This window comes from Aeromicrobium sp. 636 (genome assembly GCF_024433585.1).
GTDB lineage: Bacteria > Actinomycetota > Actinomycetes > Propionibacteriales > Nocardioidaceae > Aeromicrobium > Aeromicrobium senzhongii.
Map to the genome: position 1 here is coordinate 227,142 of NZ_WNJU01000002.1, position 224,824 is coordinate 451,965.

The following is a 224,824-nucleotide window of genomic DNA, read 5'->3' on the forward strand; positions in this document are numbered from 1 at the left end:
GCGAGCTCGCGGTGCAGAAGCCCCTGCAGGCCCAGCAGATCGCCATGGCGCTCGCTGAGCAGAAGGCCAGGGAAGAGCAGCAGGTCCAGGCCCGCGCCGAGGAGAAGATCCGCAACCAGTGGGTCATCCCGGTCGTCGGCTACCGCATCACGGCCCGCTTCGGCCAGGGCGGCGGCTACTGGAGCAGCGGCCGTCACACCGGCCTGGACTTCGCCGGCCCCTCCGGCTCGACGATCGTCTCGATCGCCGCCGGCACCGTGAAGTCGACCGGCTACGAGGGCGCCTACGGCAACAAGACCGTCATCACGCTCAACGACGGCACCGAGGTCTGGTACTGCCACCAGAGCTCGATCCAGGTCCAGCCCGGCCAGAAGGTCGGCCCCGGTGACGTCATCGGCGCCACGGGCTCGACCGGCAACGTCACCGGCCCGCACCTGCACCTCGAGGTGCACCCGGGCGGCGGCGGACCCGCCGACCCGGCAGCGATGCTCGCCGCGCACGGCGTGAACCCCTGACGGACCCTTCGGACTCATCGGAGGCCGGATGCGTGGGCTGAGGCCCGCAGCGTCCGGCCTCCGTCGTCTGAGGGGGTGCTCAGCGGTGAGCGCGGGGCGGTGGCGCGGGGCGTCGCCCCGCGTCCTCACAGCTTCTCGAGCGGGGCGTAGCGCAGCAGCAGCCGCTTGACCCCGGCCGAGCCGAAGTCGACGCTGGCGACGGTGTTCTGGCCGGTTCCCTCGACCGTGACCACGGTGCCCAGACCGAAGCTGTCGTGGGTGACGCGGTCGCCGGGGGACAGGGACACGACCTCGCCGCCGGCCTTCTTCTTCGAGCGGGCCGCGACGGCCGAGGACTTGAACGACGCGGACGGCGTGCGCGGCGCCCACTGCGTCGGTGCGCTGGCCTCACGCTTCCAGTCGATCAAGGTCGGCGGGATCTCGTCGAGGAAGCGCGACGCCGGGTTGTAGGACGGCGCGCCCCAGGCCGATCGCACCGTGGCGCGCGTGAGGTAGAGGCGCTCACGCGCGCGGGTGATGCCCACGTACGCCAGGCGGCGCTCCTCCTGCAGTTCGGCGGGGTCGCCGAGCGAGCGCAGGTGCGGGAACACGCCGTCCTCGAGGCCGGTCAGGAACACGACGGGGAACTCCAGGCCCTTGGCGGTGTGCAGCGTCATCAAGGTGACGACGCCGTCCTTGGCGTCGGGCAGCGAGTCGGCGTCGGCGACCAGCGCGACCCGCTCGAGGAACGCGTCCAGCGAGCCTGCGGCCAGGACCACGTCGTCGTCGCTCTCCTCGTCCTCGTCGAGGGTGGCCGCGGACGCGACGAACTCGCGCGCGACGGCCACGAGCTCGGCCAGGTTCTCGACCCGGGTCTCGTCCTGCGGATCGGTGCTGTTCTCCAGCACCGTGAGGTAGCCCGACTTCGTCAGGGCCGCCTCGAGCACGGCATCGGCCGGCGCGCCGGAGGCGGCCAGGTCCATCAGCCCGGACATCGTCGCGGCGAAGCTCGAGACCGCGGTGCGCGAGCGGGTGCCCAGCTCGTCGATCTCGTCGACGCGGGTCATCGCCTCCCAGAAGCTGATGTCGTGACGGGTCGCGAACCGCTCGAGCGCGTTCTCGGCCCGGTCGCCGATGCCGCGCTTGGGCTCGTTGAGCACGCGGCGCATCGAGACGGCATCGCGGGGATTGGCCAGCACCCGCAGGTAGGCCAGGGCGTCCTTGACCTCCTTGCGCTCGTAGAAGCGCACGCCGCCGACGACGCGGTAGGGCAGTCCGACGCGGATGAACACCTCCTCGAAGACACGGCTCTGCGCGTTGGTGCGGTAGAACACCGCGATGTCGCGCGCGACCGCGATGCCCTCGTCGGCGAGCCGGTCGATCTCGTCGGCGACGAACTGCGCCTCGTCACGCTCGTCGTCGGCGACATAGCCGACCAGCAGCTCGCCGTCGCCCTCGGCGGACCACAGTTTCTTGTCCTGGCGGCCCGGGTTGCGGGCGATGACGCCGTTGGCCGCCGCGAGGATGTTCTGGGTCGACCGGTAGTTCTGCTCGAGCAGCACGGTGGCGGCGTCGGGGAAGTCGTCCTCGAATTCGAGGATGTTGCGGATCGTGGCGCCGCGGAAGGCGTAGATCGACTGGTCGGAGTCGCCCACGACCATGAGGTCGGAGTCCTGGTCGCACAACTCCTTGATGAGCGTGTACTGGGCGTGGTTGGTGTCCTGGTACTCGTCGACGAGGACGTGGCGGAACCGGCGGCGGTAGGTGTCGCGGACCTCGGGGAAGGCCTGCAGCAGGTGGACCGTGTTCATGATGAGGTCGTCGAAGTCCATCGCGTTGGCCGCACGCAGGCGCCGCTGGTACTCGGCGTAGCACTGCGCGTACGTCTCGTCGGTGCCGTTGGTGGCCCGGCGGCCGGCCTCCTCGTGGTCGACCAGCTCGTTCTTGTGGTTCGACACCCAGTTCAGGACCGCGCGCGGATTGACCTTCTTGGGGTCCAGGTCGAGGTCCTTGACGACGAGCGTCATCAACCGCCGCGTGTCGGCGGCGTCGTAGATGCTGAACGAGGAGGTGTAGCTGAACTTGTCGGCCTCGCGGCGCAGGATCCGCACGCAGGCGGAGTGGAACGTCGAGACCCACATCATCCGGGCGCGCGCACCGACCAGGTCGGCGACGCGCTCGCGCATCTCGGCGGCGGCCTTGTTGGTGAAGGTGATGGCCAAGATGGAGCCCGGGTGGGCGCCGCGGGCGGCGATGAGCCAGGCGATGCGCCGGGTCAGCACCCGGGTCTTGCCCGAGCCCGCGCCGGCGACCACCAACAGGGGCCCACCGGTGTGTGACACCGCGGTGCGCTGGGCGTCGTTCAGGCCTTCGAGCAGCTCGTCGGAGCGTGCCGTCCGCCGTTTCGCGGGGGTCTGCTCGGGGCCGTCGGGACCCGGGCGGGTCGGGCGGGAGGAGGGCACGGGGAATGGCAGGGTCATCGCGGATACAGCCTAGTCGCGGGTCCCGACAGGCTGCCCCGAGACGGGCGGCGCGGCGGCCGTCTCGCGGCGCCGTCGCTACGGTGGCCCCATGGACCGCGTGCGGGGGGTGGGCCTCACGGTCGCCGGTTTCGTGGTGGCGATCGCGCTCACGACCCTGCTGGTGCGGATCGATCCGGCCTCGGAGCTGCCGGGCCTGACCCAGGCGGCCCCGCGTGAGATCCCGGTCGCCGTCGTGGGCCCGGAGCCCCAGGCCACGACGATGCGCGATGCGCTCAACGGCCCGGTCGACCAACCGCTCGCCGCGCGGCTGAGCCCGTCGCGCAAGGCCGCCGAGGCCAGCCTGCGGGACCGGTCCGTCAGCGGTGTCCTGCTGCTGGGCCGCGGGGACCGACACGTCCTGTGGGTGGCCAGCGCCGCCGGCCGCGCCGAGGCCGACGAGGTGCGCTCCACGGTCGAGGAGATCCTCGCCGTCAGCGGGCAGACCGTGCGCGTGAGTGATCGGATCCCCACGAGCGCGCGCGACCCGCAGGGAGTCGGTCCCTTCCGGCTCGCCATGGGGTGGGCGCTGCTCGGCGTCGCGTTCGCGGGGCTGCTGGGACTGGTCTTCGGAGCCCGCTCGGCCGGGCCCCGTCTGGTGCTGCTGCGTTTCGCCGTGCTGGCCGGAGGGGCTGCGGTGGCCGGCGTCGGCGGCGCGTTCCTCAGCGACGTGGTGATCGACCGCTTCGACGCGCCCTTCTGGTCCCTCGCGGCTCTGGGCGCGCTGGTCGTCCTGGGCGTCGGTGCGGTCGCCCTCGCGCTGATCGCGTGGTTCGGCGGCCTCGGTCTGGGCCTGGGCATCGCGGGACTCGTGCTGGGGATCCCCGGCGCGATCGGCGCGTGGCCGTTGACCCCGATGCCCGTGGTGTGGCCGACGCTGCTGGCCTGGCTGCCGCCGGGCGCGGCGACGTGGGGCACCCGCGACCTGGCCTACTTCGACGGTGAGGGTGTCGAGCGCGTCGTGCTGATGTTCATGCTCTGGACGATGATCGGCCTGGCCGCCACCACGGTCGCCGCCACGGAGGCCGAGTCCCGCCCGGGTCTGCTGAGCGTCCATCCCTCACTGCGCCGCCGCCCCGTCGTCGCCGCTCTCGGGGCGCTGTTCCTCGCCGGCGTGCTCGTCGTGACGCCCGCGGCGCCGGCCTTCACGACGTCGGCCCCTCAGCCGTCGGTGACGGTGACCTGCGCGCCCGTGACGCTGCCGCGGAACGTCGAGGAGCTCAACCAGCGGATCGAGACGGTCGACGACATCGCGGGCTTCGTGGGCGGGGACGTGGGTGCCAGCACGGCGTTGGCCGACGGGCGCGAGCTCTTCGTCTTCGGCGACACGGTCCGCCGGCCCGACTACGACAGCACCACGATGGTGCGCAACTCGATGCTCGTGCTCGGCGACGGGTGTGCCGGGCTCGTCCAGCGCCGCAACCGCGGTGCGCTGATCCCCGACCGTCCCGACGGCGTCGGCTACTGGCCGATGTCGATCGCGTCGGTGGAGCTCGACGGGCACGACCTCGTCGGCGTGATGGCGCAGCGCGTCGAGCAGACCGGCGACGACGGCCCGTTCGCCTTCCGCAACCTCGGCCCGGCCGTCGCGATCTTCGACGTCGAGTCGGGGCAGGGGCCGGTGCTGCAGCGCGTCGTGGACCTCGGCAAGGACGACCCCGACCCGTCCCGCCCGACGTGGGGCGCGGCAGGGACGGTGGTGGGGGACACCGTCTACCTCTACGGCACCAGCCGGTCGTCCGAGAACGGCTTCGGCTGGGCCGTCTCGGTGGCCCGGGCCAGGCTGACCGACATCACCGACCAGTCGACGTGGCGGTACTGGGACGGCAGCCGCTGGCAGCGCGACGAGGACCGTGCCGCCACGCTCATCGACCAGCGAGACGGCGTCTCGCAGACGTTCTCGGTCTTCCGCGAGGGCGACTCCTGGTACGCGCTCAGCAAGCAGTCGGACTTCGTCGGCACCGACCTGGTCCTGTGGAAGGCCCCGAGCCCGACCGGCCCGTTCACGGCCCTGCCGCCCGTCGCCAAGATCCCCTCGACCAGCTCGGAGCTGCGGTACATGCCGCTGGCCCATCCGGACCTCTTCCCCGAGCCCGGGACGATGGTCGTCTCGGTCAGCCGGAACACGACCGACGGCGACGTCCAGGCCGATCCGAGCCTCTACCGGCCCGAGTTCCTGCGCATCGACCTGCCCTGATCGGCCGGAGTCTGTCCGGCGGTTCGCTCAGATCAGTCGTCGGTCGCTCGCCCAGCGGGTCAGCTCGTGGCGGCTCGAGAGCTGCAGCTTGCGCAGGACGCTCGAGACGTGGGTCTCGACGGTCTTGACCGAGATGAACAGCTCCTTCGCCACCTCCTTGTAGGCGTAGCCGCGGGCGATGAGCCGCATGACCTCGCGCTCGCGGTCGGTGAGGCGGTCGAGGTCCTCGTCGACCTGGGCGATCTCGATGGTCCCGGCGAAGGCGTCGAGCACGAAGCCGGCCAGCCGAGGGCTGAAGACGGCGTCGCCACCGGCCACGCGGTCGATCGCGTCGAGCAGCTCGTCGGCGGAGATGTTCTTCGTGACGTAGCCGCGCGCGCCGGCGCGGATGACCCCGATGACGTCCTCGGCGGCGTCGCTGACCGAGAGCGCCAGGAAGGTGCTGCCCGCACCGGCGCGCCGCAGGATCTCGGTGCCGCCGCCCCCGGGCAGGTGGACGTCGAGCAGGACGACGTCGGGCCGCAGCGCGGCGATGGCCTCGACGGCGGTGTCGACGTCCTCGGCCTCACCCACGACCTCGACCCGGCCGCTGCCGAGCCGCTCGAGTTCGGCCCGCACGCCCGTGCGGAACATCGCGTGGTCGTCGACCACCAGGACGGACAGGACGGTCATGAGGTCTCCTTGTCGCCCGACACGGGCATGGTCAGCGCCACCTCGGTGCCCCCGTCCGGCGTGCTGCGGACGCGAGCCGTGCCGCCGTGGCGCTCGGCGCGGCCGATGATCGAGTTCCGGATGCCCAGACGGTCCTCGGCGATCGTATCGGGGTCGAACCCCGTGCCGCGGTCGCGCACGAAGACCTCGAGCCGGGCGCCCTCGCCGGCGGGGACCCGCTCGGCGTAGACGTCGACGCGCTCGGCCCCGGAGTGCTTGGCGGCGTTCACCACGGCCTCGCCGGTGGCGGCCAGCAGGGCGCGAACGGCGTCGTCCAGCACCGCGTCGCCGACCGTGACCACCTCCACCACGATGCGGTGGTTGGCCTCGGTCTCGCCGGCCATCTCGCGCAGGGCCGCCGCGAACGTCGTGACCTCGCCCTGGCGGCCGTACAACCAGTCGCGCAGCTCGCGCTCCTGGCGCCGGGCCAGGGTGGCCACGGCGGCCGGGTCGTCGGCGTTCTTCTGCAGCAGGGCGAGCGTCTGCAGGACGGAGTCGTGCAGGTGGGCCGCGACGTCGGCGCGCTCCTGGGACCGGATGCGCTCGAGCCGCTCACGACCGAGGTCGGTCCACAGCCCCAGGATCCAGGGTCCGAGGATCAGGCCGATGCCGGCGACGGCGATCACCAGGGCAGACCCGAAGTCGACGGCGGCCGACCAGCCGCGATTCACCGTGAGGACGTAGACGGCGCCGAGGCCGATGAGGGTCACGCCGACCAGCAGGCGCATGACGTAGGCGGGCCCCTCGGTCTGGCGGAGCCAGGCGTTCCAGGTCGCGTCGTCGAACATCCGCCAGACGACGGCGATGCCGGTGACGAACAGCAGTAGGGGCAGCATCCAGCCCTGGAGCCACCCTCCCGCGAGTGCCATGAGGCCCAGGACGCCCAGGCCGATCGCGCCGATCGCGGCGCTCTGGACGATCTCGAGGCGTGACGGGCCGCGACTGCCCGGGCGCAGGCCGCGCCGCCGGGCCGAGGCCAGCCCGGGGGAGTCGGTCGGCGCCTGCAACGGCAGGAACCACCACAGCAGCAGGTAGGCGATGAGGCCGGCACCGTGGATGACGGTGGCGACGACGAACCCGACGCGCACCCACACGACGGGCAGACGCAGGTGCTCCGCGAGGCCGGCGCTGACTCCGGCGACGATGCGACGGTCGGCCGGCCGGTAGGCACGCCGGTAGCCGCCCTGGCCGGAACGGCCCGGAGCGTCGTGCGCGGCGGTCGTCATGGCTCCAGCCTCACACGCGGGCGCGCACGAGCGCCATGAGGTTCGACCCCGGTCCGGGCCGAGCCCGTCTCGGGGGAGGACCAGGGGTTCACCTGATGGCGTCGGGGCCGTGGTGCGCGAGAGGCTGGAGTCATGACAAGTCCCCCTTCCACCTCGTCACTCGAGGGCCTGCGCCGCTCGAACGACGAGAAGATGATCGCCGGTGTCGCGAGCGGCCTCGCGCGCACCTTCGACATCGATCCCGTCATCGTGCGCATCGCCTTCGTCGTGTTGACCCTGATCGGCTTCTCCGGACCGCTGCTCTACCTGGCCGGATGGTTGCTGATCCCGCGCGAGGGGGCCCAGCGCAGCGCGCTGGGCGACGCGTTCGACCTCCAGTCGGACTCCCACGTGCGGACGGTGGGTCTGGTCATCGCCGGTGTCCTGGCGGTCGCCGCGGTCCTCGGCAACCAGGCCTGGGGCAGCCCGTGGATGTGGGTCGGCTGGCTCTGGGTGCTGTTCTGGATCGCCGTGCCCGTCGCGGCCGTCTACTGGTTCGTCGCGGTACGGCCCAGGCAGCGCTCGGCAGCCGCGCCCGTCGTGCCGCCCCCGCCGTACCGGCCGGAGGCCGCCACCGAGCCCACCCGTCCGTCCGCCGCGCCGCCCTCCGGCGCCGCGTTTCCCTCGACCCCCGCAGGAGAGAACGACATGACCTCACCCATCGCCACGGACGAGGAGGCGACCGCCGTCCCGGGCGAGTCCGGGCCGCCCCCCAGCGCGCCACCGGGACAGCCGACGAGCGTGGTGCCACCCCGTCCCCCGCGGGAGAAGTGGTCGCCGGCCCTGCTGCTGGTCACCCTGTCCGCCATCGTCGCGGCGATGGGCGCGCTGGGACTGTGGTCCGTCATCCAGGAGCCCGTGGACGTCGCCGTCTATCCGGCGGTCGCCCTGGCGATCGTCGCGGTCGGCCTCTTCGTCGGGACCCGTATCGGGCACCCGGGCGCCCTGGTCCTCGTCGGTCTGCTGATCCTGCCGGTCCTCGCCGCGGCATCCTTCGTGCCGAACTTCAGCGCCGGTGACGTCGACCTGCGTCCGACCACGGCCGCCGCGGTTCCCGAACAGGTCGAGCTGGGCTTCGGCGAGGTGAGTGTCGACCTCACCGCGGTGCAGGATCCCGCCGCACTCGCCGGTCGTCGGCTCGAGGTCGACCACGGCATGGGGGAGACCACCGTGGTCGTGCCCCGTGACCTGGACGTCGCCGTGGAGGCGTCGTTGACCGCAGGTGGCGAGATCGACGTCTTCGACGAGGTCCGCCAAGGTCGCAACCCCCGTCTCGACCGGCCCTCCGACGCCCCCGGGGCCCTGGTCATCGAGATTCGTGGAACGGCGGGCGAGATCACGGTGGTGCGACGATGAACACCCATCCGCTGCGCTGGGACGCGCTCGTCTTCGGCGTCCTGTTCGCCCTCGTCGTGGCCGGCTGGGCCGCGCTGACCTACGACGTGGTGAGCGTCGACGACCTGGCGATCGCCGGTCCCGTGGCTCTCATCATCGCCGGCGTCGCCGGCATCGCACTGACCCTCAGGAGGAAGCCATGACCCCACCCACCCCCGCGCCCAAGCGGCTCACCAAGAGCTCGACCGACAAGTGGATCGGCGGCGTCTGTGGCGGGCTGGCGCAGTACACCGGAGTGGACGCGAACCTGATCCGGCTCATCACCGTGGTGTTGGTCGTGGTCGGCGTCGGCACGACGTTGCTGGTCTACCTCGCGGCATGGCTGCTGATGCCCTCGGACGTCACGAACCAGCCGTACCCGCCGCCGCCCGCGCCGACAGATGGGCCGACCGCGCCGCCACCGCCGTCCGTGTGAAGTCCGAGAACACCCCGTCGACCCCGGCGGCGTAGAAGGCCAGCAGCTCGGCCGTCGCGTCGCCGGGGTCGGCCACGTTCTCGCTCGTGCGCCACTGGACGGGCAGGAAGTTGTTCTCGTTGCGCATCGTCCAGATGTGCACGAACAGGCCCGTCGCGTGCGCGTCGCGGACGAGGTCGGTCTCGCCGAGCAGGTTCTGGTGCCGGTCGCGCGCGATGACCAGGCTCTTGTTCGGCCCGATGCCCTGGGCGTACTCGGCGATCTTCGCCAGCTCCTGCGGGGCGGTCAGCGCCGCGTAGTCACGCGGGTCGAAGGCCGCGACGAGGTCGTACGGGCCGCCCTTGCGCTCCATGAGCTGCACCAGCGGGAGCGGCGTGCGGTCGGCGAGGGCCTTGAGGTTCGCCGTCTCCATCGACTGGATGACGACCTTGGCGCCCGGCCGGTTCAGTCCACGGCGCTCCAGCACCTCCATCAACCGGTCGTTCAGGTCCAGGCCCAACCGGCTGAAGTACGTCGGATGCTTGGTCTCGACGTAGACGCCCACCGGCTCGGCGTCCGGGCCGCGGCGCGCGTTCTCGGTCTCGGCGATGTCGATGACCTCGTCGAGCGTCAGGATCTGCTCACGGCCGTTCAGGGGCAGGTTCTGCGGGCGCAGCTGGGGCAGCCGCTCCCGCGTGCGCAAGGTCTTGATCTCCTCGAGGGTGAAGTCCTCGGTGAACCAGCCCGTGAGCGGTACGCCGTCGATGAACTTCGTCGTGCGCAGGTGGGCGAACTCCGGTCGCTCGGCGACGTCGGTGGTCCCGCCGATCTCGTTCTCGTGGCGCACCACGAGGACGCCGTCCTGAGTGGCCACGACGTCGGGCTCGATGTAGTCGGCACCCTGCTCGATCCCCAGCAGGTAGGAGGGGCGGGTGTGCTCGAGTCGCGAACCCGGCACCCCGCGGTGCGCGATGACGACGGGCTCGTCCACGAGCGATGCGGTCACCCGATCCAGCGTAGTGCGGGCGACCGGCTCACGACACGATGCGCACGGCGCCGCTGCGGCGGGGATCGGCGGCTGCGACGAGGGTGCCCTCGGCCGTGAGCATGGTCCCGGAGACACCGCCGAAGTACATCGTCAGGTCGTCGGGGTCCTCGACCTTGATCTCCTCCTGCGCGGTTCCGGGGCGGTGCAGGTGAACCCGAGGGTGATCGATCGCCTCCTGCAGCGTGAGCCCGTCCTCGACCAGCCCCGTCAGGGCCTGGACGATCGCCGTCGTGATGCGGTCGGCGCCCGGTGACCCGATGGCCAGGACGCCTCCGTCGACGTGGCGGCCGACCGTCGGAGCCATGTTGGAGAGCAGGCGCGAGCCCGGCGGGAGGCCGTGGAGGCCGCGCGGGTTCAGCTCCTGCTCACCGAGGCAGTTGTTGAGCCAGATCCCGGTGCCGCGCGCGATCATGCCCGAGCCGTAGCCCGACGAGATCGTGACGGCGCACGCGGTGCCGGAGTCGTCGGTCGTCGAGACGTGTGCCGTGGACCCGGACTCGAGGGCCCCGAGACCGTCGCGGTCGACCAGGTCCAGGAACGCGGCGGCATCGCGCTCGAGGTCCTCCGTGTGGTCGAAGACCCGCAGCCGCTCGCCGAGCACCCGCCGCTGGACGCGCAGCAGGTGGTCGCGATCCTGCAGACCGTGGCCGGCCATGAGGCGCAGCATCGCGGCGACACAGACACCGCCGACGGCGGGCGGTGGGTTCGTGGCGAGCGTCCAGCCCTCCATGCGCGCGGTGAGCGACGGCCGCACGACCGGCGTGTACTCGGCCAGGTCCTCGGGTCCGAGGATGCCACCGCGATCGAGCACGTCCTGGGCGATCGCGCGACCGAGGTCGCCGGTGTAGAGCTCCCCCGCTCCGAGACGGGCGATCATGCTGAGCGAGTCGGCCAGGTCGGGGACGACGAGGTCGGTGTCGATGAGGGCGCCGTGCTCGTCGTGGAGTGCGGCGCGGCTGGCGGCGTCCCAGCCGAAGATCGACTCGTGGACGTACTCGAGGTAGTACCGCGACGCGGCGCTCAGTCGGAAGCCGCTGCGAGCGATGTCGATGGCGGGCGCCAGCAGCTCGGCCCAGGGCAGCCGGCCCCACCGGCGGTGCGCCTCGCCGAACGCCGCGATCGCACCGTGCGTCGCGACGGATCCGGCACCGATCGTGAGGACGACACCGCCGCCGTAGACACTCTCGACGTCCCAGGTGCCCTGGCCGAGGTGGCCGGCGGCGGTCCGCCCCGGCATGTCCATCCAGCCGTCGATCGTGACCGGGGCCGAGCCGTCGGGAGGCTGGATCGTCAGGAACCCGCCGGCGCTGGGCGAGACCAGCCCGACCTCGTTGACCATGGCGACGAAGGCCGCGGTGATCGCGGCGTCGATCGCGTTCCCGCCCGCGCGCACGATCGCCTCCGCAGCGTCTGCGGCGGCGACGTTGGGGGCGGCGATCGCGACGCTGGTCACGGGCTCAGGCTACGGCTCCGGGGCGTTCGCGGCTCGGGACGGGATTCAGGCCCCGACCCGGTAGGTCAGGTGGGCGAACTGGCCGCGCTGCTCGACGCCGCTCAGGTGCAGCCGGTCCGCGCCGAGTCGTCGCGGCAGCAGGGGCTGCCCGGCGCCCAGGGTGACCGGGGCGACGCTGACCTGGATCTCGTCGAGGGAGCCGGCGTCGGCGAACTGGCCCACGAGGTCGCCACCGCCCATGAGCCACACGTCGCGGTCGCCCGCGCGGGCGCGGATGGCCTCCAGCTGGTCCTCGACGGCGCCCGAGACGACAGTCAGGTCGGCACCGTCCGGGACGGGCAGGTCGCGCGAGGTGAACAGGAAGGCCGGCTTGCCCGAGATCGCGTCGGTCCACGCCGCGGGGTCCTGCAGCGCGCCGGTCTCGCGCAGCAGCCACTCGTAGGTCGACGAGCCCAGCACGGTGACCCCGATGCCCTCGAGGAACGTGCCGAAGTGGTCGGCGTGCTCGGGCGCGTCCGGCGTGCCGCCCGCGACGTCGAACAACCACGTCAGCGAGTGGTCGGGGTCGGCCAGGAAGCCGTCGAGCGTCGCGGCCGTGTTGAAGACGAAGCGGGTCATGCCCGCATCCTGCGGGTGGTCGTGACCCGACCGCAAGGGCGCGGAGGGTGCGCGAGGTGACGGGACTCGCATCGCCGTCGCGGAATGCGCGGCACCGTCGAGGACTTGGAACGAAGGTGACGACCGAGAGCGAGCCGACGACCCGTCCGCGCCACGTGGTGCTGGCCATCCTGGCGTTGGCGCTGGGTGGTTTCGCGATCGGGACGACCGAGTTCGTGACGATGGGCCTGCTGCCCGACGTGGCCGCCTCCATCGGCGAGGACATCCCGACGACCGGCCACATCATCTCGTCGTACGCGCTGGGCGTCGTCGTGGGCGCACCGCTGATCGTGGCTCTCGGCGCCCGGATGCCCAAGCGCGCGCTGCTGCTGTGGCTGGTCGCAGGGCTGGCCCTCGGGAACGCCCTGACCGCCCTGGCGAGCGGATACGTCCCCGTCCTGCTCGCCAGGTTCGTCGCCGGGCTGCCGCACGGCGCGTACTTCGGCGTGGCCTCGCTCGTGGCCGCCTCCCTCGTGCCTCCGGGCCGTCGAGGCCGGGCGATCAGCATGGTGATGATGGGCCTCTCGGTGGCCACCGTCGTGGGCGTCCCCGCGAGCACGTGGCTGGGCCAGGCCGTGTCCTGGCGGGCCGCCTACTGGATGGTGGTGGCGATCGCCGCCGCTGCCGCCGTGCTGGTCGTGGCCTTCGTGCCGGTCGTGCCGGGCGACCCGAAGGCCACCATCCGCAGCGAGCTGTTCGCGCTGCGCGAGCCGGCCGTCATCGCGGCGTTCCTGACCGGCGTCGTCGGCTTCGGCGGCGTGTTCGCGATGTACAGCTACGTCGCGCCGATCGTGACCGACGTCGTCGACCTGCCCGCCGGCACGATCCCGGTCTTCCTGCTGGCCTTCGGGCTGGGCTCCGTCAGTGGCACCTGGGCCGCCGGTCGCCTCGCCGACTGGGACAACGTCCGTCAGATCGTGGGCGGCCTCGTGGCCAGCGTGGTCGTCCTGCTGGTCTTCCACGAGTTCGTGCACCTCGCGGTGGCGGCGCTCGTGGGCGTGTTCCTCGTCGGGGCGCTGGGCAGTGTGATCGCCGTGGGCCTGCAGATCCGGCTGATGACCGCCGCGGGCGACGCGCAGATGCTCGGTGCCGCGCTGAACCACGCGAGCCTCAACATCGCGAACGGCCTCGGAGCCTGGCTCGGCGGCCTCGTCATCGCCGCCGGAGCAGGCTACGCCGCCCCGGCGCTCGTCGGCGCCGCGTTGGCCGGGGCGGGCCTCGTGGTCTTCCTGGTCGGCCTGCGCTGGGCACCCGTGCGCTGAGCCGGCCCGGTCAGTACCGGCCGGCTCCGGCCGACGGCGCCAGCCACACGTGCTGGCCCTGCTTGAGCCCCAGCGACAGGGCCTGGGCACGGGTCAGCGAGACCTGCACCGGGTCCGGGTACCGCGGGTCCGTGGGCGTGACCTCGAGGCGCACCTCGAAGCCGACCCGCGTCCAGCGCGTGATCGGGCCGTCCACGACCGACGCCGTCTCGAGGGGGGAGACGTCGATGTCGTGCGGCCGGATCGTGCGGTCGCCGAGCCGCGTGACCGGGCCGAGGAAGCCCAGCACGAAGTCGTTGGCGGGCGTGTCGTACAGGTCGTCGGGCGAGCCCACCTGCTCGACGCGGCCCTCGTTGATGACGACGATCGAGTCGGCCACCTCGAGCGCCTCCTCCTGGTCGTGCGTGACGAACACCGTCGTCACGTGCACCTCGTCGTGGAGTCGGCGCAACCAGTCGCGCAGCTCCTTGCGCACCTTCGCGTCCAGGGCGCCGAACGGCTCGTCGAGCAGCAGGACGCTGGGCTCGATCGCCAGGGCGCGGGCCAGGGCCATGCGCTGGCGCTGGCCGCCCGAGAGCTGGGAGGGCAGCCGGTCGGCGAACTGGCTCAGGTGCACCAGCTCGAGCAGCTCGTCGACCTTGGCCTTGATCTCGGCCTTGGGACGCTTGCGGATCTCGAGGCCGAACGCGACGTTCCGGGCCACGGTGAGGTGCTTGAACGCGGCGTAGTGCTGGAACACGAAGCCGACGTTGCGCTGCTGCGCGGGCATGTGGGTGGTGTCGCGGCCCTCGATCACGACCGTGCCCGCGTCGGCCGTGTCGAGACCCGCGACGATGCGCAGCAGGGTCGACTTGCCGCCGCCGCTGGGGCCCAGCAGCGCCGTGAGCTGGCCGGTCGGGATCTTGAGGTCGACGTCCTCGAGCGCGACGAAGTCGCCGAAGCGCTTCGTGACGCCGGTGATCTCGATGCTCATGGGTTCTCCTGGTCGGTGCTGTGGGAGGGACGGAGGATCGCGACGACGACGATGGCGGCGACCGCGATCAGGGCCAGCAGGAAGCTCGTCGCGTAGGCGGCGCCCTGCTCGAAGTCCTGGTACTTCTGCTCGACGACGAGCGTGGCCGTCTGGGTCTTGCCGATCAGGTTGCCCGAGATGATCTTGACGGCGCCGAACTCGCCCAGGGCGCGGGCCAGGCTCAGGACGACGCCGTAGACGACGGCCCAGCGGATCGACGGCAGGGTGATGCGCCAGAAGGTCTGCCAGCCGCCGGCGCCCAGGCTCTGGGCGGCGAGCTCCTGGTCGGTGCCGATCTCCTGCAGCACCGGCACGATCTCGCGCACGACGAGCGGCAGGCTGATGAACGCGGTCGCCAGGATCATGCCCGGTGGGGCGTACGCCACCTGGAGTCCGGCGTCCTTCAGGGCGGGGCCGAACAGGCCCTCGGTGCTGCCGTACGCCAACAGCAGCGCGAGGCCCACGACGACCGGCGAGACCGACAGCGGCAGGTCGACCAGGACCGAGAGGAGGCGGCGCCCGGGGAACTCGACGCGGACCAGCAGCAGCGAGATGCCGATGCCGAAGACGGTGTTGAGCACGACGGCCCAGGCGGCCACGTAGACCGTCATCTGCAAGGCGATGACCACGTTCGGATCGCTCAGCGCGGCACGCATGTTCTCGAGGCCGCCGTCGAACGTGTGCAGCACGACCAGGCTCAGCGGCCAGATGACCAGCAGGAAGAGGTAGCCGATCACCAGGGCCCGGCGCACGTAGGTGCCGCTGGTGCGGGGGGAGTTCAGTCGTCGACTAGACACGTTGCGACACCCTCCGGGAGAGGACCTCGAGGGCGGCGATCGCCACCAGCGCCACGACCAGCATGATCACCGCGACGGAGGCGGCGGCGGCCTCGTTGCCGTTCTCGATGTAGGTCAGGATGCGCACCGAGGCGACCTCGGTCTTGAGCGGGAGGTTGCCCGACAGCAGGACCAGTGAGCCGTACTCGCTGATGCCGCGGGCGAACGACAGGGCGGCGCCGGCGGTGATCGCGGGGGCCAGTGCCGGAAGGATGATGCGCCGCACCGTCGTGGCGCGGCTGGCGCCCAGCGACATGGCGGCCTGCTCGACCTCCGGGTCGAGCTCCATCAGGACGGGCTCGACCGTGCGCACCACGAACGGCAGCGTCACGAACAGCAGCGCCAGGAACACCGACCAGCGGGTGTTGGCCACGTCGATGCCCAGCGGGCTGGTGGGGCCGTACAGGCTCAGCAGCACGAGGCCGGCGACGATCGTGGGCAGCGCGAAGGGGATGTCGATGACGACCTCCAGGGCGCGCTTGCCCCAGAAGTCGTCGCGCACGAGCACCCACGCGATCAGGGTGCCCATGACGACGTTGACGGCGCTGACGGCCATCGCCTCGAGCACCGTCAGCCGCAGCGCCGCAGCGGTCTGCGGGTTCTGCAGCACCGAGGAGAACGTGGACCAGCCGCCCTCGGCCGCGGTGATGACCACCAGGCACAGCGGGATCAGCACCAGCAGGCTGAACCACACCAGGGCGACACCCAGGCCCAGCCCCGACGAGCGGGTCAGGGTGCTCCTGCGAGCCCGACGCTTGCGCGGCGGGCTCGCAGGGGTGTCGAGCAGGTCGACGGTCATGACTTGCCGGACTCCGCCAGCAGCTTCGTGATGATGCCCTGGTCCTCGTCGAAGTACTCGGCGTTGATCTTCTCCCAGCCACCGAGGTCGCCGTCGATCGTGTACAGCTTCGCGGGGGTGGGGAACGGGTTGGCCGGGTCGTTCGCGCCCTCGACCTCGCCGACCTCGACGCCATCGACCGAGCTCAGCGGGCGGAAGCCCTTGGAGACGTACTCCTTCTGGCCCTCGGGCGTCAGCACGAACTCGAGGAACTTCTTCGCCGCGGGATCGGCGTCCTTCGTGACGGCCGCCGGGTTCTCGATGAGCAGCGTGTCGTCGGGGACGACGTAGTCGATCTTCTCGCCCAGCTGGCGAGCCAGGATCGCCTCGTTCTCGTAGGAGATGAGGACGTCGCCCGTGCCGCCCTGGAAGGCGGTGGTCGCGTCGCGGCCCGAGCCCGGCAGCGCCTTGACGTTGGCGAACAGCTTGCCGAGGAACTTCTCGGCGTCGGCCTGGCTGCCGCCCTGGCCGATCACGTGCTGCCACGCGGCGAGGACGTTCCAGCGGGCGGCGCCGGAGGAGCCGGGGTTGGGGGTGACGATGCCGACGCCCGGCTTGATCAGGTCGTCCCAGCCGCTGATCTTCTTCGGGTTGCCCTCACGCACGACGAGCACGACGACCGAGTCGGTGACGATGCCCTGGTTGGGGCCGGCGTTCCAGTCCTCGGCGACGAGGCCCTTCTCGACCAGCCGCGTGACGTCCGGGGTGACGGAGAAGTGGACGTAGTCGGCGGGCAGGCCGCCGGCCACGGCGCGGCTCTGGTCGCCCGAGGCGCCGTAGGACTCCTTCCACGTGACGCCCTCGCCGGCGTCGGTCGCGCCGAACGCCTTCTGGGCGGCGTTGTTGCCGGCCTTGGGCACGGCGAAGCCGACGAGGTCGAGCTCGGTGCCTTCGCCGGAGTCGTCACCGGAGGAGGGGGCGCAGCTGGCGAGCAGTGCGGCCGAGAGCAGCAGTCCGAGAGCGGTCAGGGGGCGGGGGCGGGTGAGCCGAGTCATCGGCGTTCTCCTGTCGTGTGGGGCACCAGGTGGTGCGTCGAGAAGTCACGCTAGGGCGCGGCGCCGCGATTGTGGACGTTGTTCATATTGTGGACCATCTAACTCGACAATGGGTGGTCCGGTGGGCCCGGGCGAGGCGAGCGGTGACCGGCAGACCCGGTAGTTTGGTGCCGTGACGGACTCGACGATCATCTACACGCACACCGACGAGGCTCCCGCCCTCGCCACCTACTCCTTCCTGCCGATCATCGAGGCGTATGCCTCGAAGGCCGGCGTCAAGGTCGAGACCCGGGACATCTCGCTCGCCGGCCGCCTCATCGCGGCCGTCAGCGACCTGTTGCCCGAGAGCCAGCGAGCGGCCGACGCCCTCGCCGAGCTCGGCGACCTGGCGCAGCGCCCCGAGGCGAACATCGTGAAGTTGCCGAACGTCTCGGCCTCGGTCCCGCAGCTCAAGGCGGCGATCGACGAGCTGCGCGCGCAGGGCTACGACATGCCGGAGTACCCCGAGGACCCCCAGACCGACGAGGAGCGCGACATCCGCGCTCGCTACGACAAGGTCAAGGGCTCGGCCGTGAACCCGGTCCTGCGCGAGGGCAACTCCGACCGCCGCGCGCCGGCCTCGGTCAAGAACTACGCCAAGAACCACCCGCACCGCATGGGTGCCTGGTCGGCCGACTCCAAGACCTCGGTCGCCACGATGGGCGTCGACGACTTCCGGGCCAACGAGAAGTCCGTGGTCCTCGAGGCCGACGACGACCTGCGCGTCGAGCTGGTGGGCGACGACGGCACCACGACCGTGCTCAAGGAGTCGATCCCGGTCCTGGCCGGCGAGATCGTCGACGCGACGAGCATGAACGTCGCCGCCCTGCGCGAGTTCCTGACCGCCCAGGTCGCCCAGGCCAAGGCCGACGGCGTCCTGTTCTCGGTGCACCTCAAGGCCACGATGATGAAGGTCTCCGACCCGATCATCTTCGGCCACGTGGTCCGCGCCTTCTTCCCGAAGACGTTCGCCGAGTACGGCGCCGCGCTGGCCGAGGCGGGCCTGACCCCCAACGACGGACTCGGCGGCATCCTCGCCGGACTCGACGCGGTGCCGAACGGCGCCGACATCAAGGCCTCCTTCGAGGCCGAGCTGGCCGAGGGCCCGAGCCTGGCGATGGTCGACTCCGACAAGGGCATCACCAACCTGCACGTCCCGAGCGACGTCATCGTCGACGCGTCGATGCCGGCCATGATCCGCACGTCGGGGCACATGTGGGGCCCGGACGGCCAGGAGGCCGACACCCTCGCGGTCATCCCCGACAGCTCGTACGCCGGCGTCTACCAGGTCGTCATCGACGACTGCAAGGCCAACGGCGCCTTCGACCCGTCCACGATGGGCTCGGTCCCGAACGTGGGCCTCATGGCGCAGAAGGCCGAGGAGTACGGCTCGCACGACAAGACGTTCGAGATCCCCGCGACCGGCACGGTCCGCGTGGTCAACTCCGCCGGCGACGTGCTGATCGAGCACGCCGTCGCGCAGGGCGACATCTGGCGCGCCTGCCAGACCAAGGACATCCCCGTCCGCGACTGGGTGAAGCTGGCCGTCAACCGCGCCCGTGCCTCGGGCGACCCGGCGGTGTTCTGGCTCGACGAGACCCGCGCCCACGACGCCAACCTGATCGCCAAGGTCAACGAGTACCTGGGCGACCACGACACCGAGGGTCTGGACATCCGCATCATGTCGCCCGTCGAGGCCACCGCGCTCTCGGTCGAGCGTCTGCGTCAGGGCCTGGACACGATCAGCGTCACCGGCAACGTGCTGCGTGACTACAACACCGACCTGTTCCCGATCCTCGAGCTCGGCACCAGCGCCAAGATGCTGTCGGTCGTGCCGCTGATCAACGGCGGTGGCCTGTTCGAGACCGGCGCCGGCGGCTCGGCGCCCAAGCACGTGCAGCAGCTCCTCAAGGAGGACTACCTGCGCTGGGACTCCCTCGGTGAGTTCTTCGCGCTCGTCCCGAGCCTCGAGCAGTACGCCACGACGACGGGCAACGCCCAGGCGAAGGTCCTGGCCGACGCCCTCGATCGCGCCACCGCCACGTTCCTCGAGAACGACCGGTCGCCGGGCCGCAAGCTCGGCACGATCGACAACCGCGGCAGCCACTTCTACCTGGCGCTCTACTGGGCCCAGGAGCTCGCGCAGCAGAGTGACGACGCCGCGCTGGCCGAGGCGTTCGCGCCGCTGGCCGAGAAGCTGGCCGCCGAGGAGCAGACGATCGTCGACGAGCTGCTCGCGGTGCAGGGCCAGCCGGTCGACCTGGGCGGCTACTACCAGCCCGACCCGGAGAAGGCCGCGAAGGTCATGCGACCCAGCACGACCTTCAACGAGGCGCTCGCCGCCTTCTGAGTCACGCCCACGACGGCGGCCGACCCCCTCGGGGTCGGCCGCCGTCGTCGTTCAGCGCTCGGCGTGACGGGGAGCTGCGTGACTGGGGGCGGCGAAGAACTGCACGACCACCAGACCGACGACGAACGCCAGTGCGGGGACGATGATGGCCTCGGACATGGCGTCGGAGAACGGGCCGGCCAGCTGGGACGGCAGGCTCCCGCCGGCGGCTCCTGAGCCCTGCCCGGCGTCGGTGGCCTGGGGCACGTGCACCGCGAGCCGGCCGGCGATGGCCGCGGCGATCGCGGCGGAGCCCAGGACGGCGCCCACCTGGCGGGTGGTGTTGTAGACGCCCGATCCCGCACCGGCCGACGACAGGGGCAGGTTGCGCGTGGCGGTGGAGGCCAGCGGCGCCCACAAGAACGCGTTGCCGAAGCCGAGCAGCGCGTTGAGCGCCAGCAGCTGCCACAGCGGGGTGTCGGGTGCGATGACCCAGGCCGTGCCCAGCAGCGCGATCGCGGACGTGCCGAAGCCGACGGAGGCCAGCCGCCGCGGGGGCAGCCGGTCGCTCATCTTGCCGACCATCGGCGCCATCGCAGCGGTGACCAGGGCCATGGGGACGAACAGCAGGCCCGCCTGGGTGGCGTCGTAGCCCAACACGGTCTGGGTCCACAGCATGAACGGGAACGCCATCGCGGTCACCGAGAACGACACCGTCGAGATCGCCACGTTCGAGACCGAGAAGTTGCGGTCGCGGAACAGGCTCAGCGGCACGAGCGGCTCGCTGCGGTTGCGCGCCTGCCACGTCACGAAGACCGCCAGCACGACCAGGCCGGTCGCGATGAGCAGCGGCACCGACAGCCAGCCGGAGATGGTGCCCCAGTCGTACCGCTCACCCTCCTGGATGCCGAAGACGATGAGGAACATCGCCACCGCGCTCAGGGCGACGCCGAGCCAGTCGAACCGGTGGGTGTGGGTCTCGAGCCGGGGCACGAGGCGCCAGGCGAGCACGAACCCGACCAGGCCGACCGGCACGTTGATGATGAAGATCCACTCCCAGCCCGCGTTGTCCACGAGCACGCCGCCCAGCACGGGGCCGACGAGCGTCGCCACGCCGGCGGTCGCGCCCCACAGCGCCATCGCCCGGCCGCGGCTGTGCGCGGGGAACGTGCGGGTGATGACCGCCATGGTCTGCGGCGTCATCATCGAGGCGCCGAAGCCCTGGACGACGCGCGCGAGGATGAGCGACTCCACCGAGTCCGTCAGGCCGCACCACAGGGACGAGGCCGTGAAGACCACGAGTCCGGTGAGGTAGACCCGCTTCGGGCCGAAACGATCGCCCAGGCGGCCGGTGATCAGCAGCGGCACGGCGTAGGCCAGCAGGTACGCGCTGGTGACCCAGATGACCGAGTTGTAGTCCGTCGCGAGGTCGTCGCGGATGGCCGGCGTCGCGACCGACACGATGGTGGAGTCGACCAGGATCATGAAGAAGCCGATGACCATGGCCCACAGCGCCGGCCAGGGGTTCTCCGGCAGGGTTCGGGTGGGGGAGGAGGCAGAACTCACCCGGGGAATCTACGCCTGCTTCAGCGCAACCGCTCGTAGAGGTGGTGATCGGTCAGCGTGCCGTCGGCCAGCCGGGCCGTGCCGTGCTCGGTGCCGTACTGCGTGAAGCCCAGCGCGTCGGCGATCCGGCGGCTGGGCGTGTTCCCCTCCGCGGCGACGAGGCTGAGCCGCCGGCGGTCGAGACCGTCCGGATCGAAGGCGTAGTCCACGACGGCGCGCGCGGCCTCGGTCATGATGCCCTGACCACGCGAGTCCGGGTGGGTCCAGTAGCCGATCTCTCCGAGTCCGCCGGTGGGGTCGTCGAGCGCCAGCAGGCGGATCGTGCCGAGCAGCCGGTCGTCGGTGTCCGCGACCGCCCAGGTCTCGTGATGTCCGACGGCCGCCTGCCACCACGAGTCGTGGACGTACCAGAGCGCGTCCGACTCGCGGTAGGGCTCCGGCATGCTCGACAGGAAGTGCCGGGTGCTCGGGTCGGCGCAGGCCTCGACGATGCGGGGGACGTCGGTCGTCGCGAGCGGGCGCAACGTCAACCGCTCGGTGGTCAGCGTCGACTCGCGCCAGGTGGTGCGGGGGACCGGCGCGTCCCCGAACCGCAGCGACCCGGTCCAGGCGTCGAGGATCCGGCCCCGCTCGAGCAGCGCGTCCGGTTGCGTGCCGTGGAGCCGGAAGCCGAGGGTGTGGGCCACGCGCAGGCTGGCCAGGTTGCCGACGTGGGCGCGCCACACGATGGTCTCCTTGCCGGCCTCGACGAACGCGTGGTCGATCGCGAGGCGGGCCGCGTCCACGGCCAACGACCGGCCGCGCGCGTCCGGGTGCAGTGCGTAGCCGATGTCGGCCAGCGCGCCCTTGCCCCGGATGTCGACGTTGCCCACGTAGCGACCCTCGTGCTCGATCGCCCAGCACAGGGACGTGCCGCTGTCCCAGCCGTGCGGGACCAGCTCCATCGCGTACTTCTCGGTCGCGCTGCGCGGATTCGGCACGGGGACCGCGGTCCAGCGGGCCATGTCGGGGTCGTTGGCCATCTCGTTCATCCGGTCCAGATCGGCCGGGGTGTGGGCGCGCAGCGTGACGACACCGTCGGTGAGGACGGGGACGTTGAGGGGCCAGGCGCCGACGCTCACCGGATTCCGGCCCGGAACGGATCGGCCGGGTAGACCCCGAGGACCTTGATCTCGGTGGTGAAGAACTGCAGCTCCTCGAGCGCGCGCGCCAGGCCGGGCTCGTCGGGGTGTCCGTCGACCTCCGCCAGGAACATCGTGGCGGCGAACTCGCCGCCGACCATGTAGCTCTCGAGCTTGGTCATGTTGATGCCGTTGGTGGCGAAGCCGCCGAGCGCCTTGTAGAGCGCAGCCGGCAGGTTGCGCACGTTGAAGATGAAGCTGGTGACGACCGGGCCGTTGTCGGCGGGCGCGCGCACGTCGTCGCGCGACAGCAGCACGAAGCGGGTGGTGTTGTGGGCCTCGTCCTCGATGTCGGCGGCGAGGATCTCGAGGCCGTAGATGCCGGCCGCCAGTGGGGGAGCGATCGCAGCGGACGTGATGTCGCTGGCCTCGGAGATCTCGCGCGCGGCACCGGCGGTGTCACCCGAGATCAGCGGGGTCCAGCCGTGCTCGCGGATGATGCGACGGCACTGGCCCAGGGCGTGCACGTGGCTGTGCACGGTCTTGATCGACTCGAGCGTCGTTCCCGGGGTGCCCATGAGGGCGAACTTGATCGGCAGGAAGTGCTCGCCGACGATGTGCAGCCCACTGGTGGGCAGGAAGTGGTGGATGTCGGCCACCCGGCCGGCCAGCGAGTTGTCGATCGGGATCATCGCCAGATCGCACTGCCCCGAGCTGACGGCCGCGAAGGCGTCCTCGAACGAGGCGCAGGGCACCGCCTCGGCGTCGGGGTGGTGGAGGTCGATGACCAGGTGGGAGTTCGAGCCGGGCTCTCCCTGGTAGGCAATCCGTGTCACCGGCTCAGCGTAACGGCGACCTCGCTCGCGGTGACCTTCCGCGGTGCGATGGTGGGGCCATGACGGCCATCGAACTGCAGTCGGTATCGAAGTCGTTCGGCGCGGTGCGGGCCCTGGACCGTTTCGACATGGTGGTCCGGACCGGGGAGGTGCACGGCTTCCTGGGGCCCAACGGCTCGGGCAAGTCGACCTCGATGCGCGTGCTGTTGGGACTGCTGCGCGCCGATGCGGGGACGGTGCGGCTGCTCGGTGGCGACCCCTGGACGGACGCCGCCGGGCTGCACCGCCGCCTGGCCTACGTCCCCGGCGAGGTGAGTCTGTGGGCCAATCTGACCGGCGGCGAGGTGATCGACGTCCTCGGCCGGATGCGGGGCGGACTGGACGAGCGCCGGCGGTCCGACCTCATCGAGCGCTTCGGTCTCGATCCGTCGCGGCGGTGCGGGACCTACTCGAAGGGCAACCGCCAGAAGGTCGCCCTGGTGGCCGCGCTGGCTGCTCCGGCCGAGCTGTACCTGTTCGACGAGCCGACGGCGGGACTCGATCCACTCAAGGAGGCCGAGTTCCAGCGTTGCGTCCACGAGCTGCGGGCGGAGGGGGCCACGATCCTGCTCTCGAGCCACATCATGGCCGAGGTGGAGGCGCTGGCCGACCGGGTGACGATCATCCGGCAGGGGCGTTCGGTGCTGACCAGCACGTTGGACGACCTGCGCACCCACACGCGCACGACGGTTCGCGCCGAGACGACCCGCCCGGCCGACGGGATCGACGCACTTCCGGGCGTGCACCACGTCCACCATGACGGGGGACGACTCCAGATGGAGGTCGACAGTGCGCAGATCGGGGCCGTGATGGGTCGGCTCTCCGCGTGGGGACTCGTCGCGCTGGAGGCCCATCCACCGACCCTGGAGGAGCTGTTCCTCCGCGAGTACGAGGACGAGGAACGGACGTGAGCGCGCACCTCACGGACGCGGTCGTCGGTACCGGGCCACTGACCCGCCTCGTGCTGCGTCGCGACCGGGTCCGGCTGCCGCTGTGGCTGATCGGGATCACCGTCCTCACGGGGGTCTCGGCCCGGGCCGTCGCGGCGCTCTACGACACGCCCGCCGAGCGGGCCGGTTACGCCGCGACGGTCCAGGACAGCGCGGTCTCGCGCCTGTTCGGGGGCGTGCCGCGCGGCGTCGACACGATCGGCGGGATCCTCGCCTTCGAGATCGGCTCGGTGGCGAGCGTGACGGTGGCGCTCATGGCCGTCTTCCTTGTCGTGCGACACACCCGTAGCGAGGAGGAGTCGGGCCGGGCCGAGCTCGTTCGCAGCACGGTCACGGGACGGTACGCGGCCCTGCTGTCCACGGTGGTGGTCTCCCTGGCCGCCTGTGTCGCGGCGGCGGCGCTCGTCGCCGGGATCATGGCCCTGTCGGGGGCCGATCCCGGACCGTCGGTGCTGTTCGGGTGCGGCGTGGGCGGTGTCGGGCTCGTCTTCACGTCGCTGACCGCGGTCGCCGTCCAGGTGGCCGCGAGCACGCGCCGTGCCCTGGGCATCGCCCTGGCGGCGCTGTTGGCGTTCTTCCTGCTGCGCGGCTACGGCGCGCTGGACGGGACCTGGTGGACCTGGACGTCGCCCTTCGGATGGCAGGACGAGCTGCGGCCGTTCGGGGACGGGGCCAGATGGTGGCCCCTGGCGCTCTCGCTCGCCGGGACGGTCGTGGCCCTGCTCGTGGCGGCCTGGCTGGCCGCACACCGTGACTTCGGGGCGGGACTGGTCGCCGAGCGGGCGGGACCCGCACGCGCGCGGGCATGGCTCGCGACGCCGTGGGGGCTGGCACTGCGCGAGCAGCGAGGGCTGATGGCCGCCTGGGCCGCCGGGCTCGTCGTCACGGCGGCGGTGTTCGGCGCCGTGGGCAACGAGGTCCGCGAGCTCGTCGAGAGCAACGCTGCAGTCGCCTCGATCCTGGGTGGCACCGACGACGTGGTGCTGGGCTACCTGTCGTATGTCGTGACGTTCCTGGGTGTCCTCGTCTCGGCGTTCGCCGTGGCGTCGGCCCTGAGGCTGCGCCACGGCGAGGTGGCCGGACAGGCGCAGACGGTGTTGGCGGCGGGCGTCTCCCGCGACCGATGGGCGTGGTCGGCGATCGCGGTCACGGTGGCGGGGGTCGTGGGGGTGGCCGCCGTCGTCGCGCTGACCTTCGGGGTGTTCCACGCCCTCGTCACCGGCGAGGTCGACATGATCCCGCGACTCTGGCGTGCCGTGATGGCGACCGTCCCCGCGATGCTGCTGCTCGCGTCGGTGGTCGTGGCCCTGCACGGGTGGCTGCCCCGGTGGACGCTGCTGGCGTGGGCGGGACCGATGTGGGCGTTCATCCAGGCGTACCTGGGAGACCTGCTCGACCTGCCCGGATGGATCGCGGGACTGTCGCCCTTCGAGCACCTCCCGGCCCTGCCGACCGAGTCGTTCGAGGCGGGACCGGCGCTGGTGCAGACGGCTGTCGCCGTGGCGCTGACCGTCGTGGGCGTGGCAGGACTGCGCCGCCGCGACCTGTCCTGAGTGCTCAGGGCAGGAGGGCGGCGGCGGGGGAGGGGCGCACGGTGAAGACCGTGGGCGCGGCCCAGCTGCGGTCGGTGAAGGCGGCCTCGACCCGGGCGCGGAGTCCGTCGACCTGCTCAGGGCGCATGAGCGCGATGGCACTGCCGCCGAAGCCGCCACCGGTCATCCGAGCACCCAGTGCCCCACCGGCCAACGCGGCGTCGACCGCGACGTCCAGCTCCTCGGACGAGACGGCGAAGTCGTCGCGCAGGGACTCGTGCGACGAGGTCAGCATCGCGCCGAACTGCGCCCAGTCGCGGCGGCGCAGGGCGGTGACGGCACCGCGGACGCGCGTGGACTCGGTCAGGACGTGGCGGGCCCGCGCCTTGGCGGTCTCGTCGGTCAGCGACAGCAGGCCGTCGAGGCCGATGGACGCCAGGGCGCCCAACCCGAGCTCGCTGGCGATCGCGTCGCACTCGCGCCGTCGCTCGGCGTACTCGCCGGCGGCCAGCTCGTGGTGCACGCCCGTGTCGATGACGGTGAGCACGAGGCCGTCCTCGGCCCAGTCGGCCGGGACGGGCTCGGCGGTGGGCGGGTTCGCGCCGAAGTCGAGGTGCATGGCGTGGCCCTCCTGCGCGAACAGGACGGCGTACTGGTCCATCAGCCCGGTCGGGACCCCGACGTAGTCGTTCTCGGCGCGCTGGGCGACGCGGGCCAGCTCCTCGCGGGGACGCCCGGCGCCGGCCAGGTCGTCCAACGCGAGCGCGACACCGCACGTCAGCGCGGCCGACGACGACAGTCCGGCGCCGACGGGGAGAGTCGACTCGAGGACGAGGTCGGCGCCCGTCACGGTGACACCGGCCTCGCGCAGCGCCCACACCACGCCGGCGGCGTAGGCGGACCAGTCCGACACGTCGCCGGGGCCCGTCTCGACGGGGAAGGAGGCACGCTCGCCGCGGCTCCAGACGTTGACCGTCCCGTCGGTGCGCCGACGCGCCTTGACCAGCAGCGAGCGGTCGATCGCGATGGGCAGGGCGGCCCCGCCGTTGTGGTCCAGATGCTCACCGATCAGGTTGACCCGGCCCGGAACCTGCCAGCGCCGCACGTCGTCCACGCCGCTCACCCTACTCACAGGGGCCACTGGCGCTCACAGGTGCGGCTGGCACAATCGACCCCATGTCACGCCTCCCCCGAGCGTTGTCCGGCGCGCAGCCGACCGCCGATTCGTACCATCTCGGCAACTACATCGGCGCCTTCATGAACTGGGTGGCATTGCAGGACGACTTCGAGGCGTTCTACTTCATCCCCGACCTGCACGCGATCACCGTCGAGTACGACCCGGCGAAGCTGGCCGAGCGCACGTACATCGCCGCCGCCCAGATGCTGGCCGCCGGCGTCGACCCCGCGCGCAGTGCCCTGTTCGTGCAGAGTCACGTGCCCGAGCACACCCAGCTCTCGTGGATCCTCAACGGAGTCACCGGATTCGGCGAGGCCAGCCGGATGACGCAGTTCAAGGACAAGAGCGCCAAGGCCGGCACCGACTTCGCCAGCGTCGGCCTGTTCACGTACCCGATCCTGATGGCCGCCGACATCCTCATCTACCAGGCCGACAAGGTCCCGGTCGGCGAGGACCAGCGCCAGCACGTCGAGTTGGCCCGCAACCTCGCCCAGCGGTTCAACCACCGCTTCGGCGAGACCTTCACCGTCCCCGAGGCGTACATCGTCAAGGAGACCGCGAAGATCTACGACCTGCAGGTGCCGACGAGCAAGATGAGCGGCTCGAACCCGGTGCACACCGGCGTCATCGACCTCACGGACACGCCGAAGCAGGCCGCGAAGAAGATCAAGTCCGCCGTCACCGACTCCGAGACCGAGATCCGGTTCGACCCGTCGGCCAAGCCGGGGGTCTCGAACCTGCTGACGATCTACTCGGTGCTGACCGGTCGCACCATCGACGACATCGTCAAGGAGTACGAGGGCAAGCAGTACGGGCACCTGAAGGTCGACCTGGCCGAGATCGTGGGCGACCTCGTCGGCGAGTTCGGCGCCCGCACCCGTGAACTGCTCGACGACCGTGGTGAGCTGGACCGCATCCTGGCCGCCGGCGCGGCGCGGGCGCGCGAGGTCGCGACGCCCACCCTGGAGCTGGTCTACGACCGCTCCGGCTTCGCCAAGCCGCTGGGTGGACGCCCGTGACCGTGACCGTCGGCGTGTCGATCGCCATTCCCGAGCCCTACGGTCAGGCGTTGCGCGACAAGCGGCGCTCCTTCGGCGACCAGATGGCCGACCGGATCCCGAGCCACATCACGCTCGCACCGCCCCTGGTCGTCGACGAGTCCGGCATGGGCGACCTCGGCGAGGACCTGCGCGAGCTGGCCGAGGTCTTCCGGCCCTTCACGGTCAGCCTGCTGGGCACCGGCACCTTCCGGCCGATCTCGCCGGTGGTGTTCGTGGCCGTCAGCCAGGGGATCGCCCAGATCGAGACCCTGGCCGAGGGGGTGCGCAAGGCGATCGGCGCCCCGGACCCGGAGTTCCCGTTCCACCCGCACGTGACCGTGGCGCACAACGTGCCCGACGAGGCGCTGGACACCGCGCTGGAGGATCTCGTCGACTTCCGGTGCACGTTCGACGTCGACGCGATCCACCTCTACGTCGACGAGCCCGACACCGGCTGGGTGCCGACCTCGTCGTTCCCGCTGGGCTGACTCAGTCCGCGAGGGACTCGACCAGCACGGCGCGGAACGCGCGCGCGGCCAGGGGCAGTGTCTCGAGCGGCCGGTGCGCCACGGCGATGGAACGCGACAGCGGCGGGTTCTCGAGCCGGGTGCGGCGCAGCCCCGTGCGGGTACCCATGACGATGTCCGGCACGACGGCATGGCCCAGTCCGGACTCGACGAAGCGCAGGACCGAGCCCATCTCGCCGCCCTCGACCGACAGGCTCGGGTCGAAGCCGGCGGCGCGGCAGGCGCGCAGCGTGACGTCGCGCAGGTCGTAGCCCTCGCGGAACATGACCAGCGGCAGGTCCTCCAGATCGGCGACGTCCATCTGCTCGGGCATGTCGGCGTCGGCGGGGCTGGCCAGCACGAGCCGCTCGGTGTAGACGACCGCGGTCTCGAGGTCGGGGATCTGCGAGGCCAGGGGCACGATCAGCAGGGCCAGGTCGATCCGTCCGGTCGACAGCTCGGCGGTGAGGTCGCGTGAGCCGGCCTCGTGGACCTCGAGGTCGATCGCGGGGTGCTCGGCGCGGAACCGGCGCAGCACCGGCGCCAGCAGGCCCTCGACCATCGACGGCGTGGCGCCCATGCGCACCCGTCCGCGCTGCAACGAGGCCACCTCGTGCACCGAGCGGGTCGCGTTGTCGGCCTCGATGAGGATGCGCTGGGCATGGGGGAGCAGGGCCTCGCCGGCACTGGTCAGGTCGATGCCCGCACGGTCGCGGACCAGCAGCCGCGTGCCCAGCGTGTTCTCGAGAGCACGGATCTGCTTGGACAGGGTGGGTTGGGAGACACCCAGGATGTCGGCGGCCCGGGTGAAGCTCCGCTCGTCGGCGACGGCGACGAAGTAGGCGAGGTGGCGTAGTTGCACCCAGCCAGCATAGCCGTCGTCTATGACGGTACGGCTTACTTCGACTTAGCGTGAATCGACGAAGGCGCCTAACCTGACGCCGTGGCCACTTCCCAGATCTCGCGCGTGCCCGCTCAGCGGTCCACGGTCGCGCTGAAGTTCCTGATGGCGGTGACCGGCCTGATCATGGTCGGCTACCTGCTCGTTCACATGTACGGAAACCTCAAGGTCTTCTCGGGCCAGGAGGCGTTCGACAGCTACTCGCACCACCTGCGTGTGCTGGGCGAGCCCTACCTGCCGCGCGAGGGCGCCCTGTGGATCATCCGCGTGGTGCTGCTGGCGTCGATCGTCGGCCATGCGTACGCGGCCATCGTGCTGTGGCGTCGCAACAAGAAGGCGGCCGGCTACACGGGCCGCAAGCGCTACCAGTCGCCGCGCGGCACGCGGGGCGTCCAGCGCAGCTACGCCACCTTCACGCTGCGGTGGGGCGGCATCGTGATCATCCTCTTCGTGATCTACCACCTGCTGCACCTGACCGGGAACCAGATCCACCCCGGCGGCGCGAGCAGCAGCCCCTACCTGCGGGTCGTCAACGGCTTCGAGATCTGGTGGGTGACCCTGTCCTACACGATCGCCATGCTGGCCGTCGGCTTCCACCTGTGGCACGGCGTCTGGAGCGCCCTGACCACCCTCGGTGCCAACCACAGCGGCACCCGGCTGGGATCGCGCCTGACGCCCCTGTCGTGGATCGTCGCGGGCATCATCACCATCGGATTCCTGATCCCGCCCTGGGCGATTCTGCTCGGGTTCGTCGACTGACAAGGACTTGGACATGGCTTTGGACTACTTCACTGTCGGCGACGACATCCGCGACACCGCCGCTCCGAGCGGCCCCATCGAGAAGCGCTGGGACGAGCACCGGGCGCACATGGCCCTGGTCAACCCGGCCAACCGCCGCAAGCTGAGCGTCATCATGGTCGGCACCGGCCTGGCCGGCGCCTCCGCCGCCGCCACGCTCGGCGAGGCCGGCTACCACGTCAAGGCGTTCTGCTACCAGGACAGCCCGCGTCGGGCCCACTCGATCGCCGCCCAGGGTGGCATCAACGCGGCCAAGAACTACCGCAACGACGGCGACTCGATCTACCGGCTCTTCTACGACACGGTCAAGGGCGGCGACTTCCGCGCCCGCGAGTCGAACGTCTACCGCCTCGCGCAGGTGTCGGTGAACATCATCGACCAGTGCGTCGCGCAGGGCGTCCCGTTCGCCCGCGAGTACGGCGGCCTGCTGGACAACCGCTCCTTCGGCGGCGTCCAGGTGTCGCGCACGTTCTACGCTCGCGGCCAGACGGGCCAGCAGCTCCTGCTGGGCGCGTACCAGGCCCTCGAGCGCCAGATCGGCGCCGGCACGGTCGAGATGAACACGCGCCACGAGATGCTCGAGCTGATCATGGTCCCCGATGCCGACGGCACCGAGCGGGCTCGCGGCATCATCGTCCGCGACATGCTCACCGGCGAGATCGAGACGCACCTGGCCGACGCGGTCGTGCTCGCGACCGGCGGCTACGGCAACGTCTTCTTCCTCTCGACGAATGCCATGGGCTCCAACGTCACCGCCACGTGGCGCGCGCACCGCAAGGGCGCCTACTTCGCGAACCCCTGCTACACGCAGATCCACCCCACCTGCATCCCCGTCTCGGGCGACTACCAGAGCAAGCTCACGCTGATGAGCGAGTCGCTGCGCAACGACGGCCGCATCTGGGTGCCGAAGAAGGCCGGCGACGACCGTCACCCGGCGGACATTCCCGAGGACGAGCGCGACTACTACCTCGAGCGCATCTACCCGGCGTTCGGCAACCTGGTGCCGCGTGACATCGCCTCGCGTGCCGCGAAGTACCAGTGCGACGCCGGCAAGGGTGTCGGCCCCGGTGGTCTGGGTGTCTACCTCGACTTCGCCGAGGCCATCGAGCGACTCGGTCGCCCGGCGGTCGAGGCCAAGTACGGCAACCTGTTCGACATGTACGCCCGCATCACCGGCGAGGACCCGTACACGCGCCCGATGCGCATCTACCCCGCCGTGCACTACACGATGGGCGGCCTGTGGGTCGACTACGACCTGCAGAGCAACCTGACCGGCCTGTTCGTGGCCGGCGAGGCGAACTTCTCCGACCACGGCGCCAACCGCCTCGGCGCCTCGGCGCTCATGCAGGGTCTGGCCGACGGCTACTTCGTGCTGCCGAACACGCTGGCGAACTACCTGTCGAAGGCGCCCTACGAGAAGGTCCCCGAGGACCACCCGCGCGTCGTCGAGGCCCGCCAGGCCGTCGAGGAGCGGGTCGAGAAGCTGCTCTCGATCAACGGCACCCGCACGGTCGACTCCTTCCACAAGGAGCTCGGCCAGATCATGTGGGACTACTGCGGCATGGAGCGCACCGAGGAGGGCCTGATGAAGGCCATCCAGATGATCCGCGACCTCAAGGCCGAGTTCTGGAGCAATGTCAAGGTCACCGGTGAGGCCGAGGAGCTCAACCAGACGCTCGAGCGCGCCAACCGGGTGGCGGACTTCTTCGAGCTCGGCGAGCTCATGTGCATCGACGCGTTGAACCGTCGCGAGTCCTGCGGTGGCCACTTCCGCGCCGAGAGCCAGACCGAGGACGGCGAGGCGCTGCGTCACGACGACGAGTTCGCCTACGTCGCCGCGTGGGAGCACACCGGGAGCCAGCCCATCCTGCACAAGGAGCCGCTGGAGTACGAGTACGTCGAGATGAAGGCCAGGAGCTACAAGTGAAGATCACCGTTCGGGTCTGGCGCCAGAAGAGCGCCGACGCCAAGGGCAAGATGGTCACCTACGGGCTGGACGACGTCAGTGAGGACATGTCCTTCCTGGAGATGCTCGACGTCCTCAACGAGCGGCTCACGCTCGAGGGCGAGGAGCCGGTGGCGTTCGACTCCGACTGTCGCGAGGGCATCTGCGGCACGTGCGGCGTCGTGATCAACGGCATCGCGCACGGCCCCGAGGTCACCACGACGTGCCAGCTGCACATGCGCACGTTCAACGACGGCGACGTCATCGACATCGAGCCGTGGCGTGCCGGGGCCTTCCCCGTCGTCAAGGACCTCGTCGTCGACCGCGGCGCGCTCGACCGCATCATCGCGGCCGGCGGCTACATCTCCGCGCCCACGGGCTCGGCCCCCGAGGCCAACAACCTGCCCGTGCCGAAGGAGAACGCCGACCACGCGTTCGAGGCGGCCACGTGCATCGGCTGCGGCGCCTGCGTCGCGGCGTGCCCCAACGGCTCGGCGATGCTGTTCACCGCTGCGAAGATCACGCACCTGGGCCTGCTGCCGCAGGGTCAGCCCGAGCGCGAGTCGCGCGTCATCGGCATGGTGGAGCAGATGGACGCCGAGGGCTTCGGCGGCTGCACCAACATCGGTGAGTGCGCGGCGGCCTGCCCCAAGGGCATCCCGCTCGACGTGATCAGCACGCTGTACCGCGACCTGCGCAACGCGCTGGTCTGATCAGCGACAGAGACGCAAACGAAGGGGTCCGCCGTCCGGCGGGCCCCTTCGTCGTTCGGTCGGTGCGGCCGCCGGGCGGAGGCGCTTCAGGAGCCGTTCATGTGGTGCTGCATCGACGGCGGGCACCCTCACCTGGGAGGCGCCCTCGCGGGCGCTGTGAGCGCGATCTCTTTAATTAGCATGGTTAATGACCTAGGCTAATGACATGCCCACCGAATCCCAGCGTCTCGCCCAGGCGGTGGCCCGACTCAACCGGAGGCTGCGCCAGGAGCGGCAGTCCGAACTGACCGCCACCCAGCTTTCCGTGCTGGGGTCCGTGCGTGTTCTCGGACCGGCCACGCCCAGCCAGATCGCCGCGCGCGAGCGCGTCTCGCAGCCCTCCGTCACCCGGACCCTCAAGTGCCTGCTCGAGGACGCCTACGTCACCAAGAAGCCCCATCCCGACGACGGCCGGCAGGTCCTCATCGCGGTGTCCGAGCTCGGTGAGAAGGTCCTCGCCGAGGAGCGTCAGCGCCGCGACCAGTGGCTCGACCGGCGCCTCGCCACGTTCACCTCCGCCGAACGCGTACGACTCCGGGACGCCACCGACCTGTTGGTCAGGCTCGCGGAGGACGACGCGTGAGCCCCACCTTCCGCAGCCTCTCGATCCGCAACTACCGCGTCTACGCCATGGGCGCGCTGGTGTCGAACGTCGGCACCTGGATGCAGCGCGTGGCGCAGGACTGGCTGATCCTCACGCTCACCGGCAGCGGCACGGCGTTGGGCATCACCACGGGCCTGCAGTTGCTGCCCGCGCTGCTGTTCAGTCCTGTCGCGGGTGTCGTGGCCGACCGGTTCCCCAAGCAGCAGATCCTCAAGATCACCCAGCTGGCGATGGCGCTGCCGGCCGCCCTGCTCGGCGTCCTGGCGATCACCGGCGCGGTGCAGGCGTGGCACGTCTACCTGCTGGCGTTCGTCTTCGGCGTCGGCACGGCGTTCGACGCTCCGGCCCGTCAGTCCTTCGTCGCCGAGATGGTCGGCCAGGAGGACCTGTCCAACGCGGTCGGCCTGAACTCGGCCTCGTTCAACACCGCCCGGATGATCGGCCCCGCGATCGCGGGCCTGCTCATCGCAGCCCTCGGCAGCGGTGTCACGGCGACCGGCTGGGTCATCCTCGTGAACGCCTTCAGCTACCTGGCGGTCATCGTGTCGCTCACCTCGCTCGACGTGCGGCGCCTGCGTCCCTCGCCGGTCTCGGGGAGTCGCAAGGGTGCCGTGCGCGAGGGCGTGCGCTACGTGCGGTCCCGGCCCGACCTGGTACTGCTGCTGACCTGTGTCTTCTTCGTCGGCACGTTCGGGATGAACTTCCAGATGACGTCGGCCCTGATGGCCACCGAGGTCTACGGCAAGGGCGCGAGCGAGTACGGCATCCTCGGCTCGATCCTCGCGATCGGCTCGCTCATCGGCGCGCTGCTGGCCGCCCGCCGCACCCGGCCGCGGCTGATCTTCGTGGTCCTGGCCGGACTGACGTTCGGCATCGCCGAGATCGTCGCGGGCCTCATGCCCAGCTATCTGACGTTCGCGCTCATCCTGCCCGTGCTCGGCCTGGCCTCGCTGACGATGGTGACGTCGGCGAACGGTCTGATCCAGTTGACGGCGGCACCCCAGATGCGGGGGCGGGTCGCGGCGCTATACCTCATGGTCTTCATGGGCGGCACCCCGTTCGGCGCGCCGTTGATCGGCTGGGTCGGCGAGGAGTTCGGCGCTCGGTGGACCCTCATCCTCGGTGGCGCTGCATCGGCCGTCGGCATCGTCGTCGCGACGGCGCTCTACGCCCGGACGCACCACCTGTGGGCGCGCCGGCGGGTCTCACCGGCGGCGCGGCGGATGTTGCGCCGGGAGGGGCTCGACGAGGAGGCTCTCGTCGCTGCCGAGTGAGGTCACGTCGCGCTCGCCGAGCTTGACCACGACGATCCCGGCGACGACCAGCGCCGCTCCGAAGCACTGCCACGGACCGGGCGCCTGGTCCAGCAGGACCCACGCGAACGCCAGCCCGGCGGCGACCTCGGTCAGCGCGACGAACGACGCGAGCCGGCCGCCCAGGTGACGCGCCGCCGCGATCCCGGTGACGTACGCGAGAGCGGCGGCCACGAAGCCGAGCAGGGCCACGGGCAGCCACCACGGCACGGACCCGGTCGAGAAGACCACCGGGTCGGTCGTCATGGTGAACGGCACGATCCCGAGCGCGGCCACGGTCCAGAACGAGACCGACGCCACGACGAGGCCCCCGGCGGCCAGCGTGAGCGGCGGCAGGCCGCTCGATTGGTCGGCCGACATGACGAAGTAGGTGGCCGCACCGGTCATCGCGATGAGCGCCAGCGCGACGCCCACGAGGTCGATCTGCGTGCCGCCGAGGACGTCGAGCAGCAGGACCAGGCCGACCGCGGCCACGAGCGCACCCACCAGCGTGAACCGGCCGGGCCGCTGGCCGTGGGCGAACCACATCCACAGCACGACCGCGACGGGGGCGGTGTACTCGATGAGCAGGGCGATGCCGACGTCGAGCCGCTGCACGGCCATGAAGTAGAAGAGCTGCGCGCAGACCACGGCCGAGAGTCCGTAGACCACGATCGTGCGGGCGTGCGTCAACAGCAGCCGGCTGCGGCCGCGCACGGCGAGCAGGCCGGGGACGAGCAGGACGGCCGCGGCGAGGGTGACGCGGACGGCGAAGGCGGCGCCGGGGGACCAGCCGGCGTCCATGAGGCCGCGTGCCAGCGTGCCGGAGGTGCCGAACGCGAGCGCTGACGTGAGCGCCAGCAGCAGGCCGGTCGGCGTGTGCCGCAGGGCGGCGGTGTCAGGAGCGTCGGGCCTCATGGGTCCTGACACTAGGGGTCCGTGTCGTAAGGTGTCAACATGGCTTTCACTCCTGACGTCGCCGACGCCCTCGGCGCTGCCGCCGAGCTGGCCAATTCCGCCGACGAGCCGGACACCCTCGAGGCCGTCGAGGACCTGACCGAGTTCTTCGATCGCTGGGAGTACACCGGCGCCAGGCCGCGGAGTCGTGACGACCTCGAGGCGGTGCGGGGGATCCGCGCCCGCCTCCGCGAGCTGTTGACCGCCGACCGGGCCGCGGCCGTCGACCTGGTCAACGCGGTGCTGGCCGAGCAGCAGGCGGTGCCCCGGCTCGTCCGCCACGACCACCTCGACTGGCACGTGCACGCGATCGCCGACGACCGGCCGCTGCACGAGCGGATCCTGGTCGAGACCGCGATGGCGATGATCGACCTCATCCGTGCCGACGACCTCGGTCGCATCGGCCGGTGCGCAGCGAGCGACTGCGACGGCGTCGTCGTCGACCTGTCGCGCAACCGGTCGCGCAAGTTCTGCAGCACCACGTGCGGCAACCGTGAGGCGCAGGCCGCCTACCGGGCCCGGCAGGGCTGACGGGGAATCCGCGCGGTGACGCGCCGTCCCCGCATCTGAGATGGCGGCGAGGTACGGGTCGGTCGGCGTAGACTCGACAGGTCATGACCCTCCAGGAATCCATCGCCCGCGCCGTGGAGACGGCGACCCCCGACCTCATCGAGCTGCGTCGGGACCTGCACGCCTTTCCCGAGTTGTCGTGGCAGGAGGAGCGGACCACCGACCTGGTCTACGCGTGGATGGACAAGCTGGGACTGAGCCCGCAGCGGTTCGAGGGCACCGGTCTCTCGGTCGACATCGGCCCGTCGGGCGGCCCGATCGTGGCGCTCCGCGCCGACCTCGACGCCCTGCCGATCCTCGACACCACGCAGGACCCGTGGCGCTCGAAGAACCCCGGTGTCGCCCATGCCTGCGGCCATGACGTCCACATCTCCGCGCTGATCGGCGCGGCCACCGCCCTGGCCGAGGCCCACCGCACGATCGGCCTGCCGACGCGGGTGCGGCTGATCTTCCAGCCCGCCGAGGAGGTCATGCCCGGCGGCGCGCTGCGGCTGCTCTCCGACGGCGTGCTCGCCGGCGTCAGCCGGATCTTCGCCCTGCACTGCGACCCCTCGCTCGACGTCGGCCGGGTCGGCATCCGCGAGGGCGCCATCACCGGTGCGTCCGACCAGATCCACGTCGTCCTCAACGGGCGGGGCGGCCACACCTCGCGGCCGCACCTGACCGAGGACCTCACGTTCGCCCTCGGCAGCCTCATCACCCAGCTGCCCGCCGTCCTGTCACGCCGCTTCGATCCGCGTGCCGGGGCCAGCCTCGTCTGGGGTCAGGTCAGTGCCGGCAACGCCGCCAACGTCATCCCCGCCGTCGGCGAGCTCAAGGGCACGCTGCGGATGCTGGACGCGGCGGCGTGGCACGAGGCCGAGCACCTGGTGCGCGGGATCATCGCCGACATCGTCGAACCCTTCGGCGTCGGTGTCGACCTGACCTACACCCGGGGCGTGCCGCCGGTGGTCAACGACTTCGCCGTGACCGAGCGACTGCGTCAGGCGGTCGCCAGCGCGCTCGGGCCCGAGGGTGTCGCCAGCACGTCGCAGAGCCTCGGCGGCGAGGACTTCGCCTGGTACGTCGAGACCCTGCCCGGAACGATGGCGCGCCTCGGCACCCGCACGCCCGGCGGCCCGACGTACGACCTGCACCAGGGCAACCTGCGGGTGGACGAGCGCGCCATCGCCGTCGGCGCGTTGGTGCTGGCCAACGCCGCGATCGCCTGACGCAGCGGTCGGCTCAGACCTCGGGCTCGGACTGGGCGGGATCGTCCTCGCCGCGCACGACGACGACCGGGCAGAACGCGTTGCCCACGGCGTGCTCGCTGACCGAGCCGAGCATCAGGCCCTTGAAGCCGCCCAGGCCGCGCGGGCCCACGACGAGCAGCGCGGCGCCGCGGCTGGCCTCGACGACGACCGTGGCCGGCTGGCCGCGCTCGACCTTCAAGGTCACGTCGACGTCGGGGTACTCGGCCAGGATCTCGCGCGTCGACTCCTCGAGGCGCTCGCGGACGGCATCGGCGAAGTCCGAGGCCGGCGGGACGTAACCGAACTCCTGGGTCTTGGGCTTCGGCGCGGTGCGCATCGTCCAGGCTCGGATGACCAGGACCGGGAGCTTGGCCCGATCGGCCAGGGCCAGGGCCCAACGCAGGGCGTGGTCGGAGAAGTCAGAGCCGTCGTGTCCGACGATGATGGGTCCGGAGAGGAGCATGACTCGATCCTAGGCCCGCAGGGGTTTGATTACGGTTCGGTGACAGTTGGCGGAGGAATGACGAACTTGGTCATCGGCCGCCATTTCAGCGCTTAACCTCATCTGGACATCGCTCGCGCCCTCCTTTCCGGGCGCAGCTCCTGAGGAGGAAAAAAGTGCGTCGATTGAACAAGCTGACCGCAGCGGCCGCCGTGACCGCCCTGGTCTTCGCCGGAGCCGGTTGCGCCAAGAAGAGCACCGACGACGAGAGCGCTGCTGGCGAGGACTGCGTCGAGAAGGGTGACGTCAAGGTCGGCATGGCCTTCGATGTCGGCGGTCGTGGAGACCAGTCCTTCAACGACTCGGCAGCCAAGGGCCTGGACAAGGCCGCCTGCGAGCTCGGCTTCGAGGTCAAGGACGCCGAGGCCCAGGACGGCGAGCCCGAGTCCGCTCGTGAGGAGCGCCTCCAGCAGCTCGTCGACGCCGGCTACAACCCGGTGATCGCCGTCGGCTTCGCCTACTCCGCCTCGGTCGACAAGATCGCCAAGGCCAACCCCGACGTCAACTTCGCGATCGTCGACGACGGCGTCAAGGGCGACAACATCAGCAACCTGCTGTTCGCCGAGGAGCAGGGCTCGTTCCTGGTCGGCGCCGCGGCCGCCCTCAAGTCCGAGAGCGGCAACATCGGCTTCGTCGGCGGTGTCGACACCGAGCTGATCCACAAGTTCGAGGCGGGCTACAAGGCCGGCGCCAAGGCCGTCAACCCCGACATCAAGTTCCAGTCGGTCTACCTCTCCACGCCGCCGGACTTCAGCGGCTTCGGTGACCCGGCCAAGGGCAACACGGCCGCCACCGGCATGTACGAGAAGGGCGCCGACGTCGTCTACCACGCGGCCGGCGGCTCGGGCGGCGGCGTCTTCCAGGCGGCCACCGACGCGAAGAAGTGGGCCATCGGCGTCGACTCCGACCAGGCCAAGACGGCCGACGAGTCGGTCCGCGGCAGCATCCTGACCTCGATGATCAAGAACATCGACGTCGCGGTGTACGACTTCCTCAAGGGCGTCGAGGCCGGCGACATCAAGACCGGCCCGCAGATCTACGACCTCAAGGTCGACGGCGTCGGCTACTCGACGACCGGCGGTCACGTCGACGACATCGAGGACCAGCTGAACGACTACAAGCAGAAGATCATCGACGGGACCATCAAGGTCTCGGCGAAGTGATCGCGTCCTCGAAGCACTGAGGACCGCGGCCCGGCCCCTGCGCGATAGCGTGGGGCCGGGCCGTTCCTGTGAGTCCGCCGACCACCCCAGAAGGTGACATCGTGAGCAAGACATCGACCGCCGCCGGCACCCCCGCGAGCAGCCCGTCGGACGTCGTCGTCCGCCTGCGCGGGGTCGGCAAGACCTTTCCCGGCGTCATCGCCAACCACGACGTCGACATCGACATCCACCGCGGCACGATCCACGCGATCGTCGGCGAGAACGGTGCCGGCAAGTCGACGCTGATGAAGATCCTCTACGGCGTCCAGAAGCCCGACTCCGGCACGATCGAGCTCGACGGCCAGGCGGTCACCTTCGCCACGCCGTCCGATGCCATCGCGCACGGCATCGGCATGGTGTTCCAGCACTTCATGCTGGCCGACAACCTCACCGTGCTCGAGAACGTCGTCCTGGGTGCCGAGAAGATGCACGGCATCGGCGACAAGGCACGCGCGAAGATCCGTGAGATCTCGGACGCCTACGGCCTGGGCATCGAGCCCGACGACCTGGTCGCCGACCTCGGCGTCGGCGCGCGCCAGCGCATCGAGATCCTCAAGGTCCTGTACCGCGGCGCCCGCATCATCATCTTGGACGAGCCCACCGCCGTGCTGGTGCCCCAGGAGGTCGACGAGCTGTTCGACAACCTGCGTGAGCTCAAGGCCGAGGGCCTGGCGGTCCTGTTCATCTCCCACAAGCTCGACGAGGTGCTCTCGGTCGCGGACGAGGTCACCGTGGTGCGTCGCGGCACGACCGTCTCGACGGTGCCGGCCGACAGTGTCACCTCCAAGCAGCTGGCCGAGCTCATGGTCGGCTCGGAGCTGCCCAGCCCCAGCACCGAGCTGTCCACCGTCACCGACATCGAGGTGCTCGAGGTCGTCGACCTGGGCCTGCCCGACCCCCGCGGCGGACGCCCGCTGCTGGACGGCATCTCCTTCCGGATCCACCGCGGCGAGATCCTGGGCATCGCCGGCGTCGAGGGCAACGGCCAGGCCGAGCTCGTCGAGGCCATCATGGGCATGCGCCCCGACACCACGGGCCGCATCGAGCTCAATGACGGCGACATCGCCGGCTGGTCGACCCGACGCCGCCGCGAGGCCGGGATCGGCTACATCCCCGAGGACCGTCACCGCCAGGGCCTCCTGCTGGACGCGCCCCTGTGGGAGAACCGCGTGCTCGGTCACCAGACCCGCGAGCCCAACATCGCCGGGCCGCTCATCGACCGTCGCGGCGCCCGCGCCGACACCGAGCGCATCGTGCGCGACTACGACGTCCGCACGCCGGGCATCGACACCCTCGCGCGGGCCCTGTCCGGCGGCAACCAGCAGAAGCTGATCGTCGGCCGCGAGATGAGCGACGAGCCGAGCCTGCTGATCGCGTCCCACCCCACGCGCGGCGTCGACGTCGGCGCTCAGGCGGCGATCTGGGACCACATCAAGCGTGCCCGCCGCGAAGGCCTGGCGGTGCTGCTGGTCTCGGCCGACCTCGATGAGCTGATCGGCCTGTCCGACACGATCGCGGTGCTGCTGCGCGGTCGGCTCGTGGGCACCTTCGATCCCGGCGCGGTGACGCCACAAGAACTCGGCTCGGCCATGACCGGTGCCACCGACGAGGAGGACCGCTCATGACGCAGTCGCGACTGACCCGGGTCGGGTTGGCGTTGGCCGCTCCGGTGCTGGCGCTGGTGACGGCGTTCCTGATCACGAGCCTGGTGCTGATCCTGGCCGGCGACGACTGGCTCGGCGTCTGGAGTCAGATCCTCAGCTGGCCCAGCAACCGCACGATGGTCAACATCGTCAACTCGGCCACCGTCTACTACCTGTCGGCCGTCGCCGTGGCGATCGGGTTCCGCATGAACCTGTTCAACATCGGCGTCGACGGCCAGTACCGCATCGCCTCCTTCGCCGCGGCGTGGGTCGCCGGCGAGGCGTTCCTGCCGGGCCCGTTCAACATCGCCCTGGCCCTGCTCGCGGGCATGCTCGTGGGCGCCATGTGGGCCGGCATCGCGGGTCTGCTGCGCGTCACCCGTGGCGTCTCCGAGGTCATCTCGACGATCATGCTCAACGCGATCGCGACGGCCGTCGTGGCCTACCTGCTGCGCAAGGTCGCCGTGCGCGAGGAGGGCAGCAACATCATCTCCACGAAGCCGCTGCCCGAGAGCAGCCGGATCCCGGGCATCCCGTTCCTGGGTGGCGAGATCTACGGCTTCGTGGTGGTCGCCGTCATCGTCGGCATCGGCTACTGGGTGCTGATCAACCGCACGCGCTTCGGCTTCGACCTGCGGGCCGCCGGTCAGTCCGAGACGGCCGCGGTCGCCTCGGGCATCAACGTCAAGAAGATGATGCTGGTGACGATGCTGATCTCGGGCGCGATGGCCGGTCTGGTCGGCCTGCCGCTGCTGTTCGGTCAGGCCTACGCGTACGGCTCGACGTTCCAGTCGGGCCTGGGCTTCGCCGGCATCGCCATCGCGCTGCTGGGCCGCAACCATCCCATCGGCATCGCGATCGGCGCCCTGCTGTTCGCCTTCTTGGACCAGCAGTCCAACCCGTTGCAGATCCTGTTGGACGTCTCGCCCGACATCGTCAAGGTCACCCAGGGCGTCATCGTGCTGACCGTCGTCATCGCCTACGAGGTCGTCCGCCGCTACGGCGTGCGGCTCGAGCAGCGTCAGGTGGCGGCCGCCCTGGACCCGGAGTACCGGCAGAAGGAGGTGTCGGCATGAGCGTCCGTACCGACCCCATGACCACCCCCGCCCCCGCCAAGCGCGTCCGGCTCGGCTGGCCCTGGCTGCTGATCGGCATCGCCGGCGTGCTCGTCGTGATGTCGCTGCTGCGCCTCATCACCGGCGTCGACGACCTCGACTCCTCCGGCACGATCCGCGCGACCCTGATCGCGGCCGTCCCGATCGGCCTGGCCGGTCTCGGTGGCCTGTGGTCCGAGCGTGCCGGCGTCGTCAACATCGGCCTCGAGGGCATGATGATCCTCGGCACCTTCGGTGCGGGCTACTTCGGCTACTTCTACGGCCCCTGGCAGGGCGTCCTCGGCGCCATCCTCCTGGGTGCCGCCGGCGGCCTGCTGCACGCGGTGGCCACCGTCTACTTCGGCGTCGACCACATCGTCTCGGGCGTCTCGATCAACATCATCGCCGCGGGCGCGGTGCAGTACCTGGCCGGCATGGCGTTCAGCGGCGTGCCCGGCGGCGGTCAGACGCAGTCCCCGCCGATCGACCGGTTGCCCAGCATCACGATCGCCGGGCTGTCCGACCCGTTGGGCGAGATCGAGCAAAAGCACTGGTTCTTCATCTCCGACGTCGCCTCGGTCCTGCGCGCGCTGGTCACCAACATGTCCGTGCTGACGATCATCGCGATCGGACTGTTCGTGCTGACCTGGTGGCTGCTGTGGCGCACCGGCTTCGGCCTGCGACTGCGCTCGTGCGGCGAGTCGCCCGCGGCCGCGGAGTCGCTGGGCGTCAACGTCTACCGGTACAAGTTCATCGCCGTGATCGCCTCGGGCGGTCTGGCGGGCCTGGCCGGCGGCTTCCTGGCGCTGGTCGCGGCCAACGCGTTCCGCGACGGGCAGACCGGCGGGCGCGGCTACATCGGCCTGGCGGCGATGATCTTCGGCAACTGGCGACCCGGCGGACTGTTCGCCGGCGCCACGTTGTTCGGTTACACCGACACGCTGCGTCTGCGCGGTGGCGGCGAGACCGTCCACGCGCTGCTGCTGCTGGTCGCGGTCTTCCTGGTCATGCTGGCGATCTGGCAGTGGCGCCAGCACGGCCGCCGCTCGGCCCTGATCGCCGCCGTCCTGGGCATCGTCGTCGCGGCCATCTACTTCGTCAGCGACGAGATCCCCAACGAGCTGGCCACGATGACGCCGTACGTCACCACGCTGCTGGTGCTGGCCGTCTTCAGTCAGAACCTGAGGATGCCCGCCGCCGACGGCGCGATCTATCGGAAGGGGTCGGCCGGATGAGCGGCTTCGGCTTCACCCCGCCCCAGGCGCCCGTCGACTGGGACGCCCTGCAGAAGTACGCCACCGAGGTCATGGGGCGTGCCTACGCGCCGTACTCGAAGTACAAGGTCGGTGCCGCCGGGCTCGTCGAGGACGGCCGGGTCGTGCTGGGCTGCAACGTCGAGAACGCCGCCTACGGCGTGGCCCTGTGCGCCGAGTGCGGCATGGTCTCGGCGCTGCACTCCACCGGCGGAGGTCGCCTGCGCGCGGTCGTCTGCGTCGACGGTCAGGGTCGCCTGCTGATGCCGTGCGGCCGTTGCCGACAATTGCTGTGGGAGAACGGCGGCGCCCAGTGCCAGCTGTTGACCGCCTCGGGAGTGAAGACGATGGCAGAGGTGCTCCCGGACGCCTTCGACGTGACGGACTTGGACGACGCATGAACACCCTGACGACCTTCGACCCGACCGATGCGGACTTCCTGCGCGATCCGTACCCGGCCCTGGCCGAGCTGCGCCGCGAGGGACCGCTGGTGTGGCACGAGCCGTGGTCGATGTGGCTGGCCACCGACCACGCGACGGTGGGCGCCGTGCTCAAGAAGCGCGCGTTCGGACGGCTGTGGCACGACTGGGAGCCGGTCGAGGAGATGGAGTCCTTCAACGCCCTGCACCGCAACCAGCTGATGGAGAACGAGCCGCCCGCGCACACGCGGATGCGGCGCCTGCTGGCCGGCGCGTTCGGGCGCGGCCACGTCGAGCGCATGCGCCCGCGCATCGAGGCACTGGCCGCCGACATGGTCGCGGCGCTGCCCGAGACGTTCGACGTGCTGGCGGACTACGCCGAGCCCATGCCGGTCTACGTCATCTGCGACCTGCTGGGAGTCCCGCGCGAGGACCACGAGGACCTGCGCCGCTGGAGTCAGGCCATCGTGCACATGTACGAGACCGACGTCGACGAGGACACCAAGCGTGAGGCCGTCGAGGCCAGCACGGCGTTCTCGGACTACGTCCGAGAGGTCATCGTGATGCGCCGGCGCGAACCGGGCGAGGACCTCGTCAGCGACCTCATCGCCGAGACCGACGCGGGCAAGGGCTTCTCCGACGACGAGCTCGTCGCCACCGTGGTGCTGCTGCTGAACGCCGGCCATGAGGCCAGCGTCAACACCTTCGGCAACGGCTTCCACGCGCTGCTGACCCACCGCGACCAGCTGGCCCGCGTGACCAGTGGCGAGGTGTCGATCGAGACGGCGCTCGAGGAGCTCATCCGGTTCGACGCGCCGCTGCAGCTGTTCGAGCGCACCGCCACGAAGGACGTCGAGGTGTCCGGTCAGGTCGTCACCGCCGGCCAGAAGGTGGCCTGCCTCATGGGCTCGGCCAACCGCGACGCCGCGGTCTTCGAGGACGCGGACACGTTCGACGTCGGGCGCGATCCCAACCCGCACGTCGGGTTCGGCCTGGGCATCCACTTCTGCCTCGGCGCGCCGCTGGCCCGCCTCGAGCTGGGAATCACGCTGAGCACGCTGCTGGACCGGTTCCCCGACCTCGTCCTGGCGGGCGAGGCCCCGCGCCGCCCCACGTGGGTGCTGCGCGGCTATGAGAGCATCCGGGTGTCGGCATGACCGAGCGCTTCGCCCCCACCGAGGTCATCGTCGCCAAGCGTGACGGCCACGAGCTGACCGACGACCAGATCGACTGGGTCGTCGACGCGTACACCCGTGGCGTCGTCGCCCCCGAGCAGATGTCGGCGCTCGCCATGGCGATCGTCCTCAACGGCATGAACCGCCGTGAGATCGCCCGCTGGACCGCCGCGATGATCGCCACCGGCGAGCGGATGGACTTCTCCACCCTCTCGCGTCCCACCGCCGACAAGCACAGCACCGGCGGCGTGGGCGACAAGATCACCCTGCCGCTGGCGCCGCTCGTCGCCGCGTGCGGTGTGGCCGTGCCGCAGCTGTCGGGCCGCGGCCTGGGCCACACCGGCGGCACCCTCGACAAGCTCGAGGCGATCCCCGGATGGCGCGCGGCGCTGTCGAACGACGAGATGATGACCCAGCTCGAGGATCTCGGTGCCGTCATCTGCGCCGCCGGCTCGGGCCTGGCCCCGGCCGACAAGAAGCTCTACGCCCTGCGCGACATCACCGGCACCGTCGAGGCGATCCCGCTGATCGCCAGCTCGATCATGAGCAAGAAGATCGCCGAGGGCACCGGTGCGCTGGTGCTGGACGTGAAGGTCGGCTCCGGCGCCTTCATGAAGAACCAAGCCGATGCGCGCGAGCTGGCCGAGACGATGGTGGCGCTCGGCACCGACGCCGGCGTGCGCACCGTGGCGCTGCTGACCGACATGTCCGTGCCGTTGGGCCTGACCGCGGGCAACGCCCTCGAGGTCCGCGAGTCGGTCGAGGTGCTCGCCGGCGGTGGGCCCGCCGACGTGGTCGAGCTGACGCTCGCCCTGGCCCGCGAGATGCTCGCCGGCGCCGGGGTCCACGACGTCGACCCGGCCGACGCCCTGGCCGACGGTCGCGCGATGGACGCCTGGAAGGCCATGATCCGCGCGCAGGACGGCGATCCCGATGCGGAACTGCCCACGGCTCGCGAGACCGAGGTCGTCACGGCCGACTCCGATGGCGTGCTGACCTCGCTGGACGCGTACGCCGTGGGCGTCGCCGCCTGGCGCCTCGGTGCCGGCCGCTCCCGTCCGGGCGAGGACGTGCAGGCCGGTGCCGGTGTCGAGATCCACGCCAAGCCCGGTGACACCGTGCGCGCGGGCCAGCCGCTGCTGACCCTCCACACCGACACGCCGGAGCGCTTCGAGCGAGCGCACGAGGCCCTCGGGGGTGCCTGGTCCATCGGCGACTCCGCCGTGCCGACCACGCCCTTGGTCATCGACCGCATCAGCTGACTGCCCAAGGCATGTTGTCGCCTCCCCGGGCAAACTTCCCTGGGGAGGCGACGGTTTACCACGGGACCGTGGTAAACCGAACCGCTCCGCGTCGCGGGGGCGGGGACGGAAAGGTCGACACGATAGGTTCGGTGCCATGCGCATCCTGAACGACAGAGACGAGATCGCCGCTGCGGCCGGGACCGAGCTGGGCGTCAGCCCGTGGACCGAGATCCACCAGGACCGCATCGACATGTTCGCCGACGCGACCGGCGACCGCCAGTGGATCCACGTCGACCCGGAGCGCGCGGCCGAGGGGCCCTTCGGCGCCACCATCGCGCACGGTTACCTCACCTTGTCGTTGCTGCCGTTCCTCGGCGCCTCCGTCTTCGCCTTCGCCGGCGACCGCGCCCGCGTCAACTACGGCCTCAACCGCGTGCGGTTCATGGCGCCCGTCCTGGTGAACTCCAAGGTGCGCCTGCGCGTCGAGGTGTTGGAAGTCCAGAACATCGAGAAAGGACAGCAGGTGACCTTGCAGCACACCGTCGAGATCGAGGGCGGCGCGAAGCCCGCCTGCATCGCCGAGACCGTCACCCTGTTGATGGACGCCTGACGTGAGGGCCACGACGGAGCAGATCGCCGCAGTCCCCAAGGTCGCGCTGCACGAGCACCTCGACGGGGGCGTCCGCCCCGAGACCGTCGCCGAGATCGCCCTCGAGATCGGGCATGAGCTGCCCGCCGCGCCGGAGCGGCTCGGTGCGTGGTTCGAGGAGGCGTCGTCGTCCGGCTCGCTCGAGCGCTACCTCGAGACGTTCCAGCACACCACCGCCGTCATGCAGCGGCCCGAGGACCTCGCCCGCGTCGCCCGTGAGGCCGTGCTCGATCTGGCGGCCGACGGTGTCGTCTACGCCGAGCTGCGCTGGGCACCCGAGCAGCACCAGGGTGCCGGTCTCTCGATCGAGGAGACCGTCGAGGCCGTGCAGTCCGGCATCGACGAGGGCGTGGCCAACGTCCGTGCCGGCGGCCGCACCATGGTCGTCGGCCAGCTGCTCACCGCCATGCGTCATGCGACCCGGGGTCTTGAGATCGCCAAGGTCGCCGTCGAGTACCGCGACCGTGGCGTCGTCGGATTCGACATCGCCGGCGCCGAGGACGGCTTCCCGCCGATCCTGCACCTCGAGGCGTTCGAGTACCTGCGCCGCGAGAACATGCACTTCACGATCCACGCCGGCGAGGCTTTCGGGTTGCCGTCGATCTGGCAGGCCGTCCAACGTTGTGGCGCCGATCGGCTCGGCCACGGGGTGCGGATCGTCGACGACATCGACTTCTCGGGCACGCCCCGGCTGGGTCGCCTGGCCTCCTACATCCGCGACCGGCGCATCCCGCTGGAGATGTGCCCCTCGTCGAACCTGCAGACCAGCGCCGTCCCGGGGATGACCTCGATCGCCGATCACCCGATCGGCCCGCTGGCCGAGCTGGGCTTCCGCGTCACGATCAACAGCGACAACCGCCTCATGAGCGGCACGTCGATCGGCCGCGAGATGAGCTTGCTCACCGACGCGTTCGGCTACAGCCTGGGCGACCTGCGCTGGTTCACGGTCAACGCGATGAAGAGCGCCTTCCTGCCCTTCGACGAGCGCCTCACGCTCATCAACGACGTCATCAAGCCGGGGTTCGCCGCCCAGGTCGACTGACCGGATCCCTCCAGCCCCGAGATTTGCTCCCATTTCCACCTTTCAGACCCTCTGAAAGGTGAGTTTGGGAGCAAATCTGGCTTAGCGGGAGGTGAGGGCGCGGTACGCCTGCCGGGGGTGCATCGGCACGCAGCCCGCAGCGAGAGCCTCGGCGATCACGCGGGGCTGGTCCTTCATGAGCCGCCAGCCTCGGCGGACCAGGGTTACCGGGGGCTTGCGCGACTCGCGCAGGTCGCGCGCCAATCGCAGGGCGAACACGAGCGGGCGTGGCCGGGTCAGGCAGATGGCCGCGTCGAGCACGCCCGCCTCGCGGCAGTCGTCGATGATCTCGGTCGCGAACAGGCCCTCGGCGATGAACCGGTCACCGGTCAGGACGACCTCGCGCGTGCCCGTGGCGCGACTGACTGAGATGTCGTAGACCGGCACCTGCGTGCGGCCCACGGTGCACAGCTCGTTGATGGCCCGCATGGCCGCCGCGCGGTCCCACGAGCCGGGATGGTCCCAGTCGGCGATGCCGAGCGTGCTCAGCGGCAGCTCGGGGTGGTCGGCGGGATGGTAGAAGTCGTCCAGCCGCAGCACCGTCCACCCGAGCCGCTCGGACAGGTGGGACTTCCCCGAACCGGAGGGACCGGCCAGGATCACGACGTGCGGCATGGACTCCAGCGTATCGAGGCGAACGGGCTGGTCAGACGGGTGGTCAGACGCCGATCGGGTGCCACACGGTCTTGTGTTCGAGGAACGGCGTGATCCGTGCCAGCGACTGCTCGGTCGGCGTGCCGGGGCGCAGGACGCGCTTGAGGTTGATCGCCGCCTCGGCCTCGAGGTCGCGCGCCACCTCGGCGTCGTCGACGCCGGTCAGGTCGAGCGCGTTGACGTCCAGGTGTGCGGCGAGCCACGGGCCGGTCTCGGCGATGTCGCCGGTCAGGATGTTGACGACACCACCGGGGACATCGGACGTCGAGAGGATCTCCGACAGGGTGATGGCCGGCAACGGGCGCTCGAACGACGAGATGACCACGGCGGTGTTGCCCGAGAGCAGCACGGGTGCCAGCACCTCGACCAGGCCTAGCAGTGAGGACTGCTGCGGTGCCGCGATCACCACGACGCCGGTGGGCTCGGGCGAGGTGAGGTTGAAGAACGGGCCGTTGACCTGGTTGGCGTTGCCCGTCACCTGCGAGAGCTTGTCGGCCCAGCCGGCGTACCAGACCCACGTGTCGACGGCGGTGTCGACGATCGTGTGCGCCTGCTTCTCCGAGACACCCTCGGCGGCCCGCACCTCGGCGACCAACTGGTCGCGCCGGCCCTCGAGGACCTCGGCGACGCGGTAGAGGATCTGGCCCCGGTTGTACGGGGTGCGCTTCGACCAGCCGCCGAACGCCTTGCGGGCGGCCGAGACCGCGTCGCGGCCGTCCTTGCGCGAGGCCTTCGAGGCGTTGGCCAGGAAGCGGCCGTCCGAGGAGGTCACCTCGTAGGTGCGGCCGGACTCCGAGCGGGGGAACGCCCCGCCGATGAACAGCTTGTAGGTCTTGCGGACGTCGAGTCGGTCGCTCACTTGCTTCCCTCCAGGTAGGAGGCCAGCCCGTGCCGGCCGCCCTCGCGTCCGTAGCCGGACTCCTTGTACCCGCCGAACGGCGAGGCGGGGTCGAACTGGTTGAACGTGTTGGCCCAGACCACACCGGCGCGCAGCTGGTCGGCGATCGCGAGGATCCGCGAGCCCTTCTCGGTCCAGACACCCGCGGAGAGGCCGAACGGCGTGTTGTTGGCCTTCTCGACGGCCTCGGCCGGGGTGCGGAAGGTCAGCACCGACAGCACGGGGCCGAAGATCTCCTCGCGGGCGATGCGGTGGGCCTGCGTGACGCCCGTGAAGATCGTCGGGGCGTACCAGAAGCCACGCTCGGGCAGCTCGCACGGAGCGCTCCAGCGGGTGGCGCCCTCGTCATCGCCGGCGGCGGCCAGGTCGCGGATGCGGCCCAGCTGCTCGGCCGAGTTGATCGCGCCGACGTCGGTGTTCTTGTCGAGCGGATCGCCCAGGCGCAGCGTGGCCATGCGGGCCTTCAGACGCTCGAGCACCTCCTCGGCGACGCTCTCCTGCACCAGCAGGCGCGAGCCCGCGCAGCACACGTGGCCCTGGTTGAAGAAGATGCCCCGGACGATGCCCTCGATGGCCTGGTCCATGGGTGCGTCCTCGAACACGATGTTCGCGGCCTTGCCGCCGAGCTCGAGGGTGAGGCGCTTGTCCGTGCCGGCGACCGTGCGGGCGATCTCACGACCGACCGGGGTGGAGCCGGTGAAGGCCACCTTGTTCACGTCGGGGTGCGACACCAGCAGGCGGCCGGTCTCGCCGGCGCCCGTGACGATGTTGACGACACCGGCCGGCAGCTCGGCCTGGCGGCACACGTCCGCGAACAGCAGGGCCGTCAGCGGGGTGGTCTCGGCCGGCTTCAGCACGACCGTGTTGCCGGCGGCCAGGGCGGGCGCGACCTTCCAGGCCAGCATCAACAGCGGGAAGTTCCACGGGATGACCTGCGCGGCGACGCCCAGGGGACGCGGGTTCGGGCCCAGGCCCGCGTGATCGAGCTTGTCGGCCCAGCCCGCGTGGTAGAAGAACCACTGCGAGACGAGCGGCACGTCGACGTCGCGCGACTCCCTGATCGGCTTGCCGTTGTCGAGCGTCTCGAGGACCGCGAACTCACGGCTGCGCTCGGCCAGGATGCGCGCGATCCGGAACAGGTACTTGGCCCGCTCGCGGCCGGGCATGGGGCCCCAGACCTTCTCGTAGGCGGTGCGAGCGGCACGGACGGCGCGGTCGACGTCGGCCTCGTCGGCCTCGGCCACCTCGGCCAGGACCTCCTCGGTCGCGGGGTTCACGGTCTTGAAGGACGTGCCACCGCCGTCGGTGAACTCGCCGTCGATGAACAGGCCGTAGCTGGCGGCGAGGTCGACGATCGAGCGCGACTCCGGCGCGGGTGCGTATTCGAACTTGGGCATGGGATCAGTCCAGGGTCACGTAGTCGGGGCCGGAGTACCGGCCGGTGAGCATCTTCTGGCGTTGCATGAGCAGGTCGTTGAGCAGCGACGACGCCCCGAAGCGGAACCAGTCCGGGTCGAGCCAGTCCTCGCCGGCGATCTCGTTGACCACGACGAGGTACTTGATGGCGTCCTTCGTGGTGCGGATGCCGCCGGCGGGCTTGACGCCCACCTGGCGTCCGGTGGCGATCCGGTAGTCGCGCACGGCCTCGAGCATCAGCAGCGTCACGGGCAGCGTGGCGGCGGGCTGGATCTTGCCGGTGCTGGTCTTGATGAAGTCGGCGCCGGCGTCCATCGCCAGCCACGAGGCGCGACGGACGTTGTCGTACGTCTGCAGCTCGCCGGTCTCGAGGATCACCTTGAGGTGGGCGCTGCCGCAGGCCTCCTTGACCGCCACGATCTGGTCGTGGACGGTGGCCAGGTCGCCGGACAGGAACGCCCCGCGGTCGATGACCATGTCGATCTCGTCCGCGCCGTTCGCGACGGCGGCGGCGGTGTCGGCCAGCTTGACCTCCAGTGAGGCGCGACCCGACGGGAACGCCGTGGCGACCGCGGCGACGTGCACCTGGTCACCGACGACCTCGCGGACGTACCCGGCCATGTCGCCGTACACGCACACCGCGGCGGCCCGGGGGCACGTCGGGTCGGTGGGATCGGGACGCAGCGCCTTGGTCGCCAGGGCACGCACCTTGCCGGGGGAGTCGGCGCCCTCGAGGGTCGTCAGGTCGACCATCGAGATCGCCAGGTCGATCGCCCACTGCTTCGACGTGGTCTTGATCGAGCGGCTGGCCAGCTGGGCCGCGCGGGCCTCGAGTCCGACCTGGTCCACACCGGGCAGACGGTCCAGGCCGGCGATCAGGGTCTTGCTCATCGGGCGGTCTCCTCCTTGTGGTCCTCGCGGACGGCGGCGAGCGTGCGGTGCACGGCACCGACGACCGCGTCGAGGGTGATGCCGCGCTCCGCGAGCACCAGCTCACCGGCACCGCTGGCACCGAAGTCCTCGACGCTCACTATCTCACCGTTCGTCCCGACGTAGCGGTACCAGCCGGTGGCGGTGCCGGCCTCGACACTGACGCGAGCCGTGATCGAGCGCGGCAGGACCGACTCGCGGTAGGCGAGGTCCTGCTCCTCGAACCACTCCAGGCACGGTGCCGAGACGACGCGCACGGCGACGCCCTCGGTGGCGAGCGCCTCGCGGGCCTGCATCGCCAGCCCGACCTCGGAGCCGGTCGCGATGACGATCGCGTCCGGCGTGCCGTCGGTGTCGGCCAGGACGTAGGCGCCGCGACGGGCACCCGCATCGGCGGGGACGGCGTCGCCCACGACGGGGACACCCTGACGGCTGAGGACGAGAGCGGTCGGTCGGTCGCTGGTCAGCGCCCGCGTCCACGCGTCGACCGTCTCGACCCAGTCGGCGGGGCGGACGACGTCCAGCCCCGGGATCGCGCGGTGCGCCCACAGGTGCTCGACCGGCTGGTGGGTCGGGCCGTCCTCGCCGACGGCGACCGAGTCGTGCGTCCAGACGTAGGTGACCGGCAGGCCCATGAGCGCGGCGAGCCGCACCGACGGGCGCATGTAGTCCGAGAAGACGAAGAACGTCGCACCGAACGGGTGCGAGTAGCCCCCGAGCGCGATGCCGTTGAGGATCGCGCCCATCGCGTGCTCGCGGATGCCGAAGTGGACCAGCGTGCCGTCGGGGCCGCCGGGCCACTCGTCGCCCGCGTACGCGGACGGGGTGAAGCTGCGGGCACCGGCGATCGCGACGTTGTTGGTCTCGGCCAGGTCGGCCGAGCCGCCCCAGAGCCAGGGCAGCTCCTCGGCGATCGCGTTGAGGACGGCGCCGCTGGCGACGCGGGTGGCCTTGGCCTGCGGCTCGGCCCGCAGCCCGGCCAGCTTCTCGCGCGCCTGCGGCGTGACGTCGCGCTCGCGCATGAGGTCGTGCAGCAGGGCGTGCTCGGGGTCGGCCGCGCGCCAGGCGTCGTACCGCTGCTGCCACTGCTCACGCGCCTGCGCGCCGCGCTCACGGACCCGGCGGGCGTGGTCGAGGGCGTCCTGGGGCATCGCGAAGTACTCGGCGGGATCGAGGCCCAGCGCGACCTTCGTGGCGGCGACCTCGTCCTCGCCCGGGGCTCCGGAGTGGGCGCCGGCGGTGCCGCCGACGGTCGGCATCGGGTGACCGATGCGCGTGCGCAGGCGGACGAACACGGGGCGGCCGGTGACGGCCATCGCGGCGTCGTAGCCGGCGCGGATCGCGGCGGGGTCCTCGGCGTCGTCGATCTCGACGATCTCCCAGCCGTACGCCCGGTAACGACCGACGACGTCCTCGGTGAACGCGATCGCGGTGTCGCCCTCGATCGAGATGCGGTTGTCGTCCCAGATCAGGATGAGGCCGTCCAGGCCCAGCGTGCCGGCCAGGGACGAGGCCTCCTGTGAGACTCCCTCGGAGAGGCAGCCGTCGCCGGCGACGCACCACGTGCGGAACCGGAACAGGCCCTCCTCTGGGTCGGTGTCCGGCTGGAGCAGCGTATGCGTGCGGCGAGCGGACATCGCCAGGCCCACGGCGTTGCCGACGCCCTGTCCGAGCGGACCGGTCGTCGTCTCGACGCCGGGGGTGTGGCCCCACTCAGGGTGTCCGGGCGTGAGGCTGCCGAGCGCGCGCGCCTTCTTGAGGTCGTCCAGCTCGAGGCCGTAGCCGCTCAGGTAGTGCTGCAGGTACAGCGAGAGGCTGGTGTGTCCCGCGGACAGGACGAACCGGTCACGGCCCTCCCAGTCGGGCTGGGCCGGGTCGTGGCGCAGGTACTCCTGGAAGAGGACGTAGAGCGCGGGCGTGAGGCTGACGGCGGTGCCGGCGTGGCCGTTGCCCTTGGCCTGGACGACGTCCAGCGGCAGGACGCGGGCGTGGCGGACGGCCTCGAAGTCGAGCGGGTCGGACCAGCGGTCGGCGGACGCGGGGGAGGGGAAGTCAGAAGGAACCACGCGTCCACCGTAGGGCGGAGTGGTCCCTTTTGTCTAACTCTTCGCAAAAGGGCCTGCGGTGCCGGTCAGCAGCCGACGAGGGCGTCGACTCGGTCGGGGGAGAGGGCGGCGTCCGCGGCCATCTGCGCGGCCCCCAGTAGGCCTGCATCCGCGCCCAGCGGGGAGGCGATCACCGACAGGTCGGTGGTGGCCAGCGGGTGGGACCGCTCGAAGACACGCTCGCGCACGCCGTCGACCAGCAGGTCGCCGGCTTCGGCGAGGTCGCCACCCACGACGACCATCGCGGGGTTCAGCACGCCGACCGCCTCGACGACGGCGTCGCCGATGCGCCGGCCCGCCGCCCGCAGGCTGGAGATCGCATCGCGGTCGCCGTTCTTGGCCAGGGCGACGACGTCGGCGGAGGTGTGGACGGGGTGTCCGAGGTCGCGCAGGTGCGCGGCGATCGCCCATGCGCCGGCGGATGCCTCGGCGCACCCGCGCTGGTCGCACCGGCACTTCGGTCCGTCGTCGTGGGGGATGTGCCCGAGGTCGCCGGCGCCGCCACGCGCCCCGTGCAGGACGCTGCCGCGCGAGATGATGCCCGCGCCGATGCCCATGCCGACCTTGACGACCAGCAGGTCGTCGGCGCCGGGGACGGAATCGGAGCGCAGCGCGCGGTGCACGCCCAGGGCGACCAGATTCGCGTCCTTGTCGACCACGACCGGTGCGCTGACGTGCTGGGCGATGCGGGCGGCGACGTCGTACCCGTCCCAGCCGCTCATGGTCGGTGGGCTGACCAGGCGGCCGGTGCGATGGTCGACGGGGCCGGGGACGCCGATGGCCACACCCAGGACGGGCGGCACGTCGTCGGTCGCCAGGCTGTCGAAGGCGGCGATCACGCGCGACAGGACGGCGTCGGGCCCGTCGTCGATGACGATGTCGTCGTCGAGTGCGGTCAGGACGCGGCCGGACAGGTCGGCCAGGCCGTACCGCGCGTGACTGCTGCCGATGTCGGCCACCAGCAGGCTGCCGCGGTTCTCGGCCAGGTCGAACACGCTGGCGGGGCGCCCGCCCGTGCTTCGGTCGGCAGCCTCAGTCCGGATGAGCCCGGCCTGGACGAGCGCGTCGAGCCGGTGCGTGGCCGTCGCGCGGGAGAGTCCGGACAGCTCGACGACCTGCGCCCGCGTCAGCGGTCCGTGCCGACGGAAGAGTGCGAGTACCTCGCCGTGTCCTGACACAGCGCTCCTTTCCTCGTGGTCCGTGTTCCTGGCCGTCACCGTAGTACGTCGGGCGCGCGGCGTCCGGGCGAGACCGTCCGGGAAAGGCGGCTCCTCGAATTGACAGGCCCCCCGGGTGGACTGAGGCTGGATGGGAGTGGTGAGCATGTCCGGCACCAACGGTCCGTACGGGAGGGGGCGACCATGCGTGAGCGATCATGCGCGAATGCGATGCTGCCCGCCGCCGGACCATCGTGGGTTCGACTCGCCCACGTCACGGACGCCGCCGCCGGGGACTCCCTCGTTGTGAGCGTGGCATAGTCGCACTCCCTCGGCTCCTCTGCCGCATGACTCCGACGCCTCGGCGGCGGCCCTCCACTCAGCAGGTCCCGGGTCAGGCCAGACCCAGGTAGGCCGACAGGTCGGCGATGATCGCGTCGACCGTGGCAGCCGCTGCCGCGCGCGCCGTGTCGAGGCTGTCGCCGACGGCGGTCACGGCCTCGACGTAGCACTTGAGCTTGGGCTCGGTGCCGGACGGACGGCAGATGATGCGGCTGCCCCCCTGCAGTCCCAGCCGGATGCCGTCGGTGGGCGGCAGGCCCTGGTATCCCTGCTCGAGATCGTCCAGGGACGTGACGGCGACGCCCGCCAGCGTGGCCGGGGGATCGGTGCGCAGCCGCTGCATCGCCGTGGCGATGAGCGCCAGGTCGTCGACCCGGACCGCCAGCTGGCCGGTGGCGTGCCAGCCGTGGCGGCGGTAGATGTCGTCCAGCAGATCGATGAGCGTGCGACCCTCGGCCTTGAGCGAGGCCGCCAGCGCCATGATCAGCACGGCGGCAGACATGCCGTCCTTGTCCCGGGCGATGTGCGGGGCGACGCAGTAGCCCAGCGCCTCCTCGTAGCCGAAGACGAGTCCCTCGACCTTGCCGATCCACTTGAACCCGGTCAGCGTCTGCTGCCAGGGCTGGTGGTGTGCGGCGGCCTGGCGCCCCAGCAGGTCGGACGACACGATCGAGCACGCGTACGTGCCCACGACACCTCGGCTGAGCAGCGACTCGGCCAGCAGGGCGCCCACCTGGTCACCGGTGAGCATCCGGTGCCCGCCATCGGTGCGCACCCCGACGGCGCAACGATCGGCGTCCGGGTCGTTGGCGATGATGACATCGGCGTCGACCGAGGCTGCCAGTTCGAGCGCGAGGTCCATCGCGCCGGGCTCCTCGGGGTTCGGGAAGGCCACGGTCGGGAAGGAGGGGTCGGGGTGAGCCTGGGCCTCGACGACGTGGGGGACGGCGAATCCGGCGCGCTCGGCCACCGCGGTCATCAGACGTCCACCGACGCCGTGCATCGGCGTGTAGGCGACCACGAGCTCGCGCGGCCCGTCGGGGACGAGCGCCGCGACGGCGTCGAGGTAAGCCTCCGCGACGTCGGTCCCCAGCACCGTGTAGCCCGGGTCGCGTGGCAGCTCGTCGACCCGGCCGACGGCGTCGATGCAGGCGGCGATCTGGCCATCGATCGGCGGCACGATCTGGCTCGTGTCAGCGAGGTACACCTTGTAGCCGTTGTCGCGCGGCGGGTTGTGCGAGGCGGTGACCATGACGCCCGCCGAGGCGCCGAGGTGCCCGATCGCGAACGCCAGCACCGGCGTGGGCAGGTACTCGGGCAGCAGCAGCGCCCGGACGCCCATCGCCTGCATGATCTCGGCGGTGTCGCGCGCGAACACGTCGGAGTTCGTCCGGGCGTCGTACCCGATCACGACGCTGGGCTCGGGCGCGGTCTCGAGCAGGTGCTGGGCCAGACCGGCGGCAGCGCGGGCGACCGTGACGCGGTTCATCCGCATCGGCCCGGCGCCCAGCTCGCCACGCAGGCCGGCGGTGCCGAACTGCAGGCGGCCGGCGAAGCGCACGGCGATCTCCGTGGTGTCCCCCGAGTCGATCAGGGCGGTCAGCTCGTCACGGGTCTGCGGGTCGGGATCTTGCGAGATCCAGTCGCGGGCAGCGTCGATCGGGTCCATCCGTCCACGGTATCGGGGCGCGGCGCCGGCCGACGTCGCGCCGCCGACAGGGCGCGAGACGCCGTAGCCCTCAGACGCGGGGGAGCAGGTCCGCGAGCAGCGCCCCCATGCGCGTGGCGGCGGACTTGCCGGCCTCGAGGACCTCTTCGTGGTTCAGCGGAGCGTCCGAGATCCCGGCGGCCAGGTTGGTGACCAGCGAGATGCCCAGGACCTCCATCCCGGCCTCGCGGGCCGCGATGGCCTCGAGCGTCGTGGACATGCCGACCAGGTCGCTTCCGAGGATGCCCGCCATCTTGACCTCGGCGGGGGTCTCGTAGTGCGGGCCGGGGAACTGCACGTAGACGCCCTCGTCGATGCCCGGCTCGACCTCGCGCACCAGGTCGCGCAGGCGCTGGGCGTACAGGTCGGTGAGGTCGACGAAGTTCGCACCGACGATGGGCGACGTGGCGGTCAGGTTGATGTGGTCGCGGATGAGCACCGGCGTTCCGGGCGTCCACGCCGGGTTGAGGCCGCCGCAGCCGTTCGTCAGCACCATCGTGCGGACACCGGCGGCCGCGGCCGTGCGGACGCCGTGGACGACGGACGCGACGCCCTTGCCCTCGTAGAAGTGGGTGCGGCCCAGGAAGACCAGCGCGCGCAGGTCGCCCACGCGGACCGAGCGGATCGTGCCACCGTGACCGGCGACCGCGGGCTTGCTGAACCCGGGCAGCTCCTCGGTGGGGATCTCGAACTCCGGCTCACCGAGGGCGTCGGCGGCGGGCAACCAGCCCGACCCCATCACCAGGGCGACGTCGTGGTCACCGCCTCCGGTGCGGTCACGCAGGACGTCGGCGGCTTCGCGGGCGAGGTCGTAGGGGTTCACCGGGTCAGCCTAGCGATCACCGGCGGGCGGAGGACGCCACGCGTCCAGCGCGGCGGTTGCGAGCCGCGCGGGTAGCCTACGAGCGTGCCGAAGATCATCGGGGAGTCGCTGGAGGAGCATCGCGTCGCCATGCGCCGACGGGTCTTCGACGCCTTGGTGGAGCTGTTGCAGGACCGACCGTTCGACGCGATCACGATGGCCGACCTGGCCACGCACGCGCAGGTCGGCCGCTCGTCGCTGTACAACCACTTCAAGGACAAGGAAGCGGTCGTCGTGGCCTTCGCCACGGAGGAGACCGGCCGTTACCTCGACCAGCTGAACGAGTCGCTCGCCAGCCAGACGACGCCGACCGCCCGGCTCGAGACCTACGTGCGGCACCACGTCGACACGTCGAAGGACTTCCACATCGGGCTCGGTCCCGAGTTGCGCGCGATGCTGTCGCCGGAGTCGGTCATGGCGATGCGCGAGCACGTCGTGGCGGTCGAGCAGGTGCTGCGCCAGATCCTCATCGACGGTGCGGCCCAGGGGGAGTTCGTCGTGGACGACGTCGACGCGATCGTCTCGCTGCTGCACGCGACGCTGTCGGCCAGACATGCGTCGGCCGACACCACCACGAGGTTCGTCCTCGCGGCCGTGTCGGCCGATCGCGGCTGACTCAGTCAGCGGGTCACTTGGTGACCTTGACGGTTCCCACCTTCACGTAGCCACGCTTCGTGTAGTTCGCGTTGCCGAAGTAGGCGGCGCGGATCGTCCACTTGCCCTTGGCCAGCTTCGGCAGGGTGACGGTGCGCTTGCCCTTGACCAGGTTCGCGGTCACGTACTTGCTCTTCTTGCCCTTGGTGAGCTTGATGCGGACCTTGCCGGTCGTGGCGGCGCCGCCGGCGACGGCACGGACGCGGACGACGGCCTTGCCCTTCTTCTTCGAGGTGGGCTTCTTGCCGACCTTGACCTTGGCCTTGTACGCGGCGACCTTGGCGATCTTCACCGTGACGGTCGTGGAGGCACGCGCGATGCTCGTGTCCGCCGGGGTGAAGATGACGGTGTAGCGCTTCGTGCCGGCGGTCGTGGTGCGGGGGACCGCGAAGCGGACGGTCTGGCCGGCGGCGGTCGTGGTGCGCGTGCCGAGGCCGGCCACGGTCACGGTGCCGGGGACCTTCGTCGTGACGGTGACCGTCGCGCCCTTGGCGTACTTCGTCGAGACGTTCGACGCGACCGGAGCGGACACGAACCCGACCGGCGTGGCCGTCTCCCACGCGGCGAACTTCGCGCCGCCGCCGGGGTAGGTGTAGACGCCGTACCGGGTGTGAGCCGCGGTGAGGCCCTCGATCGCGTCGGCGTCGGCCTTGGAGATCTTCAGCTCGGCGGTGAAGGTGCCGTCGGGCCGAAGTTCGATGCCACCGTCGGCCGCTCCGCCGATCTTGTCGATGTCGCCGGCGAGCACGGCCCACCGGACGTCCGCGTTCTTGCGGGCGCTGGAGGCCGCGTTGGCCGTCGGGCGCCAGTTCGGCTCGTACTTGCCGAAGCCGACGTAGACGCCGGAGGAGCCCCCGGCCAGCGGCAGCCGGGTCGCCAGGACGTCCTGGGGGTAGTAGCCGGAGCCCTTCACCGTGACGGTGGCGGACTCGTCGGGTGCGAACGTCACCTTCGAGACGGACACGGCCGGAGCGGTCCGGGTGCGCAGGGACGCGCTGATCGGATCGAGGGCGGTGCCGGCCGGGTAGAAGGCCCCACCGTTGTACGAGAGCAGGTCCGAGCCGTCAGCCGTGATGACCGCCGGTGCGTTGGTGATCTCGGTGCCCGCGGCGGTCTGCGCGACCTTGCCGGCCAGGCTGACGTTCGCGAAGGCGACGTCGTCGTGAGTCTCTCCGTCACTGTCGACGGCGTCCACGACGAGCTGGGCCGACGAACCGGTGACGACGATGCGCGGGTCCGAGATCGTCAGGTCCAGAGCGCCCTCGTGGCCGGTGAACGTGACCGACCCCTGCGCGCCGACGGAGGCGGAGTCGGAGGCCCAGGAGCCCGACGCGTACGCGAAGGTGGTGCGGGAGCCGTCATCGGTGGCGGGCTGGGCGACGGTGACCTTGCCCTTCGCGATGGGGCTGGCGAGGTAGGTGCGGAACGAGGACTTCAGGCCCCAGCTGATGCTGCCGCTGACGATCTCCTGCGGCGCCTCCGCGGCGTGGGCGGTGGGGCTGAACGCGAGCACGCCGGCGGTCAGCGCTGCGACGGTCGTGCCCGTCAGCAGGCGACGCCCGCGAGTCAGTGTCTGGGAAGACATTCGGGTCCTTTCGGAACGGGTCGGCACCCGCCGACCGCTATAGGTAAGGCATACCTTAGACTCCGGGGGTAAGGGTCACCTCAGTGGGGTCCCCCACCGAACCCGACGGGAGTGGATGAGTGCCGACACCGACCTTCTCAGTGCAGCGGGCGCGATCGACGGCAGCTGTGCTGTTGGCCACGGTGCTGTGTGTGCTCGCGCTTCCGGCGACGAGCGCCCAGGCGGTCGAGGCCGGCACGAAGGTCACCACCGGCACGATCACGTGGGGTGTGAAGTCCTCGTTCCGCAACTACGTCACGAGTCCGGTCGCCGACGGCGCCGTCGAGGTGGCACCGCCCGCGCAGAAGGACGGGAATGCGTTCGTCTTCCCCGCGGCCTCGGGCACGTGGGCCGATGTGGGTGTCGACGTCGGCACGCAGGGCTCGGTGCGCTTCCGCGGTCACGACGGTGCGCTCGACATCACGATCTCGAAGCCGCGACTGGTCGGGACGGGCAGTGCGGCCCAGTTGCGCGTCGACGCCAAGGACAGCGACGGCACGACGCACACCGGCCTGGCCATCGCCGACGTCGACCTCGAGGGGAACCTGACTCACGAGGGCCCGACCGTCACGGTCTCCGATGCTCCGGCCACGCTCACCGCCGGAGGCGAGAAGCTCTTCTCGCGCGACGGCGAGCCGCTGTATGAGGCGGGCACCGCGCTGGACGCGGTCTCGGCGAAGCTCACCCTGGAGACGAAGGCCGACCCGGAGGCCCCGACCGACCCGGCGGAGCCGGGCGAGACCACCGCGCCGCCCGTCGACGCTGGTCTGGCGAAGGTCACCGGCGGCACGCTGAGCTGGGGCCTGAAGGAGTCCTTCCGCTCCTACCTGAAGATGTCGTTCGTCGAGGCCACCACCCGAGTGATCGCGCCCGCCACCGACGACGGCGCCCAGACCACCTTCCGGCGGGCCACGGGGACCTGGGACTCCACGCAGGTCGACGTCCGAACCCGAGGCGGCATCCATGTCACGGGCCACCACGGCGTCATGGACTTCACGGTCGAGAACCTGCGGTTGGTCGTCGACGCCAAGCGCTCGCACCTGCGGGCCGACGTCCGCGACAGTGAGGACAACGTCCTCCCGGGGTTGGTCTTCGCCACGGTCGACCTGGGCAAGAAGGTCAAGGTCGCAGGGAACACCGTCACGATCACGGGCGCCCCGGTCACGCTGACCAAGGCCGGCGAGACGATGTTCGACTACACCGGGTCGCCCATGTACACCGCGGGCACGGCGCTCGCGCCCCTCAACGGCACCCTCACGGTGAAGGGCGCCACCGCGCCGCCGAAGACGACGCCGGCCAAGCCTGCCGCCAAGCCCGGTCGGGACAAGGCCGGCCGGTCCGCCGGCGCCACGAAGCGGGCCGGTCGCTCCGGCGAGTTGACGTGGGGCGTGAAGTCGAGCTTCCGGTCCTACATCACCGGCCCGATCGCCCGCGGCGCCGTCTCGGTGTCCGGCGGCGCCACGGCGGTGAGCAGCGGGTACCGCTTCGGCCAGTCCTCGACCTCGGCGCAGGCGCCTGATGCCACCGGCACCACGAACTACCGCGGTTCCGTGGCGTTCCGTGGTCACCACGGCACGCTCGACTTCGCCGTCTCGCAGCCTTCCGTCCGGGTCAACTCGCCGTCCTCGGCCGTCCTGAGCGCGTCGGTCACCGGGCGGGGCCGGATCGACATCGCCACCCTCGACCTGCGGGCCGGGGCCCGCAGTACCGAGTCGGGATGGGTCCAGTACGCCGGCGTGCCGGCCCGTCTCACCGCCGAGGGAGCACGCGTCTTCTCGTACCAGAACCGCGCGTTCTACGTGGCCGGCTCGCTGGTCGACCCGGTGACCTTCTCCGTGGGCTCCACCGCCGTCGCGCGCAGAGGTGGAGGTGTCGTCGCCGCGTCCACCTCCGCGCAGAAGTGGACCGCGCCGCCGACCCCGCCGGCCACCGCGGGACTCACCGTCGACCAGGACGAGATCAGGGCCGGCGACAAGATCACCGCCTCGGGCACCGGCTTCCTCGCGAACGAGACGGGCATCCGCGTCGTGCTCTACTCGACGCCCGTCGTCCTGGCCGAGAACGTCACCGCCGACGCCACGGGCCGGGCGACCTGGACCGGCACGATCCCCGCCACCGTCGAGCCCGGGAAACACACGCTGACGTTCCAGGGCTCGGTTGATCGCGGTGTCGTGATCGACGTCGCCGCGGCGGAGGAGATCGTCGGTTGCAGGCTGACCGACGGTCGCCTCGACTGGGGCTTCAAGGAGTCCTTCCGCGCCTACGTCTCGGGCTCCATCGCCAACGGCGACTGGACCACGCGCGACGGCGCCCGGTACGAGACGCCCGAGTTCACCTGGTCGAAGGGCGCCGGTGTGCTGGACGAGAAGACTCGCGCGGGCGAGCTCGGCTTCGGCGGCGCCATCGAGTTCACCGGCCACGACGGCGCGCTGGACACGGTGATCGAGAACCCGGTCGTCCGGTTCACCGACGAGAAGGCCGCGGTGCTCACGGTCGACTACTCCGGCGGCACCATGGACGCCGCGATGGCCGGCGAGGACGACAGCCGCACCCTCACGGGCGTGCCGTTCGCCGACCTCGACCTCGCCGCGGGCGAGCGCAGTCAGCAGGGCGGCCGCGTGACCATCAGCGACGTCCCGGCCACCCTGACCAGTGCCGGCAGCGCCGCGTTCCCGAACTACGAGGCCGGCACGGCGCTGGACCCGGTGACCCTGACCTACACCGTGTCGAAGGACTGCGGGACGGCCGCGGCGCCGGCGGTCGACGAGGAGCAGCAGGCCGTGGTCCTCGAGCCCGACGAGTTCGACACCGCGTCGGGCACCTCGCTGCCGCAGTGGGTCCCGTGGGTGGGTGGCGCGCTGCTCGGTGCGCTGGCCGCCATCGGCGCGACCGTCCTGATCATGCGCCGCCGGGAGGTCAAGGCATGAGGCGCCTCCTCGGCGTGCTGGCGTCGATCGTCCTGACCGCGTCCCTCGCCGCATGTGGCGGTGTCGCCGACGGCAGTAACCCCGGCCAGGGCGTCGACCTGCCGCCCCTGTCCGAGCTCGAGGCGACGCAGGCGCCGAAGGAGATCACCGGTCCCAGCACGGCGCTGCTGTCCGAGCGCGAGGTCGAGCCGGTCGACGTGGGGGAGACCGCAGCCCTGCCCGCCACGGTGGTCTCGCACGTGCGCTCTGGCGACGTGAAGGTCAAGGTCACCGACACCTCGCGCATCGTCGCATTCGACATGTCGGGCTCGATCGCGTCCACCCTCTTCGGCCTCGGCCTGGGGGACAACCTCGTCGCGCGCGACCGCTCGACCGACTTCCCCGGCGCCGAGGACCTGCCCCTCATCACCTCCGAGGGCCACGCCGTCAACGCCGAGGCCGTCCTGGCGCAGAAGCCGACCGTCATCATCACCGACGGCTCGATGGGCCCGCGCGACGTCGTCGAGCAGCTGGCCGACACCGGCGTGCCCGTGGTCTTCGTCGAGAAGGAGTCCAGCTTCGATGGAGCGGCCCGGCTCGCCCGCGACGTCGGCGAGGTCGTGGGCCTGCCGAAGACGGGCGTGGCGCTGGCCGAGCGCCTGCAGGCCGACATCGATGTCGCCCGCGCCGAGGTCGAGCGGTTCGTCCCCGAGAAGAAGTCCGACCGACTGCGGATGGTCTTCCTCTACCTGCGTGGCAACTCCGGCGTCTACTACCTGTTCGCCGAGGACTCCGGCGTGGGCGACCTCGTGGCGTCGCTCGGCGGCGTCGACGTGGCCAAGGAGCTGGGCTGGAAGGGGATGCAGCCGCTCACCGACGAGGCCATCATCAAGGCCAAGCCCGATCTCATCCTGCTGATGACGCACGGACTGGAGTCCTCCGGCGGCGTCGACGGCCTGCTCGAGGAGAAGCCGGCGATCGCGCTGACGCCCGCCGGCCAGACCAAGCGCTTCGTCGACATGGCCGACGGCGACATCCTGGCGTTCGGTCCGCGGACCGCCGGTGTCGTCGAGGCGCTCGGCCGCGCGATCTACGTCCCGGAGGCCCAGAAGTGATCCGGACGTGGTGAGCGCGGGCCGCCGCACCCTGGTGATCGTCGGCTTCGCCGTTCTGCTGGTGGGCGGCACGTTCGTGTCGGCGTCCGTGGGGCAGCTCCCCGTCAGTACGCGTGACGTCATGGGCGCTCTGCTGCACGGCATCGGCATCGACACCTCGTGGCGCCCCGACGACGCGATCATCGAGCAGACGCTCCTGCAGATTCGCTTCCCGCGCGTCGCCATGAGCATCCTGGTCGGTGCCACGCTGGCGGTCGCCGGTGCCGTGATGCAGGCGATCTTCGGCAATCCGCTGGCCGAGCCCGGAGTCGTCGGCGTCTCCGCCGGTGCCGCCCTCGGTGCGGCCATCGCGATCGCGTTCGGCCTCACGGCGTTCGGTGGGTGGGGCGTCGCGATCATGGCCTTCATCGGCGGCTTCGCGGCAACCGTCCTGGTCTACGCCACTGCCCGCGTCGGAGGTCGCACGGAGGTCGTCACCCTTCTGCTGACGGGCATCGCGGTCAACGCGTTCGCGGGTGCCGGCCTGGCCCTGGTCATGTTCGCGGCCGACACCGGCTCGCGTGAGCAGATCGTGTTCTGGCAGCTCGGCTCGATGAACGGCTCCCGTTGGAGCGAGGTGCTGATCGTCGGTCTCGTCGGCCTGCCCACGTGTCTGGTCGGCTGCCTGCTGGCCCGCCGGTACGACCTGCTCTCGCTGGGCGAGCGCACGGCGGCGCACCTCGGGCTGAGGGTCGAGCGCCTGCGCGTCGGCTCGATCCTGCTGGTCGCCCTGCTCACCGGCGTGGCCGTCGCCTTCGCCGGCATCATCTCGTTCGTCGGCCTCGTGGTGCCGCACCTGGTGCGGATGCTGCTGGGTCCGTCGCACCGCACGCTGCTGGTGGCGAGCATGCTCGGCGGCGCCGCCCTGCTGGTGTGGGCCGATCTGCTGGCCCGCACGCTCGTCACGGGCTCGGACCTGCCGATCGGTCTGTTGACGTCGCTCATCGGCGGACCCTTCTTCTTCTACCTCGTGCGCACGACGCGCGCGAAGGCCGGAGGGTGGGCATGACCGCCGCCTACGAGGTTCGCGGTGTCACGTGCCGCCTGGGCGGCCGCGAGATCGTGCACGGCGTCGACCTGGACATCCACCACGGCGAGGTGCTGGCTCTCGTCGGCCCCAACGGCGCCGGGAAGTCCACGCTGCTCGGCACCCTGACCGGCGACGTTCCGGTCGAGAGTGGCGAGGTCCGGCTCCTGGGTCGTCCGCTCGCGCACTGGTCCGCCGCCGATCTGGCCCGCACGCGCGGGGTGCTGCTCCAGGCCAACCAGGTGTCGTTCCCGTTCACGGTGCGCGAGGTCGTCGAGATGGGCCGCTCCCCGTGGGTCGGCCGCACCTCGGCGCAGGAGGACGACGCGGCGATCGCCGAGGCGATCGACCGCACCGACATCGCGCACCTGCTCGATCGCCCGTTCACGGCCCTCTCGGGTGGTGAGAAGGCCCGCGCCTCGCTGGCGCGCGTGCTGGCCCAGCAGACCGACGTCGTCCTGTTGGACGAGCCGACGGCCGCGCTGGACCTGCGCCACCAGGAGGAGGTCATGGTCGTCGCCCGCGACCTCGCTGCCGCGGGCCGCGCCGTGATCGTCGTGCTGCACGACCTGTCGCTGGCGGCGGCGCGGGCCGACCGCATCGCGATGCTCGCCGGTGGCCGGATGATCAGCGTGGGCACGCCCTCCGAGGTTCTGACGCCCGAGCGTGTCGAGGAGGTCTACGGCATCGCCGTGCACGTCCTGACCGACACCCCGGACGGGCACCTGATCGTCGTCCCACATCGTGGTCTTTCAGACACAGTGTCATCTTGATCTGACAACGTGTCATATCATTGAGCCACATCCACCAGAGAGGGCGATCATGACCGTGCTGCCGACCGAAACCGGGCTGTCCGTGCTGATGCGCGAAGGCTCCCAGGCCGAGCACAAGGACGCCGAGGGCTCCAGCTTCATGTCGTGCCTGCTCGACGGCCAGGTCAACGAGACCGGCTACACCGAGTACCTCGCGATGCTCCGTCCGATCTATGCCGCCCTCGAGTCGGTGGCCGCGGGTCTGGTCGACGACCCCATCGCCGGCGCCGTGATTGATCCCTCCATCAACCGCCTCGCCGCGATCGACCAGGACCTCGCGTACTGGTCCGGCGGCGCCGTGCCGTCGGTGCAGAGCGCGGCGGTCGACCGCTACGTCGCCCGGGTCGAGGCGTCCGCCGCCGATCCCGTGCTGTTCGTCGCGCACCACTACACGCGCTACCTGGGCGACCTGTCCGGCGGACAGGCCATCGGCCGCATCCTGGCGCGCACCTTCGACCTCCCCGAGGGCCAGGGCATCGCGTTCTACCAGTTCGACTCCGTGCCGAAGCCCAAGCCGTACAAGGACGCCTACCGCGCCTCGCTGGACGCCCTGCCGCTCACCGAGCGCGACCAGCAGCGCGTCGTCGAGGAGGTCAAGGTCGTCTTCGGCCTGAACGGTGCCCTGTTCGAGGAGCTCTCCACCCAGCTGCCGCGCTACGCGCGCTGAGACCCTCCCCGCGGGACTCCGTCGCCGAGTGCGGGACAATCGAGGCATGGCTCATGTCGTGATCATCGGTGGCGGACCCGGCGGATACGAAGCGGCGCTGGTCGCGCGGCGGTTGGGCGCCGAGGTCACGCTCGTCGAGCGCGACGGGATGGGCGGCTCGACCGTCCTGACCGACTGCGTTCCCAGCAAGACGTTGATCGCCACGTCCGACCTCCTGCACGAGGTCAGCCGCTCGGCCGAGCTCGGCGTCGAGGTGCCGCGCGCGCCGCGCGCCGATCTGGCGTCGGTGAACGACCGTGTCCTCGGTCTGGCACAGGCCCAGTCGGACGACATCGCCGAGCGCGTCGCCTCCACCGGGGTCACGATCCTGCGCGGCACCGCCCGCATCAGCGACGCGCGCGAGGTCGTCGCCTCGACGCCCGACGGCGAGATCCGACTGGCCGCCGACGGCATCCTCATCGCGACCGGCGCCCACCCGCGTGTCAGCGCCGACGCCCAGCCCGACGGCGAGCGCATCCTCACGTGGGAGCAGGTCTACGGCCTGCGCGAGCTGCCCGAGCACATGATCGTCGTCGGTTCGGGCGTCACCGGCGCCGAGTTCGCCAGCGCCTACAACGGTCTGGGCGCCGAGGTCACGCTGGTGTCGAGCCGCGACCGGGTGCTCCCGGGCGAGGACCCCGACGCGGCCACCCTGATCGAGGACGTCTTCACCCGCCGCGGCATGAAGGTCCTGGGGAAGTCCCGCATGGCCTCCACGCGCCGCGAGGGTGACCGGGTCGTCGTCACGCTCACCGACGGCCGCACCGTCACCGGCTCGCACTGCCTGCTCGCGCTGGGCTCGATCCCCAACACCGCCGACCTCGGCCTCGAGGAGGTCGGGATCGACACCGACGACGGTGGCTTCATCTCGGTCGACAAGGTCTCGCGGACGAACATCCCCGGCGTCTACGCCGCGGGCGACTGCACCGGCGTCTTCATGCTGGCGTCCGTCGCTGCCCAGCAGGGTCGCATCGCCATGGCCCACCTGCTCGGCGACGCCGTCCACCCGCTGGACCTGCGCAAGGTCTCGAGCAACATCTTCACGTCGCCGGAGATCGCTGCCGTGGGCGTCGGACAACGCCAGATCGAGGAGCAGGGCCTGCTCGTCGACACGGCGATGCTGCCGATCACGGCCAACCCGCGGGCCAAGATGCAAGGCGTCCACGACGGCTTCGTCAAGCTGTACGCGCGTCAGGGGATCGGCACCCTGATCGGGGGAGTGGTGGTCGGACCGCGTGCCAGCGAGCTGATCCACACCGTCTCGGTCGCGGTCTCGGCGTCCCTCACGGTCGACCACGTCGCGGACGCGTTCAGCGTCTACCCGTCCATGTCGGGCACCGTCAGCGAGGTCGCGCGCCGACTGCATCGACAAGTCTGAACCTTCAGTTGAAATTCAACCCGCCACGGCTGTAATCACACGCGTGTGGTTTCGCAGGTCAGACCCGAAGTGCTGGAACGCCCCTCGGATGTGTGTTCTGATGCGTGTGCTCCTTGCGTCACACGAGCACCAGTTGTACCCGCCACAGAATGGACTTCCCCCATGCATTCCTGGCCGACCCGCTGCAGCATCGGTCTGACCACGATCGCTCTCGTCGGAGCGTCCCTGCTCCTGCCTGCCCCGGCGCAGGCCGCCGGGACGGACATCGTCGAGACGCGGCCCACGCCGGCCGTCGCCGAGACGCCCGCCGAGGCGACCACGAAGGCTCCGGTCTCCGAGGAGGTCGAGGTCGAGCAGACCCCCGTCGCGACGACTCCGCAGGACGGCTCTGACGGTGCGGTCGAGCGCAAGCCCGTCGACCCCTTCCGCATGGTCGGCGTGACGTGGGATGCCACGGCCGACGCCGCTGAGGTGTCGGTGCGCGTGCAGGTGCGCACGAAGGGCACGTGGAGCGCCTGGCAGACGCTGGCCGTCGAGGAGAGCAAGGAGGGCGGACGCCCGGGCACCGAGCCGCTGTGGACCGACGCCCCCGCCGACGGCATCGCCGTCGACGTGAAGGCCGGCTCCGGCACGCTCTCGGGCGTCAAGGTGACGACGATCGATCCGGGGAAGTCGGAGATCGTCACGCCGTTCAGCCCGGCCGTGTTCCAGCCCGCCGTCGAGGCGGGCACGGACGAGGCGCCGCAGGAGGACGTGGAAGGCGCCCAGGACGGTCTCACCGAGTCGGTCGCGGCCGACGGCACGCCCAAGGTCGTGCCGATGCCCTCGATCATCACGCGCGCGCAGTGGAAGGCCGGCGCCGGCACCAGCTGCAGCGCCCCGGTGACGCGGCCGAAGGCGCTCGGCGTCGTCATCCACCACACGGCGGGCTCGAACACCTACACGAAGGCCGAGTCGGCCGCGCTCGTGCGCAGCTACCAGTCGTACCACGTCAAGGGACACGGCTGGTGCGACATCGGCTACAACTTCCTGGTCGACCGCTTCGGCCAGATATTCGAGGGCCGCAAGGGCGGCATGACCAAGCAGGTCCGTGCCGCACACTCCGGCGTCGAGGCCGTGAACCAGTACGCGACCGGCGTCTCGATGATGGGCCACTTCGACAACGCGCAGCCCAGCGCGGCGTTGAAGACCGCCGTCGTCAAGCTGGTCGGCTGGCGACTGAAGTTCTTCGGCGCCAACGCCAAGGGCACCTACACCGCGGGCGGCAAGAAGTACCAGGTCATCAACGGGCACCGCGACGTGAAGTCGACCGCGTGCCCGGGCAAGTACGGCTACGCCTGGATCAGTGCCGTGGGCGGCCTGCGCGACCGGGCGCACACGTACATCTCGAAGGCGACCTCGGCGGCCGGTGCCCCGGCCCCGGCTCCCGCACCCGCGCCCGCGCCGAAGCCGACTCCCGCACCGCCGAAGACCTTCAAGACCCCCACCGGGGTGAAGGTCAGCACGGCGCCGACCACCGCGACGGTCACCTGGAACAAGGTCGCCGGAGCCACCCACTACCGCCTGGCGGTCTCGCCGACGGGCAGCGGGAAGGGCGCGAAGTTCTACAACGTCTCGACCAACCGGGCCACCGTCACCGGGCTGCACGCGCGCCGGGTCTACGTCTTCCGGGTCTCGGTCTACCAGCCGTCGCCCAAGAAGCGGCTCACCCCGTACACGGCCAAGCCGTTCCCGACGGCCCGTACGAAGGCGTTCACGGCCCCCACGGGCGTCCGCGCCACGTCGCGCGGCCGGAAGGCGCTGAAGCTCACGTGGAACGCTCAGGCGGGCGCTCCGGGCTACCGGGTGCAGATCGTCCAGGCGGGCAAGTCCACGGGCAAGCGCTACGTGATGACGCGCACCAACTCGGTCAAGATCACGAAGCTCAAGCCGAACACGCGCTACCAGATCCGCGTGGCCGTCACGTACCCCACGAAGGAGCGGGTCAGCGCCTACACGAAGGCCCCGTTCGCGACGGCCCTCACCCGACCGCTGGTCCCGGCTGCCGCACCGAAGCCCGCGCCGAAGCCGGCCCCCAAGCCGGCCCCCAAGCCGGCTCCGAAGCCCTCGGCCAAGAACGCCGTGACGCCGTCGAACGGCAAGATCGTCTTCAAGGGCCACGGCTACGGCCACGGCATCGGCATGAGCCAGTACGGCGCCGAGGGCGGCGCCCGCGCCGGCCAGAAGTACGACGCGATCCTGCGCAAGTACTACCCGGGCACGACGCTCAGCACGAAGACCGCCACGATCCGGGTGCAGATCACGGCCGACACGGGCAACTCGGTGCACGTGCGGCCGAAGTCGGGACTGAAGTTCCGTCGCCTGTCCGGAAACGCCGTGTCCGTGCTGCCGACGTCGGTGAGCGGCCGCGCCGTCTCCGCCTGGTCCATCGACCTGGCGAAGGGCGACGCGAAGAAGAACACGCTGTCCTACAAGTCGGGCTCGAAGTGGTACGCCCACACCACGTTCTCCGGCGATGCCCAGTTCGAGGGCCCGGCGACGATCAGCCTCGTCCTGCCGAACGGCTCCACGCGGGCCTACCGCGGCGCGCTGCGCTCGGCGCGGCCCACCGCCACCACGCGCGACACCGTCAACGTGCTCAGCCTCGAGGCGTACCTGCGCGGCGTCGTGGCACGCGAGATGCCCGCCAGCTGGAGCATGGAGGCGCTCAAGGCCCAGTCGGTCGCCGCGCGCACGTACGGCTCGCGGTACCTGGGCTCGAAGAAGCACTTCGACATCTGTGACACGGTCTCGTGCCAGGTCTACGGCGGCCACGCCGACGAGCACCCGCGCACCAACGAGGCGATCGCGGGGACGGCGGGCAAGATCCTGACGTACCAGGGCGCGCCGGCGCTGACGCAGTTCTCCAGCTCGTCGGGCGGCTTCACCAACCAGGGGTCGACCCCCTACCTCAAGCCCGTCAGCGACCCGTGGGACGCCTGGAGCGGCAACAAGAACCACGCCTGGAGCCAGACGGTCACGACCGCCGCGATCCAGAAGAAGTACTCGATCGGAACCCTGAAGTCGGTCACGATCACCCGGCGCAACGGGCACGGCAACCAGGGTGGCCGCGTGGTCTCGATGACCCTCAAGGGGTCGAAGTCCAGCAAGACCATCTCCGGCGTCGACGCCCGGTGGGCCTTCGGTCTGAAGTCGGACTGGTTCGGCTTCTGAGATTCGGCAGTGGGATGATCGTCCCATGCTGAGTGCCCGCCTCTGGATCACGATCGTCACGGCCACCCTGGCCAACGCACTCTCGCTCGGCCTCGCCGCGTGGATCCTGCAGGGCTTCACGCTGGCGCCCGCCTGGTGGGTCGTCGCGGTCGTGCTGTTCACCGTGCTCAGCGTGGTGCTGCGCACGGCCGCGCTGCGCGTGAGTGACTCCCGGTGGCTGCGGGTCTCGACGATCACCGGAGGCCTGGCGCTCACCGCGATCGCGCTGGCGCTGACCGACGTGATCGTCCCGGACTCGGGCTTCGACATCGACGGCTGGGGCACGTGGGTCGTCGTCACGCTCGTCGTCTGGGCGGCCGGCGTCGCCTTCGGCGAGGTCGACCACCACGCCCCCGCCTCGACGCCCGGCCTCTCGCCCGACACCCGCGCGGCCGCCCGCGCGGGCGAGGGCCGCGACTCCTGATCCGACCCGGTTCGCACCCCCCGCGTACGACGAAGCCCCGGCCAGCAGGCCGGGGCTTCGTGCGTTTGCGGGACTGTCAGGCGTCCTTGATGTCGGCGATCACGGCGCCGGCGCCGATGGTCTCGCCGATGACGGCCACCAGGCCCACGATCGAGCCGGCCTTGTGGGCGTTGATGGGCTGCTCCATCTTCATCGCCTCGATGACGACGACCAGATCGCCCTCGGCGACCTCCTGGCCCTCCTCGACGGCGAGCTTGACGACGGTGCCCTGCATCGGCGACGTCAGCGAGTCGCCGCTGGCCGCGGCGCCGGCGGACTTGCCACCCTTGCGCTTGGCCTTCTTGCCGCCCGCAGCGGCGGCGCTGGCGCCCAGGCCACCGGGCAGGACGACCTCGACGCGCTTGCCGCCGACCTCGACGGTGACGCGCTCGCGCTCGCCGGCCTCGTCGGCCTCGTGACCGCCGCTGTAGGGCTCGAGCTGGTTGTCGTAGTCGGTCTCGATCCACGTCGTGTAGACGTCGAACGAGCCCTCGGACGCGTTGTACGCCGGGTTGTCCAGCACGTCGCGGTGGAACGGGATGACGGTCGGCATGCCGTCCACGACGAACTCGTCCAGCGCGCGCCGCGAGCGCTCGATGGCCTGCTCACGCGTGGCACCGGTGACGATCAGCTTGGCGACGAGGGAGTCGAACGCGCCGGGGATGGTCTCGCCCTCGACGTAGCCCGAGTCGACACGCACGCCGGGGCCCGCCGGCGGATCCCACTTCGTGAGGGTGCCGGGTGCGGGCAGGAAGCCGCGGCCGCCGTCCTCGGCGTTGATGCGGAACTCGATCGAGTGGCCGCGCAGAGGCGGGTCGTCGTAGCCCAGCTCCTCGCCGGCGGCGATGCGGAACATCTCGCGGACGAGGTCGACACCGGCGACCTCCTCGGAGACCGGGTGCTCGACCTGCAGGCGGGTGTTGACCTCGAGGAAGCTGATCGTGCCGTCCATGCCCACGAGGAACTCGCAGGTGCCGGCGCCGACGTAGCCGGCTTCCTTGAGGATCGCCTTGCTGGAGGTGTAGAGGCGCTCGATCTGGTCGTCGGACAGGAACGGCGCGGGCGCCTCCTCGACGAGCTTCTGGTGGCGACGCTGCAGCGAGCAGTCACGCGTCGAGATGACGACGACGTTGCCGTGCTGGTCGGCCAGGCACTGGGTCTCGACGTGGCGCGGCTTCTCGAGGAACTTCTCGACGAGGCACTCGCCCCGGCCGAAGGCGGCGACGGCCTCACGGACGGCCGAGTCGTAGAGCTCGGGGATCTCCTCCATCGTCTTGGCGACCTTGAGGCCACGGCCACCGCCGCCGAAGACGGCCTTGATGGCCACGGGCAGGCCGTTCTCCTGCGCGAAGGCGATGATCTCGTCGGCGCTCTCGACGGCGTCCTTGAGGCCCGGCGCCAGCGGCGCACCGGCCTTGAGGGCGATCTGCTTGGCCTTCGCCTTGTCGCCGAGGGCGTCGATGGCGGCCGGCGGGGGACCGATCCAGGTCAGCCCGGCGTCGATGACGGCCTGGGCGAACTCGGCGTTCTCGGACAGGAAGCCGTAGCCCGGGTGCACGCTGTCGGCCCCGCTGCGCTCGGCCACGGCCAGGATCTTGCCGATGTCGAGGTAGGAGTCGCCCGGGGTGGAACCCTCGAGCGAGTAGGCCTCGTCGGCCAGCCGGACGAACAACGCGTCGCGGTCGGGCTCGGCATAGACCGCCACGCTGGCGATGCCGGCGTCCTTCGCGGCGCGGATCACACGCACGGCGATCTCGCCACGGTTGGCGATCAGGACCTTCTGCAGGGGCTTGCTCACGAATACTCCTTCAACGAGGGGCTGCCCGGCGAGTCTATTGGTGTCAGGTCCAGAGCGGGCAGGGCAGGTCGGATTGTGGTTCAACCTGCCCTGCCGCCCGCGATGTGACTGAGTAGTTCAGCAGGCGCCTGCCTTCTTCGCGCCGTACTCGGCCTGCTTCTGGGTGTATCGGTCGCCGGCCGAGGAACTCAACTGCTGAATCAGGCCCTGGCAAGAGAAGCCCGTCATGTCGAGGTAGTTCTTGGCGGACTCGACGGCCTCCGCATTCCAGTTCACATCCAGGCTGTCCACTGCCGCAGTAGCGTCGGCATCCGAGTAACCGTCGCCCGCGTCGGAGGAAAGCTGGCGGATGAGTCCCTCGCGCGAGAATCCGGCGAACTCCAGGTAGTTCTTGGCTGAGCGGACGGCGTTCTGCTGCTGCTTCGTGAGCTTGGGCGCAGCCTTTTCAGTCTTTGCCTTCTTCTTGGTCTTGGTCGTGCCGGACTCCTCGGTCGACTTTTCGCTCTCGGTGTTCTTCTGGGCCGAAGCGGTCGTGTCTTCCTTGTCTCCAGACGAGTCCGAGCCGGATCCACCCATGGCCGAACCCACGATGGTGAGGGCGACAAGCGCGAGCGGAATGATGAAGCGCTTCTTCTTGAACCACGGGCGAGTCGCCTTGGCGTATGCCTTGGCCGCGGCAGCGGCGGCCTTTGGGTTCGTATTGGGATCGTTGAACTGCGGAGTCTCGGACATGGGTTCCCCTCGATTTGGTATTTGGAGCGACGTTTGTGACCAACGGTGTATTTGGACAAACGTCTAGAGATTAGGTGCCTCCGGATGTTGCGCGCGCCCACTTCGCGCGATGTAGCCCGAAGATGGTCAAACCGGGCCATGTTGTGACTTGTCCAGAGACGGGTTAATGCCTGTTAACCTGCGGGCATGGACTTCGAACTGTCACGCGAGCACGAGGACTTCCGGCACGTCGTTCGGTCGTTCGCGAACGAGCGGATCGCGCCCCACGTCGCCCAGTGGGACAAGGACCACCACTTCCCGGTCGACGTCGTACGCGCCATGGGCGACCTCGGTCTGTTCGGTCTGACGGCACCGGAGGAGTTCGGTGGATCCGGCGCGGACTTCACGAGCCTGTGCATCGCGATCGAGGAGCTCGGCCGCGTCGACCAGTCGATGGGCATCACCCTCGAGGCCGGTGTGGGCCTGGGCATCAACCCGATCCAGACGTTCGGCACGGCCGAGCAGAAGGAGCGTTGGCTGCCCGACCTGGTGGCCGGTCAGGCGCTCGCGGGCTTCGGCCTGACCGAGCCCGGCGCGGGCTCCGATGCCGGAGCCACGGCGACGAAGGCGGTCCTGGACGGCGACGAGTGGGTCGTCGACGGAGCGAAGCAGTTCATCACCAACTCCGGCAGCGAGATCACCTCGCTCGTCACCGTCACCGCACGCACCGGCACCCGTGAGGACGGCCGTCCCGAGATCTCGGCGATCGTCGTGCCGTCCGGCACGCCCGGCTTCGTGGCTGAGGCCGGCTACGACAAGCTCGGCTGGCACATCAGCGACACTCACCCGCTGTCCTTCACGGGCGCGCGCGTCCCGGCGGACCATCTCCTGGGCGAGCGGGGACGCGGCTACGCCCAGTTCCTGGCCACGCTCGACGACGGTCGCGTGGCGATCTCGGCGCTGGCCCTGGGTCTCATCGAGGCCTGCCTCGAGGCGTGTGTGCAGTACGCGGGGGAGCGGCAGACGTTCGGCGGCCCGATCGGGCGCAAGCAGGGGGTCGCGTTCCAGATCGCCGACCTCAAGGTCATGGCGGATGCGACGCGCGCGCTGACCTACCAGGCAGCGGCGATGAAGGACGCGGGAATCACCGGGGCCCGCTTCAAGCAGGCCGCGTCGGTGGCGAAGCTGTACAGCTCCGAAGCCGCCGTCACGGCGACGCGCGTGGCGACGCAGGTCTTCGGCGGCTACGGGTTCATGGAGGAGTACCCGGTGGCGCGGTTCTACCGCGACGCCAAGATCCTCGAGATCGGCGAGGGCACGAGCGAGGTCCAGCGCATGCTCATCGCTCGCTCGCTCGGTCTCCCGGTGGAGTGACCGACGGGTCGCTCGCGCGCCGGCGCCGCACGACGAACGCGCCGATCGCGACCAGCGCGACGAGCAGGGCCGAGCCCAGGCCGACCGGCAACCACGGGAAGCCGCTCTCGACCGCGCTTTCGTCCGCACTGTCGGCCGGAGGTTCCGTCGGCGTGGTGTCGGCCGGGGGCTCGGCGTCCGTCGAAGCCGACGTCGCGCCCGGGGTGACCAGGCGTGAGTCCGCCTGCGGAGGGGTCAGGTCGTCGACCTCTTCGTACTCGGGAGCGCCGGTGCCTGCAGTGCCGTGGGTCTTGAGGGTGAGCGTGTAACTGATCGCAGCGACAGCGTCCTCGGGCAGCGAGACCAGGATGTACCGCAGACCGGGCAGCGACGATCCTGCCCACCAGCTTTCGACGACGTGCCGGTGCTCGGGGGCGACGGTGTACGCCTGGCGGCCCCACCGGAACGCGCTGGGCTCGTCCGGGGGCAGGCTCGTGTAGGACGTCCAGTCGTCGCTGAGCGCCATGTCGGTGTAGTCGCCGCCGACCTCCTGACGCAACGGGCCGGTGATCTGCAGGTCCGGGTTCGCGAAGTCCGTCACGCTGGGACGGGTGATACGCGCGTCGAACTGGGCCTGGAGGTGCTGTCCCCAGTCGAGGGGCACGGCAACGGCCTGGGTCTCGCCGGGGTTGATGTCCAGTGCGTACGTTCCGTCGTTCACCACGGGCGCGTTCGAGACCGAGGTGCCCGGGACCACCGTGTCATCGGGGGACCCGGGAGTCAGCGGGGTCCAGGCGGGACGCTCGGGGGTGACCGCGGTGGAGGTCTGCGTCGCGCCGGCGATCGGAGGTTCTTCGTAGATCGCGATCTCGACGGGCTCTCCGGCCAACTCCTCGGGGCGGCTGTCCTGGGTGACCTGCACATACACGACCGGTGAGGTGGCGCAGGCTTCGTCGCGCGATGCCGTGCTGGTGCCGGCGTAGCCCAGAGAGCCTCGCGCGAAGCTCGACTCGCGGCCGCACTGGTTGCCGGCATCGTCGGAGTGGGTCAGCACGGAGATCTTCTGCCCCGAGTTGCCGATGTCGGTCGAGCGGTGGGCGGCACCGACGTGGATCGTCGAACCCGGCGCCGTGCGCTCGATCCGGTACCAGAGCTCGCCCTTCCGGCTCGGGAAGGTGTCGAGCCACTGACCCGTGGTGACGGTCGGAGCGCCGGAGGGCGTCGGGGTGCCTTCGACGGGAGTGCCGCTCAGGTCGAACGGCCGCGAGGCCCGGGTCTGGGCCGTCGAGAGCGTGTCGACGAGGTCCTCGGCGCTGGCGGCGTCGTAGTAGGTGCCGTTGCCCCGGTCGGCGATGCACTGCAGTTTCGCGCGGGCCTTGCCCTTGACGTCGAGTCCGACGACGTCGACCCGCAGGTCGAAGCCCTTCTTCGTCAACTGGGCGGCCACCCGGCACGGGTCGGGGTCGCAGGTCGGCTCGCCGTCGGAGACCAGGACGATCGTGCGCTGGCCCTCTGCGCCGAGATCCTTCGCGGCCTCGCGCAGCGCGTGACCGATCGGCGTCTCGCCGTAGGGCTTGTAGTCGTCGACAGCGGACCTGAGCTCGTTCCGGTTGTCGAGACCGAGCGCGACCACTTGTTGGGAGTCGGTGCAGGCACCGGGCTTGGAGGCGTCGAAGACCGTGGCGCCGTACACGCGCAGGCCGACGGGCTGGTCCTCGGGGAGCTGGTCGATGACGGTGCGCAGGGCCGATCGTGCGGCCTTGATCTTGGTGCCGCCGCCGGAGACCTTCTCGGCCATCGAGCCGGAGGCGTCCAGCACGAGCATCATCGAGCCCGTCTCGGCTGCCTCGGCCGGTTGGGCGCCGACGGATGTGGGCGCGAGTCCGACGACGGCCGCGAGGGCCGCCGCCACGATGGTGGCGGTCGTTCTCATGCGTCTCCCCGAGATGTGCAGATGCGAGTCTCACCTCACATCTGGTCGTTGGTTCCCAGCATGTCAGAACAGTGCGGGGGAGTGACCAGTTTCGACGCGAGACGTCTCATCGAGGCGACCGCTCACGACGACGCAGGTACGTGAGGGTCGCCGAACCGGGAGGCGAATCGCCACCCGGAGGTTCAGTCAGGGCTCAAAGAGCCGTCATCTGGCGGCACGGCAGCGGGATGTGCACCGAGCCGTTGCCGAAGTCGACCTGGACCGAGTTCTGGCCCTGGACACTCAGGACGCGACCGAGGCCGAACGAGTCGTGGGACACCCGGGCTCCCGGCTCGTAGATCTCGGCGGCAACATCGGGCTTCTTGGGGAACGGGCTGCTTGCGAGGTGGCGTCGGGGGCGCTGTGAGGTGGTCATCGTGTTCCATTCTCCCACGCCGAGCCTGATCAGTGAACAGATTCGTTCATCCATGAGACGGTGGCTGACCCGATTCGTCGATTCCGGGCCGCCAGCGGGCTCAGCCGCGTCGCCGACGCAGCAGCACCGCGAGCCCGCCCGCGAGGACGATCACGGCGGCAGCGCCGCCCACGAGCCACGGCACCATCGACGCGGACTCCCGGGTCTGGTCCGAGGAGGGCTTCTCGGCCTCGGAGGCGTCCTCCGCGGCGGCCGTGACCGGCGAGTCGACCAGGCGGGAGTCGGCGGTCGGGGCGGTCAGGCCCTCGACCTCCTCGTACTCCGGCGCCACACCCGGCAGCGCATCGTCGCGCTCGATGGTGAGCGTGTACGGCAGGTTCGCCTGGTCGCCCCGCAACTTCAGGTTGACCACCACGTAGTGCATGCCGGCCAGCGAGGCGCCCTTGCGCGCCGGTTGGGTCTGCAAGCGGTGGGCCGGATGGGCTGGCCACGAGATCGCGCCCTTGCGGAATGCGGTGTTCTCGCGAATGAGCGCGATCGGCAGTCCGGTCCAGTCCTTCGGCTCCTTGGCGAACATGCTGACGGTCACGTCATGGCGCATCGGGTTGATCACCGTCACGTCGACGTCGCTCCCGGCAGCGGCGGCGTCGCGCACGTCGTCGTTCAGCGTGGCGTCGAACTGGGCCCGGAGCTGCTGGCCCCAGTCGACCGGGACGGCCAGGACTTGGGTCTCACCGGCGCTGATGTCCATCGCGTAGCTGCCCGGCTCCACGACGGGGGCGTTGGCGACGCTGCTGCCGGGAACCACCTCGGTGGGCGTCGACGGGGTGACCGGACTCCACCGGGGCTCCTCGCCGAGGGTGCTCGCATCGGGTGCGGCAGCCATCGGCGGCTCCTCGTACACCGCCAGCTCGATGGGCCGGCCCTCGATGCCGCCGACGGCGCGCTCGACACCCAGGGCGAGCTCGGGCTCGGAGTGGCACGGCGACTCGCGATCACGGGTCCATGACGACACGGCGCCGTAGTAGATCGGGGTCCGGCTGGACATGTCCAGTCCGTAGGTCGTGCCCGCCGAGCACCACTGGCCGCCGGCCTGCATGATTTTCAGGACGGCGGCCGCCCCCAGGTCGCCGCTGACGCCGCTGATCACGGCCCCGACATGGAACGTCGAGCCGGGCGCGGTGCGCCGGAGGCGGTAGTGCGCCATGGCATCGGTCGCGATGGTGTCGGTGTACTGGCCGAGCTCGATCAGGGGCGCCTCCGCGATGGCGGGCGTGCCTCGAACGGGCGTGCCCGTGAGGTCGAAGGGACGCGAGGCCCGCACCGACGAGACGCGCAGGCTGTCGGTCAGGCTCTCGGCGTCGTCGGCGTCGTAGTAGGTGCCGTTGCCCGCGTCGGCCACGCACTGCAGCGTCTTCTTCGCCCGACCCGACACGTCGAAGCCGACGACGTCGATCCGCAGGTCGATCCCGTCCTTCGCGATCTCCCGGGCGACGACGCACGGGTCGGGATCGCAGGTCGGCTCGCCGTCGGAGACCAGGACGATCGTGCGCTGCCCGGAGTCGCCGAGATCCTTGGCGGCCTCGCGCAGCGCGTGGCTCGTGGGCGTCCAGCCGACCGGCTCGTAGTCCGCCACGGCGCGGCGCAGGTCCTCGCGGTTGTCCGTGCCGAGGTCGACGATGCGCTCGGAGTCGGTGCACGCCGCCGGGTCGTCCTCGGCCACGTCGCTGGCGCCGTAGACCCGGAAGCCGACCTTCTGCTCGGCCGGCAGGGCGTCGATCACGGCGTTCAGTCCGTCCTTGGCGGCCCGGATGCGGGTGGTGCCCCCTCCGGTCTTCTCCGCCATCGAGCCGGATGCGTCCATCACGAGCATCATCGCCGTGGCGCTCTCGGGCTCGTCGGCCGTGGCGGCCGGCCAGGACAAGGCCATCATCGCCAGCGCGATCGTGCCGATCAGCGACATCACCTTGGTCACGTGTTCCCCCTCAGCATCAGCAGCGTCGCCGGACATCGTGCCACGAATCAGCGCCAGAGGGAGGTCCACTCCTGGCCGAGGTCGCGCATCATCTCGCGCACGACGGGCACGCTGACGCCGACGACATTGTGGTGATCGCCCTCGATCCGGGTCACGAACGCCGCGCCGAGGCCGTCGATCGTGAAGGCGCCCGCGACCTGCAGCGGCTCGCCACTGGCGACATAGGCGTCGATCTCCTCGTCCGTGACGTACGCGAAGTGCACCCGGGTGGCCGCGTGGCGGACCACCTCCTCGTCCCCGAGTCGCAGGCAGTGACCGGTGTGCAGGACGCCCACGTTGCCGCGCATCGCGTACCACCGGCGGCGGGCGACCTCGGGCTCGTACGGCTTGCCCAGGATCTCGCCGTCGAACTCCAGCACCGAGTCGCAGCCGAGCACCAGGGCGTCCCGGTGGCTCACGGCGACCGCGCGGCACTTCAGCCGCGCCAACTCGGTCGAGAGCTCGGCCGGGGTGTCCGCGACGATGAGCTCCTCGTCGACGCCCGAGACGACGACCTCGGGGTCGACACCGGCACGGCGCAGGGTCGAGAGCCGGGCCGGTGAGGCCGAGGCCAGGACGAACCTCATCGGGCCTCGCGATCGTCGTCGGCCGGGGCGGCGCCGTGCGTCGCGGGCGCGGCGTCGAGGTCGGGGCGGGCCAGGACGGCGTCGATCAGCTGCTGCGTACCGCCGACACACAGCCACGACGTGTCGACGTCGGCGGCGATGAACCAGGCGTGGTCGGCCGGCCAGGTGAGCGACGCCGGCGGGAGCGGCCGTTCGACGTCCGTCGCGTACGGCTGCGCGCCCCACTGTCCGACGTCGGCGGCCGGTCCGCGGAAGAGCAGGTAGGAGCGCTCGCCGTGCAGGTCGACCCTCGGACCCTCGGTGACCTCCTCGCTGAACGCGGGTCGATTGCGCGGGGGAGTGGGCCGGAACCACAGGTCGCGCAGCCAGTTCGACCGCACGACCGAGTACGCGCGTCCCTGGTCGGTCAGCTCGCCCCAGCCGTCCCAGAGCCCGAAGAAGACGTCGTCGGGTGTCCGCGTGTACCCGGCGGCGAGCTCGACGACGAGCGCCATGAGGGCGGTGTCGCTGCGGTACTGCTCGGACTCGCCGTCGTCGTACCGGACCGTGGCGTACGCCTCGAATCCGGCGGGGCCTTGGGTCGCGAGGGTCCTCCAGTCGGCCTCGGACCGGACGAACCAGTCGGCGGACGCGACATCGGGGTCGTGGCGCAGGGTCATGGCCCGATCGTTCCACACCGTCGCCCGGGGGAAGTCCTCCCGGGAAACGGTCAGGCCGACGTCACCAGGAGGAGGCGCGCCACTGGCCGCGGCCGAAGCGGTGCACCGTGCGGTGCTGTCGCGTGGGGTGGCCCCACTGGCTGCGGGCCGGGAGCGCCTCGCCCTCGGCCGCTGCCGCCGCCGCGTTGCGGGCGGCGACGACGGCGACGAGCGCCGCCAGCTCCTCCGGCGTCGGGTCGCCCTTGACCACCCGGAGCAGCGGCTGCTGCTCCGGGGCGTCGGGGGTCTGCGTCTCGTCGGACATCAGAGCGGGATGTTCCCGTGCTTCTTGGGCGGCAGCGACTCGCGCTTGGTCGCCAGCAGGCGCAGTGCCTTGACGATCTCGGCGCGGGTCTGGCTGGGCTTGATGACCCCGTCGATGTAGCCGCGCTCGGCCGCCACGTACGGGTTGCACAGCGTGTCCTCGTACTCGGTCATCAGCTCGGCGCGCAGCGCGTCGGGATCATCGGCCGCGGCGATCTCGCGGCGGTACAGGATGTTGACGGCACCCGAGGCGCCGACGACCGCGATCTGCCCGGTCGGCCACGACAGGTTGATGTCCGCGCCCAGGTGCTTGGAGCCCATGACGTCGTAGGCGCCGCCGTAGGCCTTGCGCGTGATGATCGTGACGAGCGGGACGGTGGCCTCGGCGTACGCGTAGATCAGCTTCGCGCCGCGGCGGATGATGCCGTTCCACTCCTGGTCGGTGCCGGGCAGGAAGCCGGGCACGTCGACGAACGTCAGGACCGGGATGTTGAAGGCGTCGCAGGTGCGGACGAAGCGGGCGGCCTTCTCGGAGGCGTCGATGTCGAGGCAGCCGGCGAACTGCATCGGCTGGTTGGCCACGACGCCGACGCTCTTGCCCTCGACCCGGCCGAAGCCGATGACCAGGTTGGGCGCGAACAGCGGCTGGACCTCGAGGAACTCCTGGTCGTCCAGCACGGTCTCGATGACGGTGCGGATGTCGTAGGGCTGGTTCGCCGAGTCCGGGATGAGCGTGTCGAGGGCCAGGTCGAGGTCGCTGGGCTCGAGGTCGACGACCTCGGGGAACGCCTCGGGCTCCTCCATGTTGTTCTGCGGCAGGTAGGAGATCAGCGCCTTGACGTACTCGAGCGCGTCGTCCTCGTCGGAGGCCAGGTAGTGCGAGTTGCCGCTCTTGGTGTTGTGCGTGCGACCGCCGCCGAGCTCCTCCATCGTGACGTCCTCGCCGGTGACCGTCTTGATGATGTCCGGTCCGGTGATGAACATGCCCGAGGTGCCGTCGACCATGATCGTGAAGTCGGTGACCGCGGGGGAGTAGACGTGGCCGCCGGCGCAGTTGCCCATGATCAGGCTGATCTGCGGGATGACGCCCGAGGCGTGCACGTTGCGGCGGAAGATCTCGCCGTACAGGCCGAGCGAGACGACGCCCTCCTGGATGCGGGCGCCGGCGCCCTCGTTGATGCCGATGATGGGGCAGCCGGACTTGATCGCCAGGTCCATGACCTTGGTGATCTTCTCGCCGTAGACCTCGCCGAGGCTGCCGCCGAAGATGCTGAAGTCCTGGCTGAAGACGCACACCTGACGGCCGTCGATCGTGCCGTAGCCGGTGATGACGCCGTCGCCGAGCGGACGGTTCTTGTCGAGGCCGAACGCCGTGGCGCGGTGGCGGGCCAGCGCGTCGAGCTCGACGAACGAGCCCTCGTCGAGGAGCTGCTCGATCCGCTCACGCGCGCTCTTGCGATCGCGGGCGTGCTGCTTCTCGGCGGCACGATCGGCCACCTCCACGGTGGCCTCGTGGTGGCGTCGTTCGTACTCGGCCAGCTTTCCGGCGGTGGTGTGGAGCTCGGGGTGCTCCTCCAGCGGGACGTCAGGCAGGGCGTCGGTCATGGCGAACACCTTAACCGGAGCCGTTTCGGGTGCCACAGCAAGGCGGGTGCCGGGGCTGTTCTTCTCCTCACGCCGGTGCGATGCTCGAAGGATGAGCCTCGATCCGGCGGTCACGAATGCCGATCACTACCGCGTCATCCTCGAGAACGACCAGGTCCGGGTTCTGGAGTACACGGACGTGCCGGGCGACGAGACGACGCCGCACGAGCACCCCGACAGCGTCATGTACACGCTGAGCTCCTTCCGGCGGCGACTCATGTCCGGGGACTTCGCGATGGACGTCGAGCTCGACACCGGGACGGTGTTGTGGCTGCCGGCCCAGCAGCACCACGCGAAGAACATCGGAGAGACGCCGACCCACGTCATCTTCGTCGAGCTCAAGCAGGCCGGTGCCGCGCCGCCCGCAGCCGGTGTCGTCGAGGGCGTGCTGGGTCCGCAGGAGGCGTCGTGACCCTCCGACCCCACTGCCGGCCTGTGCGAGGGTGGGGCCGTGCAGCTGCCCCAGCGTGAGCCCATCGACCGGAACCGCCTCGCCGGCGTGGCTCCCGGATTCACCGTCCGCGTGTCGCCGGAGACCGCAAGCACGAACGCGGACCTTGCGGCCGCCGCCCGCGACGGGGTGCCCGAGTGGACCGTCCACACGACCGATCACCAGGCCGCGGGCCGGGGCCGTCTCGATCGCACGTTCACGATGCCGCCGCTCACGGGCATCGCGGTCTCGGTCCTGGTCCGTCCCGTCGAGGTACCGCCGGCCCGGTGGCCCTGGCTCCCGCTGGTGACCGGGCTGGCTGTCGTGGACGCGGTGCGCGAGGCCGGCGTCGAGGCCGCGCTGAAGTGGCCGAACGACGTTCTCGTCGACGACCGGCGCAAGCTCTGCGGCATCCTCGTCGAGCGTGTCGAGACGAGCGAGGGTCCCGCGGCGGTCATCGGCGTGGGACTCAACGTCGCCCTGACGGCCGACGAGCTGCCGGTCGAGACCGCGACCTCCCTCTGGCTCGAGGGTGCCACGACGATCGACCGCACCGAGCTGCTGGGCGTGCTCCTGGCAGCGCTGCGCGCGCGGCTCGAGCAGTGGCGCGACACGGCCCAGCAGGACGAATTGGCGCGCGCCTACACCGACGTGTGCTCCACGATCGGTCGTCGGGTCCGCATCCAGCGGCCCGACGGCAGCGACGTGACGGGGGAGGCGACCGGGATCGACGACTCCGGTCGCATCGTGGTCGACGGCGTCCCCTGGTCCGCCGGCGACGTGACGCACCTGCGCCCGGTGTGATCCCGAGCGGGCGTTCGTCGTGGGAACATGGCCGCATGCTGTCCGAGAAGCTGCTCCTCGACGACGAGGCGATCGAGGTCCAGACGCGCACCCATGTGAAGGTGCTGATCGTCCCGTTCCTCGTCGGCCTGGCGATCATGCTCATCGGCGGGTACTTCGCCGGGGCGGTCGGCGACTCGGGCGGCGGCACGCCGCGGTTGCTCGGTCTCGTCGTGCTGGCGGTGCTGTTCCTGTGGGGCACGCTGCTGCCGTTCCTGCGCTGGCTCACGTGGACCTACACGCTGACGAACCGGCGGCTGATCGAGCAGAAGGGCATCGTGACCCGCAGCGGTCGGATCATCCCGCTCGCCCGGATCAACGACGTCGCCTACGAGAAGGGCGTGATCGACCGGGTCCTGCGCTGCGGGACGTTGATCATCCACGACGCCAGTCATCAGTCGGGCATGCACCTGCGCGACATCCCGCGGATCGAGGAGTTCCACCGCACGATCACGCGCCTCGTCCTGGAGACGCACGCCCCGGAGGCACGCCGCGATGAGCAGGCCTGACGAGGAGCAGTTGGTCGACATCATCTTGGCCGAGCAACTGCAGTACACGAACGCCGAGACCGCCGAGCGCGGCGGCCTCACCCCCGAGCAGGCCGCCCGGCTGTGGCGCAACCTCGGCTTCCCCGACCCCGGCGACGAGACCGCCTTCGGCGACGCCGACGTCACGGCGGTCGCGATCGTCGCCAACGCGATGGAGCACGAGATCCTCGACGAGGACACGGTGTTCCGGCTGACCCGAGCGCTCGGTCAGACGATGTCCCGGCTCGCGGACTGGCAGGCGACGATCCTCGTCGACCAGCTGGAGTCCGACATCGTGCGTGGCAAGTCCGACAGCCGCGCGGACGCGGCCCTCGAGCTGGCGCAGACCTCGGTCCCCGGGTTCGAGCGGCTCATGGTGCACGTCTGGCGGCGCCACCTGGCGGCCGCCGCGGCCCGGCTCACCGCACTGGGAGAGAACGACCAGGCCCTGCTGTCGACCGACATGACCGTCGGGTTCGCCGACATGACCCGCTTCACGGCGCTGTCGAACCGCCTGGACGACGCGTCGCTGGCCTCCGTCGTCGAGGAGTTCGAGACCCGCTGCGGCGACCTCATCACCGCTGCCGGTGCGCGCGTCATCAAGACGCTGGGCGACGCCATGCTGTTCGTGCACCCCGACCCCGTCCTGGCCACCAAGATCTCGGTCGACATCATCAACACGATCGGCGCCCGACCCAAGCTGCCCGACGTCCGGGTCGGCCTGGCCACCGGTTCGGTGATCAGCCGTCTGGGCGATGTCTTCGGTCCCCCCGTCAACCTCGCCGCGCGGCTCTCGCAGGTCGCCCGGGCCAACCGGCTGCTGGTCGACCAGGCCACGGCCGACGCGCTCGGCGACACCTTCGAGAAGCGGGTGCTGCCGCCTCGACACATCAAGGGGTTCGGCCATCTCTCGCCGATCACGGTCTCGGAGCGGTTGCCGTTCCGGTCCCGGTGAGCGACCTCGACCGCTGGCCACCGCCCTCTCGCCCTAGGCTGGCGCCGTGACGCACGAACCCCCGCAGCACGACGTGGCCGTCATCGGTGGTGGCCAGCTGGCCCGGATGATGCAGCCGCCGGCGATCGGTCTGGGCATCCGGCTGACCCTGCTCGCCGAGGGGCCGGACGTGTCCGCCGCCCAGGTGATCGCCGACCACCACATCGGCACGCACACGGATCTGGACGACCTGCGCCGCGCCGTGCAGGACGCGCCCGTGGTGACGTTCGACCACGAGCACGTCCCGCCGGAGCACCTGCGGACGCTGGTGCAGGAGGGGCACGACTGCCGCCCCGGTCCGGACGCGTTGATCCACGCCCAGGACAAGCTCGTGATGCGTCGGCGACTGACCGATCTCGGCGTCCCGTGCCCGCGCTGGGCGCCGGTGGCCGAGCCTGCCGACGTGGAGGCCTTCGGCTTCCCGGCGATCGTCAAGACGGCGCGCGGCGGCTACGACGGCAAGGGCGTCTGGAAGGTCGAGTCCGCCGCCGACCTCGACGAGCCCTTCGGTGCCCCGGGCGCCCTGCTCGTCGAGGAGCTGGTGCCGTTCCGGCGCGAGCTCTCCGCGCAGGTCGCGCGCAGTGCCACGGGCGAGATCGTGGACTACCCCGTCGTCGAGTCGCGTCAGGTCGACGGTGTGTGCTTCGAGGTCATCGCCCCGGCGCCGAACCTGGACCCCGCGCTCGAGGCGCGCGCCCGCGCCATCGCCCGCACCATCGCCGAGGAGCTCGACGTGGTGGGGATGCTCGCCGTCGAGCTGTTCGAGACCGACGACGACCGGATCCTGGTGAACGAGCTGGCGATGCGTCCGCACAACACCGGGCACTGGTCGATCGACGGTGCCGTGACGAGCCAGTTCGAGAACCACCTGCGCGCGGTCATGGGCCTGCCACTGGGGGCCACGACGCCGCGCCAGCCGTGGAGCGTGATGGTCAACATCCTCGGCGGAGCCGTCGAGGATCTCGCCGCCCAGCGCGAGGTCGCGCTCGCGGCGCAGCCCGACGTCAAGGTCCACCTGTACGGCAAGGCGGTCAAGCCCGGCCGAAAGGTCGGCCACGTGACCGCCGTGGGCGAGGACCTCGAGGACGTGCTGCGCCGGGCCCGGCACAGCGCGGCACTGCTGACGGACGGAGACCTGGCATGACGGCACGCGTGGGAATCGTGATGGGGTCCGACTCGGACTGGCCGACGATGGAGGCCGCCGCGACCGCCGTCGGCGAGTTCGGCATCGAGTACGAGGCCGACGTCGTCTCGGCGCACCGGATGCCCGACGAGATGCTCGAGTACGGCCGCACCGCGCACGAGCGCGGCATCGAGGTCATCATCGCCGGCGCCGGGGGAGCGGCGCATCTGCCCGGCATGCTCGCGGCCGTGACGCCGCTGCCGGTCATCGGAGTCCCCGTCCCGCTGAAGTACCTCGACGGGATGGACTCGCTGCTGTCGATCGTCCAGATGCCCGCCGGGGTGCCCGTGGCGACCGTCGCGATCGGCAACGCCCGCAACGCGGGCCTGCTGGCCGTGCGCATCCTGGCCACCGGCGATCCCGCCCTCACGTCCGCGATGGTGGACTTCCAGGCGGCCCTGGCCGACGCCGCCCGGGCGAAGGGCGCGAAGGTCCGCGGGAACTGACGCTCGCCTCTCGCTTCTGTCGGTCGACGGACTTACGGTGCCAGCATGGACATCGTTCTGGTTCCGGGGTTCTGGCTCGACGCCTCCTCGTGGGACGCGGTCACGCCGCAGCTCGTCGAGGCGGGTCACCGCATCCATCCGCTCACGCTCCCCGGGCTCGAGTCCCGGGACGCCTCCCGCGCCGGCATCGGCCTGGCGGACCACATCGACTTCGTCGCGGGGAAGGTCGACTCCCTCGACGGTGACGTCGTGCTCGTCGGACACTCCGGGGGCGGCGCCGTGATCCACGGTGTGGCCGACCGGCGCCCCGACCGGATCGCCCGCAACATCTACGTCGATTCGGGCCCGCCGGCCGAGGGTCAGGCGGTCAACGACGAGCTGCCCGCCGACGGCGACGAGATCCCGCTGCCGCCGTGGGACGAGTTCATGGACATGGACCTGGTCGACCTCGACGATCAGCTGCGCGCCGAGTTCATCGCGCGCGCCGTCCCCCTGCCGAGGCGAGTGGCGACCGACGGCATCACCCTCACCGACGAGCGCCGGCTCGACGTCCCGGTGACGGTCATCGCCAACGAGTTCCCCTCCCAGATCCTGCGCGATGCGATCGCGGCCGGTGAGCCCTGGGTCGGAGAGCTGGGCCGTGTCCGCGACGTCGAGTACGTCGACCTGCCCACCGGTCACTGGCCCCAGTTCACCAAGCCCGCCGAGCTGGGCGCGGCGATCGTCGAGGCGCTGCGCGACCGGTGACTCAGTAGAGATTCGTGCTGTACTGCGCGCCGTAGTACGCCTCGAGCTCCTCCACGGAGTCGTCGGGTCGCTCCATCGCGTGCGCGATCTCGGCGCGCGACGGGACGGCGTCGGGCCGCCACGTCGTGGGGTCCCAGAGCTGCGAGCGCAGGAACGCCTTGGCGCAGTGGAAGAACACCTGCTCGACCTCGACCTCGCAGACCAGGACCGGCCGCCGGCCCTTCACGACGAGGGCATCGACATAGTCCGGTCCGCCGTCGTCGGTGCGCAGCAGGCGCGCCCGTCCGTTGACCCGCAGGGTGTCGCCACGACCGGGGATGAGGAAGACCAGGCCCACGTGCGGGTTGGCCAGGATGTTCGCGTAGCCGTCGGCGCGCCGGTTGCCGGGCCGCTCGGCCAGGGCGAGTCGGCGGTCATCGATGACGTGGACCAGTGAGCCGGCGGGGTCGCCCTTGGGCGAGACGTCGCAGCTGCCGTCCGCGCCCGAGGTGCCGAGCAGGCAGACCGGGGAGTGCCGCAGCCACTCGACGTGGTGCGTCGTCAGCCGGTCGCGGTCCTTGTCGAGCGCGCGCTGCAGGGGCCGGCCCAGAATCGCGCGCAGTTCCGCCTCATCCTGGATCTGCGTCATACCCGACGGTAACCCGACCCGTGGGGAGAGAGCCCTGTCACACGGGCGTAGAATTCGGTGGTTCCACCTTTTTCGATCCGGGAGTTGAGCGTGTCCGATTTCTTCGCGTTGTCCGAGGAGCACCAGGCGATCCGCGAGGCGGTGCGCGCCGTGGCCGAGGCGAAGATCGCTCCCTACGCCGCGGACGTCGACGAACAGCCGCGCTTCCCGAGCGAGGCGAACGCGGCCCTCATCGCTGCGGACTTCCACGCTCCGCACGTGCCGGAGGAGTACGGCGGCGCCGGCGCGGACGCGCTCGCCACGGTTCTCGTGATCGAGGAGGTCGCCCGCGTGTGCGTCTCCAGCTCGCTGATCCCGGCCGTCAACAAGCTCGGCTCCCTGCCGGTCCAGATCGGTGGCAACGAGGAGATCAAGGCCAAGTACCTGGGCAAGCTCGCCCGCGGCGAGGGCGGCTTCAGCTACTGCCTGTCCGAGCCCGAGGCCGGCTCCGACGCCGCCAACCAGAAGACCACCGCCAAGCGCGACGGCGACGACTGGATCATCAACGGCACGAAGCGCTGGATCACCAACGCCGGCGAGTCCGAGTACTACACCGTCCTGACGCAGACCGACTTCGAGAAGCGCACGAAGGGCATCACGGCGTTCGTCGTCGAGAAGTCCGACGAGGGCGTCTCGTTCGGGGCCCCGGAGAAGAAGCTCGGCATCAAGGGCTCGCCCACGCGCGAGGTCTACTTCGACAACGTCCGCATCCCCGGCGATCGCATCATCGGCGAGGTGGGCGAGGGCTTCTCGATCGCGATGAAGACGCTCGACCACACGCGCGTCACCATCGCGGCGCAGGCCGTGGGCGTCGCGCAGGGCGCGCTCGACTACGCGCTGGGCTACGTCCAGGAGCGCAAGCAGTTCGGCAAGCCCGTCTCGGACTTCCAGGGCCTGCAGTTCATGATCGCGGACATGGGCATGAAGATCGAGGCCGCCCGTCAGCTCACCTACGCGGCCGCGGGCCGTTCGGAGCGCGGCGACAAGGACCTCACGTTCTTCGGTGCAGCAGCCAAGGCCTTCGCGTCCGACACGGCCATGCAGGTGACCACCGACGCCGTCCAGCTGCTCGGTGGCTACGGCTTCACCCGTGACTACCCCGTCGAGCGGATGATGCGCGACGCGAAGATCACGCAGATCTACGAGGGCACGAACCAGGTCCAGCGCATCGTGATGGCGCGCCAGCTGCTGGCCGGCATCCAGTCGACTCTCTGAGTCTCGTCGTCGCGGGCCGCCGTGGGGTCGTAGCCCTCGGGGAGGTGGATCGGGTGTGCACGTCGGTCCACAGGGTCGTGGACGGGGCCATGAGCACTCCTGCGAAGTCATGGGGACGGGCTCGACGCTAGGGGAGGCGGGCGGGGCGTCGAGGCGCTCGGACTTCCCAGACCCGGGTGCCCGGGCGACAATGTGGAACATGCCCATGTCGCGCGGGTCCGCGGTGGTCGTCCGGGTGCGCGACGTGTGTTGGCCGTTCACGTTCGAGCTGTGCCTGCTGGGTCTGGTCTACCTGCTCTACCGCACGGGTCGTCTCGTGACGATCGAGGCCGACCGGATCGCCCACGCGAACGCCCGGGCGGTGCACGCGTTCGAGCGATTGCTCCTGTTGCCGGACGAGGCGGCGATCCAGGGGCTCGTGGCGTCGTCCGAACTGCTCCGCGCCGCCAACGTCTACTACGTGGCGGTGCACTTCCCGGTGACCGTCGCCTTCTTGTTGTGGGGGTTCTTCTTCCGCCCGCGCGTCGAGTACCGCTGGGCGCGGAACCTCATCATCTCGATGACCGCCGTCGCCGTCTGTCTGCACATCGCCTTCCCGCTGGCGCCCCCGCGGATGTTCCCCCAGTGGGGCTTCGTCGACACGATGAGCGTGTACGGTCCGTCGGCCTACGACGGCGCGAGCGGTGCCGTCGCCAACCAGTACGCGGCCATGCCGAGCCTGCACGTCGGCTGGGCGCTGCTCATCGCGCTGGTGGTGACCCGGACCGCGGGTGGCTGGATCGGGCGGCTCGCGATCCTGCACGCCGTCGTGACGCTCGTCGTCGTCACCGTCACGGCCAACCACTGGTACCTCGACGGCGTCGTCGCGGGTGCCCTGCTGTGGCTGGCGCTCCTGGTGTTCCCCCTGCCCGGGGTGGCGCGCGTGCCGTGGCTGCAGCGCGCGACCTGAGTTCCGGTCGAGCCGCCGCCCCTGTGCACGAGCGCTTGACGTCGCCATGTCATGCCCAATACCTTGTGCGTCAGCGGAACGCCCAATGCGTTTTGCCTGACTGAATCGGGGGATTCATGCACATCGCCACACGCACCGTCGCCGTCCTGGCGGCGACGGTCGCGCTCACCGCAGCAGCTCTACCCGCCACCCACGCCGACGAACCGGCCGTGACGGTCCGTGACCGTCTGGGCCAGATCGCCCAGGTTGACGCGGCCGTCCCGATCTCGAAGTCACCGACCTCGGCGGTGAAGGCCGGCCGCGTCACGCTCGGCGTCTCCGGGTCGACGGCGATCGCCGTCGACCTGCCGGTCACCCGGACGAAGGCGAAGAAGTCCGACGGCCGCTACGTCCTGCCCGGGCGCGGCGACGCCACGGTCGCGGTCGCACCGACGACCACGGGGACCCAGATCCTCGTCGGCCTCGACTCCGCCGAGGCGCCCACGTCCTATCGGTTCGGGCTGGGATCCACGCCGGGCGTGTGGGCCGAGCTCACCCCGGACGGCGGCGTCGACCTGGTCGCCGGCGACGGAACCCTCGCAGCCCAGGTCGAGGCGCCCTGGGCCGTCGACGCCGAAGGACGCCGCGTGCCGACCCGGTACGAGGTGCGCGAGGGTGCCATCACGCAGATCGTCGATCACCGGGCCGGCGAGTTCGCGTACCCGATCGTCGCTGACCCGAAGCTGAAGTTCTGCGACTTCAAGACCGCGGTCTGCGTGAAGTTCAGCAAGAAGGAGACCAAGAAGATCCACAACGCCATGTTCGTCTCGGTCGGCGCGGGGATCAGCACGCTGTGCGGTCAGATCCCCGCCAAGAACCCGGCCGGCATCGCGGTCCGCGCCGTCTGTGCGGCCGCCGTCGCCGCGTACTTCTACAAGCTCCGCGGGGTCTTCAAAAAGGCCAAGAAGCAGGGTAAGTGTGTAGAGCTCAAGTTCCGGATCGTCGCCGTGGCGATCGTCGGAGGGAAGGTCGTCAAGTGTTGAGACGTGAAGGACTGAGCCTGCTGGCCGTCGTCACAGCTTTGGTCCTGGTCACGGTCTTCACGACCGATCGGGATCCGGACGATTGGTTGTTCGCCGGCTACTTCATCGCGGCGTACCTGGTGTTCGCCGGATTGCAGTGGCTGTGGACATCCACTCGCCAGCGCTGAGGCGTAGAGCGCAGGATCATGAGCGACGCACGAGCTCCGAAGGTCGACTTCGAAGGTGCGTTCCCAGCGAGGTCGTCGGAGAGAAGGTCGTCACATGCTGAGCCGAATCGAGATCCTGTCCCATGCCGTGGTCCTGGCCGTGCTGGTGGCCTTCGTCCTGATCTTCACCGACCGCAGCATCTTCGCCTGGACCCTGGCCGGGGCGTGTTTCGTGGGTGTCCTGGCGGGGGACCTGCTGATCCGGGCCGTCAGGGCGCGAACACGACGCTGAATCGGTCCTCGTGACGTTGCTGCCCGAGGTAGTCGCCGAGAGGAGCATCTACTGATGAAGACGCCACAAGCGGTGATGTTCGGGCTGGCCATGTTCTGGTTCGGCCTCCAGTGGGGCGCCGAGTCACCCGGTACCGCCGTCAGTGATCTGCTCCAGGTCGGGGCCGCGGTCATCTTCACTGCTGTCGTGTGGGAGCTGGTGGCGCGCTTCCTGCGGTTGCGACGACCGACGGGAGCGCAGCAGTGAGGACCCACGGCCGGGGACCAGCACGGAACTCGTGACCGACCGCGCGTCACGGCGGGTCGGTGCCGCCTCCACGGCACCGACCCGCCGATGGCGCGTCCGGGCGGGAGCCGCACCCGTAGCATGGCGGCGTGATCCGACGACTCGCCGCTCTCGCCCTGAGCGCCGTGATGCTCCTGTCCGTGGCCGCCTGCACCCAGGACGAGGAGTCGCCGAAGCGCACGAGCGCTCCCGTCGGCACCGGCTTCTACCGTCCCCCGTCCGATCTCGGCGACTACAGCCACGGCGACCTCATCTGGTCACGGAAGCTCGAGGGCGGCATGGGACTGGCGAACGCCGACGTGAGCCTGGTGCTCTACGCCCAGCAGGGCGTCGCCGGCGACACGGTCGCGACCTCGGGATTCGTCGCCACGCCGCAGGGCGCGGCGCCGAAGGGCGGTTGGCCCGTCGTCACCTGGGCCCACGGCACGACGGGCATGGCCGACCAGTGCGCGCCGACGCGCGGTCAGATCTCGACGGCGATGCCCGGAGCCAACACCACGGTCACCCGATTGCAGCGCTGGATCGACTCGGGCCACGTCGTCGTCGGCACCGACTACGAGGGCCTCGGGACCCCGGGGGACCACCCCTACCTGATCGGATCGTCCCAGGGTCGGGCCGTGCTCGACATCGTCCGGGCCGCCCGTCAGCTCGACGACGAGGTGAGCGAGCGCGTCCTGGTGGCCGGTCACTCCCAGGGCGGTCACGCGGCGCTGTGGGCCAGCTCGATGGCCCCGCACTACGCCCGCGAGCTCGAGATCGTCGGCACCGTCGCCTTCGCCCCGCCGTCGCACATGTCGCTGGCGGCCCAGGCCGCGCTCACGGGTGAGGTCAACGTCCCCGCGGCGTTCGTCGCGATGATCCTGCGCGGACTCGAGATCGCGTACCCGGGCCAGATCCCGGTCGACCGGCTCCTCAACGCCAAGGGCCGCGAGCTCTATCCCCAGGTCAGCGAGCTGTGCCTGCTCGAGCTGTTCGGGACGAGCGAGTTCGGGCTGTCGCCGATGTCGAAGTTCGCCGCCAAGAAGGCCGATCCTGAGCTGGTGCGCGGCAAGCTCGACGCCAACGATCCGAGCTTCCCAACGATCCGGGGACCGATCCTGATCGTCCAGGGCACCGCCGACGACATCGTGCCGCTCGTGCTGACGGACTCCCTCGCGAAGGCGTACCGCGGGCGCGACCTGGACCTGACCTACCGGAAGTACCGCGGCGCCGGCCACAGCGACGTGCTGGACCGGTCGACGAAGCAGGTCGAGGCCTTCACCGCCGACGCGTTCGCGGGCTGAGCGGACTCAGTCGCGCATCCCGTCCTCGGTGCACAGGTCACCGAGCTGGTCGGTGGTGCCGTTCTTGAGGTGGCCGAAGTACTTCAGCGCGCGCTCACGGTCCCACTGCACCGACAGGTCGGCGATGGGGACGGTGCAGCTGCGGCCATCGCCTCCGACCGCGCGGGCCAGCTTCCACCCGAAGCGGGCGAACGAGAACATCGAGACGTCGTCGCCCACGGCGAGCGACTCGGCGACCGTCGTGGCCACGCGCGAGTAGGTGAACGGGTTGAGCACGGTGCTCGGTGAGAGCGCGGCCTTGCCGATCGCGCCGATGACCTCGCGCTGGTGCTGGCCGCGCGCGATGTCGCCGGTGCCGAACGCCTTGCGCGAGCGCGAATACGCCAGCGCCGTCTTGCCGTCGACCTCCTGGCAGCCCTTCTTGATGTTGAGCCGGGCGTCCTTGTCCTTGATGTTCTGGTCGGGGCAGATCTCGATCCCGCCGAGCGCGTCGACGACGTCACGCAGGCCGACGAAGCCGATCTCGGCGTAGCCGTCGATGCGCACGCCCGTGGCCCCCTCCATGGTCTCGACCAGCAGGGGAGCGCCGCCGAACGCGTAGGCGGCGTTGACCTTCGTGCGCCCGTGTCCGGGGATGTTGACCTGGGAGTCGCGGGGGATCGAGGTCAGCACGGACGGGCCGTCGCCGCCGTACGTCAGCATGAGGATCGTGTCGGTGCGGCCGCGCGAGCGGTCCTTCGGACGCTTGTCCGTGCCGACGATCAGCCAGGTCGTGGCCTTGTCCTCCGGGCGCTCGCCCTCGGGGGTCGCGTCGACCTTCGTGATCTTGGACCACGCGACGATCGGCACGATCAGCAGGAAGGCCAGCCAGAGCACCAGGACGAGCCACAGCAGGCGCCACCGGCCGCGGGGCTTGCGCTGCTTCGGCTCCCGGGGATCCTTCGAGCGCCTCGGGCGCGAGCCCTTGGAGCCCGGGGGCGGCAGGTTCGGCGGCGGCACGTCGGAGCCCGCTGCAGCCGGACGCGGACGGTGACGACCGGATTCGTCCTCGTACAACCAGTCGTATCCGTCGCCGTCCGTGGGACCTGAGGGGGACATGGGGTGAACGTACCGCGTGACGGCAACAGGAGATTCCCACGGCCGCCCCTCGGCGCGTCCTCCCGTCGATCGGGGGAGCGCGCTCGATACTGAGAAAACCTACGGACCCTTCCCCACCGTGAGGACAGCAATGCTCCATGACCGCTCGGGCGCGTTGGGCGGCACCTACGCCGACCCGACCAGCGCCACTGCCCGGATCCAGTTCCGGCGCGCACTCACTCTCGCCGCGATGACCTTCGTGATGCCGGGCTCGGCCCAGCTGGTCCAGGGCAACAAGCGCGTCGGTCGGATCGCGATCCGGGTCTGGCTGGCCCTGCTGGCCCTCACCGTGGTCTTCGCCCTGATCTCGCTGACGGACCGTCAGTTCCTCTTCGGCCTGGCGACCAACGCGAGCCTGCTGACCCTGGGTCGCTGGCTCCTGCTCGCCCTGGCCCTCGGCTGGATCGCGCTGATCGTCGACGCCTGGCGGCTCGGGCGCCCGCGCGAGCTGGCCCGTCCGCACCTGGCCATCTCGACCGTCCTGCACGGCGCCCTCGTCGCCGGCACCGCGGCCGTGCTGTTCTTCGCCTCGCACACCATGGGCGTCATGAACGGCTTCACCGACACCGTCTTCGCGTCCAGCACGGTGTCCAAGCCGCACGACGGCCGCTACAACGTGCTCCTCATGGGCACCGACTCGGGCAAGGACCGCTCGGGCATGCGCCCCGACTCGATCAACGTCGCCAGCATCGACGCCGAGACCGGCAAGGCGGTCATCATCGGCCTGCCCCGCAACCTCGAGAACGTCCCCTTCCCGAAGGGTTCGGTGATGCGCAAGCAGTTCCCGAACGGGTTCGACTGCGACGGCTGCTACCTCAACGCGGTCAACACGTGGGCCAACGACCACGCCGACCTGTTCCAGTCGAAGGAGCCCGGCATCGACGCCACGATGGGTGCCGTCGAGCAGATCACCGGGCTGAAGCTGAACTACTACGCCCTGGTGAACATGAAGGGCTTCTCCAAGCTCATCGACGCCGTCGGCGGCGTGAAGATCCACGTGCGTGAGCGCACGGCCATCGGCGGCATCGGCTCGCCGATCCGCGGGTACATCGAGGCCGGCCACCAGAATCTCTCGGGGGACAAGGCCCTCTGGTACGCCCGGTCCCGCGTCGAGAACGACGACTGGTCGCGCATGGGACGCCAGAAGTGCGTGATGAACGCGATGGTGCGCCAGCTCAACCCGCAGAAGGTCATCATGAACATGCAGGACATCGCCAACTCCAGCTCGGCGATGTTGCACACGAGCATCCCGCGCCAGGACCTCAACGTCTTCATGGATCTGGCCCTGAAGACGAAGTCCCAGCCGATCGCCTCGGTGTCGCTGGTGCCCCCGGTGATCTACACGGGCAACCCCGACTACGACAAGGTCCGACGCCTCGTGTCCGACGCGGTGGGCTCGTCGCAGCACAACGCCGAGCTGCAGAAGGCGGCGCTCGTCACCGCCTCCCTGCCGACGATCGAGGTCGCGGCGGAGGCGAAGAAGAAGGACCCGCGCAAGGCCAACCGCAGTGCCAACCTCGACGAGTCCTGCTGACCTGCCCCGACCGTTCCACCGCTGGGGACCCCACGGTTTAATGGAGCGTCATTCGCAGTCGAGGGGAGTCGTGCCGTGAGCGCTCTCGGGGCACGGCCCACCCGGGTCGCCCAGAAGGGTGGACTGGGTCGCGCCCTCGTCCTGATCCTGGGCACGGTCGTCTGGCCCGGCGTCGCGCAGTTCCTCGCCGGTGCCCGCCGCCTGGGTGCGGCCGTCATGGTCGCGTGGGTCGCCGTGCTCCTCGCGGTCACGGTGACGTGGTTCCGCTTCCGTCCCGATCGCATGCAGGTCATCGACTGGCTGACCGACCCGTCCGTGCTGCAGGTCGCCCGCATCACCGGGTTGGTGGTGTCGGTGCTGTGGATGCTGTTGTTCATCGACGCGTGGCGGCTGGCCCTGGTCCGCAGCCTGGGCTGGTGGCGGCTGGGCGTCATCTCGGTCGTCAACATCACCGTCGTCGCGCTCGCGACGTCGACCACCTTCCTGGGCTGGAACACCGTCACGGCCTCCAAGGACGTCGTGGAGCAGGTCTTCAGCGAGACCGAGGTGAAGTCCCCGCTGAAGGGCCGGTACAACATCCTGCTGCTCGGTGCCGACTCCGGCTCCGACCGGTTCGGTCTGCGGCCGGACGCCCTCAACGTGGTCAGCATCGACGCCACGACCGGCGTGCCCGTCATGGTGTCGTTGCCGCGCAACCTGCAGAACGTCCCGTTCCCCGAGGACTCCCCGATGCGCGCGGTCTACCCGTACGGGTACAACTGCGGCTCGGAGTGCCTGCTCAACGCGGTGCACACCGCTGCGGCGAACCGCACGGACCTGTATCCCGACAGCAAGGACCCCGGTCTGGACGCCACGATCGACGCCGTCGAGGGCGTCACCGGGCTCAAGATCAACTACCACGTCCTGGTGAACATGCAGGGCTTCTCGAGTCTCGTCGACGCCGTGGGCGGCGTCGAGATGGAGATCACCGAGCCGATCGCCAAGTTCGGCAAGGACGACGCCTGGAAGCAGGTCTACATCCAGCCGGGCAAGCGCAAGCTCAACGGCAAGGACGCCCTCTGGTACGGCCGCAGCCGCGTGCAGTCCGACGACTACACGCGCATGGGCCGTCAGAAGTGCCTCATGCAGGCCATGCTCCAGCAGTTGAGCCCCGAGCAGGTGGTGCTCAACGCCGGGAAGATCGCCACGAGCTCGGCCGAGATGCTGAGCACGAACATCCCCGCCTCCGAGCTGGGTGCGTTCGGTGACCTGGCGCTGAAGGCCAAGGACAAGAAGATCGCGACCCTGTCGGTCGTCCCGCCGGACTACTCGACGGTGACGCCGAACTTCGAGCAGATCCGCGCCGACGTGGCCAAGCTGGTCGCCAAGAGCGAGCGTCAGCAGAAGAAGAGCACGCAGAAGAAGCCCGCGAAGACCGCGCCCACGACGGCGGCACCGACCACGCAGGCGCCGGGCGCGACCGAGCCGACGGAGTCGCCGAAGGCCGCGAACAACACGGACGATCTCGCGGCCAGCTGCTGAGCAGCAGGGGTCAGCGGGACTCTTCGTAGGCGGCGATGACCTCGTCGGGATCGCCGTCCATGATCAGCTCGCCCTTCTCGATCCAGATCACCCGGTTGCAGGTGTCCCGGATGGACTGCATCGAGTGGCTGACGAGGAAGACCGTGCCGGCGTTGTCGCGGATCTCGCGGATCCGCTGCTCGCTGCGCTTGCGGAACTTGCGGTCGCCCACCGCCAGCGCCTCGTCGACGATGAGGATCTCGTGGTTGCGGATCGTCGCGATCGCGAACTTCAGTCGCGCGGTCATGCCGGACGAGTACGTCCGCATGGGCAGGTCGATGAAGGGGCGGATGCCGGCGAAGTCGACGATCTCGTCGTAGCGCTCCTCGATCTCGGCCTTGGAGAAGCCGAGCGCGAGACCGCCCAGGATGACGTTGCGCTGGCCCGACAGGGGCTTGATGAGGGCCGCGCCGACACCGAGCATGCTGGGGCGCGAGCTGGCGTAGATGGCCCCGCGGCTGGAGGGCGTCAGGCCCGTGATGGCGCGCATCAGCGTCGACTTGCCCGAGCCGTTGGACCCGATGATGCCGATGCTGTCGTTCTCGTAGGCCGTGAAGGTGATGCCCTTCAGGGCGTGCACGGTGCGGGTGCGCTTGGCGCGACGCAGCAGGCCGCCGCGGTCGGCCTCGGTGGCGCGCTTGCCCGTGGCGAAGACCTTGTACTCGACGTGCAGGTCCTGCACGACCACGACCGGACGGCGGCCGTCCGGAGTGAGCCGGGACTCGGTGGGCTCAGTCGACACGGCCATAACGCTCCTCGGCAGCCCAGAAGAAGATGGTTCCGATGACGACCAGCGCGATCGACCAGACCGCGATGATCGGCCAGAACTGCATCCGCACGTCGTACAGCGGATCGGAGTCCAGCAGCAGCTCGCGCGAGAGGCTCAAGAAGGCGTAGATCGGCTGGTACTGGACCGCCTCGAGCAGTCCGGGGGAGTCCTCGAACCGGATGTCGAAGCTGAAGAAGATGCCGGTCGTGTAGAAGAAGAACCGCGTGATGAACGGCAGCAGGTTCGACAGGTCCGGCAGGTGCACCGTGAGGCGGGCGGTGATGAACGCGACGCCCAGGCAGAACAGGAAGTACAGGGCGATCAGCGGCACCATCAGCAGCCAGCTGAGTGTCGGGCGGTGGCCCAGGATCACCAGGAAGACGAACAGCAGCAGGACCGTCGGCAGCAGTTGCAGGAACTTCTGCACCACGACGGAGATCGGCAGGGACATCCGCGGGAACGCCAAGCTCTGCACGAGGGCCTGGTTGGCCGTGATCGACTTCGAGCCGCTGCCCATGCACGCCGAGAAGAACTCGAACATGAAGACGCCGATGATCAGGAACGGCACGAAGTCGGGGACCGACTTGGTGCTGGCCATGAGGATGCCGAACACGATGCCGAAGACGGCGGCGTTGAGGATCGGCTTGAGGACGATCCAGAGCATGCCCAGGCGCTGGCGCTGGTTCTCGGCCTCGATCCGGAACTTGGCCAGGGAGACGATGAAGTCCTTGCGCTGCGCGACGCCCCGCAGATATTCCAGCAGCGGGGGTCGGCCGCCCACCCGGGTCAGGCCGTAGGCCTGCGGGTCGTCGACCGTTGGGGTCATGCGTCGTTCCTGTCGTGAGGTGTCGCGGGCACCGGCACACAGCCGAGATGCCCCGTCGAGTCTAGGGCACCACTCATCACGAGTGCCTCAACGTCCCCGCTCGTCGACGGTGGCGCGTTCCTGCTCCGCGATGCGCTCGAGGTCGTCGGGTCCGGCCCCGGCGACGATGACGAGAGAACCCCCGCCCGCCAGGGCTGCGGCGAGGTCGGCCGCGTCGTCGGCCAAGGGCTGCGGCTCGCGCACGACCCGGCCGGTCAGGCGCGGTCCCGAGAGCAGCTCGGCGTGGGTGACGGTGCGTCCGTCGAGGTCGATCGCGACGTCGTCCGGAGTCGGGGGATCGAGGTCGATGAAGACGTCCGGGCTGGCCGGGACGTGGATCGCGGTGTCGAGGAAGCCGGCCGGCTCCTGGGGGAAGCGGCCCCCCAGCGGCCGCAGCGACGCGGCCAGCCGCACGGGCTCGTCGGCCTCGAGCTCGGGGCCCGACAGGCCGATGTCCGCCCCGTGGTCGGTGACGACCGCGCCGACCCGCCACGCGCCGAGCAGCCACACGGCACGCAACCAGTGGCTCGGCAGACCGATGCGCACGCGGGTGCCGCGTTCGGCGTCGAGCTCGTCCACCAGCAGGTTCGCGACCTTGGCGACCCAGTTGGCCAGGGTCACCCCGCTCAGCTCGACCCGCTCGCCGGTGGAGACGTCGTAGTAGGTCACCACGGGGGCGGGGGAGGGGGTCAGAATGGTCGCGAGAGTGGTGGTCACCGGGTCGACGCTAGCGTTCGACCGAAGTGCGACACGCCGAGGATTCCCTGACATTTGCTATTCGGCTTGACGTTTGGCAGGCAGACGTCTGTAATTACAGACATGTCATTAGTCGGTTGGATCGAGGGCGACGACCCCGAGCTCATGTGGCAGGAGCGCGCGCTGTGCGCTCAAACCGACCCCGAGTCGTTCTTCCCCGAGAAGGGTGGCTCCACACGCGAGGCCAAGCGTGTGTGCCTGAGTTGCGACGTCAAGGGTGAGTGCCTCGAGTACGCCCTTGCTCACGACGAGCGCTTCGGCATCTGGGGCGGACTGTCCGAGCGCGAGCGTCGCAAGCTCAAGAAGCGCGCCTGACCACGCGATTTCGTTGACCCCGGGCGGTTCGTCGCAACCGCCTAAGGTGGCGAGCATGCACGACGACGCAGATCAGGACGCTCCGGTCGCCGCCTGGCGATCGCGGCCTCCCACCGTCCTCGCCGTGCTGGTGGCCCACCGCGGATCGCGGTGGCTGCCCCAGACTCTGGCCGCTCTCGACCGCCTGAACCACCGTCCCGACCACCTCGTGCTGGTCCACGACGACACCGATCCGGCCACCCGCGACCTGCTGAACGCCCACACGGGCGCATCGCGTGTCGTGAAGGCGCCGGCTCGCAGCGGCTTCGGCGCCCAGGTGGCCGTGGCCCTCGAGTCCGAGACCGAGGCCTACGACTGGATCTGGCTCCTGCACGACGACCAGATCTGCGACCCCGACGCGCTCTCCGGGCTGCTCGACGAGGCGACCGCGGACCCCGGCATCGGTGTCGTCGGGCCCAAGGTCCGCGAGTGGCCGTCGTTGCGCCGTCTGCTCGAGGTGGGCCTCACGGTCACGGGCACCGGCCAGCGCGAGACGATGCTGGAGTCCGGTGAGCCCGATGCCGGCCAGCACGACCGCCCGCGCGACGTCCTGGCCGTCGGCTCGGCCGGCATGCTCGTGCGGCGCGACGTGTGGGAGCGCCTCGGCGGCACCGATCCGCGGCTGCCGTTGTTCTTCGACGACATCGACTTCGGCTGGCGGGCGAACCGCGCCGGCTACCGCGTGCGGACCGCACCCACCTCGATCGTGTTCCACGCCGAGGCCAGCAGCAACCGTCGACGGGTCCGGCGCAAGGGCGTCCCCGAGAAGGCCGGCGAGCGCCGTGCCGCCGCGCTGTACACGATGCTCGCCAACAGCGACCCGCTGAAGTTCCCCCTGACCTCCATCCGGCTGTTCCTGGGGTCGCTGGTGCGGTTCGTCGGCTTCATCATCGGCAAGGACCTGCGCTCGGCGCGCGGCGAGATCGCGGCGATGGTCACGGTCTTCGCCAATCCCGGTCCGATGATCTCCGCCCGCCGCCGGCGCCGGCCCCTGGTGCGGCGCAGCAACCGCGAGCTCTCGGACCTCTTCGCGCCGTTCTGGATGCCGTACCAACACGGACTGGACGTCGCCGCCACCACCTTCCAGGCGGTCGTGCGACCCGAGTCCGTCGAGTCGCTCGGGCTTCGCTCGATCGGCGTGGGCGACGAGGACGAGGAGGATCCCGTCGTCGTCGACCGGCCGTCGTGGTGGCGCCGGTGGCCGTGGCTGACGTGGGTGCTGGTCCTGTTCGCCGGCTCGGTCGTGGCGGCTCGATCCGTCGCGACCGGAAACCTGTTCAGCCCTGTGCTGCCTGCGTCGCCCGATTCGGTCCGGGCGTGGTGGGGACTGATCTTCGAGCGCTCGCACGCGGTGGGCCTGGGCAGCGCCGACGGCGCTCCGGCCTACGTCCTGCCGCTCGCCGTCGTGGGCCTGGTCGTGTGGTTCGCGCCGGGCATCATCGCCGGGATCCTGACCGTCCTGGCCGTCCCGTTCGCGGCGCTCACCGCGCACCGCTTCGGGCGGCTCGTCAGCGACGACCGCGCCGTGCGCATGACCTGGGCCGCCTCCTACGGCCTCATGGTCGCGGTCACCGGAGCCGTCGCCGGCGGCCGGTTGGGCACGGTCGTGGCCCTCGTCGTCGCGCCGCTGTTCGCGAACGTGCTCCTGCGGCTGGTCCTCGAGCCGCAGTGGACGCGTGCCGTCCTGGTCGGGGTCTGGATCGCGCTGGTCGCGGCCTTCGCGCCGGTCGCCTGGGCGCTGGGCATGATCGCCCTGGCCGTGTGCGCCGTGCTGGTGCGCCCCGCGGCGCGGTACCTCGCGGCCAGCGCCGCGGTCGGCACGGCCCTGCTGGGGCCGTGGCTGTTCGACCGGGTCTTCACGGGACGGATCTGGTGGGAGGCCGGCAACCCCGTCGACGCCCCGGCCACCGCGTGGGACGTCGTCACCGGCACGGGCGGAGGCGCCGGCTCGGGCCCGTGGTGGATCGCGCTCCCGCTGATCGTGCTGGCCATCGCCGCGCTCGTCCCGTCAGCGACCCGGCGCGCGGTGACAGCCGCCTGGATCGTCGCCCTCGTCGGCCTGGCGGCAGGCCTGCTCGCCTCGATCTCGACGTTCGTGCCCTACCCGGGCGCTCCGGCGGTGCGCGCGTGGTCCGGCCTCGGTGCCGGTGTCTGGATGGGCGGCCTGCTGACGGCCGTGCTGTTCGCCTGGCCCGTCCTGCGCACCCGGCGCTACCGGTCGTGGCGCCGCCCCGCGATCGCGCTGCTGGCCGCGTTCCCGATCCTGGCCGGAGGGTGGCTCGTGGTGCGCGGCATCGCCGACCCGCTCGAGTCCGGTGATGCGCGGGTCGTCCCGGCGTTCCTGGCTGCGCGGCCGGGCACCACCGTCGTCCTGACCGGCGACTCCGAGTCGGGCATCGTCGCGGACGCCGTCGTCGGTCCCGGTCCGTATCTCGGGGCCGAGGCCCTGCGCACGACCGCCGACCGCGAGAAGCGACTGCACGACACCATCGAGTCCCTCGTGACGACGCCCACCCGCGACGACGTCGACCAGCTCGCCCGACTCGGCGTCGACAGCCTGTACGCCCCGGACGTCGACCTGGATCTCGCGCGCCGCATCGACGCGGCACCGGGACTGGCGCAGAAGGGCAGCGACTCGCCGGACTCGCGGGTCTGGTCGGTCACGTCCGACGTGAAGGCCGAACCGGCCCCGCGTGCGGGCCCCGCCCGCCCGTGGCTCGCGGGCGCCTGGATGCTGGCCTGGGTCGCCGCGGTGGTCGCGGCGCTGCCCGTGCGCCGCAACCAGGCGCCGGAGCCGGAACCGGACGAGGAGGACGCATGATCGGCCGCATTCCCGTTCGCCTGGTGCTCCCGCTGATCGCACTCGTGCTCGTCGGGGCCGTGTCCTTCGTCCCCGAGCCCGATCCTCCCGTCGTGGCCGGTGGCAGCAGCCGCGTCGACGTCCGCCAGACGGTCTGGGCGTGTCAGGTCGCTCCCGGGTGGACCGTGGCCGCGGGCCAGGTCTCACCCGGCACCGAGGCGGTCGCCCGGCCGATCCCGCCGGAGGCCGCCGCCGACCCGGTCTGGGCCCAGGCCGATCGCTGGCGCACGGCCGAGCCAGGTGGCGAGGCCTTCGTGCTCGAGCAGTCCGGGGCGGGCTCGGGGTCGGTCGGCTACGTCGCCGGCACCTCCTCGGGCGACGCCGTCCTCGGCTCCTGCCCCCCGGTCGTGGACGAGGCGTGGTTCGTGGGTCTCGGCGACACCGGCCGCGCCGAGGCCACGGTGACGCTCATCAACCTCGGCGAGAACCGGGCCGTCGCCGACCTCACGTGGTGGGGTGCGAACGGACCGATCCAGTCCCTCGACACCTCGGGCCTCGTGGTCGAGCCCGGCGAGCGGCGCGAGATCTCCGTCGACGACGTGGCCGCCGGGGAGGGCGCGGTCGCCGCGCACGTCTCGCGGCGACGCGGGTCCTTGACGGCGGTCGCCCTCGACGCCGGGCGTGCGGGCGCCGACCTGGTCTCCCCGGCCAGCGGTGCCGCGAGGTCCCAGGTCCTCGCGGGGATCCCGCGCGGCGGCACCACACGCGTCGAGCTGGCCAACCCCGGCACGTCGACGGCGCACGTCACGGTCGCCGTGCGGGGTCCCCAGGGCTCGTTCGCGGCGCAGGGCCTCGAGGACGTCTCGGTCGAGCCCGAGTCCACCCGGGTCGTGACGGTGCCCGGTGCGGTCGACCTCGACCAGGCGTCACTGGCGGTCACGTCCGACCTGCCCGTCGTGGCGTCGGCGACGGTCGAGACCGACGACGACATCGCCCGGGTCGCCCCGGCGCCCCCGATCACCGGTCCTGCCGTCGTCCCCGTCCGGATGGACGGGCGCGCGGTCCGCCTCGTGCTCACGGCCGAGGAGTCCGCCGAGGTCGTCGTCGAGTCCTTCTCGGCGTCGATGGAGTCGCTGGGCGAGCGCCGGGTGAGCCTCGAGGCGGGTGCCTCCACCACGGTCGGCGCTCCGGAAGGCAAGCCGGCGTACCTGGTCGTCACGCCGGTGGACGGCGCCGAGATCAGGGCCGGCCTCTGGCAGGTCGACGGCGAGCGGATCGCCGCTGCGACGGTGCGTCAGGCGCCGGTGTCGGTGGTCGCCCCGGGCGTCTCGGTGCGCTGAGCCGTCAGTCGCGGGGGTCGAGGTCCTCGGGGTCGTGGTGCCACACCTCGGCGAGCCGGGTGAGCAGCACGGTCCAGACCGCGTCCTCGACGTCGGCGGCCGAGCGCGCCCGGCCGATGATGGGCAGCCGGTAGAGCACGATCCGGTAGCCGCCAGGAGCCGGGTTCACGATGCTGCGGGGGACCGGCTCGTCCCAGCCGTACGGCAGCAGCGGCGCCTCCTCGATCGCGACCTCGACGTGGTCGGGCTCGCGCTCGAAGTGGCGGTCCAGCCGGGTGAGGATCTCGGCGACGAGCTCGTCGAAGGCCTCGCGAGGAGTCCGGTGGATGGGAGCGCCGTGCGGCGTCAGCGGCCCGGGCAGCGAGAACACGCCGCGTGGCCCGCGTCCGCGCCGGTCCCGGGCGGCACCGGGCCGGGGGCCGTGCACGGGGACTCGGGGTCCGGGTTCGCTGGCCACGCGGTGAGCCTACTGCGGTCGGCTGGGGTCGGGGGTTAACCTCGCCTCGTGGGACTGCAACGTCGATGCTCGCGCGCAGGCTGCCCGAACTCCGCGGTGGCCACCTTGACGTACGTGTACGCCGATTCGACCGCCGTGCTGGGGCCGTTGGCCACCTATGCCGAGCCGCACGCCTACGACCTGTGCTCGCGGCACGCCGAGCGACTCTCGGCCCCGCAGGGCTGGAGCGTCGTGCGACTCGCGCCCCAGTTCACCGAGCCGGAGCCGACCCACGACGACCTCGTCGCCCTGGCCGAGGCCGTGCGCGAGGCAGGCCGGCCGACCACCGAGGTCCCCGCGGACGACCGCGGCCCCGTGTTGCGTCTGGTGCGCGACGACTCGGCTACGGTGGTCCCGTGAACCTCGATCCAGCCCTCGTCGAGATCCTGGTGTGCCCGCAGTGCCGCTCCGGCCTGTTCGTGGACGTCGACGCCGACGAGCTCGTGTGCAACGGCTGCGCTCTCGCGTACCCGGTCCGCCGCGACATTCCGGTGATGCTGGTCGACGAGGCGCGTCCGCTCAACAACACCTGAAACATCCGCCACGGGTGTTTGGCGCGTCCGGCGGTTCTGTCTGCTCTACGATGGTGAGAGATCTGAGATGACAGAGCCGACCGCCATTCCCCCGCGCGAGGCCGTGGTCGAGGACGGTTTGCTCCAAGGCCTCTCGGGCCTTGCTGCCGCTGTCGTGGCCACGCCCTTGGTGCTTGAGGTCCCCGGAGTCGAACGGGACCGCGCTCTGCAGCGCGAAGTCGCCGAGCAGCTGGGCGACTACGTCGTCCCCCGGCTCGAGAACATCGGCGCTCCGTTGCTCGTCGTCGTGGGCGGTTCCACCGGTGCCGGCAAGTCCACGCTCGTCAACTCGATCGTCGGCCGTCGCGTCACCGCCACCGGCGTCCTGCGGCCCACGACGCGCACGCCGGTGCTCGTGCACCACCCCGCCGACACCGAGTGGTTCCGGTCCGGCCGGATCCTGCCCGAGGTCGCCCGCACCGGCTCCAACAGCCGTCGGGCCAACACGATCCGCCAGGTCGCCTGCTCGACCCTGTGGCCCGGCGTCGCGGTGCTCGACGCCCCCGACTTCGACTCGATCGACGAGACCAACCGCGAGATGGCCGAGCAGCTGCTCGGTGCGGCCGACCTGTGGCTGTTCGTCACCTCGGCCGCGCGGTACGCCGACCAGGTCCCGTGGGACTACCTGCGCCGGGCCGCCGATCGCGACGCCTCGATCGCCGTCGTCCTGGACCGCACGTCCGACGACGCCCTGGTCGAGGTGCGCCGTCACCTCGCGCGGATGCTCAGCGAGCACGACCTGGCCGACGTCGCCCTGTTCTCCGTCCCCGAGTCGACTCCCGACTCCGAGGGTGTGTTGCCCGCCGGCGACGTGGCGCAGGTCGTCACGTGGCTGCGCATGTTGGCCGACGACGAGGCACAGCGACGCGCGATCGTCCTCAAGACGCTCCAGGGCGCGATCCTGCACGACATCGAGGCGTCCCGGCGCCTGGAGGGGGCGCTGGCCCGCCAGGTCGACGCCGCCGAGCAGCTGCGCAAGGACGTCGAGTCGGTCTACGTCGGCGCGCACCGCGACCTCATGACCGCCGCGACCGACGGCACGATGCTGCGCGGCGAGGTGCTGGCCCGGTGGCAGGACTTCGTGGGCTCCGGCGAGATCTTCCGCAAGCTGGAGCGCACCGTCGGCTCCTGGCGCGACCGTCTGTTCAAGCGCAGGCCCACCAGCCCCGACGAGGTCGAGGAGGCCGCGCTCTCGGGACTGCACCTGATGATCCTCGACCGTGCCGAGCGCGCCGCCGAGGAGGCGGCGCGGGCCTGGGACGGCTCCGAGCCCGGTCGCGTGCTGCTGGACCGCCAGCGCGGCCTCGATCGTGCGTCCCGCGACGTGCGGGTGCGGGCCGAGCGCATCGCCCGCGAGTGGCGCGAGGCCGTGTTCGAGCTCGTGGCCGAGCAGGGTGCCGACAAGAAGAGCAAGGCGCGCGCCCTGTCGCTGGGCGTCAACGCCGCGGGCGTCAGCCTGATGGTGGTCGTCTTCGCCGGCACCGCGGGGCTCACCGGTGCCGAGGTGGGCATCGCGGGCGGCACCGCGGCCGCGGGCCAGGCGGTGCTCAACGCGGTCTTCGGCGACCAGGCGGTCCGGAGCCTGGCCGAGCAGGCCGGTCGGGATCTGTCGCGCCGCTTGGAGGACCTCTTCGAGTCCGAGGCCGACCGGTACCTGGCCCTGCTGCCCGACCCGAACAGGCTGGAGACCGCCCAGTGGCAGCTCCAGGCGGCGATCGGCGCCGTCGACAAACCCCGAGGAAGGCGGAGCCGATGAGCGCACTCGACGAACGCGTCAACGCCTTGCGCTCGGCCATCGAGGCCGCGGGCGACGTGCTCGACCCCGCCGTCGCCGGTCCCGCCGAGGCGACGTTCGCGCACGCCAAGGAACGACTCGAGCTGTCGGCCGAGCACACCGTGGTCGCGCTGGTCGGATCCACCGGCTCGGGCAAGTCCTCGCTGTTCAACCGCCTCAGCGGGCTCGAGCTGGCTGAGGTCGGCTACCTGCGCCCCACCACGTCCACGCCGCTGGCCTGTGCCTGGGGTCCGGCCGGCGCGACCGAGCTGCTCGACTGGATCGGGGTGGCTCGCCGTGACCAGATCGCCCGGCGCAGCATCCTCGACGCGCCCCGCGACGACGCCTTCGAGGGCCTCGTCCTGCTGGACCTGCCCGACCACGACTCGGTCGTGCAGGAGAACCACGACGTCGTCGACCACGTCGCGCGCTACGCCGATCTCTTCGTGTGGGTGCTCGACCCCCAGAAGTACGCCGACGCGGCGATCCACGAGCACTACCTGGCGCCTCTGGCGACGCACAAGGACGCCTCGCTGGTCGTCCTGAACCAGGCCGACCGACTCAGCGACACCGACCTGAAGATCGCGGTCGACGACCTCGAGCAGATCCTGGAGCGCGAGGGCTTCGGCGGGGTGCCCGTCATCGCGACCAGCGCGGTCACGGGTGCGGGCCTGCCCGAGCTGCGTGCCGAGATCGGTCGGCGCATCAGCTCCAAGCGGGCGTCGCAGGCCCGTCTCGTCGCCGACGTGCGCCAGGTGGCCCAGCGGCTCGCGGAGGTCGGGGGAGTCGAGCCGGTCCCCGGTCTCGACCGCCCCACGCGTGACGCCCTCGTCGAGACGTTCGTCGCCTGCGCCGGGGTGCCCCAGATCGCCGACGCGGTCGAGGACTCGATGGCCCGCCGTGCCGTCGTGGCCACCGACTGGCCGCTCATCGGCTGGGTCGGCCGGCTGCGGCACGACCCGCTGCGCGAGCTGGGCTTCGGCCGTTCCGCGCGCGACGCGGTCGCCGGCACCATGCCGATCTCGCCGTCGGTGCAGCGCGCCCGTGCCGACCTCGCCCTGCGCGAGGCGACCGAGGCCGCGACCGAGGGCATGTCGCGACCCTGGCGCGCCTCCGTGATCCACGCCGTCGTGGGCGAGGAGACCCGCGCGGTGATCGACGAGCTCGACGAGGCCGTCGCCGGCGTCGACCTGGGCCTGAAGCACCGTCCGTTGTGGTGGACCGCTGTCGCGGGCCTGCAGTGGCTGACCATGATCGCCGTGGTGGTCGGCGGCGCCTGGTGCGCCGCGTCGGTCTTCGGCCTCGTGGACCCGGATCCGTGGTCGGGCGCGCCCCGTCCGCTGGGCATGAGCCTGCCGCTCATGGCCGTCGCCCTCGGGCTGCTGTTCGCGATCGCCCTGACGCTGGTGTCGCGCTGGCTGGGGAGCGTCGCAGCCCGCCGGGCGGGCGCGCGGGCCGAGAAGGCCCTCACCGAGGCGATCAACCGCACCACCGAGCGGATCGTCGTGGCGCGACTGCGCCACGAGATCGACCGCTACGAGCGCTGGTGCAGCGGCTTGGCCACCGCCGTCCGCTGACGCGTGTCCGCGCCTGCCGGTCGGTCGTCCTTGCCGCGCTCTGGCTAGGCTGGTGGGCATCATGGCTGACTACGTCCTCTCTCTGCGCAACGTCCGCAAGGCCCACGGCGACAAGGTCGTCCTCGACGACGTCTCCCTCTCGTTCCTGCACGGGGCGAAGATCGGCGTCGTCGGTCCCAACGGCATGGGCAAGTCGACCTTGCTCAAGCTGATGGCCGGCCTCGACCAGCCCAACAACGGCGACATCGTCCGCGACCCCGACGCCTCCGTCGGCATGCTCCAGCAGGAGCCGCCGCTGACCGAGGGCAAGACGGTCCTCGAGAACGTCGAGGAGGCCGTCTCCGACATCAAGGGCAAGATGAAGCGCCTCGAGGAGGCGTACGCCGAGATGGGCGAGCCCGACGCCGACTACGACGCCCTCATGGCCGAGACCGGCGACCTGCAGACCTACCTGGACAACACGAACGCCTGGGACGTCGACAGCCGCCTCGAGCAGGCCATGGACGCCCTGCGCTGCCCACCGTCGGACGCGCTGGTCGACAACCTCTCCGGTGGTGAGCGTCGCCGCGTCGCGCTGTGCAAGCTGCTGCTGCAGCAGCCCGACCTGCTGCTGCTCGACGAGCCCACCAACCACCTGGACGCCGAGAGCGTGCAGTGGCTCGAGGGCCACCTCAAGAGCTACCCCGGCGCCGTCCTGGCCGTGACCCACGACCGGTACTTCCTCGACAACGTCGCCGAGTGGATCGCCGAGGTCGACCGTGGCCAGATCCACGGCTACGAGGGCAACTACTCGACCTACCTCGAGACCAAGAAGGACCGTCTCAAGATCGAGGGCCAGAAGGACGCCAAGCGCGCCAAGATGCTCGAGCGCGAGCTCGAGTGGGTCCGCTCCAACGCCAAGGGCCGCCAGACCAAGAGCAAGTCGCGTCTGGCCCGCTACGAGGAGCTCGCCGCCGAGGCCGAGAAGGCCCGCAAGATCGACACCACCGACATCAACATCCCGGCCGGCCCGCGCCTGGGCGACGTCGTCCTCGATGCCAAGCACCTGACCAAGGGCTTCGAGGACCGTGTGCTGTGGGACGACATCAGCTTCTCGCTGCCGCGCGCCGGCATCGTGGGCGTCGTCGGTCCCAACGGCGTCGGCAAGACCACGCTGTTCCGCATGATCACCGGCAACGAGGAGCCCGACTCCGGCGAGCTCGAGGTCGGCAAGACGGTCAAGATCAGCTACGTCGACCAGAACCGCGCGAACATCGACCCGAACAAGAACGTCTGGGAGGTCGTCTCCGAGGGACTCGACTTCATCAAGGTCGCCAACTTCGAGATGAACAGCCGCGCCTACGTGGCCTCGTTCGGCTTCAAGGGCTCGGACCAGCAGAAGAAGGCCGGCGTGCTGTCCGGTGGTGAGCGCAACCGCCTGAACCTGGCGCTGACGCTGAAGCAGGGCGGCAACATGCTGCTGCTCGACGAGCCCACCAACGACCTGGACGTCGAGACGCTGTCCTCGCTCGAGGACGCGCTGCTGGACTTCCCCGGCTGCGCCGTGGTCACCTCGCACGATCGCTGGTTCCTGGACCGCATCGCGACGCACATCCTGGCGTGGGAGGGCACCGAGGATAAGCCGGGCCAGTGGTTCTGGTTCGAGGGCAACTTCGCGTCCTACGAGGCCAACAAGATCGAGCGCCTCGGCGAGGAGGCGGCCCGCCCGCACCGCGTCACGCACCGCCGCCTGACCCGCGACTGAGGTCCCGCCCGTCCCGAGATTTGCTCCCATTTCCACCTTTCAGCCGTGCTGAAAGGTGGGAATGGGAGCATTTCTCGTTCTAGAAGCGGCGGCCGCCGATCGACTCCTGGACGGCCTCCATGACGCGCCGGAGGGCGGCGAGGTCCTCGGGTGAGGCGAGGTCGACGAGGTACTCGCGCACGCCGCGCACGTGGGTGTGGGCGGCCGTGGCCAGCAGCTCGAATCCCTTGTCGGTCAGGACGGCGGTGACGCCGCGGCCGTCGGTGTCGCACTGGACGCGGGTGACGATGCCGTCCCGCTCGAGCCGGCCGATGGTGTGCGTGATGCGGCTGCGCGAGTGCGACAGGGCCGCGGCCAGGTCCGCCATCCGGATCGACCGGTCCGGCGCCTCGGACAGCCGGACCAGGATCTCGTACTCCGACATCGACAGGCCGTGCTCGCTGCGCAGGTCGCGGTCCAGTCGGTCCATCAGGACCGTCGATCCGCCCAGGAAGGCACGCCACGACCGCTGTTGCTCCTCATCGAGCCACCGGGTGTCGTTCACGGAGGCGATGGGCAGATCACTCATGTGAACTAGTTTACATGTTCAACGACTTGATTGAAAGTTCAATCATGCTGTACCGTCCAACATGTTGAACGATCAACCACAGACTTCAGGAGAACACATGAGCGACATCACCACCGGCACCTGGCAGCTTGACCCGACGCACACCGAGATCGGCTTCACGGTGCGTCACCTGATGAGCAAGGTGCGTGGCAAGTTCGAGAAGTTCGAGGGCACGATCGTCACCGCCGAGGACATCACCGCCTCGACCGCGACCGCGACGATCGACCTGTCGTCGATCAACACCGGCACCGCCGACCGCGACAACCACCTGCGCTCGGGCGACTTCTTCAACGTCGAGACCAGCCCGACGATGACGTTCGTCTCGACCGGCGTCGTGCGCAAGGACGACACCGAGTTCGTCGTCACCGGCGACCTGACCATCAAGGACGTCACCAAGCCGATCGAGCTCGTCGTCGAGTTCCTCGGCGAGGGCAAGGACCCGTGGGGCGGCACCCGCATCGGCGTCGAGGCCAAGGGTCAGATCAGCCGCAAGGACTGGGGCATCGACTTCAACATCCCGCTCGAGGGCGACAAGTTCATGATCGGCGACAAGATCACGCTGGTCATCAACGCCGAGGCCGTGCTGCAGGCCTGACCTGCCACCGCCCGTCGGGGCTCGCGACATCTCCCCCGGGTGTCGCGGGCCCCTTCGTCGTCTCCGGGCCGGCTCAGGCGGCGGCGCCGACGATGCGGACGGCGAGCTCGCCGTGCAGGGCCGCGATGTCCTCAGGTGTCGTGGTGCCGCCGGGGTGGTACCAGCGCACCAGGTCGATGCTGAGGGAGAGCAGGGCCAACGAGGTGCCCTTGGTGTCCGAGACCGTCATGACGCCGGCCTCGACCCCGGCCTCGAGCGCGTCGCGCATGAGCGCCTCGATGGCGCGGCGGTACTCGGCGATCTCGGCCCGGTGCTCGGGGGTGAGGGCGTCGAACTCGTACTGCACGATGCGGCCGACCCGGCTGTTGACCGCATGCCAGCGGCTGAACTCCTCGACCATCGTGCGCACCCGGACGACGGGGTCCTGCGAGCGGCGCGAGGCCTCCTCGATGATCTCGACCGCGGACCGGTGCCCGCGCCGGGAGATCTCGAACAGCAGGTCCTCCTTGGTGGCGTGGTGCACGTAGACGGCGGCCGGGCTCATGCCCGCGCGCGAGGCGATGTCGCGCGTCGTGGTGCCGGCGAAGCCGGAGGTGGCGAACGCCTCGACCGCGGCGGCGAGGAGCCGTTCGCGCGTGGAGGCGGAACGATCGCGGCCGTTCGCCGAGTCGGTGCTCATGGTGGACAGCATGACGCAGGACTGTCACACTAAGCAAGCGCTTAGTCATTCCGGGTGGCCGCCGATGCGCCACCGATCCCCCCGCGAGAGGACCGCATGGACCGCACGATCTACTCCGCCGACCACGAGGACTTCCGCGCGTCCTGCGCCGCCTTCCTCGACAAGCACGCGCGCCCCTTCTCCGAGGAGTTCGTCTCGGCGAAGGCGTTCCCGCGCGAGTTCTGGACGGCCGCCGGCGCCGAGGGCTTCCTCGGCCTCGAGATCCCTGAGGAGTTCGGTGGCGCGGGGGCGGGGGACTTCCGCTTCAACGCCGTCCTGGCCGAGGAGCTCAGCAAGATCACCGCAGCGCTCGCCTCGTGCGTCGGCATCCACACCGACATCGCGACGCCGTACATCGTCGACCTCGGCACCCAGGAGCAGAAGGAGCGCTGGTTGCCGGGCTGCGCCGATGGAACGATCCTCACCGCGATCGGCATGACCGAGCCCAGCGGCGGGTCCGACCTCGCCGCGCTGCGCACCACCGCCGTGCGTGACGGTGACCAGTGGGTCATCAACGGCTCCAAGACCTTCATCACCAACGGGTTCTCGGCCGACCTGGTCCTGACGGCCGTGCGCACGTCGCCCGAGAAGGGCGCGAAGGGCATCACGCTCTTCGCGATCGAGGCGACCGACGAGGGCTTCAGCCGCGGCCGCAAGCTCGACAAGGTCGGCCAGGAGGAGTCCGACACCGCCGAGCTGTTCTTCGAGAACGTCCGCGTCGGCGACGACCGCGTGATCGGCGAGGTCGACCGGGGCTTCATCTACATGATGGAGCGCCTGCCGCAGGAGCGGCTGTCGTGCGCGGTCTCGAACGTGGCGCACGCCAAGCAGATCCTGCTCGAGACGATCCAGTACTGCCACGACCGCAAGGCGTTCGGCCAGTCGATCGGCTCGCTGCAGCACAACAAGTTCCTGCTCGCCGAGCTCGTGACGCAGATCGAGGTCGCCGAGGCGTACGTCGACGCCGCCGTCGCGGCGCACGCGCAGCGCACCCTGACCTCCACCGACGCCGCGAAGGCCAAGTGGTGGAGCTCGCAGGTGCAGAACGAGGTGCTCGACCACTGCGTCCAGCTGCACGGCGGCTACGGATTCATGAACGAGTACCGCGTGGCCCGCGCCTGGCGCGACGCCCGCGTGACCAAGATCTGGGCCGGCTCGAACGAGATCATGAAGGAACTCATCGGCCGCGACCTGGGCTTCTGAGCGAAGCCCTCCGACACACCCCGAGGAAAGGCAAGAACCCATGCCCGAAGCAGTCATCGTCTCCACCGCCCGCTCGCCGATCGGCCGCGCGGGCAAGGGGTCGCTCAAGGACATGCGTCCGGACGACCTGACCGTCCAGATGATCGAGGCCGCCCTGGCCAAGGTGCCGGGCCTCGATCGCCGCGACATCACCGACCTGCACCTGGGCGTGGGCCAGCCCGCCGGTGAGGGCGGACACAACCTGGCGCGCGCCGTGGCCGTGCTGGCCGGCATGGACCACCTGCCCGGCGTCACCGTGAACCGCTACTGCTCGTCGTCGCTGCAGACCACGCGCATGGCGTTCCACGCCATCAAGGCCGGCGAGGGCGACGCGTTCATCTCGGCCGGCGTCGAGACCGTCAGCCGGTTCGGCAACGGCTTCGCCGACCTGCCCGGCACGGAGAACCCGGCCTTCGCCGAGGCGATCGCCCGTACCGCCAAGCGCGCCGAGGGCGGCGCCGACACGTGGACCGACCCGCGCGAGAGCGGCAGCCTGCCCGACCTGTACATCGCGATGGGCCAGACGGCCGAGAACGTCGCGCAGTACCTGGGCATGAGCCGCCGTGAGCAGGACGAGTTCGCCGTCCGCAGCCAGAACCTCGTCGAGCAGCGCATCGAGGAGGGCTTCTGGGCCAAGGACATCACCCCGGTCACGCTGGCCGACGGCACGACCGTCACCAAGGACGACGGCCCGCGCGCCGGCACCACGCTGGAGGCCGTCAGCGGCCTCAAGCCGGTCTTCCGTCCCGACGGCACCGTCACGGCCGGCAACGCCTGCCCCCTCAACGATGGCGCGGCCGCCGTGGTGATCATGAGTGACACGAAGGCCAAGGAGCTCGGCCTGACGCCGCTCGCGCGCATCGTCTCGACCGCCGTCACCGGCCTGTCGCCCGAGATCATGGGCCTCGGCCCGGTCGAGGCGATCCCGGCCGCGCTCAAGAACGCGGGCATGGGCATCGACGACATCGACCTGTACGAGATCAACGAGGCGTTCGCCGTCCAGGCGTGGGGCTCGGCCAAGCAGCTCGGCATCCCGCTGGACAAGCTCAACGTCAACGGCGGCGCCATCGCGGTGGGCCACCCGTTCGGCATGACCGGCGCGCGCATCACGTCCACGCTGATCAACTCGCTGCAGTGGCACGACAAGCAGTTCGGTGTCGAGTCCATGTGCGTCGGTGGCGGCATGGGCATGGCGATGGTCCTGGAGCGCCTCTCGTGACGCAGCGTTTCGCCGGCAAGGTCGCCATCGTCACGGGCGCGTCGCGCGGCATCGGCCTCGGTGTCGCGCAGCGCCTCGTGGCCGACGGTGCCAAGGTCGTCATCACGGCTCGCAAGACCGAGGCCCTCGAGGCCGCGGTGGCCGAGCTCGGCCCCGACAACGCCGCCTACGTGGCGGGTGCGGCCGACGACGTCGACCACCAGGACGAGACGATCGCCAAGGCCGTCGAGCAGTTCGGCGGACTGGACTTCCTGGTCAACAACACCGGCATCAACCCCACGTACGGGCCGATGATCGAGATGGACCTGACCGCGGGTCGCAAGATCTTCGAGGTCAACGTGCTCGGTGCCGTCTCGTGGGCGCAGAAGGCCTACCGCGCGTCGCTGAAGGACAACGGTGGCGCGATCGTCAACATCGCCTCGGTCGCCGGACTCAAGCCGGCGCCCGGCATCGGCATGTACGGCGCGTCCAAGTCCGCGGTCATCCACGTGACGCAGGAGCTCTCGCTGGAGCTGGCGCCGAACGTGCGCGTGAACGCGGTGGCGCCCGCGGTCGTCAAGACCCGGTTCGCCGGTGCGCTGTACGAGGGCCGCGAGGAGGAGGTCGCCTCGGCCTACCCGCTGAAGCGGCTCGGCCTGCCCGAGGACATCGCGGGCGTCGTGACGTTCCTGCTGTCCGAGGACGCGGCGTGGGTGACGGGCCAGTGCCTGGCGATCGACGGCGGTCTGACGCTGACCGGCGGCGTCTGACTGACACGTACTCGACGGGCCCCGGGACGATGTCCCGGGGCCCGTTGTCGTGTCTTTTGCTGAATCCTGCGCGAAAGGCACTTTCTACGGCGCTCTGAGGGATAAGTTGTCCCCATAGTGTGGGTAACCATGTGTGTAACACACGGTTACGAACTCCACCAGCCACACGGGCCTCACCGGGCCCGATCGCACCATGCCGTGTGACATAGAACATGAGGAAACCCTCGGATTAAAGATGAGGAAATCCTCATGTTCATGTGAGGATGGATGGCATGACGACGCTCGACACCTCCGTGTTCCGCACCCCGGCCCCGACCGATCGCCGAACGGACAGCCTCCTCGACGACCTGCGCGCGGGCACCGCCTGGGCCCTGGCCTTCGGTGGACAGGGCGGTGACTGGCTGCAGCCCTTGGCAGACGTGGTGCGCGACTTCGCGCTGGAGGCCGAGGTCGCCGACCTGGTGCGCCGCAGCGACGCGCTGATCGCGCCCGTCGCGGCCGAGGTGGCCCGTGGTGGTGTCGCCTTCGATCCGGTCGCGTGGGTCGACGTGCTGGCCGTCGGCGAGTCCGCCGAGGACGACGACGCACCCGGCCTGCCGGCGGGCATCGAGCTCACCGCCCCTGCGGCATCGGTCCCGGGCATCACGCTGGCGCAGCTCGCCGGCCTGCGTGCGCTGTCGCGGCAGGGCCTCGACATCGTCGCGCACCCGCCGGTCGCCGTCGCCGGACACTCGCAGGGCGTCCTGGCCGCCGAGGTGCTGGCGGGCGTCCCCGAGGTCGAGGTGCTGGCGCTGGCCCGACTCATCGGTGCCGCCGCACAGCTGGTCGGCCGTCGCCGTGGTCTGCTGGGCCGGACGATGCTGGCCGTCTCGGGAGTCGTCCCCGAGCGGGTCGGCTCGATCGTCGAGGGGACCGGCGCGGTCTGCCGCATCCGCAACGGCCGCCGCGCGGTCGTCCTCTCGGGCCCGGAGTCGGCCCTCCAGGCCGCCACCGCGCGACTCGAGGAGGTCGCCGCGCACGAGGCGGACCTCCGCGAGCGGAAGGTCACCGGCGGTGCCCCGTTCAGCCCCGTCCTCGAGCCGGTCGACTCCGTCCTGGCGTTCCATCACCCCGACCTCGCCGCCGCGGCCGATCTCGTGGCCGAGTGGGCCGCGCGGATCGGCATCGACCCCGAGCACGCGCGCCGGATCACCGAGCGGGCCATCATCGATCCCGTCGACTGGGTGCAGGAGATCACGACCGCGCTCGACGCCGGTGCCACCTGGATCATCGACCTGGGCCCGGCCGACCTCGCCTCGCGCCTCTCGGCGGCTGAGGTCCGCTCCCGTGGTGTCGGCCTGGTCGCCGCCACCACCCGCCGCGGCCATCGCGAGCTGACCATCAGCGGCGCGCGTCCGGTGCTCCCGGTGGCATGGTCGGCCCACGCGCCGCGCCTGGCGACCCTGCCGGACGGGTCGACGGTCGTCGAGACCGCCTTCACGCGGGCCACGGGCAAATCCCCGATCCTGCTCGCGGGGATGACGCCGACCACCGTCGACGCCCCGATCGTCGCCGCGGCCGCCAACGCCGGCTTCTGGGCCGAGCTGGCCGGCGGGGGACAGGTCACCGAGGAGATCTTCGAGGCCCGCATGGCCGAGCTCGGCACGCTGCTCGACGAGGGCGCGACCTTCCAGTTCAACTCCCTCTTCCTCGACCCGTACCTGTGGCGGCTCCAGCTGGGTCAGAACCGGCTCGTCCAACGCGCCCGCGCGGCCGGCGCACCGATCGACGCCGTCATCGTCACGGCCGGCATCCCCGAGCTGGAGGAGGCCGTGGCCCTGGTCGACGAGCTGACCGAGGCCGGCATCGAGCACGTCGTCTTCAAGCCGGGCACCGTGCGCCAGATCCGCCAGGTCCTGGCGATCGCCAAGCAGGTCGACCGCACCGTCATCGTGCAGGTCGAGGGTGGGCGCGCCGGGGGACACCACTCGTGGGAGGACCTCGACGATCTCGTCCTGGCGACCTACGGCGAGCTGCGTGCCCAGTCGAACGTCGTGCTGTGCGTCGGCGGTGGCATCGGCACCGCCGACGGCGCCGCGGCATGGCTGACCGGTACGTGGGCCCACCGGCACGGCTTCCCCGACATGCCCGTCGACGGCATCCTCGTCGGCACGGCGGCAATGGCGACGCTCGAGGCCACGACCGCTCCCGAGGTCAAGCAGCTGCTCGTCGAGACCCGGGGCACGGGCGCCTGGGTCGGCGCGGGCACCGCGAAGAACGGCATGGCCTCGGGCCGCAGCCAGCTCGGTGCGGACATCCACGAGATCGACAACACCGCCTCGCGCACGGGCCGCCTGCTCGACGAGGTGGCCGGCGACGCCGAGGCCGTGGCCGCGCGACGCGACGAGATCATCGAGGCGCTCGACCGCACCGCGAAGCCGTACTTCGGTGACGTCGCGACCATGACCTACGCGCAGTGGCTGCGTCGCTTCGTCGAGCTCTCCGGCACCGCCGTCGACGGCTCGCCCGAGTGGCTCGACGTCTCCCTGAGGGACCGCTTCCACGCCCTGCTCCAGCGGGCCGAGGCCCGCCTCGCGGAGCAGGATCGCGGCGACGTCGCGACCCTGTTCCCGACCGCTGCCGAGGTCGAGGACGGCCTCGCCGCGATCGAGCGACTGCTGGCCGCGCACCCCGACGCCGCCACCGTGACCCTGCACCCGGCCGACGAGGCGTTCTTCGTCGAGGTCTGCCGTCGCGCCGGCAAGCCGGTCAACTTCGTGCCCGTCGTGGACGCCGACGTGCGCCGCTGGTGGCGCTCCGACTCGCTGTGGCAGGCACACGACCCGCGGTACTCCGCCGACGAGGTCTGCATCATCCCCGGCACCGCCAGCGTCGCGGGCATCACGCGTGTCGACGAGCCCGTGGCCGATCTGCTGCAGCGTTTCGAGGACGCCGCCATCGACGCCCTGCTCGCCTCGGGTCGCGCGCCGCAGCGTGTGCCCGGCCGGCGTCGTGAGGACGAGTCCGCCCTCGCCGGCGCGCTCGCGCTCCTGCTCGCCGCGCCCGACGTGAGCTGGGCCGGCCGCACGGTCCGCAACCCGGTCCACCGCCTCGGCGCCGACTGGGTGCTGACCTCCGCGACCACCGCGGAGCAGGCGGTCACGGGTGCGCGTCTCGCCGTGGCGGGGGAGTCGTCCGTCGACCTCGTCGTGCCGCTGGGCGGCGCCCGCGAGCTGACCCTGCGCCTCGACCTCCCCGCGACGACGGCGAAGGGCCACGCGCCCGTCGTCTCGACCGAGGGGGCCGTCGCCGCCATGTCGCAGATCGTGCGCGGCGCCGTCGCCGGCGAGCTGCCCGAGGTCCGCGACGGCGTCGCGCGACTCGACGCGCCCTGGGACCCGGACCTCGCCGCGGACCACGCCGCGGTCAGCGCCGGCCCGCTCGTGCTCGGCCGCCATCGCGTCCCTGACGTGCTGGTCGGCCTGGCCTGGCCCGCGGTCTTCGCCGTGATCGGCGAGGCGCGCACGGCCGAGGGCCTGCCCGTCGTCGAGGGGATGCTCGACCTGGTCCACCTCGACCACGCCATCACCGCCGGCCGGCTGCCGGCCGACAGCACGACGCTCCGGATCAGCGCCCGGCTGACCTCGGTCGAGGAGTCCGCCTACGGCCGCGTCGTCACCGTGGACGTCACCGTCGGCGACGTCGCCACGATGCGCGAGCGCTTCGCGATCCGCGGCCGTGCGGGCAGCGCCCCGCTGGCCGACCCGGCGCGCGCCGGGGGAGTCCTGGCGGACGTCGAGGTCAAGGACACGCCGCGCCGCTCGCGCGTCCGCACCACGGTCTCGGCGCCGACGGACCTGCGACCGTTCGCCGCGGTCACCGGCGACCACAACCCGATCCACACCAGCACGGCCGCCGCGCGGCTGGCCGGCCTCGGCGGGCCCATCGTCCACGGCATGTGGACGTCCGCCGCGGCCCAGCACGCCGTGACCTCCGAGACCGGACGTCGCATCGCCGGCTGGACGACCCGCTTCATGGCCCCGGTCCGTCCGGGTGCCGAGGTCGAGATCCGTGCCGACCGCGTGGGACTCACGCAGGGTCGCGAGGTCCTCGACGTCACGGTCCGCGCCGACGGCGAGATCGTCATGGCCGCGTCGGCCCTGACCGACGCGCCCCGGACCGCCTACGCGTTCCCCGGCCAGGGCATCCAGAGCCCGGGGATGGGCATGGCCGGCTACCAGCGCTGCCCCGCCGCCCGCGAGGTGTGGGACCGCGCCGACCGCCACACTCGTCAGGCGCTCGGCTTCTCGATCCTGACCGTCGTGCGCGACAACCCGACCGAGCTGACCGTCCGCGGCGTCACGCACCACCACCCGGAGGGCGTGCTGTACCTGACCCAGTTCACGCAGGTCGCGATGGCGGTCCTCGGTGCCGCCCAGATGGCCGAGCTGCGCGAGGGTGGCGCGTTCGTCGACGGCGCGATCCTGGCCGGTCACTCCGTGGGCGAGTACAACGCGCTCGCCGCGGTCTCGGGCGTCATCAGCCTCGAGGCCGTCGTCGAGGTCGTGTTCCAGCGCGGCTCGGTCATGCACACGCTCGTGCCCCGCGACGAGAAGGGCCGCAGCGACTACCGCCTCGCGGCCATCCGGCCCTCGCAGATCGGCCTGGCCGACGACGAGGTGAAGGACTACGTCGAGGGCCTCGGCGAGGCGGCCGGCGAGTTCCTGCAGATCGTCAACTACAACCTGCGCGGCTCGCAGTACGCGATCGCCGGCACGGTCCGCGGGCTCGAGGTCCTCGAGAAGGACGTCGCCGCGCGCCGTGAGCGGTTCGGCGGCAAGGCGGCCTTCATCCTGGTGCCGGGCATCGACGTGCCGTTCCACAGCCGCGTGCTGCACGGCGGCGTGCCGGACTTCCGGCACAAGCTGCAGGAGCTGCTGCCGCCCGCGATCGACCCGTCGATCCTCGAGGGCCGCTACGTCCCGAACCTCGTGCCGCGGCCCTTCAGCCTCGACGAGGACTTCATCCGCGAGGTCGAGGAGTACGTCGGCACCACCGTCCGCCGCTCGGAGGACCCGGGTGTGCTGTGCCGCGACCTGCTCATCGAGCTGCTGGCCTGGCAGTTCGCCAGCCCGGTGCGCTGGATCGAGACCCAGGACCTCATGTTCACCCCCGTCGAGGACGGTGGACTGGGTGTCGAGCGCTTCGTCGAGGTCGGTGTCGGCTCGGCGCCCACCGTCGCGAACCTGGCGGCCGGCACGCTGAAGCTGCCCGGCTACCCGAGCGTCGAGGTGCTCAACGTCGAGCGTGACGCCGCCGCCGTCTACGGCACGGACGAGGACCCGGCCCCGGTCGAGGACGAGGCCCCCGAGACGACCGTCGAGGACGGCGCGCCGCAACCGGCCGCCGCCCCCGTGGCCGCTCCGGCCGGCGGTCCCGCCACGCAGACCGCCGCCGACCTGCCGTTCACCGCGGCGGACGCCACGCGCGTCCTGGTCGCCTGGTGGACGAAGCTGCGCCTGGACCAGCTCGGTGCGGCCGACTCGATCGAGTCGCTCACCGACGGTGCGTCGAGTCGGCGCAACCAGCTGCTGATCGATCTGGGTGGCGAGCTCTCGCTGGGCGCGATCGACGGGGCGGCCGAGGCCGACCTGGTGACGCTCGGTGGTCAGGTCGACGCCCTGGCGCGCACGTACAAGCCGTTCGGCCCTGTCCTGGGTGAGGCGTTCTCGGACCACCTCAAGAAGGTGCTCGGCCCGACCGGCCGCAAGCAGTCGTCGGTCGCCGACCGGGTCACGGGTGCGTGGCAGCTGGGCTCGGGCTGGGCGTCGCACGTCCTGGCAGAGCTGGCGATGGTGACCCGTGAGGGTCAGAGCGTCCGCGGCGGCGCGTTCGGTGAGGCGTCCATCGCCTCGGCCGGCGACGTCGATGCCGCGATCGACGCGGCGGTGCAGTCCGTGGCTGCCCGCCACGGAGTGAGTGTTCAGATGCCGTCGGCCGGTGGTGGCGAGGGAGCCACGATCGACGCGGAGGCGTTGGGCGAGTTCTCGGCGGCCATCAAGGGCCGCGACGGCGTGCTGGCCTCGGCGGCGCGACTCGTCCTCGAGCACCTCGACCTCGTCGACGTGCCCGAGACGGTCGAGCCCGACGAGCAGGCGGCCACGGTCGTCGAGCGCGTCGAGGCCGAGCTCGGCTCGGACTGGATCAAGGCGACGGCCGGGGTGTTCGACGCGGAGCACGCGGTCGTCCTGGACGACCGTTGGGCCTCGGCGCGCGAGGACCTCGCGCGACTGGCCCACGGCGACCAGGTCGACGGCTCCTTCGTGGGGACCGGCGAGGTCGTCGCGAAGCAGGCCGAGCACTGGCTCGCGCGAACCGGTGACGAGCGGTTCGCCCGCATCGCGGCCGACGCGCGCGACACGACCCCCGGTCTCTTCGCCGGAGAGGTCGCCGTCGTGACCGGTGCGGCCGACGGTTCGATCGCCGGCTCCGTCGTGGGCGAGCTGCTCGCGGGCGGTGCCACGGTCGTGGCCACCACGTCCTCGCTGGCGCCGAGGAAGCTGGCGTTCTTCAAGGACCTCTACCGCCGCAACGCCCGCGCCGGGGCGGTCCTGTGGGTCGTCCCGGCCAACCTGGCCTCCTTCGCGGACGTCGACGCCCTGGTGGAGTGGATCGGGACCGAGCAGTCCCGCACCGCCGCCGGTGTCACCACGGTCTCGAAGCCGGCACTGACCCCGACCCTGCTCGTGCCGTTCGCGGCCGGCCGGGTCATGGGCGACGCGACCGAGGCCGGTCCGCGGGCCGAGCTCGAGATGCGCATCCTGCTGTGGTCGGTCGAGCGGCTGGTCGGCGCCCTGTCGTCGTCGGTCACCGACCGCGACCTCGACGCCCGCCTGCACGTGCTGCTGCCGGGCTCGCCCAACCGTGGGATGTTCGGCGGCGACGGCGCCTACGGTGAGGCCAAGGCCGCGCTCGACGCGCTGGTCACCAAGTGGGGCTCGGAGAAGCGCTGGGCCGACAAGGTCACGCTGGCCCACGCCATCATCGGCTGGGTCCGCGGCACGGGCCTCATGGGCGGCAACGATCCGCTGGTCGAGGCCGTCGAGGCCGCCGGCGTGCGCACCTGGTCGCCCGACGAGATGGCCGTCGCGCTGCTCGAGGCGTGCACCCCGCAGGCTCGCCGTCAGGCGACCGAGGGACCGCTGACGCTCGACCTCACCGGAGGCCTCGGCGACGCCGACCTGGACCTGCGGGCCCTGGCCGAGGAGGCGGCGCGTGAGCGCGGCGAGCAGGGGACCGACGTCTCCTCCGACACCGCGACCATCCCGGCGCTGCCCGCGCCGCCGTCGCGCCTGGACCGCGTCCAGACGCCCGACTGGGCCGAGGTCACGGCGCGTCCGGAGGACCTCGTGGTCATCGTCGGTGCCGGCGAGTTGGGCCCGTACGGCTCGGCGCGCACGCGCTTCGAGATGGAGGTCGAGGACCGTCTCTCGGCCGCCGGCGTCCTCGAGCTGGCGTGGTCCACGGGCCTGCTCAGCTGGGACGCCACGAACCGCGGCTGGTTCGACACCGCCTCCGGCGAGGTCGTCGAGGAGCACGAGATCGCGGATCGCTACGAGGACGCCGTCCGTGAGCGGATCGGCGTGCGCCGCTACGCCGACGACGGCGAGATGGTCGACAACAGCGCTCCGCTGCTGGCGTCGGTCTACCTCGACCAGGACCTGACGTTCACGGTCTCCGGGGAGGCCGAGGCCCAGGCCATGCGTGACGCCGATCCGCAGCACACCGTGATCGCGCAGGACGCCGAGGGCGAGTGGACGGTGACCCGCAAGGCGGGCACGCAGGTCCGCGTGCCGCGCCGGATGAAGCTGACCCGCACGGTCGGCGGCCAGATCCCGACGGGCTTCGACCCGACGGTCTGGGGCATCCCGGCCGAGATGGTCGAGGCCGTCGACCGCGTGGCGCTGTGGAACCTGGTCTGCACGGTGGACGCGTTCCTGTCGTCGGGCTTCACCCCGGCCGAGCTGATGCGCTGGACCCACCCGACCCTCGTGGCCAACACGCAGGGCACCGGCATGGGCGGCATGTCGTCGATGCACTCGCTGTACATCGACACCCTGCTGGGCGAGGCGAAGCCGAACGACATCCTGCAGGAGGCGCTGCCCAACGTCATCGCCGCGCACGTCGTGCAGTCCTACGTCGGCAGCTACGGCGCGATGGTCCACCCCGTCGCGGCGTGCGCCACCACGGCCGTGTCGGTCGAGGAGGGTGTGGACAAGATCCGCCTCCACAAGGCCGAGTTCGTCGTGGCCGGTGGCTTCGACGACCTCTCGGTCGAGGGGATCGTCGGCTTCGGTGACATGTCGGCCACGGCGGAGTCCGCGGCCATGGCGGCCAAGGGGATCGAGGACCGGTACTTCAGCCGGGCCAACGACCGGCGCTACGGCGGCTTCGTCGAGTCGCAGGGCGGCGGCACGATCCTGCTGGCGCGCGGCGACCTGGCCGCGCGGATGGGCCTGCCGGTCCTGGGTGTCGTGGCCTACGCCGCGTCGTTCGCCGACGGTGTCCACACGTCCATCCCGGCTCCGGGCCTCGGTGCCCTGGCGGCGGGTCGTGGCGGCCGCGAGTCGCAGCTGGCCCGCTCGCTCTCGGCACTGGGAGTGGGCGCCGACGACATCGGCGTGCTGTCCAAGCACGACACGTCGACGGGCGTCAACGAGCGCAACGAGTCCGAGCTGCACGAGCGGCTGGCCGCGGCGCTGGGCCGCAGCGACGGCAACCCGCTGTTCGTCATGAGCCAGAAGGCGCTGACCGGTCACGCGAAGGGCGGCGCCGCCGCGTTCCAGCTGATCGGGCTGTGCCAGGTGCTCGAAGGTGGCGTGGTGCCGCCGAACCGCAGCCTGGACTGCGTCATGGACGACCTGGCCGAGCACGAGCACCTGGTCTGGCTGCGCGAGCCGCTGGTGACGGGCCCGCTCAAGGCCGGTCTGCTGACCAGCCTGGGCTTCGGTCACGTCGCCGGGTTGATCGCCGTGGTCCACCCGCAGGCGTTCGTGGAGTCGCTGCCGGTCGACGAGCGTGAGCGCTACCTCGAGGCGGCCGAGCGTCGCCGGATCGAGGGCCGGATGCGCCTCGTCGACGCGATGTACGGCGGGGACGCGCTGTACCGGCGTCCGGCGGGCCGTCGCCTGGGTGAGACGGGCGTGCGCGAGCGCGAGGCCGCGCTGCTGCTCGACGACAGCGCCCGACTCGGAGACGACGGGGTGTACGCGTGCCGGTGATCGGCACGGGGATCGACCTCGTGGACGTGTCCGGATTCGCCGAGGAGTTGCGGCGACCGGGCACCCGCGCCGGCAGTGCCTTCACCGCTGCCGAGCGCCGCGACGCCCGGAGCTCGCCTTCGGGGCCCGGGCGTCGCACCCCCGAGCTCGAGATGGCGTCGCTGGCCGCCCGCTGGGCGGCGAAGGAGGCGTTCATCAAGGCCTGGTCGGAGTCGCTGTGGGGCGAGCCGCCGGTGATGGACGAGCACGTGCACGCGTCGATCGAGATCATCCGCGACGCCTGGGGTCGCCCGCGGGTGCGTCTGCTGGGCGAGGTCGCCAAGCGCCTGCCGGACGTCGCCATCCACGTGAGCCTCAGCCACGACGGTGCCTACGCCACCGCGATGGTGACCCTGTCCCGCTGACCCGAGATTTGCTCCCATTTCCACCTTTCACGACCTTTGAGAGGTCGAAAGGGGAGCAAATCTCGGGAGGGGGAGGGGATTGTGCCGTCGGCGAACAGCCCTTCCCACGCCGCAGTCGCGGGGGTTGGCTGGGGCGATGGAGCTCCTCGTGCTGGGCGGTACCGCCTTCCTCGGCCGTGAGATCGCCCTGACGGCGGTGGCGCGCGGACACCGGGTGACCTGCGGGGCCCGCGGCTCGGCCGAGCCGCCCCCGGGAGTCGACTTCGTGCGGGTCGATCGCGACGACGAGGACGGCCTCGCGCCGCTCGCCGGTCACGGCTGGGGAGGCGTGATCGACGTCGCGCGCCAACCCGGTCACGTGCGACGTGCCGTGCGCGACCTGACCGCCGCCCACTGGACCCTCGTCTCCAGCGGCAACGCCTACGCCGACTTCTCCTCGCTCGAGCAGACGGAGGACGCCGCGACCCTCGCGCCGCTGGTCGCCGACGCGATGGCCTCCGACGACGACTACGGTCCCGCGAAGGTCGCGTGCGAGGAGGCGGTGCGCGCCGCCGGGCCGGCCGCGGTGGTGCGGTCAGGCCTCATCGGCGGCGCCGGGGACTGGTCGGGTCGCACCGGCTACTGGCCGTGGCGATTCGCCCACCCGGTGGGCCCGGAGGTCGTCGTGCCCGACGACCTCGACTTCCCGTGCGCGATGATCGACGTCCGCGACCTGGCTGCCTGGATCGTCAGCCTGGCCGAGCGGCAGGTGGAGGGCGTGTTCAACGCCACGGGGACCACCACCGACCTGCGATCGGTGCTCGACGCGGCAGCGCGGGTGGTGGCCGGCTCCTCGGCGCGCCCGAGAGCCGTCCCGGTGGAGCGGCTGCGCGAACTGGGGATCGACCACTGGATGGGCCCGCAGTCACTGCCGCTGTGGATCGACGACGCGGACTGGCGCGGCTTCGCCACGATGGACACGCGCCGCGCTCGGGCCGAAGGGCTCGTGACCCGTCCGCTCGAGGAGACCCTGGCCGACGCGCTCGCCTGGGAGGAGGCCCGCACCGAGCCTCGCCCGTGTGGCCTCACCGACGAGGAGGAGCGCCGCGTCCTGACCGCCCTCTGACCGAGAGGGGAGGACTCAGGTGGCGCCGGCCTCGGCGGCCAGCAGGTAGGAGGCGAGCAGCCGCTTGAGCTCGATGATGGCCTCGTGGTGCTCCTGCAGGTCACGGACCGAGAAGTTCAGCATCGAGTAGGACATGTGCACGAGGACCTCGGCCATGATCTTGCGACGGTCGCGCGGCGTGCCCGGCGTCAAGGGCGCCAGGACGTGCGCAACGCGGGCCGCGAGCTCGCGCTCGGTGATCTCGGCGGTCGCGCGGGTGACCGGGGTGGACTGCACGGCGTACCAGACGGCGCTGCGGGACGGATCGTTGATCCACAGCTGCGCCATGTGGTCGACGAGGCGGTCGAGCAGGACGAGCCAGTCCAGCGTGGGCAGCTCGCCGGCCAGCTTGTCCAGCTCGGACTGGATCGCCACGGCATTCTGGCGATCCAGCTCGCACACGATCACGTACTTGTTCGCGAAGAACTGGTACAGGGTGCCGATCGGGAGGCCGGCGCGATGCGCGACCTCCTCGCACGTGAACGACTCGAACCCCGTCTCCAGCAGGAGATCACGCGAGACCTGCAACAGGTGGTCGAACTTGACCTTGCTGCGTTCCTGCGTCGGCCGCTTGCGCGGCTCGAGGATCTGGGTGGTCACGGGGGTCACCCTACCCGTTGCTACTCAGAAGTAGCGTCCAATCCGGCCCGGACGAGCGGGTCGATCATCGCGCCGATGCCGTCGAAGCCCGATCCGACCGTCTGGCCCTGCGAGTGCCGCAGGTAGATGCCCTCGAGGATCACGGCCAGCTTGAAGTACGCCAGACCCAGGTGGAAGCCCAGCTCGCTGACGTCGCGGCCCGAGCGCTTGGCGTAGCGCTCGACCGCCTCGTCGGGTGAGAGGTAGCCCGCCGCGAGGGGTGCGTCGGTGACCTGGCCGCTCGACGGGCCGGCGGCCAGTGCGAGGTTCTGGTAGGCGAGCATCACGGCGACGTCCGTCAAAGGATCGCCGAGCGTGCTCATCTCCCAGTCCAGGACGGTCGTGATGCGGTCGCCGTCCTCGGTGTCGACCAGGACGTTGTCCAGGCGGTAGTCGCCGTGGACGATCGTGCCGTCGCTGGACGACGGGACCGATCGGGTCAGTCGCTCGGCCAGCTCGTCGATGCCCTCGATCTCCCGCGAGCGCGACGAGTCGAGCTGCTTCTTCCAGCGGGCGACCTGACGCGTCAGGTACCCGTCGGGACGACCGAAGTCGGCCAGGCCGACGGCCTGGTAGTCGACCGCGTGCAGGTCGGCGAGGGTGTCGACCAGTCGCTCGGTGATGTCACGCGTGCGCTCGGCCCCGAGAGCCTCGAGGTCCGACGCGCGCTGGAACGCGGTGCCGGGCATGCGCTCCATGACGTAGAACGACGCGCCGATGACGGAGTCGTCGGTGCACTCGGCGATCATGCGGGGGACCGGGACGGCCGTCCCGGCCAGTGCGGCCATCACCTTGTGCTCGCGGCCCATGTCGTGCGCGGTGGCCAGCACGTGACCCAGCGGGGGACGCCGGACGATCACGTCCCGCTCGCCGTTGGTGACGGCGTACGTCAGGTTCGACTTGCCGCCGGTGATCAGCGTGGCGCTGAGGTCCCCGGGAAGCTCCCCGGGAACCTCAGCGTCCAGCCACGTCCGCAGCGCGAGGAGGTCGAGCCCCTCCACGCTCTCGTCCGAAGAGGTCACGTCAGTCCTTCGGTCCGCCGGCGACGTAGATGATCTGGCCGGAGACGAAGCCGGCCGCCTCGCCGCACAGGAACGCCGCGGTGTTGGCGATGTCCTCGGGCTGCCCGACGCGCTGCACCGGGATCTCCTTGGCGGCGTACTCGATGAAGTCGTCGAACGGCACGCCGATGCGCTCAGCCGTGGCGGCGGTCATGTCGGTCTGGATGAAGCCCGGAGCGATCGCGTTGGCGGTGACGCCGTACTTGCCCAGCTCGATCGCGAGGGTCTTGGTGAAGCCCTGCAGTCCGGCCTTGGCGGCCGAGTAGTTCGCCTGGCCGCGGTTGCCCAGTGCCGACGTGCTCGAGAGGTTCACGATGCGGCCGTACTTGGCCTCGGTCATGTACTTCTGGACGGCCTTGGTCATCAGGAACGAGCCCTTGAGGTGCACGTTCATGACCATGTCCCAGTCGTCCTCGGTCATCTTGAACAGCAGGTTGTCGCGAATGACACCGGCGTTGTTGACCAGCACGGTGGGCGCGCCCAGCTCCTCGGCGACCTTCGTCACGGCGGCCTCGACGGCGGCGGCGTCGGCGACGTTGGCGCCGACCGCGAGGGCCTGGCCACCGGCGGAGGTGATCTCGTCGACGACCTTCTGGCAGGCGGCCTCGTCGAGGTCGAGGACGGCGACCTTGTAGCCGTCGGCGGCGAATCGCTTGGCGATGCCGGCGCCGATGCCACGGGCGGCTCCGGTGATGATGGCGGTACGGGATTCGGACACGTGCGGTCTCCTTGAAGTGTCTAAGCGCTTGCTTAGTTCACCGTAGCGCACGACCCATCGGGTGCGGAAGGTCACATCGGAAACACGCACGGCGAATATGAGGAGTTCCTCATGTTTGCCTTATAGTTGAGGAATGCCTCATGTTTCTCACGACCGGCTGACGACGCAGACGACTGACGCGGGCTCGGCCCCGCGCGCGAGCCTCGAGCAGCGCCGACGCGAACGATTCGCCCGCGTCGAGCCCCGGGGCGCCCGCGTCCACACCGCCCGCGAACGCGCGGAGCTGCTGGTGGACGAGGGCACCTTCGTCGAGCTGGCTCCGCTGAAGTCGGCCCAGCCCGGCGCCGGCAGCGGCGTCGTCACGGGCTGGGGTCTGGTCGACGGTCGTCCGGTGGTCGTGGCCTGCCACGACGCCGCCATCGCCTCGGGCGCGATCGGCGCCGTGATGGCCGCGGCGATCTGCCGCGCCCAGCGGTTCGCGATCGACAGCGGATTCCCCATCGTCTACGTCAACGACTCCGGGGGAGCCCGGGTGCCCGACGGCATCCATGCCTTGCACGGCTGTGGCGAGATCTTCGCCCTCAACGTCGAGGCCCAGGCCCGCATCCCGCAGATCTCGGTGATCCTCGGCCCGTGCGCCGGCGCCGCCGCGTACTCGCCGGCGCTGACCGACTGGACGATCATGGTCAAGGGCCACGGTCACATGTTCCTGACCGGCCCGGACATCGTCCGCGCCGCCACGGGAGAGGACGCGACGGCCGACGAGATCGGCGGCTCCGGGATGCACACCCGCATCAGCGGTGTTGCCCACCTCGAGGTCGAGACCGAGCTCGACGCGCTGCAGTCGGTCCGGCACCTGCTGTCGTACCTGCCCTCGAACGTCGAGGCGCCGCTGCCGGTCGGCGACGCCGTGCCGGTCAACCCGATCTCGGCCGCGGGCCTGCCGACCGTCGTGCCCGAGAAGGCCAGCGTGGTCTTCGACATGCGGAACGTCGTCGACGGCGTGCTCGACAACGGCGCCCGCCTCGAGCTCATGCCCGAGCACGCCGGCAGCGCGCTGACCCTGTTCGGCCGGATCGACGGCCGCCCGGTCGGTGTCGTCGCGAACCAGCCGGCCGTCCGCGGCGGCATCCTCGACTCGAAGACCTCGGTCAAGATCGCCCGCTTCGTCGAGTTCTGCGGCCGGTTCGGGATCCCGATCGTCACGCTCGTCGACGTGCCCGGGTTCCTGCCGGGCACGGTCGAAGAAGGTCGCGGCATCATCACGCACGGCGCGAAGGTGCTGAAGGCCTACGTCGAGGCGAAGCGCTCGATGCGCCTGACCGTCGTGGTGCGCAAGGCCTACGGCGGCGCGTACATCGCGATGGGCTCGACCTCGCTGGGCGCGGACCACGCCTGGGCCTGGTCGAACGCCGAGATCGCGGTGATGGGCCCCGGCGGCGCCGTGGGGCTGTTGCACCGACGTGCCCTGGCCGCAGCCGAGGACCCGGCTGCGCTGCGGGACGAGCTGGCCGCCGAGTACCGCGAGAACGTCGCGCGTCCCTATGCCGCGGCCGAGGCCGGGATCATCGAGGACGTCATCCACCCCGAGGAGACCCGCGACCGGCTGGTCGCCGCCATGCGTCTGCTGGAGCACCGATGATCAACGCCAAGGCCGAGATCGTCGGCAACGTGTGGAAGATCCTGGCCCGTGAGGGCGACCAGGTCGGACCCGGTGACCCGCTGGTCATCATGGAGACGATGAAGATGGAGATCCCCGTGGTCTCGCCCGTGCACGGGCACGTGGCCGGGATCCTCGTCTCGGAGGGCCAGATCGTCCAGGAGGGCGACGCGGTCGTCGAGATCGACGACACCGTCGGCGCCTGAGGGCGCGTCGGGCGGCTCTATGGGCCCGACAGTCGAGCACAATACAGTGTCCATGTGGTGGGCGGAAGGGCGCGTGGCAGGATGCGCGGGTGACCGAGTTCCGACACGAAATCCCGATGCGCTGGGCCGACCTCGACTCGTTGAACCACGTCAACAACGTCGTCTACCTGCGGTACGCCGAGAACGCCCGCGCCGGCATGAGCGAGATTCCGCCGGGTCCGATCGGTGCGATGCGGATCCAGTTCAAGCGGCCCTTGCTGCTGGGTCGCCAGCCCGTCGTGGTCACGAGCCGGGTCGAGCAGAACCAGATCGTGCAGTCCATCGGCGTGGCCGGCACGGACACCGAGTTCGCCGCCGTCGAGGTCGAGTTCGGCACCCATGCCGCCCCCGAGGCGCTGAACCAGGCGGCCCAGGTCGGGTCGATCGCGGTGCGGCGCACGGACCTCGACGGCTCCGGGCACATCAGCGAGGCCCAGGTCTTCGAGCTCTTCCAGGAGACGCGTGTCCCGTTCATCGACGGCGTGCTGAGCCGGCTCACGCCGGGGAACTTCGTGGTCGCCAGTGTCGAGGCGCGGTACCACCGGCCGATCGACTGGTGCCCGGCGCTCGAGACCCGCACGCGCGTCGCGCGGGTGGGCAACGGATCCTTCGTGATCGAGGCCCAATTGGGCGCCGACGGTCAGGCGTTCGCCTCGTCCTCGGCGGTGCTGGTGGGCTTCGAGGCGGCGAAGCAGTCGTCGCGCAAGTTCACCGAGGAGGAGCGGCAGTCGCTCCTCGCGGCGATGGGCTGATCAGCCCTTCGCGTTGATCATGAAGTTGGCGGCGTGCTGGGCGTACGCCCAGAACTGCGCGTCCAGCTCGGGCTCCAGCTGTGCGGCGTCCAGGCCGTCGCGGAAGTGCTTGAGCCAGTGGTCGCGCGCCTCCTCGGTGACCGCGTAGTCGGCGTGCCGCATGCGCAGGCGCGGGTGGCCGCGGCGCTGCGAGTAGGTGGTGGGCCCGCCCCAGTACTGCTCGAGGAACATCGTCAGGCGCTCGGCCGCGGGGCCCAGGTCCTCCTCGGGGTACATGGGCTTGAGCAGCTCGTCCTGCGCCACGCCTTGGTAGAAGACCTCGACGATCAGGGCGATGGTGGCGTGTCCGCCGATCGCCTCGTAGAACGTCTCCGTGGCCTGCGTGTCGTTCTGCGGTTCGGTCATGCGGTGCCTCCCGAGGGCGGAAAAGTGGTGGAGGGGATGCGGATGCCGGCCGCGTCGAAGCGGCGCAGCACGCGGCTTCGCAGGGCACGGCCCACCTCGCCCTGGTGCAGGGGAGCGGTCTTGGCCACCGTGCGGACGACGACGCCGTCCTTGTCGAACCGCTCGACGCCCCAGACCTCGGGCTCCTCGATCATGAACGAGGACAGGGTCGAGTCGGTGTAGAGGGCGTGGGCCTCCTCGCGCAGGATCTGCTGGACCTGGTCGAGGTCGGAGTCGTAGGCGACGGTCACATCGAGCACGGTGCGCGCCCACTCCTGGCTCTGGTTGCCGACGCGCAGGATCTCGCCGTTGCGCACGTACCAGGCGGTGCCGTTGACGTCGCGCAGCTTGGTGACGCGCAGGCCGACGGACTCGACCATGCCGGACGCCTCGCCGAGGTCGACGGCGTCACCGACGCCGTACTGGTCCTCGAGGATCATGAAGATGCCCGAGAGGAAGTCCTTGACGAGGGTCTGCGCGCCGAAGCCCAGGGCGACACCGGCGACACCGGCGCCGGTCAGCAGCGGAGCGATCGGCAGACCGAACACCCCCAGCACCATGACGAAGGCGATGCTCCAGATGGCGCCGGAGGCGATGCTGCGCAGGAGCGACCCCATCGTCTCGGCGCGCTGTCGGCGTCGCTCGGCCGTGCCGTTGCGTAGGTCGGACAGGAACACGCCGGCCTTGGAATTGGCGAGAATCTCGGGCACGGCGCCCTTCGCGGCGCGGCCCGTCAGCCGGTTGATGAATCGGTGTGCCAGCCAGCGCAGCACCACCGCGATGGCGATGATGAGGACGGCCTTGCCGGGCACATCCAACAACCAGGCGACGACGTCCTCGAGCTTCACTGACCAATCCACGACTCAACCCTACGGGTGAGCGGTCGAGCTCCGATGAGGATGGATACGATGTGCCCATGAGCCTCGCCCGAGTGATCACCCCCGTGACCGCCGCCCTGCTCGCCGTCGTCGTCTTCGCGACGCCGGCCTCGGCCGACACCGCCCCGGACACGTGGGACCAGGGCGAGACCCTCTCGTGGCTGGAGTGGGTCGCGATCTTCATCGGCGGCACCCTCGTGCTGGCCGTCGTGATCGCGCTCATCGCGGCCGCGATCAACACCAAGAGCAAGCACTACGTGCCCCCGACGCCCGCTGAAGAGGCCACCAAGGCCGACCACGACATCGAGGCCACGCACCGCATGCCGCTCCCGGGCGCGGCGACCGACACCAAGCCGGACGCCGACACCACCAAGTAGTCCCGCGCTCATGGTCGAGGACGCCCGCAACCGCTTCGCGGAGGACGTCTTCGGTCACGTCGTCACGAAGGACGGCAAGGTCCTGATCTCCTGGCAGGGCAGGACCGTCACCACCGTCGCTGGCAAGGCCGCCGACAAGCTCATCGCGAAGCTCGCCGTCGCCGACCGCCGCGAGGTCCAGCACCTCCTCGCCCGCGCGACCGGGCACTTCAAGCACTAGCGCCACAGCGGCAGGCCCGGACACGGATCCGGCGATACGCTTCAGGCACATGCTCAGTGTGCTTGCGCTCGTGATCCCGCTGTCCCTCGTGGGCGCTGTCAGTCCGGTCATGATGACGGAGCAGACGGTGCTGCTGTCCGGGCGCAACGGACGCCGCATCGCCGGGTGCTACGCCCTCGGTGTCGGTGGGACGCTGTTGGTCCTGCTGTCGGCCCTGGTCCTTTTCGGCAGGTCCATCGCGCTTCCCGAGGAGCCGAGGCTGAGCGCCTCCCTCGACGTGGGCCTGGGTGTTCTGCTCCTGCTCATCGCCGCTGTGCTGCGGTACCGGCGGCCACGTGCCCCGAAGCCCAAGAAGTCGCACGATCGCGGGCTCGGTCCGAGCGCGGCGCTGGGCTTCGGTGTGTTCTCCATGGCGACGAACTTCACGACGCTGGCGGTCATGGTCCCGGTGGCCAAGGAGATCGCTGCCAGCCACATCGACGTTCTCGAACGCCTGATCGTGGTCGCCATCGTGACCGTTCTGGGCGCGGTGCCGGCGTGGCTTCCCCTCGCGATGACGCTGGTGGCGCCTCAGCCCACGCGGCGCCTGCTGCAGGCCCTGTCCCATTTCATCGACGCGAAGGGCCGGTTGGTGACGGTGCTGATCCTGACGGCGGGCGGACTGTTCCTCGTCGGCCGCGGGATCGTGCACATGCTCGGACTGTGAGGGCGTGGCTCTTTCGTCCGACTGTCCGCAGATGTCTTGTGAAGTCCGCGGCGACTCTCATTCTTGACTTCGACACCATCCAGCATCACCGTGTCCGACATGTTGGGCGATGGTATGAGCGTCTTGGTGGCGGCGGTATTGGTCTGCCTGGGGATCGCTGGTGCTGCTCTCGGACTCGTGGCTGCGGCCGTCGACGGGGTCAAGCATCGCGATCCTGATCTGGTCACGGACGCCTTTCCCTGGGGATACATGGGAGTCGGGTTAGTCGTTGGTGCGGCGGGCTTCGCGTTCGCCTCGTTGGCGGCTTCAACCGACGTTGGATGGTCCGCGCTGCGGGATGCAGCGCCCGTGCTGATTGTCGCTTCAGCGGGTTACGGCGTGCTCCACCACATCATCGAGCGACGTTTGGACCGCCCCATCTCGTGGGTTGCTCCCTGGGCACTGTCGCTCGCTTTGGGCGTCTTCATTGCCCTTGCCTTGCAAGAAGGCTGATGGGCGGTTTCTCGCGGATGCGGTGCGTCGCGCGGCCAGCGACGCGTTGGCCGAACACGAGCAGCGCAGCCTGACAGGGGCTGTCCGAGCGCTCGATGAGCCGGACCATGTGGTGGGTATCAACCAACCCGAGCGGGTCTTCATCGCGCGCGACGGCCGCCACGAGCTGATGCGCTCACCAAAAGGTCGTATAGGAACCCCCTCGGCGAAAGGACGCACGGGGTTGGTGAGTCTAAGCCGGAAGCTACGCGGCGGTGTTCGACCACCCGACTCTGGCAGCTTTGATACGAAGTCGGCTGAGCTACGAGGACTCAGCCAGGCAGGCTCGCCTGGCCCCGACAACGCGATCGCCAGGTCAGCGATCGACACGAAGGTCCCGACCACGACCATGCCGCGGATCCCGACCGTTCTCGCGAGCGTCCGGGACGAGTCGAACCACGGTGCGTCGTGCGCGGGAGCGGCACAGGTCGCCCCATCCAGCAGGCCATCGCCGCGACGCGAGCTGCGGATCATCGAGGCCATGAACCACGCCGCCACGGCCGCGATCGCCGCGGTGACCAGGCTCGACCCGAGCGTCCAGCCGCCCAGCAGCGCGAGACTCAGGCCCGACGTGAGCCCTCACATGGCCGCAGGCCGCGTGGTGCCGAGATGGGTCACAGGCTCACCCCGCGGCGCTTGGCGGCAGGGACGGCGATGGTGTTCATGGCGACCAGCTGGATCGTCCCGCTGACGACGACGACGGCGAGGAACTCCGCCGTGGACGGGCGAGGGGTCAGCGCCGCGAAGCCTGCGATCACGACGATGGACTTCACGTTGAACAGCACGAAGAGCCACACCGTCGAGACGGCGACGATGGCCCACGTCAGCAGGTGCCACCCCAGTTCGGACCACCACGGGCCCGGCGCGTCGTTATCGTCCTCGTCCTCGGAAGGTGCCTCGTGATCGACCCGTGCCGCGGCATCACCCTCGGGGTCGTCGCCCAGGAACTGGGACGTGATGGAGAGCGCGAGGTATGCCAGCGCGTAGACGGCGGCGCCGACGAGGCCCCAGATGACGGAGCGCAGGAAGCCGAGGTCAGCGAGGATGCGGCAGCTCAGCGCGATGTCGAGGAACCCCGCCAGTGCGAACGTCGCGGTGTAGCAGGAGCGGCGGAAGCGCCGCCGCTCCTGCTCCGAACCAGTGCTCAGGGCCGACATTTCATGATCATGTCATCGAGGTCCACGCGTCAGTGGTGGGACTGGCTCGACAGCCAGCCTTCGCTCGTTGCAGCTCGGTTTCGTGGCGCCGGTCACAGCCGTATGCCTCTTTCGTCCCTTCATCCACAGATCGCTGTGCGGGCCTTGTGACCGTGTCTTGCCGTTGGCCATGATGCAGGCCAAGCAGCACCGGCTTTCGGGGGGAAGCACATGGAGGTCTTGGCCGATCGGGTCCGCGCCCTCGTTCGCGAACGCCGGATCGATCCGCGCACCGACGTCGATGCGGTGCGTCGCGCGGCCAGCGACGCGGTGGCCGAGCACGAGCAGCGCAGCCTGACAGGGGCTGTCCGAGCGCTCGATGAGCCGGACCATGTGGTGGGTCAGTTGGTGGCGGACCTGGTGGGATTCGGTCCGTTGCAGCGGTTCCTCGACGATCCTGAGATCGAGGAGCTCTGGATCAACCAACCCGAGCGAGTCTTCGTCGCCCGCGACGGCCGCCATGAGTTGACGTCGGTCATGCTCACGACCGAGCAGGTCCGCGAGCTGGTCGAGCGGATGCTCTCGTCCAGCGGCCGCCGACTCGACCTGAGTCAGCCGTTCGTCGACGCGATGCTCCCCGGCGGTCACCGTCTGCACGTCGTGCTCGACGGCATCACGCGCGGTTTCACGGCCGTCAACATCCGCAAGTTCGTCGCCCGAGCGGCCGGTCTCGACGACCTGGTCACCCTCGGCACCCTCGACGAACGGGCGGCATCGTTCCTGAAGTCGTGCGTCCTGGCCGGGCTCAACATCGTCGTCAGCGGAGGAACCCAGGCCGGCAAGACCACGCTATTGAACTGCCTCGCCGGGTCGATCCCCGGAACCCAACGGCTGGTGTCGGTCGAGGAGGTCTTCGAGCTCAAGACGTCCCACCCCGACTGGGTCGCGATGCAGACCCGACAGGCCGGGCTCGAGGGAACCGGCGAGATCACGTTGCGGATGCTGGTCAAGGAAGCACTGCGCATGCGCCCCAACCGGATCATCGTGGGTGAGGTTCGGGCCGAGGAGGCACTCGACCTGCTGCTCGCGCTGAACTCCGGACTCCCCGGCATGGCCTCGATCCATGCGAACTCCGCGAAACAGGCGCTGGTGAAGCTCTGCACGCTTCCGCTGCTGGCCGGCGAGAACGTCTCCGCGGGATTCGTCGTGCCGACGGTCGCGACGGCGGTCGACATCGTCGTCCACACCGCGATCGACGCGTCGGGGCGCCGTGCCGTCCGCGAGATCGTCGCCACCACCGGCCGGGCCGAGAACGGGATCATCGAGGCCGAGCCGATCTTCGTCCGACGCGCCGGCAGCCTCGTGCGGGGACCGGGAACCCCGCAGCGGCGCGAGGCGTTCGAGGCGGCGGGCATCGATCCGGAGTCGCTGTGGGAACGCTGATCGGCCTGGTGTTCGGCATCGGGCTGCTGCTCGTGGTCGACAACTGGCAACCGAAGCCGGCTGCGCCGCCGCGCGTGGCCGGGCCTCATCGGATCGAAGCACTGCTCGAGCGTGCGGGCATGCCTGACGTCACCCCGCGGACGATCGTGCTCGCGGCTGTCGGCATCGCCGTGGTGGCGGCCATCGTCGCCGCCGGCGTCACCGGGGTCGCGGTCGTCGGGGCGTTGGCCGGCATCGCCGGTGCATGGACGCCGTTCGCCCTCATCCGCTCGCGGGCGGCCCGACGCCAGCGTGAGCATGCGGAGGCGTGGCCGGACGCCGTCGACCATCTCGCGTCGGCGGTCCGGGCGGGACTCTCACTGCCCGAGGCACTCATCCAACTCGGTGAGCGCGGGCCCGAGCCGTTGCGCCAGCCTTTCATCCAGTTCGGTCGCGACTACGGTTCCACCGGACGGTTCGCCGAGAGTCTGGATCTGCTGAAGGCGCGGCTCGCCGACCCGATCGGCGATCGCGTGGTCGAGGCGCTCCGGATCGCTCGCGAGGTCGGCGGTGGCGACCTGGGTCGGCTGCTGCGCTCCCTGTCCGGGTTCCTGCGCGACGACCTGCGCACCCGCGGCGAACTCGAGTCGCGCCAGTCGTGGACCATCGGGGCCGCGCGGCTCGCGGTCGCCGCCCCCTGGCTGGTGCTGCTGATGATGAGCCTGCAGCGCGCCGTGATCGCGCGGTTCGCCACACCGTCAGGAGTCATGCTGCTCGTCACCGGGGCCCTCATCTGTCTGGTGGCGTACCGGTTGATGCTGCGTCTGGGCCGGCTGCCCACCGAGCAGAGGATCCTCACGTGATCGGCGCGATGATCGGGGCCGCGTTCACCGGTGGCCTGTTGTTGATGGCGCAGGGGTGGCGGCGCGCGCGCCGGCCGAGCCTGGCCGATCGTCTGCTCCCGTACGTGCGCGATGTCCGTCCGTCGGTGGCCGAGCCGCGCGCCGGGCGCCTCCTGGACCACGTCGCCGGACCGTCGTGGCGGCGCCTGACGGGCTCGATCGGCGAGTCGTTGGGCAGCAACGCTGCCATCGCACGGCGGCTGCGGCGTTGTGGCAGCGACGAGACGGTCGAGGACTTCCGCGTCCGCCAAGCGATGTGGGGCGCGGTCGGGCTCGCCGTAGCCGTGGGCGCGTCGATGGTGGCCTGGTCCATCGCGCAGCCGCCCGCGATCGCGCTGCTGCTGTGGTGTGGAGCAGGCCTCATCGGCGGCTGTCTGGCCTGCGACCAGTGGCTCTCGGCGCGGGTGCGCCATCACGAGGCGCGCATGCGAGCGGAGTTCCCCACCGTGGCCGACCTGCTCGCGCTGTCGGTCGCGGCCGGCGAGAGTCCGGTCTCCTCGCTCGAGCGAGTGACCCGGGTCAGCCACGGCGCGTTGTCCCGTGAGCTCGGTCAGGTCCTGGCGGAGGTGCGTGCGGGCGGCACCGTCGTGGGCGCCCTCGACGATCTCGCGGCGCGCACCGGGGTGATGAGCGTGGCTCGGTTCGCCGAGGCACTCGCGGTCGCCATCGACCGGGGCACGCCCTTGATCGACGTGCTTCACGCGCAGGCCGCCGACGTCCGCGAGGCCGCCCGGCGCGAGCTGCTCGAGTCCGGCGGTCGGCGCGAGATCGCCATGATGGTCCCGGTCGTCTTCCTGATCCTGCCGATCACCATCGCCTTCGCATTCTTCCCAGGTTTGGCCGGACTCCACCTCTCGTCGGGTGGCTGACATGAAGGAGATCGCATGAGATCACGGATCGCTCGACTGCGAACGCAAGAACGCGGCGATGTGCCCGGGTGGGTGATGATCACCCTGATGACGGCCGGCGTCGTCGCCGGACTGACGGCGATCGCCGGCCCTCGGCTGACCTCGATGCTCAACCAGGCTTTGATGTCCGTCGGTGGCTGAGATGTGTGGCGCGGGGCGCCGGGACGAGCGCGGTGCGGCGGTGCCGGAATTCGTGTTGGTCCTGATGGTGCTGATCCCGCTCGTCCTCGGCATCGCCCAGCTCGCGCTGGTCCTTCACGTGCGCAACACGATGGTCGCTGCGGCGTCCGACGGTGCACGGGCCGCTGCCGGACTCGGCTCGGGGCCGGCCGACGCCCAGGCTCGGGCACGCGAGGTCATCCGCACGACGCTGGCCGACCGCTACGCCGATGACGTCGTGGCGCGTGAGACGCAGGTCGACGGCGTCGCCGTCATCGAGGTCCGGATCCGCGGCGACGTGCCGCCGCTCGGGCTGTGGGGGCCGGGCGTGTCCCTCGACGCGATCGGGCACGCGGTCCGCCAGGAGGAGCCATGACGCGCGAGCGGGGGAGCGCGACCGTCGAGTTCACCTGGCTGACACTGCTCCTGTTGGTGCCCCTGGTCTATGTCGTCATCGCCGTCTTCGAGACCCAGCGCACGGCCTATGCCGTGGCGGCCGCCAGCGAGGCGGCGGCGCGCGCTTTCATCCAGTCCGAGGATGCGGCTGCCGCGGAGTCACGCGCTCGCGTGGCTGCCCGCCTGGTGCTGGCCGATCACGACGTGTCCGGCGCCTCCGTCTCGACGCGGTGCGAGCCGAGTTGCTTCGTCCCCGGCTCGACCGTGGTCGTCGATGTCCGCTCCTCGCAGCGGCTCCCGTTGGCGCCGGACCTGTTCGGCGATCCCGTCGCGGCCTTCGACGTTTCCTCGACCCACACCGAACCCTTCGGCCGGTACCGGGCCGCGCCATGAGGCGACGCGAGCGGGGCAACGTCACCGTCCTGACGGTGGGCTTCCTCGCCGTCCTGGGCCTGCTGGTCGTGGTGGTGGTCAACGCCTCGGCCGCGTTCCTCGAGCGACGCGAGCTCATGAATCTCGCCGACCGGGTGGCGTTGCACGCCGCGGACGGACTCGACCGAGATGCTGTGTACACCGGGGGAATCGACGAAGCGGCCGTCCTCGATGCCGCCGACGCGCAGAGCCTCATCCGTGGCATCGTGCCGTCGGACGTCGACGTCCGACTGAGCACCGCCGGCGACCGGGTCGAGGTCCGACTGACCCGCCGCGTCCCACTGCCCCTCGTCCCACCGGGGGTGCCCGACACCGCCACGATCCGGGCCGACGCCTCGGGCCGACTGCACCTGGCGCCATGAGGCTCTGGATCATGCGGTCCGAACGTGGGACCGTCGCGCGGCAGGTGACGCCGTGGCCGAGCATCAGCAGCGCGGCCTGACCGGTTCGGTGCGCGCTCTTGATGAGCCCCACCATGTGGTGGCGAGTACGGCGCTGACTCTCTCGAGGTCAGCGACGGCGCGCTACTAATGAAATCGTAGTGTCCCATGCTACGATTTCGGTAATAGCGAGGGAAGAGCCATGACTGCACTCCGAGATGTCGCCCGTGCGCAGCTCCGCGCCGTCCGGCCGGTGAACCTCGCGGACAAGTACGCCAACCCGCGCGCCCTCCTGCGCCATCACGCCGCGAACGGTGAGCTGATCCGGCTCGCTCCCGGCTACTACATGGCTCCGCCGGACGACCAGCCGCTCACGTGGCGGCCAACCATCGAGACCGCCACCGCGGCCATCGCGACGACGGCCTACCCCGGCGAGGAGATCGTGCTCATGGGGCTGACTGCAGCACGCATCCACGGGGCGCTCCCTCGCGCCATCGGCGTCGGCATCGTCGCCGTCCCGCGCCAGCACGCGCCCATCACCCTCGACGACGGAGGTCGGGTCGTCTTCGTCGCCCGCGACACCGCTCGCCTCGATGCGGTGAGGATGCCCGTGGAGACCGGCCGCGTCCTGGTCACCACCGTCGAGCAGACCGTCCTCGACCTCGCGCGCCGACCGAAGCTGGGCGGCCTCGAGGTCGAGGCTCGAGCCGCGATCGCGAACCTGATGCCGCGCGTTGACACCGAGCACCTGCTCGAGCTCGCCGACGAGCACCACTTCGGCCGTCGCGCCGCTGCACTTCTCAAGGCCACGCGATGACGGAGTCGACCGACCCGCCAGCTCTGACTGACGAGGCACGTGTCGCCGAGCAGTTCGGCGTCGGCACCGCACAGGTCGAGCGCGACAAGCTGATCTCGCACATCCTGGCCGCGTTGTCGAAGCTGCCCGACGACCAGATGACGTTCTTCGGGGGCACCGCGCTCAGCCGCACCCACCTGCCCGATCTGCGGCTCAGTGAGGACATCGACCTGATCGCCCTGTGGCGTCGCGCTGACGTCGCCAACGACATTGACCGCGTCGTCTCGCGTGCGCTGGCGAGGGCCTACGGAGAGGTGGCGTGGCTGCCCGAACTCACCAACACCCGCGGCTCAGAGCCGGCGGTCTTGCAGGTCGCCGGCCTCCAGGTGCAGGTGCAGCTCGTCGACGGCACCGGCTATCCGGCTTGGCCGACCGAGGTCGTCAGCCTGTATCAGCGGTACGAGGGCGTTCCTGCCGCCGCCATGCGCGTGCCGACCATCGCTGCCTTCGCCGCCTCCAAGCTCGCGGTGTGGTGCGACCGCTTTGCCGAGCGGGACCTGTACGACCTCTGGGCGCTCGCGCAGCGCGGCGCAGTCACCACGGAGGCCGTCGATCTGTTCGTCAAGCACGGGCCGACCGGCCTCGTGCCGACGCCACGCATGTTCGAGACGGCACCGACCGAGGACGCGTGGGAGACGGCGCTGGGCCATCAATGCGTCATCAAGGCCGGTCCCGACGAGGCACTGGCGGTCGTCAGGGACGCCTGGCTCACCCGCGCCTGACCGCTTCGCCCGGACATGCCCGATAGGCGATCCCCTCCGGACCGGCCTGATCGGGGCGGTCGCGGCGGCCGTCGGGTTCGCGTTCGTCGGCTACACGATCCTCAGTTCCCGGAGTCCCCGGTCGCCACCGTCGGCCTGACGCGTCACGTGCTCGGGGTGACAGCATCTGGCACCCCGAAGTTCTGGAACACGGAGGCGGAACGTGGGATCGTCGTGCTCTCGATTCCCTGGGAACGGAAGGCGTTGACTCGCGATGAAGGGCCACCTGAACACGGCTGTCACGCCGATCGGCTTCTACTGGATCGGGTTGACGTGTGCTCCCGGAGCCGGTCCCCAGGACGAGGTCATACGGGCCGGCGTGATCGGAACCGTGGCGGCCCTCGCCGCATTCGCCTTCGGCGACTACGTCAACCGAAGCCCCAAGAGCCGGCCGACGCCGCCCGCGGACTGAGTCAGCGGATCAGCCGCATCGCGCGGAACCGGGCCAGCAGCACTGGGGCCAGCGTCTTGGAGTAGGTCACGGTGATGTGCGTGGTGTCGCGGTAGACGTTCACCCCACCGACCACGGCAGGGCAGAATCCGCTGCGGCAGAAGCGCGAGCGCAGGTCCATGGCCGTCGCCCCGCTGGTCTTCTTCGCCGTCAGCAGGAACGGGTCGCGCGAGAGGCCGGCCTTCGACGAGACGCCGCACTTCTTCGCACCCTTGCGTGCCCCGTGCTTCTTGAGGCACTTCTGCGGCTCGTCCTCCAGCCGCGGATTGTCACTCACGGCGACGATGCGCACCCCGCGCTTGATCAGTGGACGCCACACTCCGCGCATCTTCTTGACCTGCGACGAGGCGCTGCCGTCGACCTGCCGCGCGTAGCCGGTCGTGATGATCACGTCGGTCCGCGCCGCCCGCTTCACCAGCCAGCGCTGCAGGTTCTTGCGCCAGGTGCGGCACGCCCCCACGCGAGGGCGGTGCGGGTGGATCACGTTCGAGGTCGTCCACGCACACGAGGCACGCATCTGGGCCTCCAGCGAGATGTGGCCACCCTGGGCCATCGCCACGAGTGCCGGCATCAGGGCCCGGCCGTGGGAGTCGCCGACGAGGATCATGTGCGGACGTCCCCGCGCCCGGGTGCCGAACGAGCAGCCTCGGTTCAGGCGGGTCTGCATCACGTTCGACCCGTAGCACTGCTTACCGGGGAAGTGCGCCGTGTCCTTCGCGGCGACGCTCGGCCTGGGGGTCAGCCTCCCGCGCAGGGCGGGGTTGTAGCAGCGCTTCTTCGCCATCGAGGCGGCACCGAAGCAGCGCGGGGTCGCGCTGGCGACCTGCGCGACATCGGCCGCCGGGTCAGGCGCCGCACCGCGCGATGGTGTCCGCTGGGCCGGTGAGTGCGTCGTCTCGGAGACGGCCACGAGCAGTCCTCCAGCAACGACCGCCGACGCGACCAGCGCGAGTCGGATCCGACGGGGAACGAGTCCCATGTGACCAGCGTCACTCGTGGGGCCCGATCTGACAAGACCAGGGTCAGTCGATGTCGCCGTCGACGTCGTCGCCGGCGTCGTCGATCTTCCAGCGGCCGTCCTCGCGGATCAGCGTGAAGGACGTGAGGGTGGCTCCGGACAGTTCCTCGTCGCCCAGGAAGCGGAAGTGCCTCTCCTCGACGAGCAGGACGCCGACCGGGCCCATCCGGAAGCCCCACTTCGGCGTGCCGGCCCGCTGGATGACGGGACGCTGCGAGGCCCACTCGGCGCACGTGAACGGCCGTTCGGTCAGGTCGTCGCGGAAGTTCGCCGTCGTGACGGCCACCAGGGTCGCGCAGTCCTTCGTGAGCTCGGCCCGCGTGTAGGTGGCGTACGTGCGCTCGAGCGGCTCGGCGTCGATCGCGCCGGAGCTCCACAGCGCCACCGCACTGAGCGATCCCACCAGCGCAGCGACCACGAACACGATCGGCAGGATCCACGCCAGTTTCGAGCGCTTCACCGGCACGAGGTCCTCGGTACGCCGCGGCGCCTGCGCCGGCTGCGCGACCGCCTGCGCCGGCTGCGCGACCTGCTGCTGCGGTGCCTGTTGAGCCAGGGGAGCAGTGTGCTGCGTCCACTGGGAGCCGTCCCACCAGCGCAGTTGGCCGTGTCCGTCGTCGTACCAACCGGGCGGCGTGATCGGCCTGGGAGCGTCCATGGGCACCATCATGCCCTTCCCCGGGCGCCCTGCAGCGGCTCGGTCGCTCCGGGCAGGTCGGTTCGGTCGCCGACCCCGGGGATTGCCGCACTGGACGGCAGGCCTTCCGGCGCAGTTCACCGGGCGGTCACGGGCCTGCGCTGGTCTGGACCCATGAAGATTCGCACCAGCACCCGCAGCATGTTCGTCCTCGGCACCGCAGGACTGCTCCTCGGGGGAGCAGTCGTGGGATCGGTCGCCGGCGGCGAGCGTGACCTCTCCCGCCCCGGCGGCGCCGCGCGCCTCTCGGGCGACCAGACGAAGATCGTGAAGAAGGCCATCGACGGCAGCCGGCCCGACAACGTCATCCTCCTCGTCGGCGACGGGATGGGGGACTCGGAGATCACGAGCGCCCGCAACTACGTCCATGGCGCCGCCGGCCGGTTCCCCGGCATCGACGCCCTGCCGCTCACCGGCCAGTACACGACCTACTCCCTGACCAAGGACGGCAAGCCCGACTACGTCCCGGACTCCGCCGCCACCGGCACCGCCTGGGCGACGGGCACCAAGTCGTACGACGGTGCCGTCAGCGTCGACATCGACGGCAAGCCCCGCAGCACCCTGCTGCAACTGGCCAAGAAGGCCGGCTACAAGACCGGCAACGTCTCGACCGCCGAGCTGCAGGACGCGACCCCGGCCGTCCAGGTCGCCCACGTGACCAGCCGCAGTTGCTACGGGCCCACGGCCACCACGGCCAAGTGCCCCGCGAACGCCAAGGAGAACGGTGGGAAGGGCAGCATCACCGAGCAGCTGCTCGACACGCGTCCGGACGTGTCCCTCGGTGGCGGTGCCGCGACCTTCGCCGAGACGGCGACGGCCGGCTCCTGGAAGGGTCAGACCCTGCGCCGCCAGGCCGAGAACCGCGGCTACCGGGTCGTGGAGGACCTCGCGTCCCTCAAGGCCGTGAAGCAGGCCGACCAGGAGCGGCCGCTGCTGGGCCTGTTCACGCCGGGCAACTTCCCGGTCCGGTGGACCGGCCCGGCCGCCACGGCCGACGGCGGCACGAAGGCGCCGGTCGCGTGCACCGAGAACCCGGCCCGCACGGCCGCCCTGCCGGACCTGGCCGACCTGACGAAGAAGTCGATCGAGCTGCTCGACCGCGGCAACCGCAAGGGCTTCTTCCTGCAGGTCGAGGGAGCCAGCATCGACAAGCGCAACCACTCCTCGGACGCGTGCGGCCAGATCGGCGAGACGCTCGACCTCGACGAGGCCGTCAAGGTCGCCCTGGACTACGCCAAGAAGGACAAGCACACGACGGTCATCGTCACGGCCGACCACGCCCACACCAGCCAGATCGTCGAGGCCGGCTCGGCCACGCCGGGCTCGACCGTGAACCTGCTGACGCGCGACGGCCAGCCGATGACGATCAACTACGCCACGAGCGCCGCCGCGGGCTCACAGCAGCACACCGGGTCGCAGTTGCGGATCGCGGCGTACGGGCCGCGGGCGGCGAACGTCGTGGGCCTGACCGACCAGACGGACGTGTTCTTCACGATCCGCGACGCCCTGCGACTGGCGAAGTAGCCGCAGACGGAGAACGGCGGGTCGTCTCCCTCGGGACGACCCGCCGTTGGTCTGTCAGGCGCAGATCTCGGCCAGCTCCAGATCCCAGCCGGCGTCCAGGCCGATCTCGCGCCAGGGGTCATCGATGCCGAACCGGGCGGCGATGCCCCGGGCGATCAGGGTCACCAGGGCGACGGATCCGACCACGACCAGGAGCGTCGACATCAGGCTCAGCGCCGCCGTGTGGGGCACGAGCCAGAAGACGAGGAAGCCCATCTCGCTGCCCAGCGCGATGGCAGCGATGTGCTCGTTCGTCATGCCTTCTCCGTTCCCGCGTACTTCGGTGGATCGATCATGCCGGGTGCCGCGCGCTCGCGTGACCGAATTCACCTCGCATACCGAAGGAATCTCAATTCGCCCGCCACGCGGACGGTCGACGACACCGGTTCTGGCCTTCGGCGGTAACCTCGACGCGTGGCCACCGTCGATCTCAATGACCGGATCAAGCAACTCGACACGACCCTGACGTCGATCGAGCGGGTGCTCGACCTGCCCAAGATGGAGGCGGAGATCGCCGATCTGCAGGAGGAGGTCGGGGCCCCCGACCTCTGGGACGACCAGGCCAACGCCCAGCGCGTCACGGGTCGCCTGTCGGTGCTGCAGTCCGAGACCGAGAAGGTCCGCACCCTGCGCCAGCGTCTCGACGACGTCAGCGTGTTGCTCGAGCTCAGTGCCGAGGAGGGCGACGCCGACTCCAGGGCCGAGGTCGAGTCCGAGGTCGACCGACTCGCCACCGCCATCGACAGCCTCGAGGTCCGCACGCTGCTCTCGGGAGAGTACGACGAGCGCGAGGCCCTCGTGACCATCCGCTCCGGCGCCGGTGGCGTCGACGCCGCCGACTTCGCCCTGATGCTCCAGCGCATGTACATCCGCTGGGCCGAGCGCCACAAGTACCCGGTCGAGATCTACGACACGAGCTACGCCGAGGAGGCCGGGCTCAAGTCCACGACCTTCGCGATCCGCGCTCCCTACGCCTACGGCACCCTCTCGGTCGAGGCCGGCACGCACCGCCTGGTCCGGATCAGCCCCTTCGACAACCAGGGCCGTCGTCAGACGTCCTTCGCCGCGGTCGAGGTCGTGCCCGTGCTCGAGGCCACCGACAACATCGAGATCCCCGAGGACGAGGTGCGCGTCGATGTCTACCGCTCCAGCGGTCCCGGCGGCCAGAGCGTCAACACCACCGACTCGGCCGTGCGTCTGACCCACATCCCCACCGGCGTGGTCGTCAGCTGCCAGAACGAGAAGAGCCAGCTGCAGAACAAGGCCAGCGCGATGGTGATCCTCAAGGCCAAGCTGCTGGCCCTGAAGAAGGCCGAGGAGCGCGCCCACCTCGACGAGCTGCGCGGCGACGTCCAGGCCTCGTGGGGCGACCAGATGCGCAACTACGTGCTCAACCCGTACCAACTGGTCAAGGATCTGCGCACCGACTACGAGACCGGCCAGACGCAGGCCGTCCTCGACGGCGAGATCGACGAGCTCATCGAGGCCGGCATCCGCTGGCGGCGGAACCAGGCCGACGCGGCCTGAGCCTCGATGCTGACCGTCTCCGGGGTCTCCGGACTGCCGGAGATCCGTGAGGGCGACGACCTCGCCGCCCTGATCCTCGCTCACAGCACGCCGTCCGACGGCGACATCGTCGTCGTGACGTCCAAGATCGTCTCGAAGGCCGAGGGCCGCCTCGTCGCGGCCGCTGACCGTGAGGACGCGATCACCGCCGAGACCGTCCGCGTCGTCGCCGAGCGCGGCTCGGTGCGCATCGTCGAGAACCGCCTCGGGATCGTCGCCGCCGCCGCGGGGGTCGACGCCAGCAACGTCCCCGACGGTCACGTCCTGCTGCTGCCCGTCGATCCCGACGCCTCGGCCCGGCGACTGGCCGAGCGACTGCGCGAGGTCGCCCACGTCGGCGTCCTGGTCTCCGACACGCTGGGCCGCGCCTGGCGCCTGGGCCAGACCGACGCCGCGATCGGCGCCGCCGGCGTTCGCCTGTTCGAGCAGCCCGCGCGCGACGCCGACGGCCGTCCACTGGCCGTCACGATGTCGTGCGTCGCGGACGAGCTGTGCGCCGCCGCCGAGCTGGTCAAGCCCAAGGACGGTCACGTGCCCGTCGCGATCGTCCGGGGCCGAGCCGACCTGGTCGGCGGCCTCGACCTGCCGGGCGCGCGCAGCATCGTGCGCTCGCCCGACGAGGACCTGTTCCGGACGGGTGGCTGACATGAGGGTCGCCGTGCTGGCCGGGGGAGTGGGTGGAGCGCGCTTCGTGCGCGGGCTGCGCGCTGCGCTGGAGGGCTCGGACGCCGTGATCACCGTGGTCGTCAACACCGGTGACGACCTGTGGCTCTCGGGCGTGCGCCTGCAGCCCGACATCGACTCCATCCTCTACGCCCTGGCAGGCGTGAACGACACCGAGCGCGGCTGGGGTCGTGCCGGCGAGACCGAGCGCGTCAGTGACGAGCTGCGCGCGTGGGATGCCGGGTGGCCGTGGTTCACCCTGGGCGACCTCGACCTCGGCACGCACCTGGCGCGCACCGGGTGGCTGCGTGACGGTCTGACCTACACCCAGATCGCCGAGCGGCTCGGCTCCCGGTGGCCGATCGGCGTGCGGCTGCTGCCGATGACCGACTCCGAGGTCGACACGCAGGTCGTGGTCGAGGACGGCACGCGACTGCACTTCCAGGAGTGGTGGACGCGGCACCGCGCCACCGTGCTCGCTCGTGCCTTCGAGAACCCCGGCATCGAGTCGGCCGTGCCCGCTCCGGGCGTGGTCGAGGCCATCACCGGCGCGGACGTGGTCGTGCTGGCGCCCTCGAACCCCGTCGTGTCCATCGGCCCGATCCTGGCCGTCCCCGGCGTCCGCGAGGCCATCGCCGACGCAGCTCGCGTCGTCGGGGTCTCGCCGATCATCGGCGGCAAGGTCGTGCGCGGCATGGCCGACGCCTGCCTCACGGCGATCGGCGTCGAGACCTCGGCTGACGCCGTCGCGCGGCACTACGGGCGGCGAGCCGACGGGGGAGTGCTCGACACCTGGTTGCTGGCCGAGGAGGACGCCGACCTCGCTCCCGTGCTGATCGACGAGGGCTGGGACGTCCGCGTCCGGCCGCTGTGGATGAGCGACGTCGAGCGGGCGGCCACGCTGGCGCGTGCCGCCATCACCTCCTAGCCAGCGGCTACCGTGGCGGCATGCGCACGCTCACCGCTCTGCTCTTCGCCCTGACCCTGGTGCTGACGGGATGCTCGCAGGAGTCCTCAGGGCCGGCTGCGCAGGACACGGCGTCCCAGGAGACCGGAGGCCCGGAGGACACGCTGCCGGTGCTCGGAGCCTGGGAGTCCGAGCCGATCGCGCAGTCCGGCCGGCGTCTCACCCTGACTCTCTCCGACGACAACACCTATGTCGCCACGGACGGGTGTGTCGAGCTGCCGGGGCGTTGGGAGCTCGTCGGTGGGCAGGTCCGCCTGAAGCCCGACCGGGACGGCGAGGTCCAGTGCGGTGCCGTCGCCGACACCCCGGTCACGCTGCCGACGGCCCTCACCGTCGAGGGTGATCGCCTGGTCCCCGACGAGGGAGACCTGGTCTTCACGAAGTCCTGATTCAGGACACGCGGCCGAGCACCGCGGAGGTGCGAGGTCCGAGGGCGCCGAGGAGGTGGTCGGCCCGATCCACGTCGCGACGCAGCGTCGACCACGAGGGCACGGGCAACTCGAGGAAGCCCGCCTCACGGTGACGGCGCCACGAGTCGGGACCGAACGCCTCCGGCAGGTCGCCCTCCCGAGCCGTGAGCAGTGTGGTGCCGTGGCGCTCCTCGTCGGGCACGGCGCCCAGGCGCGTCTCCTGCGCCAGCTCGAGGGCCTGGGCGAGGTCCTCCGGGCGCAGTCCGGGCAGGTCGCCCAGGAGGACGGCCCGCCGATCGCGGGGGATCGTGGCGAGGCCGTCGGCGACCGCTGCGGCGATCCCGCGCGGGGCGGACTCGACGACGATCTCGACGCCGGGCGCGTCGATCGTCGGGTCCGCGGTGACGACCACGACGCGCGCCACCTGGGCCGCCGCCTCGATGGTGTCCAGCGCGATGGCGCGCGCCAGCGCGACCCGCTCGACCCCGGGGATCTCGAGGCGCGACTTGCCCAGCTCGGTCGGCTTGACGGGGATGACGACGGTCCAGACGCGTCGCCGCCGGTCACGCACCGGCAGACTCCACGACGCCGAACGGTGCCGGGTCGAAGGAGCCGAACCGGTCGCGGAACTCCTGGGCCTTGCCGGGCCAGAGCAGCACCTGCCGGCCGGACCGCTCGTCGACGTACCAGTTGTGGCAGCCGGAGATCCACACGGTGGAGCGCTCCTGCAGCTCGTCGACGTACCGCTGCTCGGCCTCGAACGAGACCTCGAGCGGGCCGTGCGCGGTCCACGGCAGCGCCGAGGCCACGTAGTCGGCCTGGGCCTCGATCATGAGCACGGCCGAGTTGTGCGCGAGCGTCGCGTTGGGGCCGTCGAGGACGAAGAGGTTGGGGAAACCGTGCACGGCGGTCGAGGCGTACGCCCGCATGCCCTGGGACCAGTACTGGTCGAGCGAGATCCCCCCGCGGCCCCTGATCAGCTCGGCGTAGGGCTGGCGCGTGGTGTGGAAGCCGGTCGCGGCCACGACGACGTCCACCTCGTGGCGGGAACGATCAGCCGCGACCACCGCGCGGGGCTCGTACGCGGTCAGGGCACCGGGGACGTGGCGCACGTGCGGCATCCGCAGCGTCGAGTAGTAGTCGTCGCTGAACAGCACGCGCTTGCAGCCGAACTCGTGGTCGGGAGTCAGCGCCGCTCGCAGCACCGGATCGGGGACCTGGGAGGCGAGGTGCCCCAGTGCCCGACCCCGGGCCTCGGCGCGACCGTCGCCGGCGCGCTGGGCGAAGACCTCCTCGGTCTCGCGCATGAGGTCGGCGCGCAGTCCGGCCAGCCGATCGGGCTGACGCTCGAACAGGGCGATCTCGGCCTCGGCGTAGGCACGGTCGCCCTTGGGCAGGATGAACGGGGCGCTGCGCTGCAGCACGACGACGGACTCGGCGCGGCGCGCCAGCTCGGGCACGATCTGGATGCCCGAGGCGCCGGTGCCGACGACGGCCACCCGGGCGCCGTCGAGATCGAGGTCGTCGTCCCAGCGGGCCGTGTGGACGACCGGGCCGTCGAAGGTGCCCGGGACCTCGGGCAGACGTGGTTCGGTCAGCCGGCCGGCGGCCATCACGAGGACCTCCGCCTCGACCCGTCCACGTGAGGTGGTCAGCTGCCAGGCGTCGCCGTCCCAGTCGGCCGACTCGAGCCGGGTCGACAGCATGATCCGGTCGGCGACGGGCGCGGCGGCATCCTGCAGGTACTCGAGGATCTCGGCGCCCGGCGCGAACACGCGGCTGAAGCCCGGGTGGGCGATGTCGGAGTAGCCGTACAGGTGCGCCGGGACGTCGCACGCGACACCGGGGTAGCGATTGTCGTGCCACGTCCCGCCGATGCCGGGACGGCGCTCGAGCACGACGAACGACTCACCCGCGGCGGCCAGGCGCCGGGCCATGGCCACGCCCGCGAACCCGGCGCCGACCACCGCCACCCGGACGCGGATCACGGGGCGACGCCGTACGTCGTGGTGCGCAGGCGGAGCTGGCGGCCGAGCTTCCTGGCGATGCGCTCGGCCGTCTCGACGGTCAGCTCCTGGCCGAACTCGACGCCGGCCTCGGGCAGCACCCGGCCGTCGTAGAGCGTGCCGCCGAGATCGTCCGCGCCCGAGCGCAGCACGAGGATCGCGCCCTCGACGCCCAGCCGGGTCCAGGCCGCCTGGACGTGGTTGACGCTGCCGTGCAGCATCAACCGGGCGACCGCGTGGACGGCACGGTGCTGGTCGTCGCTGTGGTCGCCGCCGGGGAACGCCATGGGCACGAGCTCGTTGAAGCCACCGGTGTCGGACTGGACGGCACGGAGGCGGCGCAGGTGGCGGACGCGCTGCAGCGGCGACTCGCCGTGGCCGTAGAACAGCACGGAGGTGGAGTGCAGGCCCAGGCCGTGCGCGGCGCGGATCGCCTCCTCCCAACGGTCGACGGGAAGGTCGGCGGGGAAGTGCTCGGCGCGATACGCCTCATCGAGCACCTTGACGCCCGTCCCAGGGACGGTGTCGGCACCTGCCGCAGCCAGCGCCGCGTACTGCTCGGCCACCGTGCGGCCGGTCCGCCGAGCGCCGTCGATGACGTCGGCCGGGCGGAAGGCGTGCAGGTGCAGACCCGGAGCGGCGGCGCGGGCGGCCCGCAGCATCTGCTCGTAGACGTCGTCGGGGGTGTCCGGACTCGCGGTTCCCTGGATGCACAGCTCGGTGGCACCGAGATCGACCGCGTCGGCGGCGACCTGCGCGACGAGAGCCGGGTCGGCTACCTGGTCCGAGCCGAGGTTGCGGTTCTGGACGAGGGAGACCGTGGCGCCCGCGACGGAGCGCCGCAGCTCGTCGGCCAACCCGGTCAGCCGGTCGAGGTCGGGCCCGGTCGCCGTCAGGAGCCGGACGTACTCGTCGTCGCTCAGTCCGGCGGGGTCCTGCTCGGCCCGCGCGAAGAGGTCGCGGTGACCGGTGCCGGTGGTGCGCGGCGTCCGCTCGCCCGCGGCGGCGAGACCGTCGGCGTCGGCGAACGCGAGAACGGCGTCGTGCAGCATCGGGTCGATCCAGGTGTCGCGGTCGCGGATGTAGTGCGGGTGCACCGTGAGGCGCTCACGCAGTTCGTAGCCGGTCGCACGGGTGAGCTCGGTCAGCTGGTCGACCTGGGGCCAGGGACGCTCGGGGTTCACGTGGTCGGCGGTCAGCGGGCTGACGCCGCCCCAGTCGTCGATGCCGGCCGCGACCAGGCGGGCCAGCTCGCCGGGGTCGGAGAGGTTCGGCGGCGCCTGGATCCGGGCGTCGGGGCCCAGCACGATGCGGGTCGTGGCGACCGCCGCGATGTACGCATCGGTCTCGGCGTCGGCGACGCCCTGCATCGCGGTGGCCGGCTTGGCGCGGAAGTTCTGGATGATGACCTCCTGCACGTGACCGTGGCGCTCGGACACGTCACGCAGGGCGAGGATCGAGTCGAACCGCTCCTCGAGCGTCTCGCCGATGCCGATCAACAGGCCGGTCGTGAAGGGGATCCTGAGGCGGCCGGCGTCCTCGAGCACCTGCAGGCGCAACGCCGGATCCTTGTCGGGCGAGCCGAAGTGAGCCTGTCCGGGCTCGGCGAACAGCCGGTGGCTCGTGGTCTCGAGCATCATGCCCATCGAGGGTGCGGTCGGGCGCAACCGCTCCAGTTCGTCCGCGGTCATGACGCCGGGGTTGAGGTGCGCCAGGAGGCCGGTCTCCTCGGTGATCCGGCGAGCCAGGTGCCCGACGTAGTCCAAGGTCGACGCGAAGCCGTGCTGGTCGAGCCACTCGCGGGCGACGTCCCAGCGGTCCTCGGGACGATCGCCGAGGGTCAGCAGCGCCTCCTTGCACCCCAGCGCCGCACCCTGGTGCGCGATCGCCAGCACGTGCTCCTCGGAGAGGTAGGGCGCGATGCCCTTGCGCTCGAGCTTGCCGGGGGTGTCGACGAAGACGCAGTAGTGGCAGCGATCGCGGCACAGGGTCGTGACGGGGACGAAGACCTTGCGGGACCACGTGACCACTCCGGGGCGACCGGCGCGGGCCAGGCCCTCGTCGCGGATCCGCCCGGCCTCGCGGACCAGGTCGTCGAGGTCGTCGCCGCGGGCCGAGAGCATCGAGGCAGAGACCTCGGATGCTTGCAGACTCATGTGGACTCCCCGCGCGCTGACTCGTTCACACCCTAGCCGCCGAGGCCGCGCGGGCGACCGCTGGAACCGCGCCCGGCAGGATCATCCGAGGCCCGGCGCTGCCGTCCCGGCGTCGGGGTGGACCAGGCGTGTGCGGGTTCCCCTCGGCGCGGCTGAGGCCCGGATCACGCCCAGGCCAGGGTTTCGTCGACCCTCGCCGACGTATCCTGAAGGGCGTGTTCCGTCGAATCTTCCCCGCGCTTCTGGCTGCCCTCCTGACCCTCTCGGCGTGTGGTGATGGCACCGGCGACGCGCAGGGCGGGGCCGCCGGCCTCGCCGTGACGGACGCGTGGGTGAAGGCCACCGACATGAACATGAGCGCGGCGTTCGCGGTGCTCAGCAACAGCGGTGACGAGGACGTGGAGATCGTCGGCGTCACGACCGATCTGACCGACCGCGCCGAGATCCACGAGACCGCCGACGGTGCCATGCGCCCGGTCGAGAGCGTGACGATCCCCGCGGGGGAGTCCCTGCGGCTCGAGCCCGGTGGCGACCACCTGATGCTGATGGACCTCACGGACCCGATCGAGCCGGGTCAGGAGGTCGAGCTGACGCTCGAGCTGGGTGACGGGTCGACGTTCGACATCACCGCCACGGCCAAGGACTTCGCCGGCGGTGCCGAGGACTACGAGGGCGGCAAGGGGCACTGAGGTCATGAAGCGTCGCGCTCTCTTCGGAGGGGCTGCGGCGGTCGGTGCCGCCGCCGTCGGGGGTGCCGCACTGGGCGCGGCCGCGACCGGCGCGAACGCCGATCCGGAGCCCACCGGCACTCGCTCGGTCCCGTTCCACGGACGCCACCAGGCGGGCATCGAGATGGAGCCGCAGGCCCATCAGAGCCTGCTGGCGCTCGACCTGCGTGACGGTGTCGATGCCGCCGCGATCCGCCGGCTGCTGACCCTGCTGACCGACGACGCCCGTCGGCTCACCGCGGGACGGGCGCCGCTCGCCGACCTCGAGCCGGAGCTGGCTGCGGTGCCCGCCCGGCTGACCGTCACGTTCGGGTTCGGTCCGGGGCTCGTCGCGGCGGTCCGTGGGGCCGCCCGGGTGCCGGCGTGGCTGGGGCCGCTGCCGGAGTACCGCACCATCGACCGTCTCGAGGAGCGGTGGAGCGGGGGAGACCTGCTCCTGCAGGTGGCCGCCGACGACCCGACCACCATCGCGCACGCCCTGCGCCTGCTCGTGCGCGACGCCCGCGCCTTCGCCTCGGTCCGGTGGCGTCAGGACGGCTTCCGCCACGCCGCGAGCAGTCACCGGCCCGGCACCGCGATGCGCAACCTCTTCGGACAGGTCGACGGCACCGCCAACGAGGCCCCGGGCTCGGCTGGGTTCGACCGCGTGGTGTGGCGTGACGACCCTGAGCCGTGGCTGGACGGGGGCACCACGCTCGTGGTGCGACGCATCGCGATGAACCTCGACACCTGGGACGAGGTCGGCCGCGAGGGTCGTGAGTTCTCGATCGGCCGGCGACTGGCCGACGGCGCGCCCACCACGGGCGGGAGGGCGTCCGACGACGTCGACCTCGAGGCGGTCGACGAGCGCGGCTTCACCGTGATCGGGCCGTCCGCCCACGTGCGCCGGGCCCGCGCCGGCGACGACGGACAGCGCATCTTCCGGCGCGGCTACAACTACGACGACGCCACGGGAACAGGCCTGATCTTCTGCTCGTTCCAGGCCGACCTGGAGCGTCAGTTCCTGCCGATTCAGGCGCGACTGGCCGAGCAGGACGCCCTCAATGCCTGGACGACGCCCATCGGATCGGCGGTGTTCGCCATCCCCGCGGGCGTCCGTCCGGACGGGTTCGTCGGTGAGGCGCTCTTCACGTGACGCCGTCGCGTCGACGTCCGAGGAATCATCAGGTGCCCCACCTACACTCGATCGAGTGATTCGCTTCGACAAGGTCACCAAGACCTACCCCGGCCAGAAGCGTGCTGCCCTCGACCACGTCGACCTGGAGATCACCAAGGGCGAGTTCGTCTTCCTCGTCGGCTCCTCCGGTTCGGGCAAGTCGACCTTCCTGCGCCTGATCCTGCGTGAGGCCCGGCCCACGTCCGGCCACGTCTACGTCGCCGGCAAGGAGATCAACAAGCTCTCCAGCTGGAAGGTGCCCAAGCTGCGCCGCCAGCTCGGCACGGTGTTCCAGGACTTCCGCCTGCTGCCGAACAAGACGGTCTTCGAGAACGTGGCCTACGCCCTGGAGGTCATCGGCAAGCCGCGCGACGAGATCAAGCGGCTCGTCCCCGAGACACTCGACCTGGTCGGTCTCGACGGCAAGGGGCACCGCCGCCCCGACGAGCTCTCCGGTGGCGAGCAGCAGCGCGTCGCGATCGCCCGTGCCTACGTCAACCGGCCGATGATCCTCATCGCCGACGAGCCCACCGGCAACCTCGACCCCACGACCAGCGTCGGCATCATGAAGCTCCTCGACCGGATCAACCGCGAGGACACGACCGTCCTGATGGCCACCCACGACTCCTCGATCGTCGACCAGATGCGCAAGCGTGTCATCGAGCTCGACGAGGGCCGCGTGATCCGTGACGAGGCCCGCGGCATCTACGGCTACGAGAACTGAGACCCATGCGAGCGATCCTCAACGAACTGCGCGCGAGCCTGACGCGCAACACCTCCATGACGATCTCGTTGATCGTCACCATGAGTGTGTCGCTGCTGCTGGCGTCCCTGGGCCTGTTGATCCAGGCCCAGGCCGAGCGCACCGAGCAGTACTTCGGCGACCGGCTGCAACTGCAGGTCAACCTGTGCACCAAGAACTCGCCGGCCGCCACGTGCGTCGGCGGCGCGGCCACCGACGAGCAGAAGCAGGCCGTGCAGACCGCCCTGCGGGACAACCCCGAGGTCAAGACCTTCGACGTGCGCACGCCACGGGAGAACTACGCCCAGGCGCGCGAGCTGCTGGGCCAGACCGACACCGGCCGCAAGCAGCTCGAGACTCTCGGCGTCGACTCGTTCCCCGAGTCCTACTTCGTGACCCTGAAGGACCCGCAGCAGTTCGACGGTGTCGTCAGCGAGGTCTCGGGCATGGACGGCGTGGGCAACGTCAACTCGCTGCGCGACCTGCTCGGGCCGCTGTTCGAGATGCTCGACAAGATGCAGTGGGCCGCCCTGGCCACGGCCGGGCTGTTGATCATCGCGGCGATCCTGCAGGTCTCCAACACGATCCGGATGACGGCGTTCGCCCGTCGCCGCGAGATCGGGATCATGCGGCTGGTCGGCGCGTCCAGCTGGCACATCCAGGCGCCGTTCGTGCTGGAGTCCCTCGTGGCGGCGATCATCTCGGCGGCCCTGGCGGCCGGCGGCATGGCGGCCTTCATGCACTTCGTGGTCTACGGCTACCTGCGCGACACCCTGGGCCGGATCACGACCTGGGTGCGCTGGGAGGACGCCTTCCTCGTCATGGGCATGACGACGGTGCTGGCGCTGCTGCTGGCCCTGGTCCCGACGTTCGTCATGACCCGCAAGTACCTCGACGTGTAGTGACACGCGCGGAGGCGGTGCTGAGCTCAAACCCTCAACCTCTGCCGTAGAGTCGCTGACGTCAGTTCGCACGATTCCGTCCCCTGCGGACACTTCCCCGGATTCGAGACCATGACGAGATTGCGCAAGACCCTGCTCGCCCTGACCCTCAGCATCGCGCTGGTGGCCGGCTTGAGCGCGCCCACGTTCAGTGACGAGAAGGACGACGTCAAGCGCGAGCAGCGCAAGAACGAGCAGAAGCTCAAGGACGCCCAGGAAGAGGTCCAGGAGTCCACGAAGGCCGCCCGCGACGCCAAGCGTGCGCTCGACCGGGCCTCGGCCCGACTGTCGGTCGCCGAGACGAAGCTGGGCCAGACGCGCGGCAAGCTCGCCGTCGCCCAGGCCGAGGACGCCCGCCTGCGGGCCGAGCTGGACAAGGCCGAGGCCGAGCTGCGATCGGCCGAGGCACGCCTCGAGGCCGCGGAGAAGGAGCTCAAGCAGTCGCGCGGGGCCGTCGAGTCCTTCGCCGTCGAGCAGGTCATGGCCGGCGACACCGGGCTCAAGGCCTTCGGCGATCTGCTGCGCGGTGCCGATCCGGGCCTGTTCTCCGAGCAGATGAGCGCCAAGACCTCCATCGGCGACGCGCAGGTCGCGGTCATGCAGGAGTTGGCGGCCTCCGAGGTCATGCTCGGGATCGAGCGCGACAAGGTCGAGCGGTTGCGCGACCAGGTCGCCGACCAGAAACGACAGGCCGAGGCCGTCGTGGTCCAGATGCAGGCCCTGACCGCGCAGGCCCAGGCGCAGGCCGCGTCCGTCGCGCAGCTGGTGTCGGCACGCGCCGGCGCCAAGCGCACCGCCGATGCCACCTTGGTCGAGGACCTCAAGCTCCAGGCCGAGCTCGAGGCCGACCGGGTCCGCCTCGAGAACCAGTTGGCCGAGATCGTCCGCAAGGAGCTGGCGGCCGCCGCGGCAGCAGCGGCCCGCGCCCGCAAGAAGAACAAGGGCAACGGAGGCAGCGGCGGAGGTGGCGGCTCCAGCAACAGCGGCGGAGGCGGCTCCGGCACCGGTGACTCCGGCGGCGCGCTGAGCCGTCCGGTGCCCGGTCCGATCACGTCCCCCTACGGCATGCGCCGGCACCCCATCACGGGCGTCTACAAGCTTCACGACGGCACCGACTTCGGCGTCGGCTGCGGCGTCCCGATCCGCGCGGCCGCAGGCGGCCGGATCGTGTCGCAGTACTACAACGGCGGCTACGGCAACCGCGTCATCCTCAACAACGGGGTCAAGCGGGGTGTCAGTGTCATCACGACCTACAACCACCTCTCCCGGTATGCCAAGAGCACCGGTGCGAAGGTCAGCCGCGGCGACATCATCGGGTATGTCGGGTCCACCGGGTACTCGACCGGCTGCCACCTGCACTTCATGGTGCTCGTCAACGGCCGCACGACGCAGCCGATGAACTGGCTCTGACCTGTCACTGGCCCCGACCTGACAGAATGGTCGAATGGCCAAGGAGACCGGTCGCAAGATGATCGCGCAGAACAAGAAGGCGCGGCACGACTATCACATCGAGGACACCTACGAGGCCGGGCTCGTCCTGACCGGCACCGAGGTCAAGTCGCTGCGTCAGGGTCGTGCCTCGCTCGTCGACGGCTTCGGTGAGATCGATCGCGGTGAGGCCTGGCTGTTGCAGGTCCACATCCCGCAGTACGACAACGGCACGTGGACCAACCACGAGACCCGCCGGCGTCGCAAGATGCTGCTGAACCGCCACGAGATCGAGAAGATCGAGCACCGCACGCAGGCCAAGGGCCTGACGATCGTGCCGTTGAGCCTGTACTTCAAGGACGGGCGGGCCAAGGTCGAGATCGCGCTCGCACGCGGCAAGAAGGAGTACGACAAGCGCCACGCCCTGGCCGAGCGTCAGGCGTCGCGTGACGCCGAGCGCGAGGTGGGCCGGCGCCTCAAGGGCATATGACCTGGCAGGACGCCGATCTCGCCGCGTACCTCGAGCGGCTGGGCGTCCCGGGGATCGTCGACGTCCACGTGCACTTCATGGCGCCGCAGGTGCTGGCGAAGGTCTGGGCGTACTTCGACGCCGCCGGTCCCAAGCTGGGCCGGGCCTGGCCGATCCACTACCGCACCAGCGACGAGGAGCGGGTCGAGACGCTGCGGGCGCTCGGCGTGCGCCGGTTCACCGCCCTGTCCTACGCACACAAGCCGGGCGTCGCCGGGTTCATGAACGACTGGCTGGCCGGCTTCGCCGAGCGGGTGCCCGACTCGGTGCGCTCGGCGACCTTCTTTCCCGAGGCCGAAGCGGCCGAGTACGTGCCCGCGGTGATCGCCGACGGGGTCCGGGTCTTCAAGGCCCACCTGCAGGTGGGGGAGTTCGCCGCCGACGACCCGCTGCTGGACCCGGTCTGGGCGGCGATCGAGGAGGCGCAGGTCCCGGTCGTGCTGCATGCCGGCTCGGGCCCCATGCCCGGCCCGCACACCGGCCCGCAGGGGGTGGGGCAGGTGCTGCGGCGCTTCCCGCGGCTGCCGCTGGTGATCGCTCACCTGGGCATGCCCGAGGTCGACGCCTTCTGCGACCTGGCCGAGCAGTACCCGAACGTCAGGCTCGACACGACCATGACGTTCGTCGACTTCTTCCCAGATCGGCCGCCGGTCGACACGCAGCGGCTGTTGCGCCTGCAGGACCGGATCGTCTTCGGCTCGGACTTCCCCAACATCCCGTACCCCTACGCCCATCAGGTCGAGGCACTCGACCGCCTGGGACTGGGCGACGACTGGATGCGCGCCGTGCTCTGGGACAACGGCGTCGAGTTGCTCGGACCTGTCGGCTGAGCGTCAGGCGTCCCCGGTCAGTGCGTCGACAGCCCGCGCTACCAGCCGCTCCCGCGCCTGTGGGGTCCGGGCCTTCAGCAACGGGAGCACGATGGCGTACTGCGCGGTGCGGCCGAGCTGCTCGAACGCCTCGGCTGCACGCGGATTCGCGGCCAGCGCAGCCGTGAGGTCGGGTGGCACCTCGGAGTCCGCCTGACGCACGTATGCGGCGTTCCAGCGGCCGTCGGCGCGTGCGGCGGCGACCTCCGCCCGCCCGGCCGCGCGCAACCGGCCGGCGGCCTCGAGCGCCTCGGCCCGGGCGACGTTGACCTGCGACCAGGGACTGCGTGGACGCCGGGGCGAATAGCGCTGCAGGAACGAGACGTCATCGAGTGAGCGGCGCACGCTGTCGATCCAGCCGTGGCAGAGCGCGCCGTCGAGCGCCTCGCCGATCGTGATCAGCGCCAGGTCGGCGTTCTTGCGGCGGATCCGCAGCCAGGCCTCCGCTGCGCTGTCGTGGTGCTGCGCCAGCCACCTGTCCCACGCGCCGACGTCGCCGAACTCCAGGACGTCCATGACCCCACGCTATGTCGACGGCTGCCGACCGGGCTCCGGGAAGCCGAGATCACCCGATGGAATCTTTCCGTCGTCAGGACGTTGTACCCTGATGACGCCGGTTCGGTTTGCCGGCGGTTGACAATTCCAGAGGGGCTGATCGGTTTCGACTTTGGTCGTTCGATTTCAGGAGAAGCGGGTAGAGAAGGCAACGTCAACTCTCAAACGTTCGTTGCACACCAATAAGTGCCGATTCCAATCGCACTGACTTCGCCCTCGCCGCCTGAGGCGACTCGCGAAGGGTGGGCCCGGGAATGTCCTCGTCCCGGATTGTCCACCTCATTCAGAGGACTTGCTGATCTGACCGTGTAGCGGGGTCGGATCGGGACTTTTTCCGCTGCTGAGCCTGTCGGTGACGCGTTCGTCCGAGCACCGGGGCTGAGAAAAGCGACAGACGAACTGCACCCGGAGAAGACCTGTCTCAGCGCCAGAGGACCCGGGTTCGATTCCCGGCAGCTCCACCAGCCCAGCCCTCATGGACCTCAGGGCCACCTCGTTCTCGAGGTGGCCCTGAGTCATGTCCGCTCGCGATCAGGCGACGAAGTCGTCCCAGCCGTCGGCGAGATAGTCGATGAACGCGGCGCCCAGGTGCTCGGCCTCGAGGCGTTCGCGGCTGAACGGCTGCGGATCGCTGACGAAGTCGGGATCGGCCGCGACCCGTTGCGGCAGGTCGTGGTGGATGATCGCGGCGGTGCCCACGGTGACGAAATCGGCGCCGCGCTCCAGGCACCAGGTGGCGTCCTTCGCGGACAGGATCTTGCCCGCGACGCCCAGCGCCGTGCCGTGGCGGGGCAGGTCCATGAAGCGGTCGATCAGCAGTCCGTCGAGCTCGGTGTCGCGGGGTGTCTTGGCCACGTCCCACAGCGACAGGTCCACGTAGTCGGCCTCGCCCGAGGCGAGCAGTTGCTCGACCAGCGTCGTGGCGTCGTCGACGCGCATGCCGTAGCCCTCGGGGGAGACGCGCACACCCACCTGGAAGTCGGGTCCGGTCGCCGCGCGGATGCCGGTGAGCGCCTCGCGCAGGGCGCGACTGCGGTTCTCGAGCGATCCGCCGAACTCGTCCGTCCGGTGGTTCTTGCGGGTGTCGAGGAACTGGCACAGCACGTAGCCGTGGGCGCCGTGGATCTCGACGCCGTCGAAGCCGGTGCGCTCAGCGCGGACTGCCGCGGCGACGAAGTCGTCGATGACGCGCTTGACGTCGCTCGTCGACAGCTCCTCCACACCCCGGTCGCGGTCGGCCCACGGTGCGACCGTCGCCATTCCCGTGACCGTCGAGTCGGCGCGCATCCCGCCGTGGTGCAGCTGCACCGACGAGACCGCGCCGGCGTCGCGGATGGCGTCGGCCAGGCGGCGCAGGCCCTCCTCGTGGCGCGTGTCGCTGATGCCCAGCTGGCCCTGCCAGGCCTGACCCTCAGGCGAGACGTAGGCGGCGGCGGTCATCACGAGGCCGAACCCGCCGCGTGCTCGGGCGACGAGCCATTCGTGCTCGTCGTCGGAGAGGGTCCCGTCCGGGTGGCTCTGCTTGTTCGTCAGGGGAGCGAGCGTCCAGCGGTTGGGCCACGTGGGACCGTGCGGGAGTTCGAGGGCAGTGGCCAATGAGGCGGCTGTGGTCGGCACCCCGTCACTCTACGAGCGGGCCCCCGAGGGCGCGTGGGGCGTCCTTCGCCATGATGGGAACATGACCGACATCTGGCTGCCCGAGGGCGACTTCCTGACCGATCGCCACCTGGCGACCCTGTCGACGATCGGCCCCGGTGGCCGGATCCACGTCGTCGCCGTGGGGTTCACGGTCTTCGAGGGGATCGTGCGGATCACGACGATGGACGGCAGCCAGAAGGTGCGCAACATCGAGCGCGACCCGCGGGCGACCGTGGCTCAGGTGGCCGGCCCGCAGTGGCTCAGCATCGCGGGCTCGGCGCAGGTGCTGCGTGACCGCGAGTCGATCTCGCTGGCCGAGCGACTGTACGCCGAGCGCTACCGGCCGCCGGCCGAGAACCCGAACCGCGTCGTCATCGCCATCACGCCCGAGAAGGTCATGTCCTCGCCCGGCCTGCGCGGCGAGGCGCCCGCGCACGACTGAGCGAACTCGTCGGGCACGTGCGCACCCGTTACCGTTCGGAGCGTGGAGGCGCTGCTGCTGGGGACCGGATCGGCCGACGGATGGCCCACGCCGTTCTGCCGGTGCGACTCCTGCATGACGATGCTGGCCGAGGGGATCATCCGCACGCCCACGAGTGTGCTGCTCGACCGGCGGATCTGGATCGACCCCGGCCCTGAGGCTCCGCGGCAGGCGTTGCGCGCGGGGGTCGACCTGGTCGACGTCGACTCGGTGCTGATCTCGCACGCACACAGTGACCACCTGGATCCCGCGTTCCTGCTGCACCGCAGCTGGGTCGACGACCGCCCGCTGACCGTCTACGGCCCTGCACCGGCGATCGACCGCTGCCGCGACTGGCTGGCGCCGGACCAGACGTCAGTGCGCCTGGTGACGGTAACGGCGGGCGACCGCTTCACGGCCGCCGAGCATCGCGTCACCGTCGTGCGCGCGGCGCACGAGGCGCTGGGGGAGGCCGTTCTCTACCGGATCGACAGCGACGAGCGATCGGTGCTCTACGCCTGTGACACCGGGCCGTGGGCGCCGGGCGCGCTGGAGCAGATCGGCGGGAGCCGGCTGGATCTGGTGCTGCTGGAGCAGACGTTCGGCGACCGGCTCGACCTGGCGGGGGAGCGTCACCTGGGAGTGCGGACCTTCGAGCAGGCGGTCGCGGACCTGCGGTGGAGCGGAGCGGTGGACGAGCGGACGCGCGTGATCGCCGTGCACCTGAGTCATCACAACGCGCCCGACGTGGAGGCGCGGTTGGCGATGCTGGGGTTGGAGACCGGACGCGACGGTCAGCTCGTCACGCTCTGAGCCGAGGGAACGCGGCTGCCCGGACATGGAGAAAGCCCCCGCCGAAGCGGGGGCTTTCTCGGAGTTCTCGTGTTGTTGAGAAAACTCAGATCGCGCGGATCTTCGCGGCCTGCAGGCCCTTCTGGCCCTGCGTCACCTCGAACTCGACCTTCTGGTTGTCCTCGAGCGAACGGTAGCCGTTGCCCTGGATCTCGCTGAAGTGCGCGAACAGGTCCTCGCCGCCGTCGTCGGGCGCGATGAAGCCGAAGCCCTTTTCAGAGTTGAACCACTTCACAGTTCCGGTAGCCATGCTGTCTCCTTGGGAGGTAATGCGCACTCGTGAATCGCGTGCGACTAACTAGATGTCACGCGTCACTTCGAACCAAAGAGAAAACCGAACAGCCTCAAACGAGGCTCGACCATCAATCTGCCGAGTCATGCCATGCAACAACAAGATTGACTCTACTGCACGACACCTGAAAGCACCAAATCAGTGCCCCGGACGTAGTCGAACCTTGCGCGTCTGGTTGTCCTCATCGACCTCGACGACGGAGTTACGCGACTTGAGAAAGTCGGTGAACGTCTTGAATCCCAGCTCTTTTTCGTTGAACGAGGAGTCCATCCGCTTCATCTGGCTCTTGACGGTGCCCGAGTGGGTCCACTCCTCCTCGGGATCCTTCTCGCCCAGCAGACGCAGTGCGCGCAGCAGCAGACGGGTGGCCTGACGGGCCAGCGCCTGCTCGTCGTCCTCGTCGTCCTGGCTGCCGCCGGCCGGGACGAAGATGGGCTGGAGCCTCGGCTCGGTCGACACGGGGATCTCGATGGACCTCGTGGCCTTCGAGGGCTCGGCGTCGGTGGACGCCTCCACCTCGGTCTCGGCCTCGGTCTTCGGGCTGCCGCTCTTGCGCGTGCCGCGGCGGGCCGACTTCCTCGGGGCGCGCGGGGAGGCCTGCTCGACCTCCTCGTCGTCGCCGTTCTGCGTCAGGCCCGGCAGGTTGTCGTACGTCAGCAGCTCGTCACACGCCGCCGCGAGCGAGCGGCTCGTGGCGCCGGCGACGCCGACGGCCACGACGTAGCGACCCATGCGCTTGAGCCGCTGGGCCAGCGGGATGTAGTCGGAATCACCCGCGGCGAGCACGACGGTGCCCACCTGCGGCATGCGTCCCATGTCCTCGAGGGCGTCGACGGCCAGCCGGATGTCGGCGCCGTTCTTCGAGCCCGAGGCGGGGAAGAGCTGGACCAGATCGATCGCCCGGTCGACGAGCTGCTTCTTGTAACGCACGTTGAACGGCATCGACCAGTCGGCGTAGGCGCGGGTCAGTGCCAGGCGGCCGAAGGACGACGCGTAGTCGAGAATCGCGTGGACATCGATCTCGGCCTGCCGCAGCTTGGCCTCGTCGAAGCCGGCGTCGCGGTCCTTCCAGAAGGACTGTTTGCCGTGCACCTGGTCGTATCGCGAGATGACGATGTTGTCGAAGTCCAGGTAGACGGCGACAGCGGAGTCGCTCGAGTTGGTCATGGGTCCAGTGTGCCCGGCCGCGGTCAGGAGGTCGTGTCGCGGTCGAACGGAGGTGGTGATGATCGAGCAGAGGCTCGATGTGCGACGAGTTTGACGGATCGACAGATCTGGGTGTCGAGGTCTCCTACGCTGCGTGCGTGAAGCGTCGGCGTTTGAGTGTTCGCTCAGTCGTTCGGCTCTCGGTGGTTCCGATGCTCTTCTGGCTGAGTCTCCTGGCGTGGGCCCTGTCGTCACCGGTCGGGTCCAGCCCGGACGACGACTTCCACCTCTCGTCCATCTGGTGTGGCCTGGGTGATCGCCAAGGTCTGTGCGAGCCATCGGGAGATCCGACGTCGAGGCTCGTGCCAGCGCAGATCGCCGACAAGCCGTGCTTCGCCTTCGAGCCGAGGACACCCGCGTCGTGCGTGCGACACGTGGACGCCGGGCTGAGCGAAGCGGTGTGGATGAACGCCGACGGTTCGTACCCGAGGCTCTTCTACGCGGCGATGGCGACGGTGGCAAGTGACGACGTCGGCGTCTCGGTGGTGGCCATGCGCGCACTCAACGCGTTGCTCGGTGTCGTGCTGCTGGTGGCCGCGTTCTGGCTGCTCCCGACGTCTCTGCGGCCGGCCCTGGTTCTCTCGGTGACCGCTACCTTGGTGCCGTTCGGGCTCTTCCTCATGCCCTCGACCAATCCGTCGTCGTGGGCGTATCTCTCGGGTGCACTGGTGCTGCTCTGTCTGTACGGCTCGATGAAGTCCGAGGGCCGGCGACGTGCCGCACTCGGGGCGATGGCATGGCTCGCGGCCGTGTTGGGCGCAGGCGCGCGTGCCGACTCGGCGGTGTTCACTGTCTTCGCACTGTTCCTGGCGTGGTTGTTGGCGGGGAGATCGGTGCGCCGACCGATCGGCCCTCTTCTGACCTCGGCCGTGATTCTCCTGTGCGTCGTTGCTCTCTTCCTCAGCGCCGGGCAGGCAGGGAGCGCCTCCTCAGGACTCGCCAACGACGACCCTGCCTTGACGACGGCCCAACACGTGGCGAACTTGATTTTCATCCCGGTGATCATGTGGGGCGGAATCCTCGGCTGGGGACGATTGGGCACCCTTGGTTGGCTGGACACACCTCTGCCGGGCGTGGTGCCGATGTTCACCATCGCGGCGGTCATGGTCGTCCTCGGCCACGGACTTCGGGGAGCCGGCCGTCGGCGCATGATGGCGTTCGTCCTCGTGGTGATCGCCCTGTGGGTCATTCCCTTCGTGTTGTTGGCCCAGACCCACGCCATCCTGGGCTCCCACGTCCAATCCCGTTACATGCTGCCGCTGTTCGTCATGGCGGTGGCGATCGCCACCGTCGGTGTGCCGGCGTCTCGATGGACGGGGTGGATGTCGTGGTTCGTCGCCGGGGCGGTGGCGATCGCCGGCTCATTCGCCCTTCACGCGAACCTCAGGAGATACACGGCCGGTGTCGGGCCCTTTTCCCTCGATCCGGGTGGGGACTCACGCTGGTGGTGGGACTCGACGCCCTCGCCACTTGCGGTTTGGTTGATCGGCACCGTGGCCTTTGCTCTGGCACTCGTGGTTCTCGTCGTGCAACTCAGGAGGGTGGCCGGCACGTCGACAGGGACCACCGTGGAGGGCCCGGGCAAGGCACCGGTCGCGCGCAGCGTGGTCTGAACATGTTGCGCTTCGCCACGATGTGGCTCAATCGCCCCGGATGACCCGGCCGGTCCGACTACGCTGGCGGCCATGTCACCGGACGCACCACGTGCACCGTTGGTCTCTGTGGTCATCCCGACGCACAACAACGAATCGACGGTTGCCGAGGCGATCGAGTCGGTGCTGACTCAAGAAGACGTCCTGCTCGAGCTCATTGTCTCCGACCACGCATCGACCGATCGAACGCTCGAGCTCGCCCGCGCCTTCGAGGCAGACCCGCGGGTCTCCGTGGTCTCCGCGCCCGCGGGAGGCGGCGCCCCCTCGAATTGGAATCATGTCTCCGCCCATGCGCAAGCGCCCCTGATCAAGCTCCTCTGCGGGGATGATGCCCTTCTGCCGGGAACTCTCGCTCGTCAAGCTCGTCTGATGGATGACGGCCAGGTCGCGCTGGTCGCCTGTCGTCGCCATGTCATCGACACCCGTGGGCGTGTCCTGGTCCGCGGCCGTGGCCTACGGCGCCTGGCCGGGCGCCTTCCTGGATCCGAGGCGATCCGCGTAGCAGTCAGATCGGGGACGAATCCCTTCGGCGAGCCGGCGTGCGTCATGATGCGCCGGGAGGCGCTCGAAGCGGCGGGCGGTTGGTGGGGCGAACGTCCGTACGTGATCGATCTCGCCACCTACTTCCGGGTCCTCGAGCGCGGTGACTTCGTCGCCGACGACCACACCGGGGCGGTCTTTCGTCTGAGCACGACGCAGCAGAGTGCATGGATGACCCGTGTGGCCGCACGCGAGGTCGGGGAACTCCTCAGGTGGGCAACAGCTCGCACACCGGTGATCACGCGCGCTGATCTCCTCCTCGGTGTCGTCCGCAGCCGCGTGCTCGGGGCGGCTCGTGCGCTGGTGTACGTGGCGATGAGGCATCGCTCCCGAAGGAGCGGCGCGTGATTCCCGGCACGGAGCCCCGGGCGCCGGGCCGTTCCGGCGACCGGCTCCGTCCTCTCGCGAAGCACTGGGCCGTCCGGGTGTTGACGATCTATGCCCTCAGTCGCCTCGTGAGCCTCGTGGCGTTCTGGATCGGCTGGACCCGCTTCGACCGACAGGGATACCCCGTTCCGGCGGACGCGAGCTTCCTGCAGTTCTTGGCGCGAGCGTGGGACGGTCGCTGGTACGGCCTCATCGCCGAGGAGGGGTACCCCGCCGAGCTCCCGCGTGATTCCGATGGCGAGATCAGCGAGAGCCCGTGGGCTTTCCTGCCCCTCTTCCCCATGACGGCCCGCCTCGTCATGACGGTCACCGGTCTGCCGTGGGACGTGGTCGGGCCTGTGCTCTCGGCCTCGTTCGGTGCCGTGGCGGTGCTGGTGCTCTTCCGGCTCGTGATGATCGCCGCGCCAGAACTCGTCTCGGAACGTCCCGGGCTTCCGTACAGCGCAGTGGCGGCGGTCAGTTTCTTCCCCGCTGCCGGCGTCTTCTCGATGGCGTACGGCGACTCGTTGGCGCTGGTGCTGGTCCTGGTCACACTGTGGTGCATTCTCAGACGGCGTTACGTCCTCGCGATGGTGCCGCTGGTCTTGTTGGGGCTCACTCGGGCGATCGCCCTACCGATGGCGGCCGTCGTCGTGTGGCATCTCGTCCACCGTTGTCGAACCGAGGGGTTCCGAACGATATCCCCGCGGGAGTGGGGTGCGGCCGCGATGCTGGGCGTGACTGCTCTGATCAGCGGATACTCCTGGGTGGCGATCGCGGGTCTCGTCCTCGGCTCCCCGGCTGCGTACTTCGAGGCCCAGAGTCCGTGGCGTCAAGGGGGTAGCTCGACGGCCCCCTTCGCGGGTTGGACCTGGTTCATCGAGTCCTGGCTCGGTTGGGCGGTCTTCGCCCTCCTGTGCCTGGGGATCGTGGCGGTGACGTTCAGATCGTGGCTACGCCGGCTCGGCCCGGAGTTCCAGGCATGGGGCGGCGCCTACATCGGTTTCGTCGTCGCTGCGACGGCGATGGGTGCCAGCACGCCGCGTTACCTGCTCCTGACCATCGTCTTTCCCCTGTTGCTCGTCCCGGCGAAACGGAGCTTCCGAGATGATCTCGTCGTCATCGTGACGCTGGCCGCTCTCCAGGTCGCATGGATCTACGCCGTCTGCATGCTGGAGGGATTCACGCCGTGATGATCAGTTTTGTCCTGCCCGTCTTCAACGAGGCGGAGTGTCTGGAGGTCTTCCACAGCGAATTGTGCTCCGCTCTGGACCAGCACCCCGAGTACGAGTACGAGTTGATCTACGTCGACGACGGCAGTCGTGACGGATCGGGGCTGATCCTCGAAGATCTCGCCGTCAAGGACGAGCGGGTCCGGGTCCTGTCCCTGACCCGGAACTTCGGGCACCAGGCGGCCATCAGCGCCGGACTGGACCACTCGCGCGGCGATGCCACGATCATCATGGACACGGACCTGCAGGACCCGCCGCCGGTCGCCTTCGGATTGATCGCGAAGTGGCGTGAGGGCTGGGACGTCGTGTACGCACAGCGCAGGATCCGGGACGAAGGTTGGTTCAAGCGAGCGTCGGCCGCAGTCTTCTACCGCCTCTTGTCGACGATCGCCGAGGTCGAGATCCCGCGAAACGTCGGAGATTTCAGGTTGGCAGACCGGCGGGTCGTCCAGGAGATCCGGCGATTCACCGAGCACGACCGTTTCGTCCGCGGGATGTTCGCCTACGTCGGCTTTCGGCAGACCGGTGTCGAGTTCGATCGCCCGGCTCGGGTGGCGGGGACGACGAGCTACCCCCTGGTCCGGATGATGAAACTCGCCTCCGACGGTGTCTTCGCCTTCTCCACGGCACCGTTGCGATTCGTTCGGACCGTCGGTTTCGTGATCGCCGGCCTGGCGTTCCTCGGTGCTGCGTGGGTGCTGGCCGGAAAGCTGTTCCAACCCGAGAGCGTGGTGCCGGGCTGGACCTTCATCGTGATCTCGGTGCTGTTCGTCGGAGGAGTGCAGATCATCATGCTCGGCGTCGTTGGATCGTACGTCGGCCGAACGTACTCCGAGGCCAAGAACAGACCGCTCTACGTCGTTCGCTCCGGCTCCGATGGTTGAGCGGCGGTCGCTGCGCCCTCGTCCCGGGTCGAGTTGGAGCAGGCGCTCCAGGATCCTGGCGGTCGCGGCGCTCGTTCTGGTGCTGTTGAGCGTGTGGGCGTTGGCGGTCGGGTCGAGCATCCCGGAGGTGCCCGCCGGCTCGGGAACGCACGAGGGGCAGGGGGACCTGGCGTTGTACGAGCGCATCGAGACGCGAGTCGCCGATGGCGAGTCGTACTACCGGGCAGCGGTGGACGAGCAGGCTGCGGACGGGTATCCCACATCGCCCCCGCCCACAGTCCGGCTGCCGACGGTGACGATCGTGTGGCTGGTGGCGGGCGAATGGACGCCCTGGTTGTTGCGACTGTTGGTGGCGCTCTCGGTGGTGGCGGTGATGCTCCGGTTCGAGAGGATCGCTCCCGCGAAGCCTGAGTGGATCGCGAGCACCCTGCTGTTCGTCGCCACGACCGGTCTGTTCCTCCATCCCAGTGCCGGCTACTTCGCCGAGGCATGGGCCGTGTGTCTGATCGTGCTGAGTCTCGCCGTTCATCGTGCCGGTCGATGGCGACTGTCGATGATCCTGGGTTTGACGGCGGTCCTCTTCCGCGAGCTCGCCGGGCCGTACCTGGTGGTGATGGGGGTGATGGCCTGGCGCCGGAATCGGCGGGAGGCCTACGGTTGGTTCGCAGGTGCGGCGGCCTTCTGCGCGCTCTACGGCGTCCACTGGCAGCTGGCGGACCGAGCGGCCGCGATGGTGGGCAAGGTCAGCTCCGACCCGTGGGTCACGTTCGGGGGATGGCCCTACGTCGTGGACACGGTGAGGTTCAGCTCGGTCCTGCGGGCGTTCCCGTACTGGGTCTCCGTCATCGTCGTCGCCGCCGCCGTCGTGGGATGGGTGGCCGCCCGCGGTCCCTTCCGCGATCGGGTGCTCGCCATCTCGTTCACGTTCATCGCGATCTTCATGATCGCTGGGCGGCCGAACACCGCCTACTGGGGCACGCTCTACGTGCCGTTGCTGGTGCCCGCGCTCATCTTCGTGCCGCGGGCCGCCTGTCGGGCGGTAGCGGCGGCATGGCGTCGTCCGACGCCCCGGACCGCCGGTCCTCCATGCTGACCAAGTGGCGCGTTTCCCCGTCCACGCGGTCCCTTTGGGCTACTTTCGTCACAACCATCCCATCCCGTCGGCTGAAGGGCAGCAAGCGATGTGGTCTCTCGTGAGGCAGTGCCGGCGGGAACGCGCGCGTGGTGCGACGGCCGTGGAGTACGCACTTCTGGTGAGCGGGATTGCACTGGTCCTCGTCCTGGCGACGTTCGCACTCGGTGACGACTTGTCCATCCGTCTGACGCAGATGGCCTCCGTCGTTCAGCGTTGATCCGCGCTCGCGCACCTAGGGCGGGTGGAGGATCTGGGTGGCCCCACTCCTTCGGTGTGCCCGCGTGGATCCGCAGGTTACTCGTGGGGTTTACCACCGCCCGAGTACGGGAATGGCTGACACGCCGAGCCTCGGTAGTACCAAAGAGCCATTTTCGACCCTTGAACCTCAGTTTTATCTCAATTCACATCGGCCACCCGAATCACACAGTTACTTTGTGGTCACGGACTTCGAACGAGGGAGTTCATCACAGCCAAGCCAAGGAGAAAACCATGCTGCACGTCTACGCTTTCCTGAACGCCTTCGTCGCTGAGCGCGAGGAGAAGGGCGCCACCGCGACCGAGTACGCGCTCATCATCGCCGGCATCGCCGTCGCGATCGTCGCCGCCATCGGCGTCTTCGGTGGACAGCTGTCCACCTTCTGGAGCGGCCTGGGCAGCAAGCTCAAGCTCTGAGTCATGTCGGGCAGAGGGTGCCGCGGTCAGCCGCACACCCTCTGCCCGTCTCCGTTCCAACACCGCGAGACGACCATGAGGGAGGTACGACGATGAAGCTCTTCACGGCCCGGACACGGTCTTCGCGCCGCTGGCGCGAGCATGGTGTTGCGGCCGTGGAATTCGCGCTGGTCGTCCCCATCCTGATGTCGATCATCATCGGCATCGTCGAATTCGGTCTCGCATTCAATTACCGAACCCAGCTGAACAATGCCACCCAGATCGCTGCGCGCAGCTACGCGATCGACGCCGACTGGAACGTGGCCAGAGCCAACGTCATCGGGATGGCGCCAGGTGCCGTGGTGGACAAGTCGCTCGACTGCAACGCCGCGAACGTGGGCAAGCAGCTGAAGGTGACCACCACCGTCACGCGGCCGACCGTCACCAAGCTCTTCGGGACCAGCTTCACCTACCAAGCAGTCGGAGTAGCCCAATGCAGTTGAACAGACCCAGCCGCCGCTTCGGCTTGAAGCGCAAGGAGCGCGGCGCCACGATCGTCCTGGTGACGCTCTCGATGGTCGCGCTGCTGGGTATGGCTGCGGTCTCGATCGACTTCGCCGTGGCCTCCGAGCAGAAGAGCTCCGTCCAGAACGCCGCCGACGCTGCCGCCCTGGCCGTTGCCGCCGATTGCGCCCAGAACAAGGCCAAGTGTGGCCCGGGGCACGACGCCGACTGGTACGCCAAGCAGGCAGCCGGCGCCAGCGCCACCGTCCAGACGTTGAAGGACGGCGTCGTCAAGAGTCCCGCGTACGCCGACCGTAAGGTCACCGTCCGAGTCTCCAAGAACATCGAGCACACGTTCGCGAGGGTCCTTGGTGAGGGCGCCGGTACCGTCCAGGCCGAAGCCACTGCATCGTGGAACTCCGTTCCGCTGAGGGCCTCGAAGATGGTCCCGATCGGGTTGCCGTACTGCATGTGGAAGGACTACAACCCGATCTCCGGGGTGGGCTCCAAGAAGGGCGCCACCGTCGAGTTCGTCTGGTCGACCTTCCGCGTGGGTGAGACCAGTTGCGCCGGGCTCTCCGGCGTCACTGCCCCCACGGTCTACGGTCGAGCCGCGACCAGTTCCTCGAACCTCGCCGGAGCGGGGCGTGCCGTCTACTTCACCCCGGACGTCGTCCCCGGGTTGACGTTCACCTGTTCCTTCGCGCCGAGCGTCTGGGACGTCTATCGCGACGACCTCGCCAACTGGTCGGTCGTCAAGTACGACAGCTGCATGAACAACCAGTTCAAGAAGCCGGACGGGTCGGCGGTGGGCCCCGGCGACATCTTGATGTTCCCGATCTACGCGGTCGAGAAGAAGACCTTCTTCTTCGACCTGGTGAAGTACGACAGCCGTGTCGTCATCATCGGATTCGCACCGTTCCAGATCCAGGACTTCGTGAAGTACCCCAGTGTCTTCTTCGGCCAGGAGCCGGGCAGGGAGAGCATCCTCGACCTGCTCGATCCCAAGGCGAGCCACGACACCTCGTGCACGTTCGGGTGGAGCGTCGGCGTGCCGAACGTCATCTCGGTGGGCTTCGGTGGGTCGTGCGGTGGCATCCGCGGGAAGTTCGTCCAGTCCACCAATGCCGCGCTGTTCAAGGACTTCACCGAGTTCGGCTCCTACTACGCCAACCCCGATTCCGGCCTCGCCGGTGACGCGCCTCAGCTGGGCGGCACCCGGGTCACCCTCGTCAAGTAACTTCCCGATCTGCATCTGAACAAAGGACCACGCAGCATGAACTCTCGCGTAATCGCCGCCATCGCCGCCGCCGTGCTGGCGATCATCGGTATCGGCGCTGTCGTCGCCTACGCGGCCAGTGCCAAGAACCGTGCGTTCGAGGGCGCTGAGATGGTTCAGGTCTATCGGGTCGTGAACGACCTCAGCGCCAACGCCGACTCGGCGACTGTCGGTGGAAACGTCGAACTGGTCGATCTGCCGAACGCCGCTATCGCGAAGGGTGCCGTCCAGGACCTGAAGGACATCGAGGGACTCAAGACGACCGTGCCGCTGGTCGCCGGCGAGCAGCTGCTCGCTTCGCGCTTCGCCAAGGAAGGCGCGAAGGCCGCGGAGGCCGCGAATGTGCCGAACGGGCTCCAGGAGCTCTCGGTGGCTCTGGATCCTGCCGCCAGTGTGGGTGAGCGGATCGGCGAAGGGGTCCGGGTGGGCGTCATCGTCTCGATGGAGAAGGACGGCGAGAAGCGCAGCCGGATGTTCGCCCAGAACATCCTCGTCACGAATGCCCAGGTCAACGAGGACGGCTCCGCGCTGATCACCTTGGCCGTGAGCACCCAACAGGCGACGCAGGTCGCCTCGGCGGTGCAATTCGGCCAGGTTCGCCTGACCGTCCAGAACGACAAGACGAACCGCGACGGTACGTCCGCCGTGGAGGCGGGAACGTTGGTCAAGTGAGCATCATCGTCGTCATCACCGAGTCCAGCCCTTTCTCAGGGAGGCTGCGACGCGTCGCAGACCGCCAGGTGGTGGGTCTCAAGCCCACCTTCACGGAGCACGCGCTGAACTCCATGCTGGGGACGATGCGTGCGATCGACCTCGTGGTCATCTGTGAGGACGTCGACGACGATCAGTCCATGGAGCTGGCCGACATCGTCCACGACCATCAGCTGGACGTGCCGGTCGTGCTGGTTCGGGAGCGGCCCGAGCCGCTGTCCAGCGAGCAACGCCAGTTCGGCGTGGTCGAGTCCGTGTCGGCGATCTCCTCCGATTTGGAGATCGAGCGACTGCTGGCACGCCACGTCGGTTCGGTCATGCCCGGGGTGGAGGAGGATCGCGAGCGTGCTGCCCCCATCATTCCCGCGGCACCCGTCATGCGAGTCGATCCTGAGGAACACCGCGTGGTGGTCGTGCTCTCGCCCAAGGGCGGCGTCGGAAAGACGACGATCTCGACCAACCTGGCCATCGCGCTCTCGCGGCGCACTCCTCTGGACACCGTGATCGTCGACTTCGACTCGCAGTTCGGTGACGTCGCGAGCGTCCTGAACATCAATGCGTTGCACACGCTGGAGGATGCCTTCACCGAGGATTCGGTCCACCCGCCGTTGGTGGTCAAAGGGCTGCTGAACGCGTTCGACGACCGGCTCCTGGTGCTGGCGGCTTCCGAGTCGCCTGCCGCGCTCGAGAAGATCACGCCGGTGCAGGAGAGTGAACTGCTGCGCCAGTTGTCGAAGGACTACGCGTTCGTCGTGGTCGACACCGGTTCGGGCTTGACCGATGAGACCATGGCTGCCCTCGAGGTAGCGACCGACGTGATCATGGTGACCACCATGGACGTGTCCAGCGTCAAGGCCCTGCGCCGCGCCGCCGACCTGCTGGACCGGATCGACCTGTTGCCCCGGAGCCGCCATCTGGTCGTGAACATGACCGAATCGGGCACGGGCCTCGAGGTCGAGGACATCGCCCACGCGATGCAGATGCCGGTCGACGTCTCGATCGCCCGCTCCGTCGACATCGCGCTGTCGGTCAACACGGGCCGGCCGTTGGCCCAGGCGAAGCGTTCGGCCGACCTGACCAGCGCCGTCGACAACATCGTCGCGAAGCTTCGCGGCGAGACCTCGCGTCGCAAGGGTGGACTGTTCAGGAGGGACGAATGAGCATCACCGATCGCCTGCTGGCCGCCGAGAAGGTCGGCGAGGCGGCCCACCGGCCTACGGCAGCGCTCCAACGCTCCGCAGTGCTGGACGACCTCAAGCGCCGCTCCGTGGAATCGCTGTTCCGCCGGATCGGGAGTCGCATCAACGACGCGTCGCTGACGGACGTGCAACTGCGCGACTACGTGCGTACCGAGCTCGAGATCATCCTCCAGGAGGAGCACGTCCAGCTCGGCAGCATCGAGCGAGCCCAGTTGACCCGCGAGATCGAGGACGACGCGCTCGGGTTGGGTCCCATCCAGCGCCTTCTCGACGATGACGACATCAGCGAGATCATGGTCAACCACCCGTCCCAGATCTTCGTCGAGCGCAAGGGCAAGCTGACGCTCGCGGACGAGTCGTTCAGCTCCGAGGACCAGCTGCGGCGAGTCATCGAGCGCATCGTGGGCAAGGTCGGGCGCCGCATCGACGAGTCGTCACCCTTGGTGGACGCCCGCCTGACCGACGGGTCGCGAGTCAATGCGGTCATCCCGCCCTTGGCGGTCCGTGGCTCCTCCCTCACGATCCGTAAGTTCGCCAAGAAGGCGCTCAGCATCCAGGACCTGATCAACTACGGGTCGCTCACTCCTGAGCTCGCCGAGTTGCTGGAACTGTGCGTGCGCGGTCGACTCAACATCCTCGTGTCCGGCGGTACCGGCACCGGCAAGACGACGCTGCTGAACGTGCTGTCCTCGTTCATCCCCGAGGACGAGCGCATCGTCACGATCGAGGACGCGATCGAGCTCAAGCTGCAGCAGGCGCACGTCGTGCAACTCGAAGCCCGCCCGGCCAACATCGAAGGTCGCGGCGAGGTCACGATCCGCGACCTGGTCAAGAACTCCCTGCGCATGCGTCCCGATCGCGTCGTCATCGGCGAGTGCCGTTCAGGCGAGGCGCTCGACATGCTCCAGGCGATGAACACGGGCCATGACGGCTCGATCTCGACGCTGCACGCCAACTCCCCGCGCGACTGCATCGCCCGTCTGGAGACGCTCGTCCTGATGGCCGGCATGGATCTTCCACTGCGTGCCATCCGTGAGCAGATCGGGTCGGCCGTCGACCTCATCGTCCAGATCTCGCGCCTGCGGGACGGTTCGCGTCGGATCACGTACGTGACCGAGCTGGTCGGGATCGAGGACGACGAGCCGGTGCTGCGCGACCTGTACCGCTTCAATTTCGGGGCGGGTTACGACGAGGACGGTCATCCGCGCGGGTTGGTCGAAGCCGTCGGAGACGGTGTTCATCTGATCGAGATGCTCGATGAGCGCGGTATCGCCGTGCCGCCACATCTCCTGCTCACTGCCCCCAAGGAGTCTGCCTCGTGACTGCCCTGCTGTCGATCGGCGTGGTGTCGATCCTGATCGCGGTGGCTGCCTTCGGGTACGCCATGCTGCAACCGGACCTGGCCACCCTGCGTTCGGAGCAGATGAGAGTCGACGTGACCGGGGACGGTACCCGGGGGAAGACGTCGACCCCCGTCTACGACCTCATCGACCGCGTGTTGGCGACGTTCGGCCTGAAACCGTTCAGTGAAGACGAACTTTCGTTGGCTGGGATCAAGTCCAGCGTCACATCCGTGGTGGCGACGACGCTCCTCATCGCGTTCGTGGGTTTCGCGGTCGGACTGGCCCTGACCAGTTCGTTCTTCTTCGGCTTCATCCTGCTCGTGGCCGCACCGGTTCTGGTGAAGATGTACGTGGGCGTCAAGACGTCTCGTCGGCGACAGAAGTTCGGTCGGCAGATGTCCGAGACGATGAGTCAGTTCAGTTCGGCGTTGAAATCGGGCATGAACGTGCCGAACGCCTTGGGCAGCGTCGCTGCTGAGATGGAGGAGCCCATGGGGGAGGAGTTGGCCCGGATCGTCAATGAGACCCGCTTGGGCCGCGACCTCATCGAGGGCATGAAGGACACCGCGGCGCGGATGGAGAGCGCCGACTTCCTCTGGGTCACCGAAGCCGTCTCGATCCAGCGTGAGTCCGGCGGACGGTTGAGCGAGATCCTCGATCGTGTCACGGAAACGATCTCGCAGCGGAACGAGCTGCGACTCAAGGTCGAGTCACTGGCCTCCGAGGGCAAGGCGTCGGCGGTGATCCTCATGGGTCTGCCGGTCGGCGTCGGGCTGCTGTTCCTGCTGATCAATCGCCCCTACATGATGCCCTTGTTCACCACCGGCGCCGGCAAGATCCTCATGATCGTGAGTCTGGTCTTCTACACCTTGGGCGGGCTCTGGCTCCGGTCGATCACGAAGGTGAAACTGTAATGCTCCTCATCGGAATCATCGCGATCTTCGCGTCCCTGGGACTGCTGTTCAAGGCGCTGGGCGTCTTCGGTAAGCAGGAGTCCGCGGCTGCGGCACGACTGCGTGAGTTGACGGAGTCCGAAGTGGTCGTCGCGGGTTCGGCGAAGAACCTGCAGGAGACCGGGAGGCAGGGTCTGGGCTATCGCCTGACACCGCGGGGCATCGTCGACAAGGCCGAGCGCAACTACATGCTGGCCGGACGTCCAGAGGATTCCAGTGTCGCCAAGATCCTCCTGCAGAAGGTCATCATCGGCGCGATCGGCCTGGGTCTGGGAATCATGATCTTCTCGAGCAAGGGAGGTCTGCTCGGGACCATGATGCTCGTGGGTGCACCTCTGATCGGTTACTTCGCGCCGGACATCCTGCTCCATGGCAAGGCGGTGCGTCGCCAGGAGGAGATCCAATATGCACTGCCGGACCTCCTGGACCAGATCACGATCTCGATCGAGTCCGGTACCAGCTTCGAGAACGCCCTCTCGCGTTCGGGTCAGACAGGAAGCGGGCCCCTGGCCGACGAGATCGTCCGTACGGTTCAGGACATCAGCCTTGGTCTGCCCCGGCGTGAGGCCTACGAATCCCTCGTCGCCCGTACTGATGTGGAGGAACTGCGAAAGTTCGTCCGGTCGGTCTTGCAGGGTGAGGAGTTCGGTGTGCCGGTTTCGGACATCGTGCGCGACCAGGCGAACGAGATGCGCATCGGGCGTCGACTCCGAGCCGAGGGCATCGCCAACCAGATTCCCGTCAAGATGCTGCTCCCTCTGATGGGCACCATCTTGCCGGTGCTGTTCATCATCGTCATCGGGCCGGCCGTCATCGGCGCCATCTCGGCGTTCAAGGGCCAGTGAGCGCGCCCCGAGCGAGCGTTCGCTCGGGCACTCCCGCGGGTGACTCCCCAGGACGTCATCCACTGACCGCCTGGTTCGAGCGAAATCCCCGATTGATCTGGGCGGCGCTGGTCCTCGCCCACCTGTGGCCGCTCATTCTCGCGGTTTCGTGGGGTTGGGCGGCTGGACTGGGGGACCCCGGTCTGTACCAGTCGTGGATGCGCGAGGCGAGGGCGACGGGCGAGTGGCCCTTGGTCCACGGGGCATGGGTCTACCCGCCGGGCGCTTTGGTGGTGATGCTGCCGCTGCTGGTGATGTCGACGCCTGCTGGTGCCGGACTCGCGTGGATCGGGGTCGCATTCCTCCTCAACGTCGTCGTCGTCCGTCGACTGCTGGTCCGGCCGAACGGTGTCCCGGCGGCGTGGTGGTGGGTGTGTTTCGTCCTGTTGTGTGGAGCGGTGGCGGTGACTCGCTTGGAGTCGATCGTCGCACCCATGACGGTTCTCGCGCTGCTCGCTCGGCAGGCGCGACCGCTCGTGGGCGCGTCGCTCGTCTCGTTTGCAGGGTGGATCAAACTCGCGCCGTTCGTCTGGCTGGTGCCCATGACGTTGTTCACCGCACGGCGGGCATCATCCGTGATCGCGGCGTTCATCGCAGCGACGGCGATCGTGATCGTGCCGTTCTTCCTGTTCGGTGCGCGTGGCACTCACCTGTTGTCCTTCCTCTCGTCCCAGAACGCCCGAGGTCTGCAGGCTGAGTCGCCGTGGGCGCTCGGCCTGCAGGTGGAGCGAGTCTTCGGCGCTGGTGGTGATCCTGTCTATGACGAGCATTGGGGGACGGTCCAGTTCGTCGGATCCCGCGCGGATCAATTGGCTCGTTCCGCAGATGTCGTACTGCCGTTGCTGGTGTTCACCGCGCTGGCCCTGATCGTTCGTGCGGCGTGGGTTCGGCGCGCGGCGGATGTGCCATCGGCCGATGTCTTCGTTGCTGCGGGAACCGTGCTCACGTGTGCACTCGTGCTCGCCAACAAGGTCGGATCGCCGCAGTTCTCCTTGTGGTTCGCCCCCGGGATCGCCTGTCTGATCGTTGCGGGACTGGACCGGGTCCGCGTGCGTCGGTGGGCGGTGATTGGTCTCGTGATGGCGGCGGCGACCCAGGTCGAGTACCCGATGCGAATGAACTCCCTGGATGCAGATCCCTGGGGACTGGCTGCCGTCGCGATCCGGTATCTGTGCGTGACCTACTTCGCGCTGTCTGCGGCGAGAATGTTGCTCGAACGTCCTCAGGTCCGGAGCTGACTGGGCCTCAGCGAGGGGCCCAGAGCGTCTCGCCGAACTCGAACCAGATGACCGCGACGACCGCGATGATCCACAGGGCCGAGATCAGGACGGTCCAGTTCTTGAGGAAGCGGTTCCCGGTGACGCGCGCCGTGACGGCGACGAACATCGGGATCATCATGGCCCAGACGACCATGCACCAGGGGCAGAGGACGCCGATCTCCCAGATGGCTTGGTATTGCAGCCAGGTCACGAAGCCGATGCCGAACAGCACGCCGACCTGCAGACCGCCCCAGATCCAACGGGGCAGCGCAACCCCGCTGGCCAGCAGCACGCCGAGGGTCACCACGACGGCGAACGCCACTGCGCCGATGAAGGTGTTCGGGAAGCCGAACACCTCGGACTGGTTGGACGACACGACCTGACTGCAGTCGACGAAAGCGGACAGGCTGCAGCTCAGCTCCTTGGTCTTGCCCTCGGTCTCGGCCTGCAGCAGTGCGATCTTGTCGTAGGTCAGCGTCAGCGAGGACCACAGCGCGATGGCGCCCGAGATGGCCAGGAAGATCCCGAGGCCCCGGTCGGAGCCGGGCGTCTCGTCATCGGCAGGCGCGGGGGCGGGCGCGGCCGAGGCAACAGCGGTCATGGGGCAAATCCTAGACGGCCGGAGGTCATCGGCCCAGAGACGCGAATCCACGGCCTGGCTCAGAGTGGTGACGTGGACCACAGGTGCTGTTAATGTGACATCACCAATGTCACATAGGAGTGTGCAATGACCGATCATGTCGACGTCCTCATCGTCGGTGCCGGCCTCTCGGGAATCGGAGCCGCCTACCGCCTGCAGGAGCGTGCCCCGGGCCGGACCTACGCCGTGCTCGAGCAGCGCGACGCGATCGGCGGGACGTGGGACCTGTTCCGGTACCCCGGCGTGCGCTCGGACTCCGACATGTACACGCTCAGCTTCCCGTTCGAGCCGTGGACGCACCCCAAGGCCATCGCCGACGGTGCTGACATCCGCCAGTACCTCGAGACCACCGCCGCGAAGCACGGCATCGCCGAGAAGATCCGCTTCGGGCGGCGCGTGGCCACGGCCGACTGGTCCAGCGACACCGCCACGTGGACGGTCTCCAGCACCCTGGCCGACGGCTCGACCGAGACGATCACCGCGAACTTCCTCTACCTGTGCAGCGGCTACTACAGCTACGACGAGGGATACACCCCCGACTTCCCGGGTCTGGAGTCCTACGAGGGCGAGTTGGTCCATCCTCAGTTCTGGCCCGAGGACCTCGACCACGCCGGCAAGAACGTCGTCGTCATCGGCTCCGGCGCCACCGCGATCACGCTCTTGCCGTCGATGGCCCAGGACGCCGCCAAGGTCACGATGCTCCAGCGCACCCCGACGTACGTGCTGAGTCAGCCCGGCAGCGACCCCGTCGCCAACGTCGCGAAGCGCTTCCTGCCCAAGCAGTTCGTCCACAACGTCGCCCGGCTCCGCTACGCCGTGATGACGGTCGGCTTCTACATGTTCTGCCGCGCGTTCCCGCGGGTCGCCCGCGCGATCCTGCTCGGCCTGACCGGCAAGTCGATGCCCGGCGTCGACCGCGCCAGCCTCAAGCCGCCGTACAAGCCCTGGGACCAGCGGCTGTGCGTCGTACCCGGCGGCGACCTCTACAAGGCGGTGCGGGCGGGCAAGGCCGACATCGTCACCGACCGCATCACGGAGTTCACGCCGAAGGGCATCGCGCTGCAGTCCGGTGAGCACCTCGACGCCGACATCGTGGTGACCGCGACCGGGCTCAAGCTGGTCGCCCTGGGCCAGATCGACGTGACGATCGACGGCACCAAGGTCGACCCCCACGAGCTCTACACGTACAAGGGCCAGATGTTCAGTGGCGTGCCGAACCTCGCCTGGTGCGTCGGGTACACGAACGCCTCCTGGACGCTGCGCGCCGACCTGACGTGGAAGTACGTCGCGGACTACCTCAACCACCTCGATGCGAACGGCTACGCCTACGGGATCCCGGATCCGGCGGCCGACTTCGGTCACGACGAGCGCCTGTTGGACCTCAACTCGGGCTACATCGCCCGTGCCGACGAGCTGCTGCCGAGGTCGGGTGCCCGCACGCCGTGGAAGGTGCGCCAGAACTGGTTCCTCGACACGTGGGACGCCAAGCACACCGACCTCGACGAGGACATGATCTGGGTCCGCACCGCCGACCTGCCGGCGGCACGCGCCGAGGTCGTCTGACGCGGGTTGCGGTTTCCGGACAGGTGGCCCCGGTGTCGGCCATGATGTGTCGATGGACGTCATCGTCATCGGGGGCGGGATCTCGGGTCTGGCCATCGCGTACGAACTGGCCGCGGACCGCGAGGTCCTGCTGCTCGAGGCCGAGAAGTCCCTCGGCCTGCACACGACAGGTCGTTCGGCCGCGACCTGGATCGGCTCGTACGGCCCGCCGGTGGTGCGCGAGTTCACCACCGCGAGTCACGACTACCTGATCGACCCGCCGTTCGACATCGACGGCCCCGTCGCGTCACCGATGTCGTGTCTGTGGCTGGGTGTCAATGGCCGCGACGCGGAGGTCCACCGGCTCGTGGCCGAGACGGCGGCCGAGCTGGTCGACGGTGCCGAGGCCGAACGGCTGTGCCCGGTGCTGCGGCCCGGTGCCATCGCGGTCGCGGCCTGGGACGAGACCGCTCTGGACCTCGACGTCATGGGACTGCACCACGCCTACACCCGCGCCTTCCGCGCCCGGGGCGGCACCGTCGCCACGTCCGCTCGCGTCGCGTCGGCCCTGCGCGACGCGGGGGAGTGGGTCGTCACGACGACTGCGGGCGACGTGTTCCGTGCCGACGTCGTGGTGAACGCGGCGGGTGCCTGGGGCGACGTCGTGGGCTCGCTCTTCGGTGCCGAGCGGCTCCGCCTCGAGCCGCGCCGCCGCACGCTCTTCCAGTCGCCGACGACCGTCTCGCTCGAGGGTGTGCCGTTCACCGCGGGGATCGACGACGGCTTCTACTTCAAGGCCGCGGGAGGTGCGGTGCTCTGCTCCCCGCAGGACGCCACCTTGCACGAGCCCGGTGACCCCAAGCCCGATGAGCTCGAGATCGCCCGCGCCATCGAGTCCGTCAACGACGTCACGACGCTGGGTCTGCGCAGCGTGCGCACCGCCTGGGCCGGCCTGCGCACCTTCGCCCCCGACGGCAACCCCGTCACCCGTTGGGACGCGAAGGCCGACGGCTTCTTCTGGTACGTCGGCCAGGCGGGCTACGGCATCCAGATGGCCCCGGCCCTCGCCCAACACGCCGCGGCCCTGATTCGCACCTGACTCTGCGGTGCCCCGCCTCCGGCGGGCGAGATGTGTAGCGTTCCGCACGCTTTTCGGCCGAAAAAGGTGCGGAGGGCTACAGATCCGCGGCCGAGGGCTGTGGACCTTCGCGCCGCGTCCACAGGGTGTCCGTCGGGGCTGTTCGGGCGGGTTGTCGTCGGGCCACTCTCGCCGGATGCTGCCCGTTCCCGCTGAGTTCCGCGACCGCCCGTTCGGCCTCGCCGAGGCGCAGGCGCGAGGCCTGACTCGGCGCGCCCTGGGCGGGGCCCGATTCGTGAGGGTCTTCCGCGGCGTCTACGCCCACGCGGGCCTGCCGTTGGGTCTGCGGGAGCAGTTGCTGGCCGCGCTCCTGGCGGGTCCGGCCGATGCCGTGGTGAGCCACCGAACCGCTCTGGCTTGGTACGGCCTGGAGTTGAGTGGGGGTGCCGACGGCCGGATCCACCTGTCGACGCGTCTGAACGCCGTGTGTCGAGAGGAACGGATCCGAGTCCACCGGCGCTTGCACCCCATCTCCTCCCGCGACCTGCGCGCGATCCCGGCGACCTCACCGGAGCGGACCTTCGTCGACTGTGCGGCGCAGTTCACCCTCGTGCAGTCGGTGGCCGCGGCCGACTGGCTCATCGCCCAGAAGCTGACGACGGCGCAGCGGCTGATGGCCTATTGCGAGACGCGGCACCTCGACGGTGTGGTGGCGGCGCGGCGGGCTCTCAGCCACGTCGGCCCGGACAGCCGTTCGCCGATGGAGTCGTTCGTCCGTCTGCTGATGCAGCTGGCGGGACTGCCGACACCGGTGTGCAACTTCGACGTGCACGACGCCGAGGGCATCTTCTTGGCGTGCACGGATTTCGCCTGGCCCGAGTTCAAGGTGGCCGTGGAGTACGACGGACGGTGGCACGACGAGCCGCGGCAACGCGTCCGTGATCGGGACCGGCGGGAGTACCTGGAGGCCCAGGGTTGGAGCGTGGTCGTGCTGGTCGACCGCGACCTGCGGGTGCCGTTGGACATGGTGCGGCGCATCCATCGCCGGCTCACCGCGCACGGACACACCGGGCCTGCCCCGTGGCTGTCCTTCGACGACGCCGCAATGTTCGCGCCCGGCGCCTTCTGACGCCCCGGCGCCCGAGATGTGGAGCACTGCGTACCTTTTCGGGGCGAAAAGTGTGCGGAACGCTACACATCTGGCCCGCCGGAGGCGGGAGGTTGGCAGGTGGGGCAGAAGTAGACGCGGCGCTCCTGGGTGGGTGGGCCGAGGGCGGTCTCGCCGATGAGGGCGCCGCAGCGGCGGCAGGGGCGGCCCGAGCGGCTGAAGACCCAGTGCAGCTCGCCGGGGCGCAGGCTGCCGGTGAAGGATCGCTCGATCCGGTCGCGGTTGGCGCGGATGAGCTTGACCCCCCTGTCGAGGATGCGCTCGATGTCGACCTCGCCGACCGGGGTGCGGGGATCGACGGCGGACAGGTAGAGCGTCTCGTTGACGAACTCGTTGCCGAACCCGGCGACCTTGCGCTGGTCGTGCAGGGCCACGAACACCGGTACCTCGGGATCCCGCCGCAGGTTCGCCAGCGCGAGGTCGCGATCGAACAGCGGGTCGAGGACGTCGGGGCCGAGGTGACCGACGGCGGACGCCTCGTCGGCGCGCGGCAGCACCTCGATGATGCCGAGGCTGAAGCCCACCGCCACCCACTCGTCGGTGCGCAGGATCGCCCGCACCGTGTGGGCGGGGCGGCCCAGGCCACCGCGCCGCAAGGTCGCCGGCCGGTAGAGGTGCCAGGAGCCCTCCATCTTCAGGTGCGAGTGGACCGAGTGCTCGTCGGTGCGCATCAGCAGGTGCTTGCCGACGCTGACCACCTCGCGCAGCACCTCGCCGGTCAGGTCGACGGTGGCGTAGCGCGGCACCCGGAACTCGGTCGACGTCAGTACACGCCCCGCCAAAGCCTCGTTCAGGTGGTGGGCGGTGCGCCAGACGGTGTCGCCCTCAGGCATCGAGGCGCAATCCCTTGAGATGGGCCTCGAAACCGGCCGCGGCCAGTGCCCGACCCAACGGCGTCGAGGCGACGGGCTCGCCGTCGGCGGTCTGCACGGTGAGCCGGCCCAGCCGTCCGCGCCGGACCGTCCGGACCAGGGAATCGGCCGCCGCCGTGAGCGCCGCGGGCTGGTCGGTGAACGTCAGCGCCGACTTGCCGCCGCGCTCGAGGTACAGGACGGCACGTCCGTCGTGGACGACCACCAGGGAGCCCGCCTTGCGGGCCGGCCGGTGGCCGTCGGCGCCGCGATCGGGCCACGGCAGTGCGGCGCCGAACGGGTTGGCCGGATCGGTGGCCGCGAGCGTGACGGCCGGAGTGTCCGCCGGCTCGTCGTCGTCGCGGACGAACGACCGCAGGCGGTCGACGACGCCGGGTGCCGCGAACTGCGCGGCGCCGAGCGAGTCGACGAAGTAGCCACGCAGGGCAGAGCCGTTCTGCTCCATCTCGCGCAGGACGCGGTAGATCGCGGCGAAGCCACCGGGCGTCTGCTCGGCCTGGACCGATCCGCGGGTGACGACGCCGTAGCGGTTCAGCAGCGTCTCGGCGCGGGCGATGTGCTCGGTCGTGGTCTGGCCGCCGAGCGGGACCGAGAACCAGCGTCCCGAGGCGATCGGCGGGACGACGGCACGCGGGGCGCGCATCCGGCCACCGATCATCCGGGCGCGGGGCGCCTGACGCCGGGTGCGGTGCGCACCGCCACCGGCCACGAGGCTGCGCACGGGTGCGAACGTGTCGTTGCTGACCTGGCCGCTCCAGACCAGCTCCCACAGCGCCTCGACCAGGCCCTCGCGCTCGGTGCCGTCGATCCGGGAGGCCAACTCGCTGAACAGCCACGCCCCGGAGTCGCCGAGGACCTCGAGCAGCCGACCGGCCGGCGTGTCGGCACCGGCCTCGACCAGATCGCCCGTGGGGAGCCCCGGGGTGTCGCCGGGCAGCAGCCGGACCCAGCCGTCGCGACCGGGCAGCGTGCCGGCGCCGGTCCAGGTGACCTCGCCCGCGGTGGTCAGCTCGTCGAGCATCGCGGGGGAGTAGTCGCTGACCCGCGAGGGCAGGACGAGCGACTCCCACGCGCTGGCGGGCAGGGCCGCGCCGGCCAGCTGCTCGACCACCGTCAGCACGCCGTCGGGTCCGCGCAGGCGGGAGCCCACGTGCTGCCACGAGGGCAGGAACCGCGCGAACGCGGCCGCATCGACCGGCTCGACCTGCTGGCGCGCGGCGGCCAGGGACCGGTTCCGCAACCGGCGCAGCACCTCGGCGTCGACCCACTCGGTGTCGCCGGACGCGACCGGCAGGAACTCGCCACGGGTGACCCGGCCGGCGTCGGCGAGTCGCTGCAGGGCATCGCGCACGACGGCCGGGCCGAGCGCCAGTCGTCGGGCGACCGACTCGGTGGTGAATGGTCCGTGGGTGCGGGCGAAGCGCGCGACCAGCTCGCCCAGGGGGTCGGGTCCGGGTGCGAGATGGGCCTCGGCGACCCCGAGCGGGAGGGCCGTGCCGAGTGCCTCGCGCAACCGACCGGCGTCCTCGACGGCCGCCCAGCGCAGCTGCCCGCCCACCTGCACCTCGATCGCGCGCCGCGACTCGCGCAGCTCCTTGAGCCAGGCGCCGGCCTCGAGCCGCGCGTCCGGCAGCGTGCGCTCGGCGACTTCGTCGGAGGTCAAGGGACCGAGCAGCCGGAGCAGATCGGCGACGCCCTCGAGGTTCTTGGCCTGGCGCTCGGGCACGAGCCGCTGCAGCTCGGCCTCGGTCTGCTGGACGACCTCCGGGTCGAGCAGCTCGCGCAGGTCGGCGCGGCCGAGCAACTGTCCGAGCAGCTCGGGGTCGAGGGTCAGGGCGGCCGCGCGCCGCTCGGCAAGGGGCAGGTCGCTGTCGTAGAGGAAGGCGCCGACGTAGCCGAACAGCAGTCGCTGGGCGAACGGCGAGGCGTTGTCGGTGCCCACCTCGACCAGCGCGACCTCGCGGGAGCGGAGTCGCCGCGCCAACGTCATCAGGGCGGGCAGGTCGTAGACGTCCTGCAGGACCTCGCGCGCGGTCTCGAGCAGGATCGGGAAGTCGGGGTACTTGCGCGTGACGTCGAGCAGCATCGCCGCGCGCCGGCGCTGCTGCCACAGCGGGGCGCGGGCACCCGGATTGCGACGCGGCAGCAGCAGGGCGCGCGCGGCGCACTCGCGGAACCGGGCCGCGAACAGGGCTGATCCGCCGACCAGCTCGGTGACCTGGGACTCGAGGTCCTCGGGGTCCTCGAGGTCGAACAGGTCCGCGCCGGGCGGCTCGCCGGTGACGTCGGGCACCCGGGCGACGATGCCGTCATCGGAGGCCACGACCGCGCCGTCGACCCCGAACCGCTGCTCGATCCGCCGGCCGACGACGAGTGCCCAGGGAGCGTGCACGGCGCGGCCGTAGGGGGAGAGCAGCACGAGCCGCCAGTCGCCGACCTCGTCGCGGAACCGCTCGACGACCAGCGTCGTGTCGGTCGGCAGCTGACGCGTCGCCTCGACCTGGTCGGTGATCAGTGCGGCGAGGTTGGCGACGGCGTAGGCATCGAGTCCGACCTCCTCGACCCGCGCGCGCTGCTTCGCGGGCGACAGGGCGCTGAGCTCGCGCAGGAACGCGCCCATCGCCTCGCCCAGCTCGTAGGGCCGGCCGACCGCGTCGCCGCGCCAGAACGGCAGACGCGCGGGCAGGCCGAACGCCGGCACGACGATGACCCGGTCGGCGGTGATCTCCATGATCCGCCAGCTGGTCGCGCCCAGGGCGATCACGTCGTTGATGCGCGACTCGTAGACCATCTCCTCGTCGAGCTCGCCGACGCGACGCCCCGCGGTGCCCTCCTCGCCGGCGAGGACGACCGAGAACATGCCACGGTCGGGGATCGTGCCGCCGCTGGTGACGGCCAGGCGCTGGGCCCCGGGGCGGCCGGTCAGCGTGCCGGCCTGGCGGTCCCACACGGCGCGGGGCCGCAGCTCGGCGAACTCGTCGGAGGGGTATCGCCCGGCGACCAGGTCGAGCGTGGCGACGAAGGCGGCGTGCGGCAGGGTCGCGAAGGGGGCCGAGCGGCGCAGGGTCTCGAACCACGCCTCGACGTCGATCGGCTCGAGGGCGCAGGCCGCCACGGTCTGCTGGGCCAGCACGTCGAGCGGGTTCGCCGGGACGGACAGGCGCTCGATCCGGCCGGCGAGCATCCGCTCGACCGTGACGGTGGTGGAGAGCAGGTCGTGCCGGCCGGTGGGGAACACGAGGCCGCGGGAGACCTCGCCGACCTGGTGGCCCGCGCGGCCCACGCGCTGGAGGCCCGAGGCGACCGAGGGCGGTGCGGACACCTGGATGACGAGGTCGACCGCACCCATGTCGATGCCCAGCTCGAGACTGGAGGTGGCGACGACGCACCGCAGCCGGCCGGACTTCAGGTCGTCCTCGATCAGCGCGCGCTGCTCCTTGCTGACCGAGCCGTGGTGGGCCCGGGCCAGCACGGGCTCGGTGCCCAGGGAGACCCCGGACAACCCGCCCATGTGCGCGGGCTGTCGGCTCGCCGGCTCGGGCCGGGAGCCCGTCTCGCGCTCGACCCACACCTCGTTGAGCCGTTGCGTCAGCCGCTCGGCCACGCCGCGACTGTTGGCGAAGACGATCGTGGTGCGCGCCTGCTCGATCGCGTCGACGATCGCCTCCTCGACGTGCGGCCAGATCGTGCCGCCGGCCTCCTTCGGTTCGTCCAGGCCGCGGGCGGCGCTGCCCTCGCGCGGTCCCTCGTGGCGCGGCGGCAGCTCGGTGAGGTCCTCGACCGGCACCCGCACCGACAACTCGAGCCGCGACGGTGCCTCGGGGGCCACGACCTCGACGGGGGCCCGGCCGCCCAGGAACCGCGCGACCTCGTCATGAGGGCTGACGGTGGCCGACAGGCCGATCCGCTGCGCGGGCTTCTCGAGCAGGTCGTCCAGTCGCTCGAGCGAAACCGCCAGGTGGGCACCGCGCTTGGTGCCGGCGACGGCGTGCACCTCGTCGACGATGACCGTGTGGACCCCGCGCAGCATCTCGCGCGAGGCCGAGGTGAGGACCAGGAACAGCGACTCGGGCGTGGTGATCAGCACGTCGGGCGGATGCGACTGCAGCCGACGACGCTCGGCCGGGGGAGTGTCGCCCGTGCGCACGCCGACGGTGACGGGAGCCAGCTCCTGGCCCAGCCGCGCCGCGACGCCCGAGATCCCCACCAGCGGCGACCGCAGGTTGCGCTCGACGTCGACCGCCAGCGCCTTGAGCGGCGAGATGTAGAGCACCGACGTGCCCTCGGGCTCGACGTCGCGATCACGGTGCAGCAGTCCGTCGATCGCCGACAGGAACGCGGCGAGCGTCTTGCCCGAGCCGGTCGGTGCGACGACGAGCGTGTGCCGACCCCGCTCGATCGCCTGCCAAGCGCCCGTCTGGGCGGGAGTGGGCCCGGCGAACGACTCGTCGAACCACGTGGTGGTCGCCTCGCCGAAACCCATGGACCCATGGTGGCACCGAGGTCCGACAGCGGCCCCGCGAAAGGGAGACGGACGACACCTCCCCGCGCGCCGGATCGTGACCCCGCCTCAGGCATGCTGGGGGTATGAAGTTGCGGATGTTGTCGGTGACCTGTGCCCTCGTGCTGACTCTGGGGGCGTGTTCTGGCGGAGACGAGAAGAGCTCGCCCGACCCCAAGGAGCCGAACAAGGGTGACGCGGGCCAGATCGTCGCGGTCAACCCGCTGACCGGCGCCACCATGAAGAAGACGCCGGACAACCCGGTGTTCGTGGTCAAGGTCGACAACACCCCGGCCTCGGCTCCGCAGGAGAACATCGACCGCGCCGACATGGTCGTCGAGGAGACGGTCGAGGGCGGCGTCACCCGCCTGGCCGCGCTCTACTACTCGTCGCTGCCCACCGTGGTCGGGCACGTGCGCTCCATGCGCGCCACCGACATCGGCATCGCCAAGCCGGTCCGCGGCCAGATCGTCGCCTCGGGCGGCGCCGGCCGCACGATCTCGCGGATCAAGAAGTCCGGCATCACCATCCACTCGCAGGACGCCGGCTCGCCGGGCCTGTCGCGCGACTCCGGCTACGCGCCGTACAACGTCGTGGTCGACCTGCCGAAGCTCAACAAGTCCGCGAAGGACCTGCAGCCCGAGCGCCCGTACTTCCAGTGGGCTGACTCCGGCGCTCCGGCCGTGGACGGACCGCAGGTCTCGTCGGCCAGCGTCGCGTTCTCGCGCACGCACACCACCAACTGGAAGTTCGACGGCAAGGTCTGGAAGCGCACGAACGGCACGAGCGACAAGGAGTTCGGCGCCAAGAACCTCGTGGTCCTGTGGGCCGACGAGAAGGACGCGGGCTACACCGATCCCGCCGGCAACCCCGTGCCCGAGACGGTCTTCGACGGCAGCGGCAAGGCGGTCGTCCTCATCGGCGGCACGCGGGTCAACGCGAAGTGGAAGAAGGCCAACAGCGCCTCGACCATCGTCCTGACCACCCGCGACGGCAAGCCGCTGCAGCTGCCGCGCGGCAAGACGTGGATCGAGCTGCTGAGCAAGAGTCAGGCGGGCCCCGTCACCACGAAGTGACGGCCGGGCGCCGCGTCAGGAGGTGGGCTGGTCGCCCTCGGCGGCCAGCTCCTCCAGCTTGTGGCCGATCTCGGTCTCGATGGCCTGGCGCAGCACGCTGCGGAACATCGAGACGACGACCTGGCTGGCGATGGGGATCAGCTGGTCGATCTTCTCGAACACGACCGGCCACTCGTCCTGGGGCAGGCCCGCGTCGAGGAACGGCTGGACCACGTCGCGCGTGACGTGGTGGACGAACCGGTCCGAGACCTGCTCGAGGTGCTCGCGCATGTGCGGGACGATGTCGACGACGCTGTCGGGACTGAGGCCGATCGCCACGGCGGCCGCGCCGGGCCGGACGACGCCCGGCTCGAGCATGCGGATCGTGTCCTCGTCGACCTTCTCCAGCAGGCCCAGCTCGGTCATCTTGTCGAGCAGCTCGTGGTCGGGTCCCAGCCCCGAGATCGACGCCAGCTCGGCCCGCCCGATCAACTCGGTCGGGTCCTCGTCGTCCTCGACCTCGAAGATGCTGATGAGGTCCAGGGCCACGTTTGATGCCGTGGAGGGCGACTTCAAGATCGCGTCCTCGATCGCGGCGAGCGTGAACCCGCGGCCCAGCAGCGTGCGGATCAGGACCAGTCGCTGCAGGTGCTTCTGGGAGTAGTAGCCGGTGCGCCCCTCGAGCCGCGGCGGGTCGATCAGGCCTCGGGTGGAGTAGGCGCGGACGTTGCGCACCGTCATCCCGGCCCGCTCGGCGAGTACGTCGACGGTGAACTCCTCGTCGCGCTCGGCGTCGGCCATGAGCGGCAGTCTAGATCAGGACCGTGTGACGTCAGGCATCATGGGGGTATGGCATCGGTGCGAGGCCAGTTACTCGTCGCCACCTCGGCGATCGAGGCAGGGCCCTTCTGGCGCAGCGTCGTGTACGTCCTGGACCACGACGAGGACGGCGCGCTGGGCGTGATCGTCAACCGCCCCACGGAGTCGGACGTCGACGAGGTGCTGCCCGACTGGGGCGACGTGGCCAACGCGCCGGGCCGGCTGTTCGAGGGCGGACCGGTCGGCATGGACTCGGCGCTGGCCGTGGGAGTCGTCACCGACGTGTCGATGCGTCCCATCGGCTGGCGCCAGACCGCCGGTCGGGTCGGACTGGTCGACCTCGACGCACCGCCGCCCGGTGGCGGCGAGCTGCTCGGCCTGCGGGTCTTCGCCGGCTACGCCGGCTGGTCGCCCGAGCAGCTCGAGACCGAGATCGAGGCGGGTGCGTGGCTCGTGCTGCCCGCCCAGGACGCAGACCTCATCTCGCCGACTCCCGAGTTGCTGTGGACCGAGGTGCTCCGGCGCCAGCGTGGCGAGGTGCGGTTCTGGGCGAACCTTCCCGACGATCCCGGCCTGAACTGAGATCGTCTGCGAGGACCGGCCGAACTCGTCGGGTCCGTCGCCTAGGATGGGGACGTGGGATTCTTCGGCCGCGGTGCCCAGACCGTTTCAGACGAGCGCACGGAACAACGCCTCGACAACGGCGATCACGAGCGCTTCAGCCACTACGTCCCCAAGGACAAGCTGACCGAGGCGATGGTCATGGGGACGCCCGTCGTCGCCCTGTGCGGCAAGGTGTGGGTCCCCAGTCGCGACCCGCAGCGCTTCCCGGTCTGCCCCGAGTGCAAGGACATCTGGGAGAACTTCAAGCCCGGCGACGACGAGGGCTCCGGGAGTGACTCCGACCAGTGAGTGCCGGCCTGCCACTGCGGGCCTGGCAGCGTGAGGCGTTCGAGCAGTACGTCCGCACGCAGCCCGCTGACTTCCTCACGGTCGCCACGCCCGGCGCGGGCAAGACCACCTTCGCTCTGACGATCGCCGCCGACCTGCTGCACCGCCGCATCGTCGAGAGGGTCGTGGTGGTCACCCCGACCGAGCACCTCAAGACCCAGTGGGCCCAGGCCGCCGCCCGCTCCGGCATCGCGCTCGAGCCCAATCTCAACGGCGCGCTCGGCGCCCGCTTCGACGGCTACTGCGTCACCTACGCGGGCCTGGCCACCAACCCGGTCGGTCACCGCGTGCGCATCGAGCGCAGCCGCACCTTCGTGATCCTCGACGAGGTCCACCACGCCGGTGACGCCCTCAGCTGGGGCGAGGCCGTGCTGGAGGCCTGCGAGCCGGCCATCCGCCGCCTCTCGCTGACCGGCACGCCGTTCCGCTCCGACGACAACCCGATCCCGTTCGTGACGTACGCGCCGGTGGGGGACGGGTCGATCTCCAGCGTCGCCGACTATGCCTACGGCTATGGCGAGGCCCTCAAGGAGGGCGTCGTCCGGCCGGTGCTGTTCATGGCCTACTCCGGCGAGATGCAGTGGCGCACCAGCGCCGGCGACGAGGTCTCGGCGCGCCTGGGCGAGCCGCTCACGCGCGACCAGACCGCCCAGGCCCTGCGCACCGCGCTCGACCCCGCGGGCTCGTGGGTGCCGGCCGTGCTCGAGGCCGCGCACAAGCGCCTGATCGAGGTGCGCCGTGACATCCACGACGCCGGCGGTCTCGTCATCGCCAGCGACCAGACGTCGGCACGCGCCTACGCCGCGGTGCTCAAGGAGCTGACCGGGCAGGCGCCGACCCTCGTGCTCTCGGACGAGACCGGCTCCAGTGCCCGCATCGCCGAGTTCGCCGCCGGCAACGATCCGTGGATGGTCGCGGTGCGCATGGTCAGCGAGGGCGTCGACGTCCCGCGCCTGGCCGTCGGCGTCTACGCCACCACGATCGCCACCCCGCTGTTCTTCGCCCAGGCCGTGGGCCGCTTCGTGCGTGCCCGGCGTCGAGGCGAGACCGCCTCGGTGTTCCTGCCCAGCGTTCCCGGGCTGCTGAAGCTGGCCGCCGACCTCGAGGCCGAGCGCGACCACGTGATCGGCCGGCCCGTCCACGACGAGTCCGACCTGTTCGCCGCCGAGGAGGCGTTGATCGCTCGGGCCAACGCGTCCGAGGGCGCCAGCGACGAGCTGGGCAACCAGTACGCCGCGATCGGCAGCGAGGCCTCGTTCGACCGGGTGGTCTACGACGGCGACGAGTTCTCGCCGATCGACTACGAGATGGTCGCCGGCGACAGCGACGAGCTCGACTTCCTCGGCATCCCCGGCCTGCTCGAGCGCGACCAGGTGGCCGAGTTGCTGCGCGGCGCCCGCAACCGCAAGCGTGCCGAGGCTCCCGCGCGGGCCGAGGCCGACGTCGAGTACGAGCGCCGGGCCGAGCTGCGTCGCCAGCTGAACTCCCTCGTCGCGGCGTGGCACCACCGCACGGGCACGCCCCACGGCGTCACGCACAACCGCCTGCGCCAGGAGTGCGGCGGACCGCCGGCGGCCCAGGCCACCACGGCCCAGCTGCAGCACCGCATCGACCTGCTGCGCGACTGGGCGCTGCGCGCGTCGGGCTGAGTCGCGCCCGGACCACCGAGAGGGTGTGTCCCCGATCACAGGCGACCTCTAGGCTGTGCGCGTGAGTGCCCCACTGCCACTGCGCACGAAGTTCTTCGCCACGGTCCTGCAACGCCTCGCCACGCCCGTCGAGGAGGCCACCGATCACGCGCAACTGCGCGCCGAGCGTGTCCGCCTGGGTCAGACGCTGCCCGGGAGGATGGTGTTCGGGAGGCCCGACCGGCGGGCCCGCGCCGAGGAGATCGAGATCCCGCTGCGGGGACGCACCCTGCGCGCCGTGGTCCACCGCCCGACCGGCGTGGGTGGGAAGCGGCCGGTGGTGGTGAACTTCCACGGTGGCGGCTGGGTGCAGGGCACGCCCGAGCAGTCCGCCTGGCTGGCGTCCCGGGTGGCGGCGGGCAGCGGGGCGACGGTCATCTCACCGTCCTACCGGCTCTCGCCCGAGCATCCGTTCCCGGCGGCCGTCGACGACACGTGGGAGGCCCTCGGCTGGATCGCCGACCGGGCCGACGCGCTGGGACTCGACATCGGCCGCATGGCCGTCATGGGCGACAGCGCCGGCGGCAACCTGGCGGCCGTCGCGGCCCAGCGCTCGGTGGCAGAGGGCGGTCCGCGGCTGTGCGCCCAGGTCCTCATCTATCCGGCCGTGGAGATGTACGAGAAGTTCGCCTCGGAGCTGAGGATGCCCAACGAGGCGGTCCTGACGTCGAAGAACATGAGCGCGTTCGCCCACCTCTACCTCGGCGACGCGTACGGCACCAAGGACCCGCTCGCCTCGCCCTTGCGGGCCGCCTCGTTCGACGGGCTGCCGCCGGCGTTCATCCTCACGGCCGACCACGATCCACTGCTCGACAACGGGGTCCACTACCGCGAGGCACTGCAGCGGGCCGGGGTGCCGGTGCGGTATCGGGAGTACCCGGGGACGGTGCACGGGTTCCTGAGCCTGCCGGGTGTCGTGCCCGCAGCCGAGGATGCGGTCGCGGACATCGTCGACTTCGTCGCCGCCCGCGTCGTGGTGCCGGCATGAGCCGCCGCATCCGGTCGGCGGGCCTGGACCCCGAGGCCGACTACGAGCAGATCGTGCGGCGCTTCGGCCAGTACGACTTCCCGTGGGACCTCGAGCAGGCCCTGAGCTTCGCCCTCTTCCGCACGTACGCCGTCCCCTCGATCGGGCGGCTGCTGTACGACACCGGCCAGTTCACGACCGACACCCAGCGCCGCCACGACGACACGGCACTGCTGCTGGGCGAGATGGTCGAGCAGGGGCTCGAGAGCGATCCGGGCCGTGCCGCGGTCCGGCGGATGAACCAGATGCACGGCCGCTACGACATCAGCAACGACGATCTGCGGTACGTGCTGGCGACGTTCGTCGTGATGCCGAACCGGTGGATCAACCGATACGGGTGGCGCCGCACGACGCCGGTCGAGGACGCCGCGGGCGTCGCGTACTACCTGCGCCTCGGTCGGCTGATGGGCATCCGCGACCTGCCGCAGGACCTGGCCGGGTTCGAGCGGTTGCTCGACGACTACGAGGCCGAGCACTTCGTGTTCGACCCGAAGTCGCGCGCCGTGGCCGATGCGACGCTGGCGCTGCTGACCACCTTCTACCCCCGGCCGCTGCGGCCGGCGGTGCGCCGCTTCAGCGTGGCGATCATGGACCCGCACCTGCGTTCGGCCTTCGGCTACGACCATCCGCCGGCCTGGCTGGAGCGCGCCTCCCATGGGGCGTTGCGCCTGCGAGGGCGGGTCGTCCGCCTCATGCCGGAGCGCCGCACACCCCGCAGCGTGCGCGACTCACGGCGCATCCGCAGCTACCCCGGTGGCTTCCTCATTGAGAACTTGGGCACCTAGGCGCTCGATTTTTCACAAGAACTGTGCAAACGTACAACTCAGGGTTCCACATGGGAGTGATGCCCGGTCCTGCAGCCTTCCCCGCAGGACCGGGCATCACGCATGCAGGGCCCGGACGACCCGGTCCAGGTCGTCCTCGGTGTTGTAGAGGGCGAAGGCGATGCGCGCCGCTCCCTGGCGCACCGAGGCGCGCACGCCCGCCTCCTGCAACCGGGCGGCCGCGTGCTCGGTCGGGATCGAGACGATCGCCGAGTCGCCCGGCGGCAGCCCGAGGGCGGTACGTGCCCGATCCGCCAGGCCGCGACAGTGCGCCGTGACCTCGGCGATGTCGAGCGTCGAGATCCAGGCCAGGCTCGCGGCGGAGCCGACGACGGGGAACCAGGCGGGGGAGATGTCGAAGCGGCGCGCGTCGTCGGTCAGCCGCAGCGGCAGGCCGTAGGTGGTGTCCCACGGCGCGCCGCCGGCGTAGCGGTTCGCGTGGTGCGGGACGAGGCGGTCGACGAGGTGGTCGGAGTAGGCGCCCCACGCGATGCCGGTCGGCCCCAGCAGCCACTTGTAGCTCGAGCTGACGACCACGTCGGCCCAGCCCAGGTCGAGCTGCAGCCACCCCAGCTGCTGGGTCGCGTCCAGGATCACGATCGTGTCGGAACCCTCGGTCGCCGCCCGCAGGGCCGTGAGGTCGACCCGCGCCCCGTCGGCGGACTGCACCGTCGAGACCGCGACGACGTCGTACTCGCTCGCGGCCTCGGGGAGACGGTGCAGCGGCGCCTCGGTCACGGTGACGTCGCGGCCGTGGTGCGCCGCGAACGGGAAGCTGACCGAGGTGAACTCGCCCTCGGGGACCAGCACGCGCGCGCCGTCGGGAAGGGCCGAGGCCACCGGCCCGAGCAGGGCCGCGACCGACGCGCCCATCGTGACCGACGAGACCGGCACACCGGCGAGATCGGCGAACGCCGCTCGACCCGTGGCGATGTCGGCGTCGAAGTCGGACCCCACTGCCGTGCCGGCCGCCCAACGGCGGTGGACCCGCTCGAGGGCGTCGACCGTCGCGGTGGGCGGCAGACCGTAGGACGCCGTGTTCAGGTACCCCTCGGGTCCGATGAATGTCGCTCCGAACGCCTCGCGCATCCCCCGACGCTAGCGCGAGGGGAATCCCCGCGCCCCCGGCGTCGTTGAGACCGGTATGAAGTTCTCGGTCCTGGATCTCGTCCCTGTTCGCACCGACCAGACGACGGGAGACGCCGTCGCCGCGGCCACCGAGCTGGCCCGCACGGCCGACCGGCTGGGCTTCGAGCGGTACTGGGTCGCCGAGCACCACAACATGCCGGCCGTCGCGGCCGCATCGCCGCCGGTGCTCATCGCGCTGCTGGCCGCCGCGACCGAGCGCATCAAGGTCGGCTCGGGCGGCGTGATGCTGCCCAACCACGCCCCGCTGGCCGTCGCCGAGCAGTTCGCCCTCCTGGAGGCCGCGTTCCCCGGCCGGATCGATCTCGGCATCGGACGCGCCCCCGGCTCGGACCCCGTCACCTCGTGGGCCCTGCGCGGTGCGGCTGGCCGCGACGACTCCGACATCGCCAAGTTCCCGCAGTACCTCGATGACGTCGCCGCGCTGATGGACGGCCGCGGCGTGCGGGTGCCGATCCCCAACCAGCAGTACATCCTCAAGGCGACGCCCGCCGCCGTGAGCGCGCCGCAGCTGTGGCTGCTCGGCTCCTCGATGTACTCGGCCCACCTGGCCGCCGCCAAGGGCCTCCCGTACGTCTTCGCTCACCACTTCAGCGGACGCGGCACGGCCGAGGCCCTCGCGGTCTACCGCTCCGAGTTCCAGCCCAGCGACATCTGCGAGCGCCCCACCACGTTCCTGACGGCCAACATCGTCGTCGCCGAGACCGCCGACGAGGCGACCGCCCTGGCGCTGCCGAACCTGCAGAACATGGCCCGACTCCAGACCGGCAAGCCGCTGGCGCCGATCGACCTGGTCGAGGACGCCGAGGCCCTCGAGCTCGATCCGGGGATGGACTCGCTCGTGGACTCCGGACTGGCTCGCATGGTGGTCGGGGACCCCGACACGGCGCGCAAGCAGCTCGAGGCGCTGGCGGCGGAGTTCGACGTCGACGAGGTCATGCTGCACCCGGTCGCGTCCGCGCGTCGCGGCGCCGACCCGCGCACGACGCCGGGCCGCGTGCGGACGCTGGAGCTGCTCGTCGGCTGAGCCGGGGTCAGGAGCCCGTGACGGTGCTGATGCCCGCCGCGGCCCACTCCTGCTGCACCCGGTTGATGCTGTCCGGCGCCACGGCGGCGGTCAGGTCGCCCAGCACGGTGACCTTGAAGCCCTCGCCCGCGGCGTCCAGGGCGGTGGCTCGCACGCAGTAGTCCGTGGCGATGCCGCACACCGCGATCTCCGTGACGTCTCGGTCGCGCAGGAAGTCGGCCAGGGCATGCCCGTCGGCGTTCCGGCCCTCGAAGCCCGAGTAGGCGGCCTCGTACTCGCCCTTGTCGAAGATCGCGGCGAACAGGTCGTCGCTCAGCGCCGGGTGCAGGTCGGCGCCGGGCGTGCCGACCACGCAGTGCGGCGGCCAGGAGTCGACGAAGTCCGGCTCGTCGCTGAAGTGGGAGCCCGGGTCGATGTGGTGGTCGCGGGTCGCGATCACCAGGTCGTAGTCCTGCCGGGCGATGAGCTCGGCGACGGCGTCGGCGACCGCCGAGCCGCCGGTGACGGCCAGGGAGCCGCCCTCACAGAAGTCGTTCTGGACGTCGACGACGAGCAACGTGCGTGGACCGCTCATCTCAGCCCTCCTCGAAGATGGTCGGGATGGCGGGGTCGCCCTTGGAGAGGCGCCGCGCCGCGGCGGGCAGTTCGCCCAGGGATGCCTGCAGACGTGCGCGGGCATCATGCAGGGTCGCGTCGTGGACGCGCTTGCCCTGTTCGACGAGTGGGACCATCAGCTCGCGGTCGTCGCCGTCGTCGCGCGGCGTGATGTCGATGCCGATGACCTCGGCCTCGGCGACGCCCTTCGAGTTCAGTCGACGCAGCGCCGTCTTGCGGCCGCCGACCGACGCCTTGTCCTTGCTCTTCTTGGCGACGCCGAGCATCGTGCCGTCGCCGGCCTCCCGCGCGACCAGCTTGTAGACGAAGCCGCTGGTGGGGGAGCCCGAGCCGGTGACCAGCGACGTGCCGACGCCGTAGCCGTCGACCGGGGCCGCGGCCAGAGCGGCGATGGCGTACTCGTCCAGATCGCTCGTCACGGTGATCTTGGTGTCGGTGTTCCCGGCGGCGTCCAGTTGGGCGCGGGTGGTGCGCGCCACGTCGCCCAGGTCGCCGGAGTCCAGTCGCACCCCGCCGAGGGCAGCGCCGCCGACCTCGATGGCGGTGGCGACGCCCTGCGCGGTGTCGTACGTGTCGACCAGCAACGTCGTGTCGGACCCGAGCGAGGCGACCTGCGAGGTGAACGCGTCGCGCTCGGTGTCGTGGACGAGCGTGAAGGCGTGGGCGGCGGTGCCCGCGGTCGGGATGGCGTACCGGCGGCCCGCCTCGAGGTTCGAGGTGGCGGCGAAGCCGCAGATGTACGCGGCGCGCGCGGACGCGACCGCGGCCTCCTCGTGGGTGCGCCGGGTGCCCATCTCGATGCAGGGGCGGTCGCCGGCGGCCAGGGTCATGCGCGCCGCGGCCGACGCGATCGCCGAGTCGTGGTTGAGGATCGACAGGATCAGCGTCTCGAGGATGACGCCCTCGCCGAACGTTGAGTCGACCCGCAGGATCGGTGATCCCGGGAACCACAGCTCGCCCTCGGGGTAGCCCCAGATGTCGCCCGTGAAGCGGTAGTCGGCGAGCCAGTCGCACGTCGTGTCGTCGACGATGCGCGCCGACCGCAGGAAGTCGATCTCGGCCGGGTCGAAGCGGAAGTCGGCCAGCGCGTCCAACACGCGACCGGTGCCGGCCACGACGCCGAACCGGCGTCCGCCGTTGAGCCGCCGCCCGAACACCTCGAACACGCTGCGCCGTCCGGCGGTGCCGTCGGCCAGCGTGGCCTGGAGCATCGTCAGCTCGTAGTGGTCGGTGAGCAGCGCGGTCGACACCATGGACTCAGCGTAGGTCCACGGTGACCTTCGTGCGCCGGGCCCGGGCAGGCACAATGGGTGGCGTGACCACCCCCGCCCCCGTCGAGACCGAACAGCCGGAGTCTGACCTCGTCATCCAGCTGGAGGACCCGTGGGTGACGATCGTCTGGAACGACCCGGTCAACCTGATGTCGTACGTGGCGTTCGTCTTCCGGACCTACTTCGGCTACACCGAGGAGAAGGCACACCAACTGATGCTCGCCGTGCACGAGGAAGGCCGCGCCGTCGTGTCCAGCGGGCGCCGCGAGGAGCAGGAGCGCCACGTCCAGGCGATGCACGAGTACGGCCTGTGGGCGACTCTCGAGCGGAGCGACGTGTGAAGCCCTTCCGCCGTCGTCGTCGCGGCACCGTCACCGCCGTCTTCGAGCTCAACGAGGCGCAGCTGCTGGTCAACCTCGCCAGCCAGGTCGTCGAGCTGCTGCAGGACCGCAACGGTCCCAGCGAGTCCGAGCCCGACCCGCTGGCGCAGATGATCGGGATGACCGGCCCCGCCCTGCCGCCCGAGGACCCGGTGCTGGCGCGCCTCCTGCCCGACGCCTATCGCGACGACCCGCAGGAGTCCGCCGAGTTCCGGCGCTTCACCGAGCAGTCGCTCTCGTCGGGCAAGGTCGCCAACGCCCACGTCGTCATCGAGAGCCTCGAGGCCGGCGGTCTCGAGGTGGGAGCCAAGCACGTCGAGGTCGAGCTCGATCAGCCGCAGGTCATGGCCTGGCTGCGCGCGCTGACCGACATCCGGATCGCACTGGCCGTGCGGCTGGGGATCGAGACCGAGGAGGACGCCGAACGCCTCGCCGAGTCCGACGACGAGTCCACCGTGGCGATGGGTGACGTCTTCGACTGGCTCGGCTTCGTCCAGGAGACCCTGGTCAACGTCGCCTGAGCGGTCGCAGACTCTTGTCGCCCACCCCGGAGATGCGCCATAGTGGCGCACCGAAACCGGGGGGAAACGGTCATGACGATCCGTCGCTTGCTCTATCTGGTGGTCGCCGTCGTCGCTGTGCTGGCCGTCGTCTGGCTGGTGCTGTTCCTCACCCGGGGTGAGACGTCCTCGGCCACGGGAACGGACGCCTACCCCGATCGCGCCGAGGGCGTCGCCTTCGTCGACGAGGCCGTGGTCCACGACGACCTCGGCCGGAGGGCCGCCACGTCGCAGTTCAACCAGACGAACATCAGGGTCCTCCGCGGGTCCGCCCCTCGGATGCCCGGCGGGGTGGCGCACGCGCCTCGATAGACTCGGGCACTGTGTTGACCATCCTGCGCGAGCACGTCGAGGCGATCGTCGCCCACGCACGCCGCGACCACCCCGACGAGGCCTGCGGCGTCATCGCCGGGCCGATCGGGTCCGACCGGCCCGAGCGGCTGATCCCGATGCTCAACGCCGCGATGTCGCCGACGTTCTACGAGTTCGACTCCGGCGACCTGCTGCGGCTCTACCGCGAGATGGACGACAACGACGAGGAGCCCGTCGTCATCTACCACTCGCACACGGCCACCGAGGCCTACCCGTCGCGCACCGACGTCAACCTCGCCGGCGAGCCCGGCGCCCACTACGTGCTCGTGTCCACCCGCGACGGCGCCCACGAGGCTGGTCCGGTCGACTTCCGCTCCTACCGGATCGTCGACGGCGAGATCACCGAGGAAGAAGTTCGCGTCGTGGACCGTTACACCGAAGACAGCACGACTGCCGCCGAGGCAGCCCCCCGAACCGAAGGTGACAACTGATGGCCGTCGAGGTCCGCATCCCCACGATCCTGCGCCCCTACACCGGGGGTGAGCGCGCGGTCGACGCCGACGGCGCCACCCTGTCCGCCCTGATCGACGATCTCGAGGCGAACCACGAGGGCATCAAGGAGCGCCTCCTCGAGGACGGCCAGCTGCGCCGCTTCGTCAACGTCTACGTCAACGACGAGGACGTCCGCTTCACCGGTGGTCTCGAGACCGCGCTCTCCGACGGCGACACCGTCGTCATCCTGCCCGCGGTCGCGGGCGGCGCGGCCTGAGCATGCGCTACGACTCGCTCGTCGACTCGGTCGGTCACACGCCGCTGGTCGGCCTGCCGAACCTGTCGCCGAGCGACGACGTGCGGGTGTGGGCCAAGCTCGAGGACCGCAATCCCACGGGCTCGATCAAGGACCGTGCCGCGCTGTCGATGATCCTGGCCGCCGAGGCCGACGGATCGCTGACGCCCGGCTGCACGATCCTCGAGCCCACCAGCGGCAACACCGGCATCTCGCTGGCGATGGTCGCGCGTCAGCGTGGCTACCGGCTGATCTGCGTCATGCCCGAGAACACGTCGATCGAGCGGCGTCAGCTGCTGACGATGTTCGGGGCCGAGATCATCAGCTCGCCGGCCGCCGGCGGCTCGAACGAGGCCGTGCGGGTCGCGAAGGGCCTCGCCGCGGAGCACCCCGACTGGGTGATGCTCTACCAGTACGGCAACCCCGCCAACGCCGAGGCGCACTACCGCGGCACGGCGCCCGAGTTGTTCGCGGATCTGCCCGAGATCACGCACTTCGTCGGCGGACTGGGCACCACCGGCACCCTGATGGGGGTCGGACGGTTCTTCCGCGAGCACAAGCCGGACGTCCGCATCGTCGCCGCCGAGCCGCGCTACGGCGAGCTGGTCTACGGGCTGCGCAACATCGACGAGGGCTTCGTGCCCGAGCTCTACGACGCCTCGTTGATCGACTCGCGCTTCTCGGTCGGGCCGCGCGACGCCGTGCGCCGCGTGCGCGAGCTGATCGACCGCGAGGGCATCTTCGCCGGCATCTCGACGGGCGCGATCCTGCACGCCGCGCTGGCCCAGGCCGCCAAGGCGGTCAAGGCCGGCGAGCGCGCCGACATCGCCTTCGTGGTGGCCGACGCGGGGTGGAAGTACCTGTCGACGGGGGCCTACGAGGGCACGATCGACGAGGCGGAGGATCGCCTCGAGGGTCAGCTCTGGGCCTGACCTGTTCATCGCCCGCCGCGAACCGTTAGCCTTCGATCCGTGAGCGACATCGTGGTCTTCTCGGGAAGTGCCCACCGTTCCCTGGCCGAGGAGATCTGCAGCCACCTCGGCATCGCACTGAGCCGTTCGGAGACGACGCGGTTCAGCAACGACTGCCTCCAGGTGCAGCTGCTGGCCAACTGCCGCCAGCGCGACGTGTACATCGTGCAGCCGCTGGTGCCGCCGACCCAGGACCACCTGATGGAGCTGCTGCTCATGGTCGACGCGGCGCGCGGCGCCTCGGCGGCCTCGGTCACGGTCGTGATCCCGCACTACGCCTACGCGCGCTCGGACAAGAAGGACGCCTCCCGCATCTCGATCGGCGGCAAGCTGGTCGCGGACCTGCTGGCCACCGCCGGGGTGGGCCGGGTCGTCACGATGACGCTGCACGCGCCGCAGGTGCACGGGTTCTTCTCCGTGCCGGTCGACCACCTCACGGCACTGGGCGAGCTCGCCGACCACTACCGGGCGCAGGACCTCTCGAACGCCATCGTGGTCTCGCCGGACTTCGGCAACGCCAAGACCGCTTCGCAGTTCGCGCGCCTGCTCGGCCTGCCCGTGGCGGCCGGCAGCAAGCAGCGCAAGGCCGACGACAAGGTCGTGATCGACACGATCGTCGGCGACGTCGCCGGCAAGCGCGCGATCGTGCTCGACGACGAGATCGCCACGGGCGGCTCGATCATCGAGCTGATGGACAAGCTCAAGGAGTTCGGCGTCACCGAGGCCTCCGTGGCCTGCACCCACGGCCTGTTCGCCGGAAAGGCGGTCGAGCGGCTGCGCTCGCACCCCGCCATCACCGAGGTCGTCACGACCGACACGGTTCCCGCGCCGGCCGACTGGCCCGAGCTCAAGATCCGTTCCGTGGCCCCGTTGTTCGCCGAGGCCATCGCGCGCATCCACGCCGGCGAGTCGGTCTCCAGCCTCTTCGACGGGGTCGACCCGGCCCACGCCCCGCCGCAGCCCAAGCTGCCGCTCTGACCGTTCGGGTCAGTGCTCCAGCTCGGCCAGGAGATGGTCGAGCAGGCTCCGCAGGGCGTCGCCGTCGGCCTGTTCCAGTCCCATGCCCTGCACCAGCCGCAGGGGGACGTCCGCGACGCGTGGCCGCAGCGCCCAGCCCTGGTCGGTGACCGACACCAGGACCCGTCGTTCGTCGGACTCGTCGCGCGACCGGGAGACGAGCCCTGCGGCCTCCATGCGCTTGAGCAGGGGAGTGAGGGTGCCCGAGTCCAGGTGCAGCCGTGCGCCGAGCTCGCCGACGCTGAGGGGCTCGCCGGCGTCCCACAGGGCCAGCAGGCACAGGTACTGCGGGTACGTCAGGCCGACCTCGGCGAGCAGTTCGGTGTAGCGCCGCGTCACGGCACGCGATGCGGCGTAGAGCGGCAGGCAGAGCTGTCGGTCGAGTGCGAGCTGCGGGTAGTCGTCCACGCCGCCAGTCTATCTGTTGCTCGATTGAATTGCGCGCAATAGTGTTGTGGCCATGAAGCCTCTCTACACCGCCAGCGCCGTTGCCACCGGAGACGGCCGCAACGGCCACGTCGAGTCCGTCGACGGCATCTTGTCCACCGACGTCCGCACGCCGCAGGAGATGGGCGGACCCGGGGGTGCCACCAACCCCGAGCAGCTGTTCGCCGCCGGCTACGCCGCCTGCTTCCACTCGGCCCTGCGCCTGGTCGGCCAGAAGTCCGGCGCGGACGTATCCGACTCCGAGGTCGTCGCCGACGTCTCGATCGGTGACAACGGCGAGGGCGGCTTCGGCCTGGCCGTCGCCCTCGAGGTGACCCTGCCGAAGGCCAGCCGCGAGGAGGCCCAGAAGCTCGTGGAGGCCGCGCACCAGGTGTGCCCGTACTCGAACGCGACCCGCGGCAACATCGAGGTCACGCTCTCCGTCGCCTGAGCCCTCGCCCGGCCCTGGCCCGCTCTCTCCACTTTTGGAAACGGATCCACGTTGTTGAGTCGTCTTGGCGTGGATCCGTTTCCAAAAGTGGGGGAGGGGCCGTCGTGGGTCGTAGCGGAGGCGACGCTCAGCGCACGCCGCGGATCCGCACGACGGCGACCGCCCCGACCAGTCCGATGACCCCCGCCGTCACGTACAGCGTCGTGTAACCGCCCAGCCAGAGCACGATCGGCGCGGCGAGCACGGGTGCGATCACCTGCGGCAGCGCGTTCGCGATGTTGATGACGCCCAGGTCCTTGGCGAAGCCGTCCTCGTCGGGGAGCACCTCGGTGATGATCGCCAGGTCGACGGCCAGGAACGCGCCGAACCCGATGCCCAGCACGACGGCGGCCACGAGCACCCCGGGCCAGGTCTGCCAGAACGCCAGCAGCAGCGCCGCCGCGGCCATGATGACGCCCGCCCAGATCACGAACACCTTCCGGCGCTGGACGTGGTCCGACCAGCGCCCGGCGAGCACCGCCGAGATCGCGACCACGACCGAGTTGAGCGCGATCACGACGAAGACGCCGCCCTCGGGATCGTCCACCTCCACGGCGTCGGTCAGGAAGTACAGCAGGTAGAGCGTCGCGATCCCGTTGCCGAGGTTGACCACGAAGCGGGTCAGCCACGCCCAGGCGAAGTCGGGGCTCTGCGTGGGCGAGATCCAGAACGAGCGCACGAACGGCCCGAGCGCGAAGACGGGCCGCGCGGTGATCGGTTCGTCGTGGCTCCGCACGAGATAGGGCACCGCGCTCAGCAGCAGGAACACGGTGCACGCCAGGTAGCCGCCGCGTGTCCCGCCGAAGGCGATCGCCAGCCCGGCACCCACCAGGATCCCCAGGGTCTGACCGAGGCCGACCAGCCCGCCGGCCCAGGCCCGCTGCGCGACGGGAACGCGATCGGGCAACGTGGCGGTGATCGCGGCGAGCGAGGCGTTGACCGAGGCTTGGACGAGGCACCAGCCCACGACCACCTGCCAGAACGCGGTCGCACCCGACAGGATCGTCAGGCCCAGGGCGCCCACGACCGAGCCGGCGGTGACCCACGGGACGCGACGGCCGAACCGGCTGCGCGTGCGGTCCGACAGGGCCCCGAACAGCGGATTGGCCACCATCGAGACCACGGCGCCGATGCCGGTGACGACGGCCAGCGCGGTCTCCTTGCCGTCGCCCACGATGGCCTCGGTCTGCTGGGGGAGCAGGACCGCCAGGGGGCCGAAGAACGCGACGTAGGTGCCGAGGTTGACCAGTCCCATCGAGAGGAGCCACGGCAACCGGACCGGTGCCAGGCGCTCGACGGGTGTGCTCACCGACGACCCTTCTGGGCCGCGATCATCTGGCGGTACCAGTGGAAGGAGTCCTTGGGGATCCGCTCCTGGGTGGCGTAGTCGACGTACGTCAGGCCGAAGCGCTGCGAGTAGCCCTCGGCCCACTCGAAGTTGTCCATGAACGACCAGTGGAAGTACCCGCGCACGTCCACGCCCGCGTCCATCGCCTCACGCAGCGCGGTCAGGTGGGCCGCCGTGTAGTCGATGCGGCGCTGGTCCCGCACGCGTCCCTCGGCGTCCGGCTCCTCGTTGAAGGCACCGCCGTTCTCGGTGATGAGGATCGGGGGGAGGGCGTCGCCGTACCGCTCCTGCATCTCCACGAGCATCTGCCGAAAGCCGTCGGGGATGATCGGCCAGCCGAAATCGTTGTACTCCAGTCCTTCCGGGGTGACCATGTCGAACGGCACGGCCGAACCCGGCGGCGCCGCCGCGATGTACTGCGGGTTGTACGAGTTGATGCCCAGGAAGTCGATCGGCTCGCTGATGATCGCGAGATCGCCGTCCTCGGCCACCGGGTCGACGATCCCGACCAGCGGCCAGGTCCCGGTCAGGATCGGATCGAGGAACGCGCGGTTGTAGACCAGGTCGAACAGGGCGGCGGCGTCGAGCGTCTCGGGGGAGTCGTCGACCGGCCGCACCTGGGTGTGGTTGTTGGCCGGGCCGACGAGCGCGGCGCCGGCGGCGCGCAGGGCCTGGACCGCCTTGCCGTGCGCGAGCAGCTGGTGCCACGCGACCTGCATCGCGTCGAAGCCGAGCTCCTTGCCCGGTGCGTGGACGCCGATGCCGTGACCCAGCAGCGTGAACACGACGGTCTCGTTGAGCGTGAACCACCGGGTGACGCGGTCGGCCAGCCGCTCGCCGACGACGTGCGCGTACTCGGCGAACGCGTCGGTGATGGCCCGGTTCTGCCACCCTCCCGCGGCCTCGAGCGCGAGCGGCGAGTCCCAGTGGAACAGCGTCGCGCTGGGCTCGATCCCGTGATCGAGCAGGGTGTCGACCAGGCGGTCGTAGAAGTCCAGGCCGCGCGTCTCGACGTCCACGCCGTCGGGCTGGATGCGCGGCCACGCGATCGAGAAGCGGTACGCGTCGACCCCCAGGTCGGCCATGAGTGCGACGTCGTCGCCGTAGCGGCGGTAGTGCTCGCACGCGGCGTCGCCGGTGTCGCCGCCGAGCGTTCGTCCCGGGGTGTGGCTGAACTCGTCCCAGATCGACCGCCCGCGACCATCGGCGTCGACGGCGCCCTCGATCTGGTAGGACGCTGTCGAGACGCCCCAGAGGAAGTCGTTGCCGAAGTGAGGTACGTCACTCATGAGTGACATCCTGCCCGAGAGTGGTTCCGGGCGCTCTGAGCGACGAGTGCGGGGTGTCGCTGCCCACAGTTTCCGCCTGAGCCGGGCGCACGAGACGGGCGTAACACCGGGTTGACTCCCCTTCGTGACCTCGACGTGTCTACCCTCTGACGTGTGAGCGACGCACCCATCGGCATCTTCGACTCGGGCTTCGGAGGTCTGACCGTGGCCCGCGCGGTGCTCGACCAGCTGCCGCACGAGCCGATCCTCTACCTCGGTGACACCGCGCGTCAGCCCTACGGCCCGAAGCCGATCTCCCAGGTGCGCGAGTACGCGCTCGAGTGCCTCGACCACCTCGTCGCCCAAGGCGTCAAGGCCTTGGTCATCGCGTGCAACTCGGCCAGCGCGGCCGTCCTGCGTGACGCGCGCGAGCGCTACGACGTTCCGGTCGTCGAGGTGATCCTGCCCGCGACCCGCCGTGCCGTGAACGCCACGCGCAATGGCAGGGTCGGTGTCATCAGCACGGTCGCCACCGCCACCTCCGGTGCCTACGACGACGCCTTCGCCGCCAACCCCGGCATCGAGCTGCACACCCAGACCTGCCCGCGGTTCGTCGAGTTCGTCGAGGCCGGGATCACCGGCGGCCCCGAGCTGCTCGCCGTGGCCGAGGAGTACCTCGGCCCGCTGCAGGACGCCGGCGTCGACACCCTCGTGCTGGGCTGCACGCACTATCCGCTGCTCACGGGCGTGCTGTCGTACGTCATGGGCGATACGGTGACGCTCGTGTCCAGTGCGGAAGAGACGGCGAAGGACGTCTACCGTCTGCTCGCGTCGCACGACCTCGAGCGCGATCCGGTGCTGCCGGCGCCGCTGCACCGCTTCCTGACGACCGGCCATCCGGCCGAGTTCGCCGATCTGGGTCGCCGGTTCCTCGGTCCCGAGATCGAGTCGGTCGACCAGTTCGCCTCGGTAGCGGTGTGAGGCTCACGATCGTCGGGTGCTCCGGCTCCTTCCCGGGACCGGACTCCGCGGCCAGCTGCTACCTGGTCGAGGCGCCGTTCGAGGGGCGCACGTTCCGGATGCTGCTCGACCTCGGGTCGGGCGCGCTGGGGCCGTTGCAGGACTACATCGACCTGCGCGACATCGACGCGATCAGCCTGTCGCACCTGCATCCCGACCACTGCTTCGACATGAGCGGGCTCTACGTGGTGCGCAAGTACCACCCGTCCGGCCGTCCGCCGCGGCTGCCGGTCTACGCGCCGGTGGGCACCGACTGGCAGCTGTCCAACGCCTACGGCACCACCGCCCCCAACGGCATGACGCTGCCGTTCGACTTCCGCGAGGTCGTCGACGGGTTCGAGACCACCGTGGGCCCGTTCACGATGCGCGCCATGCGCACGCCGCACCCGGTCGAGGCCTACGCCATCCGGCTCGAGTGCGAGGGCCGGTCCCTGGTCTACTCCGGCGATACCGGCTTCGACCCCGCGCTGACGCGGTTCGCCGCGGGCGCGGACGTCTTCTTGTGCGAGGCCTCGTTCGTCGAGTCGGCCGACAATCCGCCGGACCTGCACCTGACCGGAGCCGAGGCCGGCCGCATCGCGACGGCCGCGGACGTGGGCCGACTGCTGCTGACCCACATCCCGCCGTGGACCGATCGCGACGAGGTCGAGGCGGACCTGCGGACCGAGTACACGGGCGACTACCGCCTCGTGCGGGCCGGCGACGTAGTGCAGTTGTAAATCTCGCCCCATTGCTCTCCTGCTGGCGTTCCCCGTACATCTGCGACGGTGGGGTGAACGAGGGCGGCCTGAAGGTCGACGACGTGGTCGTGGGCGGCATCGTCAGCTACGACGAGTCGACCGAGCTGGTGCAGCAGTACGCCCCGTACACGCTCACCGTGAACGGCGTCGTGCAGCCCGGCGGGCGCTGACGCGATGACGGTTTCCCCGGTGACGTGACACGAAACCCACGTCACCGGGGAAAGCCCCGCCCGGCTACGGTGGCGGGGTGACCCGAGAAGACGGCAGGACCCCGGACGAGCTGCGCCCCATCACGATCACCCGAGGCTGGCTGGACCATGCCGCCGGGTCGTGCCTGATCGAGTTCGGCAAGACGCGGGTGCTGTGCGCCGTGGCCGCGACCGAGGGCGTGCCGCGCTGGCGCAAGGGCTCGGGTCAGGGCTGGCTGACGGCCGAGTACGCGATGCTCCCGCAGGCCACCCACGACCGCTCGCAGCGCGAGTCGGTCAAGGGCAAGGTCGGGGGCCGCACGCACGAGATCAGCCGCCTCGTCGGTCGTTCGCTGCGTGCTGCGGTCGACCTCTCGCAGCTGGGCGAGAACACCATCGCGATCGACTGCGACGTGCTGCAGGCCGACGGCGGCACGCGCACCGCGGCGATCACCGGCGCCTACGTCGCCCTGGTCGACGCGATCGCGCACCTCAAGCAGCAGGGCGCCGTCAAGGGCGACCCGCTCGTCGACTCGATCGCCGCCGTCAGCGTGGGCATCATCGACGGCGTGCCGATGCTCGACCTCCCGTACGTCGAGGACGTCCGCGCCGAGACCGACATGAACGTCGTGATGACCGGCTCCGGGAAGTTCATCGAGGTCCAGGGCACCGCCGAGGGCGCGCCGTTCGACCGTGCCGAGCTCGACGCGCTGCTCGGCCTGGCCGAGAAGGGCTGTGCCGACCTCACCCGGCTGCAGAACGAGGCGCTGGCCTCGTGACCCGCGTGGTCCTGGCATCGGGCAACGCCAAGAAGCTCGACGAGCTGCGGCGCATCCTCGAGCCGCTCGTCCCGGGCGTCGAGGTGCTGGGGCTGGCCGACGTCGAGCCCTACGACGAGCCGGCCGAGACCGAGCCGACCTTCGAGGGCAACGCCCTGATCAAGGCGCGCACGGCCGCGCAGGTCACGGGCCTCCCGGCCCTGGCCGACGACTCGGGCATCTGCGTCGACGCCCTCAACGGGATGCCCGGAGTGCTGTCGGCTCGCTGGTCCGGTGTCCCGAAGGACCAGGGCGGCGACGCGGCCAACAACCGGTTGCTGCTCGCGCAGCTCGCGGACGTGCCGGACGAGCGCCGCGGTGCCACGTTCCGGTGCGCCATGGCGTTCGTGCTGCCCGACGGCACCGAGGTCGTCGAGGTGGGCGAGATGCCCGGGCGCGTGCTGCACGCGGAGCGGGGAGAGGGTGGCTTCGGCTACGACCCGCTGTTCGCCGCCGACGGGTACGACGTCTCGACCGCCGAGCTGTCCCGCGAGGACAAGGACGCCATCAGTCACCGCGGCCGGGCCCTGCGCGCGATCGCGCCGACCGTGGCCGCCGCGCTCCGGGCCTGACCCCGCGAGGGGGTGACGTCGCGGGCGGACCGTCCTACCGTGGGCGCATGGCGCTCGTGACGTTCAAGGACCTGGTGATCGACGTCGAGGACCCCGCGGCCGCCGCGGGCCGGTGGGGACGCTGGCTGCACCTGGCCGGTGAGATCGACGAGGAGGGCGCCGTCCTGCGCGGCGAGCATCCCGGTCAGACGGTCTGGCTCAATCCCGCACCGCTCAAGCGGGTCAAGAACCGGGTCCACCTCGACCTCGTGGCCCGGGACCTGGAGCCGTTCGCGGACCAGATCCGGATCACCGAGCCGGGCGAGTTCAGCTGGACCTCGTTCAGCGACCCCGAGGGCCATGAGTTCTGCGTCTTCCAGGGTGGGGAGCGCCCCGACGGCCTGAAGGACGTGGTCGTCGACTCCGTCGACCACCGCGTGATCGGCGCCTGGTGGGCCGACGTCTTCGGTGCGACCCTCGGCTCGGACGACGAGTACTCCTGGGTCGACGACATCCCCGGGTCACCGACGGAGTCGTTCGACTTCGTCAACGTCCCCGAGCCCAAGACGGTCAAGAACCGCGTGCACTGGGACGTCGCCCTGGCCGGCGAGGCGACCGTCGACGACCTCGTCGCCCGTGGAGCGACCGTCCTGTTGCCGCCGGGCGACGATCGCGGGTGGACCGTGATGGCCGATCCCGAGGGCAACGAGTTCTGCGTCTTCGACGCCTGAGGCGGCCGTTCGGTCAGAACCGGATTGCGTCGACGATCCGCACGCGCACCGCGATCAGCGCGGGAAGCACCCCGGCCAGCGCGCCCACGAGCAGCGAGACGCCCATGCCGAGCGCCGCGGCCGAGAGTGGGAACGGCGGCGGGTCGGCCACGCCTTCGAGCACGTACTCCGCGGTCCACGGTCCGTTGACCAGCGCGATCGCGATCATCACGCCGACGAGCCCGGCGACGAAGGTGGCGACGATGCTCTCCATCACGACCGAGAAGAAGACCCGACCCGACGTGGCGCCGAAGCTGCGCCGGATGCCGATCTCGCGGACCCGCTGCTGGATCGTGATGACCGAGACGTTCAACAGGCTCAGGGCGCCGAGCAGCAGGATCACCGAGCTGATGGCGACGACGACCCACTTCACCGAGTCCAGGTCGTCGTTGCCGCCCCACGCGAGATAGTCGTTGCGTTCGACCTGGCTCTCGAGTCCGGGCAGCTCGGCGTTGATCGACCGCCGTATCGCCTCGGTCAGCTCCTGCGATCCCTCGGTCGGGATCCAGATCTTCCAGGAGGCGTCGGTCATCGGCTGGGTCGCGCCGAACCAGTGCTCGTAGGCGTCGGCCAGCAGGTAGGCGCGGCCGAACTCCATCCAGCGATCGGACGTCGCCGTGACCCCGACGATCGTGGCGCTCACTGTCGTGGAGGCGCCGACCAGGTCGATCGTGGCCGGCAGGCGCGCCTCGGCCAGCCCCAGGTCCTTCAGCAGCCTCGGGTCGACCACGATCGCGGGCGAGAGGTTGGCCGCGTCGGAGTCCACCAGCCAGCGTCCCCGGGGAGTGACGACCCGGTGCATCACGGCGTACGGCGGGTCGACCACGAGGAGGTCGACACGACTCGCGCGGTCGGCCCGGCGTGCGTCGAGCTGGGTGTTGCCGGCCATCGACGCGTGGCTGATCTGGAACTGCTCCGTCACCTTGGCGACGGCGGGCCGGACGGTGGCGGCGGCGGCACCCGACCCCGTGTCGTCCTGCGGGTCGTACGCGTAGACGCTGAGCATGGCCGGGCGGCCGTCCCGCTCGTACTGCTCCACGAGGGCCTGCTGGCCGATGTCGGCGATGGCCACGGTGCCACTCAGTGCTGCCACGGCGACACCCACGCCCACGAGTGACAGCAGCACCCGCAGCTTGTGGATGCGCAGCTCGTGCCAGGCCTCGATGACCGCGGCGGCGAACCCGGTCAGGACCCGCCCGATCACGCGGCGGCTTCCAGTGGGTGGAGGGCGCCGTGCTCGAGCCGGTAGCGGCGGCGGGCGATCGCGGCGACGCCCGGATCGTGCGTGATGGTGATCAGGGCGGCTCCCGAGTCGCGCGAGACGTCGTCGAGCAGGGTCATGACCTGGGCGCCGGTCTCGACGTCGAGAGCGCCGGTGGGCTCGTCGGCCAGCACCACCCGCGGCGAGCGCACGAGGGCGCGCGCGATGGCGACCCGCTGCTGCTCGCCGCCGGACAGGTGCTGGGGCCGGCTGTCGAGTCGCTCGGCCAGGCCGACGCGCTCGAGCATCTCGGCGGCGATGCGCCGTCGCGACCAGAACTCGCGCCCGGAGGCGTACATCAGCGGTGCGATGACGTTCTCGAGCGCGGAGAGCCCGGGCAGCAGGTTGAACTGCTGGAACACGAAGCCGATCTCGCGGCCCCGGATGTGGGCGGTGGCGCGGCCGGAGAGGCGACGGACGTCGCGCCCGGCCCACTCCATGGTGCCGTGTGTCGGCCGATCGAGGAGGCCGAGCATGTTGAGCAGGGTCGTCTTGCCGGTGCCCGAACGGCCGACGATGCCGATGTGGTCGCCGCCGTGCACCACCAGGTCGACGCCGGACAGGATCGTGAGGTCCTCATCGTCGGGGAGCAGGACGGTGCGCCCCACGCCGGACAGACGGACGAGTTCGACCGGCGCGTCCGTCATCAGACGCCCGCTTCCGACTCGCCGTCGTCGCCGTCCGTGGGGGAGCCCGGGACGTACTGCAGGATCTGGGCGCCCTCCTCCAGGCCCTTGAGGATCTCGACGCTCTTGCCGTCGTTCACCCCGAGCCGGACGCGCCGCTCGGTCTGCTCACCGGAGTCGTCGACCACCCAGACGGTGCCGCGCTCGAGCAGCCCGCGCACGGCGGTGACCGGCACCACCAGGGCGTCCTCCGCCGAGCCCGCGTCGATCTGCATGCTCAGCTCGAGGCCGTCGAACACGGTGACGTCCTCAGGGACGTCGCACACCACCTCGGCGGCGGAGGAGGACTCGGGCTCCTCGCCCTCCTCGGTCGGGACGCCGGCACCCTCGACGCCCTCGTCGGCGATCTGCAGGTCGGTGCAGGTGAACGGCTCGGGTCCGCCGTCGATCGTGACCTTCGCCTCGTCGGGGGCGTCCATCAGGCGGTACCGGTCGACGACGGGCACGGTGCCGCGTGCGGTGAAGGTGGAGCGCTTGATCCGGGCCGTGGCGGTGTCGCCGGTGACCGCGTCGCCGACCTTCCCGGTGAAGCCGGCCAGCCGGCCGCTGACCGGTGCCGTGACCGCGACGAACCTCACGACGGGCGCGGCCGGCTCGTCGTCCTCGTCCTCGGTGGCGACGGCGGGTTCCACGACCGTGCGCACCTCGAACAGCGGATCGCCCTTCGACACCCGGGCGCCGTTGGGGACGTGGACGTGGGTCAGCGTCCCGTCGACGGAGGTCTTCACCGGCACGGCGGGGTCGATGACGATCGTGCCATCGATCTCGAGTGAGTTCTCGAGCGTCGCGCGCTCGACCGCGATGGTGGGGGAGAGGCTGACCGCCGTGGGCGACTCGGTGCCCTCGGCGCCGGTGGCGCCGCCACCGAAGGCCAGGACGGCGAGGCTCACGGCGATGGTGGCGCCGATGAGCAGCCAGGCGGTCGGCAGGACGAACCGCCGGAAGGTGCGGGTGAAGGTCACCGCCGGAAGGTACCACGCAATGCGCACTAGTGGGGAGGGATTGGGGCTAGGGTTCCACCCATGGCCTCCCTCGATCTGACGGCAGACATCGTGACGTTGACCCGGGCCGTCGTGGACGTGCCGTCCGAGAGTCTCGAGGAGGCCGAGCTGGCCGACGCCGTCGAGGCGGCGCTGCGCGCCTGCGACCACCTGCACGTCGTGCGCGACGGCCACACGATCATCGCCCGCACCGAGCTGGGCCGCGACGAGCGCGTCGTCATCGCCGGGCACCTCGACACGGTGCCGCTCAACGACAACCTGCCCTCGCGTCTCGAGGGCGACACCCTGTGGGGCCTGGGCACGTGCGACATGAAGGGCGGGGTCGCGATCGCGCTCAGTCTCGCCGCCGAGGTGACCGAGCCGGTCCGCGACGTCACCTGGGTCTTCTACGAGGCCGAGGAGATCGCGGCCGTCCACAACGGCCTGGGCCGGATCGCCCGTGAGCACCCCGAGTGGCTGCAGGGCGACTTCGCGATCCTCATGGAGCCGTCGAATGCCGGGGTCGAGGCGGGCTGCCAGGGCACGATGCGCGTCGAGATCCGCACCACGGGCGAGCGGGCGCACTCGGCGCGCTCATGGATGGGCCACAACGCGATCCACGACCTCGCGCCCGTCCTGGCGACGCTCGCCGGCTACTCGCCGCGGACGGTCGACATCGACGGCCTGACCTACCGCGAGGGACTCAACGCCGTGGGCGTGCGCGGGGGAGTGAGCGGCAACGTGATCCCCGACGAGGCGGTGCTGACGGTGAACTACCGCTTCGCGCCCGACCGGGACGAGGCGGCGGCGCTGGCGCATCTGCGCGAGGTCTTCTCGGGCCACGAGCTGACCGTCACGGACTCGGCGCCGGGCGCGCTGCCCGGCCTCGGGCGTCCCGCGGCTGCCGCGTTCGTCGAGGCCATCGGCGGCGAGGTCGGCCCGAAGTTCGGCTGGACCGACGTTGCGAAGTTCACCCTGCTGGGCGTCCCGGCGGTCAACTACGGCCCCGGCGACCCGCGCTACGCCCACAAGGCCGATGAGCAGGTTCCCGTCGAGCACCTGCACCGCGTCCACGACCGGTTGCGCGAGTGGCTGTCGGGTCACTGACCCTCGAGCGACTCCAGGACGAGATCGGCGATGCGCTGGTGACCCTCGGGGGTCGGGTGTGCGTCGCCCAGTGAGCAGGCGTAGGTCTCAGCGCAGACGCGCGCGGCCCGCGCGGGGATCGTGCCGAACTTCGAGGTCCTGATGGTGCGGTCGGCCGGGAGGTAGGCGCCGAACGCCCGCGTCACGTCCACGAAGGTGGCGCCGTGCGCGGCGTAGGTGCGGCGCAGGGCCGGGTTCACGGCGGTGCGGAACGCCTCGACCGACGCCTGGGCGACCCGGCGCGCCTCGGCGGACTTCGGCTTTCGCACGGGCGCCCCGAGCCAGATGTCGGGATAGGTCAGCCCGACGATCGGCACCTCGGGCCCCAGCCGCTCCCGCAGTCCCGACAGCAGGGAGTCGAGCGCCTTCGTGATGCGCGGCATCGCCTCGGCGACACAGCGGCGCCACGCCTCGTCGAAGGAGCAGGCGCGCAGGTCGTTCGCGCCCAGCACCACCGTGACCAGCTCGACGTCGTCGGCGTGGCGGTCCAGGTGGTCCAGGGCCACGGCCGCCTCCGAGCCCTTCACCGGCGCCAGCGCGCCCGGGGCACGCAGGTCCTCGTCGCACGGGTCGCCCTCCACGAACGCCACCGTCGTGATGCCCGAGCAGCTCACGTTGACCAGGCCGAGACCGGTCTTCTCGGCGACCTTCCAGGCGAACCCGTCCGTCGTGTTCTCGGCCTCGCCTCCGTCGAGCGCCGGGCGGTAGCCGGCGGCGTAGGAGTCGCCGATCGCGAGGTACTGGCGCTCGGCGGTCCTGGCCTGATCGGCGGGGGAGGTGGAGCACGAGGTCAGCAGGGCCAGGGCGGCCAGCGACGCGACCGTGACACGGGCGGGGAAGGAGGCGGCAGACACTCGCTCCACCGTAGTGAGATCGACCCGAGTCGTCCTGTCGAGCGCAAAGTTTCACCCATCACCTGAAAGTTTGCCATCCGCGTCGGCGTGCCGTCGACGGCCGACGCGAGCTCGCCCTTAATCTTGGCTCCATGTCCAGCCGCACACTTCCCCGCTCGCTGCGTGTGACATCCGCAGCGATCGTGCTTGCTCTGGCCGCAGTCGTCGTGATCGCCGGTGTGGCGATGCAGACGGTTCCGGCCCTCATCATGGCCGCTTGCGTGGCCCTCTCGGCCGGCATCACGTCGACCGTTCTCATGTCCGAGGAACTGCGTGACTTCCGCCAGAAGTTCGCGCGTGACCGCGTCCGCGACGCCCGGCTCATCGCCGAGCGCGAGCGCGAGCACCTCGACGTGGACGCGTCGTTCCGTCGCGCCGTCAGCGAGCGTCTGCGCGCCAGCGAGGCCGAGATCGCTCGTCTGCGCGCCGACCTGGCCGCCGGCAGCACGCAGATCGACGAGCTCGAGGAGCGCCTCGCCACCGAGCAGGAGCTCGTCGCGATGCTCGGCATGCGCCCCGAGATCGACCCGCGCATCGTCAGCCCCGGTGCCGAGACGGACGCCGACCAGCGTGCAGATGGCCCGGGCGAACTACGTTCGGCGTGACACTTTCGTACCCTTGAGGTGATTACATCGCCGCGATGCGCGATAATGAGTGCCGGCCCGAATTCTCGGGTGACGAACGAGAGGGGTACAGATGGCCGCCATGAAGCCTCGGACCGGCGACGGACCGATGGAGGTCACCAAGGAGGGGCGCTGCATCGTCATGCGGGTCCCGCTCGAGGGCGGCGGACGTCTGGTGGTCGAACTCAACAACGAAGAGGCCGCCACGCTGGGTGACCAGCTCAAGGCCGTCTGAGTCCTACGATGTACGGACTCTCGGTGCGTTGGTCCCTGGCCGACGCACCTCCCGGCACCCTCGAACGGCTCCGCGAGTACGTCGAGGCTGAGTCCCATGCGAAGTTCGCGGGTCTGCCGGGCCTGCGCTTCAAGACCTGGCGCGCCCGCGAGGACGAGTGGTTCGAGGGAACCTACGTCTTCGTCAGCGACGAGGTGCGCGCCGAGTTCCAGGCCGACTTCGAGACCCGGGCGGCCGACGCCCCGGCCACGGCGATGACCGGCGTGGCACCGCAGATCGAGCCGTTCGAGGTCGTCGCCGTCGTGCGCGGGCCGGCCGGCTTCCGCTCGGCCGCCCGCTTCGAGGGCTGACGCCCGCGTCAGTGCGGCTTCTGCAGCACCAGCAGGCCGTCGCCCAGCGGCAGCAGCAGCGCCGTCAGGTCCTCGTCGTTGCGCACGCGCTCCACGAGCTCGCGGATGGCGACCGTCTCGGGGTCGCGACGCGACGGGTCGGCGACCCGGTCGTGCCACAGCGCATTGTCGAAGATCACCAGGCCGCCGGCGCGGGTGAGGCGCAACGCCTCGTCGAGGTACTCGCCGTACTCGACCTTGTCGCCGTCGCAGAACACCAGGTCGTAGCCGCCGTCGTTGAGCCGCGGCAGCACGTCCAGGGCCGAGCCCGTGATGAGCCGGAAGCGCGTCGGCGCGATGCCGGCGGCGCGGAAGACGTCGCGCGCGAGCCGCTGGTTCTCGGCCTCGAGGTCGACGGACGTGAGCACACCGTCCGGCAGCATGCCGCGGAGCAACGCCAGTCCGGAGACGCCGGTGCCCGTGCCGATCTCGGCGATGTTGCGGGCGTTCGCCGCACCGGCCAGGAAGGTCAGAGCAGCCCGTGCCCCGGGCAGGACGGGAACCACGCCGACGGACTCGGCATGTCGGCGCGCGGTGCGCAGGTGGTCGTCCTCGGGCTGGTACTGCTCTGCGTAGGCCAGGCTGGCTTCGGTCGTCATCGTCCCCTCGCAATTCGTTCGGCGGGTGGGCCCAGCCTATCGACGCCGGGCGCCGGTCGACGACGGGACTCGCGGTGGCGAGGGCGACGGACTTCGCCAACCGTCAGCGCGTTCTTCGGTTGCTCTCAGGTTCGCGGTCGAGGATCGAGGCATGGCCGATGCGAACCCGACCGCGACCGTGCAGGAGCAGGTCGAGATCTACGTTCAGCACGCGCCACAGGTTCGCCGGCTCGCCACGCGCCTGACGGGCAACCCCCAGGACGCCGAGGACCTGACCCAGGACGTGTTCGAGCGCGTCTTCACGTCGCTGGACCGCTATGAGGCCCAGAACCTCGCCGGGTGGATCCACCGCATCACCACGAACCTCTTCCTGGACCGGGCGCGACGTGCCGGTCGCCAGCCCACCTCGGCCCTGACCGCGGCCCACGAGGAGCGGCTCACGGACAGCGGCTCGCTGCCGGCCGACGTGGTGCACGACGCGGGGTTCGATCCTGACATCGAGGCCGCTCTGGCGACCCTGCCGAGCCATCTGCGGGTGGCCGTCGTGCTGGCCGATGTCGAGCAGTTGGCGCACGCCGAGATCGCGGTGCTGCTGGGGATCAAGATCGGCACGGTCCGCACGCGGGTCCACCGGGGACGCGCCGCGCTGCGGCGGGAGTTGGCGCACCGCGAGCCGCGCTCCGGCCGGACCCGCGTGCTCGGCGCCCTCGGCGTCTGACCGCCCGCCCTCCCGAGATTTGCTCCCAAACTCACCATTCAGAGCGCTTCAAAGGTGGAAATGGGAGCAAATCTCGGGGTGGGGGAGAGGGCTCAGGTGGCCTCGGGGTCGAACGGAGGCACCTCGCCGGGCCGCAGGATGCGCACGCTCGGTACCGGCGGAGGCGTCGGGTCGGACCACATCACGTCCCGGACCGCCGCGCGGGGGTCGAGGTCGCGCAGGTCGATGTCCTTGAACTCGTCGCCGAGCTCGCGGCCCAGCTCGGCCTTCGCGTTGTCGGCCATCTGGCGGACGGTGCGGATGAACTGCGCCGCCTGACGCGCCAGGCCCGGCAGCCGGTCGGGACCGAACACGAGCATCGCCACGACGAGGATCGTGCCGATCTCCATCCAGCCCAGGCCCACGGGCGTGATCCTACAGTCGGCCGGCGGGCGCGAGGCCCAGCTGCATGCCCGCGAGGCCGCGCGAGCGGCCACTGAGCTGGTCGGCGATCTGCTGCAGGACCTTGGCGCTCTCGGCGTCGGGATCCGCGGCCACGATCGGGTCGCCGGAGTCGCCGCCCTCGCGCATGCGCTCCTCCAGGGGGACCTGGCCGAGCAGCGAGATCTCGTAGCCGAGGCGGGCACTGAGCGTGGACGCGACCTGCGCGGCACCGCCGGAGCCGAAGACCTCCATCTTCTCGCCCGAGGGGAGCTGCAGCCACGACATGTTCTCGATGACGCCCACGACGCGCTGGTGCATCATCGACGCCATCGTGCCGGCGCGCTCGGCCACCTGGGCGGCGGCCTGCTGCGGCGTCGTGACGACGACGACCTCGGCGTTGGGCAGGTGCTGACCCAGGCTGATCGCCATGTCGCCCGTGCCCGGGGGCAGGTCGAGGAAGAGGGCGTCGAGGTCGCCCCAGTAGACGTCGGCCAGCATCTGGACGAGAGCACGGTCGAGCATCGGACCGCGCCACGCGACGACCTGGTCCCTGCGGGGCTTGAGCATGCCGATGCTCATGACCTTGATCGTCGTGCCGGCGACCTGGGCCGGGACGGGCATGATCATGTCCTCGACCTGGGTGGGGCGCTGGTCCCCCACGCCGAGCATGTCGGGGATCGAGTGGCCGTAGATGTCGGCGTCGACGACGCCGACCTTCAGGCCGCGCTTGGCCATCGCGACGGCGAGGTTGACGGTGACGGTCGACTTGCCGACGCCACCCTTGCCCGAGGCGATCGCGTAGACCTTGGTCAGCGAGCCGGGCTGGGCGAACGGGATCTCACGCTCGGCGCGGCCGCCGCGCAGGTGCTCCTGCATGGCCTTGCGCTGCTCGTCGGTCATGACGCCCATGTCGACGCGGACCGTGTGGGCCGGGGCGACCTTGACCACGGCGGCGGTGACGTCGCGGGTCAGGGTGTCCTTGAGCGGGCAGCCGGCGACGGTCAGCAGCAGCCGCACGACGATCTCGGTCTCGCCGATCGTGATCGTGTCGACCATCCCCAGCTCGGTGATCGGGCGCTTGATCTCGGGGTCGTTGACGGTCGAGAGCGCCGCGGTGATCTGTTCCTGGGTGACGTCAGCCATGAGGTGGAGTCTACGGGGGCCAGACCAACGCCCGGGCGCCGTGTCGGCAACCGGGCAGCATCCGTTCCGCGGGGCGGATCGGGCCGCCGGGTCAGTCCTGGTCGCCGGGCTCCTCGGCCCGCTCCAGATCGGCCAGGAATCCGCGCAGCTCACTGCGCAGGAAGTCGCGCGTGGCGACCTCGCCCAGGCCGATCCGCAGGCTCGCGACCTCGCGGGCCAGGAACTCCATGTCGGCGTGCGAGCGGCTGGCGGCGTCGCGGTCCTGCTCGGCCGCGATGCGGTCGCGCGCCTCCTGGCGGTTCTGCGCCAGCAGGATCAGGGGAGCGGCGTACGACGCCTGCAGCGACAGGATGAGCGTGAGGAAGATGAACGGGTACTCGTCCCAGCGCGGCCGGTCGGGACCGTAGGGCACGTTCCACGCGATCCAGACCAGGATGAAGACCGTCATCCACGCGATGAAGCGCGCGGTGCCCAGGTAGCGGGCGGCGGACTCGGCGAAGCGGCCGAACCGCTCGGGGTCGGCGGCCTCACGCCGTGCGGCGAGGTTGCGCGTCAGCCCGCGACGCAGGTCGCGGGGCTGGTCGAGGCGTTCGCGATCAGCCATTCTCTCGCCACCCCTTCGGCAGCAGGTGGTCGAGCACGTCGTCGATCGTCACGACGCCCAGCAGGTGCTGGTTCTCGTCGACGACCGGCAGCGCGACCATGTTGTACGCGGCGAGCAGCCCGGCGACCTCGGCCAGCGAGGCGTCGGGACGAGGCCAGTCGATGTCGTTGTCGATGACCTGGCTGACCAGGGTCGACGGTGGCTCGCGCAGCAGCGCCTGGAAGTGGGCTCCGCCGAGGAAGCGGCCGGTGGGCGTCTCGAGCGGGGGCCGGCACACGTAGACCATGGACGCGAGCGCCGGGCTGAGCTCGGGCTCGCGGATCAGCGCGAGCGCGTCGGCGATGGTGGCGCTCGGGTCGATCACGACCGGCTCGGTGGTCATCATGCCGCCGGCGGTGCGCTCCTCGTAGGAGAGCAGTCGGCGCACGTCCTCGGCGTCCTCGGGCTCCATGAGCTCGAGCAGCTCCTCGGCCGTCTGGGCCGGCAGCTCGCCCAGCAGGTCGGCCGCGTCGTCGGGGTCCATCTCGCCCAGGACGTCGGCGCCACGGCTCGGGTCGAGGATGCCCAGCACCTCGATCTGCAGCGCCTCGGGCATCTCCTCGAGCACGTCGGCCAGACGTTCGTCGCCGAACTCGCGGACGATCTCCATGCGGCGCTTGGGCGGCAGGTCGCGCAGGGCGTTGGCGATGTCCGCCGGACGCATCTCGTCCATCGTGGCGAGGAGGTTGGTGGCACCCTGCGCGGCGGTCTCGCTGGCGAGGCCGTGGACCTCGTCCCACTCCAGGACGTGGCTCGTGCCGCGCCGGCCGAAGCGCTTGTGGTGCTCGGCCACGGCGACGGTCGAGACGTACCAGTCGCGACGCGGATCCTGCTCGATCGCGAGGTCGTACAACGTCGCCGCCGTGCCGTCGGCGAGCGTGACCTGGCGGTCGAAGAGCTCGTGCACGGCCAACGTCTCGGTGGCGCGTTGTTGGAAGCGGCGCAGGTTCAGGACGCCCGTCGTGATGATCTGGCCCGAGTCCATCGAGGTCACCCGCGTGATCGGCAGGAACACCCGCCGACGGCCGAGGACCTCGATCACCAGGCCCAGGACGCGCGGTCGCTGGGTGGCGCTGCGGACAGCGACGACGACGTCGCGCAGCTTGCCGACCTGGTCGCCGACCGGATCGAACACGGCCTGACCGACGAGGCGGGACACGAAGATCCGGGTCGGCTGGCTGGTCACGGGTTCGAGGCTACCGGTGGAGGGTGACTCAGGGGATGGGACCGGACGCACCGGCCCGGGGCGGGGAGCGCGAGACGGCCGAGACGGGTGGGAGACTGACGCGGTGAACCTGGTCCTGGCCGCCATCGCGGTCGTCGGCGTCTCCCTGTCGGGTCCACTCATGGCCGCGACCGCGGCTCCCGTCCTGGCGATCGCCTTCTGGCGCAATGCCATGGCCACGGGTCTGCTGGCGCCGTTCGCCCTCACGCGGCACCGCGCCGCCATCACCGGCCAGGACCGCCACGGCTGGCTCCTGTCCTTCGTCGCCGGCGCCGCCCTCGCGGCGCACTTCGCCTGCTGGGTGGCCTCGCTCAAGCTCACCTCGGTCGCGGCGGCGACCGCGCTGGTGTCGATGCAGGTCCTGTTCGTGATCGCGATCGACGCGCTCCGGGGCCGCCGCGCCCCCCGCGCGGTGGTCGGGGGAGCGCTGCTGGCCGTCCTGGGGGTCGTCGCGATCTCGGGTGTCGACCTGTCCATCTCGCGCGAGGCGATCTGGGGCGACGCCCTGGCCCTGGCCGGTGGCCTGTTCGCCGCCGTCTACGTCATCGTCGGGGCGCGCGTGCGCGAGACTCTCTCGACCACGGCCTACACCTTCACCTGTTACGGCATCTGCTCGGCGGTCCTGTTGATCGCCTGCCTGGTCGCGGGCGTGCCGCTGGGTGGTTGGTCAGCCCGCGCGTGGGTCCTGATCGTCGCCGTGATGGTGTGCGCGCAGCTGCTGGGCCACTCGGTCATCAACCATCTGCTGGCGGTCATGTCGCCGGTGGTCGTCTCGCTGATGCTCCTGCTCGAGGTGCCCGGTGCCGCGCTGGTCGCCGCGGCCTTCCTCGGCGAGGCCCTGCCGTGGGCGACGTACGCCGGGATCGTGCTGATCCTGGCCGGTCTCGCGGTCGTCACGGCGGCCAGCGGGCGGGCGCGACCGGCCGAGACGCTCGTAGCGGACTGAATCGTCCGTCCCCGGACGATACGGCCGATCGCGCCACTGTAGGCTCGCCCCGATTCCCACCGAGATTCGAGGAGCACCGTCATGGGGCGTCTTGTCAGTACTGAGGGTTTGACCGAAGAGCAGGTCGAGATTCTCAAGGTCGTGCGTCAGTTCGTCGAGAAGGAGATCATTCCGGTCGCGACGGAGCTCGAGCACAAGGACGAGTACCCGACCGAGATCGTCGAGGGCCTCAAGGAGCTGGGCATCTTCGGCCTGATGATCCCCGAGGAGTACGGCGGACTCGGCGAGTCGCTGCTGACGTATGCCCTGGTGGTCGAGGAGATCGCCCGCGGCTGGATGAGCGTGTCGGGCGTGATCAACACGCACTTCATCGTGGCCTACATGCTGATCCAGCACGGCACCGAGGAGCAGAAGCAGAAGTACCTGCCCAAGATGGCCACCGGTGAGGTCCGGGGCGCGTTCTCCATGAGCGAGCCGTCGCTGGGCTCGGACGTGTCGGCCATCTCGACGAAGGCGACCAAGCTCGATGACGGGTCGTATGAGATCACCGGTCAGAAGATGTGGCTGACGAACGGTGGCAGCTCGACGTTGGTGGCGGTGCTGGTCAAGACCGATGAGGGTTCGGACAGCGTCTACAAGAACATGACGACGTTCCTGGTCGAGAAGGAGCCCGGCTTCGGTGAGACGGCCCAGGGCATCACGGTGCCGGGCAAGATCGAGAAGATGGGCTACAAGGGCATCG

At 70.5% G+C, this 224,824-nt stretch carries 223 protein-coding genes and 1 other RNA gene (2 of these 224 only partly in view); 146 read left to right on the forward strand and 78 right to left on the reverse strand.

The features are described 5' to 3' along the window. Nucleotides 1-515, forward strand: partial view of a M23 family metallopeptidase gene (locus GL325_RS07705; RefSeq protein ID WP_223111074.1) — the 3' portion only. The gene continues 412 nt to the left of window position 1, outside the view; 515 of the gene's 927 nt are visible here — the last part of the coding sequence; the start codon falls outside the window, past its left edge; its stop codon occupies nucleotides 513-515. A 125-nt stretch (nucleotides 516-640) separates the two neighbouring features. On the opposite strand, the gene pcrA is transcribed toward GL325_RS07705, so the two are convergent. Then, complete coding sequence (pcrA, locus tag GL325_RS07710) at nucleotides 641-2,974, reverse strand: DNA helicase PcrA (protein WP_187769153.1); 2,334 nt, start codon at nucleotides 2,972-2,974, stop codon at nucleotides 641-643. Nucleotides 2,975-3,065: 91 nt separating this feature from the next. On the opposite strand from pcrA, the gene GL325_RS07715 reads away from it, so the two are divergent. After that, entirely contained in the window at nucleotides 3,066-5,210 is a 2,145-nt protein-coding gene (locus tag GL325_RS07715) for a DUF4185 domain-containing protein (protein ID WP_187769154.1), read from the forward strand. Between the two features lie 27 nt (nucleotides 5,211-5,237). Here GL325_RS07715 and GL325_RS07720 read toward each other — a convergent pair whose 3' ends face one another. Together GL325_RS07720 and GL325_RS07725 are read right to left on the reverse strand one after the other, a co-directional pair. Then, nucleotides 5,238-5,882 (reverse strand): response regulator transcription factor, encoded by a 645-nt coding sequence (locus GL325_RS07720; RefSeq protein WP_154596571.1) that lies wholly within the window; start codon nucleotides 5,880-5,882, stop codon nucleotides 5,238-5,240. Further along, nucleotides 5,879-7,147, reverse strand: coding sequence for an ATP-binding protein (locus GL325_RS07725; protein WP_187769155.1), 1,269 nt, complete (start codon nucleotides 7,145-7,147; stop codon nucleotides 5,879-5,881). Before GL325_RS07725 ends, GL325_RS07720 begins: the two co-directional genes overlap by 4 nt. 132 nt (nucleotides 7,148-7,279) lie before the next feature. On the opposite strand from GL325_RS07725, the gene GL325_RS07730 reads away from it, so the two are divergent. Genes GL325_RS07730 through GL325_RS07740 form a run of 3 tightly spaced genes read left to right on the forward strand, consistent with a single transcriptional unit; the run spans nucleotide 7,280 to nucleotide 8,996 of the window. Then, entirely contained in the window at nucleotides 7,280-8,542 is a 1,263-nt protein-coding gene (locus GL325_RS07730) for a PspC domain-containing protein (protein WP_187769156.1), read from the forward strand. Continuing rightward, nucleotides 8,539-8,724: a hypothetical protein gene (locus tag GL325_RS07735; protein WP_154596574.1), complete on the forward strand. Its 186-nt coding sequence runs from the start codon at nucleotides 8,539-8,541 to the stop codon at nucleotides 8,722-8,724. Before GL325_RS07730 ends, GL325_RS07735 begins: the two co-directional genes overlap by 4 nt. Continuing rightward, nucleotides 8,721-8,996 carry a PspC domain-containing protein gene (locus GL325_RS07740; RefSeq protein WP_187769157.1) on the forward strand — a complete coding sequence of 92 codons (276 nt, stop codon included), beginning with the start codon at nucleotides 8,721-8,723 and terminating at the stop codon, nucleotides 8,994-8,996. Before GL325_RS07735 ends, GL325_RS07740 begins: the two co-directional genes overlap by 4 nt. Here the strand turns inward: GL325_RS07740 and GL325_RS07745 are convergent. The 3 genes from GL325_RS07745 to GL325_RS07755 are packed head-to-tail and all read right to left on the reverse strand — an operon-like array spanning nucleotide 8,923 to nucleotide 12,094. After that, entirely contained in the window at nucleotides 8,923-9,981 is a 1,059-nt protein-coding gene (locus GL325_RS07745) for a glycerophosphodiester phosphodiesterase (protein WP_255955805.1), read from the reverse strand. The genes GL325_RS07740 and GL325_RS07745 overlap by 74 nt on opposite strands. A 28-nt stretch (nucleotides 9,982-10,009) precedes the next feature. Continuing rightward, complete coding sequence (locus GL325_RS07750; RefSeq protein WP_187769158.1) at nucleotides 10,010-11,476, reverse strand: gamma-glutamyltransferase; 1,467 nt, start codon at nucleotides 11,474-11,476, stop codon at nucleotides 10,010-10,012. Between the two features lie 45 nt (nucleotides 11,477-11,521). Continuing rightward, on the reverse strand, nucleotides 11,522-12,094 hold the full coding sequence (locus tag GL325_RS07755) for a dihydrofolate reductase family protein (protein ID WP_187769159.1): 573 nt from the start codon (nucleotides 12,092-12,094) through the stop codon (nucleotides 11,522-11,524). A 116-nt stretch (nucleotides 12,095-12,210) separates the two neighbouring features. On the opposite strand from GL325_RS07755, the gene GL325_RS07760 reads away from it, so the two are divergent. Beyond that, entirely contained in the window at nucleotides 12,211-13,395 is a 1,185-nt protein-coding gene (locus GL325_RS07760; RefSeq protein WP_255467054.1) for an MFS transporter, read from the forward strand. 10 nt (nucleotides 13,396-13,405) lie between these two features. Here GL325_RS07760 and GL325_RS07765 read toward each other — a convergent pair whose 3' ends face one another. From GL325_RS07765 to GL325_RS07780, 4 genes are read right to left on the reverse strand one after another with little or no spacing between them, the layout of a single operon-like run. Next, nucleotides 13,406-14,368: a sulfate/molybdate ABC transporter ATP-binding protein gene (locus GL325_RS07765; RefSeq protein WP_187769160.1), complete on the reverse strand. Its 963-nt coding sequence runs from the start codon at nucleotides 14,366-14,368 to the stop codon at nucleotides 13,406-13,408. Next, a complete protein-coding gene (locus GL325_RS07770; protein WP_187769161.1) occupies nucleotides 14,365-15,204 on the reverse strand; it encodes a sulfate ABC transporter permease subunit in 840 nt (279 codons plus the stop codon). The genes GL325_RS07765 and GL325_RS07770 overlap by 4 nt, the downstream gene beginning before the upstream one ends. After that, complete coding sequence (gene cysT / locus GL325_RS07775) at nucleotides 15,197-16,042, reverse strand: sulfate ABC transporter permease subunit CysT (RefSeq protein ID WP_154596578.1); 846 nt, start codon at nucleotides 16,040-16,042, stop codon at nucleotides 15,197-15,199. The genes GL325_RS07770 and cysT overlap by 8 nt, the downstream gene beginning before the upstream one ends. After that, nucleotides 16,039-17,076, reverse strand: a complete 1,038-nt coding sequence (locus GL325_RS07780; RefSeq protein WP_187769162.1) for a sulfate ABC transporter substrate-binding protein — start codon at nucleotides 17,074-17,076, stop codon at nucleotides 16,039-16,041. Before GL325_RS07780 ends, cysT begins: the two co-directional genes overlap by 4 nt. 172 nt (nucleotides 17,077-17,248) lie before the next feature. Between GL325_RS07780 and GL325_RS07785 the strand changes: the two genes are divergently transcribed. After that, on the forward strand, nucleotides 17,249-19,465 hold the full coding sequence (locus GL325_RS07785; protein ID WP_187411542.1) for an NADP-dependent isocitrate dehydrogenase: 2,217 nt from the start codon (nucleotides 17,249-17,251) through the stop codon (nucleotides 19,463-19,465). Between the two features lie 51 nt (nucleotides 19,466-19,516). Here the strand turns inward: GL325_RS07785 and GL325_RS07790 are convergent, their stop codons facing one another. The 3 genes from GL325_RS07790 to GL325_RS07800 are packed head-to-tail and all read right to left on the reverse strand — an operon-like array spanning nucleotide 19,517 to nucleotide 22,967. After that, nucleotides 19,517-21,010 carry a DHA2 family efflux MFS transporter permease subunit gene (locus tag GL325_RS07790; RefSeq protein ID WP_308209236.1) on the reverse strand — a complete coding sequence of 498 codons (1,494 nt, stop codon included), beginning with the start codon at nucleotides 21,008-21,010 and terminating at the stop codon, nucleotides 19,517-19,519. Between the two features lie 20 nt (nucleotides 21,011-21,030). After that, the gene (locus GL325_RS07795) at nucleotides 21,031-22,131 is read right to left on the reverse strand and encodes a GNAT family N-acetyltransferase (RefSeq protein WP_187769163.1); all 1,101 of its coding nucleotides are present in this window, start codon (nucleotides 22,129-22,131) and stop codon (nucleotides 21,031-21,033) included. Beyond that, entirely contained in the window at nucleotides 22,128-22,967 is an 840-nt protein-coding gene (locus GL325_RS07800) for a prephenate dehydratase (protein ID WP_187769164.1), read from the reverse strand. The genes GL325_RS07795 and GL325_RS07800 overlap by 4 nt, the downstream gene beginning before the upstream one ends. A 59-nt stretch (nucleotides 22,968-23,026) precedes the next feature. Between GL325_RS07800 and GL325_RS07805 the strand changes: the two genes are divergently transcribed. Both GL325_RS07805 and GL325_RS07810 read left to right on the forward strand, forming a co-directional pair. After that, nucleotides 23,027-23,917 (forward strand): ABC transporter ATP-binding protein, encoded by an 891-nt coding sequence (locus GL325_RS07805; RefSeq protein ID WP_187769165.1) that lies wholly within the window; start codon nucleotides 23,027-23,029, stop codon nucleotides 23,915-23,917. Then, complete coding sequence (locus GL325_RS07810) at nucleotides 23,914-25,509, forward strand: ABC transporter permease (RefSeq protein WP_187769166.1); 1,596 nt, start codon at nucleotides 23,914-23,916, stop codon at nucleotides 25,507-25,509. The genes GL325_RS07805 and GL325_RS07810 overlap by 4 nt, the downstream gene beginning before the upstream one ends. A gap of 4 nt (nucleotides 25,510-25,513) precedes the next feature. Here the strand turns inward: GL325_RS07810 and galK are convergent, their stop codons facing one another. Beyond that, the gene (galK, locus tag GL325_RS07815; RefSeq protein ID WP_187769167.1) at nucleotides 25,514-26,602 is read right to left on the reverse strand and encodes a galactokinase; all 1,089 of its coding nucleotides are present in this window, start codon (nucleotides 26,600-26,602) and stop codon (nucleotides 25,514-25,516) included. A 62-nt stretch (nucleotides 26,603-26,664) separates the two neighbouring features. Here galK and trpS point away from each other — a divergent pair, with 62 nt between their 5' ends. After that, the gene (trpS, locus tag GL325_RS07820; protein ID WP_154596584.1) at nucleotides 26,665-27,684 is read left to right on the forward strand and encodes a tryptophan--tRNA ligase; all 1,020 of its coding nucleotides are present in this window, start codon (nucleotides 26,665-26,667) and stop codon (nucleotides 27,682-27,684) included. Continuing rightward, entirely contained in the window at nucleotides 27,681-28,193 is a 513-nt protein-coding gene (locus GL325_RS07825; protein WP_255467053.1) for a 2'-5' RNA ligase family protein, read from the forward strand. The genes trpS and GL325_RS07825 overlap by 4 nt, the downstream gene beginning before the upstream one ends. Nucleotide 28,194: 1 nt before the next feature. On the opposite strand, the gene GL325_RS07830 is transcribed toward GL325_RS07825, so the two are convergent. Beyond that, nucleotides 28,195-29,073 carry a LysR family transcriptional regulator gene (locus GL325_RS07830; RefSeq protein ID WP_187411540.1) on the reverse strand — a complete coding sequence of 293 codons (879 nt, stop codon included), beginning with the start codon at nucleotides 29,071-29,073 and terminating at the stop codon, nucleotides 28,195-28,197. Nucleotides 29,074-29,154: 81 nt separating this feature from the next. On the opposite strand from GL325_RS07830, the gene GL325_RS07835 reads away from it, so the two are divergent. From GL325_RS07835 to GL325_RS07855, 5 genes are all read left to right on the forward strand, one after another. Further along, nucleotides 29,155-29,871, forward strand: coding sequence for a succinate dehydrogenase cytochrome b subunit (locus GL325_RS07835; RefSeq protein ID WP_187411539.1), 717 nt, complete (start codon nucleotides 29,155-29,157; stop codon nucleotides 29,869-29,871). 13 nt (nucleotides 29,872-29,884) lie between these two features. After that, nucleotides 29,885-31,837, forward strand: a complete 1,953-nt coding sequence (locus GL325_RS07840) for a fumarate reductase/succinate dehydrogenase flavoprotein subunit (protein ID WP_154596585.1) — start codon at nucleotides 29,885-29,887, stop codon at nucleotides 31,835-31,837. Continuing rightward, entirely contained in the window at nucleotides 31,834-32,568 is a 735-nt protein-coding gene (locus tag GL325_RS07845; RefSeq protein WP_187411538.1) for a succinate dehydrogenase/fumarate reductase iron-sulfur subunit, read from the forward strand. The genes GL325_RS07840 and GL325_RS07845 overlap by 4 nt, the downstream gene beginning before the upstream one ends. Before the next feature lie 205 nt (nucleotides 32,569-32,773). Further along, nucleotides 32,774-33,190 carry a MarR family transcriptional regulator gene (locus GL325_RS07850; protein ID WP_187769168.1) on the forward strand — a complete coding sequence of 139 codons (417 nt, stop codon included), beginning with the start codon at nucleotides 32,774-32,776 and terminating at the stop codon, nucleotides 33,188-33,190. Continuing rightward, on the forward strand, nucleotides 33,187-34,485 hold the full coding sequence (locus tag GL325_RS07855) for an MFS transporter (RefSeq protein ID WP_187769169.1): 1,299 nt from the start codon (nucleotides 33,187-33,189) through the stop codon (nucleotides 34,483-34,485). The genes GL325_RS07850 and GL325_RS07855 overlap by 4 nt, the downstream gene beginning before the upstream one ends. Here the strand turns inward: GL325_RS07855 and GL325_RS07860 are convergent. Then, the gene (locus GL325_RS07860; protein ID WP_187769170.1) at nucleotides 34,417-35,421 is read right to left on the reverse strand and encodes a DMT family transporter; all 1,005 of its coding nucleotides are present in this window, start codon (nucleotides 35,419-35,421) and stop codon (nucleotides 34,417-34,419) included. The genes GL325_RS07855 and GL325_RS07860 overlap by 69 nt on opposite strands. A 39-nt stretch (nucleotides 35,422-35,460) precedes the next feature. Between GL325_RS07860 and GL325_RS07865 the strand changes: the two genes are divergently transcribed. Together GL325_RS07865 and GL325_RS07870 are read left to right on the forward strand one after the other, a co-directional pair. Continuing rightward, complete coding sequence (locus GL325_RS07865; protein WP_154596588.1) at nucleotides 35,461-35,991, forward strand: CGNR zinc finger domain-containing protein; 531 nt, start codon at nucleotides 35,461-35,463, stop codon at nucleotides 35,989-35,991. An 83-nt stretch (nucleotides 35,992-36,074) separates the two neighbouring features. After that, nucleotides 36,075-37,241 carry an amidohydrolase gene (locus GL325_RS07870; protein WP_187769171.1) on the forward strand — a complete coding sequence of 389 codons (1,167 nt, stop codon included), beginning with the start codon at nucleotides 36,075-36,077 and terminating at the stop codon, nucleotides 37,239-37,241. Between the two features lie 13 nt (nucleotides 37,242-37,254). On the opposite strand, the gene GL325_RS07875 is transcribed toward GL325_RS07870, so the two are convergent. Continuing rightward, nucleotides 37,255-37,725, reverse strand: a complete 471-nt coding sequence (locus GL325_RS07875; protein WP_154596590.1) for a universal stress protein — start codon at nucleotides 37,723-37,725, stop codon at nucleotides 37,255-37,257. Between the two features lie 155 nt (nucleotides 37,726-37,880). Between GL325_RS07875 and GL325_RS07880 the strand changes: the two genes are divergently transcribed. From GL325_RS07880 to GL325_RS07920, 9 genes are all read left to right on the forward strand, one after another. Beyond that, complete coding sequence (locus GL325_RS07880; protein ID WP_374209343.1) at nucleotides 37,881-38,927, forward strand: BMP family protein; 1,047 nt, start codon at nucleotides 37,881-37,883, stop codon at nucleotides 38,925-38,927. 101 nt (nucleotides 38,928-39,028) lie between these two features. Continuing rightward, complete coding sequence (locus GL325_RS07885; RefSeq protein ID WP_187769172.1) at nucleotides 39,029-40,591, forward strand: ABC transporter ATP-binding protein; 1,563 nt, start codon at nucleotides 39,029-39,031, stop codon at nucleotides 40,589-40,591. Beyond that, entirely contained in the window at nucleotides 40,588-41,685 is a 1,098-nt protein-coding gene (locus tag GL325_RS07890) for an ABC transporter permease (RefSeq protein WP_154596591.1), read from the forward strand. The genes GL325_RS07885 and GL325_RS07890 overlap by 4 nt, the downstream gene beginning before the upstream one ends. Then, a complete protein-coding gene (locus GL325_RS07895) occupies nucleotides 41,682-42,938 on the forward strand; it encodes an ABC transporter permease (RefSeq protein WP_154596592.1) in 1,257 nt (418 codons plus the stop codon). The genes GL325_RS07890 and GL325_RS07895 overlap by 4 nt, the downstream gene beginning before the upstream one ends. Then, nucleotides 42,935-43,357, forward strand: coding sequence for a cytidine deaminase (locus tag GL325_RS07900; protein ID WP_154596593.1), 423 nt, complete (start codon nucleotides 42,935-42,937; stop codon nucleotides 43,355-43,357). Before GL325_RS07895 ends, GL325_RS07900 begins: the two co-directional genes overlap by 4 nt. Next, a complete protein-coding gene (locus GL325_RS07905; RefSeq protein WP_187769173.1) occupies nucleotides 43,354-44,532 on the forward strand; it encodes a cytochrome P450 in 1,179 nt (392 codons plus the stop codon). Before GL325_RS07900 ends, GL325_RS07905 begins: the two co-directional genes overlap by 4 nt. Then, nucleotides 44,529-45,812 (forward strand): thymidine phosphorylase, encoded by a 1,284-nt coding sequence (locus GL325_RS07910; RefSeq protein WP_187769174.1) that lies wholly within the window; start codon nucleotides 44,529-44,531, stop codon nucleotides 45,810-45,812. The genes GL325_RS07905 and GL325_RS07910 overlap by 4 nt, the downstream gene beginning before the upstream one ends. Nucleotides 45,813-45,948: 136 nt before the next feature. Then, entirely contained in the window at nucleotides 45,949-46,404 is a 456-nt protein-coding gene (locus GL325_RS07915) for a MaoC family dehydratase (RefSeq protein WP_154596596.1), read from the forward strand. Between the two features lies 1 nt (nucleotide 46,405). Continuing rightward, nucleotides 46,406-47,485 (forward strand): adenosine deaminase, encoded by a 1,080-nt coding sequence (locus GL325_RS07920; protein ID WP_187769175.1) that lies wholly within the window; start codon nucleotides 46,406-46,408, stop codon nucleotides 47,483-47,485. A gap of 81 nt (nucleotides 47,486-47,566) precedes the next feature. Here GL325_RS07920 and GL325_RS07925 read toward each other — a convergent pair whose 3' ends face one another. From GL325_RS07925 to GL325_RS07960, 8 genes are all read right to left on the reverse strand, one after another. Further along, entirely contained in the window at nucleotides 47,567-48,139 is a 573-nt protein-coding gene (locus tag GL325_RS07925; protein WP_187769176.1) for a uridine kinase, read from the reverse strand. Nucleotides 48,140-48,182: 43 nt separating this feature from the next. Then, nucleotides 48,183-49,037, reverse strand: coding sequence for an aldehyde dehydrogenase family protein (locus GL325_RS07930; RefSeq protein ID WP_187769177.1), 855 nt, complete (start codon nucleotides 49,035-49,037; stop codon nucleotides 48,183-48,185). Further along, entirely contained in the window at nucleotides 49,034-50,473 is a 1,440-nt protein-coding gene (locus GL325_RS07935) for an aldehyde dehydrogenase family protein (RefSeq protein WP_154596598.1), read from the reverse strand. The genes GL325_RS07930 and GL325_RS07935 overlap by 4 nt, the downstream gene beginning before the upstream one ends. 4 nt (nucleotides 50,474-50,477) lie before the next feature. Next, nucleotides 50,478-51,383 carry a deoxyribose-phosphate aldolase gene (gene deoC / locus GL325_RS07940; RefSeq protein ID WP_154596599.1) on the reverse strand — a complete coding sequence of 302 codons (906 nt, stop codon included), beginning with the start codon at nucleotides 51,381-51,383 and terminating at the stop codon, nucleotides 50,478-50,480. Beyond that, nucleotides 51,380-53,488 (reverse strand): transketolase, encoded by a 2,109-nt coding sequence (gene tkt / locus GL325_RS07945; RefSeq protein ID WP_187769178.1) that lies wholly within the window; start codon nucleotides 53,486-53,488, stop codon nucleotides 51,380-51,382. The genes deoC and tkt overlap by 4 nt, the downstream gene beginning before the upstream one ends. A 65-nt stretch (nucleotides 53,489-53,553) precedes the next feature. Then, nucleotides 53,554-54,705: an ROK family transcriptional regulator gene (locus GL325_RS07950; protein ID WP_187769179.1), complete on the reverse strand. Its 1,152-nt coding sequence runs from the start codon at nucleotides 54,703-54,705 to the stop codon at nucleotides 53,554-53,556. Nucleotides 54,706-55,078: 373 nt separating this feature from the next. Then, nucleotides 55,079-56,695: a phospho-sugar mutase gene (locus GL325_RS07955; RefSeq protein WP_187769180.1), complete on the reverse strand. Its 1,617-nt coding sequence runs from the start codon at nucleotides 56,693-56,695 to the stop codon at nucleotides 55,079-55,081. A gap of 70 nt (nucleotides 56,696-56,765) precedes the next feature. Next, nucleotides 56,766-57,557 carry a purine-nucleoside phosphorylase gene (locus GL325_RS07960; RefSeq protein WP_187769181.1) on the reverse strand — a complete coding sequence of 264 codons (792 nt, stop codon included), beginning with the start codon at nucleotides 57,555-57,557 and terminating at the stop codon, nucleotides 56,766-56,768. 84 nt (nucleotides 57,558-57,641) lie between these two features. Here GL325_RS07960 and GL325_RS07965 point away from each other — a divergent pair, with 84 nt between their 5' ends. Further along, the gene (locus tag GL325_RS07965) at nucleotides 57,642-58,211 is read left to right on the forward strand and encodes a TetR/AcrR family transcriptional regulator (protein ID WP_187411530.1); all 570 of its coding nucleotides are present in this window, start codon (nucleotides 57,642-57,644) and stop codon (nucleotides 58,209-58,211) included. 13 nt (nucleotides 58,212-58,224) lie between these two features. Here the strand turns inward: GL325_RS07965 and GL325_RS07970 are convergent, their stop codons facing one another. Beyond that, nucleotides 58,225-59,835 (reverse strand): HtaA domain-containing protein, encoded by a 1,611-nt coding sequence (locus tag GL325_RS07970; protein ID WP_187769182.1) that lies wholly within the window; start codon nucleotides 59,833-59,835, stop codon nucleotides 58,225-58,227. Nucleotides 59,836-60,026: 191 nt separating this feature from the next. Between GL325_RS07970 and GL325_RS07975 the strand changes: the two genes are divergently transcribed. The 8 genes from GL325_RS07975 to GL325_RS08010 all read left to right on the forward strand — a co-directional run bounded on the left by GL325_RS07975 (nucleotide 60,027) and on the right by GL325_RS08010 (nucleotide 71,533). Further along, the gene (locus GL325_RS07975; protein WP_187769183.1) at nucleotides 60,027-62,801 is read left to right on the forward strand and encodes an HtaA domain-containing protein; all 2,775 of its coding nucleotides are present in this window, start codon (nucleotides 60,027-60,029) and stop codon (nucleotides 62,799-62,801) included. Then, nucleotides 62,798-63,895 carry a hemin ABC transporter substrate-binding protein gene (locus GL325_RS07980; RefSeq protein WP_187769184.1) on the forward strand — a complete coding sequence of 366 codons (1,098 nt, stop codon included), beginning with the start codon at nucleotides 62,798-62,800 and terminating at the stop codon, nucleotides 63,893-63,895. Before GL325_RS07975 ends, GL325_RS07980 begins: the two co-directional genes overlap by 4 nt. A gap of 7 nt (nucleotides 63,896-63,902) precedes the next feature. Continuing rightward, entirely contained in the window at nucleotides 63,903-64,943 is a 1,041-nt protein-coding gene (locus tag GL325_RS07985; RefSeq protein WP_255467051.1) for an iron ABC transporter permease, read from the forward strand. Then, complete coding sequence (locus GL325_RS07990) at nucleotides 64,940-65,734, forward strand: heme ABC transporter ATP-binding protein (RefSeq protein WP_154596606.1); 795 nt, start codon at nucleotides 64,940-64,942, stop codon at nucleotides 65,732-65,734. Before GL325_RS07985 ends, GL325_RS07990 begins: the two co-directional genes overlap by 4 nt. Before the next feature lie 49 nt (nucleotides 65,735-65,783). Then, nucleotides 65,784-66,440, forward strand: a complete 657-nt coding sequence (locus GL325_RS07995; protein WP_154596607.1) for a heme oxygenase (biliverdin-producing) — start codon at nucleotides 65,784-65,786, stop codon at nucleotides 66,438-66,440. A 46-nt stretch (nucleotides 66,441-66,486) separates the two neighbouring features. Continuing rightward, entirely contained in the window at nucleotides 66,487-67,857 is a 1,371-nt protein-coding gene (locus tag GL325_RS08000; protein WP_154596608.1) for an NAD(P)H-quinone dehydrogenase, read from the forward strand. Nucleotides 67,858-68,019: 162 nt separating this feature from the next. Next, nucleotides 68,020-71,070 (forward strand): SpoIID/LytB domain-containing protein, encoded by a 3,051-nt coding sequence (locus tag GL325_RS08005; protein WP_187769185.1) that lies wholly within the window; start codon nucleotides 68,020-68,022, stop codon nucleotides 71,068-71,070. 25 nt (nucleotides 71,071-71,095) lie between these two features. Beyond that, nucleotides 71,096-71,533: a phage holin family protein gene (locus tag GL325_RS08010; RefSeq protein WP_187769186.1), complete on the forward strand. Its 438-nt coding sequence runs from the start codon at nucleotides 71,096-71,098 to the stop codon at nucleotides 71,531-71,533. A 76-nt stretch (nucleotides 71,534-71,609) separates the two neighbouring features. On the opposite strand, the gene GL325_RS08015 is transcribed toward GL325_RS08010, so the two are convergent. After that, nucleotides 71,610-73,370 carry a biotin carboxylase N-terminal domain-containing protein gene (locus GL325_RS08015; protein ID WP_255955825.1) on the reverse strand — a complete coding sequence of 587 codons (1,761 nt, stop codon included), beginning with the start codon at nucleotides 73,368-73,370 and terminating at the stop codon, nucleotides 71,610-71,612. A 117-nt stretch (nucleotides 73,371-73,487) separates the two neighbouring features. After that, nucleotides 73,488-74,102 (reverse strand): Ltp family lipoprotein, encoded by a 615-nt coding sequence (locus GL325_RS08020; RefSeq protein WP_222865783.1) that lies wholly within the window; start codon nucleotides 74,100-74,102, stop codon nucleotides 73,488-73,490. A gap of 186 nt (nucleotides 74,103-74,288) precedes the next feature. Here GL325_RS08020 and GL325_RS08025 point away from each other — a divergent pair, with 186 nt between their 5' ends. Beyond that, nucleotides 74,289-75,455 (forward strand): acyl-CoA dehydrogenase family protein, encoded by a 1,167-nt coding sequence (locus tag GL325_RS08025; RefSeq protein WP_187769187.1) that lies wholly within the window; start codon nucleotides 74,289-74,291, stop codon nucleotides 75,453-75,455. Here the strand turns inward: GL325_RS08025 and GL325_RS08030 are convergent. The 7 genes from GL325_RS08030 to GL325_RS08060 form a co-directional block, all read right to left on the reverse strand. Further along, nucleotides 75,421-77,367, reverse strand: coding sequence for a VWA domain-containing protein (locus GL325_RS08030; protein WP_187769188.1), 1,947 nt, complete (start codon nucleotides 77,365-77,367; stop codon nucleotides 75,421-75,423). The genes GL325_RS08025 and GL325_RS08030 overlap by 35 nt on opposite strands. Nucleotides 77,368-77,560: 193 nt before the next feature. Beyond that, nucleotides 77,561-77,782, reverse strand: a complete 222-nt coding sequence (locus tag GL325_RS08035; RefSeq protein WP_154596613.1) for a hypothetical protein — start codon at nucleotides 77,780-77,782, stop codon at nucleotides 77,561-77,563. A gap of 100 nt (nucleotides 77,783-77,882) precedes the next feature. Then, complete coding sequence (locus GL325_RS08040) at nucleotides 77,883-79,757, reverse strand: VWA domain-containing protein (protein WP_187769189.1); 1,875 nt, start codon at nucleotides 79,755-79,757, stop codon at nucleotides 77,883-77,885. A 47-nt stretch (nucleotides 79,758-79,804) separates the two neighbouring features. After that, nucleotides 79,805-80,383: a nucleoside triphosphate pyrophosphatase gene (locus tag GL325_RS08045; RefSeq protein ID WP_187769190.1), complete on the reverse strand. Its 579-nt coding sequence runs from the start codon at nucleotides 80,381-80,383 to the stop codon at nucleotides 79,805-79,807. Further along, nucleotides 80,380-81,042: a hypothetical protein gene (locus GL325_RS08050; RefSeq protein ID WP_223111075.1), complete on the reverse strand. Its 663-nt coding sequence runs from the start codon at nucleotides 81,040-81,042 to the stop codon at nucleotides 80,380-80,382. Before GL325_RS08050 ends, GL325_RS08045 begins: the two co-directional genes overlap by 4 nt. 61 nt (nucleotides 81,043-81,103) lie before the next feature. Next, nucleotides 81,104-81,346, reverse strand: coding sequence for an acyl-CoA carboxylase epsilon subunit (locus tag GL325_RS08055; RefSeq protein ID WP_154596616.1), 243 nt, complete (start codon nucleotides 81,344-81,346; stop codon nucleotides 81,104-81,106). Then, nucleotides 81,346-82,950 (reverse strand): acyl-CoA carboxylase subunit beta, encoded by a 1,605-nt coding sequence (locus GL325_RS08060; protein WP_187769191.1) that lies wholly within the window; start codon nucleotides 82,948-82,950, stop codon nucleotides 81,346-81,348. The genes GL325_RS08055 and GL325_RS08060 overlap by 1 nt, the downstream gene beginning before the upstream one ends. A 91-nt stretch (nucleotides 82,951-83,041) precedes the next feature. Here GL325_RS08060 and GL325_RS08065 point away from each other — a divergent pair, with 91 nt between their 5' ends. The 7 genes from GL325_RS08065 to GL325_RS08095 are packed head-to-tail and all read left to right on the forward strand — an operon-like array spanning nucleotide 83,042 to nucleotide 88,159. Further along, on the forward strand, nucleotides 83,042-83,401 hold the full coding sequence (locus GL325_RS08065; RefSeq protein ID WP_187769192.1) for a cytoplasmic protein: 360 nt from the start codon (nucleotides 83,042-83,044) through the stop codon (nucleotides 83,399-83,401). A 39-nt stretch (nucleotides 83,402-83,440) separates the two neighbouring features. Then, nucleotides 83,441-84,223, forward strand: coding sequence for a biotin--[acetyl-CoA-carboxylase] ligase (locus tag GL325_RS08070; protein ID WP_255955830.1), 783 nt, complete (start codon nucleotides 83,441-83,443; stop codon nucleotides 84,221-84,223). Nucleotides 84,224-84,258: 35 nt separating this feature from the next. Continuing rightward, on the forward strand, nucleotides 84,259-84,771 hold the full coding sequence (locus tag GL325_RS08075; RefSeq protein WP_154596620.1) for a PH domain-containing protein: 513 nt from the start codon (nucleotides 84,259-84,261) through the stop codon (nucleotides 84,769-84,771). Beyond that, the gene (locus tag GL325_RS08080) at nucleotides 84,758-85,744 is read left to right on the forward strand and encodes an adenylate/guanylate cyclase domain-containing protein (RefSeq protein WP_154596621.1); all 987 of its coding nucleotides are present in this window, start codon (nucleotides 84,758-84,760) and stop codon (nucleotides 85,742-85,744) included. The genes GL325_RS08075 and GL325_RS08080 overlap by 14 nt, the downstream gene beginning before the upstream one ends. A 46-nt stretch (nucleotides 85,745-85,790) precedes the next feature. Next, nucleotides 85,791-86,927: a 5-(carboxyamino)imidazole ribonucleotide synthase gene (locus GL325_RS08085; RefSeq protein WP_255955833.1), complete on the forward strand. Its 1,137-nt coding sequence runs from the start codon at nucleotides 85,791-85,793 to the stop codon at nucleotides 86,925-86,927. After that, a complete protein-coding gene (gene purE, locus GL325_RS08090) occupies nucleotides 86,924-87,412 on the forward strand; it encodes a 5-(carboxyamino)imidazole ribonucleotide mutase (RefSeq protein WP_154596622.1) in 489 nt (162 codons plus the stop codon). Before GL325_RS08085 ends, purE begins: the two co-directional genes overlap by 4 nt. 45 nt (nucleotides 87,413-87,457) lie before the next feature. Beyond that, the gene (locus tag GL325_RS08095; protein WP_154596623.1) at nucleotides 87,458-88,159 is read left to right on the forward strand and encodes an alpha/beta fold hydrolase; all 702 of its coding nucleotides are present in this window, start codon (nucleotides 87,458-87,460) and stop codon (nucleotides 88,157-88,159) included. Nucleotide 88,160: 1 nt separating this feature from the next. Here GL325_RS08095 and GL325_RS08100 read toward each other — a convergent pair whose 3' ends face one another. Further along, a complete protein-coding gene (locus tag GL325_RS08100) occupies nucleotides 88,161-88,787 on the reverse strand; it encodes a pyridoxamine 5'-phosphate oxidase family protein (RefSeq protein ID WP_187769193.1) in 627 nt (208 codons plus the stop codon). 90 nt (nucleotides 88,788-88,877) lie between these two features. On the opposite strand from GL325_RS08100, the gene GL325_RS08105 reads away from it, so the two are divergent. The 7 genes from GL325_RS08105 to GL325_RS08135 all read left to right on the forward strand — a co-directional run bounded on the left by GL325_RS08105 (nucleotide 88,878) and on the right by GL325_RS08135 (nucleotide 94,018). Next, entirely contained in the window at nucleotides 88,878-90,041 is a 1,164-nt protein-coding gene (locus GL325_RS08105) for an acyl-CoA dehydrogenase family protein (RefSeq protein WP_187411526.1), read from the forward strand. 199 nt (nucleotides 90,042-90,240) lie between these two features. Beyond that, nucleotides 90,241-90,990, forward strand: coding sequence for a phosphatase PAP2 family protein (locus GL325_RS08110; RefSeq protein WP_230081555.1), 750 nt, complete (start codon nucleotides 90,241-90,243; stop codon nucleotides 90,988-90,990). Nucleotides 90,991-91,106: 116 nt separating this feature from the next. Further along, nucleotides 91,107-92,012, forward strand: a complete 906-nt coding sequence (locus GL325_RS08115) for a hypothetical protein (protein WP_187769194.1) — start codon at nucleotides 91,107-91,109, stop codon at nucleotides 92,010-92,012. Further along, on the forward strand, nucleotides 92,006-92,179 hold the full coding sequence (locus GL325_RS08120) for a hypothetical protein (RefSeq protein WP_187769195.1): 174 nt from the start codon (nucleotides 92,006-92,008) through the stop codon (nucleotides 92,177-92,179). The genes GL325_RS08115 and GL325_RS08120 overlap by 7 nt, the downstream gene beginning before the upstream one ends. Nucleotides 92,180-92,273: 94 nt before the next feature. Continuing rightward, a complete protein-coding gene (locus tag GL325_RS08125; RefSeq protein WP_187769196.1) occupies nucleotides 92,274-92,450 on the forward strand; it encodes a hypothetical protein in 177 nt (58 codons plus the stop codon). 54 nt (nucleotides 92,451-92,504) lie between these two features. Then, the gene (locus tag GL325_RS08130; protein WP_187769197.1) at nucleotides 92,505-92,696 is read left to right on the forward strand and encodes a hypothetical protein; all 192 of its coding nucleotides are present in this window, start codon (nucleotides 92,505-92,507) and stop codon (nucleotides 92,694-92,696) included. Nucleotides 92,697-92,824: 128 nt separating this feature from the next. Further along, nucleotides 92,825-94,018, forward strand: a complete 1,194-nt coding sequence (locus GL325_RS08135; RefSeq protein WP_154596630.1) for an alpha/beta fold hydrolase — start codon at nucleotides 92,825-92,827, stop codon at nucleotides 94,016-94,018. Between the two features lie 6 nt (nucleotides 94,019-94,024). Here GL325_RS08135 and GL325_RS08140 read toward each other — a convergent pair whose 3' ends face one another. Further along, entirely contained in the window at nucleotides 94,025-95,116 is a 1,092-nt protein-coding gene (locus GL325_RS08140) for an LCP family protein (RefSeq protein ID WP_187769198.1), read from the reverse strand. Nucleotides 95,117-95,246: 130 nt separating this feature from the next. Here GL325_RS08140 and GL325_RS08145 point away from each other — a divergent pair, with 130 nt between their 5' ends. Further along, nucleotides 95,247-96,689: an LCP family protein gene (locus GL325_RS08145; RefSeq protein WP_154596632.1), complete on the forward strand. Its 1,443-nt coding sequence runs from the start codon at nucleotides 95,247-95,249 to the stop codon at nucleotides 96,687-96,689. A gap of 75 nt (nucleotides 96,690-96,764) precedes the next feature. Further along, the gene (locus GL325_RS08150) at nucleotides 96,765-98,210 is read left to right on the forward strand and encodes an LCP family protein (RefSeq protein WP_154596633.1); all 1,446 of its coding nucleotides are present in this window, start codon (nucleotides 96,765-96,767) and stop codon (nucleotides 98,208-98,210) included. A 10-nt stretch (nucleotides 98,211-98,220) separates the two neighbouring features. Here GL325_RS08150 and GL325_RS08155 read toward each other — a convergent pair whose 3' ends face one another. The 3 genes from GL325_RS08155 to GL325_RS08165 form a co-directional block, all read right to left on the reverse strand. Next, nucleotides 98,221-98,997 (reverse strand): ABC transporter ATP-binding protein, encoded by a 777-nt coding sequence (locus tag GL325_RS08155; protein WP_154596634.1) that lies wholly within the window; start codon nucleotides 98,995-98,997, stop codon nucleotides 98,221-98,223. Then, nucleotides 98,981-99,844, reverse strand: a complete 864-nt coding sequence (locus GL325_RS08160; RefSeq protein WP_154596635.1) for an ABC transporter permease — start codon at nucleotides 99,842-99,844, stop codon at nucleotides 98,981-98,983. Before GL325_RS08160 ends, GL325_RS08155 begins: the two co-directional genes overlap by 17 nt. An 87-nt stretch (nucleotides 99,845-99,931) precedes the next feature. Beyond that, complete coding sequence (locus GL325_RS08165) at nucleotides 99,932-100,600, reverse strand: TIGR03089 family protein (protein WP_187411525.1); 669 nt, start codon at nucleotides 100,598-100,600, stop codon at nucleotides 99,932-99,934. Nucleotides 100,601-100,702: 102 nt separating this feature from the next. Between GL325_RS08165 and GL325_RS08170 the strand changes: the two genes are divergently transcribed. Genes GL325_RS08170 through GL325_RS08180 form a run of 3 tightly spaced genes read left to right on the forward strand, consistent with a single transcriptional unit; the run spans nucleotide 100,703 to nucleotide 105,133 of the window. Further along, the gene (locus tag GL325_RS08170; protein WP_146828372.1) at nucleotides 100,703-100,954 is read left to right on the forward strand and encodes a WhiB family transcriptional regulator; all 252 of its coding nucleotides are present in this window, start codon (nucleotides 100,703-100,705) and stop codon (nucleotides 100,952-100,954) included. Between the two features lie 55 nt (nucleotides 100,955-101,009). Continuing rightward, nucleotides 101,010-103,814 (forward strand): glycosyltransferase, encoded by a 2,805-nt coding sequence (locus tag GL325_RS08175; RefSeq protein ID WP_187769199.1) that lies wholly within the window; start codon nucleotides 101,010-101,012, stop codon nucleotides 103,812-103,814. Further along, on the forward strand, nucleotides 103,811-105,133 hold the full coding sequence (locus GL325_RS08180; RefSeq protein WP_187769200.1) for a DUF5719 family protein: 1,323 nt from the start codon (nucleotides 103,811-103,813) through the stop codon (nucleotides 105,131-105,133). The genes GL325_RS08175 and GL325_RS08180 overlap by 4 nt, the downstream gene beginning before the upstream one ends. A gap of 4 nt (nucleotides 105,134-105,137) precedes the next feature. Here the strand turns inward: GL325_RS08180 and GL325_RS15970 are convergent, their stop codons facing one another. After that, nucleotides 105,138-105,590, reverse strand: a complete 453-nt coding sequence (locus GL325_RS15970; protein WP_187769201.1) for a metallopeptidase family protein — start codon at nucleotides 105,588-105,590, stop codon at nucleotides 105,138-105,140. Between the two features lie 48 nt (nucleotides 105,591-105,638). Here GL325_RS15970 and GL325_RS08190 point away from each other — a divergent pair, with 48 nt between their 5' ends. The 5 genes from GL325_RS08190 (at nucleotide 105,639) to ettA (ending at nucleotide 111,296) form a co-directional block, all read left to right on the forward strand. Beyond that, nucleotides 105,639-105,989, forward strand: coding sequence for a DUF3499 domain-containing protein (locus tag GL325_RS08190; protein WP_187769202.1), 351 nt, complete (start codon nucleotides 105,639-105,641; stop codon nucleotides 105,987-105,989). After that, nucleotides 105,986-106,162 (forward strand): Trm112 family protein, encoded by a 177-nt coding sequence (locus GL325_RS08195; protein WP_187411523.1) that lies wholly within the window; start codon nucleotides 105,986-105,988, stop codon nucleotides 106,160-106,162. Before GL325_RS08190 ends, GL325_RS08195 begins: the two co-directional genes overlap by 4 nt. 67 nt (nucleotides 106,163-106,229) lie before the next feature. After that, nucleotides 106,230-107,957 (forward strand): dynamin family protein, encoded by a 1,728-nt coding sequence (locus GL325_RS08200; RefSeq protein WP_154596640.1) that lies wholly within the window; start codon nucleotides 106,230-106,232, stop codon nucleotides 107,955-107,957. Continuing rightward, nucleotides 107,954-109,552 (forward strand): GTPase, encoded by a 1,599-nt coding sequence (locus GL325_RS08205; protein ID WP_187769203.1) that lies wholly within the window; start codon nucleotides 107,954-107,956, stop codon nucleotides 109,550-109,552. Before GL325_RS08200 ends, GL325_RS08205 begins: the two co-directional genes overlap by 4 nt. 61 nt (nucleotides 109,553-109,613) lie before the next feature. Beyond that, nucleotides 109,614-111,296, forward strand: coding sequence for an energy-dependent translational throttle protein EttA (gene ettA / locus GL325_RS08210; protein ID WP_187769204.1), 1,683 nt, complete (start codon nucleotides 109,614-109,616; stop codon nucleotides 111,294-111,296). Between the two features lie 79 nt (nucleotides 111,297-111,375). On the opposite strand, the gene GL325_RS08215 is transcribed toward ettA, so the two are convergent. Then, on the reverse strand, nucleotides 111,376-111,864 hold the full coding sequence (locus GL325_RS08215; protein ID WP_154596643.1) for a MarR family winged helix-turn-helix transcriptional regulator: 489 nt from the start codon (nucleotides 111,862-111,864) through the stop codon (nucleotides 111,376-111,378). A 97-nt stretch (nucleotides 111,865-111,961) separates the two neighbouring features. Between GL325_RS08215 and GL325_RS08220 the strand changes: the two genes are divergently transcribed. Then, nucleotides 111,962-112,498 carry a YceI family protein gene (locus GL325_RS08220; protein ID WP_187769205.1) on the forward strand — a complete coding sequence of 179 codons (537 nt, stop codon included), beginning with the start codon at nucleotides 111,962-111,964 and terminating at the stop codon, nucleotides 112,496-112,498. 73 nt (nucleotides 112,499-112,571) lie between these two features. On the opposite strand, the gene GL325_RS08225 is transcribed toward GL325_RS08220, so the two are convergent. After that, the gene (locus GL325_RS08225) at nucleotides 112,572-113,177 is read right to left on the reverse strand and encodes a TetR/AcrR family transcriptional regulator (protein ID WP_154596645.1); all 606 of its coding nucleotides are present in this window, start codon (nucleotides 113,175-113,177) and stop codon (nucleotides 112,572-112,574) included. Nucleotides 113,178-113,273: 96 nt separating this feature from the next. Between GL325_RS08225 and GL325_RS08230 the strand changes: the two genes are divergently transcribed. The 6 genes from GL325_RS08230 (at nucleotide 113,274) to GL325_RS08255 (ending at nucleotide 127,195) form a co-directional block, all read left to right on the forward strand. After that, complete coding sequence (locus tag GL325_RS08230; RefSeq protein ID WP_154596646.1) at nucleotides 113,274-114,419, forward strand: acyl-CoA dehydrogenase family protein; 1,146 nt, start codon at nucleotides 113,274-113,276, stop codon at nucleotides 114,417-114,419. Between the two features lie 40 nt (nucleotides 114,420-114,459). Then, nucleotides 114,460-115,677, forward strand: coding sequence for an acetyl-CoA C-acetyltransferase (locus GL325_RS08235; RefSeq protein ID WP_187769206.1), 1,218 nt, complete (start codon nucleotides 114,460-114,462; stop codon nucleotides 115,675-115,677). Next, nucleotides 115,674-116,426: an SDR family oxidoreductase gene (locus tag GL325_RS08240; RefSeq protein WP_187411522.1), complete on the forward strand. Its 753-nt coding sequence runs from the start codon at nucleotides 115,674-115,676 to the stop codon at nucleotides 116,424-116,426. The genes GL325_RS08235 and GL325_RS08240 overlap by 4 nt, the downstream gene beginning before the upstream one ends. 272 nt (nucleotides 116,427-116,698) lie before the next feature. Beyond that, entirely contained in the window at nucleotides 116,699-125,686 is an 8,988-nt protein-coding gene (locus GL325_RS08245) for a type I polyketide synthase (protein ID WP_187769207.1), read from the forward strand. Continuing rightward, nucleotides 125,677-126,090 (forward strand): holo-ACP synthase, encoded by a 414-nt coding sequence (locus tag GL325_RS08250; RefSeq protein WP_187411520.1) that lies wholly within the window; start codon nucleotides 125,677-125,679, stop codon nucleotides 126,088-126,090. Before GL325_RS08245 ends, GL325_RS08250 begins: the two co-directional genes overlap by 10 nt. 136 nt (nucleotides 126,091-126,226) lie before the next feature. After that, nucleotides 126,227-127,195, forward strand: a complete 969-nt coding sequence (locus GL325_RS08255) for an NAD-dependent epimerase/dehydratase family protein (RefSeq protein WP_187769208.1) — start codon at nucleotides 126,227-126,229, stop codon at nucleotides 127,193-127,195. 15 nt (nucleotides 127,196-127,210) lie between these two features. Here the strand turns inward: GL325_RS08255 and GL325_RS08260 are convergent, their stop codons facing one another. The 3 genes from GL325_RS08260 to fabG are packed head-to-tail and all read right to left on the reverse strand — an operon-like array spanning nucleotide 127,211 to nucleotide 129,652. Further along, nucleotides 127,211-127,834 (reverse strand): TetR/AcrR family transcriptional regulator, encoded by a 624-nt coding sequence (locus tag GL325_RS08260; RefSeq protein ID WP_255467048.1) that lies wholly within the window; start codon nucleotides 127,832-127,834, stop codon nucleotides 127,211-127,213. 20 nt (nucleotides 127,835-127,854) lie between these two features. Beyond that, entirely contained in the window at nucleotides 127,855-128,895 is a 1,041-nt protein-coding gene (locus tag GL325_RS08265; protein WP_187769209.1) for a phosphotransferase family protein, read from the reverse strand. A 1-nt stretch (nucleotide 128,896) separates the two neighbouring features. Further along, the gene (gene fabG, locus GL325_RS08270) at nucleotides 128,897-129,652 is read right to left on the reverse strand and encodes a 3-oxoacyl-ACP reductase FabG (protein ID WP_187411517.1); all 756 of its coding nucleotides are present in this window, start codon (nucleotides 129,650-129,652) and stop codon (nucleotides 128,897-128,899) included. Between the two features lie 133 nt (nucleotides 129,653-129,785). Between fabG and GL325_RS08275 the strand changes: the two genes are divergently transcribed. The 3 genes from GL325_RS08275 (at nucleotide 129,786) to GL325_RS08285 (ending at nucleotide 132,309) form a co-directional block, all read left to right on the forward strand. Next, nucleotides 129,786-131,294, forward strand: coding sequence for an acyl-CoA carboxylase subunit beta (locus GL325_RS08275; RefSeq protein WP_187769210.1), 1,509 nt, complete (start codon nucleotides 129,786-129,788; stop codon nucleotides 131,292-131,294). Next, nucleotides 131,291-131,518 (forward strand): biotin/lipoyl-binding carrier protein, encoded by a 228-nt coding sequence (locus GL325_RS08280; protein ID WP_154596651.1) that lies wholly within the window; start codon nucleotides 131,291-131,293, stop codon nucleotides 131,516-131,518. The genes GL325_RS08275 and GL325_RS08280 overlap by 4 nt, the downstream gene beginning before the upstream one ends. Before the next feature lie 89 nt (nucleotides 131,519-131,607). Then, entirely contained in the window at nucleotides 131,608-132,309 is a 702-nt protein-coding gene (locus tag GL325_RS08285; RefSeq protein WP_187769211.1) for a thioesterase family protein, read from the forward strand. On the opposite strand, the gene GL325_RS08290 is transcribed toward GL325_RS08285, so the two are convergent. Continuing rightward, nucleotides 132,310-132,714 (reverse strand): globin, encoded by a 405-nt coding sequence (locus GL325_RS08290; RefSeq protein ID WP_154596653.1) that lies wholly within the window; start codon nucleotides 132,712-132,714, stop codon nucleotides 132,310-132,312. After that, the gene (locus GL325_RS08295) at nucleotides 132,711-133,613 is read right to left on the reverse strand and encodes a mechanosensitive ion channel family protein (RefSeq protein WP_187411516.1); all 903 of its coding nucleotides are present in this window, start codon (nucleotides 133,611-133,613) and stop codon (nucleotides 132,711-132,713) included. Before GL325_RS08295 ends, GL325_RS08290 begins: the two co-directional genes overlap by 4 nt. Before the next feature lie 56 nt (nucleotides 133,614-133,669). Here GL325_RS08295 and GL325_RS08300 point away from each other — a divergent pair, with 56 nt between their 5' ends. The 4 genes from GL325_RS08300 to GL325_RS08315 all read left to right on the forward strand — a co-directional run bounded on the left by GL325_RS08300 (nucleotide 133,670) and on the right by GL325_RS08315 (nucleotide 135,426). Next, nucleotides 133,670-134,008 carry a hypothetical protein gene (locus GL325_RS08300; protein WP_154596654.1) on the forward strand — a complete coding sequence of 113 codons (339 nt, stop codon included), beginning with the start codon at nucleotides 133,670-133,672 and terminating at the stop codon, nucleotides 134,006-134,008. A gap of 10 nt (nucleotides 134,009-134,018) precedes the next feature. Further along, nucleotides 134,019-134,228, forward strand: a complete 210-nt coding sequence (locus tag GL325_RS08305) for a hypothetical protein (protein ID WP_154596655.1) — start codon at nucleotides 134,019-134,021, stop codon at nucleotides 134,226-134,228. Between the two features lie 49 nt (nucleotides 134,229-134,277). Then, nucleotides 134,278-134,934 (forward strand): GAP family protein, encoded by a 657-nt coding sequence (locus GL325_RS08310; protein WP_187769212.1) that lies wholly within the window; start codon nucleotides 134,278-134,280, stop codon nucleotides 134,932-134,934. A 90-nt stretch (nucleotides 134,935-135,024) separates the two neighbouring features. After that, nucleotides 135,025-135,426: a hypothetical protein gene (locus tag GL325_RS08315; protein WP_187769213.1), complete on the forward strand. Its 402-nt coding sequence runs from the start codon at nucleotides 135,025-135,027 to the stop codon at nucleotides 135,424-135,426. A gap of 653 nt (nucleotides 135,427-136,079) precedes the next feature. Here GL325_RS08315 and GL325_RS08320 read toward each other — a convergent pair. Beyond that, nucleotides 136,080-136,622 (reverse strand): hypothetical protein, encoded by a 543-nt coding sequence (locus tag GL325_RS08320; RefSeq protein ID WP_187769214.1) that lies wholly within the window; start codon nucleotides 136,620-136,622, stop codon nucleotides 136,080-136,082. Nucleotides 136,623-136,832: 210 nt separating this feature from the next. On the opposite strand from GL325_RS08320, the gene GL325_RS08325 reads away from it, so the two are divergent. The 10 genes from GL325_RS08325 to GL325_RS08370 all read left to right on the forward strand — a co-directional run bounded on the left by GL325_RS08325 (nucleotide 136,833) and on the right by GL325_RS08370 (nucleotide 143,229). Continuing rightward, nucleotides 136,833-138,044, forward strand: coding sequence for a CpaF family protein (locus tag GL325_RS08325; protein ID WP_187769215.1), 1,212 nt, complete (start codon nucleotides 136,833-136,835; stop codon nucleotides 138,042-138,044). After that, nucleotides 138,032-138,886 carry a type II secretion system F family protein gene (locus tag GL325_RS08330; protein WP_187769216.1) on the forward strand — a complete coding sequence of 285 codons (855 nt, stop codon included), beginning with the start codon at nucleotides 138,032-138,034 and terminating at the stop codon, nucleotides 138,884-138,886. The genes GL325_RS08325 and GL325_RS08330 overlap by 13 nt, the downstream gene beginning before the upstream one ends. After that, nucleotides 138,883-139,794, forward strand: a complete 912-nt coding sequence (locus tag GL325_RS08335; protein WP_255955851.1) for a type II secretion system F family protein — start codon at nucleotides 138,883-138,885, stop codon at nucleotides 139,792-139,794. The genes GL325_RS08330 and GL325_RS08335 overlap by 4 nt, the downstream gene beginning before the upstream one ends. A 15-nt stretch (nucleotides 139,795-139,809) precedes the next feature. Continuing rightward, nucleotides 139,810-139,974, forward strand: a complete 165-nt coding sequence (locus tag GL325_RS08340) for a hypothetical protein (RefSeq protein WP_187769217.1) — start codon at nucleotides 139,810-139,812, stop codon at nucleotides 139,972-139,974. A 1-nt stretch (nucleotide 139,975) separates the two neighbouring features. Further along, entirely contained in the window at nucleotides 139,976-140,368 is a 393-nt protein-coding gene (locus GL325_RS08345) for a TadE/TadG family type IV pilus assembly protein (protein WP_187769546.1), read from the forward strand. Next, nucleotides 140,365-140,781, forward strand: a complete 417-nt coding sequence (locus GL325_RS08350) for a hypothetical protein (protein WP_154596660.1) — start codon at nucleotides 140,365-140,367, stop codon at nucleotides 140,779-140,781. Before GL325_RS08345 ends, GL325_RS08350 begins: the two co-directional genes overlap by 4 nt. Next, complete coding sequence (locus tag GL325_RS08355) at nucleotides 140,778-141,182, forward strand: pilus assembly protein TadG-related protein (protein WP_187769218.1); 405 nt, start codon at nucleotides 140,778-140,780, stop codon at nucleotides 141,180-141,182. The genes GL325_RS08350 and GL325_RS08355 overlap by 4 nt, the downstream gene beginning before the upstream one ends. 220 nt (nucleotides 141,183-141,402) lie before the next feature. Further along, the gene (locus GL325_RS08360) at nucleotides 141,403-142,017 is read left to right on the forward strand and encodes a type IV toxin-antitoxin system AbiEi family antitoxin (protein ID WP_187769219.1); all 615 of its coding nucleotides are present in this window, start codon (nucleotides 141,403-141,405) and stop codon (nucleotides 142,015-142,017) included. Continuing rightward, the gene (locus GL325_RS08365; RefSeq protein ID WP_187769220.1) at nucleotides 142,014-142,778 is read left to right on the forward strand and encodes a nucleotidyl transferase AbiEii/AbiGii toxin family protein; all 765 of its coding nucleotides are present in this window, start codon (nucleotides 142,014-142,016) and stop codon (nucleotides 142,776-142,778) included. Before GL325_RS08360 ends, GL325_RS08365 begins: the two co-directional genes overlap by 4 nt. A 253-nt stretch (nucleotides 142,779-143,031) precedes the next feature. Then, complete coding sequence (locus GL325_RS08370; RefSeq protein ID WP_187769221.1) at nucleotides 143,032-143,229, forward strand: hypothetical protein; 198 nt, start codon at nucleotides 143,032-143,034, stop codon at nucleotides 143,227-143,229. A gap of 1 nt (nucleotide 143,230) precedes the next feature. Here GL325_RS08370 and GL325_RS08375 read toward each other — a convergent pair whose 3' ends face one another. Then, the gene (locus GL325_RS08375) at nucleotides 143,231-144,247 is read right to left on the reverse strand and encodes an SGNH hydrolase domain-containing protein (RefSeq protein WP_187769222.1); all 1,017 of its coding nucleotides are present in this window, start codon (nucleotides 144,245-144,247) and stop codon (nucleotides 143,231-143,233) included. 43 nt (nucleotides 144,248-144,290) lie between these two features. Continuing rightward, complete coding sequence (locus tag GL325_RS08380) at nucleotides 144,291-144,944, reverse strand: DUF2510 domain-containing protein (protein WP_187769223.1); 654 nt, start codon at nucleotides 144,942-144,944, stop codon at nucleotides 144,291-144,293. Between the two features lie 153 nt (nucleotides 144,945-145,097). Here GL325_RS08380 and phoA point away from each other — a divergent pair, with 153 nt between their 5' ends. Continuing rightward, on the forward strand, nucleotides 145,098-146,507 hold the full coding sequence (gene phoA / locus GL325_RS08385) for an alkaline phosphatase (RefSeq protein WP_223111076.1): 1,410 nt from the start codon (nucleotides 145,098-145,100) through the stop codon (nucleotides 146,505-146,507). 54 nt (nucleotides 146,508-146,561) lie between these two features. Here phoA and GL325_RS08390 read toward each other — a convergent pair whose 3' ends face one another. Beyond that, nucleotides 146,562-146,804: a hypothetical protein gene (locus GL325_RS08390; RefSeq protein ID WP_187769224.1), complete on the reverse strand. Its 243-nt coding sequence runs from the start codon at nucleotides 146,802-146,804 to the stop codon at nucleotides 146,562-146,564. Between the two features lie 156 nt (nucleotides 146,805-146,960). Here GL325_RS08390 and prfB point away from each other — a divergent pair, with 156 nt between their 5' ends. Genes prfB through GL325_RS08410 form a run of 4 tightly spaced genes read left to right on the forward strand, consistent with a single transcriptional unit; the run spans nucleotide 146,961 to nucleotide 150,131 of the window. Then, entirely contained in the window at nucleotides 146,961-148,073 is a 1,113-nt protein-coding gene (gene prfB / locus GL325_RS08395; RefSeq protein WP_187769225.1) for a peptide chain release factor 2, read from the forward strand. A gap of 6 nt (nucleotides 148,074-148,079) precedes the next feature. Further along, complete coding sequence (gene cofE / locus GL325_RS08400; RefSeq protein WP_154596667.1) at nucleotides 148,080-148,757, forward strand: coenzyme F420-0:L-glutamate ligase; 678 nt, start codon at nucleotides 148,080-148,082, stop codon at nucleotides 148,755-148,757. A gap of 1 nt (nucleotide 148,758) precedes the next feature. Next, the gene (cofD, locus tag GL325_RS08405) at nucleotides 148,759-149,703 is read left to right on the forward strand and encodes a 2-phospho-L-lactate transferase (protein WP_187769226.1); all 945 of its coding nucleotides are present in this window, start codon (nucleotides 148,759-148,761) and stop codon (nucleotides 149,701-149,703) included. A 20-nt stretch (nucleotides 149,704-149,723) separates the two neighbouring features. Next, the gene (locus tag GL325_RS08410) at nucleotides 149,724-150,131 is read left to right on the forward strand and encodes a hypothetical protein (RefSeq protein WP_187769227.1); all 408 of its coding nucleotides are present in this window, start codon (nucleotides 149,724-149,726) and stop codon (nucleotides 150,129-150,131) included. Nucleotide 150,132: 1 nt separating this feature from the next. Here the strand turns inward: GL325_RS08410 and cofC are convergent, their stop codons facing one another. From cofC to cofG, 3 genes are read right to left on the reverse strand one after another with little or no spacing between them, the layout of a single operon-like run. Next, nucleotides 150,133-150,723, reverse strand: coding sequence for a 2-phospho-L-lactate guanylyltransferase (gene cofC / locus GL325_RS08415; protein ID WP_187411513.1), 591 nt, complete (start codon nucleotides 150,721-150,723; stop codon nucleotides 150,133-150,135). Then, on the reverse strand, nucleotides 150,716-152,140 hold the full coding sequence (locus GL325_RS08420; RefSeq protein ID WP_187411512.1) for an NAD(P)/FAD-dependent oxidoreductase: 1,425 nt from the start codon (nucleotides 152,138-152,140) through the stop codon (nucleotides 150,716-150,718). Before GL325_RS08420 ends, cofC begins: the two co-directional genes overlap by 8 nt. After that, nucleotides 152,137-154,314 carry a 7,8-didemethyl-8-hydroxy-5-deazariboflavin synthase CofG gene (gene cofG / locus GL325_RS08425; RefSeq protein ID WP_187769228.1) on the reverse strand — a complete coding sequence of 726 codons (2,178 nt, stop codon included), beginning with the start codon at nucleotides 154,312-154,314 and terminating at the stop codon, nucleotides 152,137-152,139. Before cofG ends, GL325_RS08420 begins: the two co-directional genes overlap by 4 nt. Nucleotides 154,315-154,529: 215 nt before the next feature. On the opposite strand from cofG, the gene GL325_RS08430 reads away from it, so the two are divergent. From GL325_RS08430 to GL325_RS08460, 7 genes are all read left to right on the forward strand, one after another. Further along, entirely contained in the window at nucleotides 154,530-155,003 is a 474-nt protein-coding gene (locus GL325_RS08430; RefSeq protein ID WP_223111077.1) for a copper chaperone PCu(A)C, read from the forward strand. Between the two features lie 4 nt (nucleotides 155,004-155,007). Further along, the gene (locus GL325_RS08435; RefSeq protein ID WP_187769229.1) at nucleotides 155,008-156,177 is read left to right on the forward strand and encodes a Dyp-type peroxidase; all 1,170 of its coding nucleotides are present in this window, start codon (nucleotides 155,008-155,010) and stop codon (nucleotides 156,175-156,177) included. Between the two features lie 55 nt (nucleotides 156,178-156,232). Beyond that, nucleotides 156,233-156,922, forward strand: coding sequence for a cell division ATP-binding protein FtsE (gene ftsE / locus GL325_RS08440; protein ID WP_187411511.1), 690 nt, complete (start codon nucleotides 156,233-156,235; stop codon nucleotides 156,920-156,922). A gap of 5 nt (nucleotides 156,923-156,927) precedes the next feature. Further along, entirely contained in the window at nucleotides 156,928-157,842 is a 915-nt protein-coding gene (gene ftsX / locus GL325_RS08445) for a permease-like cell division protein FtsX (RefSeq protein ID WP_154596675.1), read from the forward strand. Between the two features lie 111 nt (nucleotides 157,843-157,953). Continuing rightward, a complete protein-coding gene (locus GL325_RS08450) occupies nucleotides 157,954-159,291 on the forward strand; it encodes a M23 family metallopeptidase (RefSeq protein WP_187769230.1) in 1,338 nt (445 codons plus the stop codon). 34 nt (nucleotides 159,292-159,325) lie between these two features. Next, nucleotides 159,326-159,799 carry an SsrA-binding protein SmpB gene (gene smpB, locus GL325_RS08455; RefSeq protein ID WP_154596677.1) on the forward strand — a complete coding sequence of 158 codons (474 nt, stop codon included), beginning with the start codon at nucleotides 159,326-159,328 and terminating at the stop codon, nucleotides 159,797-159,799. Continuing rightward, complete coding sequence (locus GL325_RS08460) at nucleotides 159,796-160,668, forward strand: amidohydrolase family protein (protein WP_187769231.1); 873 nt, start codon at nucleotides 159,796-159,798, stop codon at nucleotides 160,666-160,668. Before smpB ends, GL325_RS08460 begins: the two co-directional genes overlap by 4 nt. A gap of 3 nt (nucleotides 160,669-160,671) precedes the next feature. Here GL325_RS08460 and GL325_RS08465 read toward each other — a convergent pair whose 3' ends face one another. Then, on the reverse strand, nucleotides 160,672-161,223 hold the full coding sequence (locus tag GL325_RS08465) for a YdeI family protein (protein ID WP_187769232.1): 552 nt from the start codon (nucleotides 161,221-161,223) through the stop codon (nucleotides 160,672-160,674). Nucleotides 161,224-161,354: 131 nt separating this feature from the next. Here GL325_RS08465 and ssrA point away from each other — a divergent pair. After that, nucleotides 161,355-161,726, forward strand: a transfer-messenger RNA (tmRNA) gene (ssrA, locus tag GL325_RS08470). A gap of 67 nt (nucleotides 161,727-161,793) precedes the next feature. Here ssrA and GL325_RS08475 read toward each other — a convergent pair. After that, a complete protein-coding gene (locus GL325_RS08475; RefSeq protein ID WP_255955861.1) occupies nucleotides 161,794-162,879 on the reverse strand; it encodes an NADH:flavin oxidoreductase in 1,086 nt (361 codons plus the stop codon). A 61-nt stretch (nucleotides 162,880-162,940) separates the two neighbouring features. On the opposite strand from GL325_RS08475, the gene GL325_RS08480 reads away from it, so the two are divergent. Together GL325_RS08480 and GL325_RS08485 are read left to right on the forward strand one after the other, a co-directional pair. After that, nucleotides 162,941-163,342 (forward strand): pyridoxamine 5'-phosphate oxidase family protein, encoded by a 402-nt coding sequence (locus GL325_RS08480; RefSeq protein ID WP_187769233.1) that lies wholly within the window; start codon nucleotides 162,941-162,943, stop codon nucleotides 163,340-163,342. A gap of 42 nt (nucleotides 163,343-163,384) precedes the next feature. Then, nucleotides 163,385-164,173, forward strand: coding sequence for an MBL fold metallo-hydrolase (locus GL325_RS08485; protein WP_187769234.1), 789 nt, complete (start codon nucleotides 163,385-163,387; stop codon nucleotides 164,171-164,173). 85 nt (nucleotides 164,174-164,258) lie between these two features. On the opposite strand, the gene GL325_RS08490 is transcribed toward GL325_RS08485, so the two are convergent. Both GL325_RS08490 and GL325_RS08495 read right to left on the reverse strand, forming a co-directional pair. After that, the gene (locus tag GL325_RS08490; protein WP_146827219.1) at nucleotides 164,259-164,462 is read right to left on the reverse strand and encodes a cold-shock protein; all 204 of its coding nucleotides are present in this window, start codon (nucleotides 164,460-164,462) and stop codon (nucleotides 164,259-164,261) included. Nucleotides 164,463-164,642: 180 nt separating this feature from the next. Next, complete coding sequence (locus tag GL325_RS08495) at nucleotides 164,643-165,671, reverse strand: NYN domain-containing protein (RefSeq protein WP_154596681.1); 1,029 nt, start codon at nucleotides 165,669-165,671, stop codon at nucleotides 164,643-164,645. Between the two features lie 191 nt (nucleotides 165,672-165,862). Between GL325_RS08495 and GL325_RS08500 the strand changes: the two genes are divergently transcribed. From GL325_RS08500 to GL325_RS08565, 15 genes are all read left to right on the forward strand, one after another. Then, the gene (locus GL325_RS08500) at nucleotides 165,863-167,323 is read left to right on the forward strand and encodes a DUF2142 domain-containing protein (RefSeq protein ID WP_187769235.1); all 1,461 of its coding nucleotides are present in this window, start codon (nucleotides 165,863-165,865) and stop codon (nucleotides 167,321-167,323) included. A 72-nt stretch (nucleotides 167,324-167,395) separates the two neighbouring features. Next, the gene (locus GL325_RS08505) at nucleotides 167,396-168,250 is read left to right on the forward strand and encodes a glycosyltransferase family 2 protein (protein WP_187769236.1); all 855 of its coding nucleotides are present in this window, start codon (nucleotides 167,396-167,398) and stop codon (nucleotides 168,248-168,250) included. Then, nucleotides 168,247-169,461 (forward strand): hypothetical protein, encoded by a 1,215-nt coding sequence (locus GL325_RS08510; RefSeq protein ID WP_187769237.1) that lies wholly within the window; start codon nucleotides 168,247-168,249, stop codon nucleotides 169,459-169,461. The genes GL325_RS08505 and GL325_RS08510 overlap by 4 nt, the downstream gene beginning before the upstream one ends. Next, nucleotides 169,461-170,384, forward strand: a complete 924-nt coding sequence (locus GL325_RS08515) for a glycosyltransferase family 2 protein (RefSeq protein ID WP_255499488.1) — start codon at nucleotides 169,461-169,463, stop codon at nucleotides 170,382-170,384. The genes GL325_RS08510 and GL325_RS08515 overlap by 1 nt, the downstream gene beginning before the upstream one ends. Before the next feature lie 79 nt (nucleotides 170,385-170,463). Further along, on the forward strand, nucleotides 170,464-171,477 hold the full coding sequence (locus tag GL325_RS08520; protein ID WP_187769239.1) for a hypothetical protein: 1,014 nt from the start codon (nucleotides 170,464-170,466) through the stop codon (nucleotides 171,475-171,477). An 88-nt stretch (nucleotides 171,478-171,565) separates the two neighbouring features. Beyond that, nucleotides 171,566-171,736, forward strand: a complete 171-nt coding sequence (locus GL325_RS16095; RefSeq protein ID WP_187769550.1) for a Flp family type IVb pilin — start codon at nucleotides 171,566-171,568, stop codon at nucleotides 171,734-171,736. 272 nt (nucleotides 171,737-172,008) lie between these two features. Then, on the forward strand, nucleotides 172,009-172,191 hold the full coding sequence (locus tag GL325_RS08525) for a Flp family type IVb pilin (protein WP_187769240.1): 183 nt from the start codon (nucleotides 172,009-172,011) through the stop codon (nucleotides 172,189-172,191). 92 nt (nucleotides 172,192-172,283) lie between these two features. After that, nucleotides 172,284-172,673 (forward strand): TadE/TadG family type IV pilus assembly protein, encoded by a 390-nt coding sequence (locus GL325_RS08530; protein ID WP_187769241.1) that lies wholly within the window; start codon nucleotides 172,284-172,286, stop codon nucleotides 172,671-172,673. Continuing rightward, complete coding sequence (locus tag GL325_RS08535) at nucleotides 172,670-173,914, forward strand: pilus assembly protein TadG-related protein (protein WP_187769242.1); 1,245 nt, start codon at nucleotides 172,670-172,672, stop codon at nucleotides 173,912-173,914. Before GL325_RS08530 ends, GL325_RS08535 begins: the two co-directional genes overlap by 4 nt. 36 nt (nucleotides 173,915-173,950) lie before the next feature. Continuing rightward, entirely contained in the window at nucleotides 173,951-174,625 is a 675-nt protein-coding gene (locus GL325_RS08540; RefSeq protein ID WP_187769243.1) for a Flp pilus assembly protein CpaB, read from the forward strand. Further along, complete coding sequence (locus GL325_RS08545) at nucleotides 174,622-175,824, forward strand: P-loop NTPase (RefSeq protein WP_187769244.1); 1,203 nt, start codon at nucleotides 174,622-174,624, stop codon at nucleotides 175,822-175,824. Before GL325_RS08540 ends, GL325_RS08545 begins: the two co-directional genes overlap by 4 nt. Further along, nucleotides 175,821-177,185, forward strand: coding sequence for a CpaF family protein (locus tag GL325_RS08550; protein WP_187769245.1), 1,365 nt, complete (start codon nucleotides 175,821-175,823; stop codon nucleotides 177,183-177,185). Before GL325_RS08545 ends, GL325_RS08550 begins: the two co-directional genes overlap by 4 nt. Beyond that, complete coding sequence (locus tag GL325_RS08555) at nucleotides 177,182-178,120, forward strand: type II secretion system F family protein (protein ID WP_187769246.1); 939 nt, start codon at nucleotides 177,182-177,184, stop codon at nucleotides 178,118-178,120. The genes GL325_RS08550 and GL325_RS08555 overlap by 4 nt, the downstream gene beginning before the upstream one ends. Continuing rightward, the gene (locus GL325_RS08560) at nucleotides 178,120-179,004 is read left to right on the forward strand and encodes a type II secretion system F family protein (RefSeq protein WP_187769247.1); all 885 of its coding nucleotides are present in this window, start codon (nucleotides 178,120-178,122) and stop codon (nucleotides 179,002-179,004) included. The genes GL325_RS08555 and GL325_RS08560 overlap by 1 nt, the downstream gene beginning before the upstream one ends. A 197-nt stretch (nucleotides 179,005-179,201) precedes the next feature. Beyond that, nucleotides 179,202-180,281: a glycosyltransferase 87 family protein gene (locus GL325_RS08565; RefSeq protein WP_255499445.1), complete on the forward strand. Its 1,080-nt coding sequence runs from the start codon at nucleotides 179,202-179,204 to the stop codon at nucleotides 180,279-180,281. Nucleotides 180,282-180,288: 7 nt separating this feature from the next. Here the strand turns inward: GL325_RS08565 and GL325_RS08570 are convergent, their stop codons facing one another. Next, entirely contained in the window at nucleotides 180,289-180,903 is a 615-nt protein-coding gene (locus GL325_RS08570) for a vitamin K epoxide reductase family protein (protein WP_187769249.1), read from the reverse strand. 126 nt (nucleotides 180,904-181,029) lie between these two features. Here GL325_RS08570 and GL325_RS08575 point away from each other — a divergent pair, with 126 nt between their 5' ends. The 3 genes from GL325_RS08575 (at nucleotide 181,030) to GL325_RS08585 (ending at nucleotide 184,691) form a co-directional block, all read left to right on the forward strand. Further along, entirely contained in the window at nucleotides 181,030-182,505 is a 1,476-nt protein-coding gene (locus GL325_RS08575) for an NAD(P)/FAD-dependent oxidoreductase (RefSeq protein ID WP_187769250.1), read from the forward strand. Nucleotides 182,506-182,557: 52 nt separating this feature from the next. Next, nucleotides 182,558-183,583 carry an FAD-binding oxidoreductase gene (locus GL325_RS08580; protein WP_187769251.1) on the forward strand — a complete coding sequence of 342 codons (1,026 nt, stop codon included), beginning with the start codon at nucleotides 182,558-182,560 and terminating at the stop codon, nucleotides 183,581-183,583. Between the two features lie 175 nt (nucleotides 183,584-183,758). Next, nucleotides 183,759-184,691, forward strand: a complete 933-nt coding sequence (locus GL325_RS08585) for a DUF559 domain-containing protein (RefSeq protein WP_187769252.1) — start codon at nucleotides 183,759-183,761, stop codon at nucleotides 184,689-184,691. A gap of 62 nt (nucleotides 184,692-184,753) precedes the next feature. On the opposite strand, the gene GL325_RS08590 is transcribed toward GL325_RS08585, so the two are convergent. After that, on the reverse strand, nucleotides 184,754-185,563 hold the full coding sequence (locus GL325_RS08590; RefSeq protein WP_187769253.1) for a DNA-formamidopyrimidine glycosylase family protein: 810 nt from the start codon (nucleotides 185,561-185,563) through the stop codon (nucleotides 184,754-184,756). Next, nucleotides 185,556-190,085: an ATP-dependent helicase gene (locus GL325_RS08595; protein ID WP_187769254.1), complete on the reverse strand. Its 4,530-nt coding sequence runs from the start codon at nucleotides 190,083-190,085 to the stop codon at nucleotides 185,556-185,558. The genes GL325_RS08590 and GL325_RS08595 overlap by 8 nt, the downstream gene beginning before the upstream one ends. 104 nt (nucleotides 190,086-190,189) lie before the next feature. Between GL325_RS08595 and GL325_RS08600 the strand changes: the two genes are divergently transcribed. Next, complete coding sequence (locus GL325_RS08600; protein WP_154596696.1) at nucleotides 190,190-191,179, forward strand: DUF3048 domain-containing protein; 990 nt, start codon at nucleotides 190,190-190,192, stop codon at nucleotides 191,177-191,179. Between the two features lie 15 nt (nucleotides 191,180-191,194). Here GL325_RS08600 and GL325_RS08605 read toward each other — a convergent pair whose 3' ends face one another. Beyond that, nucleotides 191,195-191,959: a MerR family transcriptional regulator gene (locus GL325_RS08605; RefSeq protein WP_154596697.1), complete on the reverse strand. Its 765-nt coding sequence runs from the start codon at nucleotides 191,957-191,959 to the stop codon at nucleotides 191,195-191,197. 48 nt (nucleotides 191,960-192,007) lie between these two features. Here GL325_RS08605 and GL325_RS08610 point away from each other — a divergent pair, with 48 nt between their 5' ends. The 5 genes from GL325_RS08610 (at nucleotide 192,008) to GL325_RS08630 (ending at nucleotide 196,428) form a co-directional block, all read left to right on the forward strand. Next, nucleotides 192,008-192,559: a YqgE/AlgH family protein gene (locus tag GL325_RS08610; RefSeq protein ID WP_154596698.1), complete on the forward strand. Its 552-nt coding sequence runs from the start codon at nucleotides 192,008-192,010 to the stop codon at nucleotides 192,557-192,559. Between the two features lie 54 nt (nucleotides 192,560-192,613). Next, nucleotides 192,614-192,889 (forward strand): DUF3039 domain-containing protein, encoded by a 276-nt coding sequence (locus tag GL325_RS08615; protein WP_187411506.1) that lies wholly within the window; start codon nucleotides 192,614-192,616, stop codon nucleotides 192,887-192,889. Continuing rightward, nucleotides 192,886-194,577 carry a DEAD/DEAH box helicase gene (locus GL325_RS08620; RefSeq protein ID WP_187769255.1) on the forward strand — a complete coding sequence of 564 codons (1,692 nt, stop codon included), beginning with the start codon at nucleotides 192,886-192,888 and terminating at the stop codon, nucleotides 194,575-194,577. The genes GL325_RS08615 and GL325_RS08620 overlap by 4 nt, the downstream gene beginning before the upstream one ends. 61 nt (nucleotides 194,578-194,638) lie before the next feature. Next, a complete protein-coding gene (locus GL325_RS08625) occupies nucleotides 194,639-195,604 on the forward strand; it encodes an alpha/beta hydrolase (protein ID WP_187769256.1) in 966 nt (321 codons plus the stop codon). Next, complete coding sequence (locus GL325_RS08630; protein ID WP_187769257.1) at nucleotides 195,601-196,428, forward strand: oxygenase MpaB family protein; 828 nt, start codon at nucleotides 195,601-195,603, stop codon at nucleotides 196,426-196,428. Before GL325_RS08625 ends, GL325_RS08630 begins: the two co-directional genes overlap by 4 nt. Before the next feature lie 96 nt (nucleotides 196,429-196,524). Here GL325_RS08630 and GL325_RS08635 read toward each other — a convergent pair whose 3' ends face one another. Continuing rightward, on the reverse strand, nucleotides 196,525-197,556 hold the full coding sequence (locus GL325_RS08635; protein WP_187769258.1) for an aminotransferase class V-fold PLP-dependent enzyme: 1,032 nt from the start codon (nucleotides 197,554-197,556) through the stop codon (nucleotides 196,525-196,527). Between the two features lie 55 nt (nucleotides 197,557-197,611). Here GL325_RS08635 and GL325_RS08640 point away from each other — a divergent pair, with 55 nt between their 5' ends. Continuing rightward, nucleotides 197,612-198,640 (forward strand): LLM class flavin-dependent oxidoreductase, encoded by a 1,029-nt coding sequence (locus tag GL325_RS08640; RefSeq protein WP_187769259.1) that lies wholly within the window; start codon nucleotides 197,612-197,614, stop codon nucleotides 198,638-198,640. A 7-nt stretch (nucleotides 198,641-198,647) separates the two neighbouring features. Here the strand turns inward: GL325_RS08640 and GL325_RS08645 are convergent, their stop codons facing one another. Further along, nucleotides 198,648-199,214 (reverse strand): isochorismatase family protein, encoded by a 567-nt coding sequence (locus GL325_RS08645; protein ID WP_187769260.1) that lies wholly within the window; start codon nucleotides 199,212-199,214, stop codon nucleotides 198,648-198,650. A gap of 1 nt (nucleotide 199,215) precedes the next feature. After that, entirely contained in the window at nucleotides 199,216-200,508 is a 1,293-nt protein-coding gene (locus GL325_RS08650) for a nicotinate phosphoribosyltransferase (protein WP_187769261.1), read from the reverse strand. A gap of 53 nt (nucleotides 200,509-200,561) precedes the next feature. Between GL325_RS08650 and clpS the strand changes: the two genes are divergently transcribed. From clpS to GL325_RS08685, 7 genes are all read left to right on the forward strand, one after another. Beyond that, a complete protein-coding gene (gene clpS / locus GL325_RS08655) occupies nucleotides 200,562-200,867 on the forward strand; it encodes an ATP-dependent Clp protease adapter ClpS (protein ID WP_154596704.1) in 306 nt (101 codons plus the stop codon). After that, complete coding sequence (locus GL325_RS08660; protein ID WP_187769262.1) at nucleotides 200,864-201,427, forward strand: DUF2017 domain-containing protein; 564 nt, start codon at nucleotides 200,864-200,866, stop codon at nucleotides 201,425-201,427. Before clpS ends, GL325_RS08660 begins: the two co-directional genes overlap by 4 nt. Nucleotides 201,428-201,499: 72 nt before the next feature. Continuing rightward, nucleotides 201,500-201,778, forward strand: coding sequence for a hypothetical protein (locus GL325_RS08665; protein WP_187769263.1), 279 nt, complete (start codon nucleotides 201,500-201,502; stop codon nucleotides 201,776-201,778). Nucleotides 201,779-201,789: 11 nt separating this feature from the next. Further along, entirely contained in the window at nucleotides 201,790-202,269 is a 480-nt protein-coding gene (locus GL325_RS08670) for a Mov34/MPN/PAD-1 family protein (protein WP_187411502.1), read from the forward strand. Continuing rightward, entirely contained in the window at nucleotides 202,269-202,547 is a 279-nt protein-coding gene (locus GL325_RS08675) for a MoaD/ThiS family protein (RefSeq protein ID WP_154596706.1), read from the forward strand. Before GL325_RS08670 ends, GL325_RS08675 begins: the two co-directional genes overlap by 1 nt. Nucleotides 202,548-202,549: 2 nt before the next feature. Continuing rightward, nucleotides 202,550-203,497 (forward strand): PLP-dependent cysteine synthase family protein, encoded by a 948-nt coding sequence (locus GL325_RS08680; protein ID WP_187769264.1) that lies wholly within the window; start codon nucleotides 202,550-202,552, stop codon nucleotides 203,495-203,497. 39 nt (nucleotides 203,498-203,536) lie between these two features. Continuing rightward, nucleotides 203,537-204,514 (forward strand): ribose-phosphate pyrophosphokinase, encoded by a 978-nt coding sequence (locus tag GL325_RS08685; protein ID WP_187411501.1) that lies wholly within the window; start codon nucleotides 203,537-203,539, stop codon nucleotides 204,512-204,514. Between the two features lie 9 nt (nucleotides 204,515-204,523). Here GL325_RS08685 and GL325_RS08690 read toward each other — a convergent pair whose 3' ends face one another. After that, nucleotides 204,524-204,961 (reverse strand): MarR family winged helix-turn-helix transcriptional regulator, encoded by a 438-nt coding sequence (locus tag GL325_RS08690; RefSeq protein ID WP_187411500.1) that lies wholly within the window; start codon nucleotides 204,959-204,961, stop codon nucleotides 204,524-204,526. A gap of 52 nt (nucleotides 204,962-205,013) precedes the next feature. Here GL325_RS08690 and GL325_RS08695 point away from each other — a divergent pair, with 52 nt between their 5' ends. Further along, complete coding sequence (locus GL325_RS08695; protein ID WP_187769265.1) at nucleotides 205,014-205,430, forward strand: organic hydroperoxide resistance protein; 417 nt, start codon at nucleotides 205,014-205,016, stop codon at nucleotides 205,428-205,430. Between the two features lie 127 nt (nucleotides 205,431-205,557). Here the strand turns inward: GL325_RS08695 and GL325_RS08700 are convergent, their stop codons facing one another. Next, complete coding sequence (locus GL325_RS08700; RefSeq protein WP_255955877.1) at nucleotides 205,558-206,778, reverse strand: MFS transporter; 1,221 nt, start codon at nucleotides 206,776-206,778, stop codon at nucleotides 205,558-205,560. Beyond that, nucleotides 206,775-208,106: a GH1 family beta-glucosidase gene (locus tag GL325_RS08705; protein WP_223111080.1), complete on the reverse strand. Its 1,332-nt coding sequence runs from the start codon at nucleotides 208,104-208,106 to the stop codon at nucleotides 206,775-206,777. The genes GL325_RS08700 and GL325_RS08705 overlap by 4 nt, the downstream gene beginning before the upstream one ends. Nucleotides 208,107-208,259: 153 nt before the next feature. On the opposite strand from GL325_RS08705, the gene murI reads away from it, so the two are divergent. From murI to GL325_RS08735, 6 genes are all read left to right on the forward strand, one after another. Further along, nucleotides 208,260-209,066 (forward strand): glutamate racemase, encoded by an 807-nt coding sequence (murI, locus tag GL325_RS08710; protein ID WP_187411499.1) that lies wholly within the window; start codon nucleotides 208,260-208,262, stop codon nucleotides 209,064-209,066. After that, nucleotides 209,063-209,824 (forward strand): MBL fold metallo-hydrolase, encoded by a 762-nt coding sequence (locus GL325_RS08715; protein ID WP_187411498.1) that lies wholly within the window; start codon nucleotides 209,063-209,065, stop codon nucleotides 209,822-209,824. Before murI ends, GL325_RS08715 begins: the two co-directional genes overlap by 4 nt. Nucleotides 209,825-209,877: 53 nt before the next feature. Further along, entirely contained in the window at nucleotides 209,878-210,015 is a 138-nt protein-coding gene (locus tag GL325_RS08720) for a hypothetical protein (RefSeq protein ID WP_154596710.1), read from the forward strand. A 77-nt stretch (nucleotides 210,016-210,092) separates the two neighbouring features. Next, nucleotides 210,093-210,812, forward strand: a complete 720-nt coding sequence (gene rph, locus GL325_RS08725) for a ribonuclease PH (RefSeq protein ID WP_187769267.1) — start codon at nucleotides 210,093-210,095, stop codon at nucleotides 210,810-210,812. Further along, nucleotides 210,809-211,423, forward strand: a complete 615-nt coding sequence (rdgB, locus tag GL325_RS08730; protein ID WP_187769268.1) for an RdgB/HAM1 family non-canonical purine NTP pyrophosphatase — start codon at nucleotides 210,809-210,811, stop codon at nucleotides 211,421-211,423. Before rph ends, rdgB begins: the two co-directional genes overlap by 4 nt. Before the next feature lie 47 nt (nucleotides 211,424-211,470). Continuing rightward, nucleotides 211,471-212,133: a VOC family protein gene (locus tag GL325_RS08735; RefSeq protein ID WP_187769269.1), complete on the forward strand. Its 663-nt coding sequence runs from the start codon at nucleotides 211,471-211,473 to the stop codon at nucleotides 212,131-212,133. Between the two features lie 13 nt (nucleotides 212,134-212,146). On the opposite strand, the gene GL325_RS08740 is transcribed toward GL325_RS08735, so the two are convergent. Genes GL325_RS08740 through GL325_RS08750 form a run of 3 tightly spaced genes read right to left on the reverse strand, consistent with a single transcriptional unit; the run spans nucleotide 212,147 to nucleotide 215,081 of the window. Then, nucleotides 212,147-213,376, reverse strand: coding sequence for an ABC transporter permease (locus GL325_RS08740; RefSeq protein ID WP_187769270.1), 1,230 nt, complete (start codon nucleotides 213,374-213,376; stop codon nucleotides 212,147-212,149). Continuing rightward, nucleotides 213,373-214,080: an ABC transporter ATP-binding protein gene (locus tag GL325_RS08745; protein ID WP_154596713.1), complete on the reverse strand. Its 708-nt coding sequence runs from the start codon at nucleotides 214,078-214,080 to the stop codon at nucleotides 213,373-213,375. The genes GL325_RS08740 and GL325_RS08745 overlap by 4 nt, the downstream gene beginning before the upstream one ends. Next, nucleotides 214,080-215,081: an efflux RND transporter periplasmic adaptor subunit gene (locus GL325_RS08750; protein WP_154596714.1), complete on the reverse strand. Its 1,002-nt coding sequence runs from the start codon at nucleotides 215,079-215,081 to the stop codon at nucleotides 214,080-214,082. Before GL325_RS08750 ends, GL325_RS08745 begins: the two co-directional genes overlap by 1 nt. Before the next feature lie 60 nt (nucleotides 215,082-215,141). Between GL325_RS08750 and dapE the strand changes: the two genes are divergently transcribed. Next, nucleotides 215,142-216,206 carry a succinyl-diaminopimelate desuccinylase gene (dapE, locus tag GL325_RS08755; RefSeq protein ID WP_187769271.1) on the forward strand — a complete coding sequence of 355 codons (1,065 nt, stop codon included), beginning with the start codon at nucleotides 215,142-215,144 and terminating at the stop codon, nucleotides 216,204-216,206. Here the strand turns inward: dapE and GL325_RS08760 are convergent. After that, nucleotides 216,200-217,099 carry a GDSL-type esterase/lipase family protein gene (locus tag GL325_RS08760; RefSeq protein WP_187769272.1) on the reverse strand — a complete coding sequence of 300 codons (900 nt, stop codon included), beginning with the start codon at nucleotides 217,097-217,099 and terminating at the stop codon, nucleotides 216,200-216,202. The genes dapE and GL325_RS08760 overlap by 7 nt on opposite strands. A 131-nt stretch (nucleotides 217,100-217,230) precedes the next feature. Here GL325_RS08760 and GL325_RS08765 point away from each other — a divergent pair, with 131 nt between their 5' ends. From GL325_RS08765 to GL325_RS08775, 3 genes are all read left to right on the forward strand, one after another. Next, a complete protein-coding gene (locus GL325_RS08765; RefSeq protein WP_154596717.1) occupies nucleotides 217,231-217,743 on the forward strand; it encodes a hypothetical protein in 513 nt (170 codons plus the stop codon). A gap of 91 nt (nucleotides 217,744-217,834) precedes the next feature. Continuing rightward, entirely contained in the window at nucleotides 217,835-217,996 is a 162-nt protein-coding gene (locus tag GL325_RS08770; RefSeq protein WP_082530405.1) for a DUF3117 domain-containing protein, read from the forward strand. A 23-nt stretch (nucleotides 217,997-218,019) separates the two neighbouring features. Further along, on the forward strand, nucleotides 218,020-218,346 hold the full coding sequence (locus GL325_RS08775) for a hypothetical protein (protein ID WP_255467043.1): 327 nt from the start codon (nucleotides 218,020-218,022) through the stop codon (nucleotides 218,344-218,346). Between the two features lie 8 nt (nucleotides 218,347-218,354). Here GL325_RS08775 and GL325_RS08780 read toward each other — a convergent pair whose 3' ends face one another. Beyond that, the gene (locus tag GL325_RS08780; RefSeq protein WP_154596719.1) at nucleotides 218,355-218,984 is read right to left on the reverse strand and encodes an O-methyltransferase; all 630 of its coding nucleotides are present in this window, start codon (nucleotides 218,982-218,984) and stop codon (nucleotides 218,355-218,357) included. Between the two features lie 151 nt (nucleotides 218,985-219,135). Between GL325_RS08780 and GL325_RS08785 the strand changes: the two genes are divergently transcribed. Next, nucleotides 219,136-219,702: a sigma-70 family RNA polymerase sigma factor gene (locus GL325_RS08785; protein WP_187769273.1), complete on the forward strand. Its 567-nt coding sequence runs from the start codon at nucleotides 219,136-219,138 to the stop codon at nucleotides 219,700-219,702. Nucleotides 219,703-219,794: 92 nt separating this feature from the next. On the opposite strand, the gene GL325_RS08790 is transcribed toward GL325_RS08785, so the two are convergent. The 4 genes from GL325_RS08790 to GL325_RS08805 form a co-directional block, all read right to left on the reverse strand. After that, on the reverse strand, nucleotides 219,795-220,106 hold the full coding sequence (locus tag GL325_RS08790; RefSeq protein ID WP_255467042.1) for a sec-independent translocase: 312 nt from the start codon (nucleotides 220,104-220,106) through the stop codon (nucleotides 219,795-219,797). Between the two features lie 10 nt (nucleotides 220,107-220,116). Beyond that, nucleotides 220,117-221,268, reverse strand: a complete 1,152-nt coding sequence (locus GL325_RS08795; protein ID WP_187769274.1) for an Mrp/NBP35 family ATP-binding protein — start codon at nucleotides 221,266-221,268, stop codon at nucleotides 220,117-220,119. 91 nt (nucleotides 221,269-221,359) lie between these two features. Further along, a complete protein-coding gene (locus tag GL325_RS08800) occupies nucleotides 221,360-221,872 on the reverse strand; it encodes a DUF1003 domain-containing protein (protein WP_187769275.1) in 513 nt (170 codons plus the stop codon). Further along, nucleotides 221,865-223,097, reverse strand: a complete 1,233-nt coding sequence (locus GL325_RS08805) for a magnesium transporter MgtE N-terminal domain-containing protein (protein ID WP_222865778.1) — start codon at nucleotides 223,095-223,097, stop codon at nucleotides 221,865-221,867. The genes GL325_RS08800 and GL325_RS08805 overlap by 8 nt, the downstream gene beginning before the upstream one ends. Before the next feature lie 103 nt (nucleotides 223,098-223,200). Between GL325_RS08805 and GL325_RS08810 the strand changes: the two genes are divergently transcribed. Both GL325_RS08810 and GL325_RS08815 read left to right on the forward strand, forming a co-directional pair. Beyond that, entirely contained in the window at nucleotides 223,201-224,082 is an 882-nt protein-coding gene (locus GL325_RS08810; protein ID WP_154596724.1) for a DMT family transporter, read from the forward strand. An 81-nt stretch (nucleotides 224,083-224,163) separates the two neighbouring features. Next, nucleotides 224,164-224,824: the 5' portion of an acyl-CoA dehydrogenase family protein gene (locus GL325_RS08815; RefSeq protein WP_154596725.1), read on the forward strand. It continues 533 nt past the right edge of the window; 661 of the gene's 1,194 nt are visible here — the first part of the coding sequence; its start codon is at nucleotides 224,164-224,166; its stop codon lies off the right edge, out of view.

Excerpts from the sequence above, each read along its gene's own strand:
- pcrA (WP_187769153.1), bottom strand. The coding sequence starts at position 2,974 with ATGACCCTGCCATTCCCCGTGCCCTCCTCCCGCCCGACCCGCCCGGGT.
- GL325_RS07715 (WP_187769154.1), top strand. The coding sequence starts at position 3,066 with ATGGACCGCGTGCGGGGGGTGGGCCTCACGGTCGCCGGTTTCGTGGTG.
- GL325_RS07720 (WP_154596571.1), bottom strand. The coding sequence starts at position 5,882 with ATGACCGTCCTGTCCGTCCTGGTGGTCGACGACCACGCGATGTTCCGC.
- GL325_RS07725 (WP_187769155.1), bottom strand. The coding sequence starts at position 7,147 with ATGACGACCGCCGCGCACGACGCTCCGGGCCGTTCCGGCCAGGGCGGC.
- GL325_RS07730 (WP_187769156.1), top strand. The coding sequence starts at position 7,280 with ATGACAAGTCCCCCTTCCACCTCGTCACTCGAGGGCCTGCGCCGCTCG.
- GL325_RS07735 (WP_154596574.1), top strand. The coding sequence starts at position 8,539 with ATGAACACCCATCCGCTGCGCTGGGACGCGCTCGTCTTCGGCGTCCTG.
- GL325_RS07740 (WP_187769157.1), top strand. The coding sequence starts at position 8,721 with ATGACCCCACCCACCCCCGCGCCCAAGCGGCTCACCAAGAGCTCGACC.
- GL325_RS07755 (WP_187769159.1), bottom strand. The coding sequence starts at position 12,094 with ATGACCCGCTTCGTCTTCAACACGGCCGCGACGCTCGACGGCTTCCTG.
- GL325_RS07765 (WP_187769160.1), bottom strand. The coding sequence starts at position 14,368 with ATGAGCATCGAGATCACCGGCGTCACGAAGCGCTTCGGCGACTTCGTC.
- cysT (WP_154596578.1), bottom strand. The coding sequence starts at position 16,042 with ATGACCGTCGACCTGCTCGACACCCCTGCGAGCCCGCCGCGCAAGCGT.
- GL325_RS07780 (WP_187769162.1), bottom strand. The coding sequence starts at position 17,076 with ATGACTCGGCTCACCCGCCCCCGCCCCCTGACCGCTCTCGGACTGCTG.
- GL325_RS07805 (WP_187769165.1), top strand. The coding sequence starts at position 23,027 with ATGACGGCCATCGAACTGCAGTCGGTATCGAAGTCGTTCGGCGCGGTG.
- trpS (WP_154596584.1), top strand. The coding sequence starts at position 26,665 with ATGTCACGCCTCCCCCGAGCGTTGTCCGGCGCGCAGCCGACCGCCGAT.
- GL325_RS07840 (WP_154596585.1), top strand. The coding sequence starts at position 29,885 with ATGGCTTTGGACTACTTCACTGTCGGCGACGACATCCGCGACACCGCC.
- GL325_RS07850 (WP_187769168.1), top strand. The coding sequence starts at position 32,774 with ATGCCCACCGAATCCCAGCGTCTCGCCCAGGCGGTGGCCCGACTCAAC.
- GL325_RS07860 (WP_187769170.1), bottom strand. The coding sequence starts at position 35,421 with ATGAGGCCCGACGCTCCTGACACCGCCGCCCTGCGGCACACGCCGACC.
- GL325_RS07865 (WP_154596588.1), top strand. The coding sequence starts at position 35,461 with ATGGCTTTCACTCCTGACGTCGCCGACGCCCTCGGCGCTGCCGCCGAG.
- GL325_RS07870 (WP_187769171.1), top strand. The coding sequence starts at position 36,075 with ATGACCCTCCAGGAATCCATCGCCCGCGCCGTGGAGACGGCGACCCCC.
- GL325_RS07875 (WP_154596590.1), bottom strand. The coding sequence starts at position 37,725 with ATGCTCCTCTCCGGACCCATCATCGTCGGACACGACGGCTCTGACTTC.
- GL325_RS07890 (WP_154596591.1), top strand. The coding sequence starts at position 40,588 with ATGACGCAGTCGCGACTGACCCGGGTCGGGTTGGCGTTGGCCGCTCCG.
- GL325_RS07895 (WP_154596592.1), top strand. The coding sequence starts at position 41,682 with ATGAGCGTCCGTACCGACCCCATGACCACCCCCGCCCCCGCCAAGCGC.
- GL325_RS07900 (WP_154596593.1), top strand. The coding sequence starts at position 42,935 with ATGAGCGGCTTCGGCTTCACCCCGCCCCAGGCGCCCGTCGACTGGGAC.
- GL325_RS07905 (WP_187769173.1), top strand. The coding sequence starts at position 43,354 with ATGAACACCCTGACGACCTTCGACCCGACCGATGCGGACTTCCTGCGC.
- GL325_RS07910 (WP_187769174.1), top strand. The coding sequence starts at position 44,529 with ATGACCGAGCGCTTCGCCCCCACCGAGGTCATCGTCGCCAAGCGTGAC.
- GL325_RS07915 (WP_154596596.1), top strand. The coding sequence starts at position 45,949 with ATGCGCATCCTGAACGACAGAGACGAGATCGCCGCTGCGGCCGGGACC.
- GL325_RS07925 (WP_187769176.1), bottom strand. The coding sequence starts at position 48,139 with ATGCCGCACGTCGTGATCCTGGCCGGTCCCTCCGGTTCGGGGAAGTCC.
- GL325_RS07935 (WP_154596598.1), bottom strand. The coding sequence starts at position 50,473 with ATGCCCAAGTTCGAATACGCACCCGCGCCGGAGTCGCGCTCGATCGTC.
- deoC (WP_154596599.1), bottom strand. The coding sequence starts at position 51,383 with ATGAGCAAGACCCTGATCGCCGGCCTGGACCGTCTGCCCGGTGTGGAC.
- GL325_RS07955 (WP_187769180.1), bottom strand. The coding sequence starts at position 56,695 with ATGGACCCGATCGACGCTGCCCGCGACTGGATCTCGCAAGATCCCGAC.
- GL325_RS07970 (WP_187769182.1), bottom strand. The coding sequence starts at position 59,835 with ATGTCTTCCCAGACACTGACTCGCGGGCGTCGCCTGCTGACGGGCACG.
- GL325_RS07980 (WP_187769184.1), top strand. The coding sequence starts at position 62,798 with ATGAGGCGCCTCCTCGGCGTGCTGGCGTCGATCGTCCTGACCGCGTCC.
- GL325_RS07990 (WP_154596606.1), top strand. The coding sequence starts at position 64,940 with ATGACCGCCGCCTACGAGGTTCGCGGTGTCACGTGCCGCCTGGGCGGC.
- GL325_RS07995 (WP_154596607.1), top strand. The coding sequence starts at position 65,784 with ATGACCGTGCTGCCGACCGAAACCGGGCTGTCCGTGCTGATGCGCGAA.
- GL325_RS08000 (WP_154596608.1), top strand. The coding sequence starts at position 66,487 with ATGGCTCATGTCGTGATCATCGGTGGCGGACCCGGCGGATACGAAGCG.
- GL325_RS08005 (WP_187769185.1), top strand. The coding sequence starts at position 68,020 with ATGCATTCCTGGCCGACCCGCTGCAGCATCGGTCTGACCACGATCGCT.
- GL325_RS08010 (WP_187769186.1), top strand. The coding sequence starts at position 71,096 with ATGCTGAGTGCCCGCCTCTGGATCACGATCGTCACGGCCACCCTGGCC.
- GL325_RS08020 (WP_222865783.1), bottom strand. The coding sequence starts at position 74,102 with ATGTCCGAGACTCCGCAGTTCAACGATCCCAATACGAACCCAAAGGCC.
- GL325_RS08025 (WP_187769187.1), top strand. The coding sequence starts at position 74,289 with ATGGACTTCGAACTGTCACGCGAGCACGAGGACTTCCGGCACGTCGTT.
- GL325_RS08030 (WP_187769188.1), bottom strand. The coding sequence starts at position 77,367 with ATGAGAACGACCGCCACCATCGTGGCGGCGGCCCTCGCGGCCGTCGTC.
- GL325_RS08035 (WP_154596613.1), bottom strand. The coding sequence starts at position 77,782 with ATGACCACCTCACAGCGCCCCCGACGCCACCTCGCAAGCAGCCCGTTC.
- GL325_RS08045 (WP_187769190.1), bottom strand. The coding sequence starts at position 80,383 with ATGAGGTTCGTCCTGGCCTCGGCCTCACCGGCCCGGCTCTCGACCCTG.
- GL325_RS08050 (WP_223111075.1), bottom strand. The coding sequence starts at position 81,042 with ATGACCCTGCGCCACGACCCCGATGTCGCGTCCGCCGACTGGTTCGTC.
- GL325_RS08055 (WP_154596616.1), bottom strand. The coding sequence starts at position 81,346 with ATGTCCGACGAGACGCAGACCCCCGACGCCCCGGAGCAGCAGCCGCTG.
- GL325_RS08060 (WP_187769191.1), bottom strand. The coding sequence starts at position 82,950 with ATGACCGACGCCCTGCCTGACGTCCCGCTGGAGGAGCACCCCGAGCTC.
- GL325_RS08065 (WP_187769192.1), top strand. The coding sequence starts at position 83,042 with ATGAGCCTCGATCCGGCGGTCACGAATGCCGATCACTACCGCGTCATC.
- GL325_RS08075 (WP_154596620.1), top strand. The coding sequence starts at position 84,259 with ATGCTGTCCGAGAAGCTGCTCCTCGACGACGAGGCGATCGAGGTCCAG.
- GL325_RS08080 (WP_154596621.1), top strand. The coding sequence starts at position 84,758 with ATGAGCAGGCCTGACGAGGAGCAGTTGGTCGACATCATCTTGGCCGAG.
- purE (WP_154596622.1), top strand. The coding sequence starts at position 86,924 with ATGACGGCACGCGTGGGAATCGTGATGGGGTCCGACTCGGACTGGCCG.
- GL325_RS08095 (WP_154596623.1), top strand. The coding sequence starts at position 87,458 with ATGGACATCGTTCTGGTTCCGGGGTTCTGGCTCGACGCCTCCTCGTGG.
- GL325_RS08100 (WP_187769193.1), bottom strand. The coding sequence starts at position 88,787 with ATGACGCAGATCCAGGATGAGGCGGAACTGCGCGCGATTCTGGGCCGG.
- GL325_RS08110 (WP_230081555.1), top strand. The coding sequence starts at position 90,241 with ATGCCCATGTCGCGCGGGTCCGCGGTGGTCGTCCGGGTGCGCGACGTG.
- GL325_RS08115 (WP_187769194.1), top strand. The coding sequence starts at position 91,107 with ATGCACATCGCCACACGCACCGTCGCCGTCCTGGCGGCGACGGTCGCG.
- GL325_RS08125 (WP_187769196.1), top strand. The coding sequence starts at position 92,274 with ATGCTGAGCCGAATCGAGATCCTGTCCCATGCCGTGGTCCTGGCCGTG.
- GL325_RS08130 (WP_187769197.1), top strand. The coding sequence starts at position 92,505 with ATGAAGACGCCACAAGCGGTGATGTTCGGGCTGGCCATGTTCTGGTTC.
- GL325_RS08140 (WP_187769198.1), bottom strand. The coding sequence starts at position 95,116 with ATGTCCCCCTCAGGTCCCACGGACGGCGACGGATACGACTGGTTGTAC.
- GL325_RS08145 (WP_154596632.1), top strand. The coding sequence starts at position 95,247 with ATGCTCCATGACCGCTCGGGCGCGTTGGGCGGCACCTACGCCGACCCG.
- GL325_RS08155 (WP_154596634.1), bottom strand. The coding sequence starts at position 98,997 with ATGGCCGTGTCGACTGAGCCCACCGAGTCCCGGCTCACTCCGGACGGC.
- GL325_RS08160 (WP_154596635.1), bottom strand. The coding sequence starts at position 99,844 with ATGACCCCAACGGTCGACGACCCGCAGGCCTACGGCCTGACCCGGGTG.
- GL325_RS08170 (WP_146828372.1), top strand. The coding sequence starts at position 100,703 with ATGTCATTAGTCGGTTGGATCGAGGGCGACGACCCCGAGCTCATGTGG.
- GL325_RS08175 (WP_187769199.1), top strand. The coding sequence starts at position 101,010 with ATGCACGACGACGCAGATCAGGACGCTCCGGTCGCCGCCTGGCGATCG.
- GL325_RS08180 (WP_187769200.1), top strand. The coding sequence starts at position 103,811 with ATGATCGGCCGCATTCCCGTTCGCCTGGTGCTCCCGCTGATCGCACTC.
- GL325_RS08200 (WP_154596640.1), top strand. The coding sequence starts at position 106,230 with ATGACAGAGCCGACCGCCATTCCCCCGCGCGAGGCCGTGGTCGAGGAC.
- GL325_RS08205 (WP_187769203.1), top strand. The coding sequence starts at position 107,954 with ATGAGCGCACTCGACGAACGCGTCAACGCCTTGCGCTCGGCCATCGAG.
- ettA (WP_187769204.1), top strand. The coding sequence starts at position 109,614 with ATGGCTGACTACGTCCTCTCTCTGCGCAACGTCCGCAAGGCCCACGGC.
- GL325_RS08215 (WP_154596643.1), bottom strand. The coding sequence starts at position 111,864 with ATGAGTGATCTGCCCATCGCCTCCGTGAACGACACCCGGTGGCTCGAT.
- GL325_RS08220 (WP_187769205.1), top strand. The coding sequence starts at position 111,962 with ATGAGCGACATCACCACCGGCACCTGGCAGCTTGACCCGACGCACACC.
- GL325_RS08225 (WP_154596645.1), bottom strand. The coding sequence starts at position 113,177 with ATGAGCACCGACTCGGCGAACGGCCGCGATCGTTCCGCCTCCACGCGC.
- GL325_RS08230 (WP_154596646.1), top strand. The coding sequence starts at position 113,274 with ATGGACCGCACGATCTACTCCGCCGACCACGAGGACTTCCGCGCGTCC.
- GL325_RS08235 (WP_187769206.1), top strand. The coding sequence starts at position 114,460 with ATGCCCGAAGCAGTCATCGTCTCCACCGCCCGCTCGCCGATCGGCCGC.
- GL325_RS08245 (WP_187769207.1), top strand. The coding sequence starts at position 116,699 with ATGACGACGCTCGACACCTCCGTGTTCCGCACCCCGGCCCCGACCGAT.
- GL325_RS08255 (WP_187769208.1), top strand. The coding sequence starts at position 126,227 with ATGGAGCTCCTCGTGCTGGGCGGTACCGCCTTCCTCGGCCGTGAGATC.
- GL325_RS08275 (WP_187769210.1), top strand. The coding sequence starts at position 129,786 with ATGCCTCATGTTTCTCACGACCGGCTGACGACGCAGACGACTGACGCG.
- GL325_RS08280 (WP_154596651.1), top strand. The coding sequence starts at position 131,291 with ATGATCAACGCCAAGGCCGAGATCGTCGGCAACGTGTGGAAGATCCTG.
- GL325_RS08290 (WP_154596653.1), bottom strand. The coding sequence starts at position 132,714 with ATGACCGAACCGCAGAACGACACGCAGGCCACGGAGACGTTCTACGAG.
- GL325_RS08300 (WP_154596654.1), top strand. The coding sequence starts at position 133,670 with ATGAGCCTCGCCCGAGTGATCACCCCCGTGACCGCCGCCCTGCTCGCC.
- GL325_RS08305 (WP_154596655.1), top strand. The coding sequence starts at position 134,019 with ATGGTCGAGGACGCCCGCAACCGCTTCGCGGAGGACGTCTTCGGTCAC.
- GL325_RS08310 (WP_187769212.1), top strand. The coding sequence starts at position 134,278 with ATGCTCAGTGTGCTTGCGCTCGTGATCCCGCTGTCCCTCGTGGGCGCT.
- GL325_RS08320 (WP_187769214.1), bottom strand. The coding sequence starts at position 136,622 with ATGTCGGCCCTGAGCACTGGTTCGGAGCAGGAGCGGCGGCGCTTCCGC.
- GL325_RS08325 (WP_187769215.1), top strand. The coding sequence starts at position 136,833 with ATGGAGGTCTTGGCCGATCGGGTCCGCGCCCTCGTTCGCGAACGCCGG.
- GL325_RS08340 (WP_187769217.1), top strand. The coding sequence starts at position 139,810 with ATGAGATCACGGATCGCTCGACTGCGAACGCAAGAACGCGGCGATGTG.
- GL325_RS08345 (WP_187769546.1), top strand. The coding sequence starts at position 139,976 with ATGTGTGGCGCGGGGCGCCGGGACGAGCGCGGTGCGGCGGTGCCGGAA.
- GL325_RS08350 (WP_154596660.1), top strand. The coding sequence starts at position 140,365 with ATGACGCGCGAGCGGGGGAGCGCGACCGTCGAGTTCACCTGGCTGACA.
- GL325_RS08355 (WP_187769218.1), top strand. The coding sequence starts at position 140,778 with ATGAGGCGACGCGAGCGGGGCAACGTCACCGTCCTGACGGTGGGCTTC.
- GL325_RS08360 (WP_187769219.1), top strand. The coding sequence starts at position 141,403 with ATGACTGCACTCCGAGATGTCGCCCGTGCGCAGCTCCGCGCCGTCCGG.
- GL325_RS08365 (WP_187769220.1), top strand. The coding sequence starts at position 142,014 with ATGACGGAGTCGACCGACCCGCCAGCTCTGACTGACGAGGCACGTGTC.
- GL325_RS08370 (WP_187769221.1), top strand. The coding sequence starts at position 143,032 with ATGAAGGGCCACCTGAACACGGCTGTCACGCCGATCGGCTTCTACTGG.
- GL325_RS08375 (WP_187769222.1), bottom strand. The coding sequence starts at position 144,247 with ATGGGACTCGTTCCCCGTCGGATCCGACTCGCGCTGGTCGCGTCGGCG.
- GL325_RS08380 (WP_187769223.1), bottom strand. The coding sequence starts at position 144,944 with ATGGACGCTCCCAGGCCGATCACGCCGCCCGGTTGGTACGACGACGGA.
- phoA (WP_223111076.1), top strand. The coding sequence starts at position 145,098 with ATGAAGATTCGCACCAGCACCCGCAGCATGTTCGTCCTCGGCACCGCA.
- GL325_RS08390 (WP_187769224.1), bottom strand. The coding sequence starts at position 146,804 with ATGACGAACGAGCACATCGCTGCCATCGCGCTGGGCAGCGAGATGGGC.
- cofE (WP_154596667.1), top strand. The coding sequence starts at position 148,080 with ATGCTGACCGTCTCCGGGGTCTCCGGACTGCCGGAGATCCGTGAGGGC.
- cofD (WP_187769226.1), top strand. The coding sequence starts at position 148,759 with ATGAGGGTCGCCGTGCTGGCCGGGGGAGTGGGTGGAGCGCGCTTCGTG.
- GL325_RS08410 (WP_187769227.1), top strand. The coding sequence starts at position 149,724 with ATGCGCACGCTCACCGCTCTGCTCTTCGCCCTGACCCTGGTGCTGACG.
- cofG (WP_187769228.1), bottom strand. The coding sequence starts at position 154,314 with ATGAGTCTGCAAGCATCCGAGGTCTCTGCCTCGATGCTCTCGGCCCGC.
- GL325_RS08435 (WP_187769229.1), top strand. The coding sequence starts at position 155,008 with ATGAAGCGTCGCGCTCTCTTCGGAGGGGCTGCGGCGGTCGGTGCCGCC.
- ftsX (WP_154596675.1), top strand. The coding sequence starts at position 156,928 with ATGCGAGCGATCCTCAACGAACTGCGCGCGAGCCTGACGCGCAACACC.
- GL325_RS08450 (WP_187769230.1), top strand. The coding sequence starts at position 157,954 with ATGACGAGATTGCGCAAGACCCTGCTCGCCCTGACCCTCAGCATCGCG.
- smpB (WP_154596677.1), top strand. The coding sequence starts at position 159,326 with ATGGCCAAGGAGACCGGTCGCAAGATGATCGCGCAGAACAAGAAGGCG.
- GL325_RS08460 (WP_187769231.1), top strand. The coding sequence starts at position 159,796 with ATGACCTGGCAGGACGCCGATCTCGCCGCGTACCTCGAGCGGCTGGGC.
- GL325_RS08465 (WP_187769232.1), bottom strand. The coding sequence starts at position 161,223 with ATGGACGTCCTGGAGTTCGGCGACGTCGGCGCGTGGGACAGGTGGCTG.
- GL325_RS08480 (WP_187769233.1), top strand. The coding sequence starts at position 162,941 with ATGACCGACATCTGGCTGCCCGAGGGCGACTTCCTGACCGATCGCCAC.
- GL325_RS08490 (WP_146827219.1), bottom strand. The coding sequence starts at position 164,462 with ATGGCTACCGGAACTGTGAAGTGGTTCAACTCTGAAAAGGGCTTCGGC.
- GL325_RS08495 (WP_154596681.1), bottom strand. The coding sequence starts at position 165,671 with ATGACCAACTCGAGCGACTCCGCTGTCGCCGTCTACCTGGACTTCGAC.
- GL325_RS08500 (WP_187769235.1), top strand. The coding sequence starts at position 165,863 with ATGCTCTTCTGGCTGAGTCTCCTGGCGTGGGCCCTGTCGTCACCGGTC.
- GL325_RS08505 (WP_187769236.1), top strand. The coding sequence starts at position 167,396 with ATGTCACCGGACGCACCACGTGCACCGTTGGTCTCTGTGGTCATCCCG.
- GL325_RS08515 (WP_255499488.1), top strand. The coding sequence starts at position 169,461 with ATGATCAGTTTTGTCCTGCCCGTCTTCAACGAGGCGGAGTGTCTGGAG.
- GL325_RS16095 (WP_187769550.1), top strand. The coding sequence starts at position 171,566 with ATGTGGTCTCTCGTGAGGCAGTGCCGGCGGGAACGCGCGCGTGGTGCG.
- GL325_RS08525 (WP_187769240.1), top strand. The coding sequence starts at position 172,009 with ATGCTGCACGTCTACGCTTTCCTGAACGCCTTCGTCGCTGAGCGCGAG.
- GL325_RS08530 (WP_187769241.1), top strand. The coding sequence starts at position 172,284 with ATGAAGCTCTTCACGGCCCGGACACGGTCTTCGCGCCGCTGGCGCGAG.
- GL325_RS08540 (WP_187769243.1), top strand. The coding sequence starts at position 173,951 with ATGAACTCTCGCGTAATCGCCGCCATCGCCGCCGCCGTGCTGGCGATC.
- GL325_RS08550 (WP_187769245.1), top strand. The coding sequence starts at position 175,821 with ATGAGCATCACCGATCGCCTGCTGGCCGCCGAGAAGGTCGGCGAGGCG.
- GL325_RS08560 (WP_187769247.1), top strand. The coding sequence starts at position 178,120 with ATGCTCCTCATCGGAATCATCGCGATCTTCGCGTCCCTGGGACTGCTG.
- GL325_RS08565 (WP_255499445.1), top strand. The coding sequence starts at position 179,202 with ATGCGCGAGGCGAGGGCGACGGGCGAGTGGCCCTTGGTCCACGGGGCA.
- GL325_RS08570 (WP_187769249.1), bottom strand. The coding sequence starts at position 180,903 with ATGACCGCTGTTGCCTCGGCCGCGCCCGCCCCCGCGCCTGCCGATGAC.
- GL325_RS08575 (WP_187769250.1), top strand. The coding sequence starts at position 181,030 with ATGACCGATCATGTCGACGTCCTCATCGTCGGTGCCGGCCTCTCGGGA.
- GL325_RS08580 (WP_187769251.1), top strand. The coding sequence starts at position 182,558 with ATGGACGTCATCGTCATCGGGGGCGGGATCTCGGGTCTGGCCATCGCG.
- GL325_RS08585 (WP_187769252.1), top strand. The coding sequence starts at position 183,759 with ATGCTGCCCGTTCCCGCTGAGTTCCGCGACCGCCCGTTCGGCCTCGCC.
- GL325_RS08590 (WP_187769253.1), bottom strand. The coding sequence starts at position 185,563 with ATGCCTGAGGGCGACACCGTCTGGCGCACCGCCCACCACCTGAACGAG.
- GL325_RS08595 (WP_187769254.1), bottom strand. The coding sequence starts at position 190,085 with ATGGGTTTCGGCGAGGCGACCACCACGTGGTTCGACGAGTCGTTCGCC.
- GL325_RS08600 (WP_154596696.1), top strand. The coding sequence starts at position 190,190 with ATGAAGTTGCGGATGTTGTCGGTGACCTGTGCCCTCGTGCTGACTCTG.
- GL325_RS08605 (WP_154596697.1), bottom strand. The coding sequence starts at position 191,959 with ATGGCCGACGCCGAGCGCGACGAGGAGTTCACCGTCGACGTACTCGCC.
- GL325_RS08610 (WP_154596698.1), top strand. The coding sequence starts at position 192,008 with ATGGCATCGGTGCGAGGCCAGTTACTCGTCGCCACCTCGGCGATCGAG.
- GL325_RS08630 (WP_187769257.1), top strand. The coding sequence starts at position 195,601 with ATGAGCCGCCGCATCCGGTCGGCGGGCCTGGACCCCGAGGCCGACTAC.
- GL325_RS08635 (WP_187769258.1), bottom strand. The coding sequence starts at position 197,556 with ATGCGCGAGGCGTTCGGAGCGACATTCATCGGACCCGAGGGGTACCTG.
- GL325_RS08640 (WP_187769259.1), top strand. The coding sequence starts at position 197,612 with ATGAAGTTCTCGGTCCTGGATCTCGTCCCTGTTCGCACCGACCAGACG.
- GL325_RS08645 (WP_187769260.1), bottom strand. The coding sequence starts at position 199,214 with ATGAGCGGTCCACGCACGTTGCTCGTCGTCGACGTCCAGAACGACTTC.
- GL325_RS08650 (WP_187769261.1), bottom strand. The coding sequence starts at position 200,508 with ATGGTGTCGACCGCGCTGCTCACCGACCACTACGAGCTGACGATGCTC.
- clpS (WP_154596704.1), top strand. The coding sequence starts at position 200,562 with ATGGGTGGCGTGACCACCCCCGCCCCCGTCGAGACCGAACAGCCGGAG.
- GL325_RS08665 (WP_187769263.1), top strand. The coding sequence starts at position 201,500 with ATGACGATCCGTCGCTTGCTCTATCTGGTGGTCGCCGTCGTCGCTGTG.
- GL325_RS08675 (WP_154596706.1), top strand. The coding sequence starts at position 202,269 with ATGGCCGTCGAGGTCCGCATCCCCACGATCCTGCGCCCCTACACCGGG.
- GL325_RS08680 (WP_187769264.1), top strand. The coding sequence starts at position 202,550 with ATGCGCTACGACTCGCTCGTCGACTCGGTCGGTCACACGCCGCTGGTC.
- GL325_RS08695 (WP_187769265.1), top strand. The coding sequence starts at position 205,014 with ATGAAGCCTCTCTACACCGCCAGCGCCGTTGCCACCGGAGACGGCCGC.
- GL325_RS08705 (WP_223111080.1), bottom strand. The coding sequence starts at position 208,106 with ATGAGTGACGTACCTCACTTCGGCAACGACTTCCTCTGGGGCGTCTCG.
- GL325_RS08735 (WP_187769269.1), top strand. The coding sequence starts at position 211,471 with ATGGCGCTCGTGACGTTCAAGGACCTGGTGATCGACGTCGAGGACCCC.
- GL325_RS08745 (WP_154596713.1), bottom strand. The coding sequence starts at position 214,080 with ATGACGGACGCGCCGGTCGAACTCGTCCGTCTGTCCGGCGTGGGGCGC.
- dapE (WP_187769271.1), top strand. The coding sequence starts at position 215,142 with ATGGCCTCCCTCGATCTGACGGCAGACATCGTGACGTTGACCCGGGCC.
- GL325_RS08765 (WP_154596717.1), top strand. The coding sequence starts at position 217,231 with ATGTCCAGCCGCACACTTCCCCGCTCGCTGCGTGTGACATCCGCAGCG.
- GL325_RS08770 (WP_082530405.1), top strand. The coding sequence starts at position 217,835 with ATGGCCGCCATGAAGCCTCGGACCGGCGACGGACCGATGGAGGTCACC.
- GL325_RS08780 (WP_154596719.1), bottom strand. The coding sequence starts at position 218,984 with ATGACGACCGAAGCCAGCCTGGCCTACGCAGAGCAGTACCAGCCCGAG.
- GL325_RS08785 (WP_187769273.1), top strand. The coding sequence starts at position 219,136 with ATGGCCGATGCGAACCCGACCGCGACCGTGCAGGAGCAGGTCGAGATC.
- GL325_RS08795 (WP_187769274.1), bottom strand. The coding sequence starts at position 221,268 with ATGGCTGACGTCACCCAGGAACAGATCACCGCGGCGCTCTCGACCGTC.
- GL325_RS08800 (WP_187769275.1), bottom strand. The coding sequence starts at position 221,872 with ATGGCTGATCGCGAACGCCTCGACCAGCCCCGCGACCTGCGTCGCGGG.